The sequence below is a fragment of the Amycolatopsis ultiminotia genome, assembly GCF_039536925.1.
Lineage (GTDB): Bacteria > Actinomycetota > Actinomycetes > Mycobacteriales > Pseudonocardiaceae > Amycolatopsis > Amycolatopsis ultiminotia.
The window spans coordinates 655,150-885,835 of the sequence record NZ_BAAAZN010000001.1 but is presented as its reverse complement, the minus strand read 5'-3'; the positions used below and the strand labels follow the sequence as shown (position 1 = coordinate 885,835).

General features: G+C 70.0%; 204 protein-coding genes and 5 pseudogenes (2 of these 209 running past the window's edge). 95 read left to right on the top strand and 114 right to left on the bottom strand.

Annotated features, from left to right (window positions below):
- Both ABD793_RS04045 and ABD793_RS04040 read right to left on the bottom strand, forming a co-directional pair.
- On the bottom strand, positions 1-675 hold the 5' portion of the coding sequence (locus tag ABD793_RS04045; protein WP_344855387.1) for an FAD binding domain-containing protein. Its footprint begins 201 nt before the window's first position; 675 of the gene's 876 nt are visible here — the first part of the coding sequence; its start codon is at positions 673-675; the stop codon falls past the left edge of the window.
- A gap of 230 nt (positions 676-905) precedes the next feature.
- The gene (locus ABD793_RS04040) at positions 906-1,868 is read right to left on the bottom strand and encodes a GlxA family transcriptional regulator (RefSeq protein WP_344855385.1); all 963 of its coding nucleotides are present in this window, start codon (positions 1,866-1,868) and stop codon (positions 906-908) included.
- Positions 1,869-1,921: 53 nt separating this feature from the next.
- Between ABD793_RS04040 and ABD793_RS04035 the strand changes: the two genes are divergently transcribed.
- Together ABD793_RS04035 and ABD793_RS04030 are read left to right on the top strand one after the other, a co-directional pair.
- Positions 1,922-3,211 carry an APC family permease gene (locus ABD793_RS04035; RefSeq protein WP_344855383.1) on the top strand — a complete coding sequence of 430 codons (1,290 nt, stop codon included), beginning with the start codon at positions 1,922-1,924 and terminating at the stop codon, positions 3,209-3,211.
- Between the two features lie 91 nt (positions 3,212-3,302).
- On the top strand, positions 3,303-3,848 hold the full coding sequence (locus tag ABD793_RS04030) for a hypothetical protein (RefSeq protein WP_344855381.1): 546 nt from the start codon (positions 3,303-3,305) through the stop codon (positions 3,846-3,848).
- A 96-nt stretch (positions 3,849-3,944) separates the two neighbouring features.
- Here the strand turns inward: ABD793_RS04030 and ABD793_RS04025 are convergent, their stop codons facing one another.
- Positions 3,945-5,324 carry an MFS transporter gene (locus ABD793_RS04025; protein ID WP_344855379.1) on the bottom strand — a complete coding sequence of 460 codons (1,380 nt, stop codon included), beginning with the start codon at positions 5,322-5,324 and terminating at the stop codon, positions 3,945-3,947.
- A 50-nt stretch (positions 5,325-5,374) separates the two neighbouring features.
- Entirely contained in the window at positions 5,375-6,736 is a 1,362-nt protein-coding gene (locus tag ABD793_RS04020) for an MFS transporter (RefSeq protein ID WP_344855377.1), read from the bottom strand.
- A gap of 370 nt (positions 6,737-7,106) precedes the next feature.
- On the opposite strand from ABD793_RS04020, the gene ABD793_RS04015 reads away from it, so the two are divergent.
- Both ABD793_RS04015 and ABD793_RS04010 read left to right on the top strand, forming a co-directional pair.
- Positions 7,107-8,285, top strand: a complete 1,179-nt coding sequence (locus ABD793_RS04015; RefSeq protein ID WP_344855375.1) for a CaiB/BaiF CoA transferase family protein — start codon at positions 7,107-7,109, stop codon at positions 8,283-8,285.
- A complete protein-coding gene (locus ABD793_RS04010) occupies positions 8,272-9,081 on the top strand; it encodes an enoyl-CoA hydratase/isomerase family protein (protein ID WP_344855373.1) in 810 nt (269 codons plus the stop codon). The genes ABD793_RS04015 and ABD793_RS04010 overlap by 14 nt, the downstream gene beginning before the upstream one ends.
- Positions 9,082-9,210: 129 nt before the next feature.
- On the opposite strand, the gene ABD793_RS04005 is transcribed toward ABD793_RS04010, so the two are convergent.
- The 3 genes from ABD793_RS04005 to ABD793_RS03995 form a co-directional block, all read right to left on the bottom strand.
- Entirely contained in the window at positions 9,211-10,218 is a 1,008-nt protein-coding gene (locus ABD793_RS04005) for a LacI family DNA-binding transcriptional regulator (RefSeq protein ID WP_344855371.1), read from the bottom strand.
- Positions 10,219-10,290: 72 nt separating this feature from the next.
- Positions 10,291-11,730: a carboxylesterase/lipase family protein gene (locus tag ABD793_RS04000; protein WP_344855369.1), complete on the bottom strand. Its 1,440-nt coding sequence runs from the start codon at positions 11,728-11,730 to the stop codon at positions 10,291-10,293.
- 67 nt (positions 11,731-11,797) lie between these two features.
- On the bottom strand, positions 11,798-12,703 hold the full coding sequence (locus ABD793_RS03995) for an MBL fold metallo-hydrolase (protein WP_344855367.1): 906 nt from the start codon (positions 12,701-12,703) through the stop codon (positions 11,798-11,800).
- Positions 12,704-12,840: 137 nt separating this feature from the next.
- Between ABD793_RS03995 and ABD793_RS03990 the strand changes: the two genes are divergently transcribed.
- Positions 12,841-13,758: a helix-turn-helix domain-containing protein gene (locus ABD793_RS03990; RefSeq protein WP_344855365.1), complete on the top strand. Its 918-nt coding sequence runs from the start codon at positions 12,841-12,843 to the stop codon at positions 13,756-13,758.
- An 84-nt stretch (positions 13,759-13,842) separates the two neighbouring features.
- Here ABD793_RS03990 and ABD793_RS03985 read toward each other — a convergent pair whose 3' ends face one another.
- Complete coding sequence (locus ABD793_RS03985) at positions 13,843-15,336, bottom strand: M81 family metallopeptidase (RefSeq protein WP_344855364.1); 1,494 nt, start codon at positions 15,334-15,336, stop codon at positions 13,843-13,845.
- A complete protein-coding gene (locus tag ABD793_RS03980; RefSeq protein ID WP_344855362.1) occupies positions 15,333-16,670 on the bottom strand; it encodes an MFS transporter in 1,338 nt (445 codons plus the stop codon). The genes ABD793_RS03985 and ABD793_RS03980 overlap by 4 nt, the downstream gene beginning before the upstream one ends.
- Before the next feature lie 172 nt (positions 16,671-16,842).
- Here ABD793_RS03980 and ABD793_RS03975 point away from each other — a divergent pair, with 172 nt between their 5' ends.
- Positions 16,843-17,889, top strand: a complete 1,047-nt coding sequence (locus ABD793_RS03975; protein ID WP_344855361.1) for an Lrp/AsnC family transcriptional regulator — start codon at positions 16,843-16,845, stop codon at positions 17,887-17,889.
- Positions 17,890-17,899: 10 nt separating this feature from the next.
- On the opposite strand, the gene ilvD is transcribed toward ABD793_RS03975, so the two are convergent.
- Entirely contained in the window at positions 17,900-19,603 is a 1,704-nt protein-coding gene (gene ilvD / locus ABD793_RS03970) for a dihydroxy-acid dehydratase (protein ID WP_344855358.1), read from the bottom strand.
- Between the two features lie 26 nt (positions 19,604-19,629).
- Positions 19,630-21,003, bottom strand: a complete 1,374-nt coding sequence (locus ABD793_RS03965; protein WP_344855355.1) for an FAD-dependent oxidoreductase — start codon at positions 21,001-21,003, stop codon at positions 19,630-19,632.
- A gap of 84 nt (positions 21,004-21,087) precedes the next feature.
- On the opposite strand from ABD793_RS03965, the gene ABD793_RS03960 reads away from it, so the two are divergent.
- Positions 21,088-21,750 carry a GntR family transcriptional regulator gene (locus ABD793_RS03960; protein ID WP_344855353.1) on the top strand — a complete coding sequence of 221 codons (663 nt, stop codon included), beginning with the start codon at positions 21,088-21,090 and terminating at the stop codon, positions 21,748-21,750.
- Between the two features lie 1,130 nt (positions 21,751-22,880).
- Here the strand turns inward: ABD793_RS03960 and ABD793_RS03955 are convergent.
- Positions 22,881-23,576 (bottom strand): TetR/AcrR family transcriptional regulator, encoded by a 696-nt coding sequence (locus tag ABD793_RS03955; RefSeq protein ID WP_344855351.1) that lies wholly within the window; start codon positions 23,574-23,576, stop codon positions 22,881-22,883.
- A 158-nt stretch (positions 23,577-23,734) separates the two neighbouring features.
- Between ABD793_RS03955 and ABD793_RS03950 the strand changes: the two genes are divergently transcribed.
- The gene (locus tag ABD793_RS03950) at positions 23,735-24,649 is read left to right on the top strand and encodes an NmrA family NAD(P)-binding protein (protein ID WP_344855349.1); all 915 of its coding nucleotides are present in this window, start codon (positions 23,735-23,737) and stop codon (positions 24,647-24,649) included.
- A gap of 726 nt (positions 24,650-25,375) precedes the next feature.
- Here ABD793_RS03950 and ABD793_RS03945 read toward each other — a convergent pair.
- Positions 25,376-26,725, bottom strand: coding sequence for a PucR family transcriptional regulator (locus tag ABD793_RS03945; RefSeq protein WP_344855347.1), 1,350 nt, complete (start codon positions 26,723-26,725; stop codon positions 25,376-25,378).
- A gap of 57 nt (positions 26,726-26,782) precedes the next feature.
- The gene (locus ABD793_RS03940) at positions 26,783-28,018 is read right to left on the bottom strand and encodes an acyl-CoA dehydrogenase family protein (protein ID WP_344855344.1); all 1,236 of its coding nucleotides are present in this window, start codon (positions 28,016-28,018) and stop codon (positions 26,783-26,785) included.
- Between the two features lie 392 nt (positions 28,019-28,410).
- Between ABD793_RS03940 and ABD793_RS03935 the strand changes: the two genes are divergently transcribed.
- The 11 genes from ABD793_RS03935 to ABD793_RS03885 all read left to right on the top strand — a co-directional run bounded on the left by ABD793_RS03935 (position 28,411) and on the right by ABD793_RS03885 (position 38,441).
- The gene (locus ABD793_RS03935) at positions 28,411-29,046 is read left to right on the top strand and encodes a 3,4-dihydroxy-2-butanone-4-phosphate synthase (RefSeq protein WP_344855341.1); all 636 of its coding nucleotides are present in this window, start codon (positions 28,411-28,413) and stop codon (positions 29,044-29,046) included.
- Positions 29,043-29,543: a flavin reductase family protein gene (locus ABD793_RS03930; RefSeq protein WP_344855339.1), complete on the top strand. Its 501-nt coding sequence runs from the start codon at positions 29,043-29,045 to the stop codon at positions 29,541-29,543. The genes ABD793_RS03935 and ABD793_RS03930 overlap by 4 nt, the downstream gene beginning before the upstream one ends.
- Positions 29,544-29,586: 43 nt before the next feature.
- Positions 29,587-30,435, top strand: a complete 849-nt coding sequence (locus ABD793_RS03925; RefSeq protein WP_344855337.1) for a transketolase — start codon at positions 29,587-29,589, stop codon at positions 30,433-30,435.
- On the top strand, positions 30,428-31,432 hold the full coding sequence (locus ABD793_RS03920; protein ID WP_344855335.1) for a transketolase family protein: 1,005 nt from the start codon (positions 30,428-30,430) through the stop codon (positions 31,430-31,432). The genes ABD793_RS03925 and ABD793_RS03920 overlap by 8 nt, the downstream gene beginning before the upstream one ends.
- Positions 31,433-31,468: 36 nt before the next feature.
- Entirely contained in the window at positions 31,469-32,833 is a 1,365-nt protein-coding gene (locus ABD793_RS03915) for a M24 family metallopeptidase (RefSeq protein ID WP_344855333.1), read from the top strand.
- Entirely contained in the window at positions 32,833-33,741 is a 909-nt protein-coding gene (locus ABD793_RS03910) for an NAD(P)-dependent oxidoreductase (protein WP_344855331.1), read from the top strand. The genes ABD793_RS03915 and ABD793_RS03910 overlap by 1 nt, the downstream gene beginning before the upstream one ends.
- A gap of 15 nt (positions 33,742-33,756) precedes the next feature.
- On the top strand, positions 33,757-34,092 hold the full coding sequence (locus ABD793_RS03905) for a Dabb family protein (RefSeq protein ID WP_344855329.1): 336 nt from the start codon (positions 33,757-33,759) through the stop codon (positions 34,090-34,092).
- The gene (locus ABD793_RS03900) at positions 34,089-34,796 is read left to right on the top strand and encodes an enoyl-CoA hydratase/isomerase family protein (protein ID WP_344855327.1); all 708 of its coding nucleotides are present in this window, start codon (positions 34,089-34,091) and stop codon (positions 34,794-34,796) included. Before ABD793_RS03905 ends, ABD793_RS03900 begins: the two co-directional genes overlap by 4 nt.
- Before the next feature lie 377 nt (positions 34,797-35,173).
- Positions 35,174-36,145, top strand: a complete 972-nt coding sequence (locus ABD793_RS03895; protein ID WP_344855325.1) for an AraC family transcriptional regulator — start codon at positions 35,174-35,176, stop codon at positions 36,143-36,145.
- 111 nt (positions 36,146-36,256) lie between these two features.
- Positions 36,257-37,489: a cytochrome P450 gene (locus tag ABD793_RS03890; protein WP_344855323.1), complete on the top strand. Its 1,233-nt coding sequence runs from the start codon at positions 36,257-36,259 to the stop codon at positions 37,487-37,489.
- 52 nt (positions 37,490-37,541) lie between these two features.
- Entirely contained in the window at positions 37,542-38,441 is a 900-nt protein-coding gene (locus ABD793_RS03885; protein ID WP_344855321.1) for a PDR/VanB family oxidoreductase, read from the top strand.
- A 1,318-nt stretch (positions 38,442-39,759) separates the two neighbouring features.
- Here the strand turns inward: ABD793_RS03885 and ABD793_RS03880 are convergent.
- From ABD793_RS03880 to ABD793_RS03860, 5 genes are read right to left on the bottom strand one after another with little or no spacing between them, the layout of a single operon-like run.
- Positions 39,760-40,296: a YbhB/YbcL family Raf kinase inhibitor-like protein gene (locus ABD793_RS03880; RefSeq protein WP_344855319.1), complete on the bottom strand. Its 537-nt coding sequence runs from the start codon at positions 40,294-40,296 to the stop codon at positions 39,760-39,762.
- Between the two features lie 34 nt (positions 40,297-40,330).
- Positions 40,331-41,359: an NAD(P)-dependent alcohol dehydrogenase gene (locus ABD793_RS03875; protein ID WP_344855317.1), complete on the bottom strand. Its 1,029-nt coding sequence runs from the start codon at positions 41,357-41,359 to the stop codon at positions 40,331-40,333.
- Between the two features lie 28 nt (positions 41,360-41,387).
- Positions 41,388-42,131, bottom strand: coding sequence for a nuclear transport factor 2-like protein (locus ABD793_RS03870; RefSeq protein ID WP_344855315.1), 744 nt, complete (start codon positions 42,129-42,131; stop codon positions 41,388-41,390).
- A 2-nt stretch (positions 42,132-42,133) separates the two neighbouring features.
- The gene (locus ABD793_RS03865) at positions 42,134-43,057 is read right to left on the bottom strand and encodes an acetamidase/formamidase family protein (protein ID WP_344855313.1); all 924 of its coding nucleotides are present in this window, start codon (positions 43,055-43,057) and stop codon (positions 42,134-42,136) included.
- A 34-nt stretch (positions 43,058-43,091) separates the two neighbouring features.
- Entirely contained in the window at positions 43,092-43,790 is a 699-nt protein-coding gene (locus tag ABD793_RS03860; protein WP_344855311.1) for a class II aldolase/adducin family protein, read from the bottom strand.
- Between the two features lie 195 nt (positions 43,791-43,985).
- Between ABD793_RS03860 and ABD793_RS03855 the strand changes: the two genes are divergently transcribed.
- Positions 43,986-44,594, top strand: coding sequence for a TetR-like C-terminal domain-containing protein (locus tag ABD793_RS03855; RefSeq protein WP_344855309.1), 609 nt, complete (start codon positions 43,986-43,988; stop codon positions 44,592-44,594).
- Positions 44,595-44,790: 196 nt separating this feature from the next.
- Here ABD793_RS03855 and ABD793_RS03850 read toward each other — a convergent pair whose 3' ends face one another.
- Together ABD793_RS03850 and ABD793_RS03845 are read right to left on the bottom strand one after the other, a co-directional pair.
- A complete protein-coding gene (locus ABD793_RS03850) occupies positions 44,791-45,222 on the bottom strand; it encodes a hypothetical protein (protein WP_344855306.1) in 432 nt (143 codons plus the stop codon).
- Between the two features lie 479 nt (positions 45,223-45,701).
- Complete coding sequence (locus ABD793_RS03845) at positions 45,702-46,508, bottom strand: SDR family NAD(P)-dependent oxidoreductase (protein WP_344855304.1); 807 nt, start codon at positions 46,506-46,508, stop codon at positions 45,702-45,704.
- A 66-nt stretch (positions 46,509-46,574) separates the two neighbouring features.
- On the opposite strand from ABD793_RS03845, the gene ABD793_RS03840 reads away from it, so the two are divergent.
- On the top strand, positions 46,575-47,360 hold the full coding sequence (locus tag ABD793_RS03840) for a helix-turn-helix domain-containing protein (protein WP_344855302.1): 786 nt from the start codon (positions 46,575-46,577) through the stop codon (positions 47,358-47,360).
- Positions 47,361-47,726: 366 nt separating this feature from the next.
- Positions 47,727-48,611, top strand: coding sequence for an SDR family NAD(P)-dependent oxidoreductase (locus tag ABD793_RS03835; protein WP_344855300.1), 885 nt, complete (start codon positions 47,727-47,729; stop codon positions 48,609-48,611).
- A 169-nt stretch (positions 48,612-48,780) separates the two neighbouring features.
- Here ABD793_RS03835 and ABD793_RS03830 read toward each other — a convergent pair whose 3' ends face one another.
- Positions 48,781-49,878, bottom strand: a complete 1,098-nt coding sequence (locus tag ABD793_RS03830; protein WP_344855298.1) for an enoyl-CoA hydratase/isomerase family protein — start codon at positions 49,876-49,878, stop codon at positions 48,781-48,783.
- Between the two features lie 159 nt (positions 49,879-50,037).
- Here ABD793_RS03830 and ABD793_RS03825 point away from each other — a divergent pair, with 159 nt between their 5' ends.
- On the top strand, positions 50,038-50,808 hold the full coding sequence (locus tag ABD793_RS03825) for an SDR family NAD(P)-dependent oxidoreductase (RefSeq protein WP_344855296.1): 771 nt from the start codon (positions 50,038-50,040) through the stop codon (positions 50,806-50,808).
- 31 nt (positions 50,809-50,839) lie between these two features.
- A complete protein-coding gene (locus ABD793_RS03820) occupies positions 50,840-51,721 on the top strand; it encodes an NAD(P)-dependent oxidoreductase (protein ID WP_344855294.1) in 882 nt (293 codons plus the stop codon).
- A gap of 213 nt (positions 51,722-51,934) precedes the next feature.
- Here the strand turns inward: ABD793_RS03820 and ABD793_RS03815 are convergent, their stop codons facing one another.
- From ABD793_RS03815 to ABD793_RS03795, 5 genes are all read right to left on the bottom strand, one after another.
- Positions 51,935-53,332: an amidohydrolase family protein gene (locus ABD793_RS03815; RefSeq protein WP_344855292.1), complete on the bottom strand. Its 1,398-nt coding sequence runs from the start codon at positions 53,330-53,332 to the stop codon at positions 51,935-51,937.
- The gene (locus ABD793_RS03810; protein ID WP_344855290.1) at positions 53,329-54,531 is read right to left on the bottom strand and encodes a CoA transferase; all 1,203 of its coding nucleotides are present in this window, start codon (positions 54,529-54,531) and stop codon (positions 53,329-53,331) included. Before ABD793_RS03810 ends, ABD793_RS03815 begins: the two co-directional genes overlap by 4 nt.
- A 65-nt stretch (positions 54,532-54,596) precedes the next feature.
- The gene (locus ABD793_RS03805; protein ID WP_344855288.1) at positions 54,597-55,436 is read right to left on the bottom strand and encodes a fumarylacetoacetate hydrolase family protein; all 840 of its coding nucleotides are present in this window, start codon (positions 55,434-55,436) and stop codon (positions 54,597-54,599) included.
- A gap of 2 nt (positions 55,437-55,438) precedes the next feature.
- Positions 55,439-55,879, bottom strand: coding sequence for a nuclear transport factor 2 family protein (locus tag ABD793_RS03800; RefSeq protein WP_344855286.1), 441 nt, complete (start codon positions 55,877-55,879; stop codon positions 55,439-55,441).
- A 78-nt stretch (positions 55,880-55,957) separates the two neighbouring features.
- Positions 55,958-56,695 (bottom strand): TetR/AcrR family transcriptional regulator, encoded by a 738-nt coding sequence (locus tag ABD793_RS03795; RefSeq protein ID WP_344855284.1) that lies wholly within the window; start codon positions 56,693-56,695, stop codon positions 55,958-55,960.
- 138 nt (positions 56,696-56,833) lie between these two features.
- On the opposite strand from ABD793_RS03795, the gene ABD793_RS03790 reads away from it, so the two are divergent.
- From ABD793_RS03790 to ABD793_RS03770, 5 genes are all read left to right on the top strand, one after another.
- Positions 56,834-57,385 carry a VOC family protein gene (locus ABD793_RS03790; RefSeq protein ID WP_344855282.1) on the top strand — a complete coding sequence of 184 codons (552 nt, stop codon included), beginning with the start codon at positions 56,834-56,836 and terminating at the stop codon, positions 57,383-57,385.
- Positions 57,386-57,957: 572 nt separating this feature from the next.
- Positions 57,958-59,568 carry a thiamine pyrophosphate-binding protein gene (locus ABD793_RS03785; RefSeq protein WP_344855281.1) on the top strand — a complete coding sequence of 537 codons (1,611 nt, stop codon included), beginning with the start codon at positions 57,958-57,960 and terminating at the stop codon, positions 59,566-59,568.
- Between the two features lie 86 nt (positions 59,569-59,654).
- Positions 59,655-61,340: a thiolase C-terminal domain-containing protein gene (locus ABD793_RS03780; protein WP_344855280.1), complete on the top strand. Its 1,686-nt coding sequence runs from the start codon at positions 59,655-59,657 to the stop codon at positions 61,338-61,340.
- A gap of 136 nt (positions 61,341-61,476) precedes the next feature.
- A complete protein-coding gene (locus ABD793_RS03775) occupies positions 61,477-62,622 on the top strand; it encodes an amidohydrolase family protein (protein ID WP_344855279.1) in 1,146 nt (381 codons plus the stop codon).
- Complete coding sequence (locus tag ABD793_RS03770; RefSeq protein WP_344855277.1) at positions 62,619-62,876, top strand: hypothetical protein; 258 nt, start codon at positions 62,619-62,621, stop codon at positions 62,874-62,876. The genes ABD793_RS03775 and ABD793_RS03770 overlap by 4 nt, the downstream gene beginning before the upstream one ends.
- Positions 62,877-63,306: 430 nt before the next feature.
- Here ABD793_RS03770 and ABD793_RS03765 read toward each other — a convergent pair.
- The 4 genes and pseudogenes from ABD793_RS03765 to ABD793_RS03750 form a co-directional block, all read right to left on the bottom strand.
- A pseudogene (locus ABD793_RS03765) lies at positions 63,307-63,594 on the bottom strand (SDR family NAD(P)-dependent oxidoreductase); the annotation flags it as partial.
- A gap of 127 nt (positions 63,595-63,721) precedes the next feature.
- Positions 63,722-64,864: a thiolase family protein gene (locus tag ABD793_RS03760; protein ID WP_344855778.1), complete on the bottom strand. Its 1,143-nt coding sequence runs from the start codon at positions 64,862-64,864 to the stop codon at positions 63,722-63,724.
- Positions 64,864-66,051: a CaiB/BaiF CoA transferase family protein gene (locus tag ABD793_RS03755; RefSeq protein ID WP_344855275.1), complete on the bottom strand. Its 1,188-nt coding sequence runs from the start codon at positions 66,049-66,051 to the stop codon at positions 64,864-64,866. Before ABD793_RS03755 ends, ABD793_RS03760 begins: the two co-directional genes overlap by 1 nt.
- A gap of 1 nt (position 66,052) precedes the next feature.
- Positions 66,053-66,817: a crotonase/enoyl-CoA hydratase family protein gene (locus tag ABD793_RS03750; RefSeq protein WP_344855274.1), complete on the bottom strand. Its 765-nt coding sequence runs from the start codon at positions 66,815-66,817 to the stop codon at positions 66,053-66,055.
- A gap of 288 nt (positions 66,818-67,105) precedes the next feature.
- Here ABD793_RS03750 and ABD793_RS03745 point away from each other — a divergent pair, with 288 nt between their 5' ends.
- Positions 67,106-68,254: an acyl-CoA dehydrogenase family protein gene (locus ABD793_RS03745; RefSeq protein ID WP_344855273.1), complete on the top strand. Its 1,149-nt coding sequence runs from the start codon at positions 67,106-67,108 to the stop codon at positions 68,252-68,254.
- An 11-nt stretch (positions 68,255-68,265) separates the two neighbouring features.
- A complete protein-coding gene (locus ABD793_RS03740) occupies positions 68,266-69,036 on the top strand; it encodes an SDR family NAD(P)-dependent oxidoreductase (RefSeq protein WP_344855272.1) in 771 nt (256 codons plus the stop codon).
- 3 nt (positions 69,037-69,039) lie between these two features.
- Here the strand turns inward: ABD793_RS03740 and ABD793_RS03735 are convergent, their stop codons facing one another.
- Positions 69,040-69,462 carry a MarR family winged helix-turn-helix transcriptional regulator gene (locus ABD793_RS03735; RefSeq protein ID WP_344855270.1) on the bottom strand — a complete coding sequence of 141 codons (423 nt, stop codon included), beginning with the start codon at positions 69,460-69,462 and terminating at the stop codon, positions 69,040-69,042.
- Positions 69,463-69,579: 117 nt separating this feature from the next.
- Complete coding sequence (locus ABD793_RS03730; RefSeq protein WP_344855268.1) at positions 69,580-70,497, bottom strand: NADP-dependent oxidoreductase; 918 nt, start codon at positions 70,495-70,497, stop codon at positions 69,580-69,582.
- A gap of 253 nt (positions 70,498-70,750) precedes the next feature.
- Between ABD793_RS03730 and ABD793_RS03725 the strand changes: the two genes are divergently transcribed.
- The 4 genes from ABD793_RS03725 to ABD793_RS03710 are packed head-to-tail and all read left to right on the top strand — an operon-like array spanning position 70,751 to position 73,201.
- Positions 70,751-71,431, top strand: coding sequence for a cupin domain-containing protein (locus ABD793_RS03725; RefSeq protein WP_344855266.1), 681 nt, complete (start codon positions 70,751-70,753; stop codon positions 71,429-71,431).
- Positions 71,432-71,433: 2 nt separating this feature from the next.
- A complete protein-coding gene (locus tag ABD793_RS03720) occupies positions 71,434-72,354 on the top strand; it encodes an alpha/beta fold hydrolase (RefSeq protein WP_344855264.1) in 921 nt (306 codons plus the stop codon).
- A gap of 12 nt (positions 72,355-72,366) precedes the next feature.
- Entirely contained in the window at positions 72,367-72,720 is a 354-nt protein-coding gene (locus tag ABD793_RS03715; RefSeq protein WP_344855262.1) for a DoxX family protein, read from the top strand.
- Between the two features lie 58 nt (positions 72,721-72,778).
- Positions 72,779-73,201, top strand: coding sequence for a MarR family winged helix-turn-helix transcriptional regulator (locus ABD793_RS03710; protein ID WP_344855260.1), 423 nt, complete (start codon positions 72,779-72,781; stop codon positions 73,199-73,201).
- Positions 73,202-73,239: 38 nt separating this feature from the next.
- Here the strand turns inward: ABD793_RS03710 and ABD793_RS03705 are convergent, their stop codons facing one another.
- The 5 genes from ABD793_RS03705 to ABD793_RS03685 form a co-directional block, all read right to left on the bottom strand.
- Positions 73,240-74,043, bottom strand: coding sequence for a mycofactocin-coupled SDR family oxidoreductase (locus ABD793_RS03705; protein WP_344855258.1), 804 nt, complete (start codon positions 74,041-74,043; stop codon positions 73,240-73,242).
- A gap of 29 nt (positions 74,044-74,072) precedes the next feature.
- The gene (folP, locus tag ABD793_RS03700; protein ID WP_344855255.1) at positions 74,073-74,993 is read right to left on the bottom strand and encodes a dihydropteroate synthase; all 921 of its coding nucleotides are present in this window, start codon (positions 74,991-74,993) and stop codon (positions 74,073-74,075) included.
- Positions 74,994-75,199: 206 nt separating this feature from the next.
- Complete coding sequence (locus ABD793_RS03695; RefSeq protein WP_344855253.1) at positions 75,200-76,420, bottom strand: cytochrome P450; 1,221 nt, start codon at positions 76,418-76,420, stop codon at positions 75,200-75,202.
- A 43-nt stretch (positions 76,421-76,463) separates the two neighbouring features.
- Complete coding sequence (locus tag ABD793_RS03690) at positions 76,464-77,693, bottom strand: CaiB/BaiF CoA transferase family protein (protein WP_344855251.1); 1,230 nt, start codon at positions 77,691-77,693, stop codon at positions 76,464-76,466.
- 7 nt (positions 77,694-77,700) lie between these two features.
- Positions 77,701-77,916, bottom strand: coding sequence for a ferredoxin (locus tag ABD793_RS03685; protein ID WP_344855249.1), 216 nt, complete (start codon positions 77,914-77,916; stop codon positions 77,701-77,703).
- A 427-nt stretch (positions 77,917-78,343) separates the two neighbouring features.
- Between ABD793_RS03685 and ABD793_RS03680 the strand changes: the two genes are divergently transcribed.
- Entirely contained in the window at positions 78,344-79,816 is a 1,473-nt protein-coding gene (locus ABD793_RS03680) for an aldehyde dehydrogenase family protein (protein ID WP_344855247.1), read from the top strand.
- A gap of 37 nt (positions 79,817-79,853) precedes the next feature.
- Positions 79,854-80,714, top strand: coding sequence for a mycofactocin-coupled SDR family oxidoreductase (locus ABD793_RS03675; protein ID WP_344855245.1), 861 nt, complete (start codon positions 79,854-79,856; stop codon positions 80,712-80,714).
- Positions 80,715-80,905: 191 nt separating this feature from the next.
- Here ABD793_RS03675 and ABD793_RS03670 read toward each other — a convergent pair whose 3' ends face one another.
- Positions 80,906-81,670, bottom strand: a complete 765-nt coding sequence (locus ABD793_RS03670) for an enoyl-CoA hydratase (protein WP_344855243.1) — start codon at positions 81,668-81,670, stop codon at positions 80,906-80,908.
- Between the two features lie 7 nt (positions 81,671-81,677).
- Positions 81,678-82,850 (bottom strand): thiolase family protein, encoded by a 1,173-nt coding sequence (locus ABD793_RS03665; protein ID WP_344855241.1) that lies wholly within the window; start codon positions 82,848-82,850, stop codon positions 81,678-81,680.
- Between the two features lie 62 nt (positions 82,851-82,912).
- On the opposite strand from ABD793_RS03665, the gene ABD793_RS03660 reads away from it, so the two are divergent.
- Both ABD793_RS03660 and ABD793_RS03655 read left to right on the top strand, forming a co-directional pair.
- Positions 82,913-83,686, top strand: a complete 774-nt coding sequence (locus ABD793_RS03660; protein ID WP_344855239.1) for an enoyl-CoA hydratase/isomerase family protein — start codon at positions 82,913-82,915, stop codon at positions 83,684-83,686.
- A gap of 51 nt (positions 83,687-83,737) precedes the next feature.
- Positions 83,738-84,745, top strand: a complete 1,008-nt coding sequence (locus ABD793_RS03655) for an LLM class flavin-dependent oxidoreductase (RefSeq protein ID WP_344855237.1) — start codon at positions 83,738-83,740, stop codon at positions 84,743-84,745.
- A gap of 93 nt (positions 84,746-84,838) precedes the next feature.
- Here ABD793_RS03655 and ABD793_RS03650 read toward each other — a convergent pair whose 3' ends face one another.
- On the bottom strand, positions 84,839-86,026 hold the full coding sequence (locus ABD793_RS03650; RefSeq protein WP_344855236.1) for an acyl-CoA dehydrogenase family protein: 1,188 nt from the start codon (positions 86,024-86,026) through the stop codon (positions 84,839-84,841).
- Between the two features lie 142 nt (positions 86,027-86,168).
- Here ABD793_RS03650 and ABD793_RS03645 point away from each other — a divergent pair, with 142 nt between their 5' ends.
- Together ABD793_RS03645 and ABD793_RS03640 are read left to right on the top strand one after the other, a co-directional pair.
- Positions 86,169-87,293: an acyl-CoA dehydrogenase family protein gene (locus tag ABD793_RS03645; protein WP_344855235.1), complete on the top strand. Its 1,125-nt coding sequence runs from the start codon at positions 86,169-86,171 to the stop codon at positions 87,291-87,293.
- A gap of 253 nt (positions 87,294-87,546) precedes the next feature.
- Entirely contained in the window at positions 87,547-89,028 is a 1,482-nt protein-coding gene (locus tag ABD793_RS03640; RefSeq protein WP_344855233.1) for a FadR/GntR family transcriptional regulator, read from the top strand.
- Positions 89,029-89,050: 22 nt separating this feature from the next.
- On the opposite strand, the gene ABD793_RS03635 is transcribed toward ABD793_RS03640, so the two are convergent.
- The 11 genes from ABD793_RS03635 to ABD793_RS03585 form a co-directional block, all read right to left on the bottom strand.
- Complete coding sequence (locus ABD793_RS03635) at positions 89,051-90,316, bottom strand: FAS1-like dehydratase domain-containing protein (protein WP_344855231.1); 1,266 nt, start codon at positions 90,314-90,316, stop codon at positions 89,051-89,053.
- Positions 90,317-90,350: 34 nt separating this feature from the next.
- Positions 90,351-91,844, bottom strand: a complete 1,494-nt coding sequence (locus ABD793_RS03630) for a class I adenylate-forming enzyme family protein (protein ID WP_344855229.1) — start codon at positions 91,842-91,844, stop codon at positions 90,351-90,353.
- A 5-nt stretch (positions 91,845-91,849) separates the two neighbouring features.
- On the bottom strand, positions 91,850-92,992 hold the full coding sequence (locus ABD793_RS03625; protein WP_344855227.1) for an acyl-CoA dehydrogenase family protein: 1,143 nt from the start codon (positions 92,990-92,992) through the stop codon (positions 91,850-91,852).
- A gap of 114 nt (positions 92,993-93,106) precedes the next feature.
- Positions 93,107-94,321 (bottom strand): acyl-CoA dehydrogenase family protein, encoded by a 1,215-nt coding sequence (locus ABD793_RS03620; protein ID WP_344855225.1) that lies wholly within the window; start codon positions 94,319-94,321, stop codon positions 93,107-93,109.
- Between the two features lie 2 nt (positions 94,322-94,323).
- Positions 94,324-95,439, bottom strand: a complete 1,116-nt coding sequence (locus tag ABD793_RS03615) for an acyl-CoA dehydrogenase family protein (RefSeq protein WP_344855223.1) — start codon at positions 95,437-95,439, stop codon at positions 94,324-94,326.
- Positions 95,440-95,743: 304 nt separating this feature from the next.
- Entirely contained in the window at positions 95,744-97,240 is a 1,497-nt protein-coding gene (locus ABD793_RS03610; protein ID WP_344855221.1) for a class I adenylate-forming enzyme family protein, read from the bottom strand.
- Between the two features lie 14 nt (positions 97,241-97,254).
- Positions 97,255-97,620: a hypothetical protein gene (locus tag ABD793_RS03605; protein WP_344855219.1), complete on the bottom strand. Its 366-nt coding sequence runs from the start codon at positions 97,618-97,620 to the stop codon at positions 97,255-97,257.
- A 347-nt stretch (positions 97,621-97,967) separates the two neighbouring features.
- Positions 97,968-98,273: a DoxX family protein gene (locus tag ABD793_RS03600; protein ID WP_344855217.1), complete on the bottom strand. Its 306-nt coding sequence runs from the start codon at positions 98,271-98,273 to the stop codon at positions 97,968-97,970.
- Positions 98,274-98,326: 53 nt separating this feature from the next.
- A complete protein-coding gene (locus ABD793_RS03595; RefSeq protein WP_344855215.1) occupies positions 98,327-99,514 on the bottom strand; it encodes a cytochrome P450 in 1,188 nt (395 codons plus the stop codon).
- A gap of 34 nt (positions 99,515-99,548) precedes the next feature.
- Positions 99,549-100,736: an NAD(P)/FAD-dependent oxidoreductase gene (locus ABD793_RS03590; RefSeq protein ID WP_344855213.1), complete on the bottom strand. Its 1,188-nt coding sequence runs from the start codon at positions 100,734-100,736 to the stop codon at positions 99,549-99,551.
- Positions 100,733-100,981 (bottom strand): ferredoxin, encoded by a 249-nt coding sequence (locus ABD793_RS03585; protein ID WP_344855211.1) that lies wholly within the window; start codon positions 100,979-100,981, stop codon positions 100,733-100,735. Before ABD793_RS03585 ends, ABD793_RS03590 begins: the two co-directional genes overlap by 4 nt.
- Positions 100,982-101,182: 201 nt before the next feature.
- Here ABD793_RS03585 and ABD793_RS03580 point away from each other — a divergent pair, with 201 nt between their 5' ends.
- Positions 101,183-101,767 carry a TetR/AcrR family transcriptional regulator gene (locus tag ABD793_RS03580; RefSeq protein ID WP_344855209.1) on the top strand — a complete coding sequence of 195 codons (585 nt, stop codon included), beginning with the start codon at positions 101,183-101,185 and terminating at the stop codon, positions 101,765-101,767.
- Positions 101,768-102,803: 1,036 nt separating this feature from the next.
- Here ABD793_RS03580 and ABD793_RS03575 read toward each other — a convergent pair.
- Entirely contained in the window at positions 102,804-103,238 is a 435-nt protein-coding gene (locus ABD793_RS03575) for a GlcG/HbpS family heme-binding protein (protein WP_344855207.1), read from the bottom strand.
- 118 nt (positions 103,239-103,356) lie between these two features.
- On the opposite strand from ABD793_RS03575, the gene ABD793_RS03570 reads away from it, so the two are divergent.
- Entirely contained in the window at positions 103,357-103,860 is a 504-nt protein-coding gene (locus ABD793_RS03570; protein WP_344855205.1) for a MarR family winged helix-turn-helix transcriptional regulator, read from the top strand.
- Positions 103,861-103,995: 135 nt separating this feature from the next.
- Here ABD793_RS03570 and ABD793_RS03565 read toward each other — a convergent pair whose 3' ends face one another.
- The 5 genes from ABD793_RS03565 to ABD793_RS03545 form a co-directional block, all read right to left on the bottom strand.
- A complete protein-coding gene (locus ABD793_RS03565; protein ID WP_344855203.1) occupies positions 103,996-105,630 on the bottom strand; it encodes an AMP-binding protein in 1,635 nt (544 codons plus the stop codon).
- Between the two features lie 84 nt (positions 105,631-105,714).
- Positions 105,715-107,070 (bottom strand): alkaline phosphatase family protein, encoded by a 1,356-nt coding sequence (locus ABD793_RS03560; RefSeq protein WP_344855201.1) that lies wholly within the window; start codon positions 107,068-107,070, stop codon positions 105,715-105,717.
- Positions 107,067-107,663: a cytidyltransferase gene (locus ABD793_RS03555; RefSeq protein WP_344855199.1), complete on the bottom strand. Its 597-nt coding sequence runs from the start codon at positions 107,661-107,663 to the stop codon at positions 107,067-107,069. The genes ABD793_RS03560 and ABD793_RS03555 overlap by 4 nt, the downstream gene beginning before the upstream one ends.
- Positions 107,660-108,733 (bottom strand): selenide, water dikinase SelD, encoded by a 1,074-nt coding sequence (gene selD / locus ABD793_RS03550; protein WP_344855197.1) that lies wholly within the window; start codon positions 108,731-108,733, stop codon positions 107,660-107,662. Before selD ends, ABD793_RS03555 begins: the two co-directional genes overlap by 4 nt.
- Positions 108,730-109,974 (bottom strand): acyl-CoA dehydrogenase family protein, encoded by a 1,245-nt coding sequence (locus ABD793_RS03545; RefSeq protein ID WP_344855195.1) that lies wholly within the window; start codon positions 109,972-109,974, stop codon positions 108,730-108,732. The genes selD and ABD793_RS03545 overlap by 4 nt, the downstream gene beginning before the upstream one ends.
- 89 nt (positions 109,975-110,063) lie before the next feature.
- Between ABD793_RS03545 and ABD793_RS03540 the strand changes: the two genes are divergently transcribed.
- Positions 110,064-110,690 carry a TetR/AcrR family transcriptional regulator gene (locus ABD793_RS03540; RefSeq protein ID WP_344855193.1) on the top strand — a complete coding sequence of 209 codons (627 nt, stop codon included), beginning with the start codon at positions 110,064-110,066 and terminating at the stop codon, positions 110,688-110,690.
- A gap of 266 nt (positions 110,691-110,956) precedes the next feature.
- Here the strand turns inward: ABD793_RS03540 and ABD793_RS03535 are convergent, their stop codons facing one another.
- The 3 genes from ABD793_RS03535 to ABD793_RS03525 are packed head-to-tail and all read right to left on the bottom strand — an operon-like array spanning position 110,957 to position 113,604.
- Complete coding sequence (locus ABD793_RS03535) at positions 110,957-111,847, bottom strand: alpha/beta fold hydrolase (protein WP_344855191.1); 891 nt, start codon at positions 111,845-111,847, stop codon at positions 110,957-110,959.
- Positions 111,848-111,889: 42 nt separating this feature from the next.
- Positions 111,890-112,669, bottom strand: a complete 780-nt coding sequence (locus ABD793_RS03530; protein WP_344855189.1) for an SDR family NAD(P)-dependent oxidoreductase — start codon at positions 112,667-112,669, stop codon at positions 111,890-111,892.
- On the bottom strand, positions 112,666-113,604 hold the full coding sequence (locus ABD793_RS03525) for an NADP-dependent oxidoreductase (RefSeq protein ID WP_344855186.1): 939 nt from the start codon (positions 113,602-113,604) through the stop codon (positions 112,666-112,668). The genes ABD793_RS03530 and ABD793_RS03525 overlap by 4 nt, the downstream gene beginning before the upstream one ends.
- A 123-nt stretch (positions 113,605-113,727) precedes the next feature.
- On the opposite strand from ABD793_RS03525, the gene ABD793_RS03520 reads away from it, so the two are divergent.
- Together ABD793_RS03520 and ABD793_RS03515 are read left to right on the top strand one after the other, a co-directional pair.
- Positions 113,728-114,396 (top strand): TetR/AcrR family transcriptional regulator, encoded by a 669-nt coding sequence (locus tag ABD793_RS03520; protein WP_344855184.1) that lies wholly within the window; start codon positions 113,728-113,730, stop codon positions 114,394-114,396.
- Between the two features lie 182 nt (positions 114,397-114,578).
- A complete protein-coding gene (locus tag ABD793_RS03515; RefSeq protein WP_344855182.1) occupies positions 114,579-115,352 on the top strand; it encodes a maleylpyruvate isomerase family mycothiol-dependent enzyme in 774 nt (257 codons plus the stop codon).
- 140 nt (positions 115,353-115,492) lie between these two features.
- On the opposite strand, the gene ABD793_RS03510 is transcribed toward ABD793_RS03515, so the two are convergent.
- Together ABD793_RS03510 and ABD793_RS03505 are read right to left on the bottom strand one after the other, a co-directional pair.
- Entirely contained in the window at positions 115,493-115,975 is a 483-nt protein-coding gene (locus ABD793_RS03510; protein WP_344855776.1) for an SDR family oxidoreductase, read from the bottom strand.
- A gap of 119 nt (positions 115,976-116,094) precedes the next feature.
- Positions 116,095-116,481: pseudogene (locus ABD793_RS03505) on the bottom strand (SDR family NAD(P)-dependent oxidoreductase); the annotation flags it as partial.
- A 145-nt stretch (positions 116,482-116,626) separates the two neighbouring features.
- Here ABD793_RS03505 and ABD793_RS03500 point away from each other — a divergent pair.
- Positions 116,627-117,007 (top strand): TetR family transcriptional regulator C-terminal domain-containing protein, encoded by a 381-nt coding sequence (locus ABD793_RS03500; protein WP_344855180.1) that lies wholly within the window; start codon positions 116,627-116,629, stop codon positions 117,005-117,007.
- A 69-nt stretch (positions 117,008-117,076) separates the two neighbouring features.
- On the opposite strand, the gene ABD793_RS03495 is transcribed toward ABD793_RS03500, so the two are convergent.
- From ABD793_RS03495 to ABD793_RS03470, 6 genes and pseudogenes are all read right to left on the bottom strand, one after another.
- Positions 117,077-118,501: an aminopeptidase P N-terminal domain-containing protein gene (locus tag ABD793_RS03495; protein ID WP_344855178.1), complete on the bottom strand. Its 1,425-nt coding sequence runs from the start codon at positions 118,499-118,501 to the stop codon at positions 117,077-117,079.
- A 49-nt stretch (positions 118,502-118,550) separates the two neighbouring features.
- Complete coding sequence (locus tag ABD793_RS03490) at positions 118,551-120,551, bottom strand: S9 family peptidase (RefSeq protein WP_344855176.1); 2,001 nt, start codon at positions 120,549-120,551, stop codon at positions 118,551-118,553.
- Between the two features lie 87 nt (positions 120,552-120,638).
- Positions 120,639-121,775 carry a serine hydrolase domain-containing protein gene (locus ABD793_RS03485; RefSeq protein WP_344855174.1) on the bottom strand — a complete coding sequence of 379 codons (1,137 nt, stop codon included), beginning with the start codon at positions 121,773-121,775 and terminating at the stop codon, positions 120,639-120,641.
- A gap of 239 nt (positions 121,776-122,014) precedes the next feature.
- On the bottom strand, positions 122,015-122,698 hold the full coding sequence (locus ABD793_RS03480) for a TetR/AcrR family transcriptional regulator (RefSeq protein WP_344855172.1): 684 nt from the start codon (positions 122,696-122,698) through the stop codon (positions 122,015-122,017).
- Between the two features lie 156 nt (positions 122,699-122,854).
- Entirely contained in the window at positions 122,855-123,679 is an 825-nt protein-coding gene (locus ABD793_RS03475) for a DUF72 domain-containing protein (RefSeq protein ID WP_344855774.1), read from the bottom strand.
- Positions 123,680-123,781: 102 nt separating this feature from the next.
- A pseudogene (locus ABD793_RS03470) lies at positions 123,782-124,002 on the bottom strand (family 4 glycosyl hydrolase).
- Positions 124,003-124,151: 149 nt separating this feature from the next.
- Here ABD793_RS03470 and ABD793_RS03465 point away from each other — a divergent pair.
- Both ABD793_RS03465 and ABD793_RS03460 read left to right on the top strand, forming a co-directional pair.
- The gene (locus ABD793_RS03465; RefSeq protein WP_344855169.1) at positions 124,152-125,558 is read left to right on the top strand and encodes a glycosyl hydrolase; all 1,407 of its coding nucleotides are present in this window, start codon (positions 124,152-124,154) and stop codon (positions 125,556-125,558) included.
- Between the two features lie 91 nt (positions 125,559-125,649).
- The gene (locus ABD793_RS03460) at positions 125,650-127,587 is read left to right on the top strand and encodes a glycoside hydrolase family 97 N-terminal domain-containing protein (RefSeq protein ID WP_344855167.1); all 1,938 of its coding nucleotides are present in this window, start codon (positions 125,650-125,652) and stop codon (positions 127,585-127,587) included.
- Between the two features lie 74 nt (positions 127,588-127,661).
- On the opposite strand, the gene ABD793_RS03455 is transcribed toward ABD793_RS03460, so the two are convergent.
- A complete protein-coding gene (locus ABD793_RS03455) occupies positions 127,662-128,396 on the bottom strand; it encodes a hypothetical protein (RefSeq protein ID WP_344855165.1) in 735 nt (244 codons plus the stop codon).
- Positions 128,397-128,404: 8 nt separating this feature from the next.
- A complete protein-coding gene (locus ABD793_RS03450; RefSeq protein WP_344855163.1) occupies positions 128,405-132,004 on the bottom strand; it encodes a CHAT domain-containing tetratricopeptide repeat protein in 3,600 nt (1,199 codons plus the stop codon).
- Between the two features lie 446 nt (positions 132,005-132,450).
- Here ABD793_RS03450 and ABD793_RS03445 point away from each other — a divergent pair, with 446 nt between their 5' ends.
- The 5 genes from ABD793_RS03445 (at position 132,451) to ABD793_RS03425 (ending at position 136,732) form a co-directional block, all read left to right on the top strand.
- Positions 132,451-133,560 (top strand): LLM class flavin-dependent oxidoreductase, encoded by a 1,110-nt coding sequence (locus tag ABD793_RS03445; protein WP_344855161.1) that lies wholly within the window; start codon positions 132,451-132,453, stop codon positions 133,558-133,560.
- Positions 133,561-133,610: 50 nt separating this feature from the next.
- Positions 133,611-134,234, top strand: a complete 624-nt coding sequence (locus ABD793_RS03440) for an alpha/beta hydrolase (protein ID WP_344855159.1) — start codon at positions 133,611-133,613, stop codon at positions 134,232-134,234.
- Positions 134,235-134,242: 8 nt separating this feature from the next.
- Positions 134,243-134,719, top strand: a complete 477-nt coding sequence (locus tag ABD793_RS03435) for an RrF2 family transcriptional regulator (RefSeq protein ID WP_344855157.1) — start codon at positions 134,243-134,245, stop codon at positions 134,717-134,719.
- On the top strand, positions 134,716-135,597 hold the full coding sequence (locus tag ABD793_RS03430) for a DsbA family oxidoreductase (RefSeq protein ID WP_344855155.1): 882 nt from the start codon (positions 134,716-134,718) through the stop codon (positions 135,595-135,597). Before ABD793_RS03435 ends, ABD793_RS03430 begins: the two co-directional genes overlap by 4 nt.
- A gap of 163 nt (positions 135,598-135,760) precedes the next feature.
- The gene (locus ABD793_RS03425; RefSeq protein ID WP_344855151.1) at positions 135,761-136,732 is read left to right on the top strand and encodes an ABC transporter substrate-binding protein; all 972 of its coding nucleotides are present in this window, start codon (positions 135,761-135,763) and stop codon (positions 136,730-136,732) included.
- On the opposite strand, the gene ABD793_RS03420 is transcribed toward ABD793_RS03425, so the two are convergent.
- Both ABD793_RS03420 and ABD793_RS03415 read right to left on the bottom strand, forming a co-directional pair.
- On the bottom strand, positions 136,712-137,623 hold the full coding sequence (locus tag ABD793_RS03420; protein WP_344855149.1) for an isocitrate/isopropylmalate family dehydrogenase: 912 nt from the start codon (positions 137,621-137,623) through the stop codon (positions 136,712-136,714). The two genes, ABD793_RS03425 and ABD793_RS03420, sit on opposite strands and share 21 nt — an antisense overlap.
- A gap of 146 nt (positions 137,624-137,769) precedes the next feature.
- Positions 137,770-138,366, bottom strand: a complete 597-nt coding sequence (locus tag ABD793_RS03415) for an NAD(P)/FAD-dependent oxidoreductase (protein WP_344855772.1) — start codon at positions 138,364-138,366, stop codon at positions 137,770-137,772.
- Between ABD793_RS03415 and ABD793_RS03410 the strand changes: the two genes are divergently transcribed.
- Positions 138,262-138,591 carry a TetR-like C-terminal domain-containing protein gene (locus ABD793_RS03410; RefSeq protein ID WP_344855770.1) on the top strand — a complete coding sequence of 110 codons (330 nt, stop codon included), beginning with the start codon at positions 138,262-138,264 and terminating at the stop codon, positions 138,589-138,591. The genes ABD793_RS03415 and ABD793_RS03410 overlap by 105 nt on opposite strands.
- A 69-nt stretch (positions 138,592-138,660) precedes the next feature.
- On the opposite strand, the gene ABD793_RS03405 is transcribed toward ABD793_RS03410, so the two are convergent.
- Both ABD793_RS03405 and ABD793_RS03400 read right to left on the bottom strand, forming a co-directional pair.
- The gene (locus tag ABD793_RS03405; RefSeq protein WP_344855147.1) at positions 138,661-139,491 is read right to left on the bottom strand and encodes an alpha/beta fold hydrolase; all 831 of its coding nucleotides are present in this window, start codon (positions 139,489-139,491) and stop codon (positions 138,661-138,663) included.
- Between the two features lie 3 nt (positions 139,492-139,494).
- Positions 139,495-140,790, bottom strand: coding sequence for an O-acetylhomoserine aminocarboxypropyltransferase/cysteine synthase family protein (locus ABD793_RS03400; RefSeq protein WP_344855144.1), 1,296 nt, complete (start codon positions 140,788-140,790; stop codon positions 139,495-139,497).
- A gap of 273 nt (positions 140,791-141,063) precedes the next feature.
- Between ABD793_RS03400 and ABD793_RS03395 the strand changes: the two genes are divergently transcribed.
- Together ABD793_RS03395 and ABD793_RS03390 are read left to right on the top strand one after the other, a co-directional pair.
- A complete protein-coding gene (locus ABD793_RS03395) occupies positions 141,064-142,215 on the top strand; it encodes an arylsulfotransferase family protein (RefSeq protein WP_344855142.1) in 1,152 nt (383 codons plus the stop codon).
- Between the two features lie 92 nt (positions 142,216-142,307).
- Positions 142,308-143,714 carry a PLP-dependent cysteine synthase family protein gene (locus tag ABD793_RS03390; RefSeq protein ID WP_344855139.1) on the top strand — a complete coding sequence of 469 codons (1,407 nt, stop codon included), beginning with the start codon at positions 142,308-142,310 and terminating at the stop codon, positions 143,712-143,714.
- 31 nt (positions 143,715-143,745) lie between these two features.
- Here ABD793_RS03390 and ABD793_RS03385 read toward each other — a convergent pair whose 3' ends face one another.
- Positions 143,746-145,380: a purine-cytosine permease family protein gene (locus ABD793_RS03385; RefSeq protein WP_344855137.1), complete on the bottom strand. Its 1,635-nt coding sequence runs from the start codon at positions 145,378-145,380 to the stop codon at positions 143,746-143,748.
- Between the two features lie 364 nt (positions 145,381-145,744).
- On the bottom strand, positions 145,745-148,687 hold the full coding sequence (locus ABD793_RS03380; RefSeq protein WP_344855134.1) for an AfsR/SARP family transcriptional regulator: 2,943 nt from the start codon (positions 148,685-148,687) through the stop codon (positions 145,745-145,747).
- Between the two features lie 131 nt (positions 148,688-148,818).
- Here ABD793_RS03380 and ABD793_RS03375 point away from each other — a divergent pair, with 131 nt between their 5' ends.
- Positions 148,819-149,637 (top strand): class I SAM-dependent methyltransferase, encoded by an 819-nt coding sequence (locus tag ABD793_RS03375; protein WP_344855132.1) that lies wholly within the window; start codon positions 148,819-148,821, stop codon positions 149,635-149,637.
- On the opposite strand, the gene ABD793_RS03370 is transcribed toward ABD793_RS03375, so the two are convergent.
- Together ABD793_RS03370 and ABD793_RS03365 are read right to left on the bottom strand one after the other, a co-directional pair.
- Positions 149,618-150,019 carry a VOC family protein gene (locus ABD793_RS03370; RefSeq protein WP_344855130.1) on the bottom strand — a complete coding sequence of 134 codons (402 nt, stop codon included), beginning with the start codon at positions 150,017-150,019 and terminating at the stop codon, positions 149,618-149,620. The genes ABD793_RS03375 and ABD793_RS03370 overlap by 20 nt on opposite strands.
- Positions 150,020-150,068: 49 nt before the next feature.
- On the bottom strand, positions 150,069-150,506 hold the full coding sequence (locus tag ABD793_RS03365) for an SRPBCC family protein (RefSeq protein ID WP_344855128.1): 438 nt from the start codon (positions 150,504-150,506) through the stop codon (positions 150,069-150,071).
- 193 nt (positions 150,507-150,699) lie between these two features.
- Here ABD793_RS03365 and ABD793_RS03360 point away from each other — a divergent pair, with 193 nt between their 5' ends.
- Entirely contained in the window at positions 150,700-151,821 is a 1,122-nt protein-coding gene (locus ABD793_RS03360; RefSeq protein ID WP_344855126.1) for an aminoglycoside phosphotransferase family protein, read from the top strand.
- 576 nt (positions 151,822-152,397) lie between these two features.
- Here ABD793_RS03360 and ABD793_RS03355 read toward each other — a convergent pair.
- The 3 genes from ABD793_RS03355 to ABD793_RS03345 all read right to left on the bottom strand — a co-directional run bounded on the left by ABD793_RS03355 (position 152,398) and on the right by ABD793_RS03345 (position 154,762).
- Positions 152,398-153,399, bottom strand: a complete 1,002-nt coding sequence (locus tag ABD793_RS03355) for an LLM class flavin-dependent oxidoreductase (protein ID WP_344855124.1) — start codon at positions 153,397-153,399, stop codon at positions 152,398-152,400.
- Positions 153,400-153,545: 146 nt separating this feature from the next.
- Positions 153,546-154,634: a YeiH family protein gene (locus ABD793_RS03350; protein ID WP_344855121.1), complete on the bottom strand. Its 1,089-nt coding sequence runs from the start codon at positions 154,632-154,634 to the stop codon at positions 153,546-153,548.
- A complete protein-coding gene (locus ABD793_RS03345; protein ID WP_344855119.1) occupies positions 154,631-154,762 on the bottom strand; it encodes a hypothetical protein in 132 nt (43 codons plus the stop codon). The genes ABD793_RS03350 and ABD793_RS03345 overlap by 4 nt, the downstream gene beginning before the upstream one ends.
- A 208-nt stretch (positions 154,763-154,970) precedes the next feature.
- On the opposite strand from ABD793_RS03345, the gene ABD793_RS03340 reads away from it, so the two are divergent.
- From ABD793_RS03340 to ABD793_RS03330, 3 genes are read left to right on the top strand one after another with little or no spacing between them, the layout of a single operon-like run.
- Entirely contained in the window at positions 154,971-155,996 is a 1,026-nt protein-coding gene (locus ABD793_RS03340; RefSeq protein WP_344855118.1) for an LLM class flavin-dependent oxidoreductase, read from the top strand.
- Positions 155,993-157,264, top strand: coding sequence for an LLM class flavin-dependent oxidoreductase (locus ABD793_RS03335; RefSeq protein ID WP_344855116.1), 1,272 nt, complete (start codon positions 155,993-155,995; stop codon positions 157,262-157,264). Before ABD793_RS03340 ends, ABD793_RS03335 begins: the two co-directional genes overlap by 4 nt.
- Positions 157,261-158,310 carry an LLM class flavin-dependent oxidoreductase gene (locus tag ABD793_RS03330; protein ID WP_344855114.1) on the top strand — a complete coding sequence of 350 codons (1,050 nt, stop codon included), beginning with the start codon at positions 157,261-157,263 and terminating at the stop codon, positions 158,308-158,310. Before ABD793_RS03335 ends, ABD793_RS03330 begins: the two co-directional genes overlap by 4 nt.
- 291 nt (positions 158,311-158,601) lie before the next feature.
- Here ABD793_RS03330 and ABD793_RS03325 read toward each other — a convergent pair whose 3' ends face one another.
- Positions 158,602-159,201 carry a TetR/AcrR family transcriptional regulator gene (locus ABD793_RS03325; RefSeq protein WP_344855112.1) on the bottom strand — a complete coding sequence of 200 codons (600 nt, stop codon included), beginning with the start codon at positions 159,199-159,201 and terminating at the stop codon, positions 158,602-158,604.
- Between the two features lie 105 nt (positions 159,202-159,306).
- On the opposite strand from ABD793_RS03325, the gene ABD793_RS03320 reads away from it, so the two are divergent.
- Positions 159,307-160,239 (top strand): alpha/beta fold hydrolase, encoded by a 933-nt coding sequence (locus ABD793_RS03320; RefSeq protein ID WP_344855110.1) that lies wholly within the window; start codon positions 159,307-159,309, stop codon positions 160,237-160,239.
- 190 nt (positions 160,240-160,429) lie between these two features.
- Here ABD793_RS03320 and ABD793_RS03315 read toward each other — a convergent pair whose 3' ends face one another.
- The 4 genes from ABD793_RS03315 to ABD793_RS03300 all read right to left on the bottom strand — a co-directional run bounded on the left by ABD793_RS03315 (position 160,430) and on the right by ABD793_RS03300 (position 164,375).
- Complete coding sequence (locus tag ABD793_RS03315; RefSeq protein ID WP_344855108.1) at positions 160,430-161,260, bottom strand: SGNH/GDSL hydrolase family protein; 831 nt, start codon at positions 161,258-161,260, stop codon at positions 160,430-160,432.
- A 555-nt stretch (positions 161,261-161,815) separates the two neighbouring features.
- Positions 161,816-162,913: a zinc-binding dehydrogenase gene (locus tag ABD793_RS03310; protein WP_344855104.1), complete on the bottom strand. Its 1,098-nt coding sequence runs from the start codon at positions 162,911-162,913 to the stop codon at positions 161,816-161,818.
- On the bottom strand, positions 162,910-163,617 hold the full coding sequence (locus tag ABD793_RS03305) for a phosphonatase-like hydrolase (protein ID WP_344855101.1): 708 nt from the start codon (positions 163,615-163,617) through the stop codon (positions 162,910-162,912). Before ABD793_RS03305 ends, ABD793_RS03310 begins: the two co-directional genes overlap by 4 nt.
- Positions 163,614-164,375 (bottom strand): GntR family transcriptional regulator, encoded by a 762-nt coding sequence (locus ABD793_RS03300; RefSeq protein WP_344855099.1) that lies wholly within the window; start codon positions 164,373-164,375, stop codon positions 163,614-163,616. Before ABD793_RS03300 ends, ABD793_RS03305 begins: the two co-directional genes overlap by 4 nt.
- Before the next feature lie 257 nt (positions 164,376-164,632).
- On the opposite strand from ABD793_RS03300, the gene ABD793_RS03295 reads away from it, so the two are divergent.
- Positions 164,633-166,027, top strand: a complete 1,395-nt coding sequence (locus ABD793_RS03295; RefSeq protein ID WP_344855096.1) for an MFS transporter — start codon at positions 164,633-164,635, stop codon at positions 166,025-166,027.
- A gap of 29 nt (positions 166,028-166,056) precedes the next feature.
- On the opposite strand, the gene ABD793_RS03290 is transcribed toward ABD793_RS03295, so the two are convergent.
- The 3 genes from ABD793_RS03290 to ABD793_RS03280 form a co-directional block, all read right to left on the bottom strand.
- Positions 166,057-167,235, bottom strand: coding sequence for a hypothetical protein (locus ABD793_RS03290; protein WP_344855094.1), 1,179 nt, complete (start codon positions 167,233-167,235; stop codon positions 166,057-166,059).
- A 444-nt stretch (positions 167,236-167,679) separates the two neighbouring features.
- The gene (locus ABD793_RS03285) at positions 167,680-168,117 is read right to left on the bottom strand and encodes a nuclear transport factor 2 family protein (RefSeq protein ID WP_344855091.1); all 438 of its coding nucleotides are present in this window, start codon (positions 168,115-168,117) and stop codon (positions 167,680-167,682) included.
- A gap of 41 nt (positions 168,118-168,158) precedes the next feature.
- Complete coding sequence (locus ABD793_RS03280; RefSeq protein WP_344855088.1) at positions 168,159-169,172, bottom strand: NADP-dependent oxidoreductase; 1,014 nt, start codon at positions 169,170-169,172, stop codon at positions 168,159-168,161.
- A 111-nt stretch (positions 169,173-169,283) separates the two neighbouring features.
- Between ABD793_RS03280 and ABD793_RS03275 the strand changes: the two genes are divergently transcribed.
- Positions 169,284-169,838 carry a TetR/AcrR family transcriptional regulator gene (locus ABD793_RS03275; protein WP_344855085.1) on the top strand — a complete coding sequence of 185 codons (555 nt, stop codon included), beginning with the start codon at positions 169,284-169,286 and terminating at the stop codon, positions 169,836-169,838.
- A gap of 124 nt (positions 169,839-169,962) precedes the next feature.
- Here the strand turns inward: ABD793_RS03275 and ABD793_RS03270 are convergent, their stop codons facing one another.
- Positions 169,963-170,676 (bottom strand): SDR family oxidoreductase, encoded by a 714-nt coding sequence (locus ABD793_RS03270; protein ID WP_344855083.1) that lies wholly within the window; start codon positions 170,674-170,676, stop codon positions 169,963-169,965.
- A 58-nt stretch (positions 170,677-170,734) separates the two neighbouring features.
- Here ABD793_RS03270 and ABD793_RS03265 point away from each other — a divergent pair, with 58 nt between their 5' ends.
- From ABD793_RS03265 to ABD793_RS03250, 4 genes are all read left to right on the top strand, one after another.
- The gene (locus ABD793_RS03265) at positions 170,735-171,334 is read left to right on the top strand and encodes a TetR/AcrR family transcriptional regulator (RefSeq protein WP_344855081.1); all 600 of its coding nucleotides are present in this window, start codon (positions 170,735-170,737) and stop codon (positions 171,332-171,334) included.
- Between the two features lie 373 nt (positions 171,335-171,707).
- Complete coding sequence (locus ABD793_RS03260; RefSeq protein ID WP_344855078.1) at positions 171,708-174,878, top strand: family 78 glycoside hydrolase catalytic domain; 3,171 nt, start codon at positions 171,708-171,710, stop codon at positions 174,876-174,878.
- A 169-nt stretch (positions 174,879-175,047) separates the two neighbouring features.
- Entirely contained in the window at positions 175,048-175,764 is a 717-nt protein-coding gene (locus ABD793_RS03255; protein WP_344855076.1) for a Clp protease N-terminal domain-containing protein, read from the top strand.
- 17 nt (positions 175,765-175,781) lie between these two features.
- Complete coding sequence (locus ABD793_RS03250) at positions 175,782-176,669, top strand: AAA family ATPase (RefSeq protein ID WP_344855074.1); 888 nt, start codon at positions 175,782-175,784, stop codon at positions 176,667-176,669.
- A 22-nt stretch (positions 176,670-176,691) separates the two neighbouring features.
- Here ABD793_RS03250 and ABD793_RS03245 read toward each other — a convergent pair whose 3' ends face one another.
- The gene (locus tag ABD793_RS03245; RefSeq protein ID WP_344855072.1) at positions 176,692-177,423 is read right to left on the bottom strand and encodes a helix-turn-helix domain-containing protein; all 732 of its coding nucleotides are present in this window, start codon (positions 177,421-177,423) and stop codon (positions 176,692-176,694) included.
- 55 nt (positions 177,424-177,478) lie between these two features.
- On the bottom strand, positions 177,479-178,066 hold the full coding sequence (locus tag ABD793_RS03240; protein ID WP_344855070.1) for a TetR/AcrR family transcriptional regulator: 588 nt from the start codon (positions 178,064-178,066) through the stop codon (positions 177,479-177,481).
- Positions 178,067-178,182: 116 nt separating this feature from the next.
- On the opposite strand from ABD793_RS03240, the gene ABD793_RS03235 reads away from it, so the two are divergent.
- Entirely contained in the window at positions 178,183-179,208 is a 1,026-nt protein-coding gene (locus ABD793_RS03235) for a zinc-binding dehydrogenase (RefSeq protein WP_344855068.1), read from the top strand.
- 27 nt (positions 179,209-179,235) lie between these two features.
- On the opposite strand, the gene ABD793_RS03230 is transcribed toward ABD793_RS03235, so the two are convergent.
- Positions 179,236-180,852 (bottom strand): acetolactate synthase large subunit, encoded by a 1,617-nt coding sequence (locus ABD793_RS03230; RefSeq protein WP_344855768.1) that lies wholly within the window; start codon positions 180,850-180,852, stop codon positions 179,236-179,238.
- 177 nt (positions 180,853-181,029) lie between these two features.
- Here ABD793_RS03230 and ABD793_RS03225 point away from each other — a divergent pair, with 177 nt between their 5' ends.
- On the top strand, positions 181,030-181,239 hold the full coding sequence (locus ABD793_RS03225) for a hypothetical protein (protein ID WP_344855066.1): 210 nt from the start codon (positions 181,030-181,032) through the stop codon (positions 181,237-181,239).
- Here the strand turns inward: ABD793_RS03225 and ABD793_RS42595 are convergent.
- Positions 181,233-181,337, bottom strand: coding sequence for a DUF6351 family protein (locus ABD793_RS42595; RefSeq protein WP_425548644.1), 105 nt, complete (start codon positions 181,335-181,337; stop codon positions 181,233-181,235). The two genes, ABD793_RS03225 and ABD793_RS42595, sit on opposite strands and share 7 nt — an antisense overlap.
- Entirely contained in the window at positions 181,300-182,217 is a 918-nt protein-coding gene (locus ABD793_RS03220) for a DUF6351 family protein (RefSeq protein ID WP_344855064.1), read from the bottom strand. Before ABD793_RS03220 ends, ABD793_RS42595 begins: the two co-directional genes overlap by 38 nt.
- Positions 182,218-182,777: 560 nt before the next feature.
- Between ABD793_RS03220 and ABD793_RS03215 the strand changes: the two genes are divergently transcribed.
- Positions 182,778-183,185 (top strand): hypothetical protein, encoded by a 408-nt coding sequence (locus tag ABD793_RS03215; protein ID WP_344855062.1) that lies wholly within the window; start codon positions 182,778-182,780, stop codon positions 183,183-183,185.
- Between the two features lie 179 nt (positions 183,186-183,364).
- Here ABD793_RS03215 and ABD793_RS03210 read toward each other — a convergent pair whose 3' ends face one another.
- Positions 183,365-183,883 (bottom strand): MarR family winged helix-turn-helix transcriptional regulator, encoded by a 519-nt coding sequence (locus ABD793_RS03210; RefSeq protein WP_344855060.1) that lies wholly within the window; start codon positions 183,881-183,883, stop codon positions 183,365-183,367.
- Between the two features lie 151 nt (positions 183,884-184,034).
- On the opposite strand from ABD793_RS03210, the gene ABD793_RS03205 reads away from it, so the two are divergent.
- On the top strand, positions 184,035-185,459 hold the full coding sequence (locus ABD793_RS03205) for a DHA2 family efflux MFS transporter permease subunit (RefSeq protein ID WP_344855058.1): 1,425 nt from the start codon (positions 184,035-184,037) through the stop codon (positions 185,457-185,459).
- A gap of 58 nt (positions 185,460-185,517) precedes the next feature.
- A complete protein-coding gene (locus ABD793_RS03200) occupies positions 185,518-186,945 on the top strand; it encodes an amidohydrolase family protein (protein ID WP_344855056.1) in 1,428 nt (475 codons plus the stop codon).
- Positions 186,946-187,075: 130 nt separating this feature from the next.
- Here the strand turns inward: ABD793_RS03200 and ABD793_RS03195 are convergent, their stop codons facing one another.
- Positions 187,076-188,401, bottom strand: coding sequence for an ADP-ribosylglycohydrolase family protein (locus tag ABD793_RS03195; RefSeq protein WP_344855054.1), 1,326 nt, complete (start codon positions 188,399-188,401; stop codon positions 187,076-187,078).
- A 155-nt stretch (positions 188,402-188,556) separates the two neighbouring features.
- Here ABD793_RS03195 and ABD793_RS03190 point away from each other — a divergent pair, with 155 nt between their 5' ends.
- Positions 188,557-189,459: an LLM class flavin-dependent oxidoreductase gene (locus ABD793_RS03190; protein ID WP_344855052.1), complete on the top strand. Its 903-nt coding sequence runs from the start codon at positions 188,557-188,559 to the stop codon at positions 189,457-189,459.
- Positions 189,460-189,615: 156 nt separating this feature from the next.
- Here ABD793_RS03190 and ABD793_RS03185 read toward each other — a convergent pair whose 3' ends face one another.
- The 3 genes from ABD793_RS03185 to ABD793_RS03175 form a co-directional block, all read right to left on the bottom strand.
- Positions 189,616-190,809 (bottom strand): cytochrome P450, encoded by a 1,194-nt coding sequence (locus ABD793_RS03185; RefSeq protein ID WP_344855050.1) that lies wholly within the window; start codon positions 190,807-190,809, stop codon positions 189,616-189,618.
- A gap of 38 nt (positions 190,810-190,847) precedes the next feature.
- A complete protein-coding gene (locus ABD793_RS03180) occupies positions 190,848-191,495 on the bottom strand; it encodes an MBL fold metallo-hydrolase (protein WP_344855048.1) in 648 nt (215 codons plus the stop codon).
- A gap of 354 nt (positions 191,496-191,849) precedes the next feature.
- Positions 191,850-192,275 carry a TetR/AcrR family transcriptional regulator gene (locus ABD793_RS03175; protein WP_344855046.1) on the bottom strand — a complete coding sequence of 142 codons (426 nt, stop codon included), beginning with the start codon at positions 192,273-192,275 and terminating at the stop codon, positions 191,850-191,852.
- Here ABD793_RS03175 and ABD793_RS03170 point away from each other — a divergent pair.
- From ABD793_RS03170 to ABD793_RS03155, 4 genes and pseudogenes are all read left to right on the top strand, one after another.
- Positions 192,274-192,615: pseudogene (locus ABD793_RS03170) on the top strand (hypothetical protein); the annotation flags it as partial. The gene ABD793_RS03175 and the pseudogene ABD793_RS03170 sit on opposite strands and share 2 nt — an antisense overlap.
- A gap of 258 nt (positions 192,616-192,873) precedes the next feature.
- On the top strand, positions 192,874-193,761 hold the full coding sequence (locus tag ABD793_RS03165) for an NAD(P)H-binding protein (RefSeq protein WP_344855766.1): 888 nt from the start codon (positions 192,874-192,876) through the stop codon (positions 193,759-193,761).
- A 200-nt stretch (positions 193,762-193,961) separates the two neighbouring features.
- Positions 193,962-195,176: a cytochrome P450 gene (locus tag ABD793_RS03160; RefSeq protein ID WP_344855045.1), complete on the top strand. Its 1,215-nt coding sequence runs from the start codon at positions 193,962-193,964 to the stop codon at positions 195,174-195,176.
- Positions 195,177-195,287: 111 nt separating this feature from the next.
- A complete protein-coding gene (locus ABD793_RS03155; protein ID WP_344855043.1) occupies positions 195,288-197,240 on the top strand; it encodes a multicopper oxidase family protein in 1,953 nt (650 codons plus the stop codon).
- Positions 197,241-197,300: 60 nt separating this feature from the next.
- Here ABD793_RS03155 and ABD793_RS03150 read toward each other — a convergent pair whose 3' ends face one another.
- Positions 197,301-197,774 carry a glycoside hydrolase family protein gene (locus ABD793_RS03150; RefSeq protein ID WP_344855041.1) on the bottom strand — a complete coding sequence of 158 codons (474 nt, stop codon included), beginning with the start codon at positions 197,772-197,774 and terminating at the stop codon, positions 197,301-197,303.
- A 554-nt stretch (positions 197,775-198,328) separates the two neighbouring features.
- A complete protein-coding gene (locus tag ABD793_RS03145) occupies positions 198,329-199,750 on the bottom strand; it encodes a sugar porter family MFS transporter (RefSeq protein WP_344855039.1) in 1,422 nt (473 codons plus the stop codon).
- 240 nt (positions 199,751-199,990) lie between these two features.
- Between ABD793_RS03145 and ABD793_RS03140 the strand changes: the two genes are divergently transcribed.
- The 3 genes from ABD793_RS03140 (at position 199,991) to ABD793_RS03130 (ending at position 203,777) form a co-directional block, all read left to right on the top strand.
- Complete coding sequence (locus ABD793_RS03140; RefSeq protein ID WP_344855037.1) at positions 199,991-201,088, top strand: ROK family protein; 1,098 nt, start codon at positions 199,991-199,993, stop codon at positions 201,086-201,088.
- 6 nt (positions 201,089-201,094) lie between these two features.
- Positions 201,095-202,570 carry a sulfatase family protein gene (locus ABD793_RS03135; protein ID WP_344855035.1) on the top strand — a complete coding sequence of 492 codons (1,476 nt, stop codon included), beginning with the start codon at positions 201,095-201,097 and terminating at the stop codon, positions 202,568-202,570.
- Between the two features lie 109 nt (positions 202,571-202,679).
- On the top strand, positions 202,680-203,777 hold the full coding sequence (locus ABD793_RS03130) for a protein kinase family protein (protein WP_344855033.1): 1,098 nt from the start codon (positions 202,680-202,682) through the stop codon (positions 203,775-203,777).
- 90 nt (positions 203,778-203,867) lie between these two features.
- Here the strand turns inward: ABD793_RS03130 and ABD793_RS03125 are convergent, their stop codons facing one another.
- Complete coding sequence (locus tag ABD793_RS03125; protein WP_344855031.1) at positions 203,868-204,962, bottom strand: GNAT family N-acetyltransferase; 1,095 nt, start codon at positions 204,960-204,962, stop codon at positions 203,868-203,870.
- A gap of 172 nt (positions 204,963-205,134) precedes the next feature.
- Positions 205,135-206,226 (bottom strand): FAD-dependent oxidoreductase, encoded by a 1,092-nt coding sequence (locus ABD793_RS03120; RefSeq protein WP_344855029.1) that lies wholly within the window; start codon positions 206,224-206,226, stop codon positions 205,135-205,137.
- Positions 206,227-206,316: 90 nt separating this feature from the next.
- Here ABD793_RS03120 and ABD793_RS03115 point away from each other — a divergent pair, with 90 nt between their 5' ends.
- From ABD793_RS03115 to ABD793_RS03105, 3 genes are all read left to right on the top strand, one after another.
- Entirely contained in the window at positions 206,317-206,754 is a 438-nt protein-coding gene (locus ABD793_RS03115; protein ID WP_344855027.1) for a MarR family winged helix-turn-helix transcriptional regulator, read from the top strand.
- An 806-nt stretch (positions 206,755-207,560) separates the two neighbouring features.
- The gene (locus tag ABD793_RS03110) at positions 207,561-207,926 is read left to right on the top strand and encodes a hypothetical protein (protein WP_344855024.1); all 366 of its coding nucleotides are present in this window, start codon (positions 207,561-207,563) and stop codon (positions 207,924-207,926) included.
- Positions 207,927-207,991: 65 nt separating this feature from the next.
- Complete coding sequence (locus ABD793_RS03105; RefSeq protein WP_344855022.1) at positions 207,992-209,707, top strand: MFS transporter; 1,716 nt, start codon at positions 207,992-207,994, stop codon at positions 209,705-209,707.
- A 13-nt stretch (positions 209,708-209,720) separates the two neighbouring features.
- On the opposite strand, the gene ABD793_RS03100 is transcribed toward ABD793_RS03105, so the two are convergent.
- Positions 209,721-210,683 (bottom strand): SDR family oxidoreductase, encoded by a 963-nt coding sequence (locus ABD793_RS03100; protein WP_344855020.1) that lies wholly within the window; start codon positions 210,681-210,683, stop codon positions 209,721-209,723.
- Between the two features lie 135 nt (positions 210,684-210,818).
- Here ABD793_RS03100 and ABD793_RS03095 point away from each other — a divergent pair, with 135 nt between their 5' ends.
- Positions 210,819-211,475 carry a TetR/AcrR family transcriptional regulator gene (locus ABD793_RS03095; RefSeq protein ID WP_344855018.1) on the top strand — a complete coding sequence of 219 codons (657 nt, stop codon included), beginning with the start codon at positions 210,819-210,821 and terminating at the stop codon, positions 211,473-211,475.
- 62 nt (positions 211,476-211,537) lie between these two features.
- On the opposite strand, the gene ABD793_RS03090 is transcribed toward ABD793_RS03095, so the two are convergent.
- The 4 genes from ABD793_RS03090 to ABD793_RS03075 all read right to left on the bottom strand — a co-directional run bounded on the left by ABD793_RS03090 (position 211,538) and on the right by ABD793_RS03075 (position 218,563).
- Complete coding sequence (locus ABD793_RS03090) at positions 211,538-215,884, bottom strand: nSTAND1 domain-containing NTPase (RefSeq protein ID WP_344855016.1); 4,347 nt, start codon at positions 215,882-215,884, stop codon at positions 211,538-211,540.
- Positions 215,885-216,102: 218 nt separating this feature from the next.
- Positions 216,103-216,774, bottom strand: coding sequence for a GntR family transcriptional regulator (locus ABD793_RS03085; protein ID WP_344855014.1), 672 nt, complete (start codon positions 216,772-216,774; stop codon positions 216,103-216,105).
- A gap of 119 nt (positions 216,775-216,893) precedes the next feature.
- Entirely contained in the window at positions 216,894-217,781 is an 888-nt protein-coding gene (locus ABD793_RS03080; RefSeq protein ID WP_344855012.1) for a dioxygenase family protein, read from the bottom strand.
- An 11-nt stretch (positions 217,782-217,792) separates the two neighbouring features.
- Positions 217,793-218,563 carry a citryl-CoA lyase gene (locus tag ABD793_RS03075; RefSeq protein ID WP_344855010.1) on the bottom strand — a complete coding sequence of 257 codons (771 nt, stop codon included), beginning with the start codon at positions 218,561-218,563 and terminating at the stop codon, positions 217,793-217,795.
- A 181-nt stretch (positions 218,564-218,744) separates the two neighbouring features.
- Between ABD793_RS03075 and ABD793_RS03070 the strand changes: the two genes are divergently transcribed.
- The 6 genes from ABD793_RS03070 to ABD793_RS03045 all read left to right on the top strand — a co-directional run bounded on the left by ABD793_RS03070 (position 218,745) and on the right by ABD793_RS03045 (position 225,151).
- The gene (locus tag ABD793_RS03070) at positions 218,745-219,218 is read left to right on the top strand and encodes an ester cyclase (RefSeq protein ID WP_344855008.1); all 474 of its coding nucleotides are present in this window, start codon (positions 218,745-218,747) and stop codon (positions 219,216-219,218) included.
- Positions 219,215-220,732, top strand: a complete 1,518-nt coding sequence (locus ABD793_RS03065; protein WP_344855006.1) for an AMP-binding protein — start codon at positions 219,215-219,217, stop codon at positions 220,730-220,732. Before ABD793_RS03070 ends, ABD793_RS03065 begins: the two co-directional genes overlap by 4 nt.
- The gene (locus tag ABD793_RS03060; protein ID WP_344855004.1) at positions 220,729-221,907 is read left to right on the top strand and encodes a CaiB/BaiF CoA transferase family protein; all 1,179 of its coding nucleotides are present in this window, start codon (positions 220,729-220,731) and stop codon (positions 221,905-221,907) included. The genes ABD793_RS03065 and ABD793_RS03060 overlap by 4 nt, the downstream gene beginning before the upstream one ends.
- A complete protein-coding gene (locus ABD793_RS03055; protein WP_344855002.1) occupies positions 221,904-222,827 on the top strand; it encodes a beta/alpha barrel domain-containing protein in 924 nt (307 codons plus the stop codon). Before ABD793_RS03060 ends, ABD793_RS03055 begins: the two co-directional genes overlap by 4 nt.
- Positions 222,828-223,028: 201 nt before the next feature.
- A complete protein-coding gene (locus ABD793_RS03050) occupies positions 223,029-224,579 on the top strand; it encodes a bifunctional 3-(3-hydroxy-phenyl)propionate/3-hydroxycinnamic acid hydroxylase (protein ID WP_344855000.1) in 1,551 nt (516 codons plus the stop codon).
- 95 nt (positions 224,580-224,674) lie between these two features.
- Positions 224,675-225,151 (top strand): cupin domain-containing protein, encoded by a 477-nt coding sequence (locus ABD793_RS03045; RefSeq protein ID WP_344854998.1) that lies wholly within the window; start codon positions 224,675-224,677, stop codon positions 225,149-225,151.
- 46 nt (positions 225,152-225,197) lie between these two features.
- Here ABD793_RS03045 and ABD793_RS03040 read toward each other — a convergent pair whose 3' ends face one another.
- Positions 225,198-226,415, bottom strand: coding sequence for a flavin-dependent oxidoreductase (locus tag ABD793_RS03040; protein ID WP_344854996.1), 1,218 nt, complete (start codon positions 226,413-226,415; stop codon positions 225,198-225,200).
- Positions 226,416-226,879: 464 nt separating this feature from the next.
- Positions 226,880-227,761 (bottom strand): alpha/beta fold hydrolase, encoded by an 882-nt coding sequence (locus ABD793_RS03035; RefSeq protein WP_344854993.1) that lies wholly within the window; start codon positions 227,759-227,761, stop codon positions 226,880-226,882.
- An 84-nt stretch (positions 227,762-227,845) separates the two neighbouring features.
- Between ABD793_RS03035 and ABD793_RS03030 the strand changes: the two genes are divergently transcribed.
- Entirely contained in the window at positions 227,846-228,319 is a 474-nt protein-coding gene (locus ABD793_RS03030; protein WP_344854990.1) for a MarR family winged helix-turn-helix transcriptional regulator, read from the top strand.
- Positions 228,320-228,458: 139 nt separating this feature from the next.
- On the opposite strand, the gene ABD793_RS03025 is transcribed toward ABD793_RS03030, so the two are convergent.
- Positions 228,459-228,761 (bottom strand): hypothetical protein, encoded by a 303-nt coding sequence (locus ABD793_RS03025; RefSeq protein WP_344854988.1) that lies wholly within the window; start codon positions 228,759-228,761, stop codon positions 228,459-228,461.
- A 263-nt stretch (positions 228,762-229,024) separates the two neighbouring features.
- Positions 229,025-229,666, bottom strand: coding sequence for a TetR/AcrR family transcriptional regulator (locus tag ABD793_RS03020; protein WP_344854986.1), 642 nt, complete (start codon positions 229,664-229,666; stop codon positions 229,025-229,027).
- Positions 229,667-229,745: 79 nt separating this feature from the next.
- On the opposite strand from ABD793_RS03020, the gene ABD793_RS03015 reads away from it, so the two are divergent.
- The gene (locus tag ABD793_RS03015; RefSeq protein WP_344855764.1) at positions 229,746-230,576 is read left to right on the top strand and encodes an SDR family NAD(P)-dependent oxidoreductase; all 831 of its coding nucleotides are present in this window, start codon (positions 229,746-229,748) and stop codon (positions 230,574-230,576) included.
- Between the two features lie 3 nt (positions 230,577-230,579).
- Positions 230,580-230,686: pseudogene (locus ABD793_RS03010) on the top strand (helix-turn-helix domain-containing protein) (its annotated part continues 147 nt past the right edge of the window); the annotation flags it as partial.

Here is a 230,686-nt window from a genome sequence, read left to right as displayed (position 1 = left end):
GGTGTTGGGGCCGACCGCGGCCAGCCCGACGCGCGCGTCGTCGATCAGGCCGTCACCGGTCATCCACACCGCGGCGCCCGCGGACACGACCGCCCAGTCACCGGCCCGCCGGTCGACCTTCTCGAACGCGCTGGACCCGTTGGGGCGCACCGGAAACCGGACCTCGGTGAGCATCTCGGCCGGCCCGACGGCGGTCGCGTACGGACCGACGTAGAACTCCTCCATCGGCACCACCCGTTCACCGTCCATGCCGCGGATCACGCAGCTCGCGTCGAGGGTCGTGCACACCGCCGAGAGATCCTCGGACGGATCGGCCTGGCACAGCGAGCCGCCGAGCGTGCCCCGGTTGCGCACCAGCGGGTCGCCGATCACCCATTCGGCATCGGCGAAGATGGGGAAGGTGGCGGGCAGATCCACCGACTCCAGCAGTTCGCGGTGCCGGGTCAGCGCGCCGATGCGGACCTGACCGGGCTCGACGACGATGTAGGCGAGTTCGTCGCGCAACTCGTTGATGTCGATGAGGTATTCGAAGTTCGCCAGCCGCAGTTTCATCATCGGCAACAAGCTGTGCCCACCGGCCACCAGCCGAGCGGTCTCCCCCAGCCGGTCGAGCAAGTCGATGGCCTGGCCCACGCTGGTGGCCCGCGCGTACTCGAACGGTGCCGGCAACTGCATGCACACCTCCGTATCTCCGCTTCATTGCGCGACACCCGGCGAAGCTCTGTCAACGCCGACCTCAGCGAATACTTGATCCGATCGGCGGAGACCACCCACCGACAACACCCTCTCAGGTCGACCTTGACGCAGGATTCGGCCCCGCTCATTCTTCTACAGTCGCGACCGCGGAGCCAGCTTTCAATCCCACCCGGGATCCGCACCCGGCCGACGCGAACACCACGAGCGGGTCATGCCGCGCCCCAGGTTTTGCGGTAATCGCTGGGGGCAATGTGCAGGTTTTTCGCGAAGGCCGCACGCAGGCCGGCGGCGGTGCCGAATCCGCTGTGGCTCGCGACGAGATCGATGGTGAGGTCGGTTTGCTCGAGAAGTTCCTGGGCACGGCGCAGCCGCTGCTGGGTGAGCCAGTCGCCGGGGGTACGGCCGTGGATTTCGAGGAACCGGCGGGTGAGCTGGCGTTCACTCAGGCTGGCTTGTGCGGCGAGGTCGCGGAGCCGGATCGGCTGGTCGAGATGAGCCATTGCCCAGCCGGTGACCTCGGACAGGTGTGTGGCGTTCGCAGCGGGCAGCGGGGTGAGGATGTATTGCGCCTGGTCGGAGTTGCGGTGCGGCGGAGTGACCATTCGGCGGGCGAGGGCATTGGCGACGCTGGTGCCGTGGTCCCGACGGACCAGTTCGATGCACAGATCGATCCCGGCGGCGGTGCCCGCGGAGGTGTGGACGCGGCCGTCGTGCGCGTAGATCACGCTCTCGTCGAGATCAACGCGCGGAAAGCGCTGCCGCAATTCCGCTGCGTGCATCCAGTGTGTCGTGGCACGGCGCCCGTCCAGCAGACCTGCCTGGGCGAGCACGAACGCTCCGGTGCAGATCGCCGCGATCCGCGCTCCCCGCCGGTGTGCTTCGGCGACAGCCGCAACGAGGTCGGCGGGCTGCTGTACGCAGACGTTCGCACATGCAGGCACGATCACGGTATCCGCTGCAGCCAGGTCATCAAGTCCGTACGGAGTGGTGGCGGTGAAGCCGCCGTTGATCACCGCGCCGGGTTCGGTTGCGCAAAGCCGGAATTCGTACCACGGGTCGGCCAGCTCGGGCCGTGCGATGCCGAATACCTCACACGGGACCGCAACCTCGAACAGCGGCGCGCCGGGCAGCACCGCGACGGCCACCCGGTGGATGTCGGTTTTCTTGCGCATGATGACGAGTATGACACTCGCGCACGTCCCTCGGAGCGCCCCAGACTTGACCGGTGACCACCGAAACCATTCCATCGACGACCGATGCCCGGCCGGGGATCGGGCTCACCCAGGGCGTCGCACTCTACGTTTGCGCGATCCTCGGCGCCGGAGTACTCGTCTTCCCCGGCCAGTCTTCCTCACTCGCGGGGCCTGCGGCTCTCCTCGCATGGGCGTTCAGTGCGCTGCTGGGCCTCCCGCTGGCGTTCACGTTCGCCGCGTTGGCCTCGCGGTTCCCGGACGCAGGCGGCGTCGCCACCTTCACCGAGAAAGCGTTCGGGCCCATCGCGGGCGGGATCGTCGGTTGGTGGTACTTCATCGCCGGCTCGGTCGGTCAGACCATCGTGCCGCTCACCGCCGGCTACTACGTCGCCACAGCCCTCGGAGTGGAACCACACTGGGCACCGGCGATCGCGGCGATCGTGCTGGTGATCGCCGTGGCCGCGAACCTTGCCGGCTTCAAGGTCGGCGCTCGCGTGCAGATCGCGCTCGCGCTCGGCGTCACGGCGATATTGCTCGCCGTCATCCTCATCGCGCTCCCCCAGATCGATTTCACGCAGTTCACCCCGTTCGCCCCGCACGGCATCTCCGGAATCGGGCAGGCAACCGTCGTGCTGTTCTTCGCATTCGCCGGCTGGGAAGCGATTGCGCACCTGTCCGCGGAGTTCCGGGACGTCCGGCGGACCCTGCCACGCGCGACCGTGCTGACGATCGCGATCGTCACCGTGCTCTACCTGGGAGTCGCGTTCGCGGTCGTGGGCACCGGCGCCTACGGCAGTCGCACCCTCGACCGGATCTCGCTCGGGGTGATCATCGAACGCGGTATCGGGCTCTCCGCTGCCGGCGTGGTCGCCGTCGCCGCCGTCGTGATCTGCCTCGGCACAACCAACGCCTTCGTCGCGTCAGTCTCCCGCCTCGGTTACGCACTCGCCCGGGACGGATGGGCACCGGCGCGGCTCGTTCGCCGGAATCGGCAAGGAGCACTGCAGTACTCGATTCTCGCCGTCGGAGCCATCGGTTGCGCGGGCCTGCTCGGCGCGACTCTGTTCGGCTGGGGCACGGATGACATCGTCTTCATTCCGGCTGTCCTCGTCCTCGCCACCTACTTGCTCGGCACCGTCGCCGCCGCTCGGCTGTTCACCGGTGGACTGAGGATCCTTGCCTTGGTGGCAACCGTTTTGCTCTTGATCACGGTGCCGTTCGCCGGGTGGCATCTGCTCGTCCCCCCGGCGATCGCCGTACTCGCTTTGCTCGCCCACCGGATCGGGCGCGGCACCCGCAAACACAAACCGACAACGGAATAGCTGAAAGCGCGGTATTGACCGCCGGCTGCATATCGCAGCCGGCCGCCGGCACCGTCGAAGCGGACCGCATTCTCACCCACCACGGACACGGATGAATCAGATGAAATTCGCTGGGAGCACCGCACCGAGCTCTGGATACCGCAAGAAACCGGGCAGCATGCATGCCTGTCACACAGACATGATCACGTCGCGAAAAGCTCAGCGCGGCCTCATCGTCGCTGTGGGCATCGGCTTGCTGCTCTCCGGGTGCTCGGGTGCGGCGGACGCTGACCGCACCAGCATCGAGAACTCCCTGCGCGAGTACCTCGACATGCTCGAGGACGATCCACAACCGGCTGCCGACGACGTGCTCGCCTGGGTGTCGAACGACGATGCCGGCAAGGAAAAAGCCCGCGCCTGGCTCACCCGGCACCCAGATGCTCAGGCCCACGTCGACAGCTACCTCGTCAGCGACCCGTACGAGAGCGACAGCAACGAGCCGGAGGCGAAGCTCTCGGTCAATGGCCGAGCCTGTCCGGAACCGGACCAGTGCCGGCCCTACCCCACCGAAACCGGAACGATCAACCTCAGGCGGGAAGGCGGCCAATACCTCCTCGATGCAGACATCGCCCTGAAATTCTTCGGCTACGAAAAATGAACCGTCACGGACAAAGAGCTCGGTTCGGAATGAGGTCGGTGTGTCTGCGTCGGGGCCGGCACAGGCCGAGCTGCACCCACTCCTTTCTTGACGGCGTCATCCCTGACTCCGCCGAGATCCCGGGCACGAAGCAGGCGCGGCTGTCGATGGTTGTTCGGCATCCGTCCCGGTCCGGCCGAGTGCCCGGCGGACCGTCTCGGGGCCCATGGCAAGCGCGACGAGCGTCAGCACGGCGAGCCCGCCCATGTAGACGAGAATCGGCCACCAAGTCCCGGCCCAGGCGTAGAGCGCGGTGGCGATGAACGGTGCCACGCCGCCGGAGAGCACCGAGCCGACCTCTCGGGAGAACGCGAAGCCCGACATGCGGAATTCGGTGTCGAACAGCTCGGCGTACCAGGCGGCCTGCGGGGCGAGCATCGCCGGATAGAAGATGCCGAGCCCGACCACGAACGCCAGCACCACCCAGCTGGTCGTGCGGGTGTCGGTGAGCAGGAAAAAAGGCACCATCCACAAGGCCGAGCCGAGGATCCCGACGACGAAGACCGGCTTGCGGCCGACCCGGTCGGACAACATGCCGCACAACGGGATCAGCACCGCCTGTACCGCGGAGGCGATCATGACGCTCCACAACCCGAGCGAGCGCCCGAGCCCGAGCGTCGTGGCGACGTAGGCGACGCCGAAAACGGGAAGCAAATAGGCGAAGCCGTTCTCGCCCATCCGGGTGCCGACCACGACGAGGAAGCTGCGGGGGTGCCGGCGGATCGCGGCGAACACGCCGCCCGGAGCGGGTGGTTGCGCGCTCGCGGCCTCGACTTTGGTCTCCACGAACGCCGGGGGCTCCTCGACCTGACGCCGGACCAGGTAGCCGACGAGCAGGCAGAGCGATCCGAGCAGGAACGGCACCCGCCAGCCCCAGGACGCGAACTGCTCCCGCGGCAGCAGCAGGAACAGCGAGAACACGCCATTGCCGAGCAGGGTCGCGACCGCATAGCCCAGCGGTCCGGCCGAGCCGGCGAGTCCCCGGCGCTCCGGCGCGGAGTGCTCCACCGACAGCACGACGGCCCCGGCGTACTCACCGCCTGCGCCGAAGCCCTGCACCAGCCGCATGAGGACGAGCAGGATCGGCGCCGGCATCCCGATCTGGGCGTAGGTCGGCAGCAGGCCGACCGCGGTGGTCGAGACGCCCATCAGGACCAGCGTCAGCACGAGCATGCGGCGCCGTCCCACCCGGTCCCCGAACCGGCCGAGCACGAGCCCACCCAGCGGCCGGGCGAGGAAGCCGACGGCGTAGGTCGCGAAGGCGGCGAGAGTGCCGACCAGTGGATCGTCCGACGGGAAGAACTGGCTGTTCAAAATGATCGCGGCGGCGGTCCCGTAGACGATGAAGTCGTACCATTCCAGGACGGTCCCCACGAACGCGGCCAGCGAAGCGCGGCGCGACTGCCGGTGGACGGGCGAGGCGGACTGATCGGACACGGATATCTCCTTCGATCAAGGCCTGCAGGCGGGCAGCGGCGCCCGAGCGGTCACACGTCGAGCGGCGGGTGGCGGTCAACTTGGCGCGTTTGGTCCGGGGTGTCCAGCGCGGTCAGGGACATGCCCCGGGTCTCCTTGGCAGCCAGCACCGCGACCGTCGAGATCACCGCGGCGCCGGCCAGATAGACCGCGATCGGGACCGGGGAGCCGTAGGTCTTGAGCAGGCTGGCGGTGATGAACGGGGCGAGGGACCCGGCGAAGATCGATGTTGTCTGGTAGGCGAGGGAAACGCCGGCGTAGCGCATCCGCGTCGGGAACAGTTCGGCCATCATCGCCGGCTGGGGCGCGTACATCAGGGCGTGCACGAGCACACCGAGGACGAGCGCCAGCACGACCAGTCCGGGGTTCCCGGTGTCCATCAACGGGAATCCCGCGAAGCCCCAGCCGATCATCAGGACCGAGCCGGTGAGGTAGACCGGGCGGCGGCCGAACCGGTCCGCCAGGTGCCCGAACCACGGCACGATCGCCAGGTGCACGACGTGGGCGACCGCAAGGAGCAGCAGGATGTCGGTGGTGCTGCTGCCCACGCGCAGCGCCAGGTAGGTGATCGAGAAGGTCACCACAACCTGGTAGAGGATGTTCTCGGCGACCCGCGCCCCCATCGAGATCAGCACGCCACGCGGGTAGTGCTTCAGCACCTCGATCACCGACGAGCGCGCCGTCTCGCGCTCCTTCGCCCGCTCCAGTGAGTCGAGGAAGATCGGCGATTCCTCCACCTGGGTCCGGATGTAGTAGCCGACCAGCACGATGATCGCCGACGCCCAGAACGCCGTTCGCCAGCCCCATGCGGCGAACGCGGTATCGGACAGGGAGAACGACAAGCTCAGCAGGACGATGGTGGCGAGCAGATTGCCCAGCGGCAGGCCCGCCTGGGGCCAGCTCGACCAGTACGCACGCCGGGCATCCGGACTGTGCTCACCGACGAGCAGGACTGCACCGCCCCATTCACCGCCGACCGCGAAGCCCTGCACGAAGCGCAGCAGCACCAGGATCGTCGGCGCCCAGAAGCCGATGCTCGAGTAGGCGGGCACGCAACCGATCAGGAAGGTGGCGGCGCCGACCATCAGCAGGCTGAGCTGAAGGAGCTTCTTCCGGCCGACCCGGTCGCCGAAGTGCCCGAAGACGATCCCGCCGAGCGGGCGGGCGACGAAGCCGACTGCATAGACCAGCAGGGCGTTGATGACACCGTCGAGCGGGTCCCCGCTGTTCGGGAAGAAGACGTCGCCGAAGACCAGGGCCGACGACGCCGAATACAACAGGAACTCGTACCACTCGGCGACGGTGCCGGCCATGGACGCGGCCACGACCTTGCGCGGCCCGGCCGGGGTGGCCGCGGATTCGGTGCTCTGCATCGAGGACGACTCCTTTGTCGATGTCCTACGGGGACGATCCATCGCGCACGTCGCCCACCGAGGCACGGCGGTACGCGCCGGGGCACCGGTTTGTCCCGGTGCGCCGAGCGGGGTGCGCAGCTGCCCGCCGCCGCGTACTTCGGCTGCCGGACGGCCGCTCGCTCCCGGGGATCGAAGCACACCGGTGCCGTCGTGCGCAACCGATTGTTCACAGAAGAACAATCGATTGCGCATATTGACTGGCGAACCACGCCGGACGTAGCGTGCCGGAGCAACCCGCTCGTTTCCGAGACCAGAATCGGACCGGCCCCGGCGCTCGCAGCCGCCGTCCGCCGCCGGTGGGGCATCGCACGTACAGACAGGACGACACATGCTTTCCGGAACCAGAGTCGTGAGCTTCACGCACTTCCTGCAGGGCCCCTCCGCCACCCAGATCCTCGCGGACCTCGGTGCGGACGTGATCAAGATCGAGCCGCCGCAAGGCGCCTTCGAGCGTGGCTGGTCGGGGCCCGACGCGTTCGTCGGCGGCGTCTCGGTGTTCTTCCTGCTCGCGAACCGCAACGCGCGCAGCATGGTCGTCGACCTCAAGTCCGACGAGGGCCGCGGAGTGCTGCACCGGCTCCTGGACGACGCCGACGTGCTGATCGAGAGCTTCCGGCCGGGCGTGATGGACCGGCTCGGGCTCGGCTACGAACAGCTGCGCACCACCAATCCGCGGCTGGTCTACTGCTCGCTCTCCGGCTACGGGTCCGACGGTCCGTACAAGGACCGGCCCGGTCAGGACGTCCTGATCCAATCGCTGTCCGGTCTCGCCGCGGCAACCGGGGCCGCGGGCCGGCCGCCCACCCCGGTCGGTGCCTCGGTGGTCGACGCGCACGGTGCGGCGCTCGGGGCGCTCGGCATCCTGGCCGCCCTGCACGGCCGGGCGCGCACCGGCGAGGGCACCCGGGTGGAGAGCAACCTGCTCAGCGCGGCCCTTGACCTGCAGGCCGAGCCGCTTTCCTACCACCTCAACGGGTTCCGCGGCGAGCGAAGCCCCTCCGGCGTCTCGTCGCGGTACTACAAGGCGCCCTACGGCGTCTTCGCGACTGCCGACGGGTACCTGACGATCTCCCTCACCGGCACGGACGTGCTGGCGAAAGTGTTCGACGAGCCGTGGTTCACCAGCGTCGGCCCCGACGACGAGTACGCACGCCGCGAAGAGGTCAACGAGCGGGTCTCCGCACTGGTCGCCGAGCACCCGACGGCGTACTGGACCGAGCGGTTCACCGAGTTCCGGATCTGGCACGCGCCCGTGCACGATTTCGACGACGTGGCCGCCGATCCGCAGGTCCGGCACAACGAGACGATCCTGACCATCCCGCATCCGGAGGCCGGCGACGTGCGGGTGCCGGCCCACCCGATCCGCTACGGCGGGCAGCGTCCGGGGCTGCGCCGGATGCCGCCGGCACTGGGAGAGCACACCCGGGAGGTGCTCGGCGAGCTCGGTTACCGCCCGGCCGCGGTCGACGCACTGGTCGAGGGGGGTGCGTTCGGTGCACGGTCCTGAGCACGGCGTCGCCGGCCCGGTGCTCGTCGAGCGCCACGGTGCCGTCGCGGTCCTCACCCTGAACCGGCCCGCGAAGTACAACGCGATCGACCATGCCACTGTCGACGCGCTGACCGTCGCACTCGACGGGATCGAGGCCGACGGGAACGTGCGGGCGGCGGTCCTCACCGGCGCCGGCAAGGCATTCGCCGCCGGCGCGGACATCGCCTTCTACGCCGGCGCGGACAGCGGCGAGTTCGCTGCCTTCACCGAGCGCTGCAATGCGCTGTGCGACCGGCTCGTGCGGTGCCGCGTACCCGTGGTGGCGGCGGTGCGCGGGCTGGCTCTCGGTGGCGGGTTCGAGCTCGTGCTGGCGTGCGACGTGGTGGTCGCCGAGCGTGGTGCCGCGTTCGGTCTGCCCGAGGTCACCCTGGGGCTGCTGCCGGGCTGGGGCGGCACTCAGCGGCTGACCTGGCACGTCGGCCCCACCAGAGCCCGCTGGCTCACGATGTCTGGTGACCGGATGGACGCCGAGGTCGCCGAGGCCGCGGGCATCGTGACCCACGTGTGCGAGGCGGACGAGCTGGCCCCCCGGGCGCTGGAGGTCGCGGACCTGCTTGCCGGGCGGGCACCGCGGGCCGTCGCCGGGATCCGGGACGCCGTCCTCACGGCAGTCCACAGTGGACCCGAAGGATCCGCCGGACCGGGCTTCCGCCGCGAACGCGAGGTCCTCGCGGAGCTGTTCGCGTCCGCCGACGGCCGCGAGGGCATCACGGCCTTCGTGGAGAAGCGCACTCCGCGGTTCACCGGACACTGATCGCGCCCAACCGATTCGCCGGCCGACCCGCAGCACCGACGGCCGCGTTCACCAGACGCGCCGTGGAACCCGCCATCGGACCCACGTCAGGTCGTGGCCGGTCTGGTGCAGCGGGTACCGCCGGCCGGGTCAGAGCGCCCGGGTCGACTCCCGCAGTATCAGCCGCGGGGCCGGGTCGGCGACCACGAGATCGCGCAGCGGTGTGCCGCCGAGGTGCTCGATCAGCACCCCGCACGCCGCGCGGCCGAGCTCCCGCATCGGCAGCCGGACCGTGGTCAGTGCCGGGTTCCAGGCCTCCGCGACCCAGGTGTCCAGCACGGTCACGACGGACATGTCCCCGGGTACCCGGACGCCGGCCCGGCCCAGCGCGGAAACCGCCCCGACCGCGGCATTCACGCTGGACACGACGAGGGCGGTCGGGCGTTGCGGCGCACCCAGGATCCGGTGGGCGGCCGCCGCCCCCGCATCCGCCTCCCACCCCGCCCGCACGACCCACTCCGGCGCGATCGTGAGCCCGGCCTCCGCCATCGTCTCGAGGTAGCCCTGGTGGCGACGGACCGCCGTGTCGTGGTGCGGTACGCCGGCGAGGTGGCCGATCCGCTCGTGGCCGAGTTCGACCAGGTGCCGGGTCGCCAGCCGGGCGCCGGCGACGTCGTCGAGGACCACCGAACCGGACCGGCCCGGTAGCCGGGAGTTGATCAGCACGACCGGGACGTCGTCGCCGAGCACCTGGGCGAGGGCGGTGTCGTCGAGGTCCTCACGGCGCTGCAGCAGCACGCCGTCGACCCGGCCCGCGGCGACCAGTTCGCGCAGCCGCCCGTGCCCGGACGGTGGCGGCCCGACCTGGCCGAGCAGCACGGACATACCGGCTTCCCGGGCCCGGTCCTGCACACCACCGAGCATGTCCGCGAAGACGGCGTTGGTGACGTCCGGGACGATCAGGCCGACGGCGCCGGAACGCCGGAACCGCAGGGCCCTTGCCCGGTGGCTCGGCACGTAGCGCAGGGCTTCGGCGGCGTCGCGGACCCGGGTACGGGTGGCCTCGCTGACCCGGGCCCGCGAGTCGCCGGTGAGCACCCGCGACGCTACCGAACGGGAGACACCGGCCGCGTCGGCGACGTCCTGGAGCGTGGCCATGCCGGTGAGTCTAATGACGCAATCGGTTGTCCGGAGGCCGGCAACCGATTGCGCCGGTCCCGGTGAAAGCGCTCAGCCCCCGAAGACCTCGACCTGGGGTCGCTGCGGATCGTACGCCGCCCAGCCCGGGTCGCCGTGGGTCGCGAAGGCGACCCAGGCACTGTGCACGCGGGCCGCCAGTCCGGCGGGCGCCGGGTCCGGACCGAGCAGGCCGGCGTCGCCGTGCAGCCACGGTTCGTCGGCGATGTCGAAGACGAAGGGCAGCTCGACAGTGTGGGTGGCGCCCAGCCGCCCGTCCAAGGCCGTCGAACGGTGGCCGAACGAGTAGGCGTGGGTACGGCCAGCGGACAGCCGGGCGTGGGCCGCGAGCAGCCGCGCGGTACCGGCCCCGAAGAGGGCTTCGCCCAGCACCGCGGAGCGCAGCTCGCCCGGGCTCGCCCCCGGCCGGGCCGCCCGATGGGCCGCGACGACGGCGGCGGGGTCCGCATGGACCTTCGTCGCGAGGGCGAGCACGTCGTCGTCCGTGGAGGACTCCAGTGTGCCCTGCGGCACCAGGTAGAGGTGGCCTTCCTCGGTGTTGGTGCCGATCAGGAGGCCGACCTCTTCCCCGGGCCCCTCGGTCAGGGCATCGGCCGGCTGCACGGGCAGGACCAGGGAGAACGGGCTGAGCCCGACGAGCGGGTCGGTGACCGGCCCGATCCGCAGGTCCATCCCCGCGAGAGCCGGCAGGATCTCGAGGAACCGCTCGTCCGGGATCTCGGCGAAGGCCCCCGCGGTGGGCGGCACACCCAGCGCGGTGGCCGCCGCGGCGGTGACCCGTCGCGCCTGCTCCGGGGTGAACGCTCCGGTGCCACTGCCGCTCTGGACGATTGCGCGCCGGAACAGGCCCTTGGCCTCCGGCGTCGCGAGCAGCGCGCCGATCAGGGTGGCGCCCGCGGACTGGCCGAAGAGCGTGACGTTGCCCGGATCGCCGCCGAACACGGCGATCGTGTCGCGCACCCAGTCCAGCGCGGCGAGCACGTCGAGCAGCCCGCGGTTGGGCGGGGCGCCCGCCAGATCGAGGAAGCCGGGGATGCCGACGCGGTAGTTCACGGTCACGAGCACGACGCCGTCGCGAGCGAACGCACTGCCGTCGTAGAGCGCGGCGCGGGTCGAGCCGGTGACGAACCCGCCGCCGTGCACGAAAACCATGACGGGACGCCGGCCGCCGCCGGCAGCGGGCGTGCGGACGTCGACGGTCAGGTAGTCCTCGCCCCGGACCCAGCCGGGCCCGAAGTACGGGGTCATGTCGAGCCGGCCGAAGTCGCGGGCCGGCTGGGGCGCGGTCGGCGAGGGCGCCGTGCCGTCGCGGACACCGGACCAGCCCGGGTGCGGCGCGGGCGGGGCGAAACGGCCGGCGCCGGCCGGGGCCGCCGCGTACGGGATGGCGCGGTAGAACTCGCCGGAGCCGTCGCGGACGCCGCGCACGGCGCCCGCCGGGGTCTCGACGATCGGATCTGCCTGCTGGGACACGGAAATGCTTCCTCTCCTGGACTGCTACCGGGCAGGGCGGCGGGCGGGTGCGGCCCGCTCCCCCGGCTCAGGCGATGCGGGAGAAGCCCGCCCACTCCTTGATGGCGAACTTCGCTCCGTCGCGCTCGACTTCGGCGGCGCCCCGGCCACCGAGGTGCGCGGGGAAGATCAACGCGTTGTCCTCGGCCGCGCGGCCGAGGAGCTTGTGCCGGGTCTTCCTGGCCGCTGCCGGGTCCTCGCAGAAGCAGGAGTTCGTCTCCGGCTCCACGAGCTGCAGCGGCGTATGCACCAGGTCACCGACGAACAACGCCCGATCGCCACCCGACTCCAGGCTCAGCACGGACGACCCCGGGGTGTGCCCCGGCGCGAGATCCAGCCGGAGGTTCTTGTCGATCCGGTACGAGCCGTCCCACACCTCGGCCAGCCCGGCTCCGTGCACCGGGGCGACACTGTCCTCGAAGACGTTCTGGTTGCCACGGCCCAATACCGGCTGGTGGTTGTTGGCCGGATTCCAGAAGTCGAAGTCCTGCCGCGGCATCAGGTACGTGGCGTTCGGGAACGTCGGAACCCAGGTGCGGCCGTCGAGGTGGGTGTTCCAGCCCACGTGGTCGATGTGCAGGTGGGTGTTGACGACCACGTCGACGTCTTCCGGCCGGACCCCGGCGGCGGCGAGATTGTCCAGGAAGTCCGTGTCCAGGCGGCTCCAGACGGGCGCGTAGGGGCGGTCCTTGTGGTTGCCCACCCCGGTGTCGACGAGGATCGTCCGGCCCTCGCTGCGCAGCAGCCAGGTCTGGATCGCCGAGAGGCACTCGCCGGTCTCCGGATTCAGGAAGTCCGGGGCGAGCCAGTTCTCGTGCTCGGCCCAGGCGCCGTCGGGGCTCTCGGGGAAGAAGTCCGCGGGGCCCATCTCGACCGAACCGTAGTACTCCTTGATACGGGTGACGGTCACGTCGCCCAGTGTGATCTGATCCATGGTCGCTCCTCGAGGTCACGGGCAGCCGCCCGAACGAGGTCGAGCCTGATCGTGCCCACGCGCGCCGGCCAGCCCCGCGTTGTCCTACCCCCGGCAGGGGGTGGCTGAGCGGTGCCGCCCACGTGGACAGTGGTGTGATGGACGGATCGAGCCCGCTCGGCGATTTCCTGCAAGCACGGCGGGCCAGGCTGCGCCCCGAGGACGTGGGTCTTCGCGACCTCGGGCCACGCCGACGGGTGGCGGGGCTGCGCCGGGAGGAGCTGGCGCAGCTGGCGGGCGTCAGCGTGTCGTATTACACCCGCCTCGAACAGGGGCTGTCCCGTGGCGCGTCGGCAGAGGTGCTCGAAGCGATCGCCGGCGCCCTGTTGCTCGACGAGCACGAACGCGAGCACCTGGAACGGCTCGCCGGGGCCTCCCGTCGGGTGCCGCAGGTGCGCCGGCCGCGCCCCGAGAAGCTCGCGGACGAGACGCGGGACCTGATGCGCTCCTTCGACGGCGTCCCGGCGCTCGTGCTCGGCCGGCGCACGGACGTGCTGGCGTGGAACGCACTCGGCCACGCCCTGCTCGCCGGCCACGTGGACCCGCTGAGCCCGCAGGATCCCGCACGCCGGCCGAACATGAGCCGGATGGTGTTCCTGGACCCGCACTGCCGGGAGCTCTACGCGGACTGGCGGCGCAAGGTGCGTGCCGTCGTGGGCAACCTGAGGATCGCCGTCGGCCGTCATCCCGAGGACCGGCTGCTCGCCGAACTGATCGGCGAGCTGACGATGAAGAGCCCGGAATTCGTGGCGTTGTGGGGTGACCACCGGGTGACGCCGTGCGACGCCGCCACCTACGAGTTGCGCCACCCGGTCGTCGGCACGGTGACTGTCACCCAGCAGACCCTCGTCCTCGCGCGGTCGCCGGGGCAGGCCGTGGTGGTGTGCACGACGCCCGCCGGATCGCCGTCGGAGGAGGCGCTGGCCCTGCTGCGACAGGTGGGTACGGCCGAGCAGGGCGGTCCGGCCGGGCGGATGGCCCGCCCCGGCAGGTCCGGTGACCCCGCGACCCGGTGACCACCTCGTGGTCGTCCTTCCGGCCACCGATCCTGTTGTGCGACAAGGCTTCGAGACCGGTGATCGGCCCCGCGCGGGGTCTCCTCACGGCCGTCGGCCACCGGGTGTCACGCGAACCGATTCCGGTAGCCTGCGCCATTCGAGGTCTGCGGGATCGGCTGCCATGAGCCCCGGGGAACGGGCGACGAGGATGCTCCGCGCGATCGGCTCGAAGTCCCCGCGGAAGTGCACCGAGCTCTTCACCACGAGGAGCCGCTGGTTCTCCGGGACGATGCCGACCATCCGAAACAGGTTGCGGTCGAACACCTGGGAGCGCCCGGTCGTCACCGCCACCCGCACGGATCCGGAGCGCAGGCACACGGAGGCACCGAGGTCGACCTCGGTGCCGTGCAGCATCGGGCCGTCGAACCGGCAGCGCCCGTTCGACAGCGCCTCGACGACGAACCGGCCCCGTACCGGTTCGTCCCCGGGCACCGCGGGATCACCCCCGACGGCGAGGTCCACTGTCGCGCCCACACCCGCCTCCTCGGCCGCGGAGGCAGCCGCGGGGTCTGTAATGAGCCCGAGCGCGCTGGGCTCGTCGCTGCCGGCGGCGAGGAGGGCACGGAGCAGCCCAGTGGTACGGCCCGAGCCCCCGGCGCCGGGGTTGTCCTGTGTGTCGGCGACGACGACCGGGCCGGGCCCCTCGGCGCCGGCGGCGTCGAGGCCGCGCGCCACGGCGTCGGCCGGGGCGAGCAGCGCGACCCGCCACTTCGCCTCGTCCCGGGTCACCTCCTCGTACAGCCGGTCGACGATTTCCTCGACCGGACCGGTGCCGTACGCCCACACCACCGGTCCGCAGTCCGGGATGTCGGCGGCCGGGAACCCGGCGGCGAACGACACCGTGGTGTGGTCTCCGCCGAGGGCCGCCAGCCCGCCGTAGACGGACCGGGCGGGCTCCAGCTCGGTGCATCCCGAGTTGATCGGGATGAGGAAGGGCACCCGGCGCCAGGCGAGCCGAAGCTGCGCGCGGTCCAGCAGCCGGGCCAGCAGACCGGCGGCCCGCGCTCCGGTCGCGGCCATGTCGATGTGCGGGTAGGTGCGGTAGCAGACCAGCGCGTCGGCGGCGTCGAACATCCGGGCGGAGAGGTTGGCGTGCAGGTCCAGGCTCGCGACCACCGGCACGCCGGGCCCCGCCGCGGCGCGCACCCGGGTCAGCAGCTCGCCCTCTCCGTCGTCGTGGTGCTCGGTGACCATCGCGCCGTGCAGATCGAGGTAGACGGCGTCCGGCCGGCCGAGGCGCACGGCGTCGACGATCTCGCCGGCGATGCGTTCGAACGTGGCGGTGGTGACCGGCCCGGAGGGGCTGGCGGCCGCCCAGACCACGGGCAGCACCTCCCAGCCGTGGGCACGGGCCTGTCCGAGGAACCCGCCCACCGGCAGGTTGACCGGCGCGAGTTCCAGTACCCCGTCGCCGCGGCGCAGGGCGGGAAAACCCTCGCCGTTGGCGAAGTTGGCGTACGAGGCCGGTGTGGGCGCGAACGTGTTGGTTTCGTGCTGGAACCCGGCGACCAGGACCCTGGTCGTGCCGCCCGTCATCGGGCCGTCCCTTCCTCGGCCGTGGCCGGAGCGGTCCGGCCGGACTCCGTCCGCACCCGCGTGACCGTCAGCGATACCGCGCCGGCCACCAGCAGGACGACGAGCGTGAGCAGGCCGATCTCGGTACTGCCCGTCGCTTCCTTCACATAGCCGATCAGCGTGGGGCTGAAGAATCCGCCGAGCAGACCGATGCTGTTGATCAACGCGATACCGCCCGCGGCCGCGTCCCCCTTGAGGAAGGTGGGCGGCACGGACCAGAACACCGTGTAGGCGCCCCACATGCCGGCGGTGGCCACGATCAGCGCGATCATCGAGACGCCGAACGCCGAAGCGGTGAAAGCGGCGATCGCCATGCCCGCCGCGGCGACGAAGGTCGGGACGACCGTGTGCCAGCGGCGCTCGCCGGTGGCGTCGGAGTGGCGGGCCAGCACCCGCATCAGCACCAGCGCGACCGCGTAGGGCACCGCGGACCACAGGCCGATCGCGACGACCGACCCGACGCCGTTCTCGGAGAGGATCGTCGGCAGCCAGAAGCTGACCCCGTACAGACCGCTGATCAGGCAGAAGTAGCCGAATGCGAGGCCGTAGACCCGCGGATCGGTGAGCACCTTCCGGAAGCGGTGCTCCCCGTCCTCGTGCGAGCCCGCCAGGTCCTCGGCCAGCAACGACCGCTCGCCGGGGGTGAGCCACCGGGCGTCGCCGGGGCCGTCCGGCAGGACCTTCCGGACGACGAAGGCGAGCACGACGCAGGGCAGCCCCTCGACGAGGAACATCCACTGCCAGCCGGCCAGCCCCGCGGACCCGTCGAGTCCGCTGATCACCAGCGAGGACACCGGCCCGCCGAGCATCGAGCCCAGCGGACCGGGGATCAGCAGCACGGACATCGCGGCGCCCATGCGCGTCCGCGGGTACCAGTACGTCAGGTAGAAGATGATGCCCGGCGCAAACCCGGCCTCGAACACACCGAGCAGGAAGCGCAGGACGTAGAAGCTGGTCTCGTCGTGCACGAACAGCATGGCCGCGGAGGTGATCCCCCAGAGCAGCATGATGCGGAAGAGCGTCCTGCGGGTGCCGATCCGGCGCAGCAGCAGGTTGCTGGGTACCTCGAAGAGCACGTACCCGAGGAAGAGGACGCCTGCCGCCAGGCCGTAGACCGACTCGCTGATGCCGATGTCCTGGGTCATCTGCAGCTTGGCGAAGCCGATGTTGACCCGGTCGACGTAGGCGAACAGGTAGCAGATGACGAGCAGTGGCAGGATGCGCCACCCGATCCTGCGGTAGAGCTCCGGCGGCGCGACGGTCGGCGGTGTCGCGCTCTCCTTCCTGATGGCCATGCGGGAACTCCTCGTGGTCGGTCCGGCGGAGTCGGGTGGTTGTCGTTCGATTGCCGGTACTGTGCGGGAGATCGTTGATCCGGGCGCCGGAAAGGCAGGAAACCGCCGATGATCACCCACACGATGTTCGATCGGGACACTCCGTGGTTCCCGCCGGGTTGCGCGGCCTGAGGTGCTCGACGAGACGGACCTCGCGCTGGTCGACGCCCTGCAGCTCAATCCGCGGGCCAGCTGGTCGAGCCTGGCGGCCGCGCTGGAGCTGGCACCGATCACGCTGGCCCGGCGGTGGGAGCGGCTGGCCGGCAACGGCGCAGCCTGGGTGACGGTCGCACTGAGCGACCGGCGGATGCGCGGTGCGGTGCTGGAGCTGTCGTGCCGGCCGGGCACCGCGCGGTCCGTCGCGCTCGCACTGGCCGAGCTGCCGCACGTGAGCACGGTGGGCGTGACCACCGGCCGGTTCCAGGTGTTCGCACTGGTACTGGCACCCACCTTGCCGGCCATCGCCGACGTGCTGGTGCACTCCCTGCCGGTCCCCGCCGACGTCACGGCACTGCACTCCTACCTCTACAGCGGGCTGTTCGGCGGGGTGGTGTGGCGGCTGGGCGTGATCAACCGGGCCCGGACCGAGCAGGTGCGGGAGCCGGCCGGGCCGCCGCCGGCGCAGATCCGCCCGTTCGGCGAAGGGGACCGCCGGCTGTTCCTGGCGCTGGGCCACGACGGCCGGCGCTCCTACAACGACCTGGCGGACGAGCTGGGGACCTCACCGCAGGCCGTCCGCCGCCGGCTGGACCGGCTGCGCCGGCACGGCGACATCACCTTCCGCTGTGACGTCGCCCGGCCGCTCACCGGCTGGGGCTCGATGGCGTTCCTGTGGCTGTCGGTGCCCGACGGCGATCTCCCGGCGGTCGGCCGGGCGCTGGGGGCGATGCCGGAGACCCGGCACTGCTCGGGGGTGCCGGGGCCGGCGAATCTGGCCCTGGTGATCAGCCTGCACTCGCTCGAGCACCTCGACCGGCTGCTGGAGCGGATCGTGCGGGAGCACCCGACGGCAATGGTCGTCGACCGGCGGGTGGTGCTCCAGCAGGTGAAGGTGCACGGACGCATCGTCGACGAGCAGGGCCGCAGTGTCCGTGTGGTCCCGGTCGACCCGTGGGCCGCCCTCGACGCGGCCCGCCCGCCGCGGGCAGACGTGCCGGCACCCGGGTCCGGCCGGAGCTGACCCCGGTGGGTCAGCCGCCGGCGGGCCGCGGGCGGCGCAGGACCGCGCTCTGCTGGACCGGGCCGACGAGAGCGGCGTACTGGCCCAGCCAGCCGCGCTCCTGACCCGGCCGACCCGAGGTGACGGGTGCCCCGTCGCGGGCGGGGTCGGTGGCCAGGACGCGGGCGTCGAGATCGATGGTGATCGTGTCCCCGGTCCGCACCCCGGCGAGTGGCCCGCCGTCGGCCGCCTCCGGCATGACCTGTCCGACGACGAGCCCCTGGTTGAGCCCGGAGAGTTCGCCGTCGGTCACGACAGCGATCTTGCCGCCCAGCCCCGCCCCGTTCAGCGCGGCCACGAAGCTCGCCGCGAATACGGTGCCGGGGCCGCCGCGCGGGCCCATGCCGTGCAGCACGATGACACTGCCCTCGGTGATTCCGCCGGTGCCCAGTGCGGCGATCGCGGCGTCCTCGCCGGCGAACACCTCGGCCGGGCCGGTGAAGCACCGGCGCGCGTTTCCCGCGCCGGCCACCTTGACCACGGCCCCGTCGGGTGCCAGGGAGCCGCGCAGGATGAGCAGGCCGGGTTCGGACCGCACCGGATCGTCCAGCCGGTGCAGCACGGCGCCGTCGGCCTCCGGGGCGTCGGCCGCGTGCTCGGCCAGGGTGCGCCCGGTGACGGTGAGCGCGTCGCGGTGCAGGAGCGGGAGCATCGTGCGCAGCACGGCACGCACCCCGCCGACACGCTCGAGGTCCCAGACCTGGTCCGCGCCGTTGGGCCGGATCGCGGCCAGCTGGGTGGTGTCCCGTCCGAGCCGCTCGAACAGCCCGATGACGTCGAGGTCCAGGTCTGCCTCGTTGGCCACCGCGGCGAGGTGGCGCACACAGTTGACCGAGCCACCCAGTGCCATCGCCACCCGGATGCCGTTCTCGATCGCGTCCACGGTGAGGACCTTCCGGGCGGTGAGCCCCTCGTGGACCATCCCGACGATCCGCCGGCCGGCCTCGGCGGCCAGCCCTCGCATCCGCTCGGAGTCGGCCCGGATCGGCGCGGCGCCCGGCAGCGTCATGCCGAGTGCCTCCGCCAGCACGTGCATGGTGTTGGCAGTCGCCAGGCCGGCGCAGACGCCCGGTCCCTTGATCGCGGAGTCGGCGAGTTCGCCCAGCTGGCCAGCGCTCATCGTGCCGGCTTGTACCGCACCGACGGACTCGTAGACGGTGTCGATGTCCACCGAGCAACCGCGGTACTCGCCGCCGAGCTGGTACCCGCCCGGCACGATGATCGACGGGATGTCCAGGCGTGCCGAGGCCATCAGGTGCGCGGGCGTGGTCTTGTCGCAGGAGGACAGGCACACCATCCCGTCCAGTACAGCGCCCTCGACCGCGGCCTCGACGTCGTTGACAATCAGATCGCGCGTGGGCATCAGGTAGCGGGCCTTGCGTCCGGCGCTGGTCACGAAGTCCAGCGGCGCGGTGGTCCGGATCTCGAACGGCAGGCCGCCTGCCTCCCGGATCGCCTCGGCGACGAGCTCCGCGATCCCGTCCAGGTGGGAGAAGCAGATACCCAGCTTCGACGAGGTGTTGACGACGGCGATCTTCGGTCGCCTCTGCTCCTCGGGGCTCAGGCCCAGCGCGGTCCACTGGGCGCGGCGGACGGCCCACCGGGTGCTGCCAGGGGTGAACTCGCTGCGCAGTGCGCCGCTGCGGAAGCGGTCGTGATCGGGCAGGTCGGGCATGTCGCCTCCGGGGAGTGTGGCAGTGGTCAGATGCTGCTGCCGGCGGCACGCATGGCCATCCGAACGTCGGCGCCGGGCACCGCTCGGTAGGGCAGGTCCTCGCGCAGCGACAGAATGGTGGCCACCGCCGCGGCGTGGCCGTACTCGAAGCACTGGGCGGTGACCCGGGCCGAGGCGAGCGCTTCGTGCTGCGCGCCCAGGCAGCGTCCGGCCACCACGATGTTCTCGCCCGTCCGCGGCACCAGGGCGAGGTAAGGCACCTCGTAGTAGTCGTCGAGCAGCCAGTGCAGCTTCGGCCGGTCCCCGGCGTGGAGCTCGATCGGCCAGGGAGAGCGGACCACACCGTCGGGTCGTTTCCGGCACGCCAGCACGTCGTCGTTGGTCAGCGTCCCGGCGGCCACGATGCTGCGGGTCTGCCGGATGCCCACCTCCACCCCGGTGTCCACCACGAATGCATCGGCGCAGCCCGGGACGGTCTCGCGCAGGAAGCGGGTGTACTCGCGGACCTGGCGCCGGCCGAGGACCTCGGCCTCGGTGAAGTCCGCCGGGTTGATCACGTTGAGCATCCGGCCGTCCCGCCCCACCAGCCGTGTCGCGTTGACCAGCAGCTCACCGGGGCGGGTGGTGCCGAACAGCCAGACGTGGGAGCGGGGCAGGTCCGCCCCGGCGCGGCGAGCCCGTTCGATGGCGTCGCTCACCCACGGCGGGCAGATCGTGTCCGGCCCGTAGGCCTCGTGGAACGCGTCGAGGTCGACATTGCCGAGGCGGAAGAACATGGTGGGGTTCTGGATCCGGCCGTCGTCGCCGAACGTCGTGGCGTGCCCGGCGCGGGCCGCCACGGCGGCGTCCCCCGACGCGTCGATGGTCCGCGCCGACCGGATGACCGAGCGGCCGGCGTTGGACTCGACGACGACACCCCGGTGCGCGCCGTCCTCGACCAGCACCCCGGTGACGGCGGTGTGCAGCAGGACTTGCACACCGGCTGCCTCGACCAGGTCGTCGGCGACCTCGCGCCACACCAGCGGATCGTGCGCGACGGTCCAGGTCCTGCCGTACCGCTGCGGACCGGTCACCCCGCCGCGGGCGGCGAGCTCGGCGCGGAAGCGCTCGGTGAAGCCACGGACCACCTGCTCGGGGCCGCTGCCGCCTTCGGTCGCGAGGTACAGCCCGCAGATCGTGCCGGACATCCCCGCGACCGCGGCGCCGCCGAAGAACCCGTACTTCTCGACGAGCACCACCGAGAGCCCGGCCTCGGCACAGACCGTGGCCGCGGCCACCCCGGCCGCGCCACCCCCGGCCACGACCACGTCGACTTCTGCGAGGACCGGCAGATCCCCGGCGCCGGCGGCACCGGCGTCCAGCCGCCAGCCGATGAATTCGGACCCCTCTGTACTACCCATATATTGGTTGTACATTGCTGATCGGGGAGCTGTCCAGGACCGCTGCCCTGCGGTGCGCGAGGATGGTGGCGGGGAGGTGATCCGGTGACCGAACAGGTCAACAAGGCGGACCGGGTGTACGCGCTGCTCGAGGACATGATCACGTTTCAGGAGCTGGCTCCTGGCGAGGCCGTGTCGGAGTCGATGCTGATGGCCCGCACCGGTTTCGGGCGTACGCCGGTGCGGGAGGCGCTGCAGCGGCTGGCTCGCGAGCGGATGGTGGAGATCCATCCGCACCGCGGCGTCTTCGTCGCGGCCGTGTCCGTCGAGGCGCATTTCCGGCTGCTGGAGCTGCGCAGGGGACTCGAGGAGATGGCCGTCCGGTTCGCGACTTTCCGGGCGAAGACCGCACAGAAGGAGCGGATGCTCGCGCTCGCGGCCGAGCTCGACGGGTTCACGGGCACCGACCTGCGCCGGTTCGCGACCCTGCTCAAGGGCTCACACTCGCTGATCGTGGCCGCGGCCCACAACGAGTACCTGGAGCTCGCCATGGCGCCGCTTCAGTCGCTGTCGCGGCGGTTCTGGTTCGCCCACCTGCCGGACGTGGAGCAGGACCTGCGCACCGCGGCCGATCTCCACGGCGAACTGCTCCGCGGAATCGGCCACGGCGACGAGTCCGCCGGCGTAGCTGCCACACTCCGTCTCAACGACTACCTGACGGACCTCACCTACGCAGCGCTGGGCAGCCCAGGCCAGCGAGCACGGTAACGGCGGGTCCGGGTCGGAACCAAACCTCCGACGAAGAAGAGTCCCTAGGCACGATACGGCTCCCAATCGTGTCGAGCTGCGCGTTCCCGGGGTCCGATGGCGACGCCGACGATGACGAGCCCGTCGAGGACTCGCCCCGAATCGTCGGCCGACACCCACGATGAGGCGGCCGAGCCCGATGCAAACTTCTCGGGGACCTCGGAGCCCGACGATCCGGCCGACGCCGAAGTCGCCTCTCCAGCCCAGCCACACAGCGCACTTCACGCCGGGCACGCACGGTCTGCCACCGCAACCGCCCGAAGCGCGCCGAGCCGCACCGTGACGCCCGAACCCTGCCGCACCCTTCGCCTGCAGCCAGAATCCCGACGTCGTCGGGGCTTTCGCGACACTGTCCGCAATCGCGCTATCGGGGCCGGCGAAGATCATAGTCACGGGTGTCTGGCGGGCTTGTTCGGCACGTTCGAGCAACTCCGAGAGTCAAAAAGGGGCCCACTGTGACGATGTGCAGGCCGGCCTCGCGGGCGTCGAGATCCATGTCCAGCCGAACGCCGGTGACGTGCTCGTAGAACCGGACCGCATCTTCGAACTGGCCGTGGTCAGGAAACACCCGAGCCAACACGCGCGGCGTGAGGAAGCCGGACGAGTCGGTCTGTCGCCGGTAGAGCCTGACCCGCGCGGGCAACGGCCTTCGGACAGGCGCTCCACCACACAGAACGCCTGCATGCCAAACGGAACATGCACGCCGTCCTCAAACCGGAGATCGACCGTGCTTGTTATGCACAACCCGAGCCGACCAATGCCGCCGCATGCACCCGCGCGGTCACCCAAGCCATCAGCACAGACCAATCCCTCTCCCCCAGCCCCGCTGGAAAGCGCACGCACCTTCGTCGCCCACCGCGCACCCACCCCAAGACCGAACCAACGGGCGAGTGTTCGAGGGCCTGGTCTAGGGCCGGATCGGGAACTCAGAACCTCACACCGTAGAGATCGATGTCCTTGCTGCAGCTTGTAAGACGTTGCGGTCGTCGGGTCGGCTTCGAAGAATCCCGTCGCTGTCGAGCGTGACAAGCCTTCGATCTCGGCGTATTCGACCTCTAGGCCGCGCCGGGACGGCTAACGGCTTGGGTGTGTCACGTGGCGGTGCGGCGTCGGCGAGCGCGCTGGCGGCAGGTCGCACCGCAGTAGCGGGGTGGCCGGCCGGTGGCCCGGGTGCGCAGCCGAGCGCCGCATTCCCTGCAGTGTTGCACGCTGTCAACGGCAGTATCGTGACGGGCAACTGCCGGCATGTCACGGAACACGACGTCTTTTGTGACATTCGGGGTCCGCAGCCCGTCCAGCAGCAGCCGCACCAGCCGTATCCCGCGCGCCTGGTTGCGGTGTGCCGAACGCAGCGCGGCGCCGCCGGCAGCCAGCGCGGCCAGATCGTCGGCCTGCACGTCGGCGCGTATCGCACCAGTCTGTTTCGCGTTGTGCAGCAAGCGATCCAATGCCTCGTCGAAGTGCCGTGTCGCAGCGGTCAGCGTGGCGTGCGGCCAGCCCTGCTCAGCGGTGAGCGCATCGCAGATGTGCTGGCGGCCAGCCGACTTCTCGATCACTTCGAGCAGGAATCCGAACAGCGCGTCACCGGGCGCGGCGCGGGCGGCAAACCGGTCGGCGGCGGCGACCAAACTCTCGACGTGGTCGGCGAGCACCGCCTCGACCAGGATTTCTTTGCTGGGGAAGTGCCGGTAGACGGTCCCTGCGCCGACCCCGGCACGTTGCGCAATCCGGCCGAGCGACACCTCCAGTCCCTCCTCGGCGAATACCCGAGCCGCGGTGCGGAGCACGATTTCCCTGTTGCGCCGGGCATCGGCGCGCCCGGCAAGTCCAGCACCCGGTACGGGTGCCGGTGCTGCTGCCATGTCACGTAATCCTTGTCTGCGCGGCGGAAACGGGTGAAGCATTCCGGATCATGCCAGTATTCACCACCGCCGGAACGGACGCCATGAGCACTGTGCGACCGAGCAACCCCGGCCACCCGATCCTCGTCACCGGCGCCACCGGCAAGCAGGGCGGCGCCACCGCACGGCGGCTGCTTGCCGACGGCTGGCCAGTGCGAGCACTGGTGCGTGACACGACCGCACCCGCCGCTGTCGCACTGGCCGCCGCCGGTGCCCAGCTCGCCCGCGGCGACTTCGACGATCCGGCGAGCCTGCCGGCCGCACTCGACGGCACCGCCGCCCTGTTCGGCATACCGACCGCGGCCTTCGGACCGTCCGGAAACGACACGAATCTCGAAGTCACCCGCGGCCGGGCGCTGATCGACGCGGCGGCGTCGGCGGGAATCGAGCAGGTGGTATTTAGCACCGTCGCCTCGGCATCGATGGCAGTGCCGGGTTCGGCTGGCAAAGCGCTGCTCGAGCAGTACCTGCTCGAGCACATCGCGCTGCCCACCGTGCTGCGCCCGGTCCGATTCATGACCAACTATCTCGGCATCGGGTCGATCGGCATCGACGGCATTTCCCACGGCGTGCACCGGCACCTGTTCCCGCCGCACGAGCCCATGCAGATCATCGCGCTCGAGGACATCGCCGAATTCGCCGCGCTCGCGTTCGCCGATCCACCCCGGTTCGCCGGCCGAACGCTGGAGCTGGCCGGTGACCAACCAACCCCGGTCGAGGCCGCCGACGCGATCACCAAGGCCACCGGCATTCCCGTCCGGTACGAACAACTCACCGACGAAGAGACCGCCGCGATCGGCCCAGAAATCATCGAGACCAAGAAGCGCTGGCAGGCCGGCCACCGCTGGCACGCCGACATCGAAGCACTGCGCGTCATCCACCCCGGACTGCGCACCCTCACCGGCTGGCTGACCGAATCCGGCGCCGCCGCCATCCGCACCCATCTCACCACCCCCTGACCCAGCACCTCACCGCGGCCGCCATCGCACCTGCCAACAGCCCGAAGCTCCCCGGAAACCCGCTGATACCAAGCACCAAGACTTCCGGGCACCGTCCCGCCGAACCTTGGCATGAGCAGATTTCACGGACACCGAAAGCCGCCGCCCAGCAGGTTCAGACTCGTATAGTGGCTTTCCGGGTGCACCCCAAGGACGGGAACGACACCTTGACCTCGCGATCGTGTGCTGCTGGTCGCAACGTACCGGCAGACGAACGCGAGCAATGCCCCAGACCGGACCGCTGCTCGGCGTATCGCACTCGGCGCACTATCGACACCAGCCCCGGCCCACACACGCCGGATCGACGCGATCGCAGACAGCACGCATGGCACCCACCCAGGATCACCGACCAGCACGCGGCGAAGCGCCCGACCATGGCTGACGGCCGCTACCAACGCAACTCAGCAGCGATCACGCTCTACCACAAACCAGCTACGAAACATCCCTGAGCGGCTTTAGCGTGACGACAGTCCTCAAGTGCCCACACCCGCCGTTCCGGCGCGTCGGCAAAGTTCTGTCTGCCTCAGTGGATCAGTTGCTCCTGTCCGGCGTCGTTCGCGCGAGCACTCCTCTGCCGCTGTTGACATCCGACAACATCGACCGCGCCCACCACATGCATGGTTCGTGTGCGTCGATTCGGGATATCACCATCGGAGGCATCTCCGGCGTCGCTTCTTCTTTCGATCCTCAGACGGTCGTCGATGGTTCTGTGAACAGTACGGTGGCGCCGAGGCTGGACGTGGTTCGGAGTGCGACTCCGAGTTCGAGTGAGTGGTGCTTCAATCGGTCGGTGCCGAAGACTTCTTCGATCTTCTTGATGCGGTACACGACTGTGTTGCGGTGTGTGTGCAGTCGTCGGGCGGCCTGGGTGATGCTGCGTTGGACGTCGAGGTAGACCTCGAGTGTCTCGCGTAGCTCGGCGGCGCGTTGGTCGTCGTGGGCGAGTGGGCCGAGCATGCGCCGGACAAAGGAGCGGGCCAGGTCGAGGTCGGTGGTGATCAGTGCCACCAGTTCGACGTCGGCGTAGTCGGTGACCCACGCTGCTGGGTGTCCGGAGAAGGATGCGACGCGGGCGGCGGACAGGGCGCGGGTGTGAGTGCTGCGGAAGCCCTCGATTCCGGTGTCCGGGCCGGCGATCGCCATGCGGGCGCGTCGCGACGGCAACAGAGATCCGGTGATTTCCCGCAAGGTGCGGTAGATGTTGCCGCTCGGGTCCTCGTACCAGATGTGCACCGTCGACAGGTCGGCCCACCTGCGCAGGGACCGGCCTCCGCCGAGCCTCCGGTCCAGTTCGTCAAGGGCCGCGTCGAGTTCGTCCTGTGCGCCGGACTGGGCGTGGGAGGAGTCCAGCCAGGCCACACATGCGACGTGGTGGCCATCGAGCCGGTAGTCGAGCGCGGCTGAGATCTGTTTTCCGTCCACGGCTGTTCCGGAGAGCACTTTGTCGATCAGTTCGGCACGTATTGTTGCCCTAGATTGCGACCATCGTTCGGCTTCGAGTGAGTAGCGCGCAGCGATGTTGGCACTGAACCGGTCGAAGCACCGGAACAAGAGTTCGTTGGCGTGCTGGGCGTCGGTGATCGGCCGTCGGCGGCGGTCGATTTCGCCCAACAGGCTGGCGGTGATCGTTTCTTGGCACAGGTGGATGCCGCGAATCACGGAGTCCATCGGAATACCGCGACGTACGTAGGAATTGGTGGAGTCGGCGGGTTCTGTGCCGGGCCAGAGTGTTTCGGGATCACCACTAAGAAACGCTCTCAGTACCGCGATCGTAGTCGACTCGACGGCACGTCGGAGCAATTGTTCGGCGGCCAGATCGCCACCGAACACCGGGAGCAGTTCGAGAATGTGGTCGGCCGCCCGCCGTGCCGTCGCGATCGCCCACGCGACGGGTCCGGCGCCCAGTTCTGTCGCGGCGAGCGTTCTCGTCGGAGCGTCGCTGAGCGGTTCGACCAGCTCGTCGTCCTCCGGCGCGAGTTCCAGCAGCCAGGCTGACCCCGTGTCGCGTTCCGGTTTCGCCGGTTCGGCTGCATCCACGTTGATGCCTCCTTGCAGGTGTCGTGGCGGGATTACGGTATCCCGCCACGACCTCGGTCAGACCTGGATGGTCAACGCATCGTCCGCGCCGAGCAGCAGACGGCCGTACACCTCCTTGCCGATCTCGGGGGTCGCGAAGGCGTGCCGCGCCCCGGTGTTGGCGTCCCGCCAGATGCGCCCGAGCGTGCCGTCCTGCGCGAACGCTCCCGCACCGTTCGCTGTCATCAGTACGTCGATGGCTTCCTTGCACAGGGAGATCGCGTGCCCGGTGTCCATCCTCATCCGGCCGCGAGCGCGGTCGTCGGGGTACTCGCCCCGGGCGGCGTAGGAGTCGATGTCGTCACTGGCGCGGCCGAGCAGCAGGTGGGCCGCGTCGATGTTGCTGGCCGCCTGGGCGACCGCGAGGTGGTGGGTCGGCGAGTTGCGCGCCTCGGTGTACACCGTGTATCCGACTGGACGGGTCGGCAGCTTGCCCAGCGAGTAGTCCAATGCCGCCTTGGCCAGCCCGATCGCCGGTGCCGCGAGGATCACGGTCCCGACGGGCAGGAATGCCGCGCGGGAATTCGGTTCTGATCCGGCGAACGGGGTGGCGTAGCGGCCCTGGGAGAGTTCTTCGAACGTCTGGATGCGGTGGTCGGGGATGAACACGTCCTCGACGACCAGTGTGTTGCTGCCGGTTCCGCGCATACCCAAGGTGAACCAGGTGTCTTCGACGGTCCAGTCCTTGGCTTCGACGAGCCCGAGCGCCATGGTCGGCTCGCCGTCCGGGCCGTCGACCATCATGCCGAGCGTGGCCCAGTCGGCGACAGCGCTGCCCGAAGCGTAGGGATACCGGCCGGTGAGCACGTAACCGCCCTCGACCTTCGAGCCGGTGCCCAGTTCGTGGCGGCGGGTCATGCCGGGGAAGAAGATCCCGCAGGCTTTCGCCTGGGGATTGCCTCCCCACATGTCGTGCTGGGCCCGCTCGTCGTAGGTGACGGCGAACCAGGTGCACGCGTTGACGAGCGCGGCACTCCACCCCGCTGAACCGTCCGCCCTTCCGAGTTCGATCAGCACCTCGATCATGGTGCGAGCCGACCCGCCGGGCCCGCCCAGCCGGGTCGGCACCATCAGGTTGAACAGGCCGGCCTCGGCGATGGCATCGGTTACCCGAGGCGTGATTTGCCGGGCTTCGTTTCCTCGCGCCGCCTCTTCCCGGATGAGGTCGTGCAGCGCGGATGCTCGGGCGACGACGTCGACGTCGTATCCGGTGGCACGGGTCGTCTCGATGGCCGGGGACAGCGTGTCCGTCATGGTGACCTCCGTTGGTCAGCGGCGAGTGGGAACCACGCCGGGACGCCGGCGTTCGGTTCGCTTCGAATGGCTCCGAGTCTCGCTCCACCGTGGTGAGGCCGTATACGGTCTGTGGTGACAGAGTGCACATTTGCGTTTGTGCAAACCCCTTCCGCAGTGCGACCGGCATGCGGTGAACTTCCGTCGCTATGCGGCTTCGCACCGCCAAATTTCCTGTTCGATAGCGATGTCGTCACCATGGCGAAGTCCGGCTTCCACTGTTGCTGGACGCGCACTGCACAACGCCTCCCCAACACTTTGTGTAACCGGCCCATGGTGTCACTGTCCCGCGGACCACAGACTGATCTCGACCTGATCTGAGCGGGCCTTACAGCGAAGTGGAGCCTGATTATATGAGCGTCGCGGTGTGCGACAGCGTGGCCACGACCGCCGATTCGGCCACTCGACCGGACGGCACCGGCTCCCCGGTCGACGAGCTTCGCGAGGGGCGTCCTGTCGTTGTCGGATCGAAGGAGGGCGGCGAGCACGTCGGCCTTCTGGTCGTGGCCGGGAAGCTGGCGACCGCGGCGACGATGGCGTTTCTCGTTCGACATTGCTCGGGGCTGGTTTTCGTCACCGTGTCCGCCTCGGAGTGCCGACGTCTTGGCCTGCCCGGGATGCCCTGGACCGAAGAGGACAGCCCGGCGGCCGGCGTGCGGGTGACTGTCGATGCGGCCGAGGGAATCGGGACCGGCATTTCGGCACGCGATCGGGCGAGAACGGCCAGACTGCTCGCGGAGCCCGCCTCCGCGCGGCAGGACTTCACCCGTCCCGGGCACGTGATGCCGGTGCGCGTCGATTCCGGCGCCGGCTCTGCGGACTCCGCACAACGGGTCGCCGATCTCGTCCGAGCAGCCGGTCTCGGCAGTTGTGGTGTGTACAGCCATCTGGTGACGCCCGGCGGCACCGGGTTGGCCGGCCACTCGGTGATGGCCGAGTTCGCTGTCCGGCACCGGCTCGGTCTTGTGGAACAGGAGTACGCGTCATGACAGCCGATCAGCATCTCGAACCGAGCGTCGATCCGGGCCGGCTGCGGAAGGCAATGAGCCGCTTCTGCACCGGCGTGGCCGTGATCACCGGCGTCGACGACGCCGGCCCGACCGGGCTGCTGGTGCAGTCGCTGGCGAGCGTGTCGCTGGACCCGCCGTTGGTGCTGTTCTGCCCGCAAAAGACCTCGCGTTCGTGGCCGAGAATCGTCGGGACCGGTCGATTCGGGGCGAACATCCTCAGCGAGGGGCAACGACATCTCTGCGACACCTTCGCCACCTCGGGCGAGGACAAGTTCCATGGTGTGCGCTGGCATCCGTCCCGGACGGGGACGCCGATGCTGGACGGTCAGCTCGCCTACGTCGAATGCCGGATCGAGGCCGTGCACGATGCCGGCGATCACGAGATCGTCCTCGGGCGGGTCACCGACCTGAGCGAGTCCGAACTCGACGGTCCGTTGTTGTTCTACCGCGGCCGTTTCGGCGGGTGGGCGGCATGACTCGGTGTTCGACCAGTTATCCCACCGACCAGGAGGACAACCGATGACACGCTTTGTGTCCCCAGCGCGCGAAACGGCGACTGCCGCTCCGCGCCACGACGCGGCCCGGGTGGCCACGGGTATCCGGTTGCGCGCGTTGCGCATGGTGGCGCCGCAGGGGTTCGGGTACCTCGGCCAGGCCTTGTGCTCGGCCGAGTCCCTGGCGGTGCTGTACGCCGAGCTGTTCCGGCCCGGCGTCGACCGGTTCGTGTGCTCGCCCGGCCACTACATCGTCGCCGCGTATGCGGTCGCGGCCGAAGTCGGTCTGCTGGATCCCGAAGAGCTGAGCAGCTACGGCCAGAACGGGTCGTGCCTGGAGGCCATCGGCACGGAACGTTCCCCGGCCGTGGACCTCACCTGCGGCTCGCTCGCCCAGGGCCTGTCCGGGGGAGTCGGATTCGCCTGCTCCGACCGGCTCCGCGGACGCGCTGAGGGACCGGACGCGCCGCGCACGTTCGTGCTGTGCAGCGACGGGGAACTGGAGGAGGGCCAGTTGTGGGAGGCGGCCCTGTTCGCGGCCCACCACCGGCTCGGCCGTCTCGTCGTGCTGCTCGACGCGAACAACTCGCAGGTGGACGGCCCGGTCGACGGGATCACCACGCTGGAACCCATCGCCGAGAAGTGGGCTGCGCATGGATGGCATGTGGCCGACGTCGACGGGCACGATCTCGATGCACTCCGCCGGGCCTATGCCGACGCCCTGTCCGACGACCGTCCGAGCGTGATCGTCGCGCGCACGTCCACCCGGCACGGCCTCGACTGCCTGCCGCCCGACGCCGACGGTCACTTCATCAAACTTCCGCCCGACTTGGCGAACCGGGCCTTCGCCGAACTGGAGACGCGCTATGCGTGAGCTGCCGTACCCAACCGTGCAAAAGCCCTACGGCCGCGCTCTGCTGGAGCTGGCGCGCCGACGCGACGATGTCGTCTGCTTGTCGGGAGATCTGACCCGGCAGTGCGAGGTCGACCTGTTCCGCGACGAGCTGCCCGACCGGTTCGTGCACGCGGGCATGGCCGAGGCGAACATGATCGGTATGGCGGGAGCGATGGCCCGTGAAGGGCTGAACCCGTTCGTGCACACCTTCGGCGTGTTCGCCACGCGGAGGCCGCTGGACCAGATCGTGAACGCGGTGGCCTATCCCAATCTTCCGGTGCGGTTGATCGGGTTCATGCCCGGAATCTCCAGCCCCGGCGGGCCGAGCCATCAGGCGATCGAGGACGTCGCGCTGATGCGGGCGCTGCCGAACATGACCGTGATCGACGTGGCGGACGCGGTGGAGATCGACCAGGTCGTGCCGCTGATCGCCGACCATCCCGGCCCGGTGTACCTGCGCCTGAAGCGGGGCGAAATCCCGGTGATCTTCGACGACGACCGACGCCTGTCGCTGGACGAAGCGCACGTGATCTCCTCGGGCGACGACGTCGCGATCTTCACCAACGGCATGCTGCTCTCCGCTTCGCTGGCAGCGGCGTCCGTGCTGGAACGCCATGGCGTGCACGCCGCCGTGGTGAACGTGCCGGTGATCAAACCACTCGACGTCGACACGGTGGTGGGTGTCGCGCGAGCCGCGCGTGCGGTGGTGACGGCGGAGAACCACACCATCATCGGCGGCCTCGGATCCGCGGTCGCCGAGACCCTCGCCGAGGCGGGGCTGGGACGCACGTTGCGGCGAGTGGGTGTGCGCGACACCTTCGCCGAAGGGGCGCTGACCAGCCCCTATCTCTTCGGGCGATACGGACTGTCCACACAGGACGTCATCGACGCCGCGTGGAACGCGCTGGACCATTCCGGCGAACCGCCCGCAGCCCCGGTGGCCAAGGTCGAGGCGGGCGAGTACTCGCCGGTGTGACAGCGCCGGTGAACGGGCAAGGACAAGGGAGTTCTCATGAGCATTCTGAACAACGACGCGCCCGTGGCCTCGCCGGGCGCGGCCATGGCCGTGGACTGGGAACAGCGGGTCGACTTCACCCGGCTGCGCACCCAACGCTTCGAACGCGTCCAGCAGCAGCTACGCGACTCGGACATCGGCGCGCTGGTGTTGTTCGACATGAACAACATCCGCTACACCACCGCGACACACATCGGAAACTGGGCGCGGGACAAGCTGTTCCGGTGTGCGCTGGTGATGCGCGACCAGGACCCGATCCTGTGGGACATCGGGTCCGCTGCGCGCCAGCACAAGGCGCACGCACCGTGGTTCGGCCCGGACAGCTGGCAGGCCGGCATTTCCAGCTGGCGGGGCTCGATCCCCGAGGACGTCGGCGTCGAACGCGGCAACGCGCGACGGATCGCGCAGATTCTGCGGGAGCGCGGCCTTGCCGGCGAGCCGATCGGTGTCGACTTCGTCGAAATCCCGGTGCTGCGCGCTCTTGAGGCGGAGGGCCTGCACATCGTCAACGGCCAGGAACTGATGCAACGCGCGCGGCGGATCAAGACCGCCGACGAGATCGCCCTGCTGGACCACTCGGCCGGCATGGTCGACGCCGCCTACGACGAGCTCTACCGCAACCTGCACGTCGGCACCCGCGAAAACGAGTGCGTCGCGCTGGTCAACCGCGTGCTTTACGAACTGGGCTCGGAAGAAGTCGAAGCGGTCAACGCGATCTCCGGGGAACGGTGCAGCCCGCACCCGCACGTGTTCTCCGATCGCCTGACCCGTCCCGGCGATACCGCGTACTTCGACATCATCCATTCCTTCAACGGCTACCGGACCTGCTACTACCGGACGCTGAACGTCGGCAGCGCCAGCAGCGCCCAGCGCGACGCCTACGGCAAGGCCCGTGAGGCCATCGACAACGCCATCGCAGCCGTGCGACCCGGCGCGACGAGCGCCGACGTGGCGCGTGCGCTGCCGTCCGCGAAGGACCTCGGCTACGCCAGCGAGGAAGAGGCCTTCGGACTGCAGTACTGCCACGGCGTCGGGCTCTCGGTCTGGGAGCAGCCGTTGATCAGCCGCTACCACTCGCTGGACCATCCGGTCGCGATCGAGGAGGGGATGGTCTTCGCGTTGGAGACCTACTGGCCGACTCCGGACGGCTCTTCCGCGGCGCGCATCGAGGAGGAGGTCGTCGTGACGGCCGGCGGCGCCCGCGTGATCACGCGATTCCCCGCCGACGAACTGCTGGTCGCGGGCACCCGCTACTGGAACGGATTCTCGTTCAACACCTCGACCGTGCCCACCGGCAACGCCTTCTCCGCCCCTTCCGCCGCTGGTAACGGGGCCGTGGCGGCCGGGCCGAGGGGAGTCTGATGCCCTCGCCGAACCCGCGCATCGGCTGGATCGGCCTCGGCCGCATGGGAACCCGGATGGCCGATCGGCTGATCGACGCCGGTCACACCATTTCTGCCTGCAACCGGACGAAATCGAAGCTCGCCCAGTGGCGAACCGACCACGTGGTCCCCGTCGACACCCCGGCGGACCTGGCCGACTGCGACGTCGTGTTCATCACGGTCTCGGGCCCGGCCGACCTGCTCGCGGTCACCACGGGGCCCGACGGCCTGCTCTCCCGGGACGGCACCGGCGAAAACCGCACGGTCGTCGACTGCTCGACCGTGTCGCCCGAGGTCTCGGCCGAAACCCGCCACGCGGCAGAGGAAGCGGGATGGTCGTTCTTGGCCGCGCCGATCAGCGGCAATCCCGACGTGGTCGCCGCCGGGGGCGCGTGCGTCGTCGCCTCCGGCCCTCGGGCATCTTTCGAGCGCGTGTCCGCACTGCTGGAGGAGATTGCCCGCGCCGCCGTGTACGCCGGGGACGGTGAAGTCGCGCGGTTGGCGAAACTCGGACACAACCTGCTGCTCGGCTTGATTACCCAATCCCTGGCCGAAGTTCTGGCCCTGATGGACAAGGCGGGCATCGAGCGCGAGGACTTCTTCGCGTTCCTCGGCCACACCGTGCTGTCCTCGACATTCATCACCGCCAAGTCCGGCCCGCTGATCAGGCGCGACTACCAACCGCCCACCTTCACCACCACCTTGCTGCGCAAGGACTTCGACCTCGGCCTCGACCAGGCACGAGAGCTCGGCGTACCGCTGCCGCTGGCCGCGGCGACCCGTGAACTGATCCAGTCCTGCATCGGGCTGGGACACGGTCAGGACGACTTCGCCGCGCTCTACGAATTGCAAGCCCTCGTGTCCGGCCTGCCCGCACCCGAGGCGTGAAAGGAACCCACTCCGATGTTCGAACACTACGTCGTCTTCACACCGAAACCCGGGCGCGCCGACGACTTGGCCCAGGCCCTGTCCGACTTCGGCGCGGGAGTCCACGGGACCCTGCCCGACCTGCTCGAGTTGACCTTCGGGGCGAACGTCAACACCGGCGGGCTGCAACGTGGCTTCACCCACGCCTGCCTGGCCCGGCTCACCTCGGAAACAGCGTTCAAGGACCAGTACTGGAACCACCCGGCCCACCGTCGGCTGCTCGAACGACTCGACGAGCTGTGCGAGGAGCGATTCGCACTGGACTACGTGCCGGAAGCCACCGTCACCGGCCGAAAGGAACACGCGGTATGACCACCACAAGTCCGCTGGTCCAGATCGAACGCACCGACCGCGTCGCCTGGATCCGCCTCAGCCGGCCCCCGAAGAACCTCCTCGACACCGACCTCACCGCCCAGCTCCACACCGCGCTGGTCGACCTCGACGGCGACGGCTCGGTCGGCGCGATCGTGCTCACCGGTTCCGGCGGGTTCTTCTGCGGCGGCGCGGACGGACCGAAACTCCGCGAAACCGGGACCGCTCGCGAATTCGCCGACGCGGCAGTCGAGCTGTTCGCACACTTCCCGCGAGCGCGCAAACCGATCCTGGCCGCGGTCAACGGCGACGCACTGGCCGGCGGGTTCGGGCTGGTGTGCAGCGCGGACATCGTCATCGCGGTCGAGGGCAGCAGGCTGGGCACCATCGAGGCCACCTTCGGCACCTGGCCGATGATCGCGCAGGCCCCAGTGGCCCGCCGGGTGCCGATCAAGGCCGCGCTGACCAACGCACTGACCGGACAACCCTTCGACGCGCACCGCGCCCACGAACTCGGCATCGTCGACGAGGTCGTCCCCGCCGAGCACCTCGCCGACCGCGCCCGCCACTACGCCGAACTCGCCCAGGGCGGCGGCCAGGCCGCCCTGGCCGGGCGGTCGCTGTTCCTCGCCAGCCGCGACGAGCCCTACGAGCACGCACTGCGCCGAGGTGCGGACGCGTTCGTGGAAATGTTCGGGAAATGACCGATAACCGCGTACGGGCCGCACGCGGTCGCGGCGGCACCAGCCAATTGGCGAGGTTCGGATGGACCCGGATACGACCGAGCTCGATTTCGGGTCGACGCCATGGTTGCACCGCCGACCCGAACACCGGGAGCGCACCTGCCGCAGTACCCCGCTGGACGCGGCGTCCGAGTGCGACATTTGCTCCGGCGAACCCGGGCGGGTCGCTTCTCGTGACGGCGGACGACCTCCGGAAGCATCGTCCGTCCTCTCGTTTCCTGCCGGACAGCCACGCTGGCGGCAAAGATGCGTCGTACCACTTCCTCTGACCCGAGCAGCCGGAATGCACCAACCCGAGGGAATTCGTGCCCATGCCGCGACAACCACGACGAAGTGGTGTGCAGCTACTGGTCGTCTCAACCGGCGACCTCGAGCGTGCGCGCTCGATCGGCGAGCGAGCCTTCTTCCCGCATCGCCTGGTGCCGGTCGACGAGGCCGGCCGCGAGTCGGTCGGCATGCGGTTGCGCGCCTGCGAATTCGGGCCCGAGATGACCGTCGGAGTGATCGGGTACGGGGCGACGGTCCGCCTGGATTGCGGCCGGTTGGAAACCGGATACCAGATCAACATCCCCCTGTCGGGACGCATCGACACACGGTGCGGCGATCAGTGGGTGCCGGCATCACCCTCGACCGCCGCGGTCTACACACCCGATCTCCCCTCGTGCATCGACCGGTGGAACGCGGGCTGCACCCAGATTGGGGTCCGATTCAGTCGCGAAGTGATCGAACGCGATTTGACCGAGCTGTTGAATCGACCGCTGCGACACTCCATCGCGTTTGACCACGCGCTCGATCTGACGGACGCCGCGGCCCGCTCGTGGGTCGGTCTCGCGCGGTCCGTGCTCGACCTCGGCAGCACCCTCCCCCCGCGCAGCTGCCGGCAGATGGCCGACTCGCTGACACGGACGCTACTGACCTCTTTCCTGCACACCGCCCAGCACGAGTATCGCGACGAACTCGACAGGGAACGGCCGATCGCGAGGAGCCGCGTCGTGCGAACGGCTGTCCGGGAGATCGAGGAGCACCTCGAGGAACCAGCCGACGTCACGACGCTGGCGAGCACTTGCGGCGTAAGCGTGCGCGCCCTGCAAAACGCGTTCGCGCGAGAGCTCGGCCTCAGCCCGACCACATACCGACGCGAACGCGCCTTGGATTCCGCGCACCGGGACCTGCTGAGCGCCGATCCGGCGCATGTCACCGTCACCGACATCGCCACGCGTTGGGGCTTTTACCATCTGGGCCGATTCGCTCGTGACTACCGCCGCCGCTTCGGCGTCACCCCAGCCACCACCCTGCACGAACAGTCATAGCGAACACTCCGTGCGCGGGGCGGATATCGGCTACGCCGTGCGGATAGCCCACTGCGACACGGCTGCCTACCGTCGGCTTGGCCCGGAGCAGACGACACAAGGGAGTGCGCTGTGACGAACACCCAGCCGGCAGAACTGACCGGATTCAACCCGATGGTCTCACCCCACCGCGAAAACCCGCACCTGTTCTACCGATGGTCGCGTACTGAGGAGCCCGTCGCCTACAGCCCGGCGCTCAACGCCTACATGGTCACGCGGTACGACGACATCAAGGCGATCGTCGAGGACCCGGAGACCTTCTCCTCGGCCAACGCCATCCCGACGATGTGGACCAATCCGCCCGAGGTGCTGGAAGCGCTGGACGGGCTGTTACCGGAAGCGTCCACCGTCGTCAATGCTGACGAGCCCGCGCACGCACCGCTGCGGCAGGTACTCAACCACGCCTTTTCCGGTCGCCGGGTACGACGACAGCTTCCCGCGATGAAACGGCGTGCCCATGAGCTCATCAACGCCTTTCTTCCCGACGGACGAGCGGATCTGGTCGGCCGGTACTCCGATCCCTACGTCCAACTGGTGGTCAGCCTGGTTTTCGGCATCCCGCCCGAAGACGTCGACCGAGTACAGGCGTGGACCGACGACTACATGCTGCTGATGAACCCACTCGCGCCGGTCGAAGGCAAGGTCGAGGCCGCCCTGCGCCTGCACGACTATCAGGACTACGTCGCGAGGATGGCCGCCGATCGCCGGGAGAATCCCAGGGAGGACTTCATGTCCGACCTCGTCCACGGCAGCGACCACTTCCCGCCGGCCAGCCATGAAGACCTGCACTACATGTTCCGCGGGCTCCGTTTCGCCGGCCACGACACCACTCGCGATTTGATGACCAGCGCCCTGCTGCTGATGCTCGGCGACGGGCGGAGCCTCTGGGAGCAGGCAGCGGCCGACCGAACGATTCTCCCGAAGATCATCGAGGAAACGCTCCGCCGCGACGCGCCTCACCGCGGGCTCATGCGCGTCACCACGCGAGAGGCCGAACTCGACGGGATCACCCTGCCCGAAGGGACGGCACTGTTGTTGCTGTTCGGCTCGGCCAATCGTGACGAAACCAGGTTCGACCATCCCGACGAGGTCGATCTCAACCGGCCCAACGTCCGAGAACACCTGGCCTTCGGCAGCGGTATCCACCAGTGCCCGGGATCCCAACTGGCTCGCACCGAGGTGCGCGTGGCCATCGAGACCCTGCTCGATCGGCTGCCCGCACTTCGTCTGGTGGACGGCTACGAACCCGCCTACATCGCCAGCTACTTCTTCCGGGGGCTCGAGCGCCTTGACATCACCTGGTGATCGCATTCCCCTGTCCGTGCGCGTCACGCAGGCGCACGACGAAACTAGAGACGTGCGTTCGCTGATTCTGCGTCGCACGAGCGGCGCGCCATTGCCGGAGTGGAACGCGGGCGCCCACATCGACGTGCTGACCCCCGACGGCTCAGCGCGCCAGTATTCGCTGTGCGGGGATCCGGGCACCACTGACCACTACCGGATCGGCGTGCTGCGCGAACCACACGGCCGTGGTGGTTCACAGTGGTTGCACGACGAGGTCACCGTGGGCGATGTACTGCGAATACGTCGCCCGCGGAATCACTTCCGGCTCGAAGAGGCTACGGGCTACGTCTTCATTGCTGGCGGCATCGGCATCACGCCGATCCTGGCCATGGTCCGCGCGTCGGACCGAGGCGAGGCGAGCTGGAGGCTGTGGTACGGCGGACGGTCAAGACAGTCCATGGCGTTCCTGGACGAGCTGGAATCCCACGGTGCCCGAGTCACGGTACAACCAGACGACGAGTGCGGACGCCCGGACATCGCAGCCCTGATCGCGTTGGCGAATCCGGGCGAACTGATCTACGTCTGCGGCCCGGCCGGACTGATCGACGCGGTACGGGAACAAGCACGTCAATCAGGTGCACCAGACCGGGTGCGATACGAGCTCTTTTCCGTTCCTCCCGACACCGCCGCCCACGACGACGGTGACCGTGAGTTCCTGGTTGAGCTCGTCGACTCCGGTTTGACGCTGCCGGTTCCCGCTGACCGCTCCATCCTCGATGTCGTCCGGTCAGCCGGAATCGACGTCATCAGCGACTGCCAAGACGGCATCTGCGGAAGCTGCGAAACAGACGTCGTCGACGGAACCCCCGATCACCGTGACCACGTCCTCACCACCGAGGAACAGAATGAAAACTCCTGCATGATGATCTGTGTGTCCCGTTGCTTGGGCCCCAAACTGGCCCTCAGGCTCTGAACCGAGCCCTTTCGTGTGGTCAGTCTGCACGAGCGGGATTCGGACGGTACTCCGGCTGTGACAACGGCCGCGGCACAGGCCGCTGGTTGAGCGGAACCCGCCGCGCCACGCGCGTCCCGGACGGTGGCAACCCGCATCGTTACGCCGTGCCGACGAAATCACTGATCGGTCTACCGTGGCACTACGCCCTGCGCTGCGTCGACGAACTCGGGCTGATTCTGAGCGCAGCGATCATCTGGGACAAACGCCACGGACTGCCCGAGTCCGTGCACGGCCGGGTCCGCCGCAGCCACCAACCTGGTTCCACTTCACGCTCAACCCGCGCTACTACAGCGCTATCGACACCATCAGGCTCCGGCGTTCCGCGGCAAGTCTCACTCTTGCGATGTCACACCGATCCGATCCTGTCCGCGCGGTACAGAGCAGCAGCCCCTGAAACGACGGCAGATGTTGGACCCGCACGGCCGCCTGATCGTGGACGCGATCTTCTCCGTCACCGACAATGGCATCAAGCGGCGGGCGCTGCCGGCGGACTTCCCTGCACCCGACACCGACGCTGCGCCCGGGACCACGAACGCCCCACTACACAGCCTTCGTCCACTGGGCCATGATCAGAACCCTGAGCCGACGACTCACCCAATAAGCTGATGATCGCACGTCCCAGGCGCAGGACGTTTTCGTGGATGTCGTCGCGGATCTCCCAGCGGATACGGAGCTGTCGGAAGTCGACCGGGTTCGGGCCGCCTTACACCTGCGATCAACCACCGCCGAGACCAATACTGTTAGGCGTTCCGACCGGTCCTGACGAGCTGATCTTGGTGTTGGCCGACTCGATCAGTGCGTTGGACAGGCTGCGGTCGAGCGTGGCGTGGACGGCCGGGAGCTCGGGCCGGATCGTGCTGGGCAAACTCGGGTATCCGGCACCGGGTAACCCCAGGAGAGCCACCGTTGCAGGGATCCTTTGCTGCCTTCACGACCTACTGCGAAAACGTGGCGAACCCCTTCTTTGGGCAAGTCGATCGTCAGGGGTGGCCAGCCGCCCTGCGCGTTGACCAAGGACGGCACACAGACCGACGCGCTCGGGAGTCGCGCGAGCATTGAAATGCAGCTTTCTCGGCTCCGAGCCGGCACCGCGATGGTCTCATCGGGTGCCGGTGCTCGGTTACAACCGTCTACTGTGGATTTCGCTGCCGCCCAGGCGGTCGGCGGTGTGTGGGCCGTGTGGTCTCGTCGGGACTGCCGTTCCGACGTTCGGTGTCGGTGTGGCGGTCAGGGCGGCGAGACGGGGGAATTCGGTCGGCTCGAAGGATATTCCCGTTCAGGCACTCGGTGCCGTGGCGGTCGCGGTCAGCACCGCGCGGCCCAGGATGTGCCCGGCGATGGTGAATCCCAGGAACGCCGGCGTGCTGTCGCCGGCCACGCCGGTCGTGCCCACGTCGAGTGCGCTCACGACGATGAAGTAGCGGTGGACCCCGGTTCCGGGCGGCGGTGCGGCACCGAGGTAGCGCGCGGCGCGCGCGTCGTTCGGGAGGTGCAGGGCGCCGGTGGGCAGCTGCTCTCCGTTGCCCGCATCGGCGGGCAGGTTCTGCACCGAGGCCGGGATGTCGGCGACCGCCCAGTGCCAGAAGCCCGATCCGGTCGGGGCGTCGGGGTCGAAGACGGTGACGGCGTAGCTCGAGGTTCCTTCGGGTGCGCCCGACCAGGACAGCTGCGGGGAGATGTCCTTGCCCCCTGGCACGCCGAGGATTCCCGACCACTGGTCGAGCGACAGCGCACCGCCGTCCCGTACATCGGTGCTGGCGACCGTGAAACTCGGCACCACTGGCAGCCCGTGCAACGGGTCGTTGTCCGACACTGATTTCTCCTTTGCTCGAAGTTCTCGGGGACGTTCACGGGACGAGGATGGCCCGCCCGCGGATGCGGTTGGCCGACAATTCGTCGAGCACCTGGGGTGCTTGTGCCAACGGGTATTTCCGGGAATGCAGCGAGACCCTTCCGCTCTGGGCGAGCACCATCAGCTCGGCCAGATCGGGGTACGTGCCGACCATGTTCCCGATGACGCTCTTCTCCGCGGCGACGAGTTCCATCGTCGGGATCCGCAGCTCGCCGCCGTAACCGACCACGAAAAGAGACCCGTGCGGAGCGGTCATCGCCCACGCGTCGTGCTGCGCGTTGCCCTCGGCGACGAAATCGAACACCACCTCGGCGCCGGACTCGCCGGCCAGCTCCCGCACAGCGTCGAGCTGGCTGCCGTCGGCGAGCACGGTTTCGTCCGCGCCGACCGCGCTCGCCAGCGCGAGCGCTTCCTCGTTCTGGTCGAGGGCAATCACTCGGGCCGCGGTCAGCGCCTTCAGCACCTGGATCCCGATGTGCCCGAGCCCACCCGCGCCCTGCGCGACCACCGTGGTTCCCGGACGCAGCAGCGGCAGAGCCTTGCGCACGGCATGGTAGGCAGTGATACCCGCGTCCGCAAGAGCCGCGACGTCCGCAGGGTCTGTCTCGGGCTGCAGGACCACACAAGCCCGCTCGGTGGTACGCAGGTATTCCGCCATCCCTCCGTCGTGCCCGGACACACCGGGGAAGAAGGAACGGGTGCAGGCCATGTCGCGGCCGCCGCGGCAGGCCGGGCACACCCCGCACGAAGGCTGCGGGTGCAGGATGACCGTGTCCCCCACCCGCACAGTGCTGACTCCCTCGCCGACCGCGTGCACCCAGCCGGCATTCTCGTGGCCGATCGTGAACGGCAGCGGGGGTTTCATCAGCTCCGCCAGCTGTCCCTCGACGATGTGAAGGTCAGTGCGGCAGACTCCGGCACCACCCACCTTGACCACCACGTCGAGTGGTCCCGTCACCTCGGCGTCGGGCACGTCCTCGAGCACCGGCGCCGATCCGTATTCGCGCAAGCGCAGGGCTTTCATCGATCTCACTCCTCGGCCGCACGGGCGCTCAGTCGGTCCCGGACATCATGATCGTGAAGTCCTTGCACACCAGATCACCGTCGAGCCGCAGCACCTGCGCAGCAGTGGCCACCGCGGTTGCGTCCGGCGCCGGTGGCACCGCGTCCCAGATGAAGAAGACGGTGTCCCCCTTCCTGGTCGCATGCCGGCGGGCCCGGAATCGCAGGCCGCTACCCGCGACGAGACGGTTGTGCGACCTGTCGATGCCCTCGATCAGCTCGGCGTGGCCGGTACCGACGAACCCGCCGAGGTGGACGCCCTCCGGCGTCCACAGACCACGGACCAGCTCGTCCCGCCTGCCGGCGTCGAGGTCGTTCCACGCGGACACGTAGCGCTGCGCGAAGTCCTGTGCGCGCTCTTCGAACGAGTCGGACAGGATGAAGATGTACTCGTCCTTGATGCGGCCGCCGGGCGTGGTCACCGCCACGGTCGCTCCGGTCTCGAGAATTTCGCCGCCCCCGGCGACGACTTCCCACCGGATGACGAGAACCTCGTCCCGGCTGCAGATCTCGGGGCCGAGACGCAGTGTCGCACCGGAGGGACCGAAGCTCTCCTTTCGCAGCGCCCCGATCGCGCTGACGATCGCGGCCCGTCCTTCGACGGTGGTGTCGCCGAATTGCCTGGCGTCCTCCGTCCACAGGCCGGCCACCGCGTACGCGCGCCGAGCCGGGTCCGGCTGGTTGTAGGCGGCGAGGTATTCCTCGGCGATGTCCTGAGCCAGCGCCATCGTCATGATCAGGCCTCCTCGGATTCGAAAACCGACAGCGGCAGGTATGCGCTGACGAGCCAGTTGGGTACGTTGACGATCTCGCTGACCCGCAGGTCGGCCGCGCAGCTGGACAGGACGTAGGCCTCCTGCCGGGTCAAGCCGTGTTCCGAGACGAGCAGCTCGATCAGCGACCGCACCGCCTGCCGGGAGCCCTCGTAGAGGTCGTTGCCGACGCCCATGGTCACGAGGTGACCGCAGTCCACCGGTCGCTCGACCGGGGCACTCACCTGTGCACGGGGCGCTGTGCCGGCGCCGCCGGGAACGAGGCTGAAGCGCAGCTTCGCCGAGACGCTGGTCTCGATCGCCGTTCCGCAGACCTCGCCGTCGCCCTGTGCGGCGTGCCCGTCGCCGCAGGAGAACAACGCGCCCGGTACCTCCACCGGCAGGAGCAGCCGGGTGCCGGGGCGCAGGTGCCGGTTGTCGAGGTTGCCGCCCACGGCCCGGGGCGGGATCGTCGAGTGCTCACCGGGCGCCGCGGGCGCGACACCCATGATGCCGAGGAAGGGTTCCAGCGGAACCCGGACGCCGTCCCGGATTTCGCCGAACTTGCCGGCGTAGCGGACCACGTGCACGTAGAATTCGTCGAAGTCGTCGGCCAGCAGCCCGAATCCGGGCATGAAGGCGACGACGCCCTGCGGGGTGGTGAGCCGGACGTCCAGGATGTCCACCGCCAGTGCGTCCCCGGGCCGGGCACCGCGGATCAGCACCGGCCCGGTGATGATGTGCGGGTGTGCGAGGTCGAGATTTTTCAGGTCCTCGATCGACGCTCCCGGGCCCCAGTCGAAAATCGACGGGCAGTCGAACTCGACTGTGTCGCCGTCGTCGATGGTCAACGCGGGCGCGAGCGCACGGTCGAAGCTTCGATGGGTCGCCGCAAGGGAATGCTGCATGATCACACCTCGATCCGTCGGGTTCCGCCGGGGTTCAGTCGATTTCCTGGTCCAGGCCGCGCCGGCGCAACGTCCGGCGGTGGTAGTCCCACGAGCCGGACACCACGAGATCGCTGCCGAGAATCCGGGCGTCCTCGATCTCGGCGTCCGTCATCAGCACCGGCTCTCCGCCGGCGTGCACGAGCAGCTGCACCCGGCACGACCGTTCCAGCTCGATGGTGGACACCACCGTGTCCGCAATGGACGGACCGGTGACGAGCACACCGTGGTGCTTCATCAGCAACGCCTTCTTGTCTCCCAGGATCTGCGTGACGGCCGGGCCCTGTTCCGCCAGCGGCAGGCTCTCGATGTCCCTGGTGAGGTCGATCTCCCCGGACCAGCGCGCCGCATTGCGGTCGAACGGAACGAGATTCTGGTTCAGCGCGCCGAGGGCGACGGCGTGGTCGCCGTGATGATGGGCGATGCACAGCACGTCGGGGCGAGCCCGGTAGATCTCGCCGTGCAGCCGCAGCGAGGGGTTGATGGCCCCGTCCCCGGACACCACGTTCAGCTCGAAGTCGACCTCGCGGAGGTCCTGTTCCCGAACTTCTTCCATGCTCTGGCCGAACTGATAGGTCCAGAACGTCGAGCTCCCGGGTTCCCGTGCCGTGAGGTGGCCGAGCATTCCGAGCCCCAGCCCGTACATCCCGAGGATGCGATAACCGAGGGCGAGATCGTGGCGGGGATCCGACATAAACACCTCTTTGTGAGTTTCGATCCGGTCCGGAGCGGATCGTAATGAGCAGCTACGGACGCTGTCAAGGACGCACCGGCGTCCCCCGCCCCGCGACCGGGCCGGGATACGCTCCGCCTCGGATGGAAACGTCTCGTCCAGGCGGGCAGGCACACCTCGGACCCGGCAACGGACCGGAGAACGGAGTTTCACACCGTGGGAGGACGACCTCGGGACGAGCGGATCACCGACGCGGTGCTCCACTCGACCCGCGAACTACTGGGCGAAGTCGGCTATCACGGACTGACCGTCGAAGCACTTGCCGCTCGCGCGGAGACGACCAAGACCGCCATCCGGCGGCGCTGGCCATCCCTCAAGCACGTCGTCATCGCCGCAATGACCCACGACGACCTGCTGCGCGCCACCCCCGACACCGGCTGCACCCACTGCGATCTCCTGGTGCTCGTCGAGGAACTTCGGCTCTCCATGGACGACGTCATGCTCGGCAAGATCCTGCCCGCCCTGCTGTTGGACCTCGCCGACGACGAGGACCTCAAGCGCCGCTTTCTCGGCTCGTTCTGGAAACCCCGCCGGGAACGAGCGGACCGGGTGCTGGAGCGAGCTGTCGCCCGCGGCGAGCTCCGCGCCGACCTGGACTTCGCACTCGCCCAGGATCTGGCGGCGGGAGCAGTGGTCTACCGATTCCTGTTCGAACACGCGGAACTGGACCGGGCCATGAGCGAGCGCATCGTCGAGTACGTCATGCAGGGCATCGGCGACGTCGGCCCGTCGCCCTCGCCGCTGTGCACGGCCACACGAACGTAATCCCGTCGCACCGCCAGACCGCATCGCGAACTCCGCCGGCCGTCTCGTCATGGATCAACGGTGCCGGCGAAATGCGTCACCGGTTCACCGCTCCCGCGTGACCCTCTTCTTCGGACAGCCCGCTCGGCATCGGAAACCGCGGGCATGTTCGCATCAGCCGCGAACACCGAATGTCCACTGTGGAGAGCGAGCCGGGTCAGCTCGCCTGCAGGAAGGCGACGACCGGCAGACCACCGGCATACCCGCAGCTCACCCCGATGCGCGGCGTGCCCTGCTCGGTGACCTGCGAGCAGTCGTACTGGCCGTAGACGTCCTCGGCGTATCCGTCCGGGCCGCCGAGCTGGGACGGGTCCAGCTGGAGGTAGCGGCCGACGACGTTCACCGCGTCATCACCACCGGCGTGGGCACCGTTCACGTCCCTGGAGTAGACGTCGTAATAGGTGCCGTCCGGCGCCTGGATAGCGCCCTGGCTCACGTCCGCGGGCTGCGGGCCGGGCACCTCCGGATGCGCCGCGACCGGCTGCGCACCGGCGAAGGTCTCCGCATTCGCAACACCCACGGAACCGGCGATCCCGGCCAGGGCGAGACCGGCGGCGAGAACAGAACCTGCAATGGCTTTACTACGCATGATTGCCTCCAGAATTTCCTTGTCATGTCAGCTACTCTGAAGACGTGAGCGAGAGCGACGGGTTGATCAGAGTGTCGTGGATCACGGCCGGACGATCTCCGAGATCGTCCGCCAATGAGGGATCGACCCGGGGATAGTGCGTGTCCGGGTCAAAGACGAGCAGGCCGAACTGCACCGGTTACCCAGGCGGGTGCCTGGTCTGAAAAAACAACCCGTTCCCGGTAAAAGCTTCGGCGTACTTTGCCTCGATGTGGAAATGACCGTGACAGGTCCGGCCGCGTCATTCCCGCCGGGCCGGGCAGACCGGGGCCGGTGCGACGCGGTCCGGCTCACCGATATCACCTGTGGTGCAGGCGATATGTTTCGCCAACCGGCCACCATGCAGTTCACGCCGGAGCCCTGCGTCGATTGCGTGAAACGGCCCCGCGCACCGCCGTGGTGGTGCGCGGCGCGGGTCGGCAGTCCGGTGGCCGGATGGGTCAGGCCGTCTCGGCCAGCCCGCGCCACTGATGCCAGGTGGCCAGCCGCTGCTGGTACACGCTCTCCGCGATCGGGTACGGGTAGCCGCCGAGGAACAGTCGCAGCGGCGGTTCCGGCAGGTCGACCAGGGTGAGGACGACCTCCGCGGTGGCAGACGGGTCGCGCGGCGCGCGGGCGGTGGCGCCCGCCCGGCGGGCCGCCCGGATCGGTTCGTAGGCCGCGATCGGGGTGGTGTGCGCCGCCGAGGCCCCGGCCCAGTCGGTGCCGTACGGTCCTGGTTCGAGGATCGTCACCTTGATACCGAGCGGGCCGACCTCCTGGGCCAGCGCCTCCGCCATTCCTTCAAGTCCCCACTTGGAGGCGTTGTAGAGGCCCAGCGTCGGGAAGGCGGCGATGCCGCCGATGCTGGAGACCTGGACGAGGTGCCCGCCGCCCTGCGCCCGCATGATCGGCAGCGCGGCTTGGCTCACCCAGAGCGGGCCGAACAGGTTGGTCTCGATCTGGGCGCGTGCCTGTTCCTCGGTGGTCTCCTCGATCATGCCGAACAGGCCGTAGCCGGCGTTGTTGACGACCACGTCCAAGCCGCCGAAGGCTTCCGCGGCGCGGTCCACCGCCGCGAAAACCTGAACCCGGTCGGTCACGTCGAGTGCGATCGGCAGGAAGCGGTCGCCGTGGGTCTCGGCCAGATCCTCGAGAGTGCCGGGCTGCCGTGCCGTCGCGGCGACCCGGTCACCGCGCTCGAGTGCCGCCACTGCCCAGGTGCGTCCGAGGCCGCGTGACGCCCCGGTGATGAACCATGTCTTCATGGCCCCGACCATGCCCCGGCGCAGCATCACCAGCCAGCACCCCGGCAGGGATACTCTCGACGAACGATGACACGCGACAACCTTCTCGGAGAGTTCCTCCAGGCGCGCCGGGCCCGCGTCCGGCCGGAAGAGGCCGGGCTGGCGTCCTACGGCCGGCGCCGGGTCACCGGCCTCCGCCGCGACGAGCTCGCGCGGCTCGCCGGCGTCTCCGTCCAGTACCTGACCAGGCTGGAACAGGGCGTCGACCGGCATCCGTCCCCACAGGTCGTGGACGCGTTCGCGACGGCACTGCGCCTCGACCTCGACGCCGCGAGGCACCTGCGTGCCCTGGCCGCTCCGCCCGCTGAACCGGCCGAGCCCAGCGAGGTCCGGATCGAGGTGCAGCACCTGCTCGACTCGTGGGGCAGCACCCCGGCCTACGTCCGCGACCGCCGTTTCGATGTGCGCACGGCCAACAAGGCAGCGATGCTGCTCGCCCCGATGTACCGCCCCGGCCACAACCTGGTTCGCGACGTATTCCTCGACCCCGCCGCCCGCAGCTTGTTCCCGGACTGGCCGGACATCGCCGAACAGACAGTCGCGGCCCTGCGGGCGACAGCCGATCCACGCGACCCACGGACCGCCGCCCTCGTGGCCGAGTTGCAGTCCGATGATCTGTTCCGCTCATTGTGGGCCAGATACGACGTACGCCCGTCCCGCAACGAGACCAAACGATTCGATCACCCCGACGCCGGCCCGCTCATCCTGCGCCGCCAGACCCTCACCATCGCCGGAGCCGAGGACCAGGTGATCATCGTCTACCAGCCGGAGCCCGGCAGCACTTCCGCCGACGCCCTGGCAAGACTCCGCTAGCCCGAGCGCGCCAACCGAAACCTTCGCAGGCACCATGCTGATCGTCCACGATCAGTACCGCACCAGCGAAGGCAACCCGACCGGCGGCCCCGTTCCGGCTTCGGCTCCCCCTTGGTCCCCCGCCCGGCTGATCTGCCGATCGACCGGCCGGGCGCGGGTCTCGCGGGGGTTCGTACCGGCAGCCAATCACTTGACAAACTCACTGACCTATCCAACTATCTTAGGGCAGTGATCCACTCCGGCACTTCGCCTGTCGAGCAGCGTGCGGAGCGGCCGGGCGCGATCCGAGGCTGATCTCCGGCCAAGCGGCCTCGGTGCCTTGGCACCGCCGCCCTCGGCGAACTCGGTCCCATATCGAGGAGAACGATGAGAACGACGGTCATGACAGGAGCGACGTCCGGGCTGGGTGCCGTCGCCGCACGCCTCCTCACCGCGGATCCGGAAATCCGGTTGCTCGCGGGCACACGCGGCAAGCAAGTCGACGGCGCGGAGACGGAGCAGCTGGATCTGGGGCAACTTGCCGGCGTCCGGGAGTTCGCCCGAAAGATCATCGCGCGCCTGGGAGACAGCAAGATCGACATCCTGGTTCTCAACGCCGGGATCAGTTCGCCCGGCGACCGGCCGAGCACCGAAGACGGTTACGAAGTGGTCTTCGCCACCAACCATCTCGCCCACTACTTGCTGCTGCGGCTGCTGACTCCGCACCTTTCACCAACCGCGAACATTGTTGTGACGACCAGTGACACGCACGACCCGAAAATCAACAAGCTCGCGGCCCCGCACCACGCATACGCGGATCTGCTCGCCCGGGTGCCTGACGGCGGCCCGGCGAAAGGGCGCGCCGCATTCCGGGCCTACGCTTCTTCCAAATTGTGCAACCTGCTCACCGCGCGCGCCTTTGCCCATTTCACCGAGGCGGAAGGCCACCAGTTCCAGGTCATCGCCTACAACCCCGGATTCACGCCCGCAACCCAGCTCAATCGTGAAGCGGGCCGGGTGATCCGGACCGCAATGCGGACCTTGCTTCCGTTGGCCCGAAAATTCATGCACATCAACTCGGTCGACGAGGCGGGCCGGACCCTCCGGGATCTGGCACTCGGCGAGATCCGGCCACCTGCCGGCCGGATCTACGCCTCATTGGCACAGGGGAAATTGGTGTGGCCCGACCCATCCCGGCTTGCCCAAAGCAACGACGCGATGACCAGTCTCTGGCAGGAGAGCGCTGCACTGGTCGACATGCGCCCGCTCTGACGAGACACAGCCCTTCCCTCTGCCGGTTTCGGGAACGGGACGGCCGCACTGCGCACACCAAGATCATCGATCTCGACCGGACACTGCCCGGCCCCGGAACGACCTTGGGGTGCGGAACCGACGCGAACGGCAGCCAGGACCGGACGAATCGTGCCACGGACGCGCACGGTTACGCTGTCCGGCCGCGCGCCGCAGAGCGGGCCTCCAGGCTGTCGACCAGTCCCCAGGCGAGCGCATCCTGCGCGCCGAGCGGCAGACCGGCCACTGACAGGTAGAACGTTCGCCAGCGCCCGATCCGCCGGGGAATGCTGACTGTGCCGCCGGCGCCGGGGATGAGGCCCATGGCGATCTCGGGCAACCGGAACGTGGCGTCCGGCGTGGCGGTCACTCGACCGGCGAATCCGGGCAGTTCGATCCCGGCTCCGACACACGGGCCGTGCAGCCGGGCCTCGACGCGGTCGGCGAGCCGGTGCAACAGGTGGCCGGCGCCCGCGCGGGTACGGACGAAATGCGCGGTCGCGGTGTCCGGGGCGGTACCGAACTCGTCGAGGTCGCCACCCGAGCTGAACGACCGCCCCGAACCGTCGAGCAGGATGTGTTCGACGGTCGGATCGTGCACGGCGATCCGCAATGCTTCGACGAGCCCATCGCGAACCTCACGACCGTAGGCGTTGCGCCGTTCCGGCCGATTGAGCGTGATCCGGAGCAGGGCACCGTCGCGGTGGGCGAGCACCGGATCGGCCTCGGCCCGCGGCGGGCGGGGCCGACGGCCGCGGCGGTCGAGCCACCGCCGGAACTCGGCTCCACCGAGCAACGTGGAGTAGGCCAGTGACTCGGCGTCCAGCCCGGCCGGTACGGACAGGCGTCCGGACCAGCGCAGCAGCCCGGCCAGCACGGTGACCGCTTGCGGGTTGGCCATCGCCAGCGCAGACATGGCGGTGGCCTCGGCGATCGGATCGGCAACACCGACCAGCTCACGCGCCGGCGTCTCTGCTGCTCCGCCCGGAACGAGGCTCACATCCAGCTCGGCCACGAGCTGCCGCATCCCGGACCGCGGCGGATGGCGAGCAGCGACGCCGACGAGTACCCGCTCCCCCGTCGCCGCGACAGCTGCGGCCCGTGCGATGTCCGCGAGATCGGCGCCGCAGTCGAGATCGACGAACACCAGCGGCTCCCGAATCCGACCCGCTTCATCGAGCATCGGCGCCGCACCGCCCCGGGCCAGCTCAACCGGATCGATCAGCCGCGGCGCACCAGAAGTGGTCATCACGACCGAGAATATCGCAGCAGCACAAAAAGATCCGATCCGAAGTGCGGCGTACGACCGGGGGGCGACCCCGGGCGAGCGACGGACAGTCCCCGCACCCCTTGACAACACGGATCCATAAAAGAGGATACTCTAAGAACCGGAGAGCGAGGAGGAGCGATGGATCTGAAAGACGTCTCCGCGGTGGTGACCGGTGGCGCGGGCGGCTTCGGCCAGGCCACGGTGCGCCGGCTCGTCGCCGAAGGGGCGAAGGTGGTCATCGCCGATCTCGCGGACGACCGCGGCAAGGCGCTGGCCGACGAACTGCACGGCTCTGCCGTCTTCGTGCCCACCGACGTCATGGACGAGGACTCTGTCGCGGCCGCGGTGACCGCCGCGGGCGAGCTGGGGCCGTTGCGGGCCGCGGTGATCGTGCACGGCGGGCCCGCCGCGGGCGCCCGGGTCCTGAACAGGCAGGGTGAGCGGTACCCGCTCGCCACGTTCCGGAGGACTGTGGACATCTTCCTGAGCGGAACGTTCAACGTCCTGTCGCAGACCGCCGAGGCGATGGCCAAGACCGAGCCGACGGCATCCGGGCAGCGCGGCGTGATCATCACGACGGCGAGCATTGCCGGGTTCGAAGGCCAGCCGGGCCAGAGCGACTACTCGGCAGCCAAGGGCGGGGTGATCGGGCTGAACCTCACCGCCGCCCGCGACCTGGCGCCCCTGGGGATCCGTGTCATGTCGATCGCTCCGGGGGTCTTTCTCACCCCGGCGTACCGGATGTCTCCCGAACAGGCGCAGGAAAGGTTCGGCCCGATGGTGCCGAACCCGAAGCGGATGGGTGACCCGGACGAGTACGCGCGCCTCGCGCTGGCGATCGCGGGCAATGACTACCTCAACGGCGAGGTGATCCGGATCGACGGGGCGCTGCGCTTCGCCGGACGCTGAGCAGCCGGCCCGCCACATCTGAGGAGCGACGATGACAGTGCCCGAAACGGGAGGACGGCCCGCGCGGCCGACCGAGGACTGGCCGGGGCCGGTCACCTACGTCGGCGTGGGGAATATGGGCGCGCCGATGGCGCGGCTCCTGGCGAGATCCGGTGGCCCGGTAACGGTTTACGCGCGCAGGCCCGAAGTCCGCGCGGAATTCGCAGCCCTCGGAGCCCGTGCGTCGGGTTCGATGGCAGAGGCCGTGCGTGGCGCCAAGGTGGTGTGTGTCTGCCTGTTCGACGAAGGACAGCTGCGAGATGTGGTCCTCGGCAAGGGCGGCCTGCTCGACCTGTGCGACGCGGGCACCGTCGTCGTCTGCCACACCACCACGGGTCTCAACACCCTGCACCGCATCCTCGACCATGCCCGGGACCGACAGGTGCAACTCGTTGACGCACCGGTCAGCGGCGCCGCGAGCGAGATCGAGACAGGCAAGCTCACCGTCCTCGCCGGAGGTGACGCGGCGACGCTCGATCTCGTCGAGCCGGTGCTGGGCACCTACGGCACCGTGGTGCGAGCCGGTGGCGTCGGCTCGGCGAGCCGCGCGAAGCTGGTCAACAACTTCCTGTTCGCCGCCAACGTCCAGCTCGTCGTGTCGGCGGTGCAGCTCGCCCGCGGACTGGGGATCTCCGACGAGGGCATGCTCGAGGTGCTGTCCTGCTGCAGCGGGGGCAGCGAAGCGGTGCGGCACATGGGCGCGGCCGGCCGGACCCCGGAGGAGTTCGGCGCCGGATCATCGCGGTACCTCGTGAAGGACGTGGCCGCCGCGTTGGCCACGGCCACCGAACTCGGCGCCGACCCGGGCCTGCTCGAGGTGGTCGTCCGGCAGGGCCCGACGACCATGACCGGCAAGCCCCCGAACGGATCCTGATCGAGGATGCGGTGTCCAGTCGGGCCGCGGAGCCGTCTGCACCGTCAACCGGACCTCTTCAACCCGGATATCGAGAATACCCACATCGTCTGCGGCGGCCCGGATTGGTGCGCCGGGTCCTTTCGGTACCGAGGTAGCCGCCACGATCGGAACTCGGTCGGCTCCTGATGGACACGATGCCCGCCGCGCCGCAGGAACCCAGCGCACCGGCGATCACGAGCGCGGCGGCCCTTGTCGCCCGGCGAGGAACGTGGTCCGCACCGGCGAGGCTGATAGCGGCAGGCCGGTCAAGACATCGGCAAGCGGACGGTCCACCAGCGCCAGGTCGGCCGGTGCCCCCGGGCGGACACGGCGGGGCGGACCGCCCGGCGCCTCCGGCGCGGCGAGGTAGGCGTCGAGCGCGGCGGCCGGGGACAGCCGTTCGGCCCGGCCGGCGACCACCCCGGCCGGGGTGCGGCGATGGACCGCCGCGGCGATGACGGCCCAGGGGTCGAGCGGGCCGAACGGGGCATCGCTGGACAGTGCCAGCGGGATTCCCGCCGCCACCAGGCCGGCGCAGCGGTAGAGGTCGGGCCGATCGCCCGTGGGGAGCGCACGCAGGAAGTCGTCGCCGCGGTGGACGAGGAACCCCGGTTGCGTGACGACGCGCAGTCCGCGGCCCGCGAGCCCGTCCACCAGCTCGGGCGGGGCCAACGCGGCGTGCTCGATCCGGTCGCCGGCAACGGACCCGGTCTCGTCCAGTGCGGCGAGCAGCAGCACGAGTGCTTCCCTGGTGACGCAGTGCACCGCCACCGGGCGGCCCGCGACGTGGGCACGGCGGATCACCTCGGTCAGCGCGTCCAGTTCGGGCAGGCCCGAGTCGGCGAGCACGATCTTGTACGGGCCGACGGTGAGCGGCGCGGGCGGTGCGACGCCCAGCGGCGCGCCGAGCACCCGCACGTGCTGCCGGAGCGCACCGGTGGTGACCGCCGAGGCAAGGGAATCGAGCGCGGCCGGCGCGAGGTCGGGCGTCGCGTCGGTGACCGCGGTGATCCCGAACCTGCTGAGGCGAGTGCCTACCGCGGTGAGGTCCGGCGGACCGGTACGCGGAAGGCGGGAGCGCAGCCAGGCGTCGGCGCGCCAGAGCCGTCCGGTCGGAGTGCCGTCGGCGGCCCGCTCGATCCCGTGCTGATCAGCCTGTGCCAGGCCGATGCGCCGCATCCCCGGGCTGTTCACGATCCACAGCGCGCCACTGCGGTGTTGGAGCCGGACCGGCCGGGCGCAGTGGAGCCGATCGAGCCCGGCAGCGTCGAGGTCGCCGGCCACGCTCTCGTGGTAACCGACGCCGCGGACCCAGCCGTGCTCGTCGGCGGGAGCCGCGGCGAGCGTGGTGGCGAGGCCCGCGGCGCCGCTGACGTCCGGTGGCCCGCAGTGCGCCGAGCGCATCGCAGCGGCGAGTGCGTGCAGGTGGAGGTGGTGGTCGACGAGACCGGGGATCAGCGCACCGCCGCCGGCGTCGATCACCTCCTCGCCGCGGCGGGTGAGCCGCCGGCCGATCCCGGTCACCCGCCCGCCGGTGATCCGGACGTCCACGCGGAGGCCGTCGACCTCCGCGTCGCGGATCAGGATCACGATGCGGGCCCGGCGATCTCGGCGAGTACGCGGGCGGTGTCTGCGCCGCTCGGCGGTGCGGTGCCGGTGACGGCGCGTCGGCGCGGCCGGACGACCGGGAACGGACCGCCGGGCATGTCCAGCACCCAGCAGGAGCCGTCACGGCGGGCAGCGGCGGCGGGACCCGCGGGTCCGGGATCGAGTGTGGCGGCGACGACGCCCGCCATCGCGATGTCCCACAACATCCCCGAACCGTCCGCGGGCGCGGTGAGCGCGAACGCGGCAGCAGTGAGCCCGGTGAGGGGATCAGCGATGGCGTCTCCGCAGAACACCGCGCCGTCCGCGTCGAAGGCGAGCAGACCCGCGGCAGCGGCAACGTCGTCGCCGAATCCGACGCGCTGCGACGCCCGGCCGGCCGCGGTGATGGAGATCCACGTGCTGCCCCTGGCAACGGCGGCGTGTGCATCCAGCCCGAAGCCGGCGAGCGCACGGGGCCGGGAGGCCTCGATGACGATGTCGGCGGCGTCGACCAGGATGGCCAATGCCGCGCGGTCGGCCGGAACGGCCGGGTCGAGTACGACCGAGCGGTGCCCGGCGTGCAGCAGCCGGTAGAAGCCGGGATTGCCCCGGCGGGCACCGTCGGGCCGGCCGGGAGTCTCGACCTTGACCACGCGCGCACCGGCCAGACCGAGCAGGTGGGCGCAGAGCGGCCCGGCCCACAGCGCACTGAAGTCGACGACGAGCAACCCCTCGACCGGGCGCGGCGGCAGATCCGGGAACACCTGCGGCATCGTCGGCCGGACCGGTGCCGAGGCGAGCCCGAGCAGCTCGGCGCGCTCGGCCAGTTCGGCACCGGAACGCACACGCAGCCAGTCCGCGACCGACGGCCACGGGTCGTCCGGCAGCCGGGCGCCCACGAGTGCGCCGAGCAGCATCGGGTCGTCGGGGCGGGCGCACGAGACTGCCGCCCAGCCGTCGGCCGTCGGCAGCAAACGGCAGCTGCCGCCCGGCGACACCGGGCCGCGGCGCTGCTGGCCGGTGAACGCGGCGCGCTCGGACAGCAGCTGCGCCCCGTCCACCGCGACACGCCCACCGGTGGCGGCCGCGATCCGGCGGGTGAGCTCGCCGGCCACAGTGGCCGCCTGCCCGGGAGGGACGAGCGGAGGACCGTCGGCCCGCCCGGTGAGCGTGAGCACCCCGCTGGCCGCCCAGTCCCGCACCCGGCGCGACGACGCCGGCAGTGGTGCGGAACGGCGACGATCCGCGTGCGCGCGCCCCGGCACAGTCAGCTCGCGACGATCTCGTTCCGCAGCGTGCCGATGTGGTCGACTTCGACCTCCACGACGTCGCCGGCACGCAGGAAGCGGCCGTCGACCACACCGACGCCGGACGGCGTACCGGTGAGGATCACGTCGCCCGCCATCAGATCGAAGTCCTTCGACAGGCCCTCGACCACGGCCCCGAAATCGAACAGCATTTCGGCGGTGGTGCCCTCCTGCCGCAGCTGTCCGTTCACCCGGGTGCGAAGGGTGAGCGCGCCGGCCGCCCGGATCTCCTCGACCGTCGTGACGCACGGCCCGAGCGGCTTGAACCCGGGGAACGACTTGCCTCGCAACACCGCATCGAGATCGACGATGCGTCCGTCCTCGAAACCCGCGTGCTGGACGTCGCGTGCCGAGATGTCGTCGGCCACGCACAATCCGGCGACGTGGTCCCACCCGGAACCGGGTGCGATGTCGCGGCCCGGCGTGCCGACGAGCACCGCCAGCTCACCCTCGTAGTCCACCTGCGTCGGGGCCTCGGCCGGGAGCGCGACGGCGTCGTAGGGCCCGGCAAGCGCGGTGGCCGGGATGGGCATGCCCATCGCCCTGGACGGCTCCGTCAAGCCGGCTTCCTCGATGTGGCTGCGGTAGTTGGCACCGATGAGGAAGATCCGGGTCGAGGCCGGGACGGGCGCCGTGATGGTGCAGTCCGCGATCGGCAGGCGCTTGCGGACAGCGGCCTTCGCCGGGTCCGCGTCCCGGTCGTTCAGCAGTTCCACCACGGTGCCGTGCGGAAGGTCGAGGATCGCCAGGCCGTCGTCGTCCGCACTGGCGATGCCGTGGTCGGTCTGGAAGAGCCGCACGGTTATCGCCCTCCGGCCAGCGGAGCGGCAGTGCGCCTCGAGAACCGCCATCGGCCGTCCTCGCCACGCTCGAACTCGTCGTCGAACCTGCTGAGTGCCCGAGGGGTCAGCTCGCCGGGCCGGCCCAGGACATACAGGCACACGATCGACTGCGCGCGTGCCGTTTCCGGTCCGACCGCTTCGAAGACGACGTTGGTGACCTGGTGCACGGTGCGCCGATCCGCATCCGCCTCCCGTGCCGCGAACGCCTTGGCGAGCTCTTCCCTGCCCCTGATGACCTGGCCGGGCGATACCAGCACGCCGGCTTCGGTGAACAGTTCGACGGCCTTGCCCGCCTGCCCGGAATCGACGAGCCGGCCGAACGAGTTGATCAGGTCGGTGCACGCGAGCCGCGCCTCGACATCCGCGACACCCAACGGGGTACCGACCTTGGTTTCAAGCATGGGCTCCACAAGTCCTCCTCGACATCGGATCGCCGCTACCGTCTCGCAATGTTGACTGCGAGTCAAGACAGCGGCGGGTCAGCGCGCGCTGCGGCGCGCCTCCGATGCGAGTGGCAGGCCACCGGTGGCGTGCTCGACCGCCACCATCGTGACCTCGAAGCAGAGCTCGACGAGCTCATCCAGGGGAACGTCCTCGCCGTTGGTGAGCCAGTCGGCGGTGAGCTGGTACAGGTAACCCCGGCACCCGCGCAACGCGGTGCGCAGCAGGGGCGGTGGATCGACCGGCAGATCCAGCAGGCGCAGCAGTTCACGCTCACCGGCCCGGTGGGTGCCCTCACTCACCGCCCGGGATGCGGCGTCGCCCGGCGTCGAGGCCAGCAAACCCAGCATGAGCTCGGGATGGGCCCGGAAGTATTCGAGGTGCCGCCGCGCCATTCCCCTGATCTGGGCGGCGGTGTCGCCGTCGGTCAGGATCGGGCGGGTGAGGGCCTGCAGATCCTCCTGGACCACCTTCAGGACAGCCACGTAGAGCCCGCGCTTGCCGCCGAAGTAGTAGGACGGCAGGCCGTGCGCGACGTTCGCCGCCGCCGCGATGTCGTCGATCGAGATGTCGTCGTAGGCCTGCGTCGAAAACAGCTGCAACGCGGCCGAGACGATCTTCTGGCGCCGGTCGTCGGCCCGTTGACCGGCCGACGAGGCCGAGGATCGGGGAGCGCGACGGGAGGCCTTTTTCCGCAGCGTCGCCGACGGCGCGACACCGTCTTCGCTGGTGGGGCTCTCCCCCTCCTCCGGCGACAGCCGCGGCCCGAGCCCCATGGCCGGAGGCTAGCACACGGCACGGGCGCTCCCGGGCGAACGGAAGGCGCCGCGGCGGCCGCGGGGATCGGGCAGATTTGACTTGAAGTCAAATCTGCCGCAGGCTGGAGACATCCAGCCGCACCTGTGGAGGAGCCCATGCCAGCACCGCAGAAACTTGCCCATGTCGTGCTCACGACGAACCAGATCGATGCGATGACGAAGTGGTACTGCACCGTGCTCAGCGCGCGGATCCAGCACCAGAGCGAGGTGGCCACGTTCCTGACCTACGACGAGGAGCACCACCGCATCGCGCTCGCCCAGATCGACGGTGCGCAGCAGCCGCAGGAAGGCAGCACCGGACTTTCCCACATCGCATTCACGTTCGACGATCTCGACGGGCTCTTGACCACCTTCGCGGAACTCCGCGACGAAGGAATCACCCCGCATTGGACGGTGAACCATGGCACGACGTCGTCCCTCTACTACGCCGACCCGGACCACAATCTCGTCGAGCTGCAGGTGGACAACTTCGCGACCGCCGAAGAGGGCAACGAATACCTGCGCTCGGAGCAGTTCGCCGCAAACCCGATCGGTGTGCGATTCGAACCGGAGCAGTACCTGAAGCGACTGCGCAGCGGCGAGTCCTCGGCCGAGCTCATCGAGGAACTCGCCCGCGTGGAAGGCGAGCCGGTCGGGCCGCCGGCCTGATCCGCGCCGCTCGTCGACCGGAGTGCAGGAACCTCTTGGCCGGCACCGGATATCTCCCGCAGTCCGGGTGGATCGGTTCCCTCGCCGGGCGACGGCGGGCACTGCCCTGCAGGTGATCGCCGAACCGGACGTCTGCACCCGGTTCGACGGCGGCACCGCCGAGATCGGCAAATCAGTCACGATCTGTGGTGCACGGCCTGATCTGCCGCTCCGGCTCATGCGAACCCCGGCGCCCCGCGACGGGTTCCGCCGGCCGGGCGAACCAAGACACCGTCGAGATGACGGCAGGTAGTGGAGACCAACCCGCTACCTGCCGTTCGGCGAACTCCGGCACACCGTGCGAACCCGCGGGACGGTCGCCCCGGCACCACTACCGAATGCCGCTCCTCGACGGGATGCGCGGCCGCTTGTCGCAGCGTCCGCTGTATGGCGGAGGCCGCGCCGGCGGGATTCCCGGCCCCCGGCGGCAGACCGGTACATCTGTTCAAAACCTTTATAGTATACTCTATTAGGCGCGCTGCCCTCGGATCCCGGCGAGCAGCTCGCCGACCGGTTTCGGGAAGGATACCGACGTGAGGGTCTACGAGGCGTTCGCTGCTGCACTGCTCGAGCACAACGCCGACACCGTATTCGGGCTGATGGGCGACGCGAACTTGCTCTACGTCTGCGACTATTCCGAGCGCGGCGGACGCTTCGTGCCCGCGGTGCACGAGGCCGGCTCGGTGTCGATGGCCGACGCGTGGTCGCGGATGACCGGGCGGGTCGGCGTTGCCTCGGTGACGCACGGACCCGCGGTCACCAACACCGTCACCGCACTCGTCGAGGCCGTCCGCAGTCACAGTCACGTGCTGCTCCTCTCCGGCGACACGCCGCGGGAACCGACCTACCTCCAGCGACTCGACCTGTCGGCCGTGGCCGCCGCGGCGGGCGCCGGGTACGAGAAGGTGTACCGACCGGAAAGCGTCGTGCGTGACCTGAACCGGGCTCTGCAGCGGGTGGTCGCGGAGGACCGGCCCGTGTTGCTCGACCTCCCCGTCGGCTACCTGCGCAAGGACGCGGGAACCCCGCAACCGGCGGTCCGCGCGGTGCGGCCGCACGCCGGCGCTCCCACCGAAGAGGAGCTCGGCGACGCCCTCGGGCTGATCGCCGCCGCCAACCGGCCGGTGGTGCTGGCCGGCCGCGGTGCAGTCCTGTCCGGGGCCAGGGACGAGCTGATCGCACTGTCCGAGCGGCTCGCCGCGCCGCTGGCCACCTCGCTGCTCGCCAGGGACTACTTCCGGGGCCACCCCAGCAACATCGGGATCTGCGGCAACCTCTCGCACAGTGTCGCAGGCAGTGCGATCGGCGAGGCCGACTGCATCATCGCCTTCGGCGCCAGCCTGAACGTCTTCACCTCCTTCGAGGGCGAGATCACGGCAGGCAAGAAAATCGTCCAGGTCGATGCCGACCCGGGCGCCTTCGGCTCCTACACCCGCGTTGACGAGGCCGTGGCCGGTGACGCGAAGGCGGTGGCGGCAGCGATGAACGCGGCACTGGACGCCGTCGGCCACCGGCCCGCCACGGGCCGGCTGCGCGGAATCCAGCAGGCCCTGACGGAGCACCGCCCGGCGGACGAGTTCGCCGACCGGTCCGCGGCCGACACCGTCGACGTGCGCACCGCCGCGATCCGGCTCGACGAGGTCTTGCCCGAGAAGCGCGTCGTCGTCAACGACATCGGGCGCTTCGTCGCCGGCGTCTGGCCCTACCTGCACGTGGCCGATCCCGGCGACTTCGCCTCGATGGGCGCGTTCGGCTCCATCGGGCTGGGCCTGGCCGGCGCGATCGGAGCGGCCATCGCCCGTCCCGGCGACCTCACCGTCGCCCTCGTCGGCGACGGCGGCTTCATGATGAGCCTGGCCGAACTCACCACCGCAGTCCGGCAGCGGCTGCCGCTGCTCGTGGTCGTCCTCGACGACGGGGCCTACGGCGCGGAACATTTCAAGCTGGTGCACCACGGCCTCGACCCCGCCTACTCGTTCAACCCCTGGCCGGAGCCGGTCCCGATCGCCCAGGCGATCGGCGCACGGGGGATGACCGTGCGCAAACTCGCCGAACTCGACGCGCTGACCGACATCGTCGCCGACCTGGACGGGCCGTTCCTGGTCGATATCAAGCTCGACCCGGACGTCAACGTGCTCGCATGACACCTCCGCTCACCGCCACGGAGACACCGCGACCTGGTCCCCTCGCGGAGCAGGTCATCGACCGAAGGCGTTGGGGGGTGCGCTAAGTGGAGCCGGCAAGCGGCAACAGTGCCGGGTCCGAGCGACCGGTAACCCGGCCCCTCCCCCAGCCCACGCTCGCCACCGAGCCCTTCTGGCAGTCCGGACGGGACGGGGTGCTCCGCATCGCGCAGTGCCTGACGTGCGAGCGGCGCATCCAGCCGCCGCTGCCGATCTGCCCGAGCTGCCGCGGCCGCAAGATCGAGATGAACCCGGTCTCCGGACGCGCGACGGTCGTCGGATTCAGCGTCAACCACCAGTACTGGCTGCCCGCGTTCCCGCCGCCCTACGTGGTTGCCGTCGTCGCGCTGGACGAGGACGACCGGGCCCGGCTGACCACGAACATCGTCGGCTGCCCTCCCGGCGACGTGCACATCGGAATGCGGGTCCGCGTGCTGTTCGAACAGGCCGAGGAGGTGTGGATCCCGCTCTTCGAGCCGGATCCGGACGCCGGTGCGCAACCGGGGCCGGTCCCCGAGCCGCGGAACTACCGCGCCGCTCTGCGTCCGATGGTCACCTCCCGCAAGTTCGAGGACAAAGTCGCGCTGACCGGGGTCGGACAGTCCCGGATCGGGCGGCGGCTGATGGTCGACCCGCTCTCGCTCACCGTCGACGCCGCGCTGGCGGCGATCGAGGACGCCGGTCTCACCACCGACGACATCGACGGTCTGTCGACCTATCCCGGCGGCACCGGCGGCGGGATGTCCGAGGGCGGCGTCACCGCCGTGGAGGAGGCACTGGCGATCCGGCCCACCTGGCTCAACGGCGGCGGTGAGGTCCCCGGCCAGATCGGGTCGATCAGCACGGCGATGCTGGCCGTCGCGGCCGGCCTCTGCCGGCACGTGCTGTGCTTCCGGACGGTGTGGCAGGCCTCGGAAACCGCGATGCAGCGCAGCGGGCGCATCCACCCGGTGCAGGGCCGGGCGAGCGGCATGCTCGAGTTCCGGGCACCCTTCGGGGCAGTGTCCGCAGCGCAGTGGATCGGCGTGCAGGCCTCGCACTACCTGCACCGCTACCGGGCGGGCCGGGAACTGCTCGGGGCCATCGCGGTCAATGCCCGCACGAACGCCGGGCGCAACGCCGAAGCGCTCTACCGGGACCCCATCACGATGGACGACTACCTCTCGGCCCGCATGGTCACCACCCCTTTCGGCCTGCTGGACTGCGATGTGCCGATCGACGGCGCCGTGGCGGTGATCGTCTCGGCGGTCGAGACCGCGAAGGACCGGCCGAAGCCGGCCGTACTGGTGGAAGCGACCGGAACCCAGGTCCTCGAACGGCTGTCCTGGGACCAGGACACACTGACCCACCTGCCGCAGTCCCTCGGCCCGGCGGCGCACCTGTGGACCCGCACCTCGCTGCGCCCGGACGACGTGGACATCGCCGAGCTCTACGACGGATTCACGTTCAACTGCGTGTCCTGGCTGGAGGCACTGGGGTTCTGCGGATTCGGCGAGGCACCGGACTTCATCGACGGCGGCCGGACCATCGCCCTCGACGGCCGGCTTCCGCTGAACACGCACGGCGGCCAGCTTTCGGCAGGCCGCACGCACGGCTACGGCTTCGTGCGTGAAGCCATGCTGCAGCTGCGCGGCGAGGCCGCCGGCCGGCAAGTGGACAGTGCCCGGGTCGCCGTGGTCACCGCCGGAGGCGGAGTCCCGGCGGGTGCGATGCTGCTCCGCCGCTCCGACTGACGTTCCCACCTTGCTCCAATTAAGGATACCCAATAATATCGACCACAGTGAGCATCACTGATGCTTCGGCTCCGCTGCGGCGCCCGGAATCCGGCCGCACCCAGCCCCTTCTGCCCCAACGATCGGAAGGAAAACCATGCCGCTGCAGCCGTACATGAAGCTGCTCTCGACCGACGACCACCTGATCGAGCACCCTTTGGTCTGGTCGGACCGATTGCCGGCGAAGTACCGGGAAGCCGGACCGCGGATCGTCGAGAAACCTCGCCCGAGTGGCGGCGCGCCCTCGGAGGTCTGGGCGTACGAGGGTCGCTTCTACCCCTACATCGGTCTCAACGCCGTCGCGGGCAAGAAGCCCGAGGAGTTCGGCACCGAACCCACCCGGTACGACGAGATGATCCCCGGGTGCTACAACCCGAAGGCCCGCCTCGCGGACATGGACATCGACGGGGTGTGGGGCGCGATCAACTTCCCTTCCTTCCCCCGGTTCGCCGGCACCGTGTTCCTCGAAGGCGAGGACAAGGAGCTCGCCCGCCTGTGTGTACAGGCGTGGAACGACTACGTCCTCGACGAGTGGTGCGCGACGGCTCCCGACCGCTTCATCCCGATGGTCATCCTCCCGTTGTGGGACGTCGACGCCTGTGTCGCGGAGATCCATCGCACCGCGGCCAAGGGTGCGAAGGCGATCGCGTTCCCGGAAAACCCCGTGCCGCTCGGGCTGCCCTCGTTCCACACCGACCATTGGGACAAGGTGCTCTCGGCCGCCGAGGAGATCGACCTGCCGCTGTGCCTGCACTTCGGTACGTCCGGCAAGCCGCCGATCACCGCGCCCGAGGCTCCGATGGCCGTCATGATCACGCTGTTCGGCTGCAACTCCATGTACGCCACCGCCGACATCATCTTCTCCCCGCTCCTGCACAGGCACCCGAAACTGAAGATCGGGCTCTCCGAGGGCGGCATCGGCTGGATCCCCTATCTGCTCGAGCGCATGGACATGACCTGGGAACGGCACCGCTTCTATCAGAACGTCAACCAGGACGTGCGTCCGTCGGACCTGTTCCGGAAGCACTTCCACGGCTGCTTCATCGACGACTTCTTCGGCGTCGAGAACCGCCGTCACATCGGGGTCGACCACATCACCTGGGAATGCGACTACCCGCATTCGGACTCGTACTGGCCGCACAGCCGCAAGCGGGCCGCCGAGACGTTCGTGGACGTCCCGGACGAGGAGGTACACCGGATGGTCGAGCTCAACGTCCGCCGGCTGTACAACTTCCCGGCATGAGCGGGCTCATGCACGAGCGCCACGAACGGCCCGTCGGCCGGCGGGCCGAGGCGGAGCGGTCCGACTGGACCGAACAGGACCTGCTCACCGTCGACGAGGCGCTGCCTCGGCTGCTCGACGGGATCGACGAGGTCACCGGCGAGATCGAGGCGACCGCTGACCCCGCCGAACGCGAGCTGCTGGAACGGCGTCTCGAAGCGATGCACCTGGCACGCACCCACCTCGAAACCCAGCAGGAGGCCCGGCGCGCCTGAAACGTGGTCAGTCCTCGGACGAGCCGACGCCGACGTACCGAAGGCCGAAAAATCCCCGGAAAACGGCCTGCGCCATCGAATCGACGCCGTCCGCGTCTGCAGGTAGCTGTCCGCGTCGCCCGCGTTCCACTGGGCCGCCGCCGGCTTGCACTGTCCATACAGGACCGCGTAGTTCAATGCCGGACGCACCTGGGGATTGTCGAGCGGCGGGCGGGCCGTGTTCGGGAAGAGCGCGTCCGTCCGCGCCGCCGAAAAGCTCGGCGACCCGGTACGGATCCGAGCCCGCCTGCCGTCCGGGCTGTAGCGCAGCTTCGTCGCCGGCATCAGCCGCAGCGCACGACCGGCGGCGAGCTCGGTCAGCCTGTCGTACCGCCACGGCGGCCAGCACGAGGCCCGTCCGGCGTCGGGGCACGCACGCCATCGGGTTTCCTCATCTCGCGGATCGATCGCTCACCCCGCCGACAAGTAGCCCCGTTGACCGGAATTGTCTGCCCGCGCGGACGGTGCCGAGCGAGACGGCATTCACAGTGATCCCGTGGCGGCCGCCCGCCTTTCGCTGCACCGTTTCCGGGAACACGGCGCGAGCGCAGTTCAGCACCCGGTACAGGTTGACGTCGAACCACGCCTGCCACTCGCCCGGCCCGGTCTCCCAGAACGGCCGCCAACTGCGGTCGAACGCCCGCTGTGCGCCGGCGTTGGTGACCAGGACGTCGGTCCGGCCGTGCCGGTCAGTTCGGGACGGTGGCTCTCGGCCTGCGGTACGGACCGCGCGGTGACCCTAGCCGGGGCGCGGAACGTGTGCAGGGTTCCTCCGGTTTCGCGCCGAAGCGAGACGTTGCGGGCGATCAGATCAGCTCGATGACCGTCGCGTTGGCCGTGCCGCCGCCCTCACACATCGTCTGCAGCCCGTACTGCAGGTTTTCGCGGCGCATCCGGGCGAGCATGCGGGACATCAGGATCGCCCCGGAAGCACCCAGCGGGTGCCCGACCGCGATCGCGCCGCCCAGCGGGTTCAGCCGGCCGGGCTCCGCGCCGGTGTCGACCAGCCACGCCATCGGCACCGGCGCGAACGCCTCGTTGACCTCGAACACCCCGATGTCGTCGATGCGCAGCCCGGCCCGGCGCAGGACCTTCTCCGTGGCCGGGATCGGACCGGTCAGCATCAGCACCGGGTCGGCTCCGGTCACCGCGCCGGAGTGGTAGCGCGCAACCGGGGTCAGCCCGAGCTCACGGGCCCGCTCCGGGGTCGTGATGAGCAGCGCCGCCGCGGCATCGGAGATCTGGGAGGCGTTTCCGGCGTGGATCACGCCGTCGGGTTTGAAGGACGGCTTGAGACCGGCGAGCGACTCGGCCGACGTTGCCCGCCGCAGTCCCTCGTCCTCGGTGAACTTCGTGCCGTCGATCTCGACCGGCACGATGTGGTCGGTGAACATGCCCTCGTCGATCGCCGCGGCAGCCTTGGCGTGCGAACCTGCGGAGAACTCGTCGAGCTGCTGCCGGCTGAAGCCCCACCGCTCGGCGACCAGCTCGGCGCTGACGCCCTGGTGGAAACCGAACCCGCCGTAGCGCTGCAGGACAGCGGGCCCGTACGGCTGTCCGGTGGCCCGCGACGAGCCGATCGGCACCCTGCTCATCGACTCCACACCGCCGGCGACCACGAGGTCGTACTGCCCCGCCATGACGGCGTGGGCGGCGAAGTCCACCGCCTGCTGGCTCGAACCGCACGCCCTGGTGATCGTCACCCCCGGAACGTGCTCGGGCCACCCCGCCGCGAGCACCGCGAACCTGCCGACATTGCTCGACTGGTCACCGAGCTGGGTCACGCAGCCCCACACCACGTCGTCCACCGTGGCGGGATCGATCCCGGTGCGGTTCACGATCGCCCCGAGTACCTGTGCCGACAGATCCACCGGGTGCACCCCGGACAGGAAACCGTTGCGCTTACCGATCGGCGTGCGCACGGCGTCGACGATGACGGCTTCTCTCATCATGATCCTCTCGTTGCGTCCGGCAAGTCCGGTGGCGCCTGCACGGCTGCGCCGGCCTCGAGCACCTCGTCGACGCCGGCGATCCCCCAGTCATCGAGGACGGCGCGGGTGTCGGCGCCGGCTGCCGGTGCGGCCGCCCCGGGGCTCGATGCCGTCACCGAGAACCTCGGCGCGGCCCCCGGCTGCGCGACGCCGTCCCGGCAGATCACGCTCCCGCGGGTGGCCACGTGTGGATGTGCCGCCGCCTCGCCGAGGCCGAGGACCGGGGCGACACAGGCATCCGTTCCTTCGAACAGTTCCGCCCACTGGTCCCGCGTGCGTTCCGCGAACCGCTTCGCCAGCAGCTGCCGCACCTCCGGCCACGTGGACCGGTCATGCTGCCGGTCCGGGTCGACGTCGAGCTCGAGCAGTTCGACGAGCCGGCGGTAGAACTTGGGCTCCAGCGCTCCGACGGCCACGTGGCGTCCGTCTTTGGTCTCGTACACCGCGTAGAACGGCCAGCCGCCGTCCAGCTGGTTGACCCCGCGCTCGTCACTCCATCCGCCGGCGGCGAGCTTGCCGAACGTGCTCGCGAGCAGATGAGCGGTGCCGTCGACGATGGCGGCGTCGACAACCTGTCCGCGGCCGGTCCGCCCGGCCGCGTGCAGCGCCGCCAGTACCCCGATCACGAGGTAGCAGCCGCCGCCCCCGAAGTCCCCGACCAGGTTGAGCGGGATCTGCGGTGGCCCGCCCGCGGATCCGATCGCGCCGAGCGCCCCGGTGAGGGCGATGTAGGTGATGTCGTGCCCGGCCGACGCGGCGAGCGGGCCGGACTGGCCCCAGCCGGTCATCCGCCCGTACACCAGCCGCGGGTTGCGCGCGAGGCATTCGGGTGGTCCGACGCCCAGCCGCTCGGTGACCCCGGGGCGGAACCCCTCGATCAGCACGTCGGCGCGCTCGACCAGGTCGAGCAGGATGGCCGGGCCGGCCGGGTGCTTCAGATCGAGCACAACGGATCGCTTCCCCCGGTTCTGGACGTCCGCCGGGCCTCCCGTGCCCACCTCGGGCACGCGGTCCGGCCGGTCCACCCGCACGACCTCGGCTCCGAGGTCGGCGAGCAGCATCCCGGCGAACGGGCCCGGACCGATCCCGCCGAGCTCGACCACGCGGCAACCCGCCAGTGGTCCGGCCGGCTTCCCCGCCGGCATCTCAGCGCCCCCGCCACACGGGGGCCCGCTTCTCGGCAAACGCGATCGCGCCCTCCGCGGCGTCCGCCGAGGAGAACACCGGCTGGGCGATCTCGACCTGCTTCGCCCAGCCCTCCTGCACCGTCCAGTCGAGGCTGGACCGGGCGATCCGTTTGGTGGCCGCGACGGCGAGCGGGCCGTTGGCCGCGATCGTCTCGGCGAGCCGGAGCGCACCCTCGAGCGCACCCCCCTCGTCGGTGAGCCGGTTCACCAGACCGACCTCCGCCGCCCGCTCGGCGCCGACCGGATCGCCGGTCAGCAGCAGTTCCATCGCGACCGCGAACGGCACCCGCCGCGGCAGCAGCATCGCCGCACCGGCGCGCGCCACCAGCGACCGCTTCACCTCCGGTACGCCCAGGCGCGCGGTGCGCGCCGCGACGACGAGGTCACACGCGAGAAGCAGCTCGAACCCACCGGCGAGCGCCCACCCTTCGACCGCCGCGATCAACGGCTTGCGAGGCGGCGTCATCGTGATACCGCAAAGCCCGCGACCCTCGACCGTGGGACGCTCGCCGCGCAGGAACGCCTTCAGATCCATCCCCGCGGAGAACGTCCCGCCGGCACCGGTCAGCACACCGGCCCGGAGCTCGTCCGATTCGTCGAGCTCGTCGACCGCCTCCGTCACCCCGGCCGATACCGCGAGGTTGAGTGCATTCTTCGCCTGCGGACGGTTGATCGTGATGACCTGCACAGCGCCACGGCGCTCGACGAGTACCTCGTCCGACACGTCTGTTCCTCCACCCGATGGCCGCACCGCCGCAGCCATACTCCACTAAGAGTATCCTTAACTCACATCGTCCGCCAGAGCCCGGACACGGTCATCTGCTCAGGAAATCCCGGCACTGATCCCGTCGAGACCCGGCGACGGCACCGGTCCGCGTTGCCCGGACGCCGTCGACGAGTCTAGTATTAGGTATACTGATTATCATCCACCCGGGCTTGGTCGTGTGCTCCGAGCCAGTCGAGGACCACGAGCCCTTACCCGCCGAAGCGCGCTCCCCCGAGGAGGGACCCGATGCGCCGCACGCTCTTCACCCAGGACCATGCGGACTTCCGTCTGCTGGTCCGCGACTTCCTCGCTCGTGAGGTGGTGCCGGTGTACGAAGACTGGCAGCGGGCGGGCCTCGTCCCCCGGGAGCTGTTCACGTCGCTGGGGAAGCTCGGGATCCTCGGCACGGCGATCCCCGAGCAGTACGGCGGCGGTGGCCAGGACGACTACCGCTACCACGTCGTGATCCAGGAGGAATGCGCACGCGCAGGCGTGACACTGGGCAGCCTGCGCACGCACCTGGACGTGGTCATCCCCTACTTCACCGGCCTGGCGAACGCCGAACAGCGGACCCGCTGGTTCCCCGGCCTGGCCTCGGGTGAGCTCTACACCGCCATCGCGATGAGCGAGCCGGGCACCGGTTCGGACCTGGCCGGCATCGCCACCACGGCGGTCCGCGACGGTGCGCACTACGTGCTGAACGGGGCCAAGACCTTCATCACCGGCGGCCACCATGCCGATCTGGTGATCGTCGTGGCCCGCACCGCCACCGACCCGGACAACCGGCGCAACGGCCTGTCGCTGCTCGTGGTGGAGAAGGGCATGCCGGGATTCACCGTGGGCCGCAAGCTGGACAAGCTCGGGCTGACCGTCCAGGACACCGTCGAACTGTCCTTCGCCGACGTCCGCGTCCCCACCGCGAACCTGCTCGGCGACGAGAACGCGGCGTTCGCCCATCTCGGCCGCAACCTCGCGCAGGAGCGGCTGGCCATCGCCGTCGGCTCGGTCGCCCAGGCCCGTGCCGCGATCGACCAGACCATCTCCTATGTCCGCGAACGCACGGTGTTCGGCAAACCGGTCGCGCACTTCCAGAACACGAAGTTCGAACTGGCGGCGATGAGCGCCGAACTGGAAGCCGCACAGGCCATGCTCGACGCCGCGATCACCGGGCTCGGCGCCGGCGAGCTGAGCGGTGCCGACGCGGCCAGGACCAAACTCTTCTGCACCGAAATGCAGGGCCGCGTGGTCGATCGCTGCCTGCAGCTGCACGGCGGCTACGGCTACATCCTCGAGTACCCGATCGCCCGGCTTTACGCCGACGCCCGGGTGAGCCGCATCTACGGCGGCAGCAGCGAGGTCTTGAAGATCGTCATCAGCAAATCCCTGGGCCTGTAAGGAGTTCTCGCATGCAGATCGCAGCATCCTCGGCGCTGGTCACCGGCGGTGCGTCCGGGCTCGGCCTCGCCACGGCACGGCGGATCATCGACCGCGGCGGCCGGGTGGTCATTGCCGACATCTCCGACGAGCTGGGCAGCAAGGCCGTCGCCGACCTCGGCGGCGGCGCCCGGTTCGCCCGCGCCGACATCACCGACGAGGCGGCCGTCGAGGCCGCTCTCGACGTGGCGCAGGAGCAGGGCCCGCTGCGGTTCGTCGTGCACTGCGCCGGCCGCGGCGGCGACCGCAGCCGGGTGGTCGCCGGTGACGGCACACCGGGCGGGCTCGCGACGTTCACCGAGGTCGTCCGGATCAACCTGATCGGCACCTACAACGTGCTGCGCCTCGGCGCCGCTCGCATCGCCGCGCTCGACACGCTCGACGACGGCGACCGCGGTGCCATCGTCCTCACCGCCTCCGTCGCCGCCTTCGACGGCCAGATCGGACAGAGCTCCTACAGTGCGTCCAAAGCGGGCGTGCACGGCATGACGCTGGTCGCCGCGCGCGACCTGGCCGGCAGGAAGATCCGGGTCAACACCATCGCCCCCGGCGTGATGGACACCCCGATGCTCGGCAGGCTGCGCAGCGATATCCGTGACCGGCTCGCCGCCTCCGTGCCGCACCCGCACCGACTCGGCGCCCCCGACGACTTCGCCCGCCTTGCCGTCGAGATGCTCGAAAATCCCTACCTCAACGGCCAGACGATCCGCCTCGACGGAGCGATCCGGATGCCGCCCCGGTGACCGTCAGATCGTGCCGAGCACCTTGGTCAGGGTGACCTGCAACTGGCGCTGCTCCGCGGCATCGAGGACGCCCAGCGGGGATCGTGCGGTGACCTGCCGGAGCAGCCGGTTGCGGACCTGGACTCCTTTTTTGGTGAGGACCAGGGTGCGGACTCGTCCGTCGCGGGGATGCGGGCGGCGTTCGGCGAGGCCCTTCTCCTCGAGCCGGCTGCAGAGCAGCGTCACATTGGACGGGTCGTAGTGCAGCCGCGCCGCGAGTTTGCGCAGTGGTACCGGATCGACCGCGGGGTCGACGAGCCAGATCAGATTGGCCAGCGTCTCGGTGAGATCGAGCGCCTCCAGACCGTCCCGCATGATTCCCGCGACCCGCCCGGACAAGCTCATCACTTGATCCAGCAACTCCGCCGCCAGCTTGTTCGACGCCATGCCGACCACCATGCCTTGCTCTTCTCCGGGATTCGATCTCTTCCCCTTTCCGCGCACCGCCCGGGACGCCGGGTCCCGGGCGGTACCGCCGCCGTGCGGTGCGCGCGGAGAACCCCGTCAGGGCAGCAGGACGATCTTTCCGCGGGTGTGCCTGGCGTTCAGCTCCGCATACGCGTCCCGAACCTCGTCCAGCGGGTAGCTGCCGGCGATCGGGATCGTGACCGCACCGTCGGCCACCAGCCGGACCAATGCGGAAAGCTGAGCGGTGTCGGCAATCTCGGCACTGCCGTTAAAACCGACCCCGTGCTTGCGGGCCGCGCCGAGGTCGGCGAGCGTGTTGACCCGGCGGGGCTGGACCCCGAGTTCGATGGCCAGGTCGACGTACCCGCCGCCGAACGTGTCGACGAACGCGTCGAGCCGCCCGCCCGCGGCTTTCCGGACCCGGTCGGCCTGGCCTTCCCCGTACTGGACGGGAATCGCCCCGAGCGAGGCCAGCCAGTCGTGGTTGCGCGGGCCGGCCAGCGCGATCACCGTCGCCCCGGCGTGACGCAGCAGCTGCACCGCGACCGATCCGACGCCACCGGCCGCCCCGGACACCGCGACCACGTCGCCGGATTCCGCCTTGACGGTCTGGACACTGGCAAAGGCGGCCATCGGCGCGGTGAACATCGAGCCGGCCACCTCCCAGGACAGGCTTTCCGGCTTGGCAACGAGGTGGTCGGCGGGTACTGCGACCAGCTCGGCGTGGCTGACCCGCTCGTCCGTCCAGCCCAGCACCGGCGCACCGGACTCGAACCCGGTGACCCCGGCACCGAGGGCCACCACTTCACCGGCGAGGTCGGTGCCCTGGCCGGACGGGAACGCGGTGGACCACATCGCCGCGGCGGCACCGCTGCGGATGAAGTTCTCGGCCGGATTGATCGCGGCCGCCCGCACCCGGACGAGTACCTGTCCGGGTGCCGCCACGGGGTCGTCGACCTCGCGGACCTCGAGCACGTCGAGGTCGCCGTACCGGTCGAAACGTACTGCTCGCATGGTGTTGCCTCCTGTCGTGAAGCGGAGATCCGCGGGGCGTCGCCGAGGTGTCCTTGCTCGTCATCGCCGCGTCCGCCCATACTGCTGACTTTCATTGAGATTATCAAGTTTTGTGGCTGCCCCTCACCTAGCCGGGACCGGATCCCGGGATACGCACGACATCTGCGGACCTCCTGCACCCGCCGCGCACCCATGGCGCAGGACACTGCCGATTTACTTGAGAAATTCAATGGATTACTCTAGTGTCAGTGGCATGGTCGAAGCCCTCCAGCACACGCCCCCCGCATCCGGCGTCGAAGCCCTTGCCGGTACCTGCACGCCCACCGGGCTTCCGCGGACGGTCAGCAACCCCGCCATGGGGGTCACCGTGACCTTCCTGACCGCCAGCGACGAGACCGACGGCGAGTACGTGGAGGCACAGGTCCGGATCCCGGCCCGGGAGCCGGGGCCGCCGTTGCACTTCCACACCGACTTCGAGGAGACGTTCACCGCGGTGGAGGGCACGCTGTTGCTCGACCACGGCGACCGTCGGCGGATCGAACTGAGTCCCGGCCAGTCCGTGCACGTCGAGCGCAACGTGCCGCACCGCTACTTCAACGATGGCGACCAGCCGGCCGTGTTCACCTTCGTCGCGCGGCCCGGACTCGCCTACGAGCAAGGAATCCGCGCCTCCTTCGGGCTGGCCGTGGACGGCCGCACCACCGCGGACGGCACACCGCGCGACCCCGCCGAGACGGCCCTGATGTTCTCGCTCGCCCGCAGCTACCTGGCCGGCGTCCCGCTGTGGCTGCAGCGTGGACTGACCCGGATGGGAGTCAAGCTCGCCAGGCGGCGTGGCTACGACCCGGAGTTCTCCCGGTACACGAAGGCGCCCGGCACAGCTCAGGACGCCGCGGTCCGCCACACCGCAACCTGCTTCTCCGGAGCGCACTGACGATGGCGACGATCACTGCCACGGACGAGGCGGGTTCGGTGTCGCGGGTGCCGGGGCTGCCGGACGGGTTCACCGACATCTTCACCAGCCTGCGGGTGGACACCGGCACGGTCGGACTGCACGTGGTCAGCGGCGGCACCGGCCCGGCGCTGCTGCTGCTGCCCGGCTGGCCGCAAACCTGGTACGCCTGGCGGCATCTGATGCCCGCACTGGCCACCAGCCACACGGTGGTGGCCGCCGACCCGCGCGGCACCGGCGCGTCCGACGCCCCCACCGACGGCTACGACACCGCCACCCTGGCCACCGACCTCGCCGAGGCGATGACCGCGCTGGGCCATCGCACGTTCGCCGCGGTCGGCTACGACCTCGGCATGAACCTCGGCTACGCGCTGGCCGCCGACCATCCCGAACGGGTCACCCGGCTGGCCGTCGGCGAAGCGAGCCGGGGGTTCGCCCCGCCACCACCGATGATCGCGCCCAAACCGGTCGCCGAAAAAGCCTGGCACTTCGCGTTCAACCGGGCCGGGGAGATCAGCGACCGCATGGTCGCCGGCCGTGAGGAGATCTACTTCGGCTACCAGTTCCAGTCCAAAGCCGCCCACCCCGACGCGATCCCCGCCACGGCCGTCGAGGTCTACGTCGCCGCTCTCCGGAATCCGGCCACCCGGCGAGCCAGCTTCGAGTACTACCGCGACGATCTCCTCGACGCCCAGCAAGCAGAACGGCGGCGCACCCCGCTCACCATCCCGGTGCTCGGCATCGGCGGGGCGCACTCCATGGGCCCCGTCATCGGCTCCCTCCTGCAGCCCCTGGCCACAGACCTGAGCACCGCCAGCATCCCGGGCGCCGGGCATTTCCTGCCCGACGAAGCGCCCGATGCCCTGCTCGCCGCCCTCCAGTCCTTCCTTTCCACCACCAGTTGAGGAGTTGCTTCCGTGTCCATCGCCGCGACCGTGCTCAGTGTCCTGCTCGCCGCCGTCTTCCTCTTCAGCGGAGGCCGGAAGATCCCCGGTGGCGAGACCGCCGCCGGGGAAGCCGCCCACCTGCGCATCCCGCTCACCGGCTATCGCACCATCGGGGCCGCCGAGGTCGCCGGCGCGGCCGGTCTGATCATCGGTATTTTCTTCGCCCCGCTGGGCATCGCCGCCGCCGCCGGACTCGTCCTCCTGATGCCCGGCGCCCTCATCGCGCACCTGCGCGCCGGCGACCCAGCCTCCGCCTGGGCGCCCGCCGCCGCGCTCACCGTCGTCGCCGCCGTCACTCTCGTGCTCCGGATCACGACGGCCTGACCCGGCCCGGGGACCGGAGTGCCGCTCGCGCGGCGGGACACGTGGGAGAATCGGTCGCATGGCGTCGAACAAGCTGGCGGCGGAGTTGCTGGATCAAGTGATGAGCTTGTCCGGGCGGGTCGCGGGAATCATGCGGGACGGTCTGGAGGCGCTCGATCTCACCGAGACGCTGGCCAACCTGATCTGGCTCGTCGACCCCGCGGTCGATCCGGTACCACTGCGCAAACTCGCGGTGCAGCTGCGCTGTGATCCGTCCAATGTCACCTTGCTCTCCACCCAGCTCGAGGAGAAGGGCCTCGCCGAACGCCGCCCGCATCCCCGCGACGGACGAGTCCGCACCCTGGTCCTCACCGAAAAGGGCGCCGACGTCCGCAACCGGCTGCTCACACTGGTGACCGCGCGATCCCCGCTGAGCGTCCTCGACGATGCAGAACAGCGCCAGCTGCACCGCTTTCTGGCGAAAGCACTCGCCCCGCTCTGAGCCGGGCCGCGGGCGGTCCGGTCAGCCCGGCTCCGCCGTCATCGGATCGTCACGCCCGCGTCGACCTTCAGCTGGGTGCCGGTGACGTAGCGGGACTCGTCCGAGACGAGGTAGAGCACCGCATTGCTCACGTCGATCTCCTCGACCGCCTCGACCGGCATCGCGTTCTGGTAGAGCGCCCCGAGACCGGCGTGCGAGCCGGCCAGCAGCTCGTGCAGACCGGGTGCCCGGAGCCCGGTGGGTACACCGGTCGGGTGGACGGTGTTGACGCGGATCGACTGCGCCGCGAGCTCGTTGGCGAGCGCGAGGCTCAGCCCGACGATGCCGTGCTTCGAGGCCGTGTAGGGCAGGGTCAGCGGATTTCCCTTGACCCCCGCCGCCGAGCTGATGTTCACCAGGCTGCCGCCGCCGCGGCCGAGCAGGTGCGGTATCGCTGCGGCGCAGGTGTTCCAGGCGCCGATCAGGTTCACGTCCACGACCGTCCGCCAGTCCGCAGCGGTGGTGCTGTCCCAGGTGCCGGAGGTGAGCACGCCGGCGTTGGCGACCGCCGCGTCCAGCCCGCCGAGTTCGCCCGCCCCCTCGGCGACCACATCCCGCAACCGCTCGGCGTCCCGGACGTCCGCGACCCGGGCGACCACCCGCCGTCCGAGCGCCTGCACGGCCTTCGCGGTTTTGTCGAGATCCTCCTTGCTGCTCATCGGGTACTCGATGCCGTCCACGGCCGCGCAGACGTCGACGAGGATCAGGTCCGCACCCTCCTCGGCAAGCCGCAGCGCATGGCTGCGGCCCATGCCCCGGCCGGCGCCGGTGACCAACACGACCTTGCCCGCTGCGCGATCCATCTCGCACCTCCCGCTCATTTCGCTCGTCGTCATGACCAGGCCCGCTCGTGCCGCAGCGCCTCGTCGAGCACCAGATCGGGCTCGATGTCGAGCTCGCCGCCCAAAGCCGCCCGGACCGTCAGGAAGTCCCGCACCGCGCCGACGTCGTGCACCCGCAGGATATGTCCGCCCGCGTCGAGGCAGTGGCCGAGCGCAGCAAGCGTGCCCGCCAGGCGCCGGCTCGGCCGCCGTCCGGTCAACGCGCCCACGAAGTCCTTGCGCGACACCGCGATCAGCAATGGCCGGCCCAATGCGTGCACATCATCGATCCGCCGCAGCAGCCCGATGGTCTGCGCCGGTGTCTTCGCGAAGTCGGGACCGGGATCCACGATCAGCGAATCCACCGCAACGCCGCGCTCGAGGGCTGTGCGCATCCGCAGGTTCAAGAAGTGCACGACATCGCCGACCACATCCGGGTATCGCCGCGGGTCCTGCAGCCGTTGTTTCGGCGCGGCCCGAGTGTGCATCAGCACCAAGGCAGCCCTGGTGCGGGCGCACACATCCGCGAGCCCCACGTCACGCAACCCGCTGACGTCGTTGACGATCACTGCGCCTGCCGCGATCGCCGCCGCTGCCACCTCCGGTTTGTAGGTGTCCACCGACACGACCGCGCCGAGCTCGTCGACAATGCGCCGCACCAGTGGAACGACACGATCGATCTCCACGGCGACCGGGATGGCGGCTTCGTTGGTCACCGCCGACTCCCCGCCGACGTCCAGGATGTCCGCCCCTTCCGCCAGCAATCCGGCGGCCCGTTCCAGCTGCCTGCCGACATCGCCGACGCTGCCGCCGTCGGAGAACGATTCGGGCGACGCGTTCACCACCCCCATCACGAGCGGTGCGTCGCCGAGGGAAAGAGTCCGGTCGACCGCCCGCAGCTCAAAACGGCGACGCCGTCTCAACGCCGGCATAGTGACCCTCCTTTGTGGATCTGTCGGGCTGATGCAGACGCACCTGCCGAAGAAAGTCGGCGATCCGAACCGGCACCGCCGCAGCGCCCGACGGCGAGCAGCGTCCTGGCCCTTCCGCGTCCGGGTCGAGGAGGAGCCCGCCGGAGGTCGCGTGCCGCGCCGCCGGTTCTGGCTCACCGCGGCTCCGTCGTCCGTGGCCTGCGCCGTCAGGCGTGCCAGCGCAGCGGCAGGGAATCCAGGCCCCACACTCCGCCGGCATGCTCGACGGGGGACCCGCCCAGCTCGTAGCCGGGGATCAGCCGGTGCCATTCCTCGAGGACGATGGCGAGCTCCTGACGGGCGAGGTGCGAACCGAGGCACCGGTGCGGGCCCGCCCCGAAGGACAGGTGCCGGGTCGTCGTCCGGTCGAGGTCGACGGTGCGGGCGTTCGGATAGGCGGCCACGTCCCGGCCTGCGGCCGCCAGCGGGAACGCCGCCATGTCGCCCTCCTTCACCGGGCAGCCGTGGAAATCCGCGTCGCGGGTGGCCTTCCGCGCGGTTTGCACGATCGGGTAAGTGCGGAGCAGCTCCTCCACGGCGTGCGGGATCAGTGCCGGATCGTCGACGACCCGCTTTCGGTCGGCGGGGTGGGTCGCGAGGTGCAACATGGCGTAGGACGACTGGCTCGCCACCGTGTCCAGGCCCGCCATGAACAACAGCAGGAGACAGTTCAGCACGTCGGCATCCGTCACCGGCACGCCGTCGATCGACCACTGCACCGCGGCACTGACGATGTCGGTGGCGTCGGGCTCGGGATTCGCGCGGCGTTCGGCGATGAGCTCCGCGAAATACTGCTGCACGGCCTTCATCCCGGCCATCCGGATCGCTCCGTCGGGGTCCTGCGTGTCGTCCTGGTGCAGGATCATGTCCTCCCACTCCAGGAACTCGGGCAGCTTCTCCGGGGGCATGCCCATGATCCCGAGGAAGATCGTCGACGGGAAGATCCGGGCGAATTCCGTGACGAAGTCGCACTCACCCTTCGCCCGGAGGTCCTCGACCAACCGGCGGGCGAGCCGATGCTGGCCGGACCGCATCGCCTTCGTCCGCCCCGGCGAAAGGTAGCCGCCGAGCAACCGGCGCCACTTGGTGTGCTGTGGCGGGTCGAGCATCGCCGGGATCCACCGGTATGCCGGATTCGACTCGGTCGGGACGATGACCGAGCTGCTCCACAGGTCCGGCTGCTGCAACCCGTCGAGAATGGTCTCCTGATCGGTGAAGATCCAGTAGCCGCCTGCCTCTTCGGTGCGGACGGCGGGGGTAGCGGTGTCCTGGTAGCCGTCCATCCGGGCGAAGTGCATCAGCGCGGGTACCGCCGGGGGCCGCAGCACATGGTCCACGATAGGGCATCCGCCCGCGGTCGGCGCCGACTCGGCGGTGGTCTCGGTCATCACGACTCCTCCTCGAACACGCTCACAGTCGTCACGGGCCGGCTCACGTTGCGGCACCGTCGATCTTGAGCTGGATGAGCTCCTCGTCGGTCAAGCCGAACTCGCGCAGCACCTCGTCGGTGTGTTCGGCGAACTGGGGCGCCCGGCGGATCGTCACCGGGGTCTCGTCGAACTGCACCGGGTTCGCCACCAGTTCCCGTTCGACGCCGTCGGTGTCGACCACACCTGCGATGAGCCCGTTCGCGCGCAAGGCCGGATCCTGGCCGACCTCCCACGAGTTCTGCACCGCGCCCCACTGCCCCTCGCCACCCCCGAGCAGCTCGGCCCACTCGGCGAACGGCCGCTGCTCGATGATCTGCGCGACGAGCTCGGCCGCCTCGGCTGCGTTCGTCATCAGCTTGTCGACCGTGTCGAACCGGTCGTCGGTGACCAGATCGGCGCGGCCGGCCCGTTCGCAGAACTCCGCCCAGTACCGCCCCGGCTGGAGCATCGCGAGCTCGAGCCACCGGCCGTCGGCCGTGCGGTAGGTGCCGATCAGCGGATTGGCCGCCGAACCGTGTTTGGGCGGTTCCCTGACCGGGAGCGGCCCGTCGGCCATCAACGCCAGGTTCACCGAGAACTGGGTGACCCAGGCCCCCACCCCGAGCAGCGAGACGTCCACCACGGACGGCTCACCGGTGGTCTTGCGCGAGTACAACGCCGCCGCAATACCGCCGGCGATCGTCATCCCGCCCATCGAGTCCCCGTAGGCACCCGAGGGCATCCGCATCATCCGGTCCGATCCCGCCGGGGTCACCCCGGCCGCGCTGCCGCCGCGAGCCCAGAACGCCGTGCTGTCGTAGCCGCCCTTGCCCGCCTCGGGACCACGCGCGCCGTACCCGCTCCCCCGGACGTAGATGATGTCCGGGTTGATCGCGCGCACGTCCTCGACGTCGATCTTCAGCCGGGCCCGCGCATCGGGCAGGAAGTTCGTGAGGAAGACGTCACTCGAGCGGACCAGCTCCTCGAACACCGACCGCGCGGAGGGCTTCTCCAGCGCGAGGCCGACGCTGCGCTTGCCGCGGTTCGGGCCTTCCATGATCGGGAAGAACGACGAGCTGTCCCCGAGTTCCAGCCCGAGGACCCGCACGAGACCGCGCTGCGCGTCGCCCCGCTCCGCATGCTCGATCTTGATCACGTCGGCGCCCCAGTCGGCAAGCACCGCACCCGCCGCCGGGACGAAGGTGAACTGGGCGACCTCCAGGACGCGCACGCCCTCCATCGGTCGGTACATCCCCGGCCTACCTCCCCGCCGATGCCGACGACCGGCGGTCGGCGGTGATGGCGCGCTCGGGGCAAGCATGCACGCCGGCTACGGCGGCCTTCTCGTCCTCGGGTGCAACCTCGCCGTCGAACGGCACCGCGTAGCCCTGATCGTCGAGCGCGTAGACGTGCGGAGCGAGCGCGGCGCACCGCGCGTGCCCAGAGCACTTGTTCGTGTCGACCATGATCCTCATCGACCCATCACCTCTTCCGGCGGTGTCGCGCCACTGCCTTCGGCAGCCTGCCCCTTAACAGTATCCTGATTAGCCGAAGCTGCAAAGGACACCATCGCCGGAACCGGCTCCGGGCTCTGCACGCCGCGGGTGCGCCACCACTCTCGCGAACACTCGGAGGATTCCGCACCCGACTGTCATTGCAACCTCAATTACGTGTACCCGAAGGGGTGAACCGGACGGCCGCCCCGGCGGCGCACAACTGCAGACGAGCCATCAATTGCCTTGCCCGGGAACAGTTCACCGGCCACCGGAGACGACAACCCAGCTATCCGAACGAAGCATCGCGGCACCAATATAGGCTACCCAAATAGGAAACCGGACCCTATGCTCGACGTAGCAGCTTCCGCGGCCCGACGTCGCGCCCGGACCCCAGGAGGACCACCCAGTGACCGAGGACTTGTCCTACCGGCTCTACATCGGCGGCAGCTGGACCGACGGCGAGAGCACCAGCAGGCTCGAGGTGGTGAACCCGGCGACGGAGGCGGTCATCGGCCTGGTGCCGCAGGCTACGCGGGGTGACGTGGTCCGTGCGATCGAGGCCGCGCGCTGGGCGTTCGACGAGGGGCCGTGGCCCCGGATGTCTCCCCAGGACCGGGCGAAGGCGATGCTGCGGATGGCCGAGGTGATGGAGCGGCGGATGGCCGAGATCGTCGCGCTGAACATCGCCGAGGCGGGTTCGGTGCCGGCGATGGCGGAGTCCGTCCAGGTGGGCATTCCGTTGCGGCACTTCCGCGACATGGCCGAGCGGGTGGTCTCGAACTTCGCCTGGGAGAAGCCGATCATGCCCTACGTCGGTGCCGGCATCGGCCAGGGCGTGCTCCGGCGCGAGCCGTTCGGTGTCGTCGGGTTGATCTCGGCCTACAACTTCCCGTTCTTCCTGAGCATCATGAAACTCGCGCCCGCGCTCGCCGCCGGCTGCACCGCCGTGCTCAAACCCGCCCCCACCACCCCGCTCGAGGCGTTCCTTATCGCCGAGTTCGCGCACGAGGCGGAGCTCCCGCCCGGTGTGCTCAACGTCGTCACCGGCGACGTCGGCGCCGGGCAGGAGCTCACGAGCAATCCGATGGTGGATCTCGTGAGCTTCACCGGTTCGGACACCGTGGGCAGGATGGTCTACAGCCAGGCGGCGCCCACCCTGAAGAAGGTTGTGCTCGAACTCGGCGGAAAATCGGCCAACGTCATCTGCGACGACGCGAACGTCGACCTCGCGGTGACCGACGTGCTGCGGGGTATCACCGTGCACGCCGGGCAGGGCTGCTCACTGCTCACCCGCACTCTCGTGCACCGGTCCCGCTACGCCGAACTCGTGGAGAAGGCGCTCGCCGGCCTTGCCCGCGTCACGGTCGGCGATCCCGCCGTGGCAGGCACGACGATGGGTCCGCTCATCAGCGAGGCGCAGCGGGCCAAGGTGGAGAAGCTGGTCCGCACCGGCGAGGAGGAGGGCGGCCGGATCAGGTTCGGTGGCGGCCGGCCTGCCGGGCTGGACAAGGGTTTCTTCGTCGAGCCCACGCTCTTCACCGAGGTCACCAACTCGATGACGATCGCGCGCACCGAGTTCTTCGGTCCGGTCGGCGTGGTCATCCCGTTCGACGACGACGCACAGGCCGTGCGGATCGCCAACGACAGCCCCTACGGCCTGGCCGCGGCCGTCTGGGCGAAGGACCCGGTGCGGGCCTACGACATCGCCAAGCAGATCCGCGCCGGGCTCGTCACGGTGAACGGCGGTGGTGGCGGGCTCAGTCCGCACGCGGCGTTCGGTGGCTACAAGCAGAGCGGGCTCGGCCGCGAGTGGGGTGAGCACGGGCTCGACGAATTCCTCCAGACCAAGACCGTCACCTGGGGCGTCCCGAACGGCTGAGCAAGGCACATCATCGAAAGATCGAAAGGAGGCCCGGATGGGCCGGGTGCAGGACAAGGTCGTGTTCATCACCGGGGCGGCCCGCGGACAGGGCCGGGCGCATGCGATCAGGTTGGCGGAGGAGGGCGCGGACATCATCGCGGTCGACATCTGCACCGACATCGCGACCAACGCCTACCCGCTCGCCGGACCCGAGGACCTCGAGGAAACGGTGCGCGAGGTCGAGAAGCTCGATCGGCGGATCGTCGCTCGCACGGCCGACGTCCGCGATCCGGCCGCGCTCAAGGCGGCGGTCGCCGATGGCGTCTCGGAGCTCGGCCGGTTGGACGCAGTCGTTGCGCAGGCCGGAATCTGCCCGCTCGGAACACAGGACGCGCAGGCCTTTCTCGACGCTGTGACAGTGGACTTCAACGGCGTGGTGAACGCCGTCGACGCGGCACTGCCGCATCTGGCCGACGGCGGGTCGGTGGTCGCAACGGGGTCGCTCGCCGCACTGGTCGCCGGCTCCACCGACAATCCGAACAACGGGTTCGGCGGACTCGGCTACTCACTGGCCAAGCGCTCGGTCGCCGCGTTCGTCAACGACCTCGCGCTCGTGCTCGCCCCGCGGAAGAGCCGGGCGAACGCGGTACATCCCACCAACTGCGATACGGACATGCTCAACAGCGACCTGATGTACCGGCAGTTCCGGCCGGACCTGGACAACCCGACGCGTGCGGACGCCCTCCCGGCCTTCCCGGTGATGAGCGCGATGGGAGTTCCCTACGTCCAGCCGCGCGATGTCGCCGACGCCGTACTGTTCCTGGTGTCGGACGAATCCCGCTACGTCACGGGGATGCAGCTGCGGGTCGACGCGGGCGGCTACGTCCGGCGCCGCCCACAGCAGCCCCCGTTCTGAAGTCCGCCGGTGTGGCAAGCCGGCCGCAGAAGGTCGGTCAAGGGACGCTGCGTTCGCTTCGCCGCACGCTCACCAAACTCCTTGGCCACCTTTTCGGCTGGCTGCAACGCCACACAGTCGAGAACGCCCGAACCTGACCTCGAACGACATGAGCCGGCTGAAGTCCCGGTTCCGGCACCGGTCCGCCGAGGTCATCTCCTGCTGATCCGGGCCGCGAAACGGCGTGCGACGTCGGCCGGGTCGGTGCGGAAGCGCAGTTTCGCCATGGCCTCCAACCCGAGTGCGTGGGCGAGGGTGGCTCCCTCGCCCACGGCCGGCAGGTCGCGCGTCGCGGCGACAGAGGCAGGTGACGCGACGCGGATCTCGTCGACGATCCGCCGCACCCGCCCCCTCAGCTGCTCGTGTGGCACCACCTCGTTGACCAGACCGGCGCGAAGTGCCTGGTCGGCGTCGATCGCCGCGCCGGTCAGCATCATCTGGCGGGCCAGCCGCGCGCCGACCGCCCGGGGCAGCAGTGCGGACATCCCCCAGCCTGCCAGCATTCCGACGGCAGCATGAGTATCGGCGAAGCACGCACGCTCCGACGCGATGAGGAAGTCGCACGACAGTGCCAGCTCGAGCGCTCCCGTGTAGCACAGGCCGTTGATCGCGCCGATGACCGGCGTTGTACACGCCCGGAACACTTCGGCGGGGTTCGTGCGGGCGCCCCGTACCGAGCCCGTGCCGTCCCCGAGCGACTCCTTGAGGTCGATGCCCGCGGAGAAGGCCGGGTCGGTGCCGGTGAGCACGACGACCCGGGTCCCGGGACCGACGTCCGCAGCCTGCATCGCGGCGATCAGACCGCGCCGCATCGCGATCGTCAGTGCATTGCGCGCCTCCGGGCGTTCCAGGGTCAGCCAGACAACCCCGTCGGACCGATCGGAGCCGAGGCCGTCAACGGCCGGATCGTCGATCACCGGCGGATCATGCGGTGAGCACAATCGCGGCGCCCATCCCGCCACCGGCGCACATCGCCGCGACCGCGGTGCCGCCCCCGCGCCTGCGCAGCTGGTGGGCGAGCGTGCTGACCATCCGGGTACCGGTGGTGGCGATCGGATGGCCGAGGCTGCAGCCGCTGCCGACCGTGTTGACCCGCTCGGGGTCGAGTCCGAGCTCGCGGGTGGTGGCGACGGCAACCGCCGCGAAGGCCTCGTTGATCTCGAAGAGATCGACGTCGCCGATCCCGAGCCCGGCGCGGTCGAGCGCCTTGCCGATCGCGCTGATCGGCGCGAACCCGGTCTTTACCGGGTCGACCCCGACGCTCGCCCAGGACCGGATCGTCGCCAGTGGGGAGAGTCCGTGATCGGCGGCCAGGCCGGCACTGGCGACGACGACCGCGGCGGCCGCGTCGTTGACACCGCTGGCGTTGCCCGCCGTGATGCTGAAGCCCTCGATCTCCGGATGAAGCACCTTCAGCCCGGCCAGCCTTTCCATGCTCGTGTCCCGGCGCGGGTGCTCGTCGACCTCGAACATCGACACCGCACCGCCCCGGCCGGTGACCTTGACCGGGACGATCTCGTCGACGAACACACCGTCGTCGATGGCGCGCACGGCCCGCTCGTGGGAACGCAGCGCCCAGGCGTCCATCTCCGCGCGGGAGATACCGGCCAGCCGCGCGGTGTTCCACCCGACGAGGATGGACATGTCCTGGTTGGGGGCCTCCGGAGTGGGCACGTGCGACGGGGAGGACCAGGGATCCTGCCAGTCGTCCGTGCCCGGGATGCGCCGCCGCGCCTGCGGAGCGGTCGAGGTGGACTGCGTGCCCCCGGCGACGACTGCCCGGTCCATCCCGGCCCGTACGCTTCCGGCCGCTGTCGCGACGGAGGCGAGCCCCGAGGCGCAGTGCCGGTTGTTCGCCAGGCCGGGGACGTGCGCGAGACCCGCCTCGATCGCCGCGTAGCGGGCGATGTCTCCGCCGCCGGCGAGCGATTCACCGAGCACGACATCGTCGATCTCCTCGGGCTGCAGGCCCGAGCGCCGGACGGACTCCCGCACCACCAGGGTCGCGAGGTCGAACGCACTCGTGTCGCGGAGGGTTCCCTTGCGCGCGGTTCCGATGGCGGTACGGCAGGCGGACAGCAGGACGGCTTCGCTCATGTAATTCGTTGTACTCTAATCGGGCGCCGCAGAGAAGTGCCGTCTCCCGCCTGGAGTACTCGATGAACCTGAAGACCGTTCGCTACGAGGTCGCCGAGCACGTCGCGACGATCACGCTGAACCGCCCCGAGGTGATGAACAGCTTCAATCAGGCAACTCTTGACGACTTCGCCCAGATCTGGGCGACGGTCAAATCGGACGACGACGTGCACGTCGTGGTGCTGCGGGCCGCGGGCGAGCGGGCGTTCTGCACCGGGGTCGACGTCAAGGAGGGCATCGACCGGCATCCGAACGTCTGGACCCGATCCGATCCCGGCGAACAGCTTTCGCCCAAGCTCAACCGGGTCTGGAAGCCGGTGGTGTGCGCGGTACACGGGATGGCCGCAGGCGGCGCCTTCTACTGGATCAACGAGTCCGACATCGTCATCTGCTCCGACGACGCCACGTTCTTCGACCCGCACGTCAGCTACGGCATGACCGCGGCGCTGGAGCCGATCGGCCTCGCCCGCCGCGTCCCGCTCGGCGAGGCCCTGCGGATCGCGCTGCTCGGACTCGACGAGCGCATGTCCCCGGAGCGCGCGTTGCAGATCGGCCTGGTGAGCGAAATACTGCCGCGCTCGCGGTTGTGGCCGCGCGCCGCCGAGCTCGCCGGCCTCATCGCGGCGAAGCCGCCGGCCGCGATCCAGGGCACCGTCCGCGCCATCTGGGAGTCGCTGGACTCGACGCGGACCCAGGCGCTGCACACCGGCCTGTCCTACACCCTGCTCGGCAACCCCGTCGGGCAGGCCGAAATCGACCGCGGCTCGGTACCCCGCCGGACGTGGACACTCCGCTAGTCCGCCAATTAGAGTGCTCTCAATTCAACTGCCCCAGCCGAGGAGGTCCGGATGCTGTTCGGGATGCCATGGCCCGGTGCCGAGGTGGCCGCCGAGGCCGAACAGGCCGGCGCCGGCGCGTTCTGCACCGGAGACTTCGTCGACCACGACGCCTATCTGACGCTGGCCGAAGCCGTTGCCGGCACCGAACGCGCCCTGATCGGCACCGCGATCGCCTACGCCTTCGCCCGCACTCCCTACGCCCACGCCACCGCGATCCGCCACCTGCACACCAAGGCCCCCGGCCGGTTGTTCCTCGGACTGGGCACCGCGGCGTTCCGCATCAACCGCGACTGGTTCGGCGTGCCCGCCGAACATCCCGCCGCCCGCATCGCCGAAACCGTCGACCTGGTGCGCGCCTGGCTGCACGCCGAGAACGGCGAGAAGATCCAGTACTCCGGCCGGTTCCACACCGTCGACGCCCGGGTCCGGGCCCCGGTGCTCGGCCGCATCGAGGTCCCGGTACTGCTCGCCGCGTTCAACAAAGGCATGGCCACCACCGCCGGCCGCACCGCCGATGGGGTCATCGGCCACGGCCTGTTCACCGCCTCCTGGTGGAACCGGGTCGTGCGCCCAGCGGTCGAAAAGGGAGCCGCCGAGAACAACCGGGCCGGACGGCCCACCGAACAGGGCTGGATCATCACCGCCGTCGACGACACCGCCCCGGAGCGGGCTATTGCCGAAGCCCGCCGGATGATCGCCTTCTACCTCACCGTGAAAACCTACGACCCGTTCATCGCCCATCACGGCTGGGAAGGCCCCGCCGCGCGGCTGCGCGCGGCGTTCCGCGACAACGACCCGGATGCCATGGCCGCCGCGGTCACCGACGACATGCTCACCGAGATCGCGATCTGCGGCACCACCGCCGAGGCCAAGCAGCAACTCGCCCGCCGCGCCGACGCCCTCCCCCGCGACGTCGGCTACTTCGCACCCCCCAGCTACCTCGTACGACGCCAGCGCCGCGCCGCCTACGCCCGCGCCAGCCTCGGTCTCCTCGACGCGCTGCCCGCGCATACCTGACCCCGATCCAGCAGGTCCCGCTCCCCGGCCGGCGGGCGGGACTGTCCGCCGCCGTCCCGCCCGCCGGAGACGGATCGGGCCGGCGCCGATCGATCAGCGCGGCTCGCGCGGAAGCCCGAGGCCGCGTTCGGCGATCTGGTTGCGGAGCACCTCGTTGGCGCCGCCTGCGATGGTGTACGCCCGGGAGTAGAGGTCGGCGTCTTGCCACCAGCCCTGCGCGGCCACCGCCGGATCGCCCTCGGTCAGGATCCCGTCGGTTCCCTGCAGCCGGACACCGAGCGCCGCGAGGTCGTGGTTCACCTCGGAGAAGAAGATCTTGCCCATCGGCGCGTCGGCGGGTGCTTCGGTGTGGTGCAGCATCCGGGACTGCGCGAGACCCACCATCGCCGTGTTGACGCCGACCCGCGTGGCGAGTTCGCCGATCGCCTGCCGGGTGGCGGAGTCCCCAAGGGCGGGCCGCCCTCCGATCGCCGTGCGACCGGCGAGCTCCAGCAGGCTCTCGAGCGCGGCAACCAGTTCGACGCCGTGCCCGGCCACCGCCGTGCGCTCGTGGCCGAGGCTGCTCATCGCCACCCGCCACCCGCCGTCGATCTCCCCGATCACGTCGGCTGCCGGGATGCGGACGCCGTCGAGGAACACCTCGTTGAAGTCCGTGCTGCCGGTGATCTCGCGCAGCGGCCGGACCTCGACGCCGGGCGTGCGCAGATCGAGCGCGAACGCGGTGATCCCCTTGTGCCGGGGTGCATCGGGGTCGGTGCGCGCGAGCAGATACCCCATGTCGGCATGCTGGCCGTTCGTGGTCCACACCTTCTGGCCGTCGACGACGAACACCTCGCCCTCGCGCCGCGCCCTGGTCTGCAGCGCCGCGAGGTCACTGCCGGCACCCGGTTCGCTGAACAGCTGGCACCACACGTCCTCGCACCTGCGGATGCGGGGCAGGTACCGGGCACGCTGCTGCTCGGTACCGAACTGGAGCACCGCGGCCGAGGCCAGTGCGGCCGCGCCGATCGGGGGCCAGGTGCCGGCGCGGGTGATCTCCTCGACGACGATCGACGGCTCCAGCGGGTGTGCGTCAGGGCGGCCCCCGTACTCCTCGGGCCAGTCGATTCCGAGGAAGCCCGCCTCGTACAGCTTCGCGGTCCATGCCCGGATCGCCGGCATCAGCCCGGGATCCGGCGCCCGGACTCCCGTGTGCAGCTTCCGCCCGGGGGCGTGCTCGGCGACGAATGCCCGCACCTTCTTGCGGAACGCCGCCAGCTCCGGGGTGGACTCCATCCGCATCGTTGCCGCTCCTCGTATCGCACCTTGCACACGGTGGGGGTCGCCGCCGGATTCCGGGCAGCCACCGCTGACCGTCAATAGAGTATACTTCTTATCGATCAGTTTCCCTGTGCCCCACCACGACAGATCCGGGCGGTGATCGGTGGACTTCGAACTCAGCGACGAGCAGACGATGCTGCGCGAGGCGTCGCGCGACCTGCTTTCCGACCACTCGCCGCACGACGTCGTGCGGGCGCAGCTGGACCGCGACGAGGACGTCGACGCAGCGCTCTGGGGATTTGCCTGCGATCTCGGATGGCCGGGCATCGCACTGCCCGAGGTGCACGGCGGCGCCGGACAAGGCCTGATCGAGCTCGCGCTCGTGGCCGAGGAGATCGGCCGTGCGGGGGCGCGCGTGCCGTTCATCCCGACCGTGCTCGTGGGCCGGGCTGTCGCCCGTGGCGGCTCGGCAGAGCTGCAGGCCGAGGTGCTGCCCGCACTCGCCGCCGGCACCGCATGGGCGAGCTGGGCATTCGCCGAGCCTGGCGCACCCTGGACGACCGACGGCGTCCACGCCACCGCCCGGCCCGACGGCGACACCGCAGTCCTCGACGGGATCAAGACCGCCGTCGAGGGTGCCGGGAACGCCCGCTGGCTGCTCGTCACAGCCCGGTTCGACGGGGCACCGGCATCGTTCCTCGTCGATCGTGCCGCGCCCGGCGTCCGCGTCCGCCGCCAGCAGGTCCTCGACCTGACCCGCACCTTCTACGAGGTTCGCCTCGACGGCGTCCGCGTTCCCCTCGCCCGTCGCCTCGACGGCGGCGTCCCCGACGTTCAGCGCCTGCTCGACGACGCGTCGGTGCTGCTGTCGGCCGAGGCACTCGGCGTGATGGACCACCTGCTCGGGCGCACCGTGAACCACGTGACGGTGCGCGTCCAGTTCGGTCGTCCGATCGGCTCTTTCCAGGCCGTCAAACAGAAGTGCGCCACGATGGCGATGCTCGTGCACGGCACTCGCGCAGCCGCCTACTACGCGGCGATGGCCGCCGACGCGGGCGCTGCGGACGCTGCGCGTGCCGCCTGCGTCGCCGTTTCCTACGCCAGCGCCGCGACGGGCGAGGTGGCGGGCGAGTCGCTGCAGCTGCACGGCGGCATCGGCTTCACCTGGGAACACGATCTGCACCTTTACCTGCGCCGGGCGAAGGTCGACGGCGTTCTCTACGGGGACACCGCCCAGCACCGCGACCGTCTGTGCACGCTGGTCCAGACCACCCGCACGGCGTACTGAAGACAAGCGGAACCGGAGCCAGGACGTGCGGACGACTCGCGTACTCGACCTCGATCAGCTCACGACCGACCTGTTCCGCGGTGTCCGCGTGCGACCGGCCGTCGATACACAGGTTCGGCCGCACCGGCAGAAGCGCCCGGTACAGTGACCCGAAATCGGCCCAGGACCACGCTCTCGCACGTCACGCGGGGCACTGGCCCGCCAACGGATTAGACTGAGGATCCGCTACGACCTTCTGAGGAGCTGGCCGCACATGGCGACTGCCGTCGACGTCGAGCCGGACGAGAGCGAGCCGAATTCGGCCGCCCTCGCGGGCAAGTTGGCCTCGCAGGTCGCGAACCGCATCGAGGCCGAGGTGATGCATCGAGGCTGGCCGATCGGTGAGTCACTCGGCTCCGAACCCGATCTGCGCGAGCGGTTCGGCGTCAGCCGCTCGGTCCTGCGCGAAGCGGTGCGGCTCGTCGAGCATCACCAGGTCGCCCGGATGCGGCGCGGCCCCAACGGCGGCCTGTTCGTCTGCGCCCCCGACGCCGGTCCGGCGACCAGGGCGATGGTTATCTACATGGAGTACATCGGCACCAGCGCCGCCGAACTGATGGAGGCACGGCTGCTGCTGGAGCCCATCGCCGCGGATCTCGCCGCCGAGTCGATCACCGAGCACGGCATCGGCTCGCTGCGTGCCACGCTCGAGGCAGAGGTCCCGCACCTCGACGACACGAGCGTCCGGTCGCAGGATCTCCTCCACCCGGTGCTCGGCAGCCTGTCGGGCAACCCGGTGCTGCACCTGTTCATCGACATGCTGACCCGGCTCACCGCCCGCTACGCCAACACCTCGCGACGTCTGTCGAGGGCGGAGACCCGTGCCGCGAAGGAGCACTCGCACGAGGAGCACCAGCGGATCGTCGATGCCATCACCGCGGGCGATCGCGCACGCGCCCAGACCGGCCTCGCCGAGCACCTCGGGTCCATTGCGGACTGGATCGAGACGCACCGGGTGCGCCGGACCCACCGCGTCGTGGGCCGGGCCATCGAACCCGAGCTGGCCTCGGCGCCGAAGGCGAAGCTCGCCGAGGTCGTCGCCGCCCGCATCCACGACGAGATCACCGCGCAGGGCTGGCCGGTCGGCTCGTTGCTCGGATCGGAGTCCTACCTGCTCGACCGGTACGACATCAGCAGGGCCGTGCTGCGGGAGGCGGTGCGGCTGCTGGAGTACCACTCCGTCGCCAGGATGCGCCGCGGCCCCGGCGGGGGGCTGATCGTCTCGGAGCCGGATCCGCAGGCGACCATCGACACGATGGCGCTGTTCCTGGAGTACCAGCAGGTCACCGCCGAGGACCTGCGGATCGTCCGCGACGCGATCGAGCTCGAAACCGTCGCCCGTGTCACGCAGCGGCACCTCGACGGCGATCCGAACGTCGCGCTGCGGCTCGGTCACGCCGTCCGATGGGCCACCGAGGCACCCGCCGGCGAACCACGCAAGTCCGACCTCTTCCACGCCGAGCTGGCCGATCTCGCGGGCAGCCGGGTGCTGTCGCTGTTGCTCAGCATCCTCACCGAACTCTTCCGCCGCCACGCCGCCGGACAGGATCGGCAGCTGCCCGGCGACGAGGCGATGCACGAGGTGCAGCACGTCCATCAGCGCATCCTCGACGCCGTCCTCGCCGGCGACAGCGGTGTGGCGCGGCACCGCATGCGCCGCCATCTGGATGCCTTGACCCCCTGGTGGCACCAGTAGGCCGTTTCCCGGACGGCGCGGCTCAGTCCGCCCGGTGGCGGGTCAGTTCGTGGGCGACCATGCCGTCCAGGCCGGGGGCGGGGGGTTCGGGAAGCGTGACCGGGTTTCGGCGCGTGGGCAGGAGAACCACCGCCGTGGCCGGGCTCGTCACCTCGCCGCGCTGGTTCTCGCACCGCAGCTCGATGTGCACCTCATTGCGGCCGCCTTCCCGGGCTTTGCCCACGACGCGGCCGCGCACCCAGGTCGTGTCGCCCAGATAGTTGAACTTGCGGTGCTCGCACCGCAGCTTCCACAGCCATCCCTCGTCACCGGCCCAGTCGGTCAGCAGGTGGCACAGCCAGGTCTCGCGCATGCCACCGTAGTCGTAGGCGTTGGGCAGCCCCAGCTCCTGGGCACGTGCCGGCTCCCAGTGCAGCCGTTGCACCGTGTCCGGGATGTTCAGCGCGTTCGGCGGGTAGAGCCCGGGGGCCTTCCGCCGGATGTCCGCAGCGATCTTGAACGCGCCGGGCGGAGTGAGCTGCATTCCCCACCCCAAGTGCCACACCACCACGTCGGTGGTGGTCAGCGGTCCCTTGACCTTCGGCGGCAGCTCCTCGCCGATTTCGACGTCCTCGAAGTGGCGTGGTTCGGCTCCGCGACGGCTCTCCGCTGCGTAGGCCGCCTCGATCCCGGCGATCTCCTCCGGCCGGTACGGCTCTTGTCGGAGCTTCTCCCTCGCGCGCTTCTTCGACGTGTGCCGTTCTGCGTTGATCCAGGTACCCCGGCGCACTGCGTGCATCTCACCGCGGCCGTTGGCGTAGAGGAAGCCGTTGGTGACGTGCGCGGTGCGGCCGCCGAAGCTGCTGCGCTTGGCCTGCACGCCCACCTGAGCCTGCAGCATCCGGCAGCGATCCCCCAACCGCAGCGGCCGCCACCACTCGAACTCCATCACCGCCTGGTAGGACCCCAGCCCGGCGAACGGGTCGCCCCGCAGCAGCGCTTTCGCCTCCGGATCCGGTTCCGGAGCGGCATCCTCGCCCATCGTGTAGAGAAACGTCGGTGGCGCCACCAGTGCGCCCCACCGCGTGCCCAGCGCATAATCCGGATCGCAGTAGAGCGGGTTGTCGTCGCCGTAACCGAAGGCGAAGTGCCGCACGCCGTCCCACGTGACCTCGTAGTTGTGCGGCGAGCTGTGCTGGGGTTTCGGGATGCCGAGGCGACGGCGGGAGCGTTCGATCGCCTCGTCGGTCAGCAGCCCGAAGGTCTCCGCGCGCTGCTGCTCGTTACCCGTCCGCTCGGTGCTCGTCATCGCAGAATCTCCTCCTGGTGCCGGGCCGGGCCCGCTACGCCTTCTCGGCGAACCCGGCCCGGACGACGTCGATCAGCTCGACGCGGCTGACCTTGTTGGACGGCGTGCGCGGCAGCTCGTCGAGCGCGACGATGTGCACCGGGACCTCGTAGGGCGTCAGGTGTTCCCGGCACAGCGCAATGAGCTCGGCCACCGACGGTGCCTGCTGCCCCGGCTCGACCTCGACCGCCGCCACCGGAACCGCACCCAGCCGCTCGTCGGGCAGTCCGGCGACGGCCGCCTCACGGACCGCCGGATGCGTCTCCAGCGCACGTTTGACGGTTTCGGGCGCCACCTTGAATCCGCCGCGAATGATCACGTCGTCGGCACGCCCCTCGATCCACACGAAGCCGTCGGTGTCGATGCGGGCGAGGTCGCTCGTGCGCGTCCAGGTGCCGCTGCCCTCCGCCGCCTGGCCGGTGCGCACCTCCAAGCGGCCGCTCGTGCCCGGGGGCACCTCCTCGCCGTCCGCCCCGGTGACCCGCAGCTCCGCCCCGGGGAACGCCCGGCCGGCGCTGCCGGCCTTGGCGTGCCACCACCTCTCGTGCAGCGGCAGTGTCCATCCCGCCACCGCACCGGCGAACTCTGTCGCACCGTAGGTCGTCAGCACCCGGATCCCGTACTTGCCGAAGAACGCGTCCGCGAGCTCCGCGGGGCAGGGCGCGGTGCCGGACGTGACCACCTGGAGGCTCGCGAGCCGCTCCCCCGGGACGTCCGCTTCGAGGACCGTCCGCAACGCGGCCGGCATGAGACTCGCGACGCGCAGCCGATGGCGTTCGACGGCACCGACCCACGACTCCAGCGCGAACTTGGGCATCAGGATCATCCGGCGGCCGGTGTACAGGCAGGCCAAGGCCCCCCACAGCCCGCTGATGTGCACGAGCGGCGAGTGGACGATCGAGGCCGACCGGCTCAACAGCTGATCCGCTTTCGGAACCTGACCACCCGCAACGAGTCCCTGGTCCAGCTGGGCAGTGCTCAGGTGCACGCGCTTCGGAGGGCCCGTCGTGCCGGAGGTCAGCATCTCCACCGCGATGCCGGGGCTGGTCACAACCGAGTCCGGGGAGATCTTGCCGCCTGCGGTACGCACCTGGCCGTCGCGGCCGAGCTGCAGGACGAGACCACGCGCATTCGCGGCCCCGGCCACGCCCTCCCGGGCGAGCACCTCGGCGTCCGCGACGACGACCGGCACGCCGGTGCGCTCGATGTCCGCCGCAAGCCGTTCCGCGGGCTGGAGCGGGCTGAGCGTCACCAGGCAGCGCCGGGAAGCGAGCACCGCGGCGGCGACCGACACGTGTGCGGGCCGGTTCTCGAGCACCACCCCGACCCGTGCGCCGACGCCGAGGCCCGCAGCATCGAGATGCCCGGAGACGGCGCGCGCAGTGGCCTGCACCTCGCCCCAGGTCCACCACGCGCCGTCGTGCTCGATCGCCTCGGCAGCAGCCGGCACATCCCGCAGCAGCAGGCTCAAGCGATCCCGAATTCCCACTCCGATCAACCCTTCGGCAGGCCGAGCACCTGCTCGGCAAGGAGGTTCTTCATGATCTCGGTCGTACCGGCCGCGATCGTCGACGAGCGGCTGCGCAGGAAGCGCTGCGCGGCCGGGTTGCCGGCCAGCAGGCCGTCGGCGCCCTGCACCCGCAGCAACGTCTCCCCCAGCTCGGCTGTGGTCCGGCTCCACGCCGCCTTGATGACCGACTGGGCCGCCCCCGGCTTCCCGCCCTCGCCGAGCGCGGCGAGCGCCCGTGCCCCGAGCAGCCCGGTCAGGCGAGCGTCCATCCACCGGCGCAGGATCTCCTCGCGCAGCAACGGATCGGACACGCGCAGACCGGGCACGAGGCGCTCCACCTCACGCTGCAGCCCGGCAGCCAGCGAGAGCACCCCGGACCGCTCGTACCCCAGCGTCGCCATGGTGACGCGCCATCCGCCGTGCAGCGGGCCGAGCAGCGCCGTGCGGGGCACCTGCACGTCGGTGAAGAAGACCTCGGCGAATTCCGATTCCCCGGTGATCTGGCGCAGCGGCCTGCGCTCGATGCCAGCGGAGTCCATCGGCACCAGCAGCACGGAGATGCCCCGGTGCTTCGGCGCGGCCGGATCGGTGCGCACGAGCAGCATCAGATGGGTGCCCTGCATACCGGCGGAGGTCCACACCTTCTGGCCGTTCACGACGAAGCCCGCGGCACCGTCGTCACCGACGAGCTCGGCACGGGTGCGCAGTCCGGCCAGGTCGCTGCCGGCCTCCGGCTCGCTGAAGCCCTGACACCAGATCTCTTCCCCGCGCAGGATCCGTGGCAGCGACTCGCGTTGCCCGGTGTCGCCGAAGAGGATCAGCGCCGGGCCCACGTTGTTGAGCCCCAGCACGCCTGCAGGCATCGGCGCGTCGACGCGGGCGAGTTCGGCGTCGCACTGCACGCGGTCGACAACCTCCAGCCCGCGCCCGCCGGCCCAGACCGGCCAGGACGGCGCCGCCCATCCGCCGTCGGCGAGCAGTCGCTGCCAGGCGAGCGCGGCCACGAACGATCGGCCGTCACCCCATTCGGCGCGGTATGCGGGAACGACCGACTCCAGGTACGCCCTGAGCTCGGCGGCCGCAGTGCCGATACCCGCCACCCCGGTCTCACCCGTCCGGACCCTCACATCGACTCCCTCATCACCTGCATTTTGCAACAGAGTACACTAAATAATCTCTCTTTAGACCGTTCTTAGCTATCTCGGGCATAAGTCGTGCAGGTATTTCCTAATTAAGGTCACTCATACCGAGCCATCTAGCTCGGGCATCGCCGGATCGCGCGGCAGCCCGAGCACCTGCTCACCGATCGTGTTGCGCTGGATCTCCGCGGTACCCGCCCCGATCGTCGACGCCCGGGTGCGCAGGAACCCCCACACCCAGCGGCCCCGCTGTACGGCATGCGGGTCCTGCCGCCCGAGCATCCCGCAGGCCCCCAACAGGTCCATGGCGAACTCGTGCAGATCCTGCTCGAAGGTCACGATGAACAGCCGCGACACCGACGAGGCCGGACCCGGCTCACCCTTGGCCATGATGTCGGCGATCGTGCGCATCCCGGTGTAGCGCAGGATCCGCACCCGCGCCTCGAAGTCCGCGAGCCGATCACGCACCAGCGGATCGGCGGTGGCACCCCGCCGGTGCGCCAGCTCGACCAGCTCGTCGAGCACCCGCCGGTACCGTGCGGCCTGGTTCATCGCCCCGGCCGCACGCTCATGACCAAGGCTGGTGCGCACCAGCGGCCATCCGCCGTTCTCCTCGCCGATCCGATCGGCCACCGGTACCCGCACCTCGTCGAAGAAGATCTCGCAGAACTGCGTGCCACCGGTCAGATCGCGCAGCGGGCGCACCGTGACACCCGGCGCGCGGGCGTCGACGAGCAGGTAACTGATCCCCCGCTGCCGCGACTGCGGTGTGCCGGTACGCACCAGCGTGAAGATGATGTCGGCGATATCGGCCGAGCTGTTCCACACCTTCTGGCCGTTGACCACGTACTCGTCCCCGTCGCGGCGCGCTGTCGCGCGCAGGGCCTGCAGATCGGAACCCGCTCCCGGCTCCGAGTACCCCTGCGCCCACACCGAATCGCCGCGCAACATCGGAGGCAGCAAGCGTTCCTTCTGCTCCGCCGTGCCGTACTCGATGATCGTGGGGGCCGCGATACCGAGACCGGTGCCCAGCGGGCCCGGCACCCTGGCACGGGCGTACTCCTCCTGGTAGATCACCTGCCTGGCGAAGTCCAGGTTCATCCCCCCGTATTCGCTCGGCCACCCCGGACCGGCGTATCCGGCGTCGAACACCGTGGCCAGCCATGCCTTCTGCCACGCCAACCGGTCGGCAGCGTCGCCGGGCGGCCGGCCGGGGTGGTTCTCCTCCAGGAACGCCCGCAACCGCACCCGGAACTCCTCGTCGGTTTCCGGCGCGCTGCCCGGCTTTACCGTGCTTGTCCGCGATGTGCCCGGCACCGTCAGATCCCCACCAGGTCGGCCAGCCGCGCCCGATGCGACGCCGGGGCGCCGAACAACTGCTCGGAGGACTTGGCGCGCTTGAGATACAGGTGCGCATCGTGCTCCCACGTGTAGCCGATACCACCGTGGATCTGCAGGTTTTCCTTCGCCGCATGGGTGTAGGCCTCGGCGCAGTAGGATCCGGCCAGCGCCGCGGACACCGCCAGCTCGTCGGTCCCGTCCGCGGCGACCGAGGCGGCATGATAAGCCGCCGAACGCGCCCCCTCGAGAGCCAGCAATACGTCGGCACACTTGTGCTTGATCGCCTGGAACGAACCGATCGGCCGGTCGAACTGCACCCGCGTCTTCGCGTACTCCACTGCGGAGTCCAGGCACGCCTGGGTACCCCCGACCTGCTCGGCGGCCAGCGCCACGACCGCAAGATCGAGCACGGTGCGCAGGTAGCCGGTGGCATCCCCGCCGGGCCCGATGCGCGTGCCCACCACTGCATCGAGATCGATCCGGGCGAGCCGTCGCGTCAGATCGAGCGTCTCGAGCCCGGTGCGCTGCATTCCGGCGGCACCGGCCGCCACGGCGAACAACCCCGGCCCCTCCTCGGTGCGCGCCACGACCAGCAGCAGATCCGCCGTGGCACCGTCGACGACGAACATCTTCGTACCGGTCACGAGCCACCGGCCGTCGCGCTGCTCCGCGGTGGCCGCAACGTCTTCCAGCCGCCACGACCCGCTTTCCCCGGCCACCGCCAGCGTTGCGGTCACCGAGCCGTCGGCGATGCCGGGAAGCCAGCGGGCCTTCGCCGCGTCATCCCCGCTGACGACGAGCGCCTGGCCGGCCAGCGCGACCGTGGCGAAGAACGGCGACGGCACCAGCGCCCGCCCCATCTCCGCCAGCACGATCCCCAGCTCCACCGGCCCTCCGCCGGATCCGCCGTACTCCTCCGGAAACGCCAGCCCCGGCAACTCGAGCTGGCCCGCCATCTGCGCCCAGACCGCCGGATCATGCCCCTCTTCGGACTCCATCCAGCGCCGCACGGCAGCGCTCGGCGACTTCTCGGCCAGGAAGCGGCGCACCGACGCGCGCAGCTCCTCCTGTTCCTCGGTGAACGTGAGGGTCACGGACTGCTCCTCCACAGGTGCCGAACGTCTCGCCGGTTTCCCGGACGAGAAGGTGAATTGAGTATACTTCATAGGCCGGCATTCCCGGCGACCTCCGGATGACTTCCGAACGGCTCACCGCGCGGCACCGGGTGCGGCACGGAACTCGAACCGCCAGATCCTCGACCCAGAGACCCTTGCCGGGCCACTGATCGACCACGATTGCTTCGGCACCGGACGCGGTTCGCTCCGGGATCGCGGAGTACGCCGGAAGTCCGCCCCCCTGCGTGGACCGCTCCTCGGCGTGGCCGATCGAGTGTCCGGATCAGCTGCGCAGCTCAGCGACGATCTCGCGCCGGGACAGCTTGCCGGTGGTAGTGCGCGGGAGCTCGGGCCAGCAGACAATCCGGTCCGGGGTTTTCGAACCCCGCAGGACTTCCCGGACGGTGGCTCGCAGCACCTCGACGTCGACTTCGGCGCCGCGCCGTGGCACGACCACGGCCTCGATGCGCTGCCCCCACTCCTCGTCGGGAACGCCCACCACGACGGCGTCGAGCACGTCGGGGTGGCGCATCAGGATGTCCTCGATCTCGGCGGGCGCGATGTTCTCCGCCCCGCGGATGATGGTGTCGTCGACGCGGCCCTGGAGGTAGAGGTAGCCGTCGAGGTCGAGCCGGCCCTGATCACGGGTGTGGAAGAAGCCGCGCTCGTCGGTCGCCGAGCCCTGCCCGGCGTACTCGCCCGAGACCTGCTCGCCGCGCACCCAGATCTGCCCTGTGGTGCCCGCGGGCACCACCTCGCCACACTCGTCGCGGACCTCGATCTCGATCCCCGGCACCGGACGGCCTGCCGAGGAGAGCCGGGAGCGCACCCGGCGGTCGTCGCTGGCGATCGCGGCTCGGTGCTCGTCGGGCCCGAGTATCGAGATGGTCGAAGAGGTCTCGGTGAGCCCGTAGGCGTTGACGAACGCCACGTGCGGCCACTCCCGCAGCGCGGTCTCGATGACCCGGAACGGCATTTTCGCCCCGCCGTAGGCCAGCGCCCGAAGCGACGGCACCGACCGGTCGACGCCGTCGGCATCCATGATCCGGGCGAGCATGGTGGGCACCACCATCGCGTTCGTCACGGCCTGCTCGCGCACCAGCTCCAGCCATCCCTCCGGGCTGAACTGCTCCAGGGTCAGTGTCCGGCGCCCGCCGTAGAGGTTCGTGAGCACGTTCGACACGGCCGCGATGTGGTAGGGCGGCACGCTCATCAGCGCCGCCTCGTCCGCGTCGGCAGCGGCGAATTCCACCGTGCCGACCACATAGGAGACCAGGTTGTGGTGGCGCAGCACCACACCCTTCGGGACCGATGTCGTGCCGCTCGTGTAGATCAGCACCGCGGTGCTGTCCGGGTCGGCCGGCTCTTCCCCGGCGCCGTTGCCGGCGGAGTGGCTGGCCGCCGCGGCGGCCAGCCACTCCGCCGGGCTGAACACCGGCAGCCCGGCCCGGACCAGCGGCTCGGCCTGCCCGGGTTCGGCGATCCCGAGCGCACGGGGATGCTTGGCCAGCAAGGCATCGAGCTGCTCGCGCCCGAGCCGGTAGTTCACCGGCACCAGTGGCACCCCGGCCCGCGCCGCCCCGAACATCGCCACCGGGAAGGCCGGACCGTTGACCGCCAGGTACACCACGGCGTCGGCACCGGCCTCGCGCACCACCTGCCCGCCACCGAGCGAGAGCTCGCGCAAGCGCGCAGCGGTCAGCCCGTCCTGCCTTGACCCGATCACGACCCGGTCAGCGCAGCTGTCGGCCACCATGTCCAGCAGCATCGTGATACTCATGGCTCAGCCCCGGCTCAGTCGGAGGCGGGCAGCGGCTTGGCGTCCTTCAGCCGCAACGGGGTGCCGTTGACCGCGAGGCTGCCCTCGCCGGCTTTGGTGCACAGGAGCTCGATGCCGAGCTCCTCGTCGGCATAGCGTTTGCCGAGCCGGGATCCGGCCATCTGGGCCGGGTCGGCGGTGCCCGCGGTCTCGGCGGGGCCGGCGGTGCCCGCGGTGCCGGCGGTGCCCGCGGTGCCCGCGGTGTCGGCCTTGGGGCCGCGGGGATCCACCATGCCCGCACCACCACAGGTGATCTCCAGGTCGTCGCCCGTGCACCGCACGACGGCCACCGTGGTGGTATCGACCGTGCTGGCGAGCATCTGGCCAACGCGAAGCTTCATTGCAGCAACCTCCGGGGATCCGGCCAACTCGTATAAGAGTATACTACAAAGGCTCGATCTGGGTCGCCCGGCGAGAACCGGGCACCGGCGCCGGGGCTCCGTTCCCGGCGCACGAGCCCTCATCCGGCATGCCCGGCGTCTTCCCGGTCCGGCACCGCCGACGGCTTCGGGCGACGCCAGAATGCCGCGAGCTGAGCAGTGGCCGCTGCCGCCCCAGCCCGAGGGCCAGCGCAGCCCCTCGCCGCCCGTCCGGCCGCCGGTTCCACCCCAAGACCCGGTCAACGCTGAAGCGGCCGGGTCCGGGTGCAGCCGCCGCCACGGACGCGGCCGCGGGGTTCAGCACATACTCATAACCGTCGTCCGGGACGAAGAATCCGTTCCGCAGGTGGGCCGAACGCGCCGCGACACCCATCGCGGCCGACCACCGCGGCGGCCGCCAACGGTGTCGCAGCCCCGGCCGCGAGTGCGGTACCGGCACCGATCTCCACGACTGCGCTCGCCACCGCCTGCGCACCGGGGCGTCGGAACCCGACCGAGGAGAACGATCCGGCAGTGCCGTTCAGGGTGCGGGCGTGCCGCACACCGTGCGCGATCATCGTGCCGCCGACGACGCCCCGCAGCAGCAGCCGTGCAGCGTCCGTGCCACTGATCAACTCGGGCTCCTTCCCTCGATTAAGGGTACTTAAATGCCGAGCTGAGCGAGAATTCATCCCCAGGTGATCGGCAGCGCCCGAACCCCGTTGACCGGTCCGAGCGGCCGGAAGGTCAGCTCCGACTCCGGAGCCGTGATCCGCAGGTCCGGCAGCCGGTTCAGCAGCGCCGGGAAGGCCACCGACATCTCCATCCGGGCCAGCTGCTGCCCGAGGCACTGGTGGATGCCGTGCCCGAAGGTCAGGTGCGGACCGGGCGCCCGCTGCACGTCGAAGACGTCCGCGTCGTGCAGGAACTCGGGGTCGCGGTTGGCCGAGGGCAGCGAGACGACGACCAGCTCCCCGGCCGCGATCTGCACGCCCCCGATCGTGATGTCCTCGGTGACCAGCCGGGGTGAACCGGAGTGCACGATCGAGAGGAACCGCAGGATCTCCTCGACCGCGGTACGCAGCACGGCCGGGTCGTCGCGCACCATGGCCAGTTGATCCGGATGCTGCGTCAGCAGCAGGGTCCCCAGCCCGATGGTGTTGGCGGTCGTCTCATGCCCTGCGATCAACAGGATGTTGCCGATCCCCAGCAGCTCCTCGTCGGTGAGGTTGTCCGCGTGCTCGCGGATCAGCATGCCCAGGATGTCGTCACCGGGGTTCGTGCGGTGCCGGGCGATCAGCTCGGTCATGTAGTCGTTCATCTCGCGGCTGTTCTCCCGCTGCCGGTCCGGCCCGGCGGTGGGGTCCAGCAGCACGTCACTGCGCCGCTGGAAGTCGGCCCGGTCCTCGTAGGGCACCCCCAGCAGCTCGCAGATCACCAGCGACGGCACCGGCAGGGCGAAGTGCTGCATCAGGTCGGCAGGCGGCCCGGCGGCCACCAGGTCGTCGAGGAACCCGGTGACGATCTCCTCGACCCGCGGGCGCAGCGAGTTGATCCGCTTCACGGTGAACTCGCGGGTGAGCATCCTGCGGATGCGGGTGTGGTCCGGCGGGTCGAGCGACAGCAGGAATCCGGGCTGCGACGTCCCGTTGTCGCCCGAGCTGAACGAGTTGCTGGTGTGCGGGCTGCCCAGCACTTCACGCACGTACTCGTGGTTGGTGATCAACCAGGTGGTCAGCAGCTGACCGTCCGGGAACTGCCGCTGGACCTGCATGACCGGCTTCTCGGCCCGAAGCCGGGCGAATTCCGGGGCCGGGTTGATCGGGTGCGCCGGATCCCGGTTCGAGGACGGGGCGGTGAGCGGGGTGGCATTCATCGGTATCTCCATCAGGTGTGGCTGTCCGGGAAACTCATGCGGCGGTGCTGGACGGGCGCCCGATCGCGGCACGGGCCGCGCGGAAGCCGCGCGGGTCGTTCCAGCCGACCGCGCCGATGACGTGCTCGCCGGCCGCAACGGTGGCCGCGAACTTGCCCTCGCCGGGGTTCCCGCTGACCACGGTGAGCGCGGTGTCCTCCGGGTTCTCGCCGACCAATTCACCGGCGAAATGCAGGGAGACGTCGTACTGATTGGTCCACGAGCTGGCCATCGGCGCATAGGGCCGGGTGTCGCCGAGGATGCGCCGCGCGACGGCGAGCCCCTGTGCGGAGGCGTTCGTACGGTCCTCGCGCCGGACCAGACGGCCCAGGCCCTCGTGGTACCAGCGTGCGACGTCGCCTGCCGCGTAGACGTCCGGAGCAGCTCGGCAGTGCGCGTCGCAGACGACGCCGTCGTCGACGGTGAGACCGCTGCCCTGAAGCCAATCTGTCGCGGTGTCCGACCCGAGAGCGACAACCACCAGGTCGGCGTCTATGCGGGTGCCGTCGGCGAGGACCACCTCGCGCACCCGCCCGCCATCGCCTTCGAGCCGGGCCACCCCGACACCCGTGTGCAGCTTCGCGCCGCGCCGGGTGTGCAGCGTGGCCAGCATTGCCGCCAGCTCATGGCCGGTACGGGACCACATCGGCGCCGGTTCCTTGTCGATGAGGGCGACCTCGAGCCCCATGCCGCGTGCGGTGGCGGCGATCTCGCAGCCGAGGACGCCGGCTCCGACCACCGCGATCCCGCGCGCGTTCAGCATCTCCGTCCGCAGCACAAGGGCGTCGTCGAGGGTGCGCAGCACGTGCACCCCGTCCAGCCCGCGCGCAAAGCCGGGAAGCCGGGGAGCCAGCCCCGTCGCCACGACGGCGCTCGACCACCGGAGGCGTTTCCCGTCGTCGAGTTCGGCGGCGTGCGCGTCGACGTCCAGCCCGACGACGCGGTGGCCGAGCAGCCATCGAGCGCCGAGGCGACCGAGATCCGCCGACGGCCGCAGCTCTGTCTGCTCCGGCGTCAGACGGCCGTCGAGAACGCGTTTCGACAACGGTGGCCGGTCGTAGGGAGACCACTTCTCCGCACCGACGACATCGATGGGTTCCTGATAGCCCTGCTCGCGCAGCCCTTCGACCACCCCGAGGGCCGCCGCTCCGGCACCTATGACGAGGACGCCGTCCCCGCTCATGCGCCACTCCCCCGCACGAGCCGGATCGCCGCGGCCGGGCAGAGTGCGGCGGCCTCCCGTGCCGCGGGCAGCTCGTCGGAGCGCGGCTCGTCGCGCAGCACCACCGCGATCCCGTCCTCGTCGCGCTGGTCGAACAGATCCGGGGCGACCATCACGCACTGACCGGCCCCGATACAGCGGGGTTCGTCGACGACGATGCGCGCGGCCCCGTGCTCCTGTGCGGTCACACCCTCCGGTGCCTCCATGACATTCACCATCCAAATCCCATCGCAAAGACTCAGTGCCGTTGACGTGCCGACGGCCGGCACCGGCAGGTCCGCCGCGTCCGACGGCCGGGGCACGTCCGACGGAGCGGCCGCGGAGCGGGCTCCGCTCCTACTGACTAACAATGCCAGATTGGCAAAATTTGTCAACACGGCACGTCGTGACACGGTAGGGTCTGCACCATGGAGCGCAACAGTCTCAACCAGCGGCGCAGGAGCCAGACCCGACTCGAGATCGCCACAGCCGCCCTTGCGCTGTTCGTCCGGCACGGCTACGACGCCGTTGGGCTCGACGCAGTCGCCGAGGAGGCGGGGGTGTCACTCCGCACGCTTTACCGGTACTTCCCGACCAAAGACGAGCTGCTCTCGCCGATCGTGGCGACCGGCACCGCACGACTGGCCGACCGGCTGGCCGAGCGGCCTGCCGGGGAACCCCTTGTCGAAGCGGTCGAACGCGCGTACGACACGTCGTCGATCTGCGCGGGCCCAGAGAACGTCCACGTTCTCATCGACCTGCTGATCACCGTTCCGGCGCTCCGCGCCCGCTGGCTCGACGATCTGCGCACCGTCGAGGAGGCACTTGCCCCGGTGATCCAGGATCGCGCGCACGGCGATCTCGACGAGGACCAGGCACGCTGCACGGCCGCGGTCATCGTCACCGCACTCCGCCTGGTACTGGAGCGTTCGGCGCGGCCGGGGTCGAACCTGTCGCTCAGCGCCGAACTCGGCCACACCCTGCACTACCTGCGCGCCGGCGCCCACCTGTGACGGAGGCGGGATCGACGACTCACCACCATCGACAGCCCCCCACGGCCACCAGCACACCCGTGACGATCCGATGACGAGCTCAACAAGCTGACCGACGCCGACCCACCGCGTCCGGCAACAGACCGGGGCCGCGTGCGGGGCAGGACCGCGTCGGCGGTGCAGAACATCTCTTCTTCCCCGGTGCGATCCACCAGGCGGGCCGGCGATTTCCCGGGCCGCAGCGCACGAAGCCCGCGGAATCCGGAGCCGGGGCATACTCGGTCGGCAGTGAACCAGCGAGTGGTACGCCGGCCCCGAGCCGTTCGTCTGGATCAAGACCGCCGACGACGCCCTCTCCGGCTACGGCAGCCGATCGACGACTCACCACGCTGGAGCACCCCGCGCTCCGAACAGCTGCGATGCGCGAACCGGGCGGCTGGAGCACCTCGCCGAAAATTTCCCCATCGTGCTCACCGGAATAGGGCCGGCGCGAGGGTTGCGGGAAAAACGTGGTGCCAGATTTTGCATGACAATTGCTTCGAGCCTCGTGGGCTCGTTTCCGGGCGTACCAGAACGAGTTCACCTTCGTAGAGCGCGACGATGGCCTGTTCGCCGACGTCGATCGCCCGCGCAGGTGCATCGGTTTTTGCGGTAGCGGCCCCGACTTGTCACCTCGGGAGTGAAGCGCAGCAGCGTGCATCCGGCGCCGGACAAGTCCATTATGGACTTTCCGCCGGACGCGCCGGCGTACGGTGGGTCCGTGCCGGCGACCTGCCGCGGACCGCATTTCCGTGCTCAATTCGGTCGTGCGGTTGCGGTAGGCTGGCACCGGATCGCGGCCGCGTCCGAACCGTTTGGCGCAGCGCAGTACCAGGTGCCGGGCGGGTGGTCCGGCGGGAATCCGGCTGTCACCGCCTGATCGGCGACTCTCGGCCGGACCACTGCCCACGATCGGCACCGGTGTGCCGATTTCTCCGGCCGTCGCCACGGCGCCGTCGTCTTGACGCCACGCCATCCGGTGGCCGAGCACCTCACGAACAGCGCTGCCGTGGCTCGGTCACTGCGCCGCCTCGATCGCGGCGGCACCGGCCTGTGCAATCTGGTCGTCGCCGCTCCAGTGTCCGCCGGACACGCCGATGCCGCCGACCACCTGCCCCGCTACTGACAGCGGGAGTCCGCCGCCGAAGGGCACGAACCGGTCGATCCCGGTCGGGGCGCCGGTCGCGAGAGGAGCGTCCTGCTGCAGGAACTCGTGCCACTGGCCGCTGGGCAGGCCGAACCCGGCCGCGGTGTAGGCCTTGTCCTGGGCGAGCTGCGCGGCCTGCAGGGCCGCACCATCCAGCCGGGCGAATGCGCTGAGGTTCCCGCTCGCGTCCACCACCGCGATCGCCGAAGGCTGCTCCGCGGCTTCCGCCGCCGCGATGGCCGCCTGCAGCACCCGCCGGGCCGCCGCACCACTGATACTCGGAATCTGCCGGACAACGTCGGTCATGTTCTTGCCTTCCGTCGGAGGAGGATCGCTCGCATCTTATCAGCATGCTGACAGGAGTCAGTATGCAGTCATACAGAAGCGCGCCTGCGCTCGGCAGAACGTTCGCTAAGCTGGGCGAATGGTGCACTACACGGCGCGGTTGCTTGCCTACATCAAGCGCGCGGAACAAGCCACGCAGCAAGCAAAGGAGCAAGTGCTGCGCGGCTACGGCATCACGCCGGCACAACAGGCGGCGCTGACCATCATCAGCGAACACGAGGGCATCAGCTCCGCCGAACTGGCCCGGCAGTGCCAGGTCACCCCGCAGACGATGAACAGCACGGTGGGCCGGCTCGAGGCTCGCGGCCTCATCCGGCGCGCTCCGCACCCGATGCACCGCACGTTGATCGAACTCACGCTGACCGAACACGGCCGTGACTTGTTCGAACGCGCCGACACCCGGGTTTCCGCTCTCGACGCCGACCTCGCCGCGGAACTCAGCCCCGCCGAACTCACCACCCTCAAGGAACTGCTCACCCGCGTCATCGACACCGCGCCTCGCGCCGCGGACAAGCCCGAGCCGCAACCGGCTCCGCCGAGTGCCCGCCACCGCGTCAAAAGCCACCGCGTCAAAAGCCGGTAGGCCCATCGACGCGCTTCGCTGAGACACCCACGGCACGGAGCTGGGTGCTGCCACCGGGGCCGGAAGCCGTCACGTTCGAGCGGGATGCTTTCGCCCCCGGAAACCCGCCGAATGAGCAAGTCCAGGCAGATTCCCTCATCCGTTCGCCAGCATCCGCACGGACTGCTCGCGCATTTCGACCTTGCGGACCTTGCCGGTGACGGTCATCGGAAACTCGTCCACGACCAGCAGGTAGCGGGGGATCTTGTAGTGCGCGAGTTTGTCGGTGGCGAAGGCCCGGAGACTCTCCGCGGTCATCTGCTCGGCGCCGTCCCGAAGTTTCACCCAGGCGCACAGTTCCTCGCCGTAGCGGTCGTCCGGTACTCCGACGACCTGGGCATCGACGATATCGGGATGAGTGTGCAGGAACTCCTCGATTTCGCGGGGGTAGAGGTTCTCGCCACCGCGGATGACCATGTCCTTGATCCGGCCGGTGATGGTGACGTAGCCGCGGGCGTCCATGACGGCGAGGTCGCCGGTGTGCATCCAGCGGGCGGCGTCGATGGCTTCGCCGGTCTTGTCCGGCTGGTTCCAGTAACCGAGCATCACCGAATAGCCGCGGGTGCACAGCTCACCGGGCGCGCCGCGGGGCACGGTCAGCCCGGTGCCGGGGTCGATCAGCTTGATCTCCAGATGCGGGTGCACCTTCCCGACGGTGGAGACCCGCTGGTCGAGGGAATCACCGACGCGCGTCTGGGTGGCGACCGGTGCGGTCTCGGTCATGCCGTAGCAGATGGTGACTTCGTGCATCCCCATCCGGGAGACGACCTGCTTCATGACTTCGACGGGACAGGGGGCACCGGCCATGATCCCGGTTCGCAGTGCGGAGAGATCGAAGGTGCCGACGCCGGGGTGGTTGAGTTCGGCGATGAACATCGTGGGCACCCCGTAGAGCGACGTGCAGCGTTCCCCGGCGACTGCGGCGAGGGTGGCCACCGGGTCGAAACCGGGGCCGGGGATGACCATCGTGGCACCGTGGGAGGTGCAGGCCAGGTTGCCCATCACCATGCCGAAGCAGTGGTAGAACGGCACCGGGATGCAGACCCGGTCCAGGTGGGTGTAGCCGCAGATCCGGCCGACCGAGAAACCGTTGTTCAGGATGTTGTGGTGCGACAGTGTGGCACCTTTCGGTGCTCCGGTGGTACCGGAGGTGTACTGGATGTTGATCGGATCGTCCGGGGACAGTCCGGCCTGCGCGGCGAACAGCCTGGCCGGGTCCGCCGCCCGTCCGGCCGCCAGGACGGCGCGCCAGCCGGCCGAACCGAGCAGGACCACCCGGCGCAGGTCCGGGCAGTCGCCGCGGATGCTGTCGATCATTCCGGCGTAGTCGGAGGTCTTGAATTCCCGCGCGGCCACCAGCAGCGAGATCCCCGCCGCGCGCAGCACGTAGCGCAGCTCGTGGGTGCGATAGGACGGATTGATGGTGACCAGGATCGCGCCGATTTTCGCCGTCGCGTACTGCAGCAGCGTCCACTCGGCCGTGTTCGGGGCCAGGATCCCGACCCGGTCTCCTTTGCCGACGCCCGCGTCGAGCAGGCCCAGTGCGAGAACATCGGTGTCCGCGCGGAATTCCCGGTAGGTCCAGCGACGGCCGGTGCCGGCCTCCACCAGTGCGTCGCGGCCGGGGTGCAGCGCAGCGGTGTGGTCGAGGTTCTGGCCGATGGTCTGGTAGAGCAGCGGGACGTCCGCGACGCCGGAGGTGTAGGACAGAACGGGGGAAGCGCTGGTCACAACAGTCTCCTTTGACCTCGTGCGGCAGAGCAGGTTTCGTCGCCCGGCAGGCCGGACGGGTTCGCGAGCGGTGGATCGGCGTTGTCAGCGGTGCGGCTCGGGACCGGCGGGCATGCACTTCGGCGCGTCGGGCAGCGCGTGTGCTCCGACCGGGGTGGTGCGATGGCCCAGGAACGCGGGGCGGTTGGCGTAGCTCAGCAGCAGCGGGAGGAGGTCGTCCGCGCTGATCCGGCCGTGCCAGCCGTACCGGGTCGCCCGCTCGCCGGCGGAGGTCACCTCGTCGGCCCGCACCGTCGGGCCGGCGACGATCAACGGGGTCGGCTCGCCGGCGTGCAGGAGGCCGTGGGTGGACGGGGTGGCGTGGTCACCGGTCACCGCCACCACCGCCCGGTCCGCGAGGCCGAGGAGCCCGCCAAGGCCACGGTCGACGGCTTCGAGCGTGTCGTGTTTGGCGTAGGGGTCCTTGGTGTGCCCGGCCTCGTCAGTGGCCTTCGAGTGCACGTGCACGAAACGCGCGCCGTCGGCGATCAGCTGCTCGGCGGCGGCGATGCGCTGCCGCAGGTCGACCGCCGGGTCGGCCTCGGCACGCAGGTGGGTGAAGGGCATGCCGAGCAGCGTGGCGAGACCCCGATACAGCGGCGTGCTCGTCACCGCCGCCCCGATCACCCCGGCGCGGTCGGCGAACCCGGGGACCTGCCGGCGGGTGCCCGACCATTTGGTGGTCAGCACGTCCAGTGCGGGAATCCCCCGTGCCCGCCGGGCCGCGTTGACTTCGCTGCCGAGCAGGACCGCGCGGACGTCCGGGAGCGCCCGTGCGAGGCGCCGCGCGAACGGGGCGCCTTCCGGCAGCGTCTCGACGGGATACAGCCACGGGTGGATGTCTTCGAAGAACGGGTCGGTATCGGTCACCGCGCCGCTGGCGTCCTCCGGTGCGACGAGGACGCTCTCCCCTTGCCGCCCGACCGGAAGCGCGGCCAAACCGTGGGTTTCGAGGACTGGGCCCACCTCGTGGTAGAGCGCTGCGGCGTCTTCGTCGTCCAGAACCCGTTTCGCCCGCCCGGTGATCCACACTCGGTCCGAGCGCACGGATGCCGGACGCAGTGCGGCGTAGCTGACCGCGACCCCGGAAGGAACATCGAGTCCGGCGCCGAGCGCCTCCAGCACCGCGCGCCCCGGGAACACGACGTCGCCGAATCCGAACATCGACCAGTGCGCGAGTTCCGAAGAGGGGGCGCGGCCCCAGCCGAAGGGAAGGTGCCATCCGGTCGCGCCGGCTGCCGCGAGCCGGTCGAGGTTCGGCGTCCACGCGGCCTCGGCGGGCGTCCGGTCGCCGAGTTCGGCGATCGGCCGGTCGCCGAGCCCGTCGAGGACGACCAGGACGATCGGCATGCGGTCGTCGACCGGACGTGGCTGGGCTTCGCCGTAGGCGAGGGGACTCATCGCGGCCGCCCGGCGGAATCGGCGCCGCGGCGCGCTGCCGCCAGCGCACGCAGCGGCGCCACCACGGCCGGCGGGACCAGCTCTTCCCAGGGGTCCCCGCGGTCGATTCTGGCCCGGATGTCCGAGCCGCTGATCCGCCCGTCCGGCTCTCCGACGAGCCGTTCGACGAGGTAGCCGCCGTCGGCGAGCAACCCGGCTTTCCGTTCCTCCCATGCGGAGTAGGAACGAACGAAATGCCGGGCATGCGAGGGCACGTACTCGTACCAGGATTCCGGCCGGAACAAATCGAACGGGACGATGGTGAAACGGCCGTCCCAGCCGTCTGCCGTGAGCGCCGCGGTGATCAGCCGTGACCTTTCGAAGAAGGTGAACGGGTTCCCGTCCTCGGTGTGCCGGTGCGCCGAGGACGGCTCCTCGCGACGGGTACCCGCGTCCGGGTTGGTCAGCCCCACGAGCAGATGATCGGCGCCGGACAAGGCGATCCTCATCAGCTCGAGGTGCTGGTTGTGCACCGGCTGGAACCTGCCGGTGACGCAGGCGAGTGCTTCGGTGCCTGCCCTGCCCGCGGATTCCGGGGCCGTCGCGTCGCTCATCGGGGGACCGCCTCGGCCGAGACGAGCCCGGGGCTGCCCTCGACCAGCTCCCCGACGACGCTCGCCACCACCTCGCCCTTCCGGCGCAGGTCGGCAACGACGTCGTCGGCGGTCGCGGGCGGCACGGCGAGCAGCAGGCCACCCGAGGTCTGCGCGTCCGCGAGCAGCAGCCGCATGTCCGCGTCGAGGTTTCCCGGCCGGAACCAACCCCGGTCCAGTGCGGTACGCAAAGTCACCCGGCTGCCGTCGGGGCCGAAGCCACGAGCGACGAGTTCTCGCACCCCGGGCAGGAGCGGGACCGCGCCGGCGTCGATGCGTGCCGAAACACCGCCTGCCACTCCCATCTCGTGCAGATGCCCGATCAACCCGAAGCCGGTGACGTCGGTACCGCCCGACAGGCCGAACCTGCTCGCGGTCGCCGCCGCATCGGCGTTCAGCCGGCACATGGACCGCACCGCCGCGGCCACCACGGCGGAGTCCGCGCCGCCCCGTTTGATCGCGGTACTCACCACCCCCACCCCGAGTGCCTTCGTCAGTACCAGGAGGTCGCCGGGTTTTCCCCCGCCCTTCCGGAGAATCGCGGACCGCGGCACCTCGCCCACGACCGCCAGCCCGTACTTGGGAGCAGGGTCGCTGATCGAGTGGCCGCCGGCGAGCGCGGCACCCGCGGCCCCGAGCGTTTCGGCGCCGCCCGCCACGACCTGCCCGAGCAGCCCGGGGTCCAGGGTGCCCGGCCAGCCGACCAGGTTGAGCGCGAGCAGCGGCCGTCCCCCCATCGCGTAGACGTCGGAGAGCGCGTTCGCCGCCGCGATCCGGCCCCAGTCCCGGGGCTCGTCCACCACCGGAGTGATGAAGTCGCAGGTGAGGACCAGTGAACGGTCGGTGAGTCCGGCGAGGTCGTAGATCGCCGCGTCGTCGGCGGGGTCGAGCCCGACCCGCAGGCCCGCCGAGGCGGCACCGGTCGAGCGAAGTCCGGACAGCAGGTCCGCCAGCACACCCTGCGGCATCTTGCAGGCGCAGCCACCGCCGGGGGAATACTGCGTCAGGCGCGCGGCGGTCGCACTGCTCATGCCGCCGGCCCCTCGTGCTCACGCAGCAGCCGACGGGCGATCGAGTTGCGCTGGATCTCCGAGGTTCCCGCGGGGATCCGCAGGTTCCGGGCGATGCGGAAGAGTTTCTCCTCGGGAGATCCCTGGATGAGCCCGACCGCACCATTGATCTGGACAGCGCGGTCGACGACGCGGAAGAACGCCTCGTCGTTGATCAGCTTGATGAGGCTGATCAGGCGCGGCGCCTCGGGACTGAGCGGAATCGCGAACGGGCCGAGTGCGTCGAGGCGCTCTTGCGCGACCAGTGACGCCGCACGCGCGGCGAACCGGTCCGCGTCCATGTCCGCCAGCAGGTGCTGGATGACCTGGAGATCGGCGATCGGACGGCCGCTGACCGTCCGGCGGGTGGCCCTTTCCAGTGCCCGGTCCATCAGCCATCCGGACCATCCCGCGCACATGCCGCCCCTGGTGACGCGCCGCCAGTTGATCCAGGACATGGCGAGCGCGAAGCCGTCGCCGACCTCGCCGACGACGTTTTCGGCCGGGACCCGCACATCCCTGAGTTCGAGTTCGCCGGTGAGACCGTCGCCGAGGATGGTCGGGATGTCGCGCCCCCTGGAGAATCCGGGTGCGTCCGCATCGACGAGGAACATCGACAGCGACCGGGTGCCCGCACCCGGTTCGGTGACGGCGACCACCTGGAAGAAGTCGGCGAAATGGGCGTTGGTGATCCACGCCTTCTGCCCGTTGACGATCCAGTCGCCGCCGTCCCGCCGGGCATGGGTCTGCATGGCCAGCACGTCGGTGCCCACGCTGCGCTCGGTGTTCGCGAACGCCGTGGTCACCTCCCCGGCCATCAGGGGGTCGAGATACCGCTCGCGAGCGGGCCCCGACGCGTGTTCCAGCGCCGGATTGCCGCTCTCGGTCCAGCCGAGCGCGGCCAGCCCGAGCCCCAGCCCCGCGGTCCGGTAGACGAACTCCTCCACGTGATGCATCTCGACCCGGCTGAATCCGCCGCCGCCGACGTGCGCGCCGAGATGCGGCTGGTAGAGCCCGGCCCTCGCCGACCGGCGCTGCACCTCCCGCCGGGCCGCCCAGACCGCCGGGTGCATCCGGCCCGCCTCGTCGAGATGCGGCTGCCACGGGGTGCCGGCCCGCTTCGCGGCAAGGTCCTCTTCGAGCGGCGCGACCTCCTGCTCGAGGAACCGGCCGAACCGCGCGGTGTAGTCCACCGCACGGTCACTCAAACCCACGCTGTCCATCCGCAACCCGCTCCTTTTGAACACTGTTCATACTCCATGAACGCTGTTCAATCAAGGTAGCATGACGGACCCGAGACGGAAGGCTCTTCATGTCGCGCAGTGCCCGAGACGACGTACGCGAGGCGATGACCGAGATCAAACGGGCGAGCGTCCTGGACGCCGCGCTTCGCGTCTTCGCCACCAAAGGGCTACGCGGTGCGAGCATGCGGGCGATCGCGCAAGAGGCCGGTTATGTCGCCGGCGCCCTGTACGCCTACTTTCCCAGCAAGGAGCACATCTACGCGGCCGCACTCGAGAAGTCACTGGATCGCCTGGGACAGGAGATCCGGGGTGCAGCGGAAGCCGGAGCGAGTTCCCGTGACCGGCTCCGGCGTGCGGGGCTCGCCTACTTCGATTTCTACGACAAGAACCCACGGGATATGGACATGGGGTTCTATCTCTTCGGCGGGGGAATCGAGCCGAGGGGGCTGTCGGACGAACTCGACCGGGCACTCAACCGGAAACTGCTCGACGCACTGGCCCCCATCGCCGAGAGCGTCACCGCGCTCGGCGCCCCCGCCGAGGAAGCCGACCGAGTGGTCGCCGGGATCTTCGCCTGTGCTTCCGGCATCCTGCTGCTCGCGCACACCCGCCGTCTCGCCCTGTTCGGAGCCGACGCGCGGCAGTTGATGCTGCACCAGCTGGATCTTCTGATCGAATCGGTACCGCAGCGATAACCTCCCGCGAGCGACGACTCCGGTGCCGCGATCCCACCTGGAACCCACGCAGGGCGCGCGGGCGGCTGCCCTTCAGCCACGGCTCGGCTGCGACCGGTCTCCGGCACAAGACGACCGCACCGCCTCCGGCGGATGCAACAAGACCGTGCCCGCACAGCTGACAACCCGACGACGAGCCGCGGCCGAACACGTCCGGCACACATCCGCCGGGTCTTGTACGCGGAACGTGCTGCAACTTCGCCATGCTGCCCGCGGTGTGCCGGGGATCAGTCGGCGGCCGTCAGGTGCGAGGCCACTTCTCCGAGCCGGACGAGCTCGGCCAGGTGGCCCGCTCCCGGCCAGACGGTGAATGTGCTCCGCGGTACCAGGCTCGCCTGCTCGGCGACCATCCGCACGGGCACGTTCCGGTCGTGGTCGCCGGCGTAGAAGTCGACCGGGATGCTGATTGCGGCCGGATCGAAACCCCACGGTCGGGTCGCGAGCCACAGTTCGTGGGCGAGTCCTTCGAGACCGTGGGCGACCACGGCGCGCAGGTCGACCAATTCCGCGAGCATTTCCGGATGCTCGCGCACGATGGCCTGGTCTCCGGCGGGCATGGTGGCGATCATCGCCGCGACCGAGTTCTCCGAAGAGCTACCGCCTGCGGTCAGGGCTTGCGCGATCGGCAGGGCGGCATCGGCCCCGGCGGCGGCCGTGGTGAAGATCGAGCGGTTGGTGTCGGTGAGCCGGTCGCGGGCTTCCGGGGTGTCCAGGGGGCCGATGCCGCTGGTGACGGCGGCCCGGACCAGCCGTGGATCGCCACCGGCGGCGCACGCCAGCGCGTAGGGTCCGCCGCCCGAGGCCCCGAGCACCCAATAGCGGCTCAGGTGCAGATGATCCGCGAGAGCGGCGACGTCGTCCGGCCAGTCGGTGATGCGCCGCCCTGGCCGGAAGGTGGACGCACCGCACCCGGGCCGGTCCGGCATGATCAGCCGGACGCCGGATTCCTCGGCCATCCGCGGGATTCCGCTCCACAGGATGCGGCATCCGGGGGTGCCGTGCAGGTAGATCACGGCCGGCCCGGCCCGGTCGCCGTGCTCGTCCCAGGCCAGGACGCGGCCGTCGCCGAGCGTGAGCTGCGCGGACGGCGCGGGGATGTCGCGGTGTACTGGGGGCATTGTGCGGTCTCCCGGCGTCGGGTTCGGGGTGGGCGAGCAGGATCAGCCGTTGCCGGTACCGCCGTCGACCGGAAGGACGACGCCGGTGACCAGTGCCGCCTCCGCCGAGAGCAGCCACGCGACGGCATTGGCGATTTCCGCAGGGCGCCCGATCCGGCCCTGCGGCTGGGTTTCCGAGACTGCACCGAGCACCTCGGCGGGCAGATCCCGGGTCATCGGCGTGTCCACGAATCCCGGAGCTACCGCGTTGATACGCAGATTGTGCTGCACGTAGTCGAGGGCGGCGGTCTTGGTCAGGCCGGTCACTCCGGCCTTCGAAGTGACGTATGCCGCGAGCGAGCCGAGCGCTTTGACGCCGCCGGCGACGGCGGTGATGTTCACGATGGCGCTCGCCGGACGCTCGAGGAGTGCCGGAATTTCGGCGCGCATGCTGAGAAACGTGCCGCGCTGGTTGACCCGCGAGACGCGGTCCCAGGTCTCGATCGGTGTCTCGTGGGCGGGCATCGGGTCGACCGCGATGGCCGCGCAGTTCGCCGCGAGGTCCAGCTTGCCGAACTCGCGCACCGCGGTGGCGACCATCGCCTCGGCCGACGCGGGGTCGGTGACGTCGGTGTGGACGAACACGGCTCGTCCGCCGGCACCGTGGATCTCTTCGACCACTTGCGCACCCCCGCTGTCGTCGAGGTCGGCCACGACGACAGCGGCGCCCTCGCGCGTCAGCCGGTGGGCGACGGCGGCACCGATGCCGGACGCGGCACCGGTCACGACAGCGCTTTTGCCCTCCAGGAGCATTTCTGCACCGCCCTCTCGTCCGAGGTTCACGGGATGACGACGGCCTTTCCCCGAACACCGGTTTCCTGGGCGGTCGCGACCTCGTCGAGTCCGTAGGACGCGGTGACCGATACGGTCAGCTGCCGGTCGGCGACCAGCCGGGCCAAGGAACTCAACCGCGGTCGCAGCGGCCCGTCGGCAACGGTGGCGGTGCTGACGAGCCGGGCACGGATTCCCGACGGAGGCGGCATGGGTGGGTCGAAAAGGGACAGTGCGAGCCCGCCGCGGGTGATCTTCGGATAGAGCGCGGCCAGGCCGGTTGCGCTCACGCCGTCGATGACGAGGTCGAGATCCGCGAGCAGCGCGGGCAGGTCCGGTGAACGGTAGTCGAGTACCTCGTCGGCACCGAGCGCGCGGACGAAGTCGTGGTTGGCCGCCGACGCGGTACCGATCACGTGGGCGCCGCGCTGCTTGGCGAACTGGACTGCAAGGTGGCCGACCCCGCCCGCGGCGCCTTGGACCAGAACCCGCTGCCCCGGCCGCACCTGGCCGTCCTCGACGACCGCGACCCAGGCGGTGACCCCGGCGACCGGCAGAGCCGCGGCTTGGTCGAAACCGAGACCGTCGGGTTTCACCGCGAGCAGCGTGGCGTCGACGACCGAGTACTCGGCGTACGCCCCGCTGGTCGGCCAGAGCGCACCGAAGACCGCAGCCCCCAGCGGAAGGTCGGCCCCCTCGCCCACGGCCTCGACGATGCCGGAGAAATCACTGCCTGCCGTATAGGGCAGCCGAAACCGTCCGCTGAGGTACCCCTCCCGCACCCGGCGGTCCACCGCGTTGACCGAAGCCGCCTCGACGCGTACCCGTACCTGCCCCGCCCCGGGCACCGGACGTTCGACCTTCCGCACGACCAGCCGTTCAGGACCACCCCAGGCGTCGAGCTGAACGGCTCGCATCATCGGTTCGGTGTTCGCGGCAGAAGGCATGGCGCGGTCCTTGTCGTTCTCGGCAGGCGGGCGCCCGCGTATTACAGACCATCAGTCTCTTACCTGGAGAATAAGAGACCGTTGGTCTGCTGTCAAAGAACCGCCGGTCGGTAAAATGTGACCGTGGTGACTTTCCAGCGGGCCAGAAGCGACGAACAGCGCGAGATCCGGCGCCAGGCGATCCTGGACACCGCAGCAGCGATGATCGCCGAAATGCCGGTCAAGCAGGTCAGCCTGAACGAGCTGAGCCGGCGCGTCGGCCTGGCCAAGTCGAACGTGCTGCGCTACTTCGAATCCCGCGAGGAGATCCTGCTCGAACTGCTCGACCGGGCCTGGCGGCACTGGACGGCCGACCTGCGCGCGCGGCCGGCCGGCCGGTCCGCGCCCGGCGCACCGGTCCGGCACCGAGCCGACGATCTCGCCGCACTCCTCACCCGGTCGCTCGTCGAACGCCCGCTGCTGTGCGAACTGCTCAGCGCCCAGGTCGGGGTCCTCGAGCACAACGTCTCCCCGGACATCGTCGCCCGCTACAAGAAGTCCTCCCTCGACAACCTCGGCGAACTGATCGCACTGGTGCGCGAACGCCTGCCCGAACTCGATGACCGCACACCGGGCTTCTGCGCACAGACGATCATCGTGATCGGCGCGATCTGGACCCACGCCCACCCGTCCGAATCCATGCTCGCGGCCTACCGGTTCGACGATTCGCTCACCGCGCACTGCGTCGAATTCGGCCGCGATCTGCAGGACATGCTCAGCACACTCCTGGCGGGCACGCTGTCGCCGAAGTGACCGCCGCGGCGGTTCGGCCGGTAGTCCAGCGGTGCTCGCGGCCCGGACCCGACGTTTTCACCGGCGCGCTGACGCACCGGTCGCGCTGCTTGCGACGGCACCGGCCGCCTCGAGGTCGGCGACGCCGAGCGTCGCCCGCGCGGGCGCGGAACACACACGTTCGTCCAGGAGTTGAGCGTGACATGAGCCAACTCGTCGACCGTACGATCACCGCCCTCCGCTCCGAGCACGCCACCCTCTCCGGTCTCGTCCGCAGCCTCACCGACGACCAGCTGGCCACCACCAGCGGCGCCGCGGAATGGACCGTCGCCCAGGCGCTGTCCCACCTCGGCAGCGGCGCCGAAATCGGCCGCGCACCGATTGCCCGCGCCGCCGGGGAAACCGTGGCAGCCGAAGACAACCAGACGATCTGGGCACGCTGGGACGCGTCCACGCCACGCGCGCAGGCCGAGGGCTTCCTGGAGCACAACAGCCGCTTGCTCGACACCGTCGAAGCACTCACCCCCGAACAGCGTTCGGCACTGACCGTCGACCTCGGTTTCCTGCCAGAGCCGGTCCCGCTGCTGACCGCACTGGGCATGCGGCTCAGCGAGGTCGCCAACCACTCGTGGGACGTACGCGTGGCCTTCGACCCGAACGCCGAAGTGGACGCCGACTCGGCCGCGGTACTCGTCGATCTCCTGACCGGGCCGGTCGGCTTCATGCTGGGTTTCCTGGCAAAACCGGCCGAACTCGCGAACCCGGTGTCCCTCGCCGTCCCGGGGGCCGGCCTGGTGATCGACGACGCGGTCACCTTGGTCGACCACCTCGAGTCGCCGTCCGCATCGTTCCACGGGCCGGCCGAAGCATTCATCCGGCTGGTCAGCGGCCGCCTCAAAGCACCCTACGACAACGGCATCACCGTCGAAGGCGGCGTCACCCTCGACGACCTGCGCCGGGTGTTCCCCGGCTTCTGACGAAATCCACCCGGGTTGATCGGCACTCGACCGGCTCCAGGACGGCCCGGGGTGGCACCGGCCGTGCTGAGCGAGAAGATCGCGGCCACAGTCCGCGCCGGACGAACCGCGTCGCGTCGAAGTGCGCACGAACGAGGTTGTCACCGCTCGCGCCGGCGAGATGCCGTCCGTTCCACCGGCCGGCGAGCTCGGGTGGCAGATCCTCGGTGCGCAGCAACGGCCCCGGCAGGAATTCGTCCTCCCGGCCGGGATCCAGCACACCACGGAACGACAGGGCGACCTCCGCCCGTGGCCGACGCCGGCCACGGGCGGCTGCGCGACAGAAGTGACCCGGGATTCCGTTGTGGCAACGGATCATGCTCCTGCGTCACTGCCGTCCGTGGCCGCCCGGGATCGCGCTGTGTGCCGTATCCGCCGTCGATCCTCAGTACTGCGCTGGTGACGTAGGAAGCCAGCGGGCTGGCGAGGAAGACCACGCCTGCGGCGATCTCCTCCGGCCTGCCGTAGCGGCCCATCGCCGTTGTCGGGAGGAACATGGGTGCGGCTGGGCTGTCGGCGGGGTTTCCTTCGGTGTCGATGAACCCGGGCTGGATGACGTTGACCGTGCTGTCCCGGTGCGCCAGATCGCGGGCGGCGCCCCGGCTGAAGCCCTCGAGAGCCGATTTCGTGCCCGTGCACCCTGGGAACCTGCCCGAGCAGCCACGCCCGAGCTGATGCTGACGATCCGCCCGCCATCGGGCAGCAACGGCACCGCCGCCTGGATCCCGGCCACCACGCTGGTGTAGTTGACGGCGAGCTGCCGATCGACCGCGGCCTGGCCGGTGAGCTCGCTGCCGACCAGGCCGCGGTCGCCCAGTGCCGCATTGTTGACCAGAATGTCCAGCTTCCCGAACTGCTCGGCCACCCGCCGGACCAAGCCCGCCGCCTGCGTCGCGTCGGCCTGGTCGGCCTGGAAGGCTGCCGCGTGCACCCCCTTTGCCTCCAGATCGGCGACCACGGCCTTGGCCCGTTCCGCCGAGGACGAGTAGCTGATCGCGACGTCGGCTCCCTCGTCGGCCAGCGCCGACGCCGCCCCGATCCCCCGCGACCCGCCGGTCACGATCGCCACCTTGTCGTCCAGCTTTCCCATGTGTTTCCCGCTTCCCTCAGTGCGACATGCGACATGCTGCCGGTATGGCACGTCCGCGAGCGTTCGGCGACAAGCGTCAGCTCTTCCTCCGGGTGCTGCACAGGACGCCCTCGCCGAGGTTCCACAGGCCCTGGACGCACTGCGCATGCTCCTCGAGGCAGCGATCGACGACCCGACCGGCGCCGGCACGCGGCGCGGCTGCCTGATGGCCAACAGCACCTGCGAACTCGGTAACGCCGATCCGGAAGTCCTCGACCACGCCCACCGCAGCTACGAGGCGTCCACCGCGCTGATCGGTGACTGCGTCGTCCGCGCCCAACGCGAGGGCGACCTGCCGGCCGAAGCGGATCCGATCACGCTCGCGCGGGCCATTCTGGCCGCGCAGCAAGGGCTCGTGTTCATGAGCCGGACCGGGCTGGACACGGCCACAAGACCGCCACGGCACGATCGCTCGAGGCTCAGCTGCTGCCGGACCGCTCCGGCGGCTGAACGAGTCGTTCGCACCGAGCCTTGCCGGCCCGGGTGAACCTCCGGGTCGGGGCCGTGCCGCGTGTCGTGCCCTCGAACGGGTCAGGCTCCAGGCAGGCGAGCGACCTCACGCCCGGTCGGCGATCCAGTCTTCGATGCCCGTGGCGGACACCGGGAGTGCGGCGGTCAAGATCTCGATGCCATCGTCTTCGACGACGACGTTGTCCTCGATACGCACTCCGATGCCACGCAAGTGTTCAGGCACGTAGTCGTCGAAAGGTGCGAAGTACAGGCCCGGCTCGACCGCGAGGACATGTCCCGGCTCGAGTGCGCCGGCGGCGTACTCCCCTGCCACCACGAGGCTGTCGTGCACATCGGCGCCGAGCATGTGGCTCGTGACGTGCAACGTCCATCGCCACGAGCGTTCGCCGGCGGAGAGCCCGTCGAAGACCGGATGGGGCAGCACGCCGAGGCTGTGCAAACCGTCTGCCAGCACCGCCTGCGCCGCACGGTGGGGATCGGTGAAGGATCCGCCCGGCCGGACAGCTGCGAGTGCGGCCTGATGGGCGGCGTGGACGACGTCGTGGACGTCGCGCTGCGCGGAGCTGTAGCGACCGGAAACAGGCATGGTCCGGGCGACGTCGGAGGCGTACAGCTCGGGACCTTCGACGCCGGCGTCGAGCAGTAGCAGATCCTCGGGTCCGATCTGCTGATCGTTGCGTTGCCAGTGCAGGATGGTCGCCCGGTGCCCGCCTCCGACGACCGGTGTGTAGGCGAGCCCGCGGCCTCGCGTTCTGGCCTGCTGGGTGAACACGCCTTCGACGAAGGCTTCGCCGTACCGGATCGCATCGGGCAAAGCCCGTGCTACGGCCGCGAACCCTTCGACCGTGGCAGTTGCCGCGTGGCGGAGCTGCGCGATTTCGTAGGCGTCCTTGTGCAGGCGACGCCGGGCGAGCTGTTTTTCGAGCTCGCGCCCGTCGTCTGCCACGATGGCGTCCACGTGCGGATCGAGGCCCCGCACGGCCCTCGCCTCGGTCCCGCAAAGGCGCTTGTCCAGTTCGTCGAGCGGGCGGGTTTCGATCCCGAGCCGCAGCGCAGTGACCGCGCTCGGCTCCCGCCGGCCCTCCACGAGCGGGCCATGGGAGCCGAGCACCGCCTTCGGGTGCCCCAACACCGGCTGCTCGGCGACGTAGAGCGTCTCCGCACCGTCCGGCCCTAGCACCAGCACCGAGCCGGGTTCCGTCGGCCCCGCCAGCCACATGTGGTCCGTTCCCGGACGGAACGCGAACGGCAGGTCGTTCGTGCGCACGGCCGGCCGGCCGGTCGGGATGACCAGCGTGCCGCCGGGGAAATCCGCGGCGATCAGCTTGCGACGGGCTCGTCGTGGGCCGGCGCCGCGCCACTCCGCAGCGTCGCTTTCGGGTACGGACCAGCCTTGTGTCATCGCGCGCAGCAGGCCCGGCGAAAAACGGCCGGCCGCGGAGGACTGTTCGAGCAGCGCGGTGAGTTCGGCGTCGCTCCAGTTTCCCTGCGGGACAAGTCGATCGGTCACGGTGCCCTCCTGATGCGTTGATGGGCCGGCGATGCCTGGACGGCGTGGCCTAGGAAGCGGGCAGATAGCGCCCGAACCAGTCGAGCAGGCGTGCGCCCTGGTCGACGATGGCCGGAAACGACCTGATCCCGTGCCCTTCGCCGGGGTAGATCACGCAGACCGACGGCACCCCGGCCATCAGCACGGCACGGTGGAATTCCGTTGCCTGACCGGGCGGAGTGCACCGATCCTCCGCGCCGGCGATCAGCAGTGTCGGCGTGCGTACCCGGTCGGCGAACGTCACCGGGCTGCGTTCCCGGTACCGGCCGGCAGTCCCCTGTGGACGGTCGGCCAGCAGCAGCTCGTCGAAGAACGGGATGTTGGCCGTGTAGTGCTGGGAATACCAGTCCGTCACCGGAGCGATCGGCGCCGCGGCGGCGAACCGCCGATCCTGGGTGATCAGCCACGCCGACAGGTAGCCGCCGTAGGACGCTCCGGTCACGCCGATGCGCTGCGGGTCGGCGACGCCACGGGCGACCAGTGCGTCGATCCCGCTCAGGTAGTCGTGCGTGTCCGCGCCGCCGGGATCACCGAAGACGGCTTCGGCGAATTCCTGTCCGCGCCCGCTGCTGCCGCGCGGGTTCGGATGCAGCACGGCGTAGCCGCGGCTCACGAACAGACGGACATAAGCACCGCCCAGCGTCCAGTGGTTCCGCCAGGCCCACACCGGTCCACCGTGCACGTTCACCACGAGCGGGAACGGACCCGGACCGGCCGGTTTGCACAGCAGTCCCTCGATCTCGGTCCCGTCCGGTGCCGTCCACCGGACCGGCTCGACCCGGCCGGCGACCTCGCCCAGGTGATCGGAACCCTCGTGCCGGAGACTCGCCACGGTTTCGACCTTGCCCTCGCGAAGCCACGCCAGCTCCGGGAAGACCGAATAACTGCTGTGCACCATCGCCGCGGAGCCGTCCGGGAGGAACGACGCGACCGGATAACGGTCACCGCAGGTGGCCGCGCTCGACCAGGTTTCGGTCGTTTCCCCGCTGCGGGCGTCATACGTCCCCGCGACCGTTTCCAGCCCCCGCATTCCCAGGAACGCCAGCCGCGACTCGTCAAGCCACTGCAGGTGCGTGACGTCGACGTCGGCGGTGCTGATCTTCGCCGCAGTGCCCCGCTGCGCATCGATCACGACGACGTCGCCGGCGACCACCCAGCGGTCCGACGAACACGCCTCGACCACCGCACGACGCCGGCCGGACGGGCTCGCCGCGGGCCAGCCCAGCTGGCGGTCCGGCTCGTGAACGAGCTCGGCCGATGCGCCGGTGAGCTCGATGCGGCGCAGATCTGCCGTGTACCACGCACCTTCGCCGGGCGAAGGGCTCGTCACGGCGAGCACCGCATCCGGTCCGCACCACACCGACTCCCATACGTTCAGCCCGCCCAGCGGCAGCCGCTCGACCGAACGGCCGGCGACGTCGTAGATCCAGATACTGCGCCAGTGCTCGCCGGACACACCGGAATCCACCTCGGGAACCCACGCGGGAAGACCGTCACGACCGCCCCGGACGACGCTGCCGGATCCCTCGCCGCCGGCCAGATCGGCGCCGAGCCCGGCAACACCCAGCAGGATCCGGGCGCCGTCGGGCGACCACCGGAGGTACTCCACGGTGCCGTCCACCGCCGGTGCATCCTGCACCTGCCCGCTTGCCGCGTCGGCCAGTGCCAGTTGCTGGACACCGGGTGTTTCGCGGTCGGAGGTGAAAGCGATCGTCCGCCCGTCCGGACAGTACTGGGGATTCCGCTCGTCCACCTCCGGGTGCGGTCCGGTCAGCTGCCGGATCCCGGAGCGCTCGGCCAGGCACAACCGGAACCGGGGACGTCCTTCGAGATCCGTGCGGACCTCTCCGGCGAAAGCGATCGCGAGCCCGTCCGGCGAAGCCGCCGGCGACATCGCCCCGCTGACGGCGCCGAATGCCGGGGCATGCCACCGCCGGTAGAACTGCGCGACCCGCTCGAACTCGGCGGAACCACGGATGTCGCGTGCGCCGGGATCGGGAAGTCCGGTCATTGTGCATTCCTTTTCCCTCGGAGAATTACGATCGTCGAGAACACCGCGCTTCGCCATGGACTCGAAGCACGCCCAGGTGGCGAGCGTTCAGTCCAAAGCCGAGTAGACGGCGTTCAGGACCGCGGTCTGGCGCGGATCGAACGCTGCCGTTCCGTATCGGGTGGTCATCCAGCACAGCGCGAACCCGGCGTCGGGGTCGGCCATGGCAAGCGAACCTCCCGCTCCGCCGTGCCCGAAGGCCCGGGGACTGCGGGCAAGCGGGTAGGTCGTGCTGGGCTTCTGGAAAGCCAACGCGAACGCCGTCTCGGTCGAAAGCACCGCATCAGTACCGCGCACGATCTCGGTCGTCGCCAGTTCGACGGCCTCGCGAGACCACAGCGGCGACGACTCGCCGCGTAAGGCAGCGCTCAGCGCGTGGTAGAGGTGCGCGAAGTCCCGCGCAGCGGTGAACATGTTCGCAGCGGGCATGAAAGCGTCGCGAACCGCGGCGCCGTTGACCATCGGCATCGGGTCGGGCATCGCCTCCGGGATGTTGCGCGCGATGCGCGCAAACAAGCTCTCCGGATCGGCGCGTACCGCAGCCAGGACCGGCTCCGCGATCGCGCCACCGGCGGGCGCGAGCACCCGCGCGACACGGTGCCGCTGCCGGGCAGGCAGGCCGACGTACATCTCGATCCGCAGCGCTTCGGTGATCTCTTCCAACAGCTCGGCAAAACCTTTGCCGGAGGCTCGCTCGAACAGGAAATCCGCGTAGTTCCCGAAAGTCTGCGGGCTGTACCCGATCCCGGTTCCCGGTGTCCACGCGGGAGCCTGCGCGATCAGCGCCGCAGCGAGCTTCTCCCGGTCCGTGGTCAGTGCCAGGGGCATCGTGTCGTCCAGATAGAGCAGCCCGGTCTGATGCGAGAGCAGCTGGGACACCGTGATGTCCCGCTTGTCCGGCGTCCCGAACTCGGGCCAGTACGAGGCCACCCGCGCCGCCGGATCGAGCCGGCCGCGGGCGACCAGGAGCGCGGCCACCGCCCCGACCACACCCTTGCCCATGCTCTGGGCGATCTGCAGCGTGTGCGGGGTATACCGCGCACCTGCCTCGGCGTCCGCGAACCCCCACGTTGCGTTGACCACCTCAGTGCCGTCGACGACGACGCACAGTGCGGCACCGCCTTCCGGGTCGTCCTCCAGCTGGGCTGCAGCGATATCGCGGACCTTCTCGGCATCGAATGTCATGCGGACTCCCGGCTTGCTGGCAACGAAGAAACGGACGGAGCAACGGCTGGCGGACGCCCACACACCCGCCACGGCCGATGCGGCCGTGCCACTATATTAACAGCGTCAATTTAAAGCGCAAGAGGACGCCGCGGACCACGCGATGGCCGACTGGGCATCGACGGGCATTGACGGGCATTGACACGCCGAACCGCTTGCGGAGAACGACTTTGCCCGCCGGCGTGCCTTGCCGGCAGCGGTCAGTCGTTCCGCGCACCCGGCGCGGACGCGGGCGGCAGCAGCTCCTGCAGGACGACGTCCAGCTGCTGGTCGAAAGCGCGCTCGCCCTCTGGCTGCGCGGCACGGCGCAGGTAGCCGTGGAGCACGCGGTACCGTTCGGTGTCCAAATGGCGCTCGAGCCGGTCGGCGAGCGACGACGCACGCGGGCGGGAATAGTTCACGTAAGCGATCGCGTCGCCCACGCACAGCATCACCAGCGCACGGTAGAGCACGACCGCCCGGTCCGGCGCGGCGCCTGCGTCGAGCAAGTCCGAGATGATCAGTTCGGCGCAATCCATCTGCGCGGACGGTGCTTGCTCGGGGATGTAGCCGACGATCGCGGACAGCAGGCCCGGGTGCTCGAGACCGGCGCGGCGGAGCCTCCGCGCGATCAGCCGGACCCGCTCGATCGGCTCCGTCTTCCGCGGCAGCCGCCGCAGCACCTTCCGGAACACGAACGCGTCCGCGACGGCGTCCAGCAGTTCGTCCCGGTCCCGGACGTGGTTGTAGATCGCGGTCGGGCTGACCCCCAGTTCGGCAGCCACGGCGCGCAAGGACAGCTTGGCTACGCCCCCTCGTTCGGCGACGGCCTCGGCGGCGGCGACGACGGTTTCGCGGGTGAGTCCGGCCGATTCGCCTCTCGTGCGGCGTGCTGGCGTTTCCACGGTGCCCCTCGGTGTCGTGCGCTGGCGAGTACCCCGGTACACCCTATGTCCGCCGCCCGCCGGAGAGCGACCGGCACCGCCCCGGTCCACGCGCCCGCCCGGCACCGGCCGCCGCCGGTCTCTTCGCGAGGTGACCGGGCGTCCGGCTGACCACGCTCAGAACAGCGTCGCGGGCTCGACCGGGTCCGGCTCGGGCAATGCGTCCAGGCCGGGCACCAGTACCCGCACGTCGTCGTGGAACCGGCGGGCGAGCGCCGGCGCGTCGTCGTTGTCCGGGGTGTGCAGGAAAACCGTCGGCGACCGGCCCTCGCGCAGCCAGCCGGCGACCACCTCCGCCCACGGCCGCCACCCCTCGACCGTCTGCTCGACCGAGTCCCGGCCCAGGTAACGGACGATCGGCCGGTCGGTCAGTGCCCGCGTCCGCCGCGGCAACCGCGGCTTCTTGACCCAGGCCTCCTGCTCGGCCTCGCTGGTCGGCGGATTCCGGAAGAAGACGGTCGTGTCGAACGGCACCCACTCCGCGGCCACGCCGGCCAGCGCCCGCTCCAGCAGCGAGGTCGAACCCGGATCAGTGAAGAAGCCGGGATGACGGACCTCCACGGCGCGCCTGCGGCCGGCCGGGAGCCGACGCAGAAAGCGGCCGAGGCTCTCCACGTCCGAAGGGCCGAACGAACCGGGCAACTGAGTCCACAGAACCGCCCGTGCACCGAGCGGCTCGATCGCGTCCAGAAACGCCCGCATCTCCGCCTCGACCCCGACGAACCGGCGCTCGTGCGTGACAACCTTGGGCAGCTTCACCACGAACCGGAAACCGGGGTCGGTCTGCTGCGCCCAAGTCGCAACGGTGTCGCGGGCCGGAGTCGCGTAGAAAGTGGTGTTGCCTTCAACCGCGTTGCACCAACCGGCATAGGCGCGCAAGCGCTGCTTGACCGGCAGCGATCGCGGCAGGAACCGGCCGGGCCACGCCTTGTGCGTCCACATTGCACAGCCGACATGAAGACGTGCCACTGCCCTGCGCTCCCCTCGATCCTGGATGAAAACTACTACCCGGGCGCCGGTTCCCGCTCAGGACCCCGGGTCGCCTCAGGTCGTCTTCAGCGCCTCGGACTTCGAGCCGGTGCGGGCGGCCGCGATGACGTGCCGCTCGACGTCTTTCACCCGGGACATCAGGCCCAGCTGGTGGAGGTCCGGCTGGTCGACGGTGAGCGGGTGGACGCCGTTCGCGTCGGCCATCACGGTACTTCGACGACCGCGTCGTCCGCCAGGCCGTTGATCGTGCCGTTGTTGCGGACGTTGAGGATCATCGTCCGGCGGGCTGGTCGCCATGTGGACGTGGAACGAATTCCTGCTGCCGATCGTGCCCGGCTACCTCTTCCTGCAGAAGCGATTCATCTCCGGCATGCTCACCGGGACCGGAACCCGGTGACACCCTCTCGAAAAGGAAGGCAATCCGATGAGAAACCGCACATCCAACCTCGCCGTCAGCATTCTCGCGGTACTGGCGACGGTCGGCGGTGCCACGGCCGCGCAGGCAGAGGACGCCGCGATCAGCGTGGATTTCGGCCACCAGATCTCCACCTCGGGCAACCTGATGTTCGGGCTGTCCTCCTGGCCGAAACTCGACCCCCGATACGCCACCGAAGTGGCCGATGCCGGTGTCACGATCCTGCGCTCGGACGTCTACCTGTACGACCTCATCCCCGATCGCGACGTGTTCGAGCAGGATCCGGCCGAGTGGAACTGGAACCCCGGCGACCCGAGCGAGACCACCAGCGAGAGCGACCTCGACGCGTTCAACGGTGCCGGTCTCAAGCACATGCTGGTCATCCACGGCTTCCCCGAGTGGATGGGCACCGAAGGCAGCAGCCCGTCCTGGGACGGCGACGACGATTCCCTGCCGGTCACCGATTTCACCGCGCTCAAGGAAGCGTACCGGCAGGTCTTCGCGCACTACTTGGACAAGGTCGACTACTTCGAGGTGGCGAACGAGCCGGACCTCGAGATGTCCTACGAGGATTACGCGCAGCTCTACCGGGAAGCGCTGGCCGGGATGAACGAAGTGAGCACCACGAAACCGGTCGGGCCGCAGATCGCGAGTGCGGACGGAGAATGGTACGAAAAACTGCTCGCGGACCCCGCCACGGCGCCTGATGTGCGATTCGCGGATTGGCATTCCTATGGCACCGACTGGGGTGCGAATGCCGGCAGGTGGCACGACCTGAGCAACGCGGCGGGCCGTCCGGACCAGCCCTTGTTCGTGACCGAGTGGAACTCCTCCCCTTCGTTCGACGACGGCGACCCGCTCAACGCAGGCAGCCCGCAGGCGATCTCCTACGCCGGACGGCGGCTGTCGGCGATGATGGACACCGGCGTGACCGGCGCGATGCTGTTCGGCAGCAATGACGAAGCGGACTCGTTCGACGCGGACCTGCGCCACCCGTTCGCGTTCATCGACAGCAACGGCGCACTGACCCCCAAAGCCGCCACGTTCCGGCTGCTGTCCAAAGACCTCGGGCTCGGAGCCGGGCAGAACAAGATCATGAACACCGGGGACAGCGGCGTGAGCGCATCCTGTGCCGCCCTGACGGCGGACGGTCGGCGCGTCGCGTGGGCGGTCAACGACAGTGAGAACCCGGTGACGGCGTCGCTGTCGCTGGAAAACACCGACGAGACCGGCGACGTCCAGCTCACCCACTACGTCGCCGGCGAGGACAACGACGCCACCACACCGGCGAAGACCGAAACCGCGACAGCGGACAACGGCACCGTCTCGACCACGATCGAGATGCCGCCGTACTCCGTGTACGGAGTCGTCGTCGGCCGGCCCGGACGGATCCTCGAAACCAACACCCCGCATTGACAACTCACGGCACTGAGTACCGCTGACAGAAATGGACATAAACAAACAGGACCCTTGACCGACCAAACGGGCACAGCGTTATTTGGATGCTGTGAAGCCGAGACAGCTGGGTACGACCGCCATCGCGTTCGCGTTGCTCGGGAGCGTCGCCGCCGCTCCCGGCGCCACGGCCGCGCCTTCGGAGGTCGGCGCCTGGACCGTACGGAGTCCGGGCAGTACCGGCGTGACCGCGACGCTCGGTCTGGACAGCGCCGGAGAGCTGCATCTTGCCGTGGCCAGCCGCGGGTTCCAGGTGCTGGCGCCGGGGAAGCTCGGGATCACCACCGACGCGCACGAATTCGACTCGGGTCTGTCCTTCGCCGGCCGCCGGGACAAACTCGTGCGCGAGTCCTACGACATGGTGACCGGCAAGCAGCTCGACCGCTCGACGACCATGCGCGAATCGACGTTCACCTTCACCACCGCAGACCACGCGTCCTTCGACGTCGTGGTCCGCGCGGCACACGACGGGGTCGCGTACCGTTACGTGGTCGGCGGTTCCGAACCGGTCACCGTGCGAAACGAAGCTTCCACCTTCGAACTTCCCGCCGACGCCGAGGCGTGGGTGCAGCCGTACCAGAGCGCCTACGAGACAGAGCGGACGCAGACCACCGCGGCCACGGCGAACACCGCCGAGCCCAAGACGTGCACCGGCGCCACCTGCTCGTTCGGTTACCCGACTCTGTTCAAGGTCGGCGGCGCCTACGCGCTGCTCACTGAGTCCGATGTGGACGGACGGTACTCGGGCACGCACCTCGACCACGTCGACGGCAGTACCGCCTACACCGTCGCGCTGGCCGACGACAAGCCCGTCACCGCGCCCGGTCCGCTCGCCACGCCCTGGCGCACGGCGATCGTCGGCAGCCTGGACACGGTGGTGCGCGCCAATCTGGTCGACGACCTCGCACCGCCGTCGAAGCTGCGGGACACGTCGTGGATCAAGCCCGGTGTCGCGGACTGGTCCTGGCTGACCGGCGGAGTCGACGCCAGCGCCAGCGCCACCGTCCAGCGCTCCTTCATCGATTATGCCGCTGCCCACGGCCTGCCCTACACCCTGGTCGACTACGGCTGGCAGGAAAGCGAAATCCCCGATCTGGTCCGCTACGCCCGGGCCCGTGGCGTGGACATGGTGCTGTGGTTCGCCTGGACCGACCTCGCCACTCAGCAGCAGCGCGACCAGTGGCTGCCGAAGATCAAGTCCTGGGGTGTCGCCGGGGTCAAGGTCGACTACATGGACTCCGACGCCCAGGCACAGTTCCGGTGGTACGACGAGATCCTCGCCGACACCGCGCGGCTGCACCTGATGATCGACTTCCACGGTGCGACCATCCCCCGTGGCCTGCAGCGAACGTGGCCGCAGGTGATGAGCGTCGAAGGCGTGCGCGGCGAGGAGAACGGGCAGGACGCCGACCGCGACATCTTCCTGGCCTTCACCCGCAACATCGTCGGATCGATGGACTACACGCCGACCTGGTTCTCCCGGCCCGGCAGGCAGGATTCGGCCGGGCACGAACTCGCCCAGGCGGTCGCGTTCGAATCCGGCTGGACCCATCTCGGCGACGATCCGGCCGGGTTCGCCACGCAACCGGCCGCCGAACGCTACCTCGAACAGCTGCCGACGACCTGGGACGAGACCCGGCTCGCCGCCGGCTCACCCGAACGTGACGCGGCGGGCAACCGTACGGTCGTGCTGGCCAGGCGCAGCGGCGAGCGCTGGTTCATCGGCGGCCTGCTGGCCGGTCCGGGCGGCGTGACGCGCACCCCGCTGGACTTCCTCGGCCACGGCCGGTGGTTGGTCCAGACCACCAGCGACAGCAACGGCACCCTGACGCAGACCACCAGCACGCACGCGGCCGGGGACACGCTCTCGGTCACGTCGCCGGCCAACGGCGGCTTCGCGGCCATCGCCTGCCCGGCGACCTACGGACGCACCTCCTGCGACAAGCCGGTCCGACCCGCCTCGACGACGTTGACCGCCCGCGCCCCGTAGACCGCAGGCCGAGCCCGGTTCGGCGCAGTGGAGCGCCACCATGGCCGGCACGTCCAGGGGACCGACGCAGCGCGTCAGACCACCGGGCGGCATCCGGTCAGCGCGAACGGCTCGTATGCCCGTTCGACCCGCCGGGTGCCCCAGCGCAGGAACGGGGTGCGGACGGTGGCCGAGCAGGAGAGCGTGACCTCCAGCGGGGCGACCCCATGGTCCCAGCAGACGATGACGAGGAACTCCGCCGTTCCTTCGATCCCGATCGGGTCCCTTTCCGGGGCACGGAGAATCCAGTCGGCTCCGGTTTCGCTCCAGAAACCGACCGCGGTCGCCCGCGGCCGGCCGATCGTGATCGTGCGGCCGATCTTGCCGCCTTTGGCCTCCAGCACCGGCCCCAGTTTCAGCGACGGTTCAAGCGTCACTTCGGTTTTCCGCTCCTGCTCCACCGTCACCTTCGTCGGGAAGATGCTGTGCACCCGCGGCGCGGTGTGCGCCTGTCCGAGCTGCACGGTGAAGCGGAACTCTTCGACCCGCGAACCCGGTGCCGCACGCAGTGAGCACGGGAACCGCAGCAGGCGGAAACACGCACCTTGGTCCAGTTGCGCACGCAGCAGTGCGTCGACCGCCGGGTGCTCCTTCAGCGCGTCGAGGTTGACGCAGTCGAAACTCGTACGGGGCAGACTGACCACGGGGTCGTGGCCCGCAGGCGCCACGGGCGAGCCGCCCGGCCGGTCCCGCTCATCGGCCGGATCCGCGGCCGGCAGGGCGTACTCGACAGCGTCCGGCTCCCAGTCGGGAAGCTCGATGCGCGACACGGCGGTGATCACACTCCCACGGCGACGAACGGCGCCCAGTAGTAGGGATGCGGAGCGGACGCGCGCAGGTCCAGCGCGGCTTCCCGGAGCGCGCCTGCCGGATCTGCGCAGCCGGCCAGATTCCGGTGGAACGCTTCCATCAGACGCCGGGTGGCGCGCGAATCGACCCGCCACTGGCTCGCCACCACCGCACCGGCACCGGCGACCAGGAACGACCGCACGAGCCCCTCGCTTTCATCGGTGGCCCGGACGATCCGGCGATTCGACTCGCATCCGCTGAGCACGACGACGGTGCCGGGGAAGCGGGTCAGCCCGATGACCTCCCGCGCGGTCAGCACGCCGCCGGCCAGCTCCAGGCCCGAACCCAGGGGGTCGCCGGGATCGAAGAACCCGTGCGCGGCGATGTGCAGAATCGACGCGCGCGAGCCGAGTTCGGCGATCCGGCCCGCCTCGGACGTCGGCGGTTCGCTGCCGAGCAGGTTCGCCACGGCCGAGGCTTCGCGGCCGAACTCGGTGCTGAGCTCTTTCGGATTGGCGAGCACGATCGCGGTGTCGCCGGCCGGACTGCGGTGACGCAGGCGCTGCGCGACCGTGAGACTCGGCAGGTGCCGGACCGGCGCCGCCTCGATGAGCGCGCGCCCGCCGAGACAGCTGAGCGGCAGCGCGTGCAGCGGAAGTTCGTGCAGCAGCCCGTGCGGGATCAGCAGGACCTGGCGGGCCCGAGCCACCAGACCGTGCCAGGCATGCGGTACGAGCGCGTCGGCGAACTCGCGCCACGCCGGCGAGATGGCCTGGTCCGGGCGGGTCGGCTGCCGCCACAGGTCCGCCGCGGCCAGCCGCACGTGGGATTCGAGGTCGTCCGAGGTGAGCGGGACCTCCTCGGCGCGGACTTCGGCCGTGCCGCCGGACACCGCGAAGGCGAGGCATCGGCTGGGTGAGGTGTACCAGGCCAGCACGAGCGTATCCGGGCCGAGCGAACGCGCGAACGACCTGAGCTCCTCGGCGGTCGGCCGGGTGCCTTCGCGGGCCTGCGCGAGTTCCGGGGAAATCGTCGCGAGTGCTTGGTGGACCTCGCGCAGCTCCTGTTCGGCCTCGTTCAGCGTGACCTCGTCCGGCGGGTTCTCGGTCCGGAGCCGGCGCAGCCGTGCGCGAGCCGCGGCCTCGCGGTCGGCGATGTCGCGCGGGATGTATGCCGGCAGTTCGGTGAGCCGCCCGACTTCGGTCAGGAACCCGCGTCCCCTGGCCCGTTCGGCCGCGACGAGCGCGGCTGCGGGCGACCCCTCGTCGAACGCGGCGTCGACCAGGCCGGAATAGGCCCACAGGCTCGCGGAGAACTCGGTCTGTCGGTCGGGCACTTCACCGGCCTTCATCAGTGCATCGGTGGCCTCGACCGCCGCACTGCACGCGCGGCCGTGCAATCGCCGCAACCGCACCCGATCGCTCTCGTGGACGGCCCCGTCCAGCACGATCCGGATCGCCTCGGACAGCTTTCTCGCCGCGGCGTGTTTCCGCGCCGGGTCGATCGCGGCGATCGTGGCGTCGAGGGCCTCGGTGAAGGCGTCGACTGCCCGGAAAATCCGGGCAGCCCCCTCGGGTTCGAGCCGGCCGAGTTCGAGGCAGACGTCACCGATCGCCATCGCGATCGAGGTGTGCACGAGCGGTGTGGTTTCCGGAAACGCCGTCTTGCCCGCCTCGGTCAGCAATTCCAGTGCGGTCCGCAGATTGCGTCCGCGGTCACCGTCCGTGCGCGCGAGCTGTTCCCGGGCTGCGCGCAGGCCCATGCTCGCCTTCAGCAGCGGATCGCCGAGCTGCTGGGCGATCTCGAAGAAGTCGTGGCCGCCGGTGCCACTGAGCGTCTGCTGACCGATGAAGAACTTCACCCCGAGCGGATCGTCGCCGTCGACCGCCGGGATGCTCGCGAACGCCTTGTCGACGCCCTCGGCCCGGCACGCCCGGAGGAGACCGAGATGTGCTTCCACCCGCGGTTGCTGGGCCGGCGGCGTCTTCGTGCGCAGCAATTCCTCGAGTGCGCTGATCGCCTCGTCGCCCAGGTACCATTCGTGCGCCTCGATCAGGCACTTGCTTTCCCGCCAGCTGCCGACGTGCACGAATCGCGCGAGGAGCTCGTCGGCGGACTTTCCGGGGAGCTCGGCAAAGGCGCGGTCGATGCCCTTCTCGCGGCAGGCGTTGATCAGTTCACGGATACCGAACACTTCGTTCAGGTCCAGCCGGTAGCCGGCCGAATTCTCCTCGAGGAATCCGACCACCCCGATGGTCTCGCCGCCGTCGAACAGCTCCTGTTGCGATTCGTAAAAGCGCTTCCGCTCCAGCCAGTCCTCGATCCGGACGAGCTTGACGAGCGCCGCCAGGAGAGCGGCCAGCTCGGCCTGGTGCTCGCGTTCCCTTGCCACCGCGAAATCAGCCCCCAGCTCGAGCACCTGGTCGACGAATCGCTTGAAGGTCCGGCGGCGGATCGGGCCGATCTCGACCGGCAGCGGTGCTTCGCCGTCGAGACAGCGACCCGCGAGCTCGAGCACCTCCCGCGGCACGCCCCGCACGGCGGCGGCCCAGCCGTCCAGATGCGTCGCGGTGTGCAACTGCTCGACGACCAGCTCCGCGGAGAACCGGGACGACCCGCGCTGCTCGCTCGTGAGCCGGTTGATCTCGGCGGCCAGACCGACGAGCCCGCGGTCGTCCGGTACGCCGGCCCTGCGGGAGATCCGCAGCGACTCCTCGATCAGGGCGAGCGCCTGGGTGAAATCGGCCTGGCTCGTGGCCAGTTTCGCGAGATGACCGGTCGTGACGGCCTGGCCGGTGAGGTCGCCGGCGCGGCGGCGGGCGTCGAGTGCTGCATCGAGCAGGTCACGGGCCTCGGCGTGGCGGCGCTGGCGCCATCGCAACTCCCCGAGATTGCTCAATACCGAACCACGCATCACCAGGTCGTCCCCGGATGCCGCCAGCGCCTGCTCGTAGAACCGGGCGGCCTCGTCGAAATCGTCCAGTTCCTTCTGCACGTTGCCCAGGTTGACCAGGATCGTGGCCCTCTCCTGTTCCGCCGCGAAGCGGAGCGCTTCGCGATAGGCGGCGGTGGCATCGTGCATCCGGCCGAGCGCCCGCAGTGCGACACCGCGGTTGAGGTGCAGCGCGGACAGGAGCCGTGCGTTCGCGGCGGAACTGTGCCGGGCTGCGCGGTCGAACCTGGCGAGTGCGTCCTCGGCACGCCCGGTGTGGATGAGCGTCCGGCCGGCATTGACTTCCAGCTGGAAGATCGCGTCGTCACCGGGATCCCCGCGCGGCTCGTGGAACCCGTCCAGTTCGGCCGCCGCATCGCCCCACCGATGTTGTGCCGCGACCGCGACGATCAGCAGGGTGAAGGCGCGGACCACGGTTTCCGCGCCGGTCACCCGCGCCAGCGTGTACCGCGCCCAGAACTCGCATTCCGGCCAGAGCGGCAGGCTCCCGCACGCCTTGGTGAACTCGAAGGCGTCGGCGCCGGACATATTCCGAGCGCCGCGGCGCACGTCGAACGCGGCGTCCCTGGCCACCCGGGCGGCCTCGTCCGTCTCGCCACGTTCGATGAGCTCCCAGATGAGCAGGTGATCCTGCATCGTCGCCCCCTCATCGCGCCGCAGTGAGGCCGACGATGTTATCGGAAGTCACGACTTTCCGGGGCGGCAACGGAGAGCGCGAACCCGGCTCGGGTTCCACGCGCAGCGCATTGATCAGCACCGGCCGCCCGGCCGACTCCGCGAGGACCTCCCGGTAGCTCCCGCCCGGCCAGGCGGGATCCCGGGCCGGTCCGGCCCCGCGGCGTGCACCGGTCGGACGCCCCGTGCGGGAACGTCGCTTCCCGGTCGTGTCCGGCTGCCCGCGCGGCGACGCTCGCGGTCACGAGTTCCTCCGAGGGGTGGGACTGCGCCGAGACGATAAACCTCCCGCGGCGGTGCGGGCCAGCACTGTCCAGCAATTGGACACCTGAAGATGCCCAATTGACAGCACGGGCATCGGTGCCGTTCGCTGAACCGGCCTTTTTCTTGCGGCGAAAGGAAAGCAGATGCCCGTCGAGTTCGTCGGCATGATCGGCACCCGGGACTCGAGCGAGACCAGGCCGGCCAGCGGCCCGGTCATCGACCCGGCGTACGTCCGCAGGTTCGCCCGAGCGCACGAGGACGGCGGCTTCGACCGCGTGCTCATCGGCTACGGCGCGGGCCGGCCGGAAGGCCAGCAGGTCGCCGCGTACACAGCCGCCCAGACCGAACGCCTCGGCCTGCTGATCGCACACCGGCCCGGATTCGTCGCGCCGACGCTGGCCGCCCGCGCGTTCGCCACGCTGGACCACTTCAGCGGCGGCCGCGTCGCGGTGCACACCATCACCGGCGGCAGCGCCGTCGAACAGGCCCGCGACGGCGACTACCTCGACAAGGAGGAGCGGTACGAACGCACCGACGAGTACCTCGGAATCCTCAAGCGCGCCTGGACCACCGGCGACGCGTTTTCCCACCACGGCAAGCACTACCGGTTCGACGACTACCTCCCGCAGGTGCGGCCGCTGCAGAACCCGCGGATCCCGCTCTACTTCGGTGGTTCCTCCGAGGCGGCTTACCGCGTCGGAGGCAGACACGCCGACGTCTTCGCACTCTGGGGCGAGCCCCTCAAGGAAACAGCGGAGCAAATCGCGTCGATCCGGGCCGCAGCCGCCGCGGCCGGACGGAGCACACCGCCGGGGATCAGCGTGTCGTTCCGGCCGATCCTCGGCCCCACCGAGGAACTTGCCTGGGAACGTGCCGAGCGCATCCTCGACACGATCACCGCCACCGGTGCGGCGAAGGCTGCCCGCGAATGGCGCGACGGCGGCCCGCCTTCCAACGAAGGCAGTGTCCGGCTGCTGAAAGCAGCTGCGAAAGCCGACCGCCACGACCGTGCATTGTGGACGCCCACCGCCGCGGCCACCGGTGCCGCGGGCAATTCGACGGCACTGGTCGGCACGCCGGAAACGGTCGCGCAAGCGCTGCTCGACTACGTCGACATCGGCGTCACGACCCTGCTCATCCGCGGCTACGACCCCCTCGACGACGCGATCGACTACGGCAGGCACCTGATCCCGCTGGTGCGCGCCGAGCTGGCCCGTCGCGATCGGCGGCCGGCCGCGGCGGCCGCGGTATGACGAGGGCGCCTGCCGAGACGGCGCGCTGGAGCCCTGTCGGCGGAACGCCCGTGCGCGGCACGGTCGTGCTCCTGCCAGGACGCGGTGAGCACCCCGGTCTCTACGCCCGGCTCGGTGCCCGGCTCGCCTTCGACGGCTACCGGGTCGTCGCCGTGGCGTCCGGGGAGGAGGTCGTTGGCGAGCTTCGCGGCAGCCCGGTCCCGGTGGTCCTGCTGGGCAGCGACACCGGGGCCATCGGCGCGCTGGCTCTCGCCGCCGAGCTGCCGGTGCATGCGGTGGTGGCGGCAGGCCTGCCGCTGTCGGCCGACGCCGGCGCAGACCGTTCCTGGGAAGGCGAGCTCGACGCGCGGTCCGCGTGCCCGTCACATCGCGCCCTGCTCGCCGGCAACGATCGGTTCCGGCGCGGCGCGCTGTTCTCGGAACCCGCCGGCCTCCCCTCGCGGCTCCCGCCGTCCCCGGTGCTCGTGCTGCACGGCAGCGCGGACCCGGTCGCCGCTCCGAAAGCCGCCAGGGCCTTCGCCGAAATGCTTCCGGCGGGCCGGTTCGTACTGGTCGAGGGCGGACGCCACGACGTGCTCAACGACCTCGCGCACCGCAGTGTGGCGGCCGAGATCGTGCAGTTCCTGGAATGGCTGCGTGCCGGGACCCGCGGGCCGGTCCTCGTCCGGGGATGATGGCAGGCATGCGCATCTCGGCCAGGGCGGACTATGCGATCAGGGTGCTGCTGGAGCTCGCCGCGGACACCGCGCGGCCGATCACCTGCGAAGCTGTCGCCTCCGCCCAGGACATCCCGGCACGGTTCATCAAAGCCGTGCTGCGGGACCTTCGCCAGGCAGGGCTGGTCCGCAGCCAGCGCGGCTGCGAGGGTGGGTACTGGCTGGCCAGGGCGGCCGGGGAAATCACTGTGCGGGACGCCGTCGCGGCAGTCGACGGCGAGTTCCTTTCCGTGCGCGGCGAACCGCGCCCGGCGCTGTCCTATCACGGCACGGCCGCCGGACTGGCCCCGTTCTGGTCCGGTATCGAGACCGGGCTCGACGCGCTCCTGCGCGCGACGACCATCACCGATCTGCTCGCCGGCGCCGCAGCGACCGGGAAGCCGTCGTCGGCAACCCGCCGGCCCGCTGGTCCGCTGGCGACGTGCCCGAGGAGCTACCCGTGACGCCGGCGTTGGAGATCGTCGAGTACACCGACCCGGCTTGCCCGTGGGCCTGGGGCTCGGAGCCGAAGTTCCGGCTCCTTCGCGTGCTCCTCGAAGCCCGGCTGGACCTGCGGTGGCGCCGGGTGTTCGGCATCCTCTTCGACGACGACGAAGATCCGGCGCCCGATCCGGGCGCCGAGGCTGCCTGGTACGCGACGTTCATCGACGGCGTCACCACGCACACCGGTGCCCCGAAGGCTCCCCAGCTGTCCTGGGTGGCGGAAACGAGCTGGCCGGCCTCCCTCGCCGCAAAAGCCGCCGAGGCACAAGGGGAAACCGTCGCCGAACTCGTACTGAGACGGCTACGCGAAACGACGTTCGTCCTCGGCGCCCCTGCCGACGATGCCGACCGCGTGCTCGCCGCTGTCCGGGACCTGCCCGGCCTCGACCTCGACGCGCTGCACACCGCGATGACGAGCGACGAAATCCGCACGGCCGTCCGCGAAGACTGGCGCGAAACCCGCCGGCCCTGCCCGGAAGTCATGGGCATCGCCGCGCCGGGTCCGCACAGCGGCCGCGCCAAGCACCTCGAACACCACGTCCGCTACGCCCTGCCGACGCTGACCGTCGCCGGCGACGGCGGGCGGTTCGTCGTCCCCGGCTGGCGGCCGCTGCACGAGTACCTCGACGCGATACATGCCGCGACCGGCGCCGACCTGCCCGCCGCTCCCCCGCTCGAGGCCGCGCCGGCACTCGCGCGGTTCGGCAGCCTCACCGGACCCGAACTGGAACTGCTCACCGGCGACCGCGAACCACCGTCCGGCGCGGTCGCGGTACCCACCGGCAACGGTCCACTGTGGATCCGTCCCGGCTCGTGGGAACCCGGGCGGCTGCATTGACTCTCCCACTGCAGGAGCGAAAATAGACACCCTGAGGTGACCATTCACCCGCCACCCGGGCAGCCGGGTTCTCCCGGTGCAGACGAGGAGAAACTGCCGCCGGGGAACGCCGGTTCGCGCCGGTGTGCCGATTTTTCCGTGCCCGCCGTCCTGGAGCCTTCGTATGCCCTCGAAACCCCCGTTCCTCCGGATCGCCCTGGTGCTGGCCACCCTGCTCGGGCTCACCGCGCTCGCCGGCTGCGGTTCCGCCGGCTCGGACGGCGAAGTGGTGCTGCGTGTCGGCGACCAGACCGGTGCCACCCAGTCCCGGCTCAAGGCCGCGGGGCTGCTCGGCAATCTGCCCTACAAGATCGAGTGGTCCCAGTTCGCCGCCGCAGCCGACCTGCACGAAGCGCTGCGTGCGGAGGCCATCGACATCGGCGGGGCCAACGACTCCCCGACCGTCACGGCCATCGCCGGCGGCTCCAAGATCAAGGTCGCCGCCGCCTGGAGCAACGGCGGCAAGGGCAGCTACCTCCTCGTGCCCAAGGACAGCCCGGTGCGCACCGTCGCCGATCTCAGGGGCAAGCGGGTCTCCCCCACCACCCGTGGCAGCGTGGCGCACTACCTGGTGATCGGGGCGCTGAAACAGGCCGGGCTCACCGACAAGGACGTCACGCTCAATTTCCTCGCCCCGTCCGAGGCGAACGCCGCGTTTTCGACCGGCAACATCGACGCCTGGGCCACCTGGAGTGTCTACGCCGCCAGGGCCCGCGGAGAGCTCGGGGCCCGGGTGCTCTCCGACGGAGCAGGCATCAACTCCGGCCTCAACGTCCTGTCCGCCACCGACGAGGCACTGGACGACCCGGGCAAACGCAGCGCGATCCAGGACTTCGCGAACCGCGTCGACCAGAGCTACACCTGGTCGAAGAACAACCCCGACGCCTTCGACAAGTGGTACGCCGGATTTGCCCATCAGCCCGTGGCGATCGCCACCCAGCTCCGGCCGGAGGAGACGAACTACCGGCGGATCCCGGTCGACGCCGCGCTCGCCACCCAGCTGCAGAAAACCTACGACACCTGGGTGCAGCAAGGCCTGTTCCCCGGCGGCAAGCACCTGTCGGACTACCTCGATTCACGGGTCGATCCGCGATGACCGCGCGCTGGTCCTGACCGCGGCGGTGTCCGCGGTGCCGCCGACGTCGGGAGTGCGGATCCCTTGTGCCGTCGTGGTTTCGATCGCCGTGCGGATACTTGTCGCCTCGTCGGGCAGTCCGAAGTGCTCAAGCATCAGCGCGGCGCTGCCGATCGGGTTGCACCGGCCCTGCCCGGCGATGTCGGGGGCGGAGCCGTGCACGGGCTCGAACATACTGGGGTAGCGACGTTCGGGGTTGAGATTCGCACTGACGGCGAGTCCGAGGCTGCCGGCGAGGGCGCTGCCGAGGTCGGACAGGATGTCGGCACTGAGGTTCGAGGCAACCACCACCGAAAGGTCCTGCGGCTGCAGCACGAACTTGGCCGACATCGCGTCCACCAGCATGCTCTCGGTGAACACCGCCGATTGCACGGCGACTTCGCCGCCCGCTGCACGCGCGGTGAAGTTGCGGCCGCCGAAACCCGCGTACTCACCCGCGGAATTCTCCCGGACCACGATCCAGTCCAGTTCGGTTTCGCCCGCCGTGCGCAGCGGGCTGGTGATGCCGGGCAGGAAGGTGACCGGACGGACGTTGGCCCACTGGTCGAAGCCCTGGCAGATCTTCAACCGCAGGCCCCAGAGGCTCATGTGGTCGGGCACGGTGGGCCGGCCGACCGCGCCGAAGTAGATCGCGTCGAACTCGCGCAGCAGTTCGAGCCCGTCTCCCGGCATCATCACGCCGTGTTCGGCGTAATAGTCCGAGCCCCAGGGGAATTCGGTCCACGCGAAGGAAAATCGCCCCGCCGGCGCGGTCTCCAGGGCAGCGAGCACCGCCCGGCCCGCGGCGACGACCTCGGCGCCGACGCCATCGGCCGGGATCGACGCGATCCGGAAGGTTTGTTCAGCGGTCATCCCACTCCCTCGTCGCGGACTGCCACCAGTCAACCGGCGCCACCTGCCCGGGGTCCAAGACCGGTATCCGATCACGGTGATCGGCCACGCCTATGCGCCGGGCGGCCATCCCGTGGCCATCTCCGGAAAAGCCCGTGCGGCCGGTGTCAGCGCAGCCGACCTGGCCACCAGCGCGGCGCGCAAGTACGACACCGGCTCGATCCGGTGCACCGCAGGACCCGCGCGCTCGGCCAGCAACGTCCACGACGACGGCAGCACCGCGTGCGGCCGTCGCGACGCCAGAGGTGCCACCGCAGCTCGCGGTCGGAAACCTGGCGCTCGAAGTGTGCGCGGGCAATCGCTTCGAAATCCTCGGTGTCGCCCTCCAGGAACGCCCGCTTCCACAACCCTTCGCGTTCTTCGACGATCGTCCGCCGATGCGCTGCCCGCCACTGCGCGGAAGTACGCATCAGCGCCCGTTCGGACTCGTCGTAGCGGCGGTTGTTCTTCGGCCGCACCCAGGTGGGAGTGCGCTGGAAGACCGTCACGTGCTCGGCGGCCCGCGCCAGCTCCGAGACGATCTGGATCGACGAGGAGCCCGTGCCGATCACCGCGATCCGGTCGCCCGCGCCGGTGTAGCCGGCGGGCCACCGCGACGAATGGAACATCTCCCCCTCGAAGCTGTCCGCCCCTGCGGTGCCCAGTACCACGGTCTCCTCGAGAAAACCGTTCGCCAGCACCACGAAGCGGGCATCGAAGAGAATCTGGCCACCCTGGGACAGGCGAGCATGCGGACGCTCGCCGAGGCACTGGCCGCTTGTGTCAAGGCGGGCCGATCGACCAGCACCGACCCGGAAACCGATGCGGTCGCGCTGTGGCTCGGTCTGCACGGGCTCGCCCACCAGCGGATTGTCGCGCCCGCCCTCGGGTGGCCACCGGATATCGCGAAGCGCCTCGTCAGCACGCTCGCGCACCTCGCCGAGCAGTGAGCCACTCCGGCCGGCACCGTCATCGACGCGACAGGGGGACCGGACGTCTTCGAGATTCTTCCGGCGTTGTCAGCGCGGTGGGCTGACCGAAGGCCGGTCGAGAAAATCGATCAGCACGCGCCACACCGCGTGCCGGTCGAGTTCGTTCAGGACGTTGTGCCGATCGTCCGGGAAGACCGCGGTCTCCGCGTCCGGCAGCCGCCCGGCGGCGAGCCCGGCCCCCTCCGCCGGCGCGAGGTCGTCGGCCTCGCCGTGCACCAGCAGCACCGGCACGGTCAGCGTGCGCGCCGCCAGCAACCGTTCGATCCGATCCGCCGCATCGCCAAGGGCCGCAATGGTTTCCCGGCGGATGCCACCCTGCCAGGTCAACGGGTCGGCGCGGATCCGGGCGGCCACCGTCTCGTCCCGGTTCAGCTCTCCGGGGTCCTTCCGGAGCTCTAGCGGGTCGATGCCGGTCGCGAGCAGAGCGGCCAGCCCGTTCTCCCGGCCAGGAACGGCAACGAGTGACGAGCCGGCCAGCACGAGCGCGACGGGACCCCGGCCGGCCGGCCGCAGCCGCTCCCCCGCCAGCAGGACGGCCACGGTCGAGCCGAGCGAATGGCCCACGAGCACCAACGGCAGTTCCGGGTGCGCGGTGCGCGCGAGGCCGGTCAGCGTCGCGGCGTCGTCGAGAAGATCGTCGACGCGGTCGATGCGCACCCGTTCGCCGTCGCTGTGCCCGTGGCCGGCGTGGTCGGCTGCCCACACGGAGAACCCGCCCGCCCGCAAGGTCTCGGCGAACTCCTCGTACGAGCCGATGTGCTCGCCGAGGCCGTGGAAGAACACCACGACCGCGCGCGGCTGTTCCGGCTCCCAGTGCCGGTAGTGGACCTTGCCGTGCGTGCCGGTGAACTCCGCCAAGGCTCACTCCTCCGTCGCGGCCAGGCCACGGGCCAGGTCGGCGATCAGGTCATCTGCTCCTTCGAGCCCGACGGAAAGCCGCACCAGTCCGGCACTGACTCCGGCCGCCCGCTGCTGTGCCTCGTCGAGCTGCGCGTGCGTGGTCGAAGCCGGATGGATGACCAGGCTGCGCACGTCCCCGATGTTCGCGAGGTGGCTGAAGAGCTTCAACCGGTCCACGAACCGCCGGCCCGCTTCGTACCCGCTGGCCAGTTCGAACGCCAGTACCGCGCCCGCGCCGCCGGCCAAGTACCGCTTCGCCAAGCCGTGCCAGGGGCTGCCGGGAAGCCCGGCGTAGTCCACGCGCGCCACCTGCGGCCGGTCGGCGAGCCATTCGGCGACGATCTGCGCGTTCGCGCTGTGCCGGGCCATCCGCAGCGAAAGCGTCTCGATTCCTTGCAGCAGGAGGAAACTGGTGAACGGCGACACCGCCGGGCCGAGGTCCCGCACCAGTTTGGTGCGCAACCGCAGCGCATAACCGAGGTCGCCGAACTCGGAGCCGAACACGAGACCGTGGTAGCTGCGGTCGGGTTCGGTCAGCTGCGGCCACCGTCGCGGCTGCGCCCGGAAGTCGAACCGCCCCGAGTCGATCACCACCCCGCCGATGCCGGTGCCGTGTCCGGAGAGGAATTTGGTCGTGGAATGGACCACGATGTCGGCTCCGTGGTCCAGCGGACGGGACAACGCGGGCGTGGGCACGGTGTTGTCCACGACCAGGGGCACGCCGGCGTCGTGCGCGGCACCGGCGACGGCTTCGACGTCGAGCACGGCGCCGCTCGGGTTGCCGACGCTCTCCGCGTACAGGGCTTTGGTGCCGGACTTGACTGCGGCACGCCATTGGCCGAGATCCGCCGGGTCGGTGACGAAGTCCACCGTGATCCCGAAATCGGCCAGCGTGCCGGCGAAGAGCTGGTAAGTGCCGCCGTACAAGGCCGCCGACGACACGATGTGGTCTCCGGCGCGCGCGATGTTCAGCAGCGCGAGCGCCGAGGCGGCCTGCCCGCTCGCCACCGCGACCGCGTACTTGCCGTTCTCCAGGTCCGCCAGCCGTTCTTCGGCGACCGCGGTGGTCGGGTTGGACAAACGCGTGTAGGCATGCGTTTCCAGGTCCCGCAGCGCGAAGGCGTCCGCCGCGTGCGCGGAGTCGCCGAAGACGTAGGAACTGGTCTGGTAGATCGGCGTGGCACGAGCACCGGTCGCCGGGTCCGGTCGCGCTCCGGCGTGGATCTGGCGGGTGTCGAAGGACCACCGGCCGGTCACCGCGCACCGCCCGCCGGTACGTCGGCCCACCACGGCATCGCGGTCTCGGTCATCACGGCCTCCCGCCTCGAAGCCTAAGCCGCCACCCGCTCGCACCGCAGGCGTCCCAGATGGCGGACACCGAAGTCCGCCCGATTGGCGAAGTTTTCCTTGCCACCGAAGTGGTACACGGTCGTCCGCGCGGCCGCATGGTGAGACTACCCGTCGGCCTGCGCCCGGTGACTTAGGCTCGCGAGCCGCGGTGACCGACGTCGGCCACGGCCGGAGCGGAGGATGGCAGTGCGAGACAGCCGGAAACGAATCGGAACCCTGCTGGGCGCAGTACTTGCTGCTGTCGCCGTGGCCACCGCGCCACCGGCGGCCGCGGCGGACGGGCTCGGACTCGACGTGCTGGTCCACCGTCCGGGTACCAGCCCGGGATTCATCTTCGTTGCGCCGAAGGTGGAGGGTTCGGCAACGGCACCCTCCTACGCCGAGGTCGTCGACGACCGCGGTCGGGTCGTGTGGTCGCACCGGGTTCCGGTGGGCCAGCAGGTCACCGACTTCCGGAAACAGACCTACCGGGGCAAACCGGTGCTGACGTGGTGGCAGGGCACCAGCCCTTCGGGCGCAGGCCACGGGGAGGGCACCGACTACATCGCCGATCTGCACGGCAAGGTGCTCGCCACGGTCGAGGCCGGGACCGGGCTCGCCGACGACCAGCACGAGTTCCGGCTGACCTCGCGGGGCACCGCGTTGATCACGGTTTACCACCAGACACCGGCGGACCTGTCGAGCGTCGGCGGACCGGCGGCGGGACAGGTGTTCGACGCGATCGCCGAGGAAATCGACGTCGCCACCGGCAAGGTTCTGCTGCACTGGAACAGCCTGGCGCACGTGCCGCTTGCAGACAGCCATGCCGCCGTGCCGTCCGCGGCTCCCTACGACTACTTCCACATCAACGCGGTCAACGTCGACCAGGACGGCAACCTGCTGATCTCCGCCCGGCACACCTGGACCGTGTACAAAGTGGACCGGCACACCGGCGAGGTCATCTGGCGGCTCGGTGGCAGGCACAGCGACTTCGCACTCGGCGACGGCGCGGAATTTTCCTGGCAGCACAACCCGTTGCCGGCAGGACCGGACACCGTGCGTATCTTCGACAACGCGAGCAACGGCGACTCCGCCGATCCGTCCCGGATCATCTGGGTCAAACTCGACGAACGGGCCCGCACGGCCACGCTGGTCCGCTCGGTCCGGCATCCCGATTCGCTTTCCGCGCCGTCGCAAGGGAACTCGCAGGCGCTGCCGAACGGCGACACGTTCGTGGGCTGGGGTCAGCTCGGCCGCGTTTCGGAGTTCGGTCCGGACGGCAGGCTCCGGTTCGACGCGACCCTGCCCGCCGGCTACGACACCTACCGTGCTTACCGGTTCGCCGGCTACTGAGAGCGTCCACTGCCTCGCGTCGGGAACACGCAGGCGGGTGGCGAGCGTGGCAGGATGGCGGTGGAGTACCCGAACCCGAGGGAGGATGCTCGATGGCAGCCGATGTGCCGGCACCCGCCGAGATCGACGCGTTCGACTCGGTGCTCGACGCGATCGGCGGGACCCCGCTGATCCGGTTGGCGAGGATGGCCCCGCCGGACGGGCCGCCTGTGTACGTCAAGGCGGAGTTCCTCAATCCGGGCGGCAGTGTCAAGGACCGGGCCGCACTGGCGATGGTGCGTGCCGCGGAACGCGCGGGCGCACTGTCTCCCGGCGGGCTCATCGTGGAGGGCACCTCGGGCAACACCGGCATCGGACTGGCGATCGTGGCGGCCCAGCTCGGATATCGGCTGACCGTCGTCGTGCCGGACAAGACCAGCCGGGAGAAGACCGTGATCCTGCGTGCCTACGGCGCCGAGGTGGTGCTCACCTCCGGCACCGTCGCGCAGGAAGACCCGGCACACGTCCGGCAGGTCGCCCGCCGCATCGCCGAAGAGCGCGGGGGCTGGCTCGCCGACCAGTACGACAACCCGGCCAATCCGGCGGCCCACCACGAGACGACCGGGCCGGAGATCTGGCGCCAGACCCGCGGCCGGATCACCCATTTCGTCGCCGGGGTCGGGACCGGCGGAACGATCAGCGGAGCAGGCGCGTACCTGAAGCAGGTCAGCGGCGGCCGGGTCCGTGTGCTCGGCGCGGATCCGGACCACTCGGCCTACTCCGGCGGCGACGGCAGCCCGTACCTGGTCGAGAGCATCGGGCACTACCTGCATCCGGACACCGTCGAGGACCAGTGGCCGCGCTCCTACCACCGGGACGTCGTCGATCACCTCGAGCCGATCGGCGACCGCGAGTCCATCCTGACCGCACGGCGGCTGGCGCGGGAGGAAGGCCTGCTTCTCGGCGCTTCGGCGGGCACCGCGGTCGCCGCGGCACTGCGGCTTGCCGCCGAACTGTCCCCGGACGACCTGGTGGTCGTGGTGGTCCCCGATTCCGGCCGGTCCTACCTTTCGAAGTACTACGACGACGACTGGCTCGACAGTCTCGGTTTCCCGGTCGGGCACCCGGACGAACCCACTGTGGCCGACGTCGTCGGCCCGCTGCCCGCGACCGCACCCGGGCTGCCGGCCGGCGCCACCGTCGGCGAGGCACTCGTCCTCGCCGACCGGTACCCCGGCGCCGGATCGCTCTGGCCGGTCGGTCCCCGCGCATCCGGACCTCCGTCGGCCGCGGAGGCGACCGGCGCGATCGACCTCGGCCGGCTCCGCCAGGCGGTCACGGCAGGCACCGCCCGGCACGAAGATCCGATCACCGGGCACGTCACCGGTCCGCTGCCGGCCGTCGGGATCGGCGAACGCCGGTCGAGGGCCGCCGCGCGCCTCGGCGACCACGAGACCGCATGGCTGCTCGCCGACGGACGGATCATCGGATCCGTCCACAAGGGACAACTCGGAACCTGAAGCCCACCGCGTAGCGGCGGCTTCGCCGAGGTCACCGAGGCTGGGCGGGCAGGACGTGCTGGCCGTCGCGGTCGGTGCTCAGGCACAGCGAGCAGATCGTGTCCCCGACGGCGCTCGCGGTCAGGTCCGGCCGCTCGTACGACTGCCCGCACACCACGCATTCGTAGTGGGTGCCGCTCGGGTTGCCCTCCGCGTCCAGCAGCGGCTCCGCGATCCCGTCGTCGGTGCGGCGCAGGTAGAACCGGCCCCTGGTGAGGACCGCCATCAACGGAGTGAGCAGCACCGCGATCACCACCGCCACCAGCGGTGAATAGGGCTGCAAGCTCTCCCCGAAGAGTCCGAAGTAGACGGCGATGGACAGGATCGACGACGCCAGGAACGACACCACGCCGACCGGGTTGACCGCGTACAGCATGCCGCGCCGGAACTCCGGGTGCTTCGGGGAGAGCTTGAGCACGAACTTGTTCAGCACGATGTCCGTGGCGACCGTGACCACCCACGCCATCGCGCAGTTGGAGTAGAAGCTGAGGACGTTGTTGAGGAAGCTGAACATGTCCGCTTCCATCAGCACGAGCGAAATGGCGAGGTTCACGCACACGAACACCAACCGGCCCGGATAGCGCCTGGTGACCCGGGTGACCGAGTTGGTCCAGGCCAGCGACCCGGAATAGGCGTTGGTGACGTTGATCTTCACCTGGCTGAGCACCACCAGCACCAGCGCCAGCGGGACCACCAGCCACGGCGGCACGAACTGCCGGAACACCCCGGTGAACTGCTCGATGGGCTCGACCGCGGCCGCCTCGCCGACGGCACCGAGCACGTAGACCGCCATGAACACCCCGATCGCCTGCTTGAGCGCGCCGAAGACCACCCAGCCGGGACCGGCCAGGATCATCGAGATCCACCACGCGCGCCGGTTGCCCGCGGTGCGCGGCGGCATGAACCGCAGGTAATCGATCTGCTCGCCGATCTGCCCCATCAGCGACAGGCACACCCCGGCACCGAGCAGCACCGCGGCCGTGCTCACCCCGGAACCGGACGTGCCTTCATACGACAGCCATCGCTGCACGGAATCCGGGTCCTGCACGATCAGGAACACCAACGGCGCGACCATCAGCACCAGCCACAACGGATTCGTCCAGGACTGCAGTTTCGCCAGCGCCTTCATGCCGTACACCACCAGCGGGATGATGACCACTGTGGACACCAGATACCCCAGCCACACTGGCAGGCCCACGGCGTAGCGCAGGCCCTGCGCCATGATCGAGCCTTCGGTGGCGAAGAAGATGAACGTGAAACTGGCGAAGATGACGCTGGTCAGCACCGACCCGTAGTAGCCGAACCCGGAACCACGGGTGATCAGGTCGAGGTCGAGGTTGTACCGGGCGCCGTAGTACGCAAGCGGGAAACCGGTCACGAAGATGACGATCGCCGCGACCCCGATCGCCAGCAACGCGTTCGCGGTGCCGTGCGACAGGCCGATCCCGGCGCCGATGGAGAAGTCGGCCAGATAGGCGATCCCGCCCAGCGCGGACGCACCGACGACCGCAGGCGTCCAGCGCCGGTAGGTGCGCGGCGCGAATCGCAGCGTGTAGTCCTCGAGCGTTTCCTTCGACGCTCCGAGCGCCGATTCCTCGGTGCGTACTGCGACGTCGTCGACGGTCATGGCGGTGCGCTCCTCGGGACGGGGAAAGGGGACCGAAGGTGCCGGAGTGCAGGGCCGTCGCCGACCACGCGCGGACACGGCGGATGCGCCGGCCGGCGGCGAATGCCGTTCCGGTGGCACCGCAGGGAACCGCGCCACCGCCCCGCAGCGCATCCACCTGCGCACACCGAGCTGCCTTCACCGCGCGGACACTACGAATGCCGCGTTTCCGCCGGCGACCGCGCGGATGACGACTGTGTTTCAGGGGATGCCCATCGCAGTGCGGCGGTGTCGTCAGATCAGTGGGAGGCGGCCGGTTCGCCCTCGGTGTGCCACCCCGCATCAGTGCGTTTCGGCACCGTCGATCCGGACCCGGCAGCGGGAGTCAACCGTCGCGGGCAGCGAGCTTGCACCGGACGCGATCGGCCCCGGTCGAGTCGAGGCTGTGGTAGAGGTCCCGGGCACAGTTCCAGTGCCGGGCTGCGGCGTCCTGATCGCCTGTGTGGTGATGCAGGTCGCCGAGGCCTTCGTGGGCGCACGCCCGTTCATAGCCGAACTCGCCGTTTTCGGTGCGCTGCAGGACTTCGGCGTAACCGGCAGCCGCTTCGGCGGCGGCACCGCGTGCGGCATGCGTTCTGGCGAGCCCGTTCAGCGAGATGACTTCGAGGTGCGGATTGGCCGTTGCTCTTGCCAGCAGCAGTGCCTCGTGGTGGCAACCCGCCGCCTGGTCCTGGTCGTGCAGTCCGCGGTGCACCGTGCCGAGCCGGTTGAGGGCCAGCCCTTCGAGGAACCGGAACCCGCCGAGGCGGGCGATCTCGACCGCACGGTAGCCGTGTCCGAGCGCCTTGTCGTACTGCCCGGTGTCGCGGCACAGGCAGGCCAGGCCGTAGAGCGCCTGCGCGATGCCCGGCCGGTGGTCGTTCTCCTCGGCGACGGTGAGCGCCTCGCGCAGGCAGGCGCCGGCCTCTTCGAACCTGCCGGTGCGCCGGCAGAGCAGCCCCAGGTTGACCAGCGGCCGGTGCATCGGCGGGCGGGGGCCGTGTTCGCGGTACAGGCCAAGGGAACGACGCAGGTGCCCGATCGCGTCGTCGACGCGGCCGGAGAACCCGGCGGCGATCCCGGCGCAGTTCAGCGTCAACCCGAGCGGAGCCGGTTGACCTGCTCGTTCGTGATACGCCAGTGCGTCCCGGAAACAGCGCTCGGACTCGACGAGACGGCCCTCCCGGAATGCGACCAGGCCCAGCCCGCGTGCGGCCAGTCCCTGCTCGACGGGGTTTCCGGCGACGGTCTGCAGGATGCGGTACAGCTCGCGCGCCTCGTCGAGGTGCCACCCGAGGTCGAGGTAGGCGAACAGCACCCGGGCGAAGTCGGCGACCTTTCCGGCGAACCCGTGCTCGGCCGCGGCCGCCGCGACCCGCACGAGGTTCGCGCGCTCGGTGTCCAGCCAGGAAAGGGCCGCCTCGTACGTCCGTGGTGCCCAGGTGACGGGCAGCTGCCCGCCGAACTCGTGCGCGGCGATGAACCGCGCGGCCGCCGCCGCAGTGCCCAGATAGTGGTCCAGCAACCGCCCGAAGGCGGCCCGCCGGTTCTCGGGAGGATCGGCGGCAGCGAGTTCGGCGGCGTAGCTCCACAACAGATCGTGCAGCCGGTAGCGGTGGTCGGCGGTGACCTCGACGAGATGCGCCCGGACCAGCAGCTCGATCCGGCGGCGCAGCTGCCTCGGTTCCTCGTCGCCGTGCAACGCGGCGATCGCGCGCAGGTCGGCCATGCTGCCGGGGTGCAGGCCGAGCAGCCGGAACAGGTGCGCGGCTGCCGGGTCGAGATGGCGGTAGGACGCGGCGAGCACCGCGCGGACCGACGTATGCGGATCGTCACCGGTCTCCAGCGCGTCCAGCCGCGCCTGCTCGTCGTCCAGCTCCGCTAAGAGGTCGGCGAGCGCCGGATGGGCGCGCAGCCGCTCGGCGGCGATCCGCAGCGCCAGCGGCAACCGGGCGCAGCGGCGCACCAGCGCCCGCAGCTCACCGGCATCGTGGTCCGGGAGCTGGCCGGCGAGCAGGGTGCCGGCCTCCTCGACGCTGAGCCTGTCCAGCGGGAGCCGATCCACGCCCTCGCACACGGTCAACCCGGACAACGCGTCCCGGCTGGTGATCACGGCGAGGCAGGTCGGTGTCCCCGGCAGCAGGGGACGCACCTGTCCGGCGTCGCGGGCGTTGTCCAGCACGAACAGGATTCGCTTGTCGTGCACCAAGGTGCGGAGCCGGGCCGCGCGTTCCGCACCGTCGGGCGGGATGGCGGACGGGTCGACGCCCAGCGCCCGCAGGAAGACGGCGAGCGCCTCGGCCGCGGGCACCGGTGCGTCCGGACCGTAGCCCCGCAGGTCGAGGTAGAGCTGTCCGTCCGGGAACCGGTGCCGTACCCGGTGGCTCCAGCCGACGACGAGCGCGGTCTTGCCCACGCCTGCCGTTCCGACGACGGCGACGGGGCGGAAGCGTCCCCCGGCCGCGCCGTAGCCGTCCAGCCGGGCCAGCTCGGCGGCCCGGCCGACGAATCCGGACGCGGCAAGGGGCAGCTGGGCGGGCACCACGCTTCGGTGCGCTGGTCCGTCGGGCTCGACCGCCTCGCCCGCGAGCACCTGCTCTTGCAGGGCGCGCAAGTAGCTGCTCGGTTCGATGCCGAGTTCGGCGACGATCACCGCCCGCGCCGACCGGTACACCTCCAGCGCGTCGCCCGGCCTGCCCGCGTGGTGCAGCGCCACCATCAGGAGTCCGTGCAGCCGCTCCCGCAACGGGTGGGCACGGACCAGATCGGCGAGCCCGCCGACCGCCTCGGCGTGCCGTCCCCGGCGCAGCTGCGCGCGGTAGAACTCCTCGACGGCGAGCAGCCTGCACTCGGACAGCCGCTCGATCTCCCCGGCCAGCGCCGGAATGTCCACGTCCTGATACGGGGTGCCGTGCCAGAGCCGCAGGGCCTCGTCCAGCAGCTGCGCGCACCGATCGGGCTCGCTGATTTCACCCGCCTCGGCGACGAGGTGCTCGAACACAACCGAGTCCAGTTCGCCGGGCCGCACTCGCAGCCGGTATCCGCCGGGGCCGTGGGACAGCAGCCCCGCTTCGTCGCCCAGCACTGCGCGCAGCCGGTGCACCTGCAGCTGCAGACGTTGTGCTCCGGCGCGGGTGCCCCACAGGGTCTCCTGCAGTGTCTCGGCGGGCACCGGTTCATCGGGGTGCGCGAGCAGCATGGCCAGCAGCCGCCGCCGCAGCCGCCCGCCGATCGGCACGTCCGCGCCGGCCACCCGGACCCGCACCGGCCCGAGGACCTCGAATCTCACCCGGCGTCCCCACTGCGCACAGCCCCCGACGGTACCGCAGGGCCGGACGAAACGGTCGCGATCGGTGAAAGCGCCGCGAAAGCCCGGTAGCCGAGGATCGGCCGATCGGCACCACAGCAGGGGGAGCAACCATGACCACCGAAGACACGCGGGAATACGTGCTGGGCGACACCGAGGAACTCGCCGGCGAACACTTCGGGTACCTCCAGCAGCTGCTCGACCCGCAGACGACCGCATGCCTGGACTCCGCGGGGGTGCGCTCCGGCATGCGCTGCCTGGACGTCGGCGCGGGCGGCGGCTCGATCAGCAGATGGCTCGCCGGGCGCGGCGCCGACGTCCTCGCCGTGGACGTCGACACCACCCACCTCACCGGGTCACCGCGGGTCGAAGTACTGCGCCACGACATCACCGACGGCGTGCCCGGCCGGGACCGCTTCGACCTGATCCACGTCCGGCTGGTGCTGATGCACCTTTCCCGGCGCGCCGAACTGCTCGCCATGCTCGCCGATCGGCTGGTGCCGGGCGGCTGGCTGGTGATCGGCGAATACCTCGGGCCGCAGACCCGGGTGGTCAGCACACCGGGTTCCGCCGAGGAAGCGCTGTTCCACCGCGTGCAGCAGACCGCGCACGCGGCCGCTGCCCGTGCCGGTGCGGTGTCCTTCACCTGGGCACACGAGGTGGACGCACGGATGCGGGAAGCCGGGCTGGTGAACATCGAAGCCCGCAGCTTCACGCCCACGGCGCAGGGCGGCAGCGCCGCGGCCCTGCTGTCCAGCAACCTCGTGCGGCAGGTCGAAGACCTCGCGCTGCGTGATGGCCTCACTGCCGAGGACCTGCGCGCTTACCACCACCTGATGCGCGACCCCCGGTTCCGCGCCTGGTTCTACGAGTTCGTCTGCACCAGGGGGCAGCGGCCGGCGGGGGGCCCGGTCAGGTTCCCGGCGCGATGAAGAACTCGAGCGCGATGTTGTCGGGGTCGCGAAACGACACGCCGGAACCGTAATGCGCCTTCTTGATGCCGCCGTGGGCGATGCCGAGCTCGTCGAGGCGATCGCGCCACTGCTCGAGTTCCGTGGTGCCGGAAAGCGCGAAGCCCACGTGGTCGAGGCCGGTGCGGGTCTCGACGAAGCGGTCTTTCGCGTCACGGCCGGGGTGGGTGTGCAGGCCGAAGAGCATTCCGCCGTCCAGTGCGAAGACCGTGTGGTGGAAATCGCCGCTCTCTTCGTCCTCGTCGAGCGCGGGTTCGGCGTCGAAGAGCCGGCTGTACCACTCGGTGCTGCGGTTCAGGTCCGAAACCGTGATGGCGACGTGCTGCAGGCCGGGGAAAGCCATGTGCGCAACTCCGTTCGGTGAATTCGTGTCCGGCCTCCGGCGAGGCGTACTAGGCGAGAATCTTGCGCAGCCCGGCGATGCCGCTGCCGTACACACCCTGGGCGAAGGTGCGGTCGAGCTCTTCCTCCTGGCCCGCGTCGGCGTCGTACTCGCCCCACCACTCGACGAACGACTCGCCGGTATCGGTGACCGGGCTGACCCGGACCGTCGAAACGTAGCGGCGCACGCCGAACGGATTCGCCCCGGTGAAGGTGTAGGTGAGCGTGCGACCGGCGTCGTCGAGCGCGAGGAGCCGTTCGTCGAACGGGTCGCCGCCCGCCTCGAGGGTCAGCCGCCGGACGGCTCCGACCTGTCCTTCGAGACCCTCGACGAGCTCACTGTGGCTGATCGCGGACAGGAAGGCGGACGCACCGCCGAAGGCCCGGAGCTGGGCCCAGACCTTGTCGGCATGCGCGGCGACGACTCCACTGGCGTACGGGCGCGGCATCGAAACTCCCACTTGTCGATCGGCGGCTTGCGTGCCGGCACCGTGGCAGCAGCGACGCCGGCACGAACTCACTGTGCGTAACCCGGCCCACGCTAACCGCACCGGATTCCCAACGGAAGACGTTTGCCACGACCGGCCGCATCTGCCCACCGAGCGGGAGCCGCACCGCACCGAACGGTGCCGCACGACCGAAATGTGGTCGCACGTACTCGGCCGAACCGGCCTCGGCGAAGGCGTGCGCGGCGCAGCGGAACACGTCGACGGCCCCTGGACGTCGAGTCCGGTCTTCGGCGGGACCACCTGCACTTCGCGCCCCGGCAGACGCGGGCTCGTGCAGCGATTCAGCATTGGGTTCGACGTGCTGCCGGCCGGATTCACCGGTGTGCTGCGGTACTTCTCCGTCGCGAATCTGCTCTTCGTGCCGAACGATCGGCAACGCAGAGGCGGTATCGATCCGGGGTACGTTCCGGGCATGCACGAAGCCGCCCCGGACTTGCTCGCGATCGCCTCTGCGCTGCTGCCCGGCGTGCGGCTGGACGACGCCTTCGTCGCAGCCGACGGCAACGTCCACCATGTGCTGCTGATCCCGGGCTTCGCGGCGGTCCGGGTCAGCAAGCGGCCGCTCGCCGCCGCGTCGATGCCCCGCCGGGTGGAGGTGTTGCGGCAGCTGGCTTCCGCCGGCTTGCCGTTCCGGGTTCCGGAGCCGCTCACGCCCGTGACCATGTTCGGTGACCGGGCCGCCGTTGCGGTGTCGTGGATCGACGGTGCCGCCTTGCCCGAGGGGGTCGGCGACCCGGCGCTGGTGGCCGAGGTGCTGGCGGCCGTGCGCTCCGTGCCACTGGACGATTCGCTGCTGGCGGCGGTGGACGGCCGGACGCAGGGTCCGTCGTGGTCAACGGTCGTCGCCGAGGAGGTCCTGCCCCGGCTGCCCGCGCGCTGGCAGTCCGAGGGACAGCGGCGCCTGGACGCCGTCCTGGCCATGGAGCCCGTGCCGGACGCACTGGTGCACGGTGATCTCGGCGGTTCCAACGTGCACTGGTCGGCGGAGGGCAAGCTGGTCGGCATCCTCGACTGGGACCTGGCCATGCCCGCCGACCCTGCCATCGACGCCGCCCTGATGGCCTGGCACGGCTGGGACAACGTCCGCCGCGCGGTTTCCGGCGACACCTACCGCCGCGCCCGCACCTGGGACGCGCTGTTCGGTGTCGGTCACCTGGTCGCCACCATGAACGGCCGCCCGATGACCAACCCCGACGGCTTCGTCGCCGCGATCGTCCCCTGGCTGGAGGCCACCACCGCGGCGCGGCCCGCTTAGGGCCTGTCCTGTAAGCCAGCGGAGCCGGAGGATGGTGAGTCCGGCTTGCTAGTAGGCGGCGCCTCGCGGGTGTCCATGTCGCGGAACTGCTTGAGCCGGTTGACGCAGCGTTCGACCACGTTGCGCTGTTGGTATCGGTCGCGGTCGAAGACCGGCGGGCGAGTCCTGCGTGAGCCTTTCGCGGTGCGGCAGGCGATCCGGTCGTCACACCCGGGACTGACGAACGTGACGTGTCGCTCCCCTGGTACTTGCCGGGTCGACGGAGGTGAGCAGACCTATCCACAAGCACTGCAGCAGGTCGGCAGCCTGGCCGACCAGGACCGACTCGATGGACCAGCATGCGGGTGAGCCCGGATCACGCTGGAATCAACGCTCACGATCCGCCCCACATCACCGACCGAGCCGTCCCGGACGATGACCTCGTCGAGAACCTTCTGCCAGGTGCCATCCACGGACCACAACCACAATCGTCCATGCACGGCCCGCCACACCCCGTAGCGCGCGGGCAGATCCCGCCACCGACCCGGCCCGACCCCGGCAGCAACGACTCCACCTGCCGGGAGCCGGGAAGAACTGTCATCTGGTCGCGGCACGTACGGCGGGCACGATCTCGCGCGCCCATCGGGCACGGGCCCGCTCCGCGTCCTGCAGCGTCTCGGCGATCGGGAAGAACACGAACCCGCCTGCGCCGAAGTCGTCGACCGCGGTGGTCAGTTCGTCGACCCATTGCCGCACCGATCCGCCCGCCCACGTGCCGTCCGGATTGCGGGTGGCCGGGGCGGTGCTCGCCAGCTGCCCACGAACCGATGTCAGGAGTTCGTCGGCCGAGCCGCCCGCACGGCTGCCGTCCACCGCGCGTGTCGCGAGCGGAGCATCCGTGATGCGGCCGAACACGTTGTAGATGGTCGATATGGCCGCCGGATCACGTCCCGCGTCGTGCGCCGCCTTGTCGATGACCTTCCTCGAGGTGGCGACCAGTTCGCTTCGCCAGTCCTGCGCACCCGCGGGCAACCACGCGTCGGCGAGCCTGCCGGTGACCGCCAGCGACTTCGGTCCCATCGATCCGCTCCAGATCGGCGGGCACGGGACCGATGCCGGGACCAGACCGTCGACCCGGTGGAACTCGCCGTGGAAGGTCACCGGCTCGCCGCCTCCGGTGAGCAGCTTGATCAGCCGCAACGACTCGTCGAGCAACCGGACGGCCGCGCCGGGTGTGCGGGGTTCGACACCGAGCCGGACGATCTGGTCCCAGAAAACCCCCGCGCCCGCGCCGAGCGCGATCCGCCCGCCGGACAGCTCGGACAATGCGCTGACGGTCCTGGCCAGCATCGGCGCCGGCCGGCACGGCAGGTTGGTCACTGTGACCACGCCGGTGACGTGGGTCGTCGCACCGAGCAGGTACCCGAGCGCGGCGTAGGCATCGAACTGCTCGGCCCGGTAGGGATGGTCGGTCATCGTGACCACGTCCAGCCCGTCGCGGTCCGCGTTCCGCGCCTGGGACAGCAGTACTGCCGGGTCGTGGATGCCTGCGTCGGCGCCGTTGAATCCGGTGTCGAGCCCGATCCCGAAGATGGTCATGCTCGTCCTCCCGCCGGCACACCGGAACGTGTCATCCGGCGATCATCCCCCGCACGCAGGTGAGGCGGCCGCCCGCCCCCAGACCCGGTTGCCCGGCAGGCCATGTGCCTTCGTACGCGCGCATTGCGGCCATCGCCGGAACCGGGTCAGAAGCTGATCCACTGCGAGGTCAGCAGGACCAGTCCTAGCGAGCACGCCGCGACCACGACCAGGCCGAGTGCGGCCACGACCAGGGGGCGCAGGCCGCTGCGCGCCATCTGCCGGAGGTCGAAGTTCAGCCCGACGCCGGCGAAGCACAGCAGGAACGCCCATTTGGAGAGGTTGCCGAGACTGCTGACGTCGGCCTTGCCGAACACGTGTGCGGTGGCCAGTGCGGAGACCGCGATGAAGCCCAGCACGAACTTCGGGAACGTGCGCCACACGAAGCCGGCACGTCCCTTCAGTCCGCCGGCCACGGCCTTGCCTCCCCGGGTCGACCAGTAGGCCGCGTAGCCGAGCACGACGAGCCCGATCAACGCGTTCCGGGTGCTCTTCACCGCGACCGCGACGTCTTGCGCGTGCGGGGAGTATGCCGCGCCGGTCGCCGTCGTCTCGGCGGTGTTGTCCACGGCAAGGCCTGCCCACAGCCCGAATTCCGTGTCGGACAGCTGCAGTGCGTGCCCGATCATCGGGAACGTGAACAACGCGACCGCGCCCAGTGCCAGGATCGCCGCGATGGCGTAGCCGGAGTCCTCGTCGTCGGCGTCGATCGAACCGCGGCCCGCGATGATCGCCGAGACACCGCAGATCGAAGTGCCGATGGCCAGCAGCGAAGACAGTTTGCCACCGAGCCGGAAAGCCTTGCCCACCAAGAGGATCACCGTGGTCGCCACGGCCATGTCGACCAGGATCAGGCCGAGGCTGAAACCGCCGAGCTTGGCCAGGTCGCCCAGTACGAACCGGGCGCCGAGCAGCACGATGCCGGTCTTGAGCCAGAACTCGTAGGTGCCCACTCCCGCCCGGAACAGCGCCGGGATGCCCACGGTGTTGCGGATGATCAGCCCGAGGATGATCGCCCACAGCACGTACTCGAGATCGGGCAACGCGGTCCCGGTGGCCTCGCCGATGCTGCGCACCCCGTTCTGCGCCAGTGTCCCGATCACGCCCACCGCGGCGAGCAGCAGCAGTCCCGGCAGGTAGCGCACGACCGGGATCGCGTCCACCCCACGCCGGTCTTCGAGCACGCCGGTGGTCATGAGACGAGAAACGGGATCGACGGCAGCACACCGAACGCGGCCAACGCCACCAGCACGGCGGCGACGAGTACTGCCGCCCAGTCGGCGCTGATCCGCACCGTGCCCTTCGGCTTCGAATCGGAACTCATGACCGCTGGACTGTAGGGGCGCCGGCGCCGCCGGGACAGCGCCGCCACGGAACGCCCAATACGTGGGACAATGTCGGATTTTTCTTGACCGTCCGGACTGCCGGGCCCGGCGAACAACAGCGTCCGGCCGCCCACATCCTGAGCACCGGTGCGGAGCACCGCCGGCAGCGACTACCCCTGGCAGAAACGAGCCGAGGGCGGTACCCGCATGAGTTCACCCCAGCCCCGCAGGACCCTGCACATCGCGGTCGAGCTCGACGGGGCACACACCGAAGCCGCGCGGACGGACCCGCGGATCCTGGCGGAGGCCGTCACCGGCGCCGAGCGGGCCGGCTTCACGTTCGCCACTTTCGACGACGCGCCGGTGCCGCCCGGCGGCGGGTTCCGGATCGACGCCACGGTGCGCGCCGCCTACGCGGCGACCCGGACCGTGCGCATCGGATTGGCGCCGGTCTCGCACGTGCTGACCGCCGAACCGTTCCACCTCGCCGCCCAATTGGCGAGCCTCGACCATGCCACGCACGGACGCGCGGCATGGCTCGTCGGCGCCGCCGACACCGCCGAAGCACTCGCGACGGTCGGCCGCCCCCGGCCGGAGGACCATCGCCGGGAAGTCGCCGACGTCGTGGAGACGATCCGCCGGCTGTGGGATTCGTGGGAGGACGACGCGGTCATCGCCGACGTCGCGACCGGCCGCTACCTGGACCCGGACAAGGTCCACCACGTGGACTTCACCGGCGAGACGTTTTCGGTCAAGGGCCCGTTGATCACCCCACGGCCGCCGCAGGGCAGCCTGGTCGTGCTCGCCGCGGAAGACCTCGCCGAGGTCGTCCGGCCGGACATCGTGCTCGTCGGCGGCACCGATGCCGAGGATCTGCGGCTGCGGGCTCGCCAGGCCGCCGGGTCCGGTGCTCCCCTGGTGTTCGGCGAACTGGAGGTCCTGCTCGTACCCGGTGCACCGGCCGACCGGCCGGCCAACGGACGGGCGCGTTACACCGGCTCCGCCGCCGGTCTGGCGGAGTTGCTCGGCGAGCTCTCCGCCGACCTCGACGGGGTGCGCCTGCACCCCGCGGTCCCGGCGGCGGACCTGCCGCTCCTCGGCCGCGAGGTACTGCCGGAGCTGCACCGGCTGGGTCTGCACGCACCGCCGGAGCCGGGAGTCACGCTTCGCAGCACGCTGGGGCTCGCCCGCCCCGAGAACCGGTTCGCCGCAGCGTCGAAGGGAATCGCATGACCGCACAGCTGCACCTCGGGGTCTTCTACACCGGTGTCGGATCGCAGTTCCTGTGGGACGACCCGGCCAACGCACCGCACACCGAGATCGAGACCTACGTGTCCGTGGCCCGCACGCTCGAACGCGGGCTCTTCGACGCGTTTTTCCTCGGCGAAGGCCTGCGGGTGCGGGAAAACCGCGGCCGCGTGCACGCACTCGACGTGGCCGGCCGGCCGGACGCGATCACGCAGCTGAGCGCGCTGGCCGGGGCCACCACGAAGATCGGGCTCGTCGCAACGCAGAACACCACGTACAACTACCCGGCCGACCTGGCGCGGCGGCTGGCCTCACTCGATTTCGTCTCCGGCGGACGGGCCGGCTGGAACATCGTCACCACGGACAACGCCTGGACCGGCGCCAACTTCCGGCACGGCGGCTGGCTGGAGCACGAGCGCCGCTACGAACGCGCGACGCAGTTCGTGGAAGCGGCGAAGGCGTTGTGGGCGGGCAACGGGCCGGTCGAGGCGGACACCGATCTGGTGCGGCTGCGCGCCGAGCCGACCGTCCCGGCGAGCGCGCAGGGCCGTCCGGTGCTGTTCCAGGCAGGCGACTCCGCCGGCGGCCGGGAACTCGCCGCACGGCACGCCGATGTGGTCTTCTCCGCGAACGGCGCGTACGACAAGGCCGCCGCGTACGCGGCCGATCTGCGGGAGCGGCTGGCACGCCACGGCCGTTCCGCCGACTCGGTGCGCATCCTGCCCGGTACGTCGGTCGTCCTCGGCGACACCCCCGCCGAGGCCGCCGAACGCGCCGAGGAGATCCGGCGCCGCCAGATCAACCCGCAGCGCGCGATCGCGTTCCTCGAACAATATTGGGGCCAGGACCTGTCGGCCTACGACCCGCACGGCCCGCTGCCGGACATCGAACCCGTCGAGGGCGAGCTGGACCCGTCCCGCGGCACGATCTCGATCGAGCACCGCACCGGCAAGCTCGAACGCATCCGGCAGTGGCGGGACCTGGCCGAGACGAAAGGCCTTTCGATCCACGAACTGGTGCTGGAGGTCCAGCCACGGCACCACTCGTTCATCGGCACGCCCGGTCAGGTCGCCGACGAATGGGCCCGCTACGCCCGGGACCGCGTCGTCGACGGGTTCAACCTCAGTCCGCACCTCGTGCCCGGCACCATCGACGACGTCGTGGACCGGCTCGTCCCGCAGCTGCAGGAGCGCGGCGTCTACCGCACCGCCTACTCGGGTGCCACCCTGCGCGAGCACCTGGAGCTGGCGTGAGATTCCTGCTGATCACGCTCATCACGCACGCCCCCGACCCGCAGACCGGCGCACTCGCCGGCACCGCCGACCGGCTGCGGGAGGTCGTCGAGAACGCCGAACTCGCCGAAGAACTGGGATTCGACGGCTACGGCGTCGGGGAACGGCACGAACGCCCCTTCCTCTCCTCGTCCCCGCCGGTGGTGCTGAGCCACATCGCGGCGAGGACCCGCCGCATCCGGCTGTTCACCGCGGTCACCACGCTCAGCCTGCTGGACCCGGTGCGCGCGTTCGAGGACTACTCCACCCTGGACAACCTCTCCGGCGGCAGGCTCGAGCTGATCATCGGCAAGGGCAACGGCTCCGCCCAGCGCGAGCTGTTCCACGTCACGCCCGAGGACCAGTGGGCGCGCAACGCCGAAGGCTACGAACTGTTCCGCGAACTCTGGCGGGCCGACCGGGTCACCTGGTCCGGCCGGTTCCGGCCGTCGCTGACCGACGCGCAGACCTGGCCGCGCCCGCTGCAACAGCCGATCCGGATCTGGCACGGCAGCGCCACCAGCCGCGAATCCGTCGAACTGGCCGCGCAACACGGGGATCCGCTGTTCTCCGCGAACGTGACCAACCCGATCGAACCGTACGCCGAGCTGATCCGGCACTACCGCGAACGATGGGCCGTGCACGGCCACGACCCCGCCGACGCGGTGGTCGGCGCCGGAACGGCCGGGTTCCACGTCGCGCGCCGCTCCCAGGACGCCCTCGCCACCTACCGGCCGTTTTTCCGGGCCCGGCTCGAATTCCAGCGGAAACTCGGCCTGGAACCGGTTTTCCCGACCCTGGAGGACTTCGCCGAGCGCAGCTCCGCGTTGATCGGCAGCCCGGAGCAGATCATCGAGAAGGTGCTGCGCTACCACGAGCAGTTCGGCCACCAGGTCGTCCACCTCTCCGCCGACCGCGACGGCCGCACGCCCGGCGAGCACCGCGCCGCGCTGGAACTCTTCCAGTCCGAGGTGGCACCCGCGCTGCGGCGCGCGATCCCCGGACCGTCCTGGCCCTCGGGCGACTGACCGGACCGAACCCCGTGCAACGAGCGGCACCGGTCAAGCCCTTCGGCCGCCCGGTGCCGCTGCGGTGCTGGCGGACCCGGCACGGAAACCACGGGCCTGCCCGCGGGACGGGCGTGCCGCCGGCACGACTGGCGATCCGCAAGCTGATCCGCTGGTTCAGTCGGCGCGGATCGCGGACCCGCTCAGCCGGCCACATTCACCACCGTTGGCGAGCAGTACCCCCACGCTGAACGGAAACCCCGCCCGCCCGGAGGGCGCAAGACATCGGCGCTCGGGCGGACTCCCGCCCGGCTACTCGCCCCGATTGCCAAGGTTGAGAGTGCGCGCAAGCGCGTCGAGGGTTACCTCGACGACCGCGCGCAATTGCTCGGCACTCGCCCCGGTTCTGCTCATGACGGCAAGGGACTGGTTCACGGCCGCACTGTGCATGGCGAAAGCCTCGGCCGTCTCGTCGCGCAATCCGCCGGCCTTCAGCGCGGCACGCAGTCGGGTTCGCTGGAAACCGACGGCTTCTTGGGCGCGCGCGGCAACCGCCGAACTCAAGACCGGTATTGCCATCGCGGATTGAGCCACCAGGCATCCGTCGGGCAGCTCGGGGTCCGCAATGCGGTCCAGGGTGACCGCGAAAAATGCCCGCACGGCTGCGAGTGGCCGATCGGCCGCACTGGACAGCGCAGCGTCGTACTTGCCTCCGTAACGCGTGGCGTAACGCTCCAGGCAACGCAGGAACAGCGCGTCCTTGTCCCCGAGGGAGGAGTAGATGGAGCTGCGGTTGAGCCCGGTCGCCCGGGACAGGTCGTCCACCGAGGTCTCGGCGTAACCGGCCCGCCAGAACTGGATCATCGCGGCATCGAGCACCGTGTCGAGGTCGAACTGCTTCTTGCCGGCCACCCCGCACCTCCCTGCTGCTCTCTCTGTGGTGCTGGTCATCCTATCTTGAACCAATCGGTTCAGGATAGATACGCTGCAGGCACCCGACCCCGATGGAGCGAAGCCATGGCTGTCCCGGCAAGTACCGCCCGTGTCCCCGGCAATCCGGTCTCCGGCCTGCCCGTGCCCGCCCTGACCGGTTTCACCAGCCGCTGGGTAGACGGGGGCGGTGTCCGGCTGCACGCGGTCGAGGGCGGTCACCCGGACGGCCCGGCCGTCGTTCTGCTCGCCGGGTTCCCGCAGACCTGGTGGGCGTGGCGGAAGGTGATGCCCGCCCTGGCCGATCGCTACCACGTCATCGCGATCGACCTGCCGGGCCAAGGGCACTCCGAACGCCCGGAGGGCAGCTACGACACGCACACGGTCGCGGCACACGTCCACGCCGCGGTGCAGGCGCTCGGAGTTTCGGCGTACTGGCTCGTCGCCCACGACATCGGCGCGTGGGTCGCTTTCTCCCTCGCCTTGAAGTACGAGCGCCACCTGCGCGGCGTCGCACTGCTCGACGCCGGGATCCCGGGCATCACGCTCCCGGACAGCGTCCCGACCGACCCCGGGAAGGCGTGGAAGACCTGGCATTTCGCCTTCCACGTCGTGCCCGGCCTGCCCGAAACACTGCTCGCAGGCCACGAACGCGATTACGTCGGCTGGTTTCTGCGGGCCAAGGCCCACTCCCCCGGCACCTTCGACGACGCCGAAATCGAGCAGTACGCCGCGACCCTCGCCGCTGACGGCGGACTCCGCGCCGCCCTGGCCTACTACCGGCACGCCACCGAATCGGCGCGGAAAAACCACGAGACCCTGCAACGACAACACCTGACCGTGCCGGTTCTCGGAATTTCCGGCAGCCACGGCTCCATCCCGGACATGGCGGCTTCCCTCAGGCCGTGGGCCGCCACCGCCACCGGAGTCGTGGTGGCGGACGCAGGACACTTCATCCCGGACGAACAACCCGGCGCCGTCGCCGCGGCCCTGGCCGATTTCATCACCGAAAGCGAGTGACGGCGACCAGCCCGCCTTCCGGTGACCAGCCCGGCAGCCGGTCGGCCGCAGGCAACCCGGCCGACGAGCCAGCAGACCGGAACCCGGCCGGCCGAATCACCTCGACAGCCCTTTCACGACAGGGCTTGCCGTTCAGCGGGCCTTCGCCGGCGCGTCCGGGGCCGCAGTCGGCCGGCGGATCCGGCGCCGGTCACGCCGTAGCGGCGACCTCGGGCTTCACCAGGTCGGCGACGGCGGCCATGCCGGCCTCGTTCGGGTGATACGAGGTGCGTCCGGGCGCGACATCGTACTTCTCCACCCACGGTTCGCCGGAGCAGGAATCGTGCCCGGCGCTCGCGCCCGCGACGTCCACGACGGTGGCGCCCGCATTCGACCCGGCGGCCTGGGTGAAATCGGCGAGCCGGTCGGCGATGCTGCGCTCGAACGTCAGCTGGTCGCCGGTGAGCGGCACTCCGTCACAGGCGTCGCCGGCAGGCACGATCGTGAGGTACTCGACGAGCACGACCTTCGCCTCGGGAGCCCGGTCGTGCACGGCGTGCACCACGTTCTCCAGGCGTCCCTGCAGTTCGCCGAAGGTGCGGTTGATCGCGTCCTGGTCGACGCTGCCGCAGTCGGAACCGCCGCTGGTCAGGCAGGAGTACGTGCCCAGGCTGCCGAGGTAGTTCACGTCGTTTCCGCCGATGGTCACGGTGACCACGCGCGTTTCCGGGCCGACGGCCTCGACCTGCGGCGGCTGGTCCGCCTGCGGTGTGTCCAGCACGTTCGCGACCGTCGCGCCGCTGCAGCTGAGGTCGGCCAGCGCCAGCCCGAGGTCACCCGCGACGAGGCTGGCGTAGTTGTGGTCCGAACGCGCGCACACCTGCGGAGTGCCCGGCTGCTGCGACGGGATTCCCGGCCCGGCAGCGAACGAGCTGCCCATGGCGACGTACTCCGCAGCAGCAGGAGCCGCACCCGCAGGAGCAGCCGTGGCCAGTGCCACCGCTCCCACGGCCACCAGCAGGGATGCACGACGAGACCACATTGAGACCTCCAGCAACGGTGAGAGGGGCCTGGTACAGACCAACCGGTTCCAGCGGGAACCGGCTCCACTACCGAGTCTGGGCGGGCCGGACGCCAGGAGGCAAGCGCTCAGCGATCTTCTGTCCGGCGGACAACCGTCTCGTCGCGGACCGCACCGGCCGGAGCCACCCCACGGCGCGGTCTTCTCGGCGAAGCCGGTTTCTCGGTCCACGGCTCCGGTGTGCCGCACCGTATTCAGCGGCGACACCGGCAATTCGGCGAGGGCCCTCCGGAATGCGACCGGTTTGCGGGCCGCGGAAAAGCACCGCGCCGGCTGGTCGCGGAACAGCCGAACGTGAGCAAGGTGATTCGCCTGAACGGGCGAACCTCGTCAGACGGGTCCCGCTCCTTGGCGCGCAGGCTGCGCGGGCCGGAGTCGAACCCGGCCAGGTCCACCGGCCGTCCGCGGCAGCGCCGCCGCCGACGGCTCGACGCGCCACTGCTGCTCCTCGCCGGGCCGGCCGGCTGCCCGCACCCGACCATCCACTACGAACACAAACCCGGTCACACGCATTCTTCAACGAGCCGGTGCCACGGAGTACCGCGGCGTCGGCCCCGGAGTGGTCACCAGAAGCTCGCGGATTTCCGAAAGCGGCCGCGGGGCTGCGACCAATTCCGCCCACGGGTACGTGTGTGCGGTCTCTTCGAGGAAGCGTAACGCCGCGCCCAGGTGGCGGGGCTCGTAATTGTGCTGGCCTCGAACGGAAAGGTGACTTCGGACGATGAATTCGGGGCTGATCTCCAGTGTCCCGTCCGGGGCGACGGCGCCGGCGAGTACGGCGATGCCTCCGATGTCCAGCAGCCGCAACCCTTGCTGGAGGGCCGCGGTGGAGCCGGAGAATTCCAGCAGCGCGTCGATTTCCCCGGCATCGGCCAGGTCGGCCACGGCGCGGGTGGCGCCGAACCGTTCGGCGAGCACGCGTCGTCCGGCGCTGACGTCGATTGCGGTCACCGCTGCGGCGCCTGCGGATGCGGTCGCGGCGGCGGCCGTGAGGCCCAGCATCCCGGCCCCGATGACGGCGACGCGACGGCCGCGCAGCTCCCCGGCGCGCTCGATGACCGCCATCACCGTGGCAGTGGCGCATGCAGCAGGTGCCGCGAGTTCGTCGGGCAGCCCGCTGCCGACCGCCGCGATCGGCATCCCCGGTGGGAGCAGGACGTGTTGGGCGTAACCGCCGGAAAGCGGCCAGCCGGAGCCGAGCGCTTCGTGGCCGGCCTTCTGCAGGTGCCGGCACTTGGCGGTGATCCCTGCCCGGCACCGGTCGCAGTTCCCGCAGGGCAACGTGACCGACCAGATCACCCGCTGGCCGATCCGGAGCTCGTGCCCGTCGACGGTCCGGACCCGGCCGCGCTTGGCGAGCACCGCGCCGACCGTCTCGTGCCCCAGGATGGAGGGCCGCGGCTGCACCCGGCGCCCGCTGACCGTGTGCCGGTCACTGCCGCACACGGTCGCGAGGTCGACCGACACCAGTACCTCGCCGTCGGCGAGCGGCGGAACCGGGAACACTTCGAGATCCACCCGGTCGCCGCCGCGCCAGACGGCGGCAACCGTCTCCGCGGGTGCGATCCCGTCCGTCGTCGCCGGGTCCCGGGGCTGCGCGCCGGCCCGGGTCATCGGGTCTCCTGCAGGTCGGGGATTCCGGCGAGCCGCGGGATGTCGGCGACCGAGGGCAGCAGATGGGTGTGCGTCTCGGCGCCGAGCTCTTCGACCGTCCCCGCGCCGGACAGCACCCCGACGACGTAGCCTGCCCCGGCATTGACGCCTGCCTGCAGATCACGCGGCGTATCACCGGCCACGAGGACGCGGGAGCGCGCGGTGACTCCGGCCAGCTCCATGGCCCGGAAAATCATGAACGGCGCGGGGCGCCCCTGCCGAACCTCGGAACCACAGACCACGCCGTCGACGACCGCGTCGCCCTCCCAGCCGAGGGCGGCGAGCAGCATCGTGACGATTTCGCGGTCGAAGCCGGTGTTCAGGACGACTTTCGTGGCTGCCCGCCGGAGCCGGCCGATCGCCTCCACAACGCCCGGCAGCGGCACCGGCGGATGGGCGGCATACACCGCCTTCAGCCGGGCGCGGAAATCGTCCACGACGGCGGCCAGCCGATCCGGCTCCGGCCCGTGCCCGGCCGGGTCCGTCAGCAGCGCCTTCAGCGCCTCGTGCTTGGCCGAGCCGTGCCAGCGGTTGAGGTCGGCATCGCTCGGTGCACCACCGTGTGCTCGCACGGTCTCCGCCAGGACCTGGTACACCCGGAGGCCCTCGTCGACCGTGGTTCCGGCGATGTCGAGCACTGCAAGGTCCACTGTGGACTGATTCATTCCCGCTCCTTCTCTCCCGGTTGTGCGCGGCGGACGAGGGGGGTCCGCATGTTCGGTGCGTTCTCGAGCGTGAACGCGATCTCGGTCGGGAGGTAGCGGTCGTCGTTGTGCTCGATGACGACACCGTGCGGATCCCGCGCGGTCCGCCGTTGCCGCAGCAACGGGGTTCCTGCGGACACGTCCAGCTGTGCCGCGTCGATCTCGTCGGCGGCCACCGCGTCGATGGTGTGCGACGCGGCCGCGAACTCCACGCCGCGGCCCTGCAGGAACTCCCACTGCGATCCAGAGTCCGAATCGAAGTCGAAGAGCAGGCGGCCGACACTTTCGAGATAGGTCGCGCGCTCGAGCATCACCGGCACGCCGTCCAGCAAGCGCAGCCGCAGTCCTTGGACCACCAGCGCACCCTCCTCGATGTCCAGCACTGCGGCCGCCGCGGTATCCGCCGGCCGTAGCGCCAATTCCAGCGTCCGCTGGCCGGGCGTGCGGCCGAGCGAGCGCACCCAGGCCGAATAGGACATCAAGGTGTCGAACGGCTGCCCGATCGCGTTCGGGTTCACCGTCGAGCGCCGGCCGCGCCCGCCCGAGATCACGCCCTCCGACCGCAAGGTCGCCAGCGCCTGGCGTACCGGCGCACGTGAGGTCTTCCACTGCTCGCAGAGCTCCGACTCCGACGGCACCAGCCCGCCCACCTCGAGTCGGCCGTCACGGATCCGCTCACGCAGATCCTCGGCGATCGCGCCGTGCAGAGTCGTCGTCATGCGCTCCTTTCTACCTGTCCGGACATGTGGAGGGCAACCTCGCGCAACCATCGGGGCCGTCCAGCTGAACGCGGGATGAACGCTGCCACAAAATCAGCAATCGAACGAGGATTTTGGTTGCATCCGGCAGATCCGATGAGCACCGTACTTGGCATGACAAGTTGCGTCCAAGCGGAATGAGACGTGGCTTGGCGCCGTTCGCGGCGCGTCCGTCCGACCGCCGTGTCACGGCACCCCTCGGTTCCCCCGGAGCAGCGATGACCACCCCGATCTCACGCGAATCCGTGTCTCGCGCACTCGACGACGCCCGGCTGAGCGTGTTCCACCTCCGCGCCGCGGCGACCGCCGGCGCAGGCTTCTTCACCGACTCCTACGACCTGAACGTGATCGGCACGGTCGTGCTGCTGGTTCAGCCGCAGTTCCGTCTCAGCAGCGGGCAGACGTCGATGCTGACCAGTTCGTGCCTGCTCGCCGTCGCAGCCGGAGCGATGGTCTTCGGCAGGCTGGGCGACCGCCTCGGGCGCCGCCGGGTGTACGGGCTGGAAGCCGTGCTGATGATCATCGGTGCGCTGCTCTCCGCACTGGCCCCGAATTTCACCGTGCTCGTGATCGGGCGGCTCGTCCTCGGCCTCGGCATCGGCGGGGACTATCCGGCCAGCGGTGTGCTGATGACCGAATACGCCAACCGGCTCAATCGCGGACGGCTGGTCGGGATCACGTTCATCTTCTACGTATTCGGACAGGTGAGCGCCTATCTGATCAGCCTGCTGGTGCTGGCCGCCGGCGTGCCGGACGACCTGGCGTGGCGGCTGATCCTGGGACTGGGCGTCATCCCGTCGCTGCTCGTCCTCTACCAGCGCCGCCACATGCCCGAATCCCCGCGCTGGACAGCCGATCGCGGCCACGCCGAGCGTGCGATGGACGATTTGACGGCCTACGCCGGCCGTAGTGTTCCCCCGGTAGCCGACACCGCGGGAGCCCGCGCCAGTGCGGCGGGTTCGCGGCGAACGCGCCGCTCGCCTCTGCTGGTCCTGCTCGGCACCGCCGGCGTGTGGTTCTTCTTCAACCTCGCGGTCTACGGCAACAACGTCAGCCAGCCACTGCTGATCAAGAACATCGATCCGGACGCCGGCGTCGTCGCGAACACCGCGCTGAACGCCATCCTCGTCTCCTGCTTCAGCCTGATCGGGGCGGTGGTCGGCCTCGGCGCACTGGACCGGATACCCCGCCGGCTGCAGCAGATCGTCGGCCTCGCCCTGTGTGCGCTCTCGCTGTCCGCGATCGGCCTGGTTCCCGCACTGAGCGCCACGACCGTCCCCTTCGTCGCCGTCTTCGGCATCTCACTGCTGGGCGTCGCGTTCGGCCCGAACTACACGACGATGCTCCTCGCCGCCGAATCGTTTCCCACCCCGATCCGCAGCACCTTCCACGGCCTTTCCTCCGGGATCGCCAAAATCGGTGCGGTCGTCGGCGCCACGCTGATTCCGTGGTTGCTCAGCGAGGCAGGACTACGGGTCGCCACGCTCGTCGCGGCAGCAAGTTTCGCGGCCGGCATCGCGCTGACCCGTCTGGTTCCCGAATCGCACCGGCACACCCTCGACGAAGCCGGCGGCGAAGACCTCGCCGAGCCGCTCGTCGGGACGCGCAACTGATCCCGGCGGCCCCGCCCGGCCGGTTCCCGCTACCGGTCCGGAAGGTCCGGACGCGGGAACGGCGGCGCGGTGTACCCGACGTCGGTCGGTCCGCCGGAATGGGTGCGCGCGGGATCGAGCTGGTGCGGATACTTGTACTCGTACAACGTCCGCACGAGGTTCTGGTCTTCGCCGGTATCGGTCGTGCCGTCGAGTTTGACCGGCTGGGTGTCCACTGCGGCGGAGTATGCGGGCAGCAGGGTCTGCGGGTCGAGGTAGTACTGGAAGTGCCGTCCCTGGTTCGTGCCGGCACCGACGATGAGCGGGTAATCGCTCGGCTTCTTCCCGGTCTGCGCGAACCCCGCGTTCAGGAACGCCACCCCCTGCCGGTCCTGGTCCTCGACCTTCCCGTCCTGCGGCACGATGCGCACGTCGAGCCGCAGGTACTGTTTTCCGTCCGTGCCGGTGAAAACCGTGGGCTTGCGCACATCGAGCAGTCCGGGCACATGGTCCACATAGGACAGGTACCGGTCCAGCTCGTCCGCGGTCAGCCCGCCGGGCATCACCCCGTCACTGGTGCCGACGTTCTCGACGTCCCAGGTCGGCTGCATCCGGCGGCTGCACGAGTGACTGTCCTCCGGCTCGGTCTCCCACTTCGCCGGGAACCCGAAGGCCGGGTCCGCCGCGGTGTACTGCGCCTCCTGGTTGCCCTCGATGCACCGGCGCAGTGTCTCCGAGTGCTGGAGTTTCCCGTCCGCACTGCTGACTTCCTGCGTTTCTTTGATGAACTTCCGGGTCTGCCAGTCGACCACGGAATGTTCCACGAGGCCGCCCGGCCATGTACTCCGGAAGAGATCTTCGGTCAGGTAGCTCGCGTGGATGACCTCGGACACCTTCACCATGCCCTGCCGTTTGAGGACCGCGAAGTAGAACTGCCGCGGATCCACCCCGGCGAGCTGACCCGCGTCCGGCGTGGCACCCGGGGTGTAGCCCGGCACGTCGGTGGCGTACTGGTGGGTGTCCCCGGCGGCGATGTTCACGCCGTACTCCAGCGGATCGGTCGCCGACCCGGAATTCAGGTCCTTCTCCTGCGCGGACCGGAACCCGCCTGCCTCGCCGTACAGGAACACGACGAAACCGCCGACCAGCACCACCACGAGAACGAGCGGGAGGCCGAGCTTCAGCCAGAGCCGCCGCCTCTTCCGCGGCGGCGGCGCCTGCGGCGACACCGGCTGGAACGGCGCACCGGCAGGCCATTGCGCCCCGGCGTGCCACTGCGCCCCTGGCGGCGGGCCGGCATGCCACTGCGGCCCGGAAGGCCGGCCACCCGGGGGCGGATAATGCCCTGGACGGCCGTGCGGACCCGGAACTCCACCGCCCGGATAACCCGGACCAGGCTGACCTGCCATCTGCTGCTTCGCCTTCCGAAAACCGAAACACCGAACCGGGGCTCAGGCTACTTCGATCTTCACCGGCCCACCGCAGATCCCGGAAACAACCACCGCATCCGTTCGGCCGTCCGGCCGGATTGCCCAGAATGACTTGTTCATCCGAAGTCGCGAGCAGCTATTCGCCCGGCTGAGCGCTTTCCGGCCGACCGGATCGGTGCAGGTGCGGTTGCCTCCGGCAGTCCGGCAGTTTTCCGCATCGGCCTGCCCGGGAACAGCCGGCCGTCACCAGGCGTTGTCCGTGCCGAGAAACAGTTCCGCGATCCGCCACGCACCGTCGCTGCGTGCGAGCCGGAAGGTGTAGCAGCCGGTCGCGATCACACCAGAACCTCCGCCTGCGTTCGAGGTCAGCATGAGATAGGCGTGCACCAGCGCCGTTTCAGCGTCTGCGCTGTGGAAAACGACGTTGACCAGATTGTGCCGGTGCTGCGCGGTCTCCGCGTCCCACGACTCCTGCGCGAACTCCAGGATCGCCGCACGTCCGGCGATCGGCCCGAGGTCGTTCTGCCCGGCGATCCTGAACGCCCACGTCGCGTCCTCGGTCAGAACAGCCGCCAACGCCTGCGCGTCCTGCTGATCGAGGGCAAACGCGTACCGGGCGAGCGTCTGCCGGACCGCGAACTGCTGGGCCGCGTCGAGCGCCACCTTCCCCGGACTGATCACCGGAAGGCGGGGACTTCCCCGGCCGGGAGCAGCCTGCGCGCTCATGCGACGGTGAGCACGATCTTGCCCTGGATATGCCCTTTCGCGGCGCGCTCGTGCGCGGCCTGGGCGTCCTTGAGCGGGAAGGTGCTGTCGATCGCCACGCGGATCGTGCCGTTCTCGAGCAGGCGCCCGATTTCGGCGAGCTGCGCACCGTTCGCGCGGACCTGGGCGGCGGTGACCGTGATACCCAGTGCTGCGTTCTCCTCGTCGTCGAATTCGCCGAAATAGGCCGGGTACAGCGATCCGCCGCGTTTGATGGTGCGCAGGAAACGCCTGCTGTCGGGACCCCCGACGGCGTCCAGTACGAGATCGACGTCGCGGGCGAGTTCCTCGGGCCGTTCCCTGGTGTAGTCGATGAACTCGTCGGCACCGAGGCCGCGCAGGAACTTTTCGTGCGCACCGGAGGCCACCGCGATGACGCGGGCACCCTGCCACTTGGCCAGCTGGAGAGCGAGATGCCCCACGCCACCGGCCGCACCGTTGACCAGTACCGTGCTCCCGCTGTCGAGCGGCATCGGCCGGTGCTGGGCTTCCTGGAAGGGCGAAGGGAAGTCGTGCCCGAGCTCGATCAGGAACTGCCACGCCGTCAACCCCGACATGGCCAGTGCGGCAGCGTGCTCGTGGTCGACCCCGGCCGGTGTGCGGGCCAGGTCCGACGCGGGCGCCGTGACGAACTCGGCATACGCGCCTGCCTGCATGACGACGGGAAAACGCAAGAGGCCGAACACTTCGTCTCCGACCGCGAAGCTGTCGACGTCGGCGGCGACAGCTGCCACCACGCCGGAGACATCGGTCCCCGGGATCAGCGGAAGATCGAACGGCGGCCTCATCTCCGGAGGTACGTCGGGCATCCCCTCCCGCGCATACCAGTCAGGAGGGTTGAGGCCGACCGCGTGCACGCGCACGAGCACCTCGCCCGGCTCCGGCTCGGGAACGGGCGCCTCCTCGTACCGCAGTACGCCAGGTCCGCCGAATCCGTGGAACCGGACCGCGTTCATCTTCTCTGTCGGCACAGTGTTCTCCTGCGTCGCTCACCGGGTAAACTAACCGAATCAGAGGTCCGTTTTTCCGAACCACTGATCCGATTATATGGGTCAGTGATCCGGATACGCAAGGGAGGGCAGATGAGGGCGGACGCGCGGGCCAACCACGACCGCCTGCTGGCCGTCGCCGGCGCCGTCATCACCGAACAGGGCGTGGACGCGTCGATGCGGGACATCGCCCGCCAGGCCGGGGTCGGACTGGCCACACTGCTGCGGCATTTCCCGGCACGGGAGGCATTGCTCGAAGCCCTGCTCCGCACGAACTTCGACGAACTGACCGCGCGGGCAGCCGAGGTCGAGAGCACCAGCCCACCCGGGGACGCGCTGAGATTGTGGCTGCGCGACTTCGTCACCTGCACCGCGAACTACCGCGGCGTGGTCACCTCGATGATGCAAGCGATCGAGGATCCCGAGTCCGCGCTGCACAACTCCTGCGTCACCATGCGGGCGGCAGGCACCCGGCTCCTCAGCCGCGCCCAGGACGCGAACCTGGCACGCGCCGACCTCGACGGCGCCGACCTGTTCGCCCTCGCCTCGGCGCTCACCTGGCTCGGCGACCAGCCCGGCCTCGAAACCCGCGCCGACCACCTCTTCGAAGTGATCGTGAGCGCAATCCTCACCGATCACGCGGGATGACGCCGGGGCAAGACCCCCGGTCGGTCCGTTGATCCGCGCGAACGCCGCGACGGTCCGGCTGCAGCGACCGCGCGGGCTCCGGCCGTAAAGCGACGCGGTGCGGCTGCCCCGCCGCCCGAAGGGCTCAGTCCATCGAAACCAGGTGGGCACCGCCGTCGGCTTCCAGCACCGTGCCGCTCAGGTTCGCATTGGTCGCCGCGAGTGCGACCACCTCCGCGATGTCGTCGGCGGTTGCCACGCGCCGCACCGGAGCCGTCGCCGCCGTCCTGGCAAAGCGCTCCTCGCGCACTTCCGGCGGGAACCTGCCCCACCACGGCGTGTCGACGAAGCCAGGGGAAACCGCGTTGACCCGCCGCGGCGCCAGTTCCACGGCCAGCGGCCTGACCAAGCTTTCCACCGCCGCATTGACCGCGCCGATCCCCGCCGTGCCCGGCACCGCGGCCCGTGCGGTCATCCCGCTGAGCAACGTAATCGATCCGTTCACGGCCAGGTGCGGCAGCACGGCCTTGACCGTGACGAGGTGCGTCCAGAACTTCGCATCGAAGGCGCGGCGCAGCGTCGCCAGATCGAGCTCGGCGATCGGCCCCATGCCACCACCGCCGGTCAGGCACACCACCAGCACGTCGACCGTGCCGAGCGACTCGGCCAGCGCGGCCATCGCCGCCGCGTCCCCGCCGTCGGCCCGGTGCCCGGTCAGCTGCGGATCGCTCGCCGCCACGTCGTCGAGGCGTTCCTTGCCCCGCCCGGTGAGGTGGACGTCATAACCCCGGACCTGCAGCCGCCGTGCAGTCGCCAGGCCGACACCCGATGTGCCGCCTGCGACAAGAGCGATACCCATACTTCCCCATTCCGAACCGAACCGTCTCGTTTCAGAACAGACGCTATCATCACTGCCCATGACCGACCAGTGCCGTCCCGGCCGCAAGCGCAGCGAGCAGAGCCGGCTGGCAATCCTCACCGCGACGCTCGAACTGGTCGAAGAGGCGGGCTACGGCGCGCTGACGATCGAAGGCATCGCGGCGCGCTCCGGCGTCGGCAAACAGACGATCTATCGCTGGTGGCCGTCGAAGGCCGACGTCCTGCTCGACGCGATCGCGACCACGGCGGACATCCGGGCCCCGGAACCCGACGAGGGATCGTTCGGGGCCGACCTCGCACTGTTCCTCGAGCACACCTACGAGATGAGCACGGAATCGCGGGTCGCGGACACCCTGCGCGCGCTGATGGCGCAGGCGCAGATCGATCCGGGGTTCCGCAAGCGGTTCTGCGAAGACTTCCTGTTCCGTCGCCGCGACGCGCTCGGCAAGGTCGTCGAGCGCGCCCGCGAGCGCGGCGAACTCCCGGCCGGGGTCACTCCCGACACGGTGACCGACCTGGTGTTCGGCACACTCTGGTACCGCCTGCTGGCGACCCGCGAGCCGATCGGCCAGGAGCTCGCCGCCGAACTGGTCGCGCTGTTGACCCGCCAGGGCGCCTCGAACGCCGAAATCCGCTAGCGCGCAACAGATTCGCCGTGGATCCGGGCAGTCTGCTCGCTCGATCGGCCGGACCCGCTCGAGGTCCACAGCAGACTCCCCCGGCTCGTCCGCGGTGCTCCGGCCCTGCTCGGGCACCACTGCCGCAGCACCCCCGCCGACGCGCTATGACAACGTTTCAACATCGGACAAGTTCATGCCATCGAGCCGTGTGCATGCTGCCACCCATTGACCAGGATGCCGTCCGACATCTACCTTCTTGACCGAAGGTTGAAACGTTTTATCCATCAGCTGACGCAGCCCCCGGCCGCGAGCGCGCCCGGGTTGTCCGGGCTGCGTGGCGCGCCAGCTGCCCTCCGGGCCGAAGAAGTCGTACCCGAGCAGAGGAGACACGGTGGTTCTGCGTGTGATGGCACTCCTGACCTTGTTGGTCCTCGGAGTGGTTCCGGTCGACGACGGCGGCACCGCTCGGGCCGGCACCCTTGAGCCCGGCGGTCTGACGGTCGAGCACCAGCTCACCCCGCTCGGGGTCGATGAGGCCAAGCCGCGGCTCGGCTGGACGTTGGGCGCGCAGGCGAACGGCGCCGGGCAATCGGCGTACGAGATCGCGGTGTCGACCACCCCGGACGGAAAAGCGGGCGTGTGGGACAGCGGCGAGGTGCGTTCGGCACAGTCCTTCGACGTCGAGTACGCGGGACCTCCGCTGCAGTCGCGCACGCGGTACTTCTGGCGGGTCCGGGTGTGGGACGCCGCAGGCACGGCCTCGCAGTGGAGTGCCACGGCGTGGTTCGAGACGGCGTTCCTGACGCCGGGTGAGTTCCACGGTGACTGGATCGGCGGACACCCGACCTCGGCAGTCCCGTCGCTGGAGGGCACGAATTGGATCTGGTATCCCGAAGGCAACCCCGCCGAATCGGCGCCGGCGGCGACCCGGTACTTCCGGCGTGCCTTCGATCTGCCCGCCGATGACCGGGTCAGCACGGCCCAGTTCCTGCTCTCCGCCGACGACAGCTTCACGCTCTCCGTCAACGGGCAGGAGATGGTCAGCTCGCCGCGCAAGGCCGATTCCTGGCGCCAGGCGGTTCTCGTCGACATCGCCGCCGCCCTGCATCCCGGCCGCAACGTGCTCGCGATCGAGGCGGCCAACGCCGCCACCGGCTCGGCCGGCCTGATCGGCAGGCTCCACGTCGAGGGTTCGGCCGGTGACCCGCTCGACCTCGGCACCGACGACACCTGGAAATCGGCCGACGCCGCGGCAACCGGCTGGCAGCAACCGGACTTCGACGACACCGCCTGGCCCGCTGCGCTGAAAGTCGCCGAGTACGGCACCGGCCCCTGGGCCAGTTCGGTCACGCCGCCGAGTCCGCCGGAACCGCTGCTGCGCAAGGACTTCACCGCCGCCAAGTCGATCAAGTCCGCGCGTGCCTACATCGCGGGTCTCGGCTACTACAAGCTCTACCTCAACGGAACCCGGATCGGCGACCACGAACTCGACCCGGCGTTCACCAGTTATGGCAAGACCGCGCTGTACGCGACCTACGACGTGACCAAAGCCCTGCAGACCGGCGGCAACTCGGTGGGCGTGAGTCTCGGACGCGGCTATTTCGGGATGACGAACTGGAACGAGTGGGTGGATTCCCCCTGGCACAGCGAGCCGAAGCTGAAGCTCGAACTCGACATCACCTATCAGGACGGCAGCACCCAGCAGGTCGGCAGCGACGGCAGCTGGAAGACTGCCGACGGACCGACCCGCGCCGACTCCGTGGTGATGGGCGAGACCTACGACGCGCGCCTTGAGCAACCCGGCTGGAACACCACCGGGTTCGACGCCACCGGCTGGCGGCCCGCAGCGGTCGTCACCGCGCCCACGGGCACGCTCCGCGCGCAGGCGTTCCCGCCGATCAAGGTGACCGGCAGCCTCCCGGCGCCCCAGGCCGCCACGCCGGCCGACGGCGTACGGGTATACGACTTCGGCGAGCCCACGGCCGGGTGGGCAGACGTTGCGTTGCGTGGGGCGGCCGGTGCCGTCGTGACGATCACCTACGGGGAGAAGCTGCTCCCGGACGGCACGGTCGACAACGCCGGACTGCAGTCGTACTCGTACACGCTCAAAGGCGACGGTCTGGAGACCTACCAGCCCAGCTACAGCTATGACGGCTTCCGCTATGTCCAGACCGATGCGCCGGCGGGCGTCACCGTGGAGTCGGTCAAGGGGCAGCGCGTGCACACGGCGGTCACTGCCACCGGCGGCTTCACCAGCTCCAGCCAGCTGCTCAACCGGTATCAGAACGCGCAATCGAACACCATCCTGAACAATCTGCACTCGATCCCGACCGACACCCCGATGTACGAGAAACGGCCCTACACCGCGGATGCGCACCTCAACGCCGACTCCGCGATCGCCAACTTCGACATGCAGAACTTCTACGAGAACTGGATGCGCACGCACCGCGACGACCAGAACGCGGACGGATCGATCGGCCCGACCGTGCCCTCCACCGAAGGGGCGAAGGCGGTGGACGATCCGGTCTGGTCGGCAAGCTTCGTGCTGATCAACTGGGATCTCTACTGGTACTACGGCGACACCCGCCCGCTCGCCGACAATTACGGCGCGATGAAAGCGTGGCTCGGCCATTTCGAGCAGACGATCGCGCAGACCGGAAACATCTACACCGGCTTCAGCTACGGCGACTGGGTCGCCCCCGGCGCCGCGTTCCCGCCGGAGGGCACCCGGCTCGTCGGAACCGCCTACCTCTACCAGACCGCCACGACCCTGGCCAAGATCGCACGCGCACTCGGCCACGGCGACGACGCCGACCACTTCGACGCCCTTGCGGGCACGATCGCGACTGCCTTCAACGCCACGTTCCTCGACACCGCGGCCGGGGCGTACTACGACGACAAATCGGCCGGGTACCGCCAGACCTCGAACCTGCTGCCGCTGAGTCTCGGCCTCGTCCCCGCGGCCGAGAGGCAGGCCGTGCTCGACCACCTCGTCGGCGACATCAACGGGCGCGGCGGTCATCTCAACACCGGCGCGCTGGGCACGAAGATCATCCTCCCGCTGCTCACCGACACCGGCAACGCGGAACTCGCGTATCAGGTCGCGACCAACCCCACGTATCCCGGCTGGGGATACTGGTTCGACGGCCTGGGCGCCACGACGATGTGGGAGGAATGGCAGGCCGGCTCCCGCTCCCACGACCACGCTTTCCTCGGCACCGTCGACGATTGGCTCTACCAGCGGGTCGCGGGCATCGAGCCGGCGGCGCCGGGCTACACGAAGGTCCGGATCCAGCCACATCCGGTCGGCGATCTCACGAACGCCTCCGCCCACGTCGAGTCCCCGCTCGGCCGGGTGAGTTCGTCCTGGACCCGCGAGAACGGGCACTTCTCGCTCAGTACCAGCGTGCCCGTCGGCGCGACGGCCGAGGTTCTCGTTCCGGCACACACCCGAGACGCCACCAAAGCGCCTCCCGGAGCCACCTTCGAGGGCATGCGCGACGGCTACGCCGCCTTCCGGATCGGCTCCGGCAACCACGAGTTCTCCTCCACCGGCGGATGACCACCGGAACTCGGGCAGCGCAGCCGTGCGCAGCACGAGGGCCTCGGCCCGCAAATGCGCCCGGTGGTTGCCGGCCCGGACGGTCGTGGCACCGGCGAGCTGACCCGATATCGGGATCGGCCACCTGCAAGCGGGACAACTCCTAGCATGGCAATCTAAAGTTGCCAGCATGACGGTGCCTGCAGCCACTCCCGAGTCCCGCATCGCACGGGTTCGCTCCGGCCTCGAGTCCGCGGCTGCCCTGGATCGTCCGGCGGTCGCCGTCGATCTGGCCGGCCACCTCGACGAGCTCGGTGAGAATCTGATCGGCTGCTTCGTCGACGAGGCGCGCAACGACGGCGGGTCCTGGGCCGAGCTCGGTTCCCGGCTCGGAGTCGGCAGGCAGGCGGTGCAGAAGAGGTTCATCCCCGGTGCCGTGGCCATGCTCGGGCGCGGTCAGGACGGCTTCTGGGAACGGGTGACCGGCGAACTGAAGGAGGTGGTGCGGCTGGCCGGCACAGCTGCGCAGGCTCGCCGCGTGACCTATCTGGGCACCGAGCATCTGCTGCTGGGGCTTGCCGAGCATCCGGAAGGACGAGCCGCGAAAGCACTGACCGGCTGCGGCGCGGATCCCGCCACCATCCGCGCCGCGATCGACGGCCGGATCGGCGTGCCGAGAGGCGAGCCGCTGCCGGACGAGACACCGTTCACCCGGCTGGCGCTGCGCTCGTTGCAGCACGCGCTGCGCGAGGGGCTGCTGATGAACGAGACCTTGATCGGCGGTGAGCATCTGGCTCTCGGGATGATCACCGTCGGCGAGGGGCTGGCGCACGACGTCCTGGTCAATCTCGGTGTCAGTTACGAGAGTCTGCGCGCGGACATCACGAGTCTCGGTGCCCCGGAATGAGATACCTTGCCGACGGCGTGGCCGCTGATCGTCTGAGCTGGTTCCTCGACGGGCTCAACGCCAACGTGGGCTGGGGCGCCGACGCCGCCGAGGTTCTCGCGCCGGAGTTCGCGGCGCTGATCCCGCCTGACCGGTTCGTCGCCTGGGTGCAACGACAAGCAGCCGCCTGCACACCGGTTGTGGTGACCGGCATCGACCTGGCGGAAAGTACGGCCAGGGCCCGCATCCGGACCCGCGACGGCAGCGTGCGCGTGGCCAACTGTGTGGTGGAAGCAGAGCCGCCACACCGGATAACGTTGGCCACGACGACGGAACTGGTGCCGTCCTTCACCGCACCGCCACTACCCGCGGACTTCACCGGCTCGCCACTGCTCGACGGGCAGGGCGAAGGAAGCCGCTTGATCGTGTTCTCCGGCCCGCCCGGGACGGGCAAGAGCACACTGGCCGACGCCACGGGGCATGCGCTGCGCGCCCCGGTGTTCGCGGTGGACTGGCTGCTCGGCGCGCTCACGTCGTTCGGCGGCTACCACTTCGACGACCGGCTGGGCATCGGAACGGAACTGGCGATCACCCTGGCGCTGCGGCAGTTCCGGCTGGGTCAGTCGGCCGTGGTCGACCATCCGGCAGAGGAACCCGCAGCCAGGGCACGGTGGGAGTCCCTGGCGCGCGCAGCCGGAGCGTCGTTCAAGGTGGTTGTCTGCACCTGCTCAGACCGGCGGCTGCACCGGGAACGGCTGGAAGGTCGCGTGCGCGCCATCCCCGGCTGGCACGAACGCGGGAACTGGGCCGACGTGGAACGCCGGCTCGCGCAGTTCCCGCCGTGGACCGGTGAAGTGCTGACCGTGGACGCGGTCCGGCCGATGGCCGAAAACCTGGCAGCCGTGCTCGACTATGTGACCGGATAGCGCCCGCCGATCGGCGCCGGACTCACGCAAACGCGCCGTCGACCGTTGAAGGACGCCGGCACCTCATCGCACCCTGCCCGACGACCAGATCAGGCACCGCACACGCCACGGTTCCCCGCGGTACCCGCTCCGCCTTCGACTCAGTCGCCCACCGCTCCGCGGGCCCCGTGGTCACCCGGGCCAAGACACCCTCAGACACGGCCTGGGTGTGCTGCTGTCGTTGGTGGTTGACGATCGCGGTGTACTGGTAGAACCGCTTCGCCCGGCCGGCGTCATCGGTGATCGGCTCGACGAGCTTGACGTCGATCTGCAGCTGGTGGCCGGGGCGTTGCTTCTCATACCGCTTCCACCGCTGCCGGCACCGCCGGGAGACGGGTAGGCGGCTCATGCCCAAGCGTTTGAGGATGCGGTAGATCGTGGAGGCGCCGATCTCTTGATCGAGGTAGCGGCGCAGATACATCTCGATCTTCAACGGGCCGAAGTGGTAGTGCTGGCGCAGGTGGACGATCTTCTCGACCACCTGGGGATGGGTGATGGCCGGGCGGTGCAGCGGTGCGCTCGATCGGTCTTTCAGCCCATCGATGCCCTCGTCGTCCCTGCGGCGTTTCCACCGGTAGAACACCGTGCGGCTGATGCCGTAGCAGCGGCACGCCGTCGCGGCGTTCCCGCTGACCTCCGCGGCGTGACGAAGAACGGCCAGACGCCGGTTCGCGCGCCTGACCAGGTCCTTTTCACTCCACACTCGATCAGCCACAGGCCTCCCCGGATCAGAAGCCCAAGACTGTCCGCGACCTCCGGCAGTTCTGGCACTAGCGGCTGCGCCCGTCCGGGGGACTTGCCAGGCCGGCCAGGAGGATCGTCAGAAACTGGTCGGCCGCGGCGGGAGCCTGTTCGCGGGGGTGGAGGCGGGCGGCATGCGAGACGCCGCAGAGCATCGCGACCAGATGATCGGCGGAGACGCCTGATCTGAGTGCGCCGGTCGCTGCGGCCGAGTCGACCAGCGTGGTGAAGGTCGACCTCAGTTTCGCCTTGACCTCGGACGTACGGGGATCGACGTCGTTGTCGGTTTCGACGATCTGCGCCAGCGCGTCGTCTTTCAGCTGGGCGGTCAGGGCACTTTTCAGGAAGGTGGCCAACGCCTCGAGCGGCTCCGGCATCCCGAGCGCCCGGCGACCGACGTCGAGCAGGTCGTCGAGGCTGTCTGCGGCGAGGGCAGCGCGAAGCGCTTCGGCCGAGGCGAAGTGCCGGTAGACGGTTCCCACCCCGACGTCCGCCTCGCGGGCCAGGTCGTTGAAGCTCAGCGAACGGCCCTCGGCAACCGCGTCGCGCGCGGCATCCAGCACCTTCTGCCGATTCCGCGCGGCGTCACGTCGCAGGGGGCTCGGCGGCACCGTCACGTGGACAGCATAGCAAAACGGACCGCTGTGTCCATTCGGATATTTTCATCCACTTAGGCTAGGATCGGGCTGTACGCCCGCACATGGGCGTCCGGACAACAGAAAGCAGAGGCGCCATGCCTGCCGAAACGAGCGAAGTCGTCGTCGCCAAGCGGGGCGGCCCCCGGGCACTGCGGCTCACTTCCCGACCTCTGCCCACCGCAGGCGACGGCGAGGTCCGCATCGATGTGCGCGCATCCGGGGTCGCGTTCGGCGACCTCTTGCTCCGCGAAGGACTGGTCAAGGCGGCACCCAAACCGTTCGTGCCCGGCTACGACGTCGCCGGGGTGGTCGGCGCGGTCGGTGCCGGAGTCGAGGGACTCGCCGTGGGCGATCGCGTGGTAGCTGCCACCGGCGGTTGGGGTGGCTACGCTGCACACGTCGTGCTGCCGGCGTGGAAGGCCGTCCGGTACTCGGTCGATGTCACGCCCGAGGCAGCCACGAGCCTTGCCTTGAATTACCTGACGGCGTACCAAATGCTTCGGCGGACGACAAACCTCGCACCGGGATCGACGGTGCTGATCCATTCCGCAGCAGGCGGTGTCGGCAGCGCTCTCGTGCAACTCGGCGCGCTTCGCGGGCTGCGGATGTTCGGCACCGCCAGTGCAGGCAAAGCCGCACAGGTCGAAGCGATGGGAGCCACTGCCATCGATTACCGGTCGGACGACTTCGTCGCGCGTGTCCGCCGTGAAGCCTCCGGCGGGGTCGACGCGGTTTTCGACGGCCTTGGCCCGCACAGCTGGAAGCGGAGCTATCCGCTCTTGCGTGCCAACGGAATCCTCGTCCCGTACGGGATCACTTCCGCGTTCCCGGGAGGCCGTCGCAGTCTCCCCCGCCTTGCCGGCGCGTTCCTCCGTGCGCCCCGGACCGGGTATTTCGACTACTTCGCGAAAGGAGTCGGCGTCGTCGGCTATTCGTCGGGCCCGATGATCAGCGAGCACCCCGATTGGTACCGCGAGGACCTGACCGCGCTGCTCGACCTTCTCGGCGCAGGGCGGATCGAGCCGCTCATCCATCGCGTCTACCCGCTCGGCCGGGTGGCCGAGGCGCACGAGGAACTCGGCCGGGGCCGGGCCGCAGGCAAGATCGTGCTCACCCGATGAGCCGGCAACCGGTGCCCTGCCCCAGGATCAGGCAGCTGCACCGGGGTCCGCGCCGAGCACGGCCTCGATCAGGTGCGGGCCCGGTTCCGCCACGGCTGCGGCGAACTGTTCGGCGAGCTGGCCCGCGGTGGTGGCCCGGGTCGCGGGTACGCCCATTCCGGTTGCGAGCGCGACGAAGTCGAGGTCGGGCCCGGTCAGGTCGAGAAGCCTGGCCGAGGCAAGTCCCGTGGTGGTGGCGCCGACCCGGTCGAGCTCCGCACGCAGAATGGCGTAGGACCGGTTGTTGAGCAGAACGGTGGTGACATCGAGGTGCTCCCGCGCTTGCGTCCACAACGCGGAAAGGGTGTACATGGCCGAACCGTCGGCTTCCAGGCACACGACCGGACGTCGCGGACAGGCGATCGCGGCTCCGGTGGCCAGCGGCAGCCCCTGGCCGACGGACAGCCCGGTCAGGCCGAGCAGGTCGTGCGCAGCGGCGCCGACGAGGGCCGCGGGCAACGTCGCCAGGCCGGAGGTGATCGACTCGTCGCACACGATCGCGTCCTCGGGCAGGAGCGCACCGATCACCTGTGCCCAGTTCGCCACATTCAGCCCGCCGGAAGGCAGGTTCCGGGCAGCGCGCGGCGCCAGAACGGGCTCGACGCCCGGTGCCAGAACGTCGGCCAGCCGGTCCAGAGCCGCCACCAGGTCGGCGTCCACCCGTCCGGGAAAGCGGAGTACCCGTGCCTCCGGTGGGGTCAGCTCGCTGGCCTGACCGGGATAGGCGAACGAGGACACCGGTTCCCGCGTCCCGGCCAGGACCAGGTTCTTCGTGCCGTGCAGTTGGGTGCGGATGTCTTCTGCCCGGTAGGCCAACGGCGGTACCGCGGGGACTCCGGCCCCCTGCCGTTGACGCGTGGGCCACAGCTCGGCGAAGACCCGTGCCCCCGTGGCCTGCTCGATCCTGCTGGCCGCCCGCAGACCCGCTTCGCTCAGCGCCGCGCCGCCCAGCAGGAGCACGGTCGGCTCGCCGGAGCGGAATGCCGCCGCGACGGCGTCGATCACCTCCGCGCCGACGGGCGCCGGGGTGTCCGGCTGCGCCGGCGCGGACGGCCGCGCGCCCGGCGACCACGACACGTCCGCAGGCACGATCAGCGTTGCCACCGAACCGGAAGTTCCCGTTCTCGACTCGTCCCGAGATTCACCGGCGGCATCGGGCGCGCTGAGCGCCGCCTGCACCGCCGCCGCGGTGTCCCGGCCGATCTCGGCCACCGACGGCGACCGGCGCAGCCAGGCCGAAACCGTGCCGGCCATGGAATCGATGTCGGATTCCAACGGCGCGTCCAGATGCTTGTGGTACGTCGCGTGATCACCGACGATGTTCACGAGCGGGGTGCCGGCGCGACGCGCATTGTGCAGGTTCGCCATCCCGTTCCCCAGTCCCGGCCCCAAATGCAGCAAGGTGGCCGCCGGACGGCCGGTCATCCGGCCGTAGCCGTCGGCCGCGCCGGTGGCCACCCCTTCGAACAGGCACAGCACACCGTGCATCTGCTCGAATGCGTCCAGGGCCGCCACCAACTGCATTTCCGAGGTGCCGGGGTTGGCGAAAAAAACATTCACCCCGCTGTCGAGCAAGGTGGCGAGAAGGGCGCGGGCCCCATTCATCTCAGTCACGATTTCCTCACTGATCCAATGGGTACGCAAGCCGCTCCGACCGCCTCGGTCCATGATCCACCTGATCTTGTGCGGCCTTCGAGCGTTAGTGATCGAGGACACGATCGGAGCACTCCCCCGGCCCGGAGCCGCCACCGCTCCGGTCGCCACCCTCAACCGGAGCGCCCGATGTCTATCCGGCGTGAGGTCCGTCCGCACGGCGAGATGCCGTTCACCGGCATGGTGTTGCCGCTGAATGAGCGTGCGGTCGATTACGCCGACGAGCAGTTCCTGGTTGCGGAAATGCCGGCAGAGAGCCCGCTCCTGTCCCGGCCGTCGCCGAACCCGTCACTCCGGCTCCACGCGGTCTTGCTCCGGATCCTGATGGACGGTCAATGATCGCCGTAGTCGAGCCAGATGCCCGTCCGTTGGTTCTGGCCGGCACCGGGCCGCCGGTAGTCACACACACCGGCCGGGAACACCTGCCGCAGTCGCATTTGCTCGGCACTGCTCAGCACGCGTGAACGGCACCGGGTAGTCGGCGAAGTTCACCGGTCGCAGGCTGCTTTTGAGGACATTTTCGCGTAGTGGCTCGCCGGCTTGCCATCGCGTGTCCGCCGCCACCGGATACTCCGTGCCGCAGCGCCCGGTCTCCGGGTAGGTCAGCTCGATGCGGTTGCCGTCGGTGAGGTAGCAGCCGTCGCCAAGGCCGGCCGGTTTGTTCTTGCCCACCTTGGTTTGCCTGCCATCGGAGGAATGGCCGGCTTCGACCGCGGTCAGCCACTGATCCATCGCGGCCAGTTCGCAGGCACTCGCCGCGGCCGCCTGGTCCGGGCCGGACCGGCTCTCGATGATCACCTGGTTGGCCGCGGTTCCGTTGGCCCGGACCAACCGGTCCCGCAGGACGAACGACCGCCGTGCCGTGTGGACGTTCGCCAGCGGGCCGGCCGAGTCCGGATAGATACGGGCGTCGATGATCGGGGTGGCACGCAATCCCTGCCCCGCGCTGCTGAGGATGTCGCCGCGGTAGGCCGCGTTCACCGCCCGCGGATCGGCCTTGGTGCGCGACGGCACCGGCTTGCCGGCACCGTCGTAGCCGCCGCTCCCGGCATTCACCGCAACGAACCGGGACGCCGTGATCTGCCCTCGTTCCAGCGCCGCAAGCCCGTACCGCACACCCACATTGTCCAGTGGGCTGCGCACGAAACCGGTGTCCGGGTCACGCCCGAACCGTTTGGTGTAGGACTCCATGGCACGGCGCGCGAACCCGCCGATTTCCCGTCCGCTTTCGGTCACCCGCACGGCGGCGTCCACCGGCGCAGTGATCCGCACCAGGACCTCGCCCCCGCTGACCAGCTCCGGATGCGGATTCGACACGGCGGCAAGGCTCAGGCCGGACCGATCCACCGGTCCGGACCCGCAGCAGCCGGACCGGACGCGACCACCGCCGTGGACAACAACACCGCGCAGGCTGCACCCACCTGAGCCGGGCGCCGGGCGACGGCCCCACCGAAAGCGCGACGACGGCCACGACCGCCCGTTGCGCCGATCCGGCTAAGCCCTTGATGAGGAACATCCACAGTCGGTAGTGAATAACGGAACGTGTCTTACCCGGCGTAGTATGTTTCGATCGCTTGCCAGAATCGATTTCCGTGGCGTTACGTGAACAGCCGATAGCACCAACTGCCAACGAAGACGGACTGGCCACGGCCCCGGCTCCGTCGAACGAGGCCCCGGTCTGCTTGCGGGCACCGGTCTGCTTGCGGGCACCGGTCCGCTTGCGGGCACCGGTCCGCTCGCGGGCACCGGCCTGCTTGCGAGCGCCGGTCTGCCGCCGCACCCGCGCGCGCGTGCGGCGGCATCGGAGTTCGTCTACTGCCCTTGAAATTCAGTTTGATGTTAGTTATCTTCATGCTCATATAATGAGGAGGGACTCGATGGTACGGCGAACGGAACGAGCCGGCCTGCTGCTCACCTTGGCCGGAATGGCCGTGGCGGCGACCTCGGTGCGGCACACCGCGCAGCACGTCACCGACGAGAGCTACCGGGCACCTGGCGTCCGGCACGGGGCAGGCCACGTCCAGTACCACATGGCGCGGGAAACGCTGGTCACGATCGGCGCCGCCGGGACTCTGGCACTGGGCCTGGCGGCCGGGCCGAAACGCACCCGCGCGGTGTGGCGTGGCATGGCCTCCGCAGTGGCCGGATTCGCCGCCGGGATGTGGTCGGGCGGCCCGACCACCGGATCCTGGGCGCCCAACCGCGCCGCACTGGCGATCCACCTGGTGTCCACGACGGCGTTGAGCGCCGGTGTGCTTTTACTGCGGCCGGAGGAGCAGCAGTGAATGCCACGGTCGTCGTCTCCGGGACGAGGCCGGCCGGGACTGCGATTACCGTTCCTGCGCAACAGGATCGACGTGACCCGACGCTGACCGCGCCGGACACTCCGGCGACGGCACAGGCAGGCACCACCCGGCGGCCCGAACGGCACGAGCGAACCGGTGTGCCCGGTTCACCGGGGCGGTCAGACGGAACCTTCCAGGGAAATGAGCAACGTCCGCAGTTCCCGGTTGAGCCGGCGCTGGCTCGCGGGGGAAAGGGAAGCGAGCAATGCACGTTCCGCGTTGGTCTTGACGCCGAGTACGTGGTCGGCCCGTTCGGCGCCCGCCGCGGTCAGCGAAACCAGGATCGAACGACGATCGGCCGGATCGAAATCCCTGCTGACCAAGCCTTTGCGCTCGAGCTGGGTGACCCGGTTCGTGACCGCGCCGGAAGTGAGCTGCAGCTGTGTCACCAATGCGCCCGCGGAGAGCCGGTGGTCCGGCTCGGCGCGGATCAGGCAGGCCAGCATTTCCAATTCCCACAGTTCGATCTCGTGCGGGGCCAGCTCACGCTTGATCTCCAGCTCCAACCGGTGCGCAATCCGCCGCAACCGGTAGGCGAGTGCCTTGGCCTGCACCACATCCGGAGCATGGGAATCGGCGATCACGCTCACGATCCCGTCGACGAAATCCGGTTCGGTGCCGCCCCGAGAAGTTGTCACCGCCCGACGGTAGCACGCTTCCCGGAAAGCCTCGTGTGCATTGCCTCGATCCACTCGGGGTGTCCGAACCACCCTTCCCGGAAAGGAAGTTCACGATGCATCTCGTGTTCCCGGGCTGCCCTCCGGTGACTTTCGCGGCCGGGCGGAGACGATGACCGGAATCGGCACTGCCGCAGCACCGTCCGGTGCGGCGCTGTCCGCACGGCGCAAAGCACTCGTCCTCGTGATCTGCTGTCTGAGCCTGTTCATCGTCGGCCTCGACAACACGATCGTGAACCTGGCGCTGCCCAGCATCCGGCGTGATCTGGGCGCGGGGCTGTCCGCCCTGCAATGGGTGATCGACGCCTACACGCTGGCGCTGGCGAGCCTGTTGATGCTGGCGGGTTCGGTGGCCGACCGGATGGGCCGCAGGCGGACCTTCCAAACCGGACTGGTGCTGTTCAGCCTCGGTTCCCTGCTGTGCAGCCTCGCGCCGGACGCCGGGTGGCTCATCGCCTTCCGGGTGGTCCAGGCACTCGGCGGTTCGATGCTCAATCCGGTCGCGATGTCGATCATCACCACCACCTTCACCGATCCCCGGCAGCGGGCGAGGGCGATCGGGGTCTGGGGCGGGGTGATCGGGGTGAGCATGGCACTCGGCCCGGTGATCGGCGGCGTCCTCGTCGACGCGGCGGGCTGGCGGTCGGTCTTCTGGCTCAACGTGCCGATCGGACTGACCGCGGTCGTGCTCTGCGCACTGTTCGTCCCGGAATCGAAGGTCGCGCGCCCGCGCCGGCTCGACCCCGTGGGACAGATCGTGGTGGTCGCGTTGCTCGGCACCACCACCTTCGCAATCATCGAAGGCCCGGCTCACGGCTGGGGTTCCGCGTTGATCCTGTCCTGCCTCGCCGGTGCCCTCGTATCGCTGGCGGTGCTGATCGGCTACGAGCGCAGGCGGCGAGAACCGTTGCTGGACCCCGGGTTCTTCACCAGCGCGGCGTTCTCCGGTGCCGTCGTCATCGCCGTGGCCGCAGTGGCGGCGCTCGGCGGATTCCTCTTCCTCACCAGTTTGTATCTGCAGGACGTGCGGCAGTTCAGCCCGCTGCAAGCCGGTGTGCGCACGCTGCCGATGGCGGTCGCGGTGGCGGTGGCGGCACCGGTGTCCGGCCGCATCGTCGGCGCACGGGGTTCGCGGGCGCCACTGGTCTTCGGCGGAACCGGCCTGCTGGTCGCCGGTGTGCTGCTCACCCGGCTTTCCCCGGACACTTCGACGGGTTATCTGGTCCTGGCCTATCTGGTGTTCGGCCTCGGCTTCGGCGTGCTCAACGCACCGGTGACGCACGCGGCGGTGTCGGGCATGCCGGACAGCCAGGCCGGGGTGGCCGCCGCGGTCGCCTCCACCAGCAGGCAGTTCGGGGCCACCTTGGGCGTGGCGATCTTCGGCTCCCTTGCCGGCCGCGCCGTGGCCGACCGCAGTGTCACCACCGGCTGGTGGGTCATGGCGGGGTGCGGGGCACTCATCCTGGCCGTGGGCCTGGCGACCACCAGCCGATGGGCGCGGACCACCGGCCGCTCCGCAGCCAGGGGAACCCGGTAATGCCCGACGGCGCAACCACATTCCTCCACCCGATCCCGCGATTCGAAGGCAGGCAACCATGAACGACATCCTGATCCGCGGTGGCCACGTGCTGACGATGGACGCCACCCTCGGCGAGGCCGCCGAGGCCGATGTGCTCATCCGCGACGGCCGGATCCTCGAGGTCGGGCGGGCCCTGCCCGCCCGAGGCGCGGAAATCGTCGAAGCGGCCGGGCGGATCGTGCTTCCCGGTTTCGTCGACGGGCACCGGCACGCGTGGCAGAGCCTGCTGCACGGTCTCGCCACCGACTGGAGCTTCCCGACCTACATGCGGTTGGCACGAGCCGGCTACAGCGGCTGTTTCGACGCCGAAGACGCCTATCTCGCCAGCTACCTCGGCGGCCTGGAAGCCTTGTCGGCCGGCATCACCTCCGTCGTCGACCACAGTCACCTGCAGACCTCCGTCGAGATCAGCGAAGCGCTCGCCCGCGGCTCGTGGGACAGTGGCATCGGCGGCTACTTCGCCTACGCGTTCCAGAATTCCCCGGACTGGCTCGGCGGCGGATACGACGCCGACGCACTCAACGACTTGCTGACCAGGGCGCCGGATTCCTGGCATGACGAGGGCTACCGCACCGTGCGCAGGACCCTCGCGGCATTGGACGACACCGGATCCGGCAGGCTCAAGCTCGGGGCCGCACTGCCGGAAACCGCGCCGTACCTGCCGCTCGAGGTCGTCCGCCCGATCCTCGAACGGATTCGCGCACTCGACCCGGCGGTGATCACCTCGCATTGGAACGCCGCCACCCACGGCACCCAGTACGTCTCGTCGCTCGGCGCGCTGGTCGATGAGGGGTTCTTCGCCGGCGCAACCGTGCTCGCGCATTGCAACCAGCTCAACGACGCCGATCTGGCGATCATGGCCACCGCGAACATCGGGCTCGCCACCACACCGGGCACCGAGAGCGGAATGGGGCTGGGACCGCTGATGGCGCGAAGGCTCGCCGAGCACGGCGGCCACGCCGCACTCGGGATCGACACGACCTACTACACCGGCTCCGATCTGCTCGGCCAAGCACGAACGCTGCTCGAAGCGGAACGCCGAGACGCGGCGGCGGGCTCCGGTTCCGTGCCGCAAGACCTGGTCTGGTCGGCACGCGGTGCCCTCCGGATGGCGACCGTGGACGGCGCGCGTGCGGTGGGACTCGGGGACGAAGTCGGCAGCCTCACCCCGGGAAAGCGCGCCGACGTCGTCGTCGTGGCGCCGGATGCGGTCCGGGCCGGCCCCGTCGTCGATCCGGCCGCCACCGTTCTCGCCTACACCGGCCCGGCAGACATCGACACCGTCCTGGTCGGCGGGGAGTTCCGCAAACGCGGTGGCAGCCTCGTCGACGTCGATACCGCCGACCTGATCCAGCGGTGCGCCCGCTCCACCGCGGCCGTCCACAGCCGCTTCGCCGCCCTGCCCACCACCGTGATCGACAACGCCTGGCGCGGGATGTTCTGACCACCAGCTTCCCATCCCCTGCCGGCTGCACGGGGGATGCGATCCGGCACCGGATCGCATCCCACCGCGGGGGTGACGCACGCCGAGACAGCGGCGAGCAGCCGTCCGGCGTCCTCGTTCCCGCGCGAACTCAGGCGTTTCTCGCAATAGCCAAGGTGCGGTCGGCCAGGTTGCTGATGCGGGTGTCCCCGACGCCGAACACGCCGCTTCGGTAGGTGTCCTCGATCGGACGCACGAGGTCCCCGGGAAGACGGTCGAATCCGGTGAAGGCGCCCGCCCAGGCACCCGCGCTCGCGCCGATCGAATCGGTGTCAAGGCCGGCCTGCACGGCGAGCCCGACCGTGGTGGCGAAATCGCCTGCGCCCCACAGGATCGCGGCCGTCAGGGCGCCTGCGTTGTTGATCGTGTGCACCCAGTTCATCCCGGTATGCCGTGCGGTGATCCGGTCGATGGCCTGTTCCCAGTCCGTGCCGGCGGCGTGGTCGGCGGCGACGGCCCGGATCTCGGCGGCGAGCCTGCTGCCGGCGGGGATGTGCCGGAGCGACTGCGCCACGCAGTCCTCGGGGGTCTCGGCGGTGAACGCGGTCGCCAGGAGCGCAGCCGCCCACATCTGCCCGTAGATCCCGTTCGCCCGGTGGCTCAGCAGCGCGTCGGGAAGCGTCAGCAGCGCGGCGCGGCGGGGCCGGCCCGGGTGGACCATGCCGAAGATGTCCGCCCGGATGAGGGCGCCGATCCACTCCCGGAACGGATTGTGGTGGCTGCCTGCTTCGGCGAGCGGGACTTCCCGGACCAGGTTCTGGTAGGCGTTCCGCTCCGCGGTGAACACCTGGTACACCGGGAACCGCGACAGCCACTCGCGCGCGACGTCCCGGGTTGTGTAGGTCGGCCCGTAGGTCTCCAGGATGTGCAGGCCCAGCACCGTGAAGTCGATGTCGTCGTCGCGCACCGCGCCGCTGATCCGGCCTTCGGTGATTCCCTCGAAGCCCCACCTGCCCAGTACGCTCCGGTCGGCGCCTTCGGCGAACGGTACGTAGCCGCGAAGCGGGTAGGCGCCGATCGAGCCGAGGTAGCCGCGGATGGTTTCCCGGGTCGGGCCGATCTCGAACGGTTTGCCGATCGTATTGCCGATCACCCGCCCGGTCCACGCACCGTGCACCCGGTCGGCGAGGTCGGGCACCGCGGGCTGCGGATCGTCGTCCGCGGGCAGGGCCAGCCGGATCTCGTCCGGGTCGGACGGCTCGGTGTAGGGCCAATCCGCTGCGGGCGGAAGGGCAAGCGCCTCCTCGTACACCTCGAGCAGCGCCGCGCCGTCGGCCGGAGTCAGTGCGGCGAGCCGATCGCGCAGCGCGGTCACGGCACGGCCGGTCTGCGCGGCCTGTTCGATCTCGCCGTGCGCCAGCCCCCACGGTTCCTGCGTGAGCCCGGCGTTCTTCTCCTCGTCGGAGATGTACTCCATCCGTCTTCTCCTCACTGATGGGCTCGGGTTGCCTGCCGCCGGGACGACATCCGCGCAACCGCCGACGATGCTGCGCCCACGGCGAGCGCTCGAAGACCCGAGCGCCCCCGCACTGACGACCACCACCTCGTCGCGAACCCTCTAGGATTCGGCTCATGAGGTATGCGATCGCGATTCCACAGTACTATTCGGACGGTTCGTTCGACCCGGGAGCGTTCCGGGAGTATCTGGCGCACGCGGAGGAAGCCGGCTACCACAGCGCGTGGACGCAAGAGGCGGTGTTCGGCACCCGTCCGCAGCTCAGCCCGATGGAGGCGATGACCTACGCCGCCGCCTGCACCGACACGCTGCGGCTGGGCTGCACGGTCTTCGTGTCCACGTTGCACCTCCCGGCGCAGCTGGCGAAGAGCACCAGCAGCTTGGACCAGCTGTCCCGGGGGCGGCTGGAGGTCGGCGTCGGATCCGGCGGCAAGAGCAGGCCGTACGCGGCGTTCGGCATGCAGCCGGAGCGCTATCTGGCACGGTTCACCGAAGGTGTCGAGCTGATCAAACAGCTCTGGACACAGGAGAACGTCGACCACGACGGTGAGTTCTGGCAGGTTTCCGGCGCGGGCATCACGCCCCGTCCGTTCCAGAAGCCGCATCCGCCGCTGTGGTTCGGCGGCAGCGGGCCGAAGGCGTTGCGGCGCGCGCTCGAGCTGGGTACCGGGTTCTTCGGCGCGGGCTCCACCCCGACGGCGGCGTTCGCCGAGCAGGTCCGGTTGGTCCGCGAGCAGAGCACCAGGCCGGACTTCGAGATCGCCAAACGGGTCTACCTCGCCGTCGACGCGGACGCCGGCCGTGCCCGTGCGCGCATCAACGCCGAGCTGACCACGGTGTACGGCAGCCTGTCCGCCAACGTCGAAGCGGCCGCGGTCGCCGGTACCCCGGACGACTGCGTGCGGGCGGTCCGCGAAGTGATCGATGCAGGCGCCGAACTCGTGCTGTTCACGCCGTTGTACGACCAGGCCCGGCACGCCGACCTGATCGCCAGGGAGATCATCCCGGCATTGGGCTGACCACTCGTCGCACGTCGGGTGCCGCCGCGGCCGATCGCGCGCTGATCGGCCGTCCGCTCCGGGCCGCGCAGTGCGGCGTGCGCCCCGGATCGGGTCTGCCTGCCCGTGGGCCGCAAGGATCCGGACGGCAAACGGCACCTGCCGAGCAGACATGTCTCAGCCGGGAACCGGGGCGGGCGCGAGATCCACCAGCATCCGGTCCGGTCGGCGGCTGATCGGACCGGAGGTGTCCACCCAGGCCGCGTCCTGGCTGAGCCGCATCCGGGGAAAGCGGTCCATGAGCGCCCCCACCGCGACCTCTGCCTCGATGCGCGCCAGAGGCGCACCCAAGCAGTTGTGCCTGCCACGCCCGAACGCGAGATGGGCCGCCACGCCCTCGCGGGCCGGATCGAACCGGTCCGCGTCGGCACCCCACGTCGCCTCGTCGCGGTTGGCCGACTGCAGGCTGAGGAGGATCTTGTCCCCTGGTTCGACCGGGTGGCCGCGCAGTGCCTTCGCGGTGCGCGCGCTGCGCATGATGAACTGGACCGGCGCGTCGTATCGCAGCGATTCCTCGATGGCATTGGGCAGCCGGTCCCGCCCGGCCACGACCGAGTCCCATGCCACCGCACCGTCCTGCAGCAGCCGCCAGACACAGTTCGTGATCAGGCTTCTGGTCGTGTCGGTGCCGGCCAGAACCAGCTGCAGCAGGTGGGCGACAACCTCTTCGGCGGACATCTCCCGTTCCCCGGCCGCGGCAAAACACAGGTTGTCCATGACGTCCTCGCGCCGGACGTCGGGATGTGCCCGCCGCTGCGCAACTGCCTCGCCGAGCAACGTCATGAGCTGGGCGTACTCCGGCAGGTCCTCGGCCGGGGCCGGTACCGTCGAAACGATCGCGTCGCCGTATTTCTCTGCGAGTGCCCAGTTCTCCTCGGGCAGCCCGATCAGCGCGTACACGACCGCGATGGGTACGTGCCGGACGAAGTGCTCGTACAGATCCACCTCCCCGCGATCGGGCAGGGCGGCTACGGTCGAATCGACGAGTTCCGCCACCCTCGCGCGAAGTTTCCGCAACGGCCGCGGCGCGAAGTTCTTGTGCATCCGCCGCCGCAGTTCGGTGTGCAGGGAACCGTCGGCCGAGGTGATCAACGTGAAGTCCTGCTCGTCTTCTTCCGCCAGACGGAAGTTGCCGCGATTCGAGTAGTTGTCCGCGTCGGTGAGCACCGCGCGGACGTCCGCATCGAGCACGACCACCCGCAGCCCGGCATAGGGACTGGCAACCGGACAGCGTGCTCGCGATTCCCGGAGGTGGGGATCGGGGTCGCTCGTCTGGCCGGCATCACGAGGATCGAATATCGGCAGTGCCACTTTCCCTCCTGGTAAACACAACTGGCAGGTCGGCAGGATCAGACGGTGTACGGCGTCGCGTGGTCGAGCACCACCACCTCGGTGCCGCTCGGTGCCAGGTCGCGCAGCAACGCGTAGTGCATCCGCTGGTGCACCTCGGCAAGCCCGGCCTGGTGGATGGGCACCACGACGCCCGGCCGCACCGTGCGCACGTAGTCGATGCTCTCCCTGATCTTCAGCCACGGAGCACCCACCGGCACGAGCAGCACATCGACCTCCGCCTCCGGGGCGTCGAGGGCGTCGCCGGGGTGCAGCAGGACACCGTCGACCAGGTAGCCGTTGTTGTCGGCACCGGTCAGGTCGGGGTGGATCGTGGCATGCTTCCCGCTGCCCGTCACGGTGATGTCGACGCCGTCGACCGTCAGCTTGTCGCCGGGCCGGGCAGCGGTGGCCGACAGTCCGTCAAGGGCCGCTGCGGCGCCGGGACTGTGCACAATAGCCGCTTCCGGATTGCGCTCGGCGAGTGCACGCACCCGATCGGCATCCAGGTGGTCGGGATGGCCGTGGGTGATCAGGACCAGGTTCAGGTTCCGCAGGTCCTCGAAATCGCGGGAATAGGTTCCCGGGTCGAACAGCACCCGTGTCGCGCCGCCCTGCACGGTGGTCTCCATCAACAGGCAGGAGTGGCCGAAATGGGTGAGGCGCATGAATTCTCGTAGTCCTTCGGTCAGATCCGGATAGCACGGCGAACGAGCGGGCGGCCAGTCATGGCGGCTTCCCGACTCGTCGGCTGCCCCTCCAGCCTACCAGCCATGTCCTCTATAGCGCGCATAAGATCCTGATATACAGGACTTGCGCAGATCCCGGAGAGCACACCGTTGAAGGCGCCGGGGTCGCGAGCCCGCGGTCGGCTTCCACCCCCGCGTGCCCGCGCCCGGCCGGCAGCGAGGACGGCAGTCGTCGGGCGGGCGGCCAGTTTCGCGGGGCCACGTCGGCCACTTGCCGGAATTCGTCGCAGGTGGCGCCGCCGGCGGTTTGGACGGCGATGCCGTTCGCCACGGTCATGCGGTCCCGGGCGAGCAGCCCCGGATCGACATCCCGGGCAGGTCGCCTTCGCGGACGGCTCGCCGGAACCGGTCCAGCAGGCGCGCACGACCCTCGTCGCGCCAGGCGGCCAGTGCGTCGCGGACGGTCCGCCCGGCGTCCGGCGAACCCTGCACGCCCAGGCATCCCGCCGGACGAGCGGGACGGGTACACGCGCCGACCGAGCCGGCGAGGAACGGAGTGGCCACCGGCAGGGCGGTCGGTTGCTCCAGCGCCATGGCTGCGTACGCGGCCGGCCCTTCGGCGTACCGCTCGAGTGCTTCGCAGAGCAGCTCTTCCTTGTTGCTGAAGGCCGCGTACATGCTCGTGTTCGTGATGCCCATGGCGCTGGTGAGATCGGTCAGGCTGGCGCCCTCGTAGCCCTGCCCCCAGAAGACCACCATGGCCCGCTCGAGGGCCTCTTCGGCGTCGAACCCCGCGGCCGGCCGCCGAGTGCGCCGATGTGTTCATCACCGGCCGGCGCAAGGCCGAACCGGACGAGGCTGCCGGGCTCATCGGTCCAGTGGTCACCGCGGTCCGCGACCGCGGCCTGGACGTACTGTTCGCCAGCGCGGCCACCGCCTCGTTCGCGACACTCGAGCAGATCACCGAGGAGGACTACGACCACGTCTTCGACGTCAACGGACAGCGGCCTTCGGCCGGTACGCAGCGTCCAAGGCGAACGAGGGCGCCCGCGTCGCGATCGGCCGGATCGGACGCCCGGAAGAGGTCGCCGCGGTGGCCTTCCTCGCCTCCGCGGACAGCAGCCATGTCATCGGCAGTAGTCTCTACGTCGACGGCGGCGAGAACCAGACCCGAGCACCGCCCCGATCACCTAACCGTCCAGTGTGGACAGTCACGGGAGCGCATCTTCGGACCGGTAATCGCCGGATGCCGGGTTTCTACCAGAACGAGGGATGCCGGGCCGATGTCTGCCGTCTTAGCCTGCGAAACGTTCACGCAGTGGGTGCGGCAGCGCACAGCGAGCCATCCGGGAGAATCATGACGATCTTGGTCACCGGCGCGACCGGCAATGTCGGTCGGCACGTCGTAGACCTGCTGGTGCAGGCGGGGGCGGACGTGCGAGCGACCTCCCGCAATCCGGAGTCGCTCGACGTGGCTGCGGAGGTCGACGTCCGCCGGGCGGATCTCGCCGACCCGAAGACGTTCGAGCAGGCACTTCAAGGCGTGCAGAAGATCTTTCTCTACACCCAGCCCTCCGCTGTCGAGCAGGTCATGGCGATCGCCAAGGCGGCCGGCGTCGAACACGCCGTGCTCCTGTCCTCGATGGCGGTCGCCGGTCCCGATCCGGACCACTGGATCGCTCGATGGCATCGGTCGATGGAGGAATCGATCGAACGGTCCGGCCTGTCGTGGACGTTCGTACGGCCCGGCCCGTTCGCGGCGAACTCCTTGCAGTGGGCGCCGTCCATCAAGAACGGAGAGCCGGTGCGGCTGCTCTACGCACACTCCTACCTGTCCGCCATCCACGAGCGGGACATCGCCGAAGTGAGCACCTGTGCCCTGCTGCAGGACGGACACGCCGGGGCGAAATACCACATCACCGGCGGGGACAGCGTCACCCAGGCCGAGCAGGTCGCGCTCATCGGCGAGGCGATCGGCCGCGAGCTGGCGTTCGAGGACGTCACCGGCGATGACGCCCGTGCCGATTTCCGCAACCGGATCGGGAATCGCATCGAAGAGCTGGTGGCGGAAGGGACGATCAGCCGGGCGGACACACCGGAGATCATCGAGACGAGGATCCGCTACTACGTGGAAGCGCTCGAAGGACCCGTCGAGATCGACCGCACTGTCGAAAAAGTCCTCGGCAAACCGGCGCGCACGTTCGCCGAGTGGGCAGTGGACCACAAGGCGGACTTCGCGAATTAGGGCTTCGGTGTGTCCTGCCCGGATCGGGGCACTCCGGCCGGGAACGGTTCTCGCCGGCCACGTCCCGGAGTTCGCCGACCGCAAAGTGCACGCGATTTCGACGGCGCATCCGGTCCTGGAGGTCACGTCTTTCTCGCCGATTTTCCGCACCGCATCGGTTACACGCACGTCACTGAATTGGCCGCTCGGAGGGTTCCCGCATGACTGACGCCGTCGTTTTCCCGCAGGACCGCACCTGTCCCTATCAGCCGGCGCCGGGCTACCTGCCGCTGGCCGAGCAGCGGCCGCTCTCCCAGGTCGCACTCTACGACGGCAGGCGCGTCTGGGCGGTCACCGGTCGCGATCTGGCCCGCCAGCTCCTGGTCGATCCGCGTATTTCCAGCGACCGCACGAACCCGGCGTGGCCCATGATGTTCGCGACGATCGCCGCCGCCGTCAGCGATGTCCAGCAGAAGGTGATGAAAATCGTCACCGCATTGGTGGGCGTGGACGGCCCGGTGCACAACGCCCGGCGCAAGATGCTGATTCCCAGCTTCACGATGAAGCGGATCAATTCCTGGCGGCCGAAGATCCAGGAAATCGTCGACCGGCAGCTGGACCATCTGCTCGACAACGGTGCCCCGGCGGATCTGATCCCCGCTTTCGCGGCACCGGTGCCGCTGACGGTGTTGTACCACCTGATGGGTATCCCCCGCGAAGACCACGATTTCTTCGAAAAGCAGTCGCACCAGCTCGCCGCCGGCCCGAACGCCAATGCCGCCTACGACGAGCTGATGGCCTATATGCACAAGCTGATCGCGCAGAAGCGGGCCGACCCCGGGGACGGGGTCCTCGACGACCTCCTCGCACAGCGTGGTCCCACCGGGGATGTGGGCGAGGTGACCGGCGAAGAGCTGGTCGCGACGCTGGTCCTGCAGGTGGCAGGCGGCCACGGCACCACCGGGACGATGATTTCGCTCAGCACGTTCGCCCTGTTGCAGAACCCCGAGCGGCTCGCCGAGCTGCGGGCGGACCCCTCGCTGATGCCCGCCGCGGTGGACGAGCTGTTGCGGCTGCTTTCCATCCCCGACGGGGTGACCCGATTGGCCACCGACGACATCGAGGCCGATGGAACCACCATCCGCAAGGGCGACGGCGTGTTCTTCATCACCTCGCTCATCAACCGCGACGAGAACGTCCACGAGGCACCGGATTCCCTGGGCTGGCACCGCGCCTCGGTCCGGGACCACGTTTCGTTCGGGTTCGGCCCCCACCAGTGCCTCGGGCAGAACCTCGCACGCGTCACCATGGAAATCGCCCTCAGCACGCTGCTCCGGCGACTGCCCGGCCTGCGCCTCGCCGCTCCGGCGGCGGAAATCCCGTTCGATCCCACCGCGGGTTTCCGGGTGATGACCGAACTGCCGGTCGCCTGGTAGCCGAGGCGGCGGAGCTGCGAACGAGGTCTGCCGGGAAATCGGTGCCGCACCCGGTCGGTCGGTGCGGCACAACGGGTGTACGCCCCTCGAGGTACTGCGGGAGAACTGCCGGTGGATGAGTCGTTCGACCGTCGCAGCTTCCTCGCCTCCGCCGCACTCGGCTCCGCGGGCGTGGTGGCGGGCGTGCACCTGCTCGGTTCGGGTGTCCCTGGGGCCACCGCTTCGGCGACGACCGGCCGCCGCCGCCCGCACGCACCCACCGGCCCGGACTTCGGTCTCACCAAGTTCCTCGACCCGTTACGGATTCCGCAATCCATCCTGGCGTACTCGCGGCGGCACCGGGACGAGCTCACGATCACGATGACCACCACGCGGAAACGGCTGCACTCCCAGCTGCCCGAGACCGCGCTGTGGACCTACGAGGGACAGTTCCCCGGCCCGACCATCGAGGCGCGCAGCAACCGGCGGCTGCGAGTCGCGTGGGCCAACGAGCTGCACGGCACGGTGCCGCTCGTGGCAGTGCGGGCGCCGTACGCGCAGCCGACGCCGGCGAACCTGCCCGGCTACCGCAACCCGGACGGCAGCCTGCCCGCCGGGGTGGAGCTGGTCGACGGCGTCGCCGACCTGCCACCGTGGAACGTCGTGCATCTGCACGGGGCGCTGGCGAACGGCGGCAACGACGGCTGGGCGCACAACGGCATATCGCCGGGGGACGCGCAGCTCACCGAGTACCCGAACCGCCAAGCAGCCACCGCACTCTGGTACCACGACCACGCGATGGCGGTGACGCGCTTCAACGTCCACGCCGGACTCGCCGGGCTGTATCTGCTGCGCGACGAGGAGGAGGACCGCCTGCACCTACCCGGCGGTGAGCAGGAGATCCCGCTGATCATCGCCGACCGCAACCTCGACACCGACCCGGTGACCGGCGCGCTCACCGGCAGACTGCTGTTCAAGTTCCAGTACCTGCTCGAGACCGGCACGTCCGCCCCCGTCACCGGCCCGTTCACCCTCGTCAACGGCGTGATCTGGCCGCACCTCGACGTCGAGGCACGCTGGTACCGCTTTCGGGTGCTCAACGCGGCAAACGCCCGGTTCTTCCGCCTCGACCTGGTCGACGAGGCCGGAGCCGTGCACCACGACGCGGTCCGGATCGCCGGCACGGACGCCGGTCTGCTGCCCGCCCCGGCGGCAGTGCCGGCGGGCGGGCTGACCCTCACCCCGGCCGAGCGGGTCGACCTGCTGATCGACTTCAGCCGGTTCAGGGGACAGCGCCTGCGGCTCGTCAACACCGGCGCGTCGGTCGAGCCGGACATCATGCAGTTCCGGGTGGAGAGCCGCGGCCGCGGCGATTCGTTCGAACCGCCGGCCCGGCTGTCCACATCGTACGTCCGGCTGAAGCACGGGGAGACCGTGCCGGAGGACCACGACGAGGTGTTCGTGGCGACGACCGTGCCGGGGGTGGCAGGCAGGCCGCATCCGGAGATGTGGGAGCTGAAGGAGATCACCGAACCGGAGGAGCTGCCGACGCACTTCCCCGCGGAGGGCGTCATCCAGGTCACCGACCCGCGCACCGGGCAGGTGCGGACGTTCCGGCAGATCGCGCGCCTGTTCGACGACGCGACGTCGATCTTCGTCGAGCGGGGCCGGTGGGTGGTGTGGAATCTGATCCAGCTCGGCGGGGCCCCGCATCCGACGCACATCCACCTGGCGCGATTCCAGCTCCTGACCCGGTGGACCTTCGATGACCTGACGGCGTTCGACGTCGCGGCAGGCGGCACCACCGGTCCGCTGCCCGCACCGGCCGACCGCCCGCCGATCGAGCAGTACGAGCAGGGCTGGAAGGACACATTCAACCTGCAGTCGGGTGAGTGGATCCGAGTTGCCGGCCGGTTCGAGGGCGCCACCGGCGCGTTCATGTACCACTGCCACATCCTCGATCACGAGGACGAGGGCATGATGCGGCCCTTCGTCGTGCACCCGCCCGAGGTCGCCCGGTTCCACCCGCACCCGGGCAGCTCGGGCCACCATCCGGACGGCTCCGGTCACGGCTCGCACCGGTAACCACCCGGCGGTGGCTGTGCCTGCCTCGGCGATCGACCCCGGGACGACCACGGCGAGCCGTCATTCGAAGAACTTGAGGCTCCAGCCGGTGTCGGAAGTGGCACCGGGAACGCCGGAGCGGTGGTAGGCAATGTCGCCCCGCCACATGAAGGTGCCGGTGTACCAGTGGCGGTTGGCCCAGGTGTACGGCGTGCCCTTGGCGACGGCATGGTGCATCAGCGGGATCTTGCGGTCCGATGGCGGGCTGGTGGCGATGTCTCCGTTGCGCAGCACGAAACTGTGGTGTCCCGGACCGTCGGCGTGGAGCGTCGGGTCCCAGCCCGCCATCATGGTCTCCCGGTGCGAATCGAACAGGCAGCCGTTGGACTTGTACCAGTCCCAGACGTAGGTCGGGTCGCCGCCGGCGCGCAGGCGCAGATCGGCGAGGCAGTACTGGTCACTCCAGCTGCTGTTGGCGGAGTAGACGATGTGCAGCTGTCCGTTCGGATCCTTGATCGCTTCGGGACTCTCGTTGAAGAACGGGTCGCCGACCACCCGTTCCCGGCTTTCCCTCGGCTGCGAGATGACGTAGCGCTCCCCGGTCGGCGTGACCGGGTCGTTCGTCCTTGCTATGTAGAGGTTCTGCTCGACATTGCTGTCCCCTGCCCAGCCGGACCAGACGAACCACCGCTGCCCGCCGAAGGTGAACGCCGTGCCGTCGATCGCCTATTTGCCGTCCGGCAGCGCGAGACCTCGTACGTCACCCCGGCCGCCCACACCCCTCCCCCAGGTTCTGCGTGTCCGACCACACCCGGCGGGCCGGCGCCCCGGCGAGACCGTCGGTGGACGACACCTGGCGCACGGAGATCCCGCTGCCGGTCGACGGTGAGCCTCCACATCGGTGCGCGGCCACCGGAAGTGGCCGGAACGGCGCCGCACCGGTGCGGGTCAGGAGCGCGGAAGCCCAGCGCGGCAAGGAAAGAGGACAACGCTGCCCCAACAATGATCAACAGCCGCACAACCGGCGTCAACGGACGAACGTCGCAATGCGCAGGACAGTTGCCCGGACACACCGGGCGCGTGAAACCGGCGCCGGTTGTCGCGCTTCCCTACCGAGCCGCCGATCCGGGCAGGTGCAGCGCTTCGAGGCTCTTGCCGCTGGTTTCCGGCAGCAGCCGTGCGACGAACACCGCCGCGGCGAGGCCGAACAGGCCGAAGAACAGGAAGATCCCGGCGGCGCCGTTCGCGATCAGGGACGGGAAGTACAGCGTGAGGAAAACCGTGACGAGCACCTGGGCGCTGGTGGCCAGCGAAACCCCCGCGGCCCTGGCCCGCAGCGGGAGGAGTTCGGGCAGCATGATCCACACGACCGGCCCCCAGGTGAGCGAATAGCCCGCCTTGAAGATCGACAGCATGGCGAGGCTGATGCCTTGCCCCGCGCCGGTGCCGAGCAGTCCGAAGCCGAACACCGCCGCCACGGCGAGCATCGCGACGCCGAGGGTGATCCCGCCGCCGATCAGCAGCGGACGCCGGCCGCTGCGGTCGACGACGTAGCCGCACACCAGCGTCATCACCACCGAGAGCACACCGAACCCGACGGTGTTGATCAGCGCCGCCTGGGTGCCGAAACCCACGCTCTTCAGGATCGTCGGCGCGTAGTAGACGATCGAATTGATACCGAGCAGCTGCTGTGCCATCGCGAAGACCACCGCGACCACGAGTATTCGCCGCAGCGCCCGCAATCCCAGCAATCCGCGCAGGGTCAGCGAAGTGTTTCCGGCACCGGCAGTCTCGTCGTGCCGCGCGGCGTCCAGCTCGCGGTAGGCCAGCTGTGCTTCGTCCGGCGGCAGCAGCCGGTCCAGGATGTGCCGCGCCTCGTCGGTCCGCCCCTTGAGCATCAGCCAGCGCGGGGTCTCGGACTGCCGGAACAGGGCCGCCCCGATCAGCGCGGCGGGGATCGCCGCGATGCCGAGCGACCAGCGCCACGACAGGTCCTGGGAGAAGAAGTAGTTGATCACCGCCGCGATGAGGATGCCGGAGGCGATCATGAGCTGGTTACCCGAGGTGTGCCTGCCGCGGTTGCCGGTGGGGGCGAGCTCGGCCAGGTAGGTCGGCACCGTGCTCTGGGTGGCACCGACCGCCAGCCCGGCAAGCACGCGGCCGACGAGCAGCCAGCCGTAGTCCGGCGCGACGGCCATCAGCACGCTGGAGATCACATACAGCAGGCAGGTGACCAAGAGCGTGGTGCGCCTGCCGATCGCCTGCGCCGCCCACCCGGCCACCGCCGCGCCGACGACTGCGCCGATCAGCAAGGTCGTGACCACGGCGCCGCTTTGGAACGAGGAGAGCCGGAATTCGGGCTCGATGAACAGCAACGCACCGGAGATGACACCCATGTCGTAGCCGACGAGCAGCGCGGCGATGGCCGCCACTGCCCCGGCGGTGCGCTGCCGGCGGCGGCGCGCCCGTTCGTCGGCCGGTACCAGGGCCTTCGGTTCGGCAGCGGCCTTCGGTGGGGTGGCCTTTCGCATCGTCCATCGCCTCCGGCGCTCGCGCCGACCGCAGCGGTGCGCGGCGGGGTCGGCACATTTATGTCGAGCACTACGATAAAACTAACCGGGCAACTGTGGAGCCATCATCTTGTTTATGTCAACTGGTGGTCATAATCTGGGCACGTGAGTGGACCGGCGATGGCACAAGGTGAACCGAGGCGGGCAGGCTCGGACTCGTCCAGGGCTGCGATCGTCGCGGCGCTCCGCCGGTGTGGGCCGATGACCAGACAGCACCTGGTCGCCGAGACCGGTCTGTCCCGCGCGACGATCTCCGCCGCGCTGACCGCACTGGCCGCCGAAGACCGCGTCCGCGAGACCGCGGACACCCGGGCCGGCGGCCGCGGCCGCCCGTCGATGCTGGTGCACGTCAACACCTCGCAGGTCGAGCTGGTCGGCATCGAGATCGGGCGGGCGCACGTAGCGGTCGCCGTGGCCGACGCGGGCGACGCCGTGATCGGGCAGGCCGACCGCGACATCGACGCACGCACCGGCATCCTCGCCCGCACCGAAGCCGCTCTTGCCCTGCTGGACGGGATCGTCGCGGCACAGGGCCTGGACCTGACCACGGTGCGCGGGTTCGCGGTCGGCACTCCCGGCCCGAAGTTCAGCGGCGACGGCCACCGGTCACTCGACCTCGCGCTCGCCCGGTTCACCCGTGACCGCGCCGAAGTCTCCGCACAGCTGAACGCACGCTTCGGGGTCCCGGTACTGGTGGAGAACAACACCCGCTACACCGCGCTCAGCGAGACGGCGCAGGACTCCGCCGGGCAGAACGTCGCCTACCTCCGCGTCGACGAGGGTGTCGGTGGTGGCGTCGTCGTCGACGGTTCACTGGTCTCGGGAAGCTGGGGCACCGCGGGCGAACTCGGCCACGTCTGCGTCGATCCCACCGGACCGCGGTGCGCCTGCGGCGGACGGGGTTGTGTGGAACTGGTCGCGTCGGTGCCCGCGGTACTCGCCGCGGCGGGATGCGCAGACGTCGCCGAGCTGACCCACCGCCTGCGCACGCAAGATCGAGAAGCGGAGACGGCGGTGCAGCGCGCCGCACAGGCCGCCGCGCAGGCGCTGGCCGGGGTACTGGCCGTGCTCGACGTGTCGCTGGTGCTCGTCGGCGGGCGCGTCGCCCGGCTGCCGGGATTCCTGGCCCGGCTGGAGGAAGTGCTCCGCGACCTCGCGCCGGGCTGGTGCACCGCGGAGCTGACCGTGCTGCCGACCCAGGACGACCGCACCGCCGGGGCGCGGGGCGCGCTCGTGCACGCGCGGCTGACCGCCGACTCCGCTGCCGGGACCGGTTCCCGAGCCCGAACCACGGGATGACCCACCTTGACCGACAACATCCTCTTCCTGATGACCGACCAGCACTCGATCTCCACCCTCGGCTGCTACGGCAACCCGGTCGTGGCAACCCCCGCGCTGGACCGGCTGGCAGCGGGCGGAACGCGTTTCACGCACGCGTTCACCCCGACCGCGATCTGCACCCCGGCCCGTGCGAGCCTGCTGACCGGCGCCGCACCGTTCCGCCACAAGCTGCTGGCCAACTACGAGCGCAACGTCGGCTATCTGGAAGACCTCTCCGAGGAGCAGTTCACCTTCGCCGAGGCCTTGCGGGAGCAGGACTGGCGGCTCGGGCTGATCGGCAAGTGGCACGGCGGCGTGCGCCGCAGCGCGGCGGACTACGGGTTCGAGGGGCCGGAGCTGCCGGGGTGGCACAACCCGATCGACCACCCCGATTACCTGGCCTACCTGGCCGAGCACGAGCTGCCGCCGTACCGGATCAGCGACCGGGTCCGCGGCGTGCTGCCCAACGGCGGGGCGGGGAACCTGATGGCCGCCCGGCTGCACCAGCCGGTGGAGGCGACCTTCGAGCACTACCTGGCGACCCGCACCATCGAGATGCTCGAGCGGTTCGCCGCCGACGAGGGCGGCCGCCGGTTCTTCCTCGCCACCCACTTCTTCGGCCCGCACCTGCCCTACATCCTCCCGGACGAGTACTTCGACCGGTACGACCCCGCAGACGTCGAGCTGCCCCCGTCGGTGCACGAGACGTTCGACGGCAAACCGCCGGTGCAGCGCAACTACAGCGCGCACTGGGCGTTCGACACGCTCGACGAGGAAACCAGCCGCAAGCTCATCGCCGTCTACTGGGGCTACGTCTCGCTGGTCGACCACGAGATCGGGCGCATCCTCGACGCGCTGGACCGGCTCGGCCTCGCCGGCCGCACGTCCGTGATGATGACCGCCGACCACGGCGAGTTCACCGGCGCGCACCGGCTGCACGACAAGGGCCCGGCGATGTACGACGAGATCTACCGGATCCCTGCCCTGCTGCGGATCCCGGGCGCCCCGCGGCAGCAGGCCCGCGACGAGTTCGTCACGCTGATGGACTTCACCGCGACCATCCTCGATCTGGCCGGCCTGCCCACCGGCGACGCGGCCGACGGTACGAGCCTGCGGCCGCTGGCCGAGGGTGAGACCCCGCAGTGGCCGGACTCGGTGCTCGCCGAGTTCCACGGGCACCACTTCCCCTACCCGCAACGGATGCTGCGCACCGGCACGCACAAACTCGTGGTGAACCCGGAATCCGTCAACGAGCTCTACGACCTGCGAGCCGATCCGCACGAGCTGGTGAACCGCATCGACGATCCGCAGCTGGCCGGGCTCCGCCGCGAACTGATGACCGAACTCCACCGGCAGCTACGCGACCGCGGGGACAACTTCTACCACTGGATGACCTCGATGTTCGAGGTCGGCGGGACCGACTACGACGTCACGTTGAGCTCCTTCGAATCGAACCCCTAGCCGCTGGGCAGCGGTGGTTTGCCGGCGCATCGCGTTCGCTCGGTCCGGTCTGCTCTTCACCTACAGTGCAGCGGAGCGGTGTTCGCATGCCAGAAAGGTTGTTGCCCACGTGAAGGCAGTCGTCGAGAACGGTGACCGGTCGCGTGCTGCGCGGCTGGCGGCGCACCGTGCCGTCTCCACTGCGCTGGCCCGGTGCAGTGATCGCGAGCTGCGCGACCGCGTGGAGGCGGCCGAGCCCAGGGGCGCCGGTATCGGCGGTACATCGGCGTTGCTCGACGTCGGCGGGACCCCGGTCTTCGTCAAGCGGGTGCCGCTGAGCGATCTGGAACGGCAGCCGGAGAACCTCCGGTCCACGGCGAATCTCTTCGGGCTGCCTGCCTTCGCCCATTTCGGTGTCGGGACCATCGGAACGCCGGGCTTCGGGGCCTGGCGAGAGCTGGCCGTGCAGACCATGACGACGAAATGGGCGCTCGCACAGGACAGCGCGGGCTTCCCGTTGATGCACCACTGGCGGGTCCTGCCGCACCCCGGGCAGTCGCTTCCCGAGGAACTGGCCGACGTGGAGAAGGCCGTCGCCTACTGGGGAGGTGGCTCGCAGATGCGCCGGCGGATCGAGGCCCTGCGGGATTGCTCGGCGAGCATCGCACTGTTCCTGGAGTACCTCCCGCACAACCTGCACGACTGGCTGGGCGTCCAGGTCGAAGCCGGCGGTGCGGCGGCCGACCGCGCCTGCGCCATGGTCGAGCAGCAACTGCGGGCCGGCATCTCGTTCATGAACGCCCGCGGTCTCCTGCACTTCGATGCCCACTTCCAGAACATCCTGACCGACGGTGAGCGCCTGTTCTTCGCGGACTACGGTCTCGCGATCTCCGCGGAGTTCGACCTGTCCGGGGAAGAGGCCGGCTTCTTCGCCGAGCACCAGACCTATGACCGCTGCTACTCCGTCACACATCTGGTGATCTGGCTGGTCACCGCGTGGTACGGGTACCGGGGGGAAGAGCGCAGCGCGTTCGTGCGCGCATGCGCCCGGGGCGAGCGTCCGAAGGGGATTCCACCGCAGGCCGCGGCGATCCTCACCCGGCACGCGCCGATCGCTGCGGCGATGACGGACTTCTACCGCAAATTCCGGCTGGAGAGCAGGCAGATCCGGTATCCGCTGGAGGAGATCGGCCGGATCGGTGCGTTGGACAACCCGTCCGTCGGCTGACCGGCCTGGCGGCCATCAGGCCTCGGCTCCGGAGTCCTCATCGAGGAGCGCTGTCGCGTTCCCGGGCGCAGTACACAGCTTTGGTGGCGATCAGATGTGCTTGGCGTACGTCACCGATCGCTCCCGCTCGGCGAAGCCGAGCTTCGAGTACATCTCCACCGCCCCGCTGGGATTCGCGGCGTCGACGTCCAGCGCCGCGTTCAGCATCCCCGCATCGCGGCAGGCCCGCAGGGCCGAGAGAAGCAACGCCGAGGACAGCCCCTTTCCGCGCCAGGCGTGGACCACGCCGATCATGGCCAGGTACGCGAAGGGACCTCCATTGAGCTCCCAATCGACCTCGTCGACGTCGATGAGCACGGCTCCCACGACGACGTGCGGTTCCTCGGCGGTCCCCGCACCGGTGACCGCCAGACGCGACAGATGCGGTGCGAAGGCTTCCAAGGCGTGCTCTTCTTCCCACTCCTGCGCGGTCGTGGGCTGCGACCCCCAATGGCCGCGGAACGCATCGTTCATCGCGAGGCGCGTCGGCTCGGAGAGCTCCGCCGAGTACGCGCGCAGAGAGACACCTTCGGGCAGCGCCCGCCCTGGTTCGGGGATGGGCTCGTCGAGCGAGCGCCAGAGCTCCAGCCACCAGCGCACAGGCTGGAATCCCGTGGCACGGAACAGTGAGAGAGCGTCTTCGTTCTCTTCTCGGGCTCCGACCGCGATACGGGCCGGCCGATCGCTTCCCGACGCCGCGAGCAGCTGCCTCGCGCGCGCCTCCTGCCAGCTCAGCAGTGCGCGGCCGATGCCGTGTCCGCGCCAGCCGGGGTGCACGACGCCGTCCAGGAACACCCCGGTCTCGGCATCCGCCGGCTTCGCCTCCCCATAGGCAACGGCCTCGCCACCATCGGACAGCGCGATGACGGCGTCGGCGGACAGGTCGAAGCGCTCTCCGGTCAGCCCGCGCTCGACCAGTTCGCGGGAGTACACCTCACGCGGATGGTCGACTTCACCGGCGACGCGCATCAGCGTGTGGAGGAGATCGAGGTCGGCCATCGAGGGGGGCCGCCAGTGGAGGACCTGCGCTGCCGCCGATGCCGGGAGCTCCGGAAGAACAGCCGGCGCACCAGCACGCTCGGCGAGGGTCGCCCCAGCCTCAGCCGGCTCGCGGGCCCGCATCTCGTCGGGCGCAAAGTCAGTCACGGCGCGGCTCCCCGCCGATCGAACCGAGACTCCGCCACAGATCGCCATGATACGGCTCGGGCATCCGCGCTTTCCGGGGCACCTGTCGATCAGACCCCGGCCGCACCACGGTCCTCTCGTGGCCCCCGCACCGCCCCGGGCGTTTCCTTGCACCACAAGGCACATCGCCAGGTCACTCCGCGGCGGTGGCGCCGAGCAGCGCGAGGTAGCTGTCCAGCCGCAGGTGTGTTCCCTTGATCCGTGCCGTGGCTTCCGCGCCGAGCACACCGTGCTGCGGGGTGTAACTCGCTCCCCCGTCGGGTCCCAGCGGCAGCGAAATCGACGGGGGCCCGGGGCGGTAGCCGGTTCGCTCGCCCGCACCGGTGATCTCCGCGGTGATGTCGGCGGCGACCACGCGGGCGTGCTCACCCGCGGCCTTCGCGGTCTTGGGTTCGTCGACGGCAGTGAGATCGCCGATGACCCGGATCGTGTCGTGGCCGGCCAGCCGCAGGTGCTCGTCGACGGCCAATCGCCCGCGGGCGTCGCGCGCCGCGGCGAGTTCGCCGTCGAGGTAGGCGGACTCGGGATCGCTGCCGAAGCACCGGAACCACAGATCGCCGCCGACGGCCGTCCCGTCGGACAGGGCGACCTCGAATCCGCCGACACTGCCCGGCGGGGTGGCGGGCAATGCCACTTTTCCCGCGCCGAGCACCAGCTCCACGCCGAGCGCGGTGAGCTGGCGGCGCAGTTCGTCGCGAAGTTCGCCGGGGTAGGCCCCGGTCAGCAGATCGGCGGCCGGGTCGACCAGCGTCACCGGCTTCGCCGGCCACGCCGCCACGATCTCCCCGGCCAGTTCCAGCCCGACCGGCCCGGCGCCGAACAGCACCACCCGCTCGGCCTCCGCGAGGTGCGCACGGTCCCTGGCCAGGTGCGCTTGGGCTGCCGCGGCGTCCGGTTCGGCGAACTTGGCCGGGAACGGGTAGCCCGAACCGGTCGCCAGCACGAGGTGGTCGGCGTCGAGCCGGGTGCCGGATTCGAGCTCCACCAGCCCGGCGGACACCCGCGCGGCCCGGTCGCGCACGATCCGGCCGCGTCGCAGGAGCCCTTGGTACGGCAGGAAAATCCGCGCGGACCACCGTGCGTCGGTGAGTGCCCGCAACGCGGCCACGTGGTGCACGAACGTGTCACGGGGCTCCACGAGCACGACATCGGCCACGTCGTCGAGCGCCTTGGCGACTTCGATGCCGCCATACCCGCCACCCACGACGACCACTCTCGACCGCATTGCGCCCCCCATCTGGTTCGTAGAGCCGATAATACGTTGTACGAACTACATTAGTTCGCACAACGTACGACCGTCAACTACACTCGGCGGATGACCGCAGGCCAGCTGCCCCGCCTCGGGGTCGCCGACACACTCGTGCGGACCGCACACCGGGTCCAGCGGATATTCGCCGACGTGAGCCGGAGCTTCGACCTGACGCCCCAGCAGGCCCAGCTGCTCTGCAGGCTCACCGAGGGCGCGATGACCATGACCGAACTGTGCGCCGCGCTCAACCTGGAGAAATCCAGTCTCACCGGACTCGTCGACCGGATCGAAGCACGCAGCCTCGTCCACCGGATCCGTCACCCCCAGGACCGGCGCATGGTGCGCGTCGACCTCACCGGAGAAGGCGCCAAGCTCGCCCACGCCGTACACGACGCTGTCGCGGGCAGCCTCGACGCACTGGTGGCGCGGCTCGCAGGCACCGACGACGCGACGATCACCGCCGCACTGACTCCACTGGTCACGGACAACACCACGAACGCCTGACCGGTCTGCACCACAGCACACTTCCGTTCGCCGTCAGACTATCCACGGAACAGCGGGCCGAAGTCGTTCGAGATCGTTCCCCCTTGGCAATCGCAGACTCTCCCCCTCCGGAGCAACGGCCAGGGAGCGTGCCGGATGACTGCAGGCTGGTGGACTTCGTCGACACCCATCGTTCAGCCGACCTCGACATGCCGGGTGATCGGTCTGGCCAGGGACGGGCTCGCGGTCTTTCGCGGTATCCCCGACGCGGCCGCGCCGACCGGTGCGCTCCGCTTTGCGCCGCCACGGCTTCGCCTGCTTCCCCGGGACGAAGCCGTCGACGCCACCCGGTGGGGCGCCACCGCGCAACCCCGCGAGCCGCGCCTTGATGCCCGAGCCGGTCGTCTCGGGTGCGGACGTCCTGAATCTCACCGGCTTCGCACCGGTGCACACACTGCGATCACCGGAAAGGCTGCCCGTCCTGGCGTGGTTCCATGGTGGGCGTTACGTGTCCGGATCTCCGATCAGCCCGGACGGGAATGCAGTACTGACCCTGCTCGCCGGCCCGGCGGCGGGAGGCCTGTTCTCCCCGGCGTGGTGCCTGCCCGGCTTCCTGCTCCACCGACGTTCCGCTCGCGATCGGTGCCACCCGCGACGAACTCGCCTTCGACGCCGACCGGCCACCGCTGTCCGAAACCGGGGCATTCGACTGGCTGATCGCCCACCGGATCGACCGCGCGACGGCGGCGAATGCGGCGCGTCTGTTCACCGGGCTGCCCGATCCGGGCGAACCGCGGCTGCTCGGTGAATGGCTCATCCGCTCGGCAGTGCGCGCCACCGCCGACCTCCGCGGCCCCGGACGAACCTGGTGCTACGACCACGGCTGGGCGCCCCTGGTCGTGCACTGTGCCGACATCCCGGCGCTCTTCGGGGTGACCGACGACCCGTCCGTGCCGGCCGGCATCGGACTCGTCCCGGAGGATGCGGCGAGCCGGCTGCACGAAACGGCCGTCCGGTTCGTGTCCGGCTCAGCGCCGGCGGCGGAGAGCTTCCTGCGGTCCGGCGCCACGCCGGCCGGCGACCCGGCATCCGGCGCGGACCGCACCGAGTTGTCCCGTCTGCTCTCCACCCGCTTCACCCATCGCAGCACCCGGAATCCGGTCTCCTCCGACGCCGCATCGAGCCGGACATGACCGAAAACCACCCCGCCGCCCGGCCCGCCCCGCCCGCGCCTGCCGGTGCACAGGCGCGGGAACCGTTGCACGGCAAGCGTGCCTTCGCCCTCGTCTTCGTACTTACTCTCACCGTCGTCGCCACGCAGCTCAACGCGACCATGATCAGCCCGGTCCTGCCTGCCATCGCGGCCGAATTCCACGTCGGCATCGACCAGGCAGCCCAGGTCTCCTCGCTGCTCCACCTGATCGGTAGCGTGTCCGGGGCGGTGTTCTCGCGATGGAGCGACTTCTTCGGGCGCCGGAAAACACTCGTTTTCGTCACTGCCGTGACCGCCACCGGCTCCGTGCTCTGCCTGCCGGCCCCTGCGCTTCCGGTACTGCTCGTCGGCCGGGCACTGAACGGCTTCGGGGGCGCAGCCTTCGCGATCTCCTACGTACTGCTCAACCGATCTCTGACCCACCACACATTCGGCATCACCCTCGGAGTGCTCACCGCGGCCCCTCGTGCTTCTCGCCGTGGCAGCGCTGGCCTGCGTGGCTTTCGCCGCCGTCGAACGCAAGGTCCGCACTCCCCTGATCCCGTTGTCCGCACTGCCGGCGGAGCGACGACTTTCACGGTCATCGTTTTCGCGCAGAACATGGCCGTCGGATACGGAATGACCGCCTCGACTGCCGCACTCATGTACGCACTGCCTCCCGCTCTCACCGGAACGGCGGCCGCGGCCGCCTCCGGTCTTCGGATGGAAACGCCGCCTGCTTCTCACGACAGTCCTCACCATCGCGGCTTTGCTGACCATGACGCTGCCGCTGCAGAACCGCTGGGCCGTGTTCGCGGTGGTCGCGGTTCTGGGCGCCGTTTACGTGGGAGCCTTCCTGACCACCGTGAACGGCCTTGCCGTGGTGCAATCACCATCGAAGGCACCCGCATTGCTCTGCAGATTGAACAATCCCGTGCCCGCCGCCGGATCCGCTCGGTAACCCGCGGCGGCGGCACCGGTGATTCAGCACGGCCGGCGGGCCGCGGCCGCCACGAGCAGCGGAACAAGACGAGCTTCTACGATATCCTTTTCACCGACGGCGCCGGGGTTATCCGGTTCCGGACGGCTCACCCACCGGGATCCTGCCCGACATGCGGTCCGGGTGGATCGACGACCGCCATCCCGACAAGGCCGGGTGATCGCGCGGCGGGCGCAGGAACGGCGGAAAGGGCAGACGTGACGCAACCCGAACCCTCGGATGTCTCGGACGTCGACGAGGAGATCGCCGCGGCGTTGCGCGGGCGCCGGGCGAGCAGCGGCCTGTCGCTGACACAGCTGGCGGAGCTCAGCGGGGTGTCGGCAGCGCACCTGTCGCGGATCGAGAAGGCCCAGCGTGCACCGTCGGTACGGATTCTCCTTGCGCTCGCCCGTGCCTACCGCGTGCCGATCGGCACCTTGATCGACGAGGCGGAGATCGGCACCGTCCTGGTCAGCCGGGCAGGCGACCGGGCGAGTCACCCGGGCAGCCGCAGGAGGGTCACCGTCCTGTCGCGGTCCACACCGGACGCACGGCTGCAGGCCACCGAACTCACGTTCCCGGCGCACGAGCGGAGTCCGGGCGTGGTCAGCCACGACGGGGACGAGTGGATCTACGTGACGCGCGGTGCGCTCACCATCACCATCGAGGGCACACAGCACGAACTCGGCGAGGGCGACTCGGTCCACTTCAGTGCAGTTCACCCGCACGAGATGGCCAATCCACACCACACCGAGGCGAGCATCGTGCTCGTCTCGACCACGGAAATCGCCTGGCACCGGTGAGAAACGCCCACCCTCAGGCGGATGCCTCGGTACGCACGCCCGGGAACCGGATACCGGCCAGGTCCTCGGAGATCCGCCAGATCCGGCGGGCGTCGTCCGTGCTGCGCAAGCGCGAGTACAGCTTCTGCTCGGCCGGTGGGCCGGAGAGGTGCCGGAAGCCGCTGGGCCCGTAGAGACGCCCGCCTTCGGCGCTGGGTGACGTCGCGGCGTAGAGCGGGGACAGCAGCGCGGTCTCCACCTTCCCGAACAGGATGCCGCGCGCGGAGAGCGCACGGATGAACCGCGCCTTCGCGGTATCGCGGTCGCGGCCGACCTCCGCACGCGCGGCAAGCAGGTTCGTCGGCGTCACCCCGGGATGGGAAAGGTTGCTCGTGATGCCCCAGCCACCGGCCCTGCTGCGCCGTTCGAGCTCGAGACCGAACAGGCCGAAGGCGATTTTCGACTGGCTGTAGGACCCGTTGCCGGAGTAGCTCCGTTCCCACTGGAGATCGTCCCAGTTGACGGAGTGCTGGCCGGCCGCGACGCTGACCTGCGAGGTGACCCGGGCCCTGCCCGCCCGCAGCAGCGGAAGCAGCCGGGCCACCAGTGCGAAATGGCCGAGGTGGTTGGTGCCGAACTGCAGTTCGAAACCGTCCTTTGTGGTCTGCCGGTCGGGCGGGGTCATCACCCCGGCGTTGTTGACCAGCATGTGGATCGGCCGCCCCTGCTCGGTGAGCCGGTCCGCCGCCGCGGCAACGGATTCCAGCGAGGACAGATCGAGGTCGAGCAGGGCGAGTTCGGCATCAGGGTGCAGGCTGCGGATCTTCGCGAGCGCAGCCTCGCCCTTGCGCGGATTGCGGACCGGCAGGACGAGCTCCGCACCGGCACCGGCGAGGCGGGTCGCCAGGCCGAGGCCGACCCCGTCACTGGCTCCGGTGACCACCGCGAGCTTGCCGGTGAGATCGGGAACCCGGATGTCCGGCGTGCTCTTCGCCATCGTTGTCCCTCCTGCTGACGTCGCGGCCGTGGGCGGAGCGTTCTGACACCTGTCAGATTAGGCGTAATCTGACAGCTGTCAAGCTGAGCCTGTCCCCCGGACGGCTGCCGATCGGCGCAGAGGGAGAATGAACCCATGGCGGTGCAGGAGGCGGGGACCGACGCGACGCGGGGACCGGGACGTCCCGGAGCGGGCTCGCGCCCGGTGCCGCCCGAGGCCGAGATCCTCCGGCGGGGCATGGAGACCTTCGCCGAGCTCGGCTACGACCGGACCTCGGCCAGAGAGCTCGCGAGACGGCTCGGGGTCAGCCACAACTTCATCAACGACCGCTACGGGTCCAAGGCCAACTTCTGGCGCACCGTCGTCGATTCGATCCTGGAGAGCGACCAGCGGGAACGCCAGCAGCTGCTCGACGCCGACCTGGACGACGCCGGACGGGTGCGTGCGGTGATCACCCACTTCTACCAGGCTGCCGTCGAGATGCCACTGCTCGGCCGCTTGCTGGCCGACGAGTTCGCCCGCGAGTCCGAGCGCCTCGACCACCTCTACGAGCACTACGTGGAGCCGACGCTGGGACCGCTGGTCCCGGCCGTGCAACGGCTCATGGCGGCCGGCCGGCTGCCCACCGTCCCCATCGACGTGCTTTTCTTCGCGGTGATCAGCCCGGTCGCCGCCCTCGTGCAGCTGCCGCTCGCCCATCGGCTCGGCCGGGCACGGCCGGTCACCCCGGAAAGCCAGGCACGCACCGCGCGCGAACTCGCCGACCTGATCGTGGACGGACTACTCGGCTGAATCGCCGGCGGTACGCCGTGGAACGGGACCGGCCTTGCCGGAAGGCCGGGACGGCAGCACCGTCAGCTCTCGGCACACGGATCGACGAACGAGTCGTCGCCGACGTACTTTTCCCATTCCTGCTCGCTGAGCGGGGTCCCCCTCGTTGCGCAGATCTGGTTGGCGACCGACTCGGGATCGTTCTGCCAGACGACGTTCGGTGCGTCCGCGACCCCGGCCGTGATACTGCCGTCGCCGGGGTTGAAGGTCACCGCGGTCACGTTGTCGGCCGGACCGGACAGGCTCCCGGTCAACGTGGGGGCACGCGGATCGCTGATGTCCCAAGTGGACACGGTGCGGTCCCAGCTGGCGCTCGCGAGACGCTTGCCGTCCGCGCTCAACGCCACCGAGGTGACCGTGTTCGTGTGGTCGGTCAGGGAGCTGAGCAGCGCCGGCGTTGCGGTGATGTCCCACAGCTCCACCGCGTGATCGTCGCCCGCGGTCGCGAGCGTGTGCCCGTCCCGTGCCAGCGCGATACCCCTGATCGGCGCGGACTGGGCGGCGGACACCTTCTCCTTCGGCACCACGTGCCGCGGATCCGACACGTCCCACAGCCGGGCCGTACCGTCGTAGCTGCCGCTGGCCAGTGTTTTCCCGTCCCCGCTGAACACCACGGAACTCACCACGTCGGTGTGCTCGGTGAGCGGAGCGCCGATCGGCCCCACCCGGCGGGGATCCGAGATGTCCCAGAGCCGGATCCGGTGGTCGTCACCCGCGCTGGCGAGCGTGCGGCCGTCCGGGCTGAACGCCACGGATTCCAGCTGTCCGTCCGACGCGTCCAGAGTGGACAGTCGCACCGGATGCCGGGGATCGGAGACGTCCCACAGTGCCACCGTGTGGTCGTAGCTGGCATCGGCCAGCAGGCGGCCGTCCGGGCCGAAGGCGACCGAGGTGACCGCGTTGCCGTGCGGGGGCAGCACGGCCCATTCCTTCGGGCGCCGCGAATCGGCCATGTCCCACAGATGCACCGTACCGTCGTAGTGTCCGCTCGCGAGCACTCTGCCCGACGGGTTGAACGCCATGCTCCAGCCGGACATCGCCCGTCCGTTGACTTCGGCGGCGCGCACGTCCCACATGGTCACCGTCCAGTTCGCCGCGCCGGTGACGACCTCGGACCCGTCCGGGCTGAACGTCACCGCACGGATGGTCGCGGGCGCGGCGAAAGTGGCCACCTTGAGCCCGGCGCCGACATCCCACACCAGGGTGTTGTGGTCGTCGCCGCCCGCGGCGACGGTGCGCCCGTCCGGGCTGAACGCCACCGCCTCCAGGAAACTGGTGGCACCGGTCAGCGTCGTGACCGACGAGCGGGTTTCGGTGTCCCACAACCGGACGGTCTCGTCGTAGCCCGCACTGGCGAGCAGATGGCCGACCGGGCTGAAGGCCACCCCGGTCACCGCGCCGGTGTGCCCCGCCAGCACGCCGGCCGAGGTCCCGTCCGCGGCACGCCAGAGCCGGACGCTGTTGTCGTACCCGCCGCTGGCGATCAGCTGACCGTCCGCGCTGAAGGCCACCGAGGTGACTGCCTGCTCGTGGCCGGCGAGCACGATGGGCGAGACCAGTTTGCCGGACGCTACGGTCCACAGCCGCAGCGTCTTGTCCGCACTGGCACTGACCACCTTCCGCCCGTCCGGGCTGAAGGCCACCGCCACCACGCTGTCGGTGTGCCCGCGTCCGGTCGCCAGCCGGGCCGGGTGCCGTGGGTCGTGCACGTCCCACAGCAGCACGCCACCGTCGGCGGTACCGACCGCCATCAGCCTGCCGTCCTTGCTCAGCGCCACCCCGTACGCGGCGTTCGCGGTGGGCACGGTGGCCAGCGCGGCGCGCGACTTGCCGTCCCACAGCCGGACGGTCTTGTCCTTGCCCGCGCTCGCGAGCAGCGTTCCGTTGCCGCTGAACGACAACGCGGCCACGCCGTCGGTGTGCCCGAGCAGCCTGGTCGCCGACGGCGCACCGGACGTGGTGAGCAGGCTCCCGCGGGCCTCCGTGGTCGGTGAGATCCGATACGCGGCAAGGCTGAGCTGTGCGGCCAGCGCCGGATCGGCCGCACGGACCGAGTCCGCCCGCAGCGCGACCTGGCGGGAGGTGGCGTCCGCGCGCGCCTGTATCGCGGTACTCCGCTCGGTCAGTGCGATCACCGTCGACGTGACGGCGACCACCAGCAGCACGGTCAGCCCGACGACCAGCCGGCGCAGCCGCTTGGTGCGATGCACCTCGGCCTGCCGTTCGCGGTCCTCCCGCGCCACGCTCGCCGTGAGCAGTTCGCGTTCGACCGGGGCGAGCGTGCGATCGTCCGGCAGCGCGTCGGCCCAGTTCCGCACGATGGCCAGCCGCGTGCCCCGGTACAGCGCCGACTCGTCTTTGCCCTCCCGCTCCCAGGCCAGCGCGTCCTGGGACAGCAGCTGGTGCAGCCGCAGTCCCTCGCTGTCGTCCGCGATCCACTGGCGCAGCCTCGGCCACGAACGCAGCAACGCCTCGTGACTGATCTCCGCGGTGTGCTCGTCCAGCACGACCAGCCGGGCGCGCGCCAGTGCGTCCAGCACCGCAGTGGCGGCCTCCGGATTGCCGGATCCCTCGATCAGGCCGACCCGCTCGACCCGCCTGCGGGTGACCTCCACGCCCTCGCCGACGTAGACCATGCGCAGCAGCATCCGGCGCACCAGCTCGCGGCCGAACGGGTCGAAACGGGCGTAGGTCGTGTCGGCGGTGGTGGCGATGGCCTTGTGCACTCCGCCGACCTCGGCGTAGGCCCGCAAGGTGAGCCGGTTGCCCTCGCGCACCTGCCAGAGCGCCAGCAGTGCATGCGCCAGCAGCGGGAGCACACCGCCGGTGTCCTGCTCGGCGCTCAGATCACGCAGCAGCAACTCGACCAGACCGGGTTCCAGTTCGAGTCCGGCCAGCTCGGCCGGGCGTTCGATGGCCTCCCGCAACGACGCACCGGTCATCGGGCCGACCACGAGCGCACGTTCCAGCGAGCCGACGAGTTCGGGGAACTGGGCGCAGTGCCCGTAGAAGTCGGCGCGGATCGCCAGGACCACCGACAGCGGTGGTACCGGCACCTCCTCGGTCGGCGTGCTCACCGCGGTCAGCGCCTGCACGAACGCGCGGCGCTCGCTTTCCTCGTCGCACAACGTGAACAGCTCTTCGAACTGGTCGACGATCAGGACCGGCCGGTCGTCGCGCTGGTTGCCGAGGATCCGTGCCGGCTCATCCGGCCGGTGCCGGATGTGGTCGAGGATTTCCGCCTGCGGGGAGCCGGTCGCATGCGCCAGCGCCGAGGCGAGTGCTTCCACCGGTTTGTTGCCCGGCGTGATCAGCAGCCACGACCACCGGCGGGGCGTCGCCAGGTCCATCCCGTCGATCGACGCGGCCAGCCCGGCACGCAGCAACGAGGACTTGCCCGAACCCGATGCGCCGACCACGGCGATCGGACCACCGCCCTCCTCCGGATCGCCGAGCCGGTCCACCAGCGTGGTGGTCAGCTGCTGCCTGCCGAAGAAGTACTGGGCGTTGCCTGCGGAAAAGGACAGCAGCCCGGGGTAGGGACTGCGTTCGCCCGACGATGGCGGCTGCGGCCGGGTGATCCGGGCGACCCGGCGCGTGGCGGGGTCGGCCAGTGCCGGTTCGTTGACCAGAATCCGCTGGTATGCCTCCTGCACCTCGGGACCGGGGTCGACGCCGAGTTCGTCGGCGAGCATCCGGCGGAGCTGCTCGTGCTGCTCCAGTGCATCGGCCTGACGGCCCGCGCGGTACAGCGCGATCATGTGCAGTGCCCGCAGCCGTTCCCGCAGCGGGTTTTCCGCCACGGCCGCCGCGAGATCGAGGTCCGTGGAGGATTCCCGGCCGAGCCCCAGCAACGCCTCGGCCCGGTCCTCGATGGCGGTCAGCCGCACCGCCGAAAGGCGCGCCCGCTCGTGCTCGGCGAACGGGCCCGGCACGCCGGCCAACGGCTCACCCTGCCACAGCCCGAGGCCTTCGTCCCATCGGCCGATCGCCGCTTCGGCGTCGCCGGCCGCCAGCGATTCGGCCGCCTGCTGGAAGGCGTTCTCGAACCGCCGGCTGTCGATGTTCTCCGCTTCCAGGCGCAGCCGGTAACCCGATCCGACGCTGATCAGCGCCGAATCCTTCGTCGCCACCTTCCGGCCGCCGGCCAGCGACTGCCGCAGCTGGGAAACGTAGGTGTAGATACTGCCGCGAACGCTGCTCGGCGGCTGCTCCCCCCAGATCCCGTCGATCAGCTCGGTCCGCGAAACCACCCGGTCACGCTGGATCGCCAGCTGCGCGAACAACGCCCGCTGCCGCGGCGGCCCCAGTTCGACTTCGCGCCCGTCGATCGTGGCGTACGGTGCACCCAGCAGATCAACGAACAGCATTCGGCGAGTATAGCCAGGAACTTGATCAGTTCCGGCTGGTCCGGACCACCGTTTGCCGGTAGTTCACGAACCCGGCCGCCCGCGGGCGGCCCTGATCGGCAGTTTTGCCCGCGGAGTGTTCCGGGTACCCGGAAGACCGGTACCCCGGCGCCCCGCATCCGGACCGGACATTGTCGTTGCGGCGAACCACCGGGAAGCCGGTTCGCGGTCCGGGCCGGTCAGTCTTCGGGCGCGGTCAGCGGGAGATGCCGTTCCATCCGGTGCAGCGACTGCCTGCCGTGCCGCAGGTGGGCGCGCATGATCGACTCGGCCCACTCCTTGTCCCCGGCCTCGATGGCCTGCACCAGCTCGCGATGGTGGTCGAAGGAGCGTTCGAGGTCGAGCCGGGTGTGGTGGTGGAACGCCTCGCTGACGAACGGCGGTGCCACGATGGCGGGCACCAGCGCGGCCAGCTGCCGGTTCCCGGATGCCCGGTGCACCTCGTTGTGGAACTCCACGCACAGCGCGGCGAGCTGCTGCATCTGCTGCTCGCCCGCGGTCGGCAGGATCTCGTCCATCGCGGTGCAGAGCTTCTGCAGGTTTTCCAGCTGCTCGGCGCTGCGGTGCAGAGCGGCCCGCCCGGCGCCGTAGCTCTCGATCGTGGTGCGCAGCTCGTAGAGGTTGTCCAGATCGGTGGCCGTCCAGCCGACCACGAGCGCACCCCGGTGCCGCATCAGCTGCACCAGTCCCTCGGCCTGCAACCGGTGCAGCGCTTCACGAATCGGTGTCCGGCTGACCCCGGCGGCAGCGGCGACGTCGTCTTCCCGCACCCAGCTGCCTGCCGGGTAGGTGCCGTCGGCGATGCCGCGACGGAGGACGTCGTACGCGTGCTCCTTCGCCGATCCGGTCATCCTGCTCTCCGATCCCCAGGTGCGGTCGGTTCGATTATCGCGCACCCGGTACGAGGACGGCGTGGCCGCCCGCCTTGCCCGCGGCGGGCGGCGGGCGGCGGGCGGCACCATCCGTGGCTTCAGCCTTCCTCCGGCGCGAGGACGACGTCGAACCGCACGTGCCGGAACGGTGCGCTGACCCCGAACCGCTCGGCTTCGGCTTCGTCGTCGACTACCACGAAGTCGCGGATCAGGCTGCTCTTCACCGCGAACACGACATCTCGCTCGATATACTCGCAATCGGAGACGAAGGCATGTGTGGTCACCGGCTGGTAGCCCTCGGCCTCGACGATGAAGTGCAAGTGCGCGGGCCGGTAGGGCTCGCGGCCGGCCCGCAGCACCAGGTCACCCGCGGGCCCGTCGACCGGGATCGGGTAGTAGCGCGGCAGCACGCTGCGGTACCAGTAATACCCCTCGTCGTCGGCGGTGAAGAGACCGCGCCCGGTGCCTTCCGGGAGACCGCCCTCGAGCTGGACGTCGTAGTAGCCCTTGCCGTCGGCCTGCCAGGTGTCCAGCCGCGCCCCGGGGATCGCCTTGCCCGCCGGATCGGTGACCCGGCCCTCGACCACGAGCGGCACGCCCTGCCCGGTGGTGTTGAGCAGATCGCCGAGTTCGTGCTCCGGGCTCTGCGTCAGGTGGAACGGGCCGAGCACGGTCGGCGCGGTCGGCCTGGCCGCATCGCCCTCGGGCAGCTCTCCCCCGGCCCCGTTGATCGTCTCGACCAGCATCGAAACACCCATGGTGTCGGAGAACAGGATGAACTCCTGCCGGGTGTCGGTACAGGCCTGTCCGATGGCGGTGAGGAACTCGATCGCCTTTTCCCATTCCCCGGTGCTCGGCCGGACCTCACGTACGAAGGAGTGCAGGTGCCGCACGGCACTCTGCATGACCTCCTTCAGCCGCGGGTCTGCGGTGTTGTCGAAGCTTGCCGCCGCGACGTCGGCGGATTGCTCTTCGGTGAAGTCCACGATCTCCTCCGTCAGTCAGGTCGAACGTAAGTGGTTTCGCGTTCGGCGGTGTCCCACAGCCATCGCCCGAGCGGGGACCGGGCCTCCTCGACGACGTGTCCGACGAGGCCGGCGGAACGGGCGACGAGAGCCACGCCGCGCAGCGCCGCGGTGTCGATGCCGAGATCGCACAGCAGCGCCCCGCTGGCCCCGCCTGCGTTCAGCGGCAACGACTTCCCACCGGACGAGGCCACCGCCTGGACCCGCAGCATCAGCCGGATGTGCGGCCCGAGCAGGTTCTCCTGCTCGGCGATCTGCAGCAGCCGGGCGGTACGCGGATCGCCCTCGGTGTGGATCGGGTGGCCGAGGCCCGGCAGCCGGGCCTTGCGCTCCCGGTGGTCCTCGACCAGCCGGACCGCGATCGCGTCGAGATCGCCGTCCCCGGCCGGGATCGCCGAACGGAGCATCCGGCCGGCATCCTCGAACACGCCGAGGAAGACCGAGCCGGCACCGAGCAGACCGGCCGCCACCGCACCCTGCACCGCTTCCGGTGCGCCGGTGTAGGTGAGCCGGGCGGCCAGCGCACTCGGCGTGAGCCCGTGGTCGGCGAGCGCGACCAGGATCGCGTTGAACAGCCGCGCCTCGCCGTTGTCCGGCAGCCGCCCGCTGACCAGGAGGAAGAACACCGCGGCGAAGTCCGCCTCGCCCATCAGCCCGTTGGTCAGATCGTGCCCGCAGACCTCGATCGAGTCCGGTGTGGCGTGCCCGATGGACGTGCGCAGCGGCGGGGTGAAGTCGTTCATGTCGTCCGATCTCGAATTCGGTGCCCGGGTGCGGAGCCGTCGCCGAGTATGACAGATACTGCCTCTTTCGTACACAACTTACTGAGGACTGTTCCGAGAATTGCGTGCTTGACATCGGCACGCCAGGCTTCCTAGGGTAATTTCGTATACAACTTACCCGATACGGCGAGGGAGTCGACTGGTGGATCGAATCCACGACGACGACGCGCGGACCCTGGATGTCTTCGGTCGCTGGTACACCGCGCACGAGTCCGGTGACGTGGCCGGCCTTGCCGCCGCGCTCGGCGAGGACGCGGCGATCCACTCACTGTTCAGGCCCGAGCCGGTGGCCGGGCGGGACGCGGCGGTCGGGCATTTCCTCGGCGTGCGCTCGACTTTCGGCGAGATCGCGATGACCTTGCGGCATGCACCGGCGGTTGCCGCCGGCCGGGTGCTCGTGGAGGTGGAGTTCAGCGGCGCGTTCACCGGCACGCTGACCTGGGCAGGCGTGCCGGCACACGGCTCCGGGCAACGGTTCCGGCTGGGCGGGGTGGCCATCGTGCGGGTCGGCCGCGGCCGGGTCCGCTCGGTCCGGACGCTGTTCGATCGCGACGAATGGTTGCGGCAGATCGGAATTCCGGTCCGCGCCGACGATCTCGAAGGAACGCGGCGATGACCGGCGTGCGCACCCTCCCCGAGTACCTCGCCGCGGGCGCCGCCCGCTGGCCCGACCGGCCCTGGTGCACCGCCCCCGACGGGCAGGCGACCCGTGCCGAGATGTACGCCGACGCACTGGCCTGCGCGGCCGGCCTGCGGGCCGCCGGTGTGTCCCCCGGCGACCGGGTCGTGATCGTGCTGCCCAATGGCCTCGGCTTCCTCCGCGCCTGGCTGGGTACGACGCTGGCCGGGGCGGTCGCCGTCGCGGTGAACCCGAAGGCCGCCGAGGCCGAACTGCCCGCCGTCGTCGAGGCCACCGAGCCGTCGATCGTGGTGACCGGACCCGACGTCGAGATCCCCGGCGGAGTCGAGGTGGCCACAGTGGACAGTCTGCGCACCGCGGCCGGGCGAACCGCCGCGGAGTCCACACCGGACAGTCACGCCGGCTACATCCAGAGCTCCGGCAGCACCGGCAAGCCGAAGTTCATCATCCAGACCCACGGCATGTACACGATGGCGGGTGAGGGCTTCCCGTACTGGCTCGGGCTGACCGAGGACGACGTCCTGCTCACCGCACTGCCGCTGACCCACCTCAACGCCCAGTCCTATTCGACGCTCGGTTCGTGGGGCTGCGGGGCACGGCTGGTGCTGCTCCCGCGGTTCTCGGCAGGCACGTTTTGGCAGACCGCCCGGGAGAGCGGGGCCACGGTGGTCAACATGATCGGGGCCATGCTGGAGATCCTCATGGCCCCGGACCCGGCGCCTGCCGAGCGCGCACACCGGCTCCGGCTCTGCTACTCCGCCCCTGCGCCGGACGCGGAACGGCACGTCGCGATCGAGGATCGTTTCGGGTTCCGGCTCGTCATCGGCTACGCCCAATCCGAGTCGCCGTACGGGCTGATCAGCCCGGTCGACGAGGCTACGGTGCACGGGTCGATGGGCAAGCCCCGCCAGCACCCGCGGCTCGGCCGGATCAACGAGGCCAGGGTGGTCGATCCGGCCTGCGGCGACCCGGTCGGCGACGGCGAGGTCGGCGAACTCCAGCTGCGCAACCCCGCGATCACCCCGGGATACGCCGGCCTGCCGGAGGAAACGGCCGCACTGCGCGTCGACGGCTGGTTGCGCACCGGCGATCTCGTCCGCCGGAGCACCGACGGGCACTTCACCTTCGCCGGCAGGCTCAAGGAAATGATCCGCCGCCGCGGGGAGAACCTCTCCCCCGCCGAAGTCGAGGCGGTGCTCGACGCCCATCCTGCGGTGTCCTCGAGCGCGGTGGTCGGTGTGCCCTCGGAACTGTCCGAAGAGGACGTCAAGGCGTTCGTCCGTCCGGTCGACGGGCAGACCGTCACCGCCGGCGAACTCGGCGAATGGTGCGCCCGGCGGCTGCCGCCGTACAAGCGCCCCCGCTACCTCGAGTTCGTCCGGATCTGGCCGCTCACCGCGACGAGCAAGATCGCCAAGAACCGGCTTTCCCTGCAGCGCAACGATTCCGAGGTGGATCTCAGCGCCGCGACGACCGGGCCGGCACGATGAGCACGCTCCCGCTGGCCGGTCTGCGGGTACTGGAACTCGGCAACTACATCGCCGCACCGACGGCAGGCCGGCTGTTCGCGGACTTCGGTGCCGAGGTGATCAAGGTCGAGCGGCCCGGCACCGGAGACGAGATCCGGACCTGGCGGCGCTACCGCGGCCGCACCTCGATGCTGCACCACACCCTCAACCGCAACAAGAAGTCCGTCGAGCTGGACCTGAAAACCGGCCACGGACGCACCGCCGCGCTGGAACTCGCCGCGGGCTGCGACGTCGTACTGGAGAACTTCCGGCCCGGCACACTGGAGTCCTGGGGTCTCGGGCCCCGGGAGCTCGACCGGGCCCGGCCCGGGATCGTCGTGGTCCGGGTCTCGGCCTACGGGCAGCACGGCCCGCTCGCGGGCGAACCGGGGTTCGCCGCCGTGGCCGAGGCAGTCGGCGGACTGCGGGCGCTCGTCGGGGAACCCGACCGGCCGCCGGCCCGGACCGGTGTCTCGATCGGGGACACTCTCGCGGGAATCTACGGTGCGTTCGGCGCGGTGGTCGTGCTGCTGAGCCGGGCACGGGACCCGCGGGCGCCGATCCCGCCGCTGTCCGAACGGATCATCGACGTCGCGCTCAACGAGGCGGTCCTGTCGGTGACCGAATCGCTGGTGCCCGACCACCTCGCCTACGGGGTGCAGCGGCGCCGTACCGGCGGACGGATGGAAGGCATCGCACCGTCCAACGCGTACCGGTGCCGGGACGGGGACAGCGTGGTCGTCGCAGGCAACGGCGACGCGATCTTCCGCCGGTTCATGGCCGCGATCGGCCGGCCCGATCTGGCCGCCCGCCCCGATCTCCAGGACAACTCGGCCCGCTGGGCCCGGGTCGACGAACTCGACGCGGCGATCGAGGAATGGAGTTCCGCGCGGCCGCGGGACGAGGTGCTTGCGGCCCTGGCCGAGGCAGGAGTGCCTGCCGGGCCGATCTCCACTGCCGCGGACATCGTCGCCGATCCGCAGTACGCCGCCCGCGACATGGTCCAGTACTTCGACGTCGACACCGGCGACGGCGTGCGGCGCGTCGGGTTCCCCGGCATCGTGCCGGTCATCGGCGAACGGTCGCTGCCGGTCCGGAGCCTGGGCCCGGAACTCGGCGAACACACTGCCGAAGTGCTTCGGAGGGACCGCACATGACCGTGATCAGGGACGTCACCCTGCGGGACGGATTGCAGCTGGCAGGCACCGTCCTGCCGGTCGCCGAAAAGATCGCGCTGGCCCGCGAGCTGGTGCAGGCCGGTGTCCCGGAACTGGAGATCGGCTCACTCGCCAACCCGCGGCTGGTGCCCCCGATGGCAGGGACACTCGAAGTGGTCGGCGCACTGACCGAGGCCGAGCTGGAGCGTTGCTGGGTATGGGTCGCCACGCCGGCGCACGTGCGCCGTGCCCTCGACGCCGGCGCCCGGAACCTGCAGTACTGCCTCTCCGTCAGCAACGCGCACAACCGGGCCAATCTCGGCCGTGCCACCGAGACCAGCCTGGCCGGGTTACCCGGGTCGATCGAGTCGGTGCTGGCCGCGGGCGGGCGGATCGAGCTGTGCCTCGCCACCTCGTTCAGCTGTCCGTTCGACGGTCCGGTCGATCCGGGCCGGGTCGTCGCGATCGCCAACGACCCCCGTGCCGCGGGCGCGGCGGACATCGTCCTGTGCGACACCCTCGGCCAGGCCGTGCCCGCCGAGGTCGGCAGGCTCGTCCGGCGGGTCCGCGCCGAAACCCCTTGCCGTCGCGTCGTTTTCCACGGCCACGACACGTGGGGGCAGGGCCTGGCCAACGCGTTCGCCGCGGTCGCCGCCGGTGCGGAAATGGTCGACGGCGCACTCGGCGGACTGGGCGGCTGCCCGTTCGCGCCCGGCGCCGGCGGCAACACCGCCACCGAGGACCTGGCCTTCGGGCTGCGGCCGGACTGGCTCACCCCCGAGTCGCTGGCCCGGCTGGTCCTGCAGCAGGAGAAGCTGCTCGCCGCACTGGGCGAGGCACCCCGTTCGCGGGCCGCGGAAGCCGCACGGGCCACCCCGCCGGTCTTCCGCTGGGCGGGCGGATTCGCCGTCCGCAGCTGAAGAACAACCCCTACCGAAGACGAAATATCGTACACAACTCCACTGTCACCGGAGGCGTGTACAACCTGTCGCGCTCACATCTTTCCCTTTATATAAGATAAATTACGCATTGACAGCCGAGATGCGCATCCCTAATCTTCGGATTGTCGTATACAATTTGATCCAGGACAGTGACCGTGCGCTCTCAGTGAGGAGAGGCTGATGGCAGTCGACGTTGACGTGGTGGTCGTCGGGTTCGGCCCCGGCGGTGAGGTGGTGGCTTCGCTGCTCGGCCAGGCGGGCCACCGGGTGCTGGTGCTGGACAAGGCACCCGCGCCCTACGGCCAGCCCCGGATGAGCACGCTCGACGGGGAGATCGCCCGCGTGCTGCAGCACGCCGCGGACCCGGCCGAGGCGATGCGGGACGCGATCCAGGCGCCGCGCATTTCGGTGTACGGCGCCGACGGGGAACCCGTGCCGCCGATCGACTGGGACTACCGGATCGCCGGGCATTGGTCGCACTACTCGCTGCACCAGCCGAATATCGAGGCCGCGCTCGAGGCGCGGATCGCGCAGCGCCCCTCGGTCGAGGTGCGTTGGGGCGCAAGGGCCGTCGGCATCGACCAGTCCGGTGCCGCGGTCCGGGTCACGGTCGAAACCGGCGACGGCGCGCGGAGCGAGGTCTCCGCCCGGTACGTCCTGGGATTCGACGGGGCCAGCAGCTTCGTCCGGCAGGCGGCCGGGATCGAGCTCGACGTGCTCCGCGAGCACGACGAGCGGTGGATCCTCACCGATTTCGACGCGATCCGGCCACTGCCCGCGGAGATGACCCGCACCCAGTACCACATGGATCCGGCCCGCCCGTGGTTTGCCGGGCCGAACGGCGCCCGGCGGTGCCGCACCGACGTCCGGGTGCTGCCGCACGAGGATCTCGACGAGATGCTGAGCGAGGACCGCGGATACGCGTTCCTCGAACAACGGTTCGGGCTGACCCGCGAAGACGTCCGGATGACCCGCCGGGTCGATTACCGGTTCCGCTCGCACATCGCCCGTGCGTTCCGGGCCGGGCGGGTGTTCCTCGGCGGGGACGCCGCGCACGCCATGACGCCCTATATGGGGCAGGGTGCCTGCTGCGCCATGCGGGACGCCGCGAACCTCGCGTGGAAGCTGAGTCTCGTGCTCTCCGGGGCGGCCGACGAGGCACTGCTCGACACCTACGAGCCCGAACGGCTTCCCCAATCCGCGTTCTTCGTCCACGGCTCGCTGGCGATCTACCAGTACGTCAACGAGCTGGATCCGGAGAAGGCCGCGGTCCGGGACGCCGCTTCGCGCGCAGGCGAAATCACCTTCCCGCCGATCCCGGGTCTGGTCGCAGGGGTGCTGCGGCGGGACGCGGCCGGCACACCGGCCGCCTACGCCGGAGAGCTGGCGCCGCAGGGCGTGGTCCGGCTCGGCGACGCCGAGGCCCGGCTCGACGATCTCGTCGGCTACGGCGCACAGCTGATCAGCCCGCTGCCGCTCGAGGATCTGCTGGGGCCGGATCGGCTCGCCCGGCTCGCGCAGCTGGCCGTCCAGGTGGTGCAGATCGAGGACCGCGCCGACGCCGACGGCACCTACCGCGATTTCTGGGCGGACACCGGCGCCACCGCACTGCTCGCCCGTGCGGACCACTACCTGTTCGGCGTCGCCGTGGACGCGGCGGACATCTCCGCACTCGTCGACGATTTCCTCGCCCAGGTCCCGAGGGCGGCCGTGCCGGCAGGTGCCCGATGAGCCGCCGGTGAAAGCGGGCACCGTCGGCGGCTGTACTTCGGGGCCGGCATGGCGCAGAGTGCGTAGCCGAGGCAAACATCGGCCCGGGAGGTGTGATGACCGGCGAGGAAATCGTGCTCGGTCCCCTGCCGAAGGGGATCACGCTCGCTCGGGAGGGCATGCGGAAGAAGGTGTGGAACGTGCTCGGGCACACCTACACCATGAAGTCCGCAGGCGAGTCGAGCTTCGCGTTCGAGACGCTCGATCCGCCCGGCACCGGGGTACCGCCGCACGTGCACCCGACGCAGGACGAGCACATCTACGTCCTGGACGGCGTGTTCACCCTCTACCTCGACGGCGAATGGGAAACCGCCGGTCCCGGCGACACCGTGCGGATGCCGAAGGGGCTCCCGCACGCCTACTACAACCGCGGCGAGGCCGACACGCGAGGACTGTTCTGGGTGAGCCCGGCCGGGCGGCTCGCGGAACTGTTCGACAAGCTGCACAACCTGACGGACCCGGCGGAGGTGGTCCGGGTTTCGGCGTTGTGCGACGTCGAGTTCCTGCCGCCCGGTTCGGTGGAGGGCGCCTGAACGATCCGCAGCGACGTCACCGGCCGGGTTCGTTCACCTGCTGCTGCTAAGAACCGGCGGCCTGTGCGTAGCCGCTGACGATCTTCTCGAGCCTCGCCGCGTCGATCACGTCCTCGAGGCGGGAGAAGCCGTCCGGCGCGCGACGTTCGACCTCGTCGATGACGTTCTCCGGCCCGCCTCGGCGGTTGCGGAGCACGATCTCGCCGGTGACTGCCAGCCGATCGTCCTTGTAGGCCCGCAGCGCCTCGACCGGGTCCGGGTGCCCCGCCAGGTGCCTGCCGAGAGCGGCGGCGTCGAGGATCGCCTGTCCGGCACCGTTGGACCCCATCGGGTACATCGGATGGGCGGCGTCGCCCAGCAGCGTCACGCGGCCGTGCGACCAGGCGGGCAACGGGTCCCGGTCGCACATCGGGAACTCGAAGATCTCCTCGGTGGCCGCGACCAGTGCGGTGTGCTCGACCGTTGCCGAGCGGAACCGCCCGAGGTACCGGGCCAGCTCCGCCCGGTCGGCGGGCCGGGCCCAGTCCTGGCGCTCCGGCGGCGGATCACCGGGTTTCCCGGTCCGGATGCAGATCGCCCAGTTGGTGAGCCGGGTGCCCGCGCTCCGGCCTTCCGCGATCGGGTAGATCACCAGCTTGGCCGCGGTGCCACCGGCGACGATCATCGACTGCCCGCCGTCGAACTCCGGCCAGTCGGTGGCGCCGCGCCACATCAGGACACCGTTCCACCGGGGCGGGCCCTCCCCCGGGAACAGCAGTGCCCGCACGGTGGAATGGATGCCGTCGGCCGCCACCAGTACGTCGCCGTGCGCGACGACGGACCGGCCACCGGACCGGTCGGCGAAGTGTGCCCGGACACCGCTCGCGTCCTGTTCGAACCCGGTCAGCCGGTGTCCGTTCCGCACCGCGCCCGGACCGAGCCGCTCCCGGACCGCCCGCAGCAGCATGCCCTGCAACCGGCCCCGGTGCAGGCAGAACTGGGGAAGCGTGAATCCGGCGGCCGGCCCGCACGGCTTGCGCAGGATCAGCTGGCCCAGCCGGTGGGTGTAGCTCAGCTCGCGGGTGCGGATCCCGATTTCGTCCAGCCGGTCGAGCAACCCGAGTGCGGCGAGCTCCTTGACCGCGTGCGGCAGGGCGTTGAGCCCGACACCCGGCTCGGTGCTCCGCTCGCTCTGCTCGTGCACGACGCACTCGATGCCTTCCTGGTGCAGCCGCAGCGCAGCGGTCAGCCCACCGATCCCCGCTCCGACGATGACGACCTGCACGCCGCACCTCCTGTCCCGGCTGCCCAGCATTGCCGAACCACGCGATGCACACCACCCCCGCGGGCGAATGCGACCGCAGGTGTTTCGCCTCGCCGCCGATGCGAGTCCACAATGGAGGTTCAATCGCCGGGACGCAACGAAGCACGAATTGCGCCGGCACCCCGTTGAAAGTCCTGCGTGGCCCGGTACATCGCGGTGCCGTCGTGGGGGATGTGGGCCTTGGCCGGCCCGGCGAGCACGCGAAACGGACCTCGCCCCCCCGGACTCTCCCGTTGCCGCAAGCCGCCTGTCCGGGTGGTCAGCCGGTCTTCGGCACCGTGCGGCGCGCGGGGCCGAACGGGACGTAGACGTCGTTGCCCGGCTGTTTGTGCGCTGCCTTCATGATTCTCGTCGTCGACAAGGGCTACGACGCAATCCGAGTCTTGCCCACGGCGGTGCGGGGAAGCTGGTCCGCTCGTGGCCGGTCAGAGCGGGTCGGCGACCGCGCTCGCGTCCAGCGGCGCGAGGAACCCGGCAATTGCTTCCGCGACCTCGACGGGTGCCTCCAAGGCCGCGTAGTGGCCCACTCCGTCCAGTTGCACCTCGACCACCTCGGACCGGGCGACCTGGCGCACGGTCGCCGCGGTGAACGGCCCGCCCCCGGCGCCCACCGCGAGAACCGGCACGGCGAGCCCGTGCCGTCGCACGAGTTCCCGGATCTCCGGCCCCTCGCGCAGCATCGACCGGTACAGACCGGCGGCACCGCGCCAGGCGCCCGGCCGGGAGTAGGTCCGCACGAACTCGTCGAGTGCGCCCGCCGCGCCGGGACCGAGCAGCCCGGCGAGGAACTCGCGCTCCCGCCCCTCGAGCAGCAGCTCGGGAATCCCCGGCTCGGCAAGGACTCCGATGTACCACGCGCCACCGTTGGCGAGGTCCGCCAGCGCCTCCAATCCGTACCCGGGCAGGCCCATTTCGATCGCGGTGAGGCTGCGCACCTGCTCCGGATGGTCCGCGGCGAGACGCAGGACCGTCGCCCCGCTGATGTCCTGTGCCACGAGATGAACCGGACCGAGGCCGAGGTGGTCGATCAGCCGGTGCAGATCCGCCGCCGCCACGGCGCTGTCGTGCTCCTCCGACGCAATGCCCGAATCCCCGAACCCGCGCAGGTCGACCGCGACCACCCGATGCGCGGCCGCGAGCACCGGAAGCACCTCGCGGAAGGCCCACCACGTCTCCGGGAATCCGTGGACCAGCAGGACCGGCGACCCCGCCGATCCGGCAGTGACGTAGTGCAGAACCGTGCCACCGCCGTGCACGCGGTGGTGGACGACGGACGGGATCGTCGCGCCGGCAGTCTCCGAGCTCATGAGTTCTCCTCAGATCGACAGTCTAGGTGTCGAAACTAGACACCCAGACTGTCGTTTGTCCACCCAGCCCGGTAACCTGGATCCGTGTCCCGTTCCGGCGCCGATCTCGCGCTCTCCCTGCTCGGCGGTTTCCGTGTGATGGTGGACGCGGCGATCGCCGAACTCGCCCGGCACGGCTTCGACGACGTCCGCCCGGTCCACGACTTCGCCATGCGTGCGATCACCGCGGGCGCCGACAACGCCTCCGAGCTGGGCCGCAGGCTGTCGATCTCCAAACAGTCCGCCGCGCGCACGATCGCCGTGCTGCAGGAACGCGGCTACGTCTCGACCGAACCCGATCCACGCGACGCCCGGCGCAAGCGCCTGCAGGTCACCGATCTCGGCCTGCAGGTACTGCGCACCGGCGAAGAGATCTTCGACCACCTCCGGGAACAGTGGGCCGACCGGATCGGCGCAACCGAACTCGAGACCCTGGAACGCCACCTGGGCGAACTCGTCGGCACCCAGCCCGTCCGGTTCGACACCCCGGGCTGGCTGGCCAAGGGCGAGAGCCACTAGGGCGTGGCTGATGATGCGTTGGTCCGGATAGTGCCCGCGTGCAGGACCACAGCGGAGCGATAGGCGACAGCGAGTCGACCGTCGGCGTGGGCACGGGCGCACCAGCGCGCGGGCATCCGGAACATCCCGTCGGAAGCGGTCAGCGTGGACGGGTCGGCATCGGTGATACCGGGGCGCGCCGGGCGGTAGTCCCGCACCGCGGCCTCGTCCGGGCCGATGCTGCGGGCGCCCGTACCGGGTCGGCCACGGCAGGATCCAGGCCTGTGGTGAAGATCCGGGCCTCGTCGGCCAGACCGCTACAGACCAGATCGATCGACTTCCCGGAACCGGTGCGCCGCAACGTCACCCACAGCCGCTCGTCGGGCAGTTCGCCGTCGAGGAGCACCGCGTACGGGCTGTGCGGATGGGTCCAGGCGCCCGGATCGGCGGACAGCACCGCCACCGGGTTCCCTTGCACCGCATGGATGTCCGCCGGGGACACGGCCGCCAGCGCCTCGCCCGCCGAAACAGCCCGCCGGCACCGTTCGCGGCGACCAGAGCGGTGATCGAGGACGCGCGCGCGGATTGACCGAACGCCGTCACCCCACCGTTGACCGGCGCGCCTCGCACCGGACTCCGTGCCGACGATCGCGTTCATCGAGGCTCTCCCCCGGTCCGTACTTTCCCCGCGGCAGCTCCCGTTCCGTGCGGTGCGGGGTGCGCCGGTCACCGGGTGGTTTCGATGCCTGCCTCGGCGAAGGCGAGTACCTGGTCGACCAGTGCGATGAGCGCGTCCGTCGACTCGGCGGCGTCCGAGGACTCCACTTCGTGGGTCTGATAGAGCTCACGGAGCCCGGTCACCGAAGTCGCTGCCGCCAGGCGCGGCACCAGTGCGTCGGCAGGCAGCCCGAGATCATCCGCGAGGTGAGCGGCGATCAGTTGTTCGTAAGGGTAATAGCCGGCGCGGGCACGGGCGCGCAGTTCGTCGTCGGAACCGATCACCTGTGCCCGCAGGGCGCGGCGGCGCCACACGCGTCGCTGCGCTTCCGGCGCTTCGGAACTCAGCTCGAGCATGGTGGCGACCATCCAGTCGCGCAGCGCCGCCAGCGTCGACTCCCCCTCGGCGCGGCTGTTCAGCCGGGCCTCGAGCGACTCCCTGGTGAACGGGTCGGCGCCGAACAACAGGTCGGCCTTGGTCGGGAAGTGAAAGGTGACCGTACGCGGTGCGACGTCGGCGGCTTCCGCGATGGCGTTCATCGTCGTGACCCGATACCCGCGCCCGGCAAACAGTGTCAGCGCGGCGTCCTGGATGGCGTCCCGGGTGCGCTGTTTGCGCCGCTGCTGCCGGTGCCCGGCCTGCGTGTCCATGGCCATACCGTACCCTCTGGTAGTATTGCCGAAACAGCAATACTACGGTGACGGCAAGATTGCGTCCGAGGAGATCAACATGGCGAAGACGTGGTTCATCACCGGCGCCTCGAAGGGGTTCGGACGCCACTGGACCGAAGCGGCCCTCGACCGCGGCGACCGGGTCGCCGCGGTCGCCCGCGATGTCCGCACGGTGGATTCCCTCGTCGAGAGCTACGGCGAACTCGTGCTGCCGATCGAACTCGACGTCACCGATCGCGCCGCGGGCCGCGCCGCCGTGGCCAGGGCGGCCGAGCACTTCGGCAGGCTGGACGTCGTGGTCAACAACGCCGGATACGGCCACTTCGGCATGGTGGAAGAGCTGAGCGAGGACGACATCCGCGACCAGCTCGAGACCAATGTGTTCGGTGCACTCTGGATCACCCAGGCAGCCCTTCCGATCCTGCGCGAACAACGGTCGGGCCACCTCATCCAGGTGACCAGTGAGGGCGGGGTGACGGCTTTCCCCGGAATCGGGGCCTACCACGCGTCCAAATGGGCACTCGAAGGGATTTCGCAGTCCCTCGCACAGGAAGTCGCGGCGTTCGGCATCAAGGTGACCATGGTCGAACCCGGCCCTTACGGCACCGACTGGCTCGCCGTCGGCGCGAGGCAAAGCAAACCGAACCCGGCCTACGACGGTGTCCGCGAAGCACTCAGCCGATCCTGGGATGCCGGCAACCTCGGCGACGCACGGGCCACACGAAACGCCATTCTCGCCGTGGCGGACGCAGAAGATCCGCCGCTGCGCATTTTCTTCGGCAAGTCGCAACTGGAATCGATGACACAGGAATACGAAGCGCGCCTCGCCACCTGGAAGAAATGGCAGGCGGTATCCGTCGAAGCCTTCGGGCCGCAGGACGACCTCTAAGGGATGTCTCGCAATCCGGTGTCGGGCCAGTTCCGCAAGCTGGCACGAGCGGTCACGAGGCGGGACGAGATCGCGGACGACGGCGCGGGCCGGTAGTGGGCGTTGCCGCC

Coding starts and splice junctions, on each gene's coding strand:
- ABD793_RS04040 (WP_344855385.1), bottom strand. CDS start 1,868: ATGCGCAAGAAAACCGACATCCACCGGGTGGCCGTCGCGGTGCTGCCC.
- ABD793_RS04030 (WP_344855381.1), top strand. CDS start 3,303: ATGAATCAGATGAAATTCGCTGGGAGCACCGCACCGAGCTCTGGATAC.
- ABD793_RS04020 (WP_344855377.1), bottom strand. CDS start 6,736: ATGCAGAGCACCGAATCCGCGGCCACCCCGGCCGGGCCGCGCAAGGTC.
- ABD793_RS04015 (WP_344855375.1), top strand. CDS start 7,107: ATGCTTTCCGGAACCAGAGTCGTGAGCTTCACGCACTTCCTGCAGGGC.
- ABD793_RS04005 (WP_344855371.1), bottom strand. CDS start 10,218: ATGGCCACGCTCCAGGACGTCGCCGACGCGGCCGGTGTCTCCCGTTCG.
- ABD793_RS03995 (WP_344855367.1), bottom strand. CDS start 12,703: ATGGATCAGATCACACTGGGCGACGTGACCGTCACCCGTATCAAGGAG.
- ABD793_RS03990 (WP_344855365.1), top strand. CDS start 12,841: ATGGACGGATCGAGCCCGCTCGGCGATTTCCTGCAAGCACGGCGGGCC.
- ABD793_RS03985 (WP_344855364.1), bottom strand. CDS start 15,336: ATGACGGGCGGCACGACCAGGGTCCTGGTCGCCGGGTTCCAGCACGAA.
- ABD793_RS03980 (WP_344855362.1), bottom strand. CDS start 16,670: ATGGCCATCAGGAAGGAGAGCGCGACACCGCCGACCGTCGCGCCGCCG.
- ilvD (WP_344855358.1), bottom strand. CDS start 19,603: ATGCCCGACCTGCCCGATCACGACCGCTTCCGCAGCGGCGCACTGCGC.
- ABD793_RS03965 (WP_344855355.1), bottom strand. CDS start 21,003: ATGGGTAGTACAGAGGGGTCCGAATTCATCGGCTGGCGGCTGGACGCC.
- ABD793_RS03950 (WP_344855349.1), top strand. CDS start 23,735: ATGAGCACTGTGCGACCGAGCAACCCCGGCCACCCGATCCTCGTCACC.
- ABD793_RS03940 (WP_344855344.1), bottom strand. CDS start 28,018: ATGACGGACACGCTGTCCCCGGCCATCGAGACGACCCGTGCCACCGGA.
- ABD793_RS03935 (WP_344855341.1), top strand. CDS start 28,411: ATGAGCGTCGCGGTGTGCGACAGCGTGGCCACGACCGCCGATTCGGCC.
- ABD793_RS03930 (WP_344855339.1), top strand. CDS start 29,043: ATGACAGCCGATCAGCATCTCGAACCGAGCGTCGATCCGGGCCGGCTG.
- ABD793_RS03925 (WP_344855337.1), top strand. CDS start 29,587: ATGACACGCTTTGTGTCCCCAGCGCGCGAAACGGCGACTGCCGCTCCG.
- ABD793_RS03920 (WP_344855335.1), top strand. CDS start 30,428: ATGCGTGAGCTGCCGTACCCAACCGTGCAAAAGCCCTACGGCCGCGCT.
- ABD793_RS03915 (WP_344855333.1), top strand. CDS start 31,469: ATGAGCATTCTGAACAACGACGCGCCCGTGGCCTCGCCGGGCGCGGCC.
- ABD793_RS03910 (WP_344855331.1), top strand. CDS start 32,833: ATGCCCTCGCCGAACCCGCGCATCGGCTGGATCGGCCTCGGCCGCATG.
- ABD793_RS03905 (WP_344855329.1), top strand. CDS start 33,757: ATGTTCGAACACTACGTCGTCTTCACACCGAAACCCGGGCGCGCCGAC.
- ABD793_RS03900 (WP_344855327.1), top strand. CDS start 34,089: ATGACCACCACAAGTCCGCTGGTCCAGATCGAACGCACCGACCGCGTC.
- ABD793_RS03875 (WP_344855317.1), bottom strand. CDS start 41,359: ATGAAAGCCCTGCGCTTGCGCGAATACGGATCGGCGCCGGTGCTCGAG.
- ABD793_RS03870 (WP_344855315.1), bottom strand. CDS start 42,131: ATGACGATGGCGCTGGCTCAGGACATCGCCGAGGAATACCTCGCCGCC.
- ABD793_RS03865 (WP_344855313.1), bottom strand. CDS start 43,057: ATGCAGCATTCCCTTGCGGCGACCCATCGAAGCTTCGACCGTGCGCTC.
- ABD793_RS03860 (WP_344855311.1), bottom strand. CDS start 43,790: ATGTCGGATCCCCGCCACGATCTCGCCCTCGGTTATCGCATCCTCGGG.
- ABD793_RS03850 (WP_344855306.1), bottom strand. CDS start 45,222: ATGCGTAGTAAAGCCATTGCAGGTTCTGTTCTCGCCGCCGGTCTCGCC.
- ABD793_RS03845 (WP_344855304.1), bottom strand. CDS start 46,508: ATGAAGACATGGTTCATCACCGGGGCGTCACGCGGCCTCGGACGCACC.
- ABD793_RS03840 (WP_344855302.1), top strand. CDS start 46,575: ATGACACGCGACAACCTTCTCGGAGAGTTCCTCCAGGCGCGCCGGGCC.
- ABD793_RS03835 (WP_344855300.1), top strand. CDS start 47,727: ATGAGAACGACGGTCATGACAGGAGCGACGTCCGGGCTGGGTGCCGTC.
- ABD793_RS03830 (WP_344855298.1), bottom strand. CDS start 49,878: ATGACCACTTCTGGTGCGCCGCGGCTGATCGATCCGGTTGAGCTGGCC.
- ABD793_RS03825 (WP_344855296.1), top strand. CDS start 50,038: ATGGATCTGAAAGACGTCTCCGCGGTGGTGACCGGTGGCGCGGGCGGC.
- ABD793_RS03820 (WP_344855294.1), top strand. CDS start 50,840: ATGACAGTGCCCGAAACGGGAGGACGGCCCGCGCGGCCGACCGAGGAC.
- ABD793_RS03800 (WP_344855286.1), bottom strand. CDS start 55,879: ATGCTTGAAACCAAGGTCGGTACCCCGTTGGGTGTCGCGGATGTCGAG.
- ABD793_RS03795 (WP_344855284.1), bottom strand. CDS start 56,695: ATGGGGCTCGGGCCGCGGCTGTCGCCGGAGGAGGGGGAGAGCCCCACC.
- ABD793_RS03790 (WP_344855282.1), top strand. CDS start 56,834: ATGCCAGCACCGCAGAAACTTGCCCATGTCGTGCTCACGACGAACCAG.
- ABD793_RS03775 (WP_344855279.1), top strand. CDS start 61,477: ATGCCGCTGCAGCCGTACATGAAGCTGCTCTCGACCGACGACCACCTG.
- ABD793_RS03770 (WP_344855277.1), top strand. CDS start 62,619: ATGAGCGGGCTCATGCACGAGCGCCACGAACGGCCCGTCGGCCGGCGG.
- ABD793_RS03760 (WP_344855778.1), bottom strand. CDS start 64,864: ATGAGAGAAGCCGTCATCGTCGACGCCGTGCGCACGCCGATCGGTAAG.
- ABD793_RS03755 (WP_344855275.1), bottom strand. CDS start 66,051: ATGCCGGCGGGGAAGCCGGCCGGACCACTGGCGGGTTGCCGCGTGGTC.
- ABD793_RS03745 (WP_344855273.1), top strand. CDS start 67,106: ATGCGCCGCACGCTCTTCACCCAGGACCATGCGGACTTCCGTCTGCTG.
- ABD793_RS03740 (WP_344855272.1), top strand. CDS start 68,266: ATGCAGATCGCAGCATCCTCGGCGCTGGTCACCGGCGGTGCGTCCGGG.
- ABD793_RS03735 (WP_344855270.1), bottom strand. CDS start 69,462: ATGGCGTCGAACAAGCTGGCGGCGGAGTTGCTGGATCAAGTGATGAGC.
- ABD793_RS03730 (WP_344855268.1), bottom strand. CDS start 70,497: ATGCGAGCAGTACGTTTCGACCGGTACGGCGACCTCGACGTGCTCGAG.
- ABD793_RS03725 (WP_344855266.1), top strand. CDS start 70,751: ATGGTCGAAGCCCTCCAGCACACGCCCCCCGCATCCGGCGTCGAAGCC.
- ABD793_RS03720 (WP_344855264.1), top strand. CDS start 71,434: ATGGCGACGATCACTGCCACGGACGAGGCGGGTTCGGTGTCGCGGGTG.
- ABD793_RS03710 (WP_344855260.1), top strand. CDS start 72,779: ATGGCGTCGAACAAGCTGGCGGCGGAGTTGCTGGATCAAGTGATGAGC.
- ABD793_RS03705 (WP_344855258.1), bottom strand. CDS start 74,043: ATGGATCGCGCAGCGGGCAAGGTCGTGTTGGTCACCGGCGCCGGCCGG.
- folP (WP_344855255.1), bottom strand. CDS start 74,993: ATGCCGGCGTTGAGACGGCGTCGCCGTTTTGAGCTGCGGGCGGTCGAC.
- ABD793_RS03695 (WP_344855253.1), bottom strand. CDS start 76,420: ATGACCGAGACCACCGCCGAGTCGGCGCCGACCGCGGGCGGATGCCCT.
- ABD793_RS03690 (WP_344855251.1), bottom strand. CDS start 77,693: ATGTACCGACCGATGGAGGGCGTGCGCGTCCTGGAGGTCGCCCAGTTC.
- ABD793_RS03685 (WP_344855249.1), bottom strand. CDS start 77,916: ATGAGGATCATGGTCGACACGAACAAGTGCTCTGGGCACGCGCGGTGC.
- ABD793_RS03675 (WP_344855245.1), top strand. CDS start 79,854: ATGGGCCGGGTGCAGGACAAGGTCGTGTTCATCACCGGGGCGGCCCGC.
- ABD793_RS03665 (WP_344855241.1), bottom strand. CDS start 82,850: ATGAGCGAAGCCGTCCTGCTGTCCGCCTGCCGTACCGCCATCGGAACC.
- ABD793_RS03660 (WP_344855239.1), top strand. CDS start 82,913: ATGAACCTGAAGACCGTTCGCTACGAGGTCGCCGAGCACGTCGCGACG.
- ABD793_RS03655 (WP_344855237.1), top strand. CDS start 83,738: ATGCTGTTCGGGATGCCATGGCCCGGTGCCGAGGTGGCCGCCGAGGCC.
- ABD793_RS03650 (WP_344855236.1), bottom strand. CDS start 86,026: ATGCGGATGGAGTCCACCCCGGAGCTGGCGGCGTTCCGCAAGAAGGTG.
- ABD793_RS03640 (WP_344855233.1), top strand. CDS start 87,547: ATGGCGACTGCCGTCGACGTCGAGCCGGACGAGAGCGAGCCGAATTCG.
- ABD793_RS03635 (WP_344855231.1), bottom strand. CDS start 90,316: ATGACGAGCACCGAGCGGACGGGTAACGAGCAGCAGCGCGCGGAGACC.
- ABD793_RS03610 (WP_344855221.1), bottom strand. CDS start 97,240: ATGAGTATCACGATGCTGCTGGACATGGTGGCCGACAGCTGCGCTGAC.
- ABD793_RS03605 (WP_344855219.1), bottom strand. CDS start 97,620: ATGAAGCTTCGCGTTGGCCAGATGCTCGCCAGCACGGTCGATACCACC.
- ABD793_RS03595 (WP_344855215.1), bottom strand. CDS start 99,514: ATGAATGCCACCCCGCTCACCGCCCCGTCCTCGAACCGGGATCCGGCG.
- ABD793_RS03590 (WP_344855213.1), bottom strand. CDS start 100,736: ATGAGCGGGGACGGCGTCCTCGTCATAGGTGCCGGAGCGGCGGCCCTC.
- ABD793_RS03585 (WP_344855211.1), bottom strand. CDS start 100,981: ATGGAGGCACCGGAGGGTGTGACCGCACAGGAGCACGGGGCCGCGCGC.
- ABD793_RS03580 (WP_344855209.1), top strand. CDS start 101,183: ATGGAGCGCAACAGTCTCAACCAGCGGCGCAGGAGCCAGACCCGACTC.
- ABD793_RS03575 (WP_344855207.1), bottom strand. CDS start 103,238: ATGACCGACGTTGTCCGGCAGATTCCGAGTATCAGTGGTGCGGCGGCC.
- ABD793_RS03570 (WP_344855205.1), top strand. CDS start 103,357: ATGGTGCACTACACGGCGCGGTTGCTTGCCTACATCAAGCGCGCGGAA.
- ABD793_RS03560 (WP_344855201.1), bottom strand. CDS start 107,070: ATGAGTCCCCTCGCCTACGGCGAAGCCCAGCCACGTCCGGTCGACGAC.
- ABD793_RS03555 (WP_344855199.1), bottom strand. CDS start 107,663: ATGAGCGACGCGACGGCCCCGGAATCCGCGGGCAGGGCAGGCACCGAA.
- selD (WP_344855197.1), bottom strand. CDS start 108,733: ATGAGCAGTGCGACCGCCGCGCGCCTGACGCAGTATTCCCCCGGCGGT.
- ABD793_RS03545 (WP_344855195.1), bottom strand. CDS start 109,974: ATGGACAGCGTGGGTTTGAGTGACCGTGCGGTGGACTACACCGCGCGG.
- ABD793_RS03540 (WP_344855193.1), top strand. CDS start 110,064: ATGTCGCGCAGTGCCCGAGACGACGTACGCGAGGCGATGACCGAGATC.
- ABD793_RS03535 (WP_344855191.1), bottom strand. CDS start 111,847: ATGCCCCCAGTACACCGCGACATCCCCGCGCCGTCCGCGCAGCTCACG.
- ABD793_RS03525 (WP_344855186.1), bottom strand. CDS start 113,604: ATGCCTTCTGCCGCGAACACCGAACCGATGATGCGAGCCGTTCAGCTC.
- ABD793_RS03515 (WP_344855182.1), top strand. CDS start 114,579: ATGAGCCAACTCGTCGACCGTACGATCACCGCCCTCCGCTCCGAGCAC.
- ABD793_RS03500 (WP_344855180.1), top strand. CDS start 116,627: ATGCTCCTCGAGGCAGCGATCGACGACCCGACCGGCGCCGGCACGCGG.
- ABD793_RS03490 (WP_344855176.1), bottom strand. CDS start 120,551: ATGACCGGACTTCCCGATCCCGGCGCACGCGACATCCGTGGTTCCGCC.
- ABD793_RS03485 (WP_344855174.1), bottom strand. CDS start 121,775: ATGACATTCGATGCCGAGAAGGTCCGCGATATCGCTGCAGCCCAGCTG.
- ABD793_RS03475 (WP_344855774.1), bottom strand. CDS start 123,679: ATGTGGACGCACAAGGCGTGGCCCGGCCGGTTCCTGCCGCGATCGCTG.
- ABD793_RS03465 (WP_344855169.1), top strand. CDS start 124,152: ATGAGAAACCGCACATCCAACCTCGCCGTCAGCATTCTCGCGGTACTG.
- ABD793_RS03450 (WP_344855163.1), bottom strand. CDS start 132,004: ATGCAGGATCACCTGCTCATCTGGGAGCTCATCGAACGTGGCGAGACG.
- ABD793_RS03445 (WP_344855161.1), top strand. CDS start 132,451: ATGCCCGTCGAGTTCGTCGGCATGATCGGCACCCGGGACTCGAGCGAG.
- ABD793_RS03435 (WP_344855157.1), top strand. CDS start 134,243: ATGCGCATCTCGGCCAGGGCGGACTATGCGATCAGGGTGCTGCTGGAG.
- ABD793_RS03425 (WP_344855151.1), top strand. CDS start 135,761: ATGCCCTCGAAACCCCCGTTCCTCCGGATCGCCCTGGTGCTGGCCACC.
- ABD793_RS03420 (WP_344855149.1), bottom strand. CDS start 137,623: ATGACCGCTGAACAAACCTTCCGGATCGCGTCGATCCCGGCCGATGGC.
- ABD793_RS03410 (WP_344855770.1), top strand. CDS start 138,262: ATGGAACATCTCCCCCTCGAAGCTGTCCGCCCCTGCGGTGCCCAGTAC.
- ABD793_RS03395 (WP_344855142.1), top strand. CDS start 141,064: ATGGCAGTGCGAGACAGCCGGAAACGAATCGGAACCCTGCTGGGCGCA.
- ABD793_RS03390 (WP_344855139.1), top strand. CDS start 142,308: ATGGCAGCCGATGTGCCGGCACCCGCCGAGATCGACGCGTTCGACTCG.
- ABD793_RS03385 (WP_344855137.1), bottom strand. CDS start 145,380: ATGACCGTCGACGACGTCGCAGTACGCACCGAGGAATCGGCGCTCGGA.
- ABD793_RS03375 (WP_344855132.1), top strand. CDS start 148,819: ATGACCACCGAAGACACGCGGGAATACGTGCTGGGCGACACCGAGGAA.
- ABD793_RS03370 (WP_344855130.1), bottom strand. CDS start 150,019: ATGGCTTTCCCCGGCCTGCAGCACGTCGCCATCACGGTTTCGGACCTG.
- ABD793_RS03365 (WP_344855128.1), bottom strand. CDS start 150,506: ATGCCGCGCCCGTACGCCAGTGGAGTCGTCGCCGCGCATGCCGACAAG.
- ABD793_RS03360 (WP_344855126.1), top strand. CDS start 150,700: ATGTGGTCGCACGTACTCGGCCGAACCGGCCTCGGCGAAGGCGTGCGC.
- ABD793_RS03355 (WP_344855124.1), bottom strand. CDS start 153,399: ATGACCATCTTCGGGATCGGGCTCGACACCGGATTCAACGGCGCCGAC.
- ABD793_RS03350 (WP_344855121.1), bottom strand. CDS start 154,634: ATGACCACCGGCGTGCTCGAAGACCGGCGTGGGGTGGACGCGATCCCG.
- ABD793_RS03345 (WP_344855119.1), bottom strand. CDS start 154,762: ATGAGTTCCGATTCGAAGCCGAAGGGCACGGTGCGGATCAGCGCCGAC.
- ABD793_RS03340 (WP_344855118.1), top strand. CDS start 154,971: ATGAGTTCACCCCAGCCCCGCAGGACCCTGCACATCGCGGTCGAGCTC.
- ABD793_RS03335 (WP_344855116.1), top strand. CDS start 155,993: ATGACCGCACAGCTGCACCTCGGGGTCTTCTACACCGGTGTCGGATCG.
- ABD793_RS03320 (WP_344855110.1), top strand. CDS start 159,307: ATGGCTGTCCCGGCAAGTACCGCCCGTGTCCCCGGCAATCCGGTCTCC.
- ABD793_RS03315 (WP_344855108.1), bottom strand. CDS start 161,260: ATGTGGTCTCGTCGTGCATCCCTGCTGGTGGCCGTGGGAGCGGTGGCA.
- ABD793_RS03310 (WP_344855104.1), bottom strand. CDS start 162,913: ATGACCCGGGCCGGCGCGCAGCCCCGGGACCCGGCGACGACGGACGGG.
- ABD793_RS03305 (WP_344855101.1), bottom strand. CDS start 163,617: ATGAATCAGTCCACAGTGGACCTTGCAGTGCTCGACATCGCCGGAACC.
- ABD793_RS03300 (WP_344855099.1), bottom strand. CDS start 164,375: ATGACGACGACTCTGCACGGCGCGATCGCCGAGGATCTGCGTGAGCGG.
- ABD793_RS03295 (WP_344855096.1), top strand. CDS start 164,633: ATGACCACCCCGATCTCACGCGAATCCGTGTCTCGCGCACTCGACGAC.
- ABD793_RS03275 (WP_344855085.1), top strand. CDS start 169,284: ATGAGGGCGGACGCGCGGGCCAACCACGACCGCCTGCTGGCCGTCGCC.
- ABD793_RS03270 (WP_344855083.1), bottom strand. CDS start 170,676: ATGGGTATCGCTCTTGTCGCAGGCGGCACATCGGGTGTCGGCCTGGCG.
- ABD793_RS03265 (WP_344855081.1), top strand. CDS start 170,735: ATGACCGACCAGTGCCGTCCCGGCCGCAAGCGCAGCGAGCAGAGCCGG.
- ABD793_RS03255 (WP_344855076.1), top strand. CDS start 175,048: ATGACGGTGCCTGCAGCCACTCCCGAGTCCCGCATCGCACGGGTTCGC.
- ABD793_RS03235 (WP_344855068.1), top strand. CDS start 178,183: ATGCCTGCCGAAACGAGCGAAGTCGTCGTCGCCAAGCGGGGCGGCCCC.
- ABD793_RS03230 (WP_344855768.1), bottom strand. CDS start 180,852: ATGAATGGGGCCCGCGCCCTTCTCGCCACCTTGCTCGACAGCGGGGTG.
- ABD793_RS03225 (WP_344855066.1), top strand. CDS start 181,030: ATGTCTATCCGGCGTGAGGTCCGTCCGCACGGCGAGATGCCGTTCACC.
- ABD793_RS42595 (WP_425548644.1), bottom strand. CDS start 181,337: ATGCGACTGCGGCAGGTGTTCCCGGCCGGTGTGTGTGACTACCGGCGG.
- ABD793_RS03215 (WP_344855062.1), top strand. CDS start 182,778: ATGGTACGGCGAACGGAACGAGCCGGCCTGCTGCTCACCTTGGCCGGA.
- ABD793_RS03205 (WP_344855058.1), top strand. CDS start 184,035: ATGACCGGAATCGGCACTGCCGCAGCACCGTCCGGTGCGGCGCTGTCC.
- ABD793_RS03200 (WP_344855056.1), top strand. CDS start 185,518: ATGAACGACATCCTGATCCGCGGTGGCCACGTGCTGACGATGGACGCC.
- ABD793_RS03195 (WP_344855054.1), bottom strand. CDS start 188,401: ATGGAGTACATCTCCGACGAGGAGAAGAACGCCGGGCTCACGCAGGAA.
- ABD793_RS03190 (WP_344855052.1), top strand. CDS start 188,557: ATGAGGTATGCGATCGCGATTCCACAGTACTATTCGGACGGTTCGTTC.
- ABD793_RS03180 (WP_344855048.1), bottom strand. CDS start 191,495: ATGCGCCTCACCCATTTCGGCCACTCCTGCCTGTTGATGGAGACCACC.
- ABD793_RS03175 (WP_344855046.1), bottom strand. CDS start 192,275: ATGGTGGTCTTCTGGGGGCAGGGCTACGAGGGCGCCAGCCTGACCGAT.
- ABD793_RS03165 (WP_344855766.1), top strand. CDS start 192,874: ATGACGATCTTGGTCACCGGCGCGACCGGCAATGTCGGTCGGCACGTC.
- ABD793_RS03160 (WP_344855045.1), top strand. CDS start 193,962: ATGACTGACGCCGTCGTTTTCCCGCAGGACCGCACCTGTCCCTATCAG.
- ABD793_RS03145 (WP_344855039.1), bottom strand. CDS start 199,750: ATGCGAAAGGCCACCCCACCGAAGGCCGCTGCCGAACCGAAGGCCCTG.
- ABD793_RS03140 (WP_344855037.1), top strand. CDS start 199,991: ATGACCAGACAGCACCTGGTCGCCGAGACCGGTCTGTCCCGCGCGACG.
- ABD793_RS03120 (WP_344855029.1), bottom strand. CDS start 206,226: ATGCGGTCGAGAGTGGTCGTCGTGGGTGGCGGGTATGGCGGCATCGAA.
- ABD793_RS03115 (WP_344855027.1), top strand. CDS start 206,317: ATGACCGCAGGCCAGCTGCCCCGCCTCGGGGTCGCCGACACACTCGTG.
- ABD793_RS03100 (WP_344855020.1), bottom strand. CDS start 210,683: ATGGCGAAGAGCACGCCGGACATCCGGGTTCCCGATCTCACCGGCAAG.
- ABD793_RS03095 (WP_344855018.1), top strand. CDS start 210,819: ATGGCGGTGCAGGAGGCGGGGACCGACGCGACGCGGGGACCGGGACGT.
- ABD793_RS03090 (WP_344855016.1), bottom strand. CDS start 215,884: ATGCTGTTCGTTGATCTGCTGGGTGCACCGTACGCCACGATCGACGGG.
- ABD793_RS03085 (WP_344855014.1), bottom strand. CDS start 216,774: ATGACCGGATCGGCGAAGGAGCACGCGTACGACGTCCTCCGTCGCGGC.
- ABD793_RS03075 (WP_344855010.1), bottom strand. CDS start 218,563: ATGAACGACTTCACCCCGCCGCTGCGCACGTCCATCGGGCACGCCACA.
- ABD793_RS03065 (WP_344855006.1), top strand. CDS start 219,215: ATGACCGGCGTGCGCACCCTCCCCGAGTACCTCGCCGCGGGCGCCGCC.
- ABD793_RS03060 (WP_344855004.1), top strand. CDS start 220,729: ATGAGCACGCTCCCGCTGGCCGGTCTGCGGGTACTGGAACTCGGCAAC.
- ABD793_RS03055 (WP_344855002.1), top strand. CDS start 221,904: ATGACCGTGATCAGGGACGTCACCCTGCGGGACGGATTGCAGCTGGCA.
- ABD793_RS03050 (WP_344855000.1), top strand. CDS start 223,029: ATGGCAGTCGACGTTGACGTGGTGGTCGTCGGGTTCGGCCCCGGCGGT.
- ABD793_RS03045 (WP_344854998.1), top strand. CDS start 224,675: ATGACCGGCGAGGAAATCGTGCTCGGTCCCCTGCCGAAGGGGATCACG.
- ABD793_RS03035 (WP_344854993.1), bottom strand. CDS start 227,761: ATGAGCTCGGAGACTGCCGGCGCGACGATCCCGTCCGTCGTCCACCAC.
- ABD793_RS03020 (WP_344854986.1), bottom strand. CDS start 229,666: ATGGACACGCAGGCCGGGCACCGGCAGCAGCGGCGCAAACAGCGCACC.
- ABD793_RS03015 (WP_344855764.1), top strand. CDS start 229,746: ATGGCGAAGACGTGGTTCATCACCGGCGCCTCGAAGGGGTTCGGACGC.